At 39.9% G+C, this 179,765-nt stretch carries 151 protein-coding genes, 1 tRNA gene and 1 pseudogene (1 of these 153 only partly in view); 90 read left to right on the forward strand and 63 right to left on the reverse strand.

Annotated elements, in window-relative coordinates; translation table 11 throughout:
* Positions 1–165, reverse strand: partial view of a DUF3109 family protein gene (locus LU635_RS02885; RefSeq protein WP_240095996.1) — the beginning only. The gene continues 420 nt to the left of window position 1, outside the view; the window shows 165 of its 585 coding nt (coding positions 1–165); the start codon lies at positions 163–165; its stop codon lies off the left edge, out of view.
* Between the two features lie 134 nt (positions 166–299).
* Between LU635_RS02885 and LU635_RS02890 the strand changes: the two genes are divergently transcribed.
* Genes LU635_RS02890 through LU635_RS02900 form a run of 3 tightly spaced genes read left to right on the forward strand, consistent with a single transcriptional unit; the run spans position 300 to position 1,681 of the window.
* Complete coding sequence (locus LU635_RS02890) at positions 300–881, forward strand: MarC family protein (protein ID WP_240095997.1); 582 nt, start codon at positions 300–302, stop codon at positions 879–881.
* Entirely contained in the window at positions 878–1,072 is a 195-nt protein-coding gene (locus LU635_RS02895) for a hypothetical protein (RefSeq protein WP_240095998.1), read from the forward strand. The genes LU635_RS02890 and LU635_RS02895 overlap by 4 nt, the downstream gene beginning before the upstream one ends.
* A gap of 3 nt (positions 1,073–1,075) precedes the next feature.
* Positions 1,076–1,681: an FAD-dependent oxidoreductase gene (locus LU635_RS02900; protein ID WP_240095999.1), complete on the forward strand. Its 606-nt coding sequence runs from the start codon at positions 1,076–1,078 to the stop codon at positions 1,679–1,681.
* Here LU635_RS02900 and LU635_RS02905 read toward each other — a convergent pair.
* From LU635_RS02905 to LU635_RS02920, 4 genes are all read right to left on the reverse strand, one after another.
* Complete coding sequence (locus tag LU635_RS02905) at positions 1,673–1,975, reverse strand: hypothetical protein (RefSeq protein ID WP_240096001.1); 303 nt, start codon at positions 1,973–1,975, stop codon at positions 1,673–1,675. The genes LU635_RS02900 and LU635_RS02905 overlap by 9 nt on opposite strands.
* Before the next feature lie 15 nt (positions 1,976–1,990).
* A complete protein-coding gene (locus tag LU635_RS02910; RefSeq protein WP_240096003.1) occupies positions 1,991–3,583 on the reverse strand; it encodes a S41 family peptidase in 1,593 nt (530 codons plus the stop codon).
* On the reverse strand, positions 3,580–4,011 hold the full coding sequence (locus tag LU635_RS02915) for a deoxycytidylate deaminase (protein ID WP_240096005.1): 432 nt from the start codon (positions 4,009–4,011) through the stop codon (positions 3,580–3,582). The genes LU635_RS02910 and LU635_RS02915 overlap by 4 nt, the downstream gene beginning before the upstream one ends.
* 90 nt (positions 4,012–4,101) lie before the next feature.
* Positions 4,102–4,689: a HupE/UreJ family protein gene (locus LU635_RS02920; RefSeq protein ID WP_240096007.1), complete on the reverse strand. Its 588-nt coding sequence runs from the start codon at positions 4,687–4,689 to the stop codon at positions 4,102–4,104.
* A 444-nt stretch (positions 4,690–5,133) separates the two neighbouring features.
* Between LU635_RS02920 and LU635_RS02925 the strand changes: the two genes are divergently transcribed.
* The 15 genes from LU635_RS02925 to LU635_RS02990 all read left to right on the forward strand — a co-directional run bounded on the left by LU635_RS02925 (position 5,134) and on the right by LU635_RS02990 (position 20,075).
* On the forward strand, positions 5,134–6,648 hold the full coding sequence (locus LU635_RS02925; RefSeq protein ID WP_240096009.1) for a Kelch repeat-containing protein: 1,515 nt from the start codon (positions 5,134–5,136) through the stop codon (positions 6,646–6,648).
* A 360-nt stretch (positions 6,649–7,008) separates the two neighbouring features.
* Positions 7,009–8,535, forward strand: a complete 1,527-nt coding sequence (locus LU635_RS02930) for a Kelch repeat-containing protein (RefSeq protein WP_240096011.1) — start codon at positions 7,009–7,011, stop codon at positions 8,533–8,535.
* 201 nt (positions 8,536–8,736) lie between these two features.
* Positions 8,737–9,570, forward strand: coding sequence for a response regulator transcription factor (locus tag LU635_RS02935; protein WP_240096013.1), 834 nt, complete (start codon positions 8,737–8,739; stop codon positions 9,568–9,570).
* Positions 9,571–9,758: 188 nt separating this feature from the next.
* On the forward strand, positions 9,759–10,772 hold the full coding sequence (locus LU635_RS02940) for an AbiH family protein (RefSeq protein ID WP_240096015.1): 1,014 nt from the start codon (positions 9,759–9,761) through the stop codon (positions 10,770–10,772).
* 150 nt (positions 10,773–10,922) lie between these two features.
* On the forward strand, positions 10,923–11,780 hold the full coding sequence (locus LU635_RS02945; RefSeq protein ID WP_240096017.1) for a CPBP family intramembrane glutamic endopeptidase: 858 nt from the start codon (positions 10,923–10,925) through the stop codon (positions 11,778–11,780).
* Positions 11,781–11,957: 177 nt separating this feature from the next.
* Positions 11,958–12,494, forward strand: a complete 537-nt coding sequence (locus LU635_RS02950) for a helix-turn-helix domain-containing protein (protein WP_240096019.1) — start codon at positions 11,958–11,960, stop codon at positions 12,492–12,494.
* Between the two features lie 99 nt (positions 12,495–12,593).
* On the forward strand, positions 12,594–14,072 hold the full coding sequence (locus LU635_RS02955) for a serine hydrolase domain-containing protein (protein ID WP_240096021.1): 1,479 nt from the start codon (positions 12,594–12,596) through the stop codon (positions 14,070–14,072).
* A gap of 279 nt (positions 14,073–14,351) precedes the next feature.
* A complete protein-coding gene (locus tag LU635_RS17285) occupies positions 14,352–14,705 on the forward strand; it encodes a DUF6713 family protein (RefSeq protein ID WP_423738484.1) in 354 nt (117 codons plus the stop codon).
* 243 nt (positions 14,706–14,948) lie between these two features.
* Positions 14,949–15,347: a RidA family protein gene (locus tag LU635_RS02960; RefSeq protein ID WP_240096023.1), complete on the forward strand. Its 399-nt coding sequence runs from the start codon at positions 14,949–14,951 to the stop codon at positions 15,345–15,347.
* A gap of 131 nt (positions 15,348–15,478) precedes the next feature.
* Positions 15,479–15,922 carry a hypothetical protein gene (locus LU635_RS02965; RefSeq protein ID WP_240096025.1) on the forward strand — a complete coding sequence of 148 codons (444 nt, stop codon included), beginning with the start codon at positions 15,479–15,481 and terminating at the stop codon, positions 15,920–15,922.
* A 141-nt stretch (positions 15,923–16,063) separates the two neighbouring features.
* Entirely contained in the window at positions 16,064–17,032 is a 969-nt protein-coding gene (locus LU635_RS02970; protein ID WP_240096027.1) for an NAD(P)-dependent alcohol dehydrogenase, read from the forward strand.
* A 96-nt stretch (positions 17,033–17,128) separates the two neighbouring features.
* The gene (locus LU635_RS02975; protein ID WP_240096029.1) at positions 17,129–17,464 is read left to right on the forward strand and encodes a DUF3291 domain-containing protein; all 336 of its coding nucleotides are present in this window, start codon (positions 17,129–17,131) and stop codon (positions 17,462–17,464) included.
* A gap of 11 nt (positions 17,465–17,475) precedes the next feature.
* Positions 17,476–18,255, forward strand: a complete 780-nt coding sequence (locus tag LU635_RS02980; protein ID WP_240096032.1) for a hypothetical protein — start codon at positions 17,476–17,478, stop codon at positions 18,253–18,255.
* A gap of 14 nt (positions 18,256–18,269) precedes the next feature.
* Complete coding sequence (locus LU635_RS02985; protein WP_240096034.1) at positions 18,270–18,704, forward strand: hypothetical protein; 435 nt, start codon at positions 18,270–18,272, stop codon at positions 18,702–18,704.
* A gap of 6 nt (positions 18,705–18,710) precedes the next feature.
* Complete coding sequence (locus LU635_RS02990; protein WP_240096036.1) at positions 18,711–20,075, forward strand: amidohydrolase family protein; 1,365 nt, start codon at positions 18,711–18,713, stop codon at positions 20,073–20,075.
* An 81-nt stretch (positions 20,076–20,156) separates the two neighbouring features.
* On the opposite strand, the gene LU635_RS02995 is transcribed toward LU635_RS02990, so the two are convergent.
* The 3 genes from LU635_RS02995 to LU635_RS03005 all read right to left on the reverse strand — a co-directional run bounded on the left by LU635_RS02995 (position 20,157) and on the right by LU635_RS03005 (position 23,330).
* A complete protein-coding gene (locus tag LU635_RS02995) occupies positions 20,157–20,390 on the reverse strand; it encodes a hypothetical protein (protein WP_240096038.1) in 234 nt (77 codons plus the stop codon).
* A gap of 80 nt (positions 20,391–20,470) precedes the next feature.
* Positions 20,471–22,735, reverse strand: a complete 2,265-nt coding sequence (locus LU635_RS03000; protein ID WP_240096040.1) for a GH92 family glycosyl hydrolase — start codon at positions 22,733–22,735, stop codon at positions 20,471–20,473.
* Between the two features lie 133 nt (positions 22,736–22,868).
* Positions 22,869–23,330, reverse strand: a complete 462-nt coding sequence (locus LU635_RS03005) for a doxx family protein (RefSeq protein ID WP_240096042.1) — start codon at positions 23,328–23,330, stop codon at positions 22,869–22,871.
* 183 nt (positions 23,331–23,513) lie between these two features.
* On the opposite strand from LU635_RS03005, the gene LU635_RS03010 reads away from it, so the two are divergent.
* The 10 genes from LU635_RS03010 (at position 23,514) to ggt (ending at position 42,209) form a co-directional block, all read left to right on the forward strand.
* Positions 23,514–23,595 (forward strand) — tRNA-Leu (locus LU635_RS03010).
* A gap of 144 nt (positions 23,596–23,739) precedes the next feature.
* Entirely contained in the window at positions 23,740–25,401 is a 1,662-nt protein-coding gene (locus tag LU635_RS17255; protein WP_240096044.1) for a DUF6377 domain-containing protein, read from the forward strand.
* Between the two features lie 217 nt (positions 25,402–25,618).
* The gene (locus LU635_RS03020) at positions 25,619–28,657 is read left to right on the forward strand and encodes a SusC/RagA family TonB-linked outer membrane protein (RefSeq protein ID WP_240096046.1); all 3,039 of its coding nucleotides are present in this window, start codon (positions 25,619–25,621) and stop codon (positions 28,655–28,657) included.
* Between the two features lie 10 nt (positions 28,658–28,667).
* Positions 28,668–30,149, forward strand: a complete 1,482-nt coding sequence (locus LU635_RS03025) for a RagB/SusD family nutrient uptake outer membrane protein (RefSeq protein WP_240096047.1) — start codon at positions 28,668–28,670, stop codon at positions 30,147–30,149.
* A gap of 18 nt (positions 30,150–30,167) precedes the next feature.
* Positions 30,168–31,652, forward strand: a complete 1,485-nt coding sequence (locus LU635_RS03030) for a SusE domain-containing protein (RefSeq protein WP_240096049.1) — start codon at positions 30,168–30,170, stop codon at positions 31,650–31,652.
* Between the two features lie 38 nt (positions 31,653–31,690).
* Positions 31,691–33,445 (forward strand): glycoside hydrolase family 66 protein, encoded by a 1,755-nt coding sequence (locus LU635_RS03035; RefSeq protein ID WP_240096052.1) that lies wholly within the window; start codon positions 31,691–31,693, stop codon positions 33,443–33,445.
* 21 nt (positions 33,446–33,466) lie between these two features.
* Positions 33,467–35,092 carry a PKD domain-containing protein gene (locus LU635_RS03040; RefSeq protein ID WP_240096053.1) on the forward strand — a complete coding sequence of 542 codons (1,626 nt, stop codon included), beginning with the start codon at positions 33,467–33,469 and terminating at the stop codon, positions 35,090–35,092.
* Between the two features lie 83 nt (positions 35,093–35,175).
* Positions 35,176–37,683, forward strand: coding sequence for a glycoside hydrolase family 31 protein (locus LU635_RS03045; protein ID WP_240096055.1), 2,508 nt, complete (start codon positions 35,176–35,178; stop codon positions 37,681–37,683).
* Positions 37,684–37,691: 8 nt separating this feature from the next.
* Positions 37,692–40,361, forward strand: a complete 2,670-nt coding sequence (locus LU635_RS03050; protein WP_240096057.1) for an alpha-L-rhamnosidase-related protein — start codon at positions 37,692–37,694, stop codon at positions 40,359–40,361.
* Between the two features lie 162 nt (positions 40,362–40,523).
* Complete coding sequence (gene ggt / locus LU635_RS03055; RefSeq protein WP_240096059.1) at positions 40,524–42,209, forward strand: gamma-glutamyltransferase; 1,686 nt, start codon at positions 40,524–40,526, stop codon at positions 42,207–42,209.
* 87 nt (positions 42,210–42,296) lie between these two features.
* Here the strand turns inward: ggt and LU635_RS03060 are convergent, their stop codons facing one another.
* The 8 genes from LU635_RS03060 to LU635_RS03095 form a co-directional block, all read right to left on the reverse strand.
* Positions 42,297–45,377, reverse strand: a complete 3,081-nt coding sequence (locus LU635_RS03060; protein WP_240096061.1) for an efflux RND transporter permease subunit — start codon at positions 45,375–45,377, stop codon at positions 42,297–42,299.
* Between the two features lie 42 nt (positions 45,378–45,419).
* The gene (locus LU635_RS03065; protein ID WP_240096063.1) at positions 45,420–45,776 is read right to left on the reverse strand and encodes a four helix bundle protein; all 357 of its coding nucleotides are present in this window, start codon (positions 45,774–45,776) and stop codon (positions 45,420–45,422) included.
* A gap of 37 nt (positions 45,777–45,813) precedes the next feature.
* Entirely contained in the window at positions 45,814–47,313 is a 1,500-nt protein-coding gene (locus tag LU635_RS03070) for an efflux RND transporter periplasmic adaptor subunit (RefSeq protein ID WP_240096065.1), read from the reverse strand.
* A gap of 9 nt (positions 47,314–47,322) precedes the next feature.
* Positions 47,323–47,577: a hypothetical protein gene (locus LU635_RS03075; protein ID WP_240096067.1), complete on the reverse strand. Its 255-nt coding sequence runs from the start codon at positions 47,575–47,577 to the stop codon at positions 47,323–47,325.
* Between the two features lie 16 nt (positions 47,578–47,593).
* Positions 47,594–48,778 carry a TolC family protein gene (locus tag LU635_RS03080; RefSeq protein ID WP_240096069.1) on the reverse strand — a complete coding sequence of 395 codons (1,185 nt, stop codon included), beginning with the start codon at positions 48,776–48,778 and terminating at the stop codon, positions 47,594–47,596.
* Between the two features lie 74 nt (positions 48,779–48,852).
* Entirely contained in the window at positions 48,853–49,239 is a 387-nt protein-coding gene (locus tag LU635_RS03085) for a hypothetical protein (protein WP_240096071.1), read from the reverse strand.
* Between the two features lie 216 nt (positions 49,240–49,455).
* Positions 49,456–50,160: a response regulator transcription factor gene (locus LU635_RS03090; RefSeq protein ID WP_240096073.1), complete on the reverse strand. Its 705-nt coding sequence runs from the start codon at positions 50,158–50,160 to the stop codon at positions 49,456–49,458.
* Entirely contained in the window at positions 50,153–51,412 is a 1,260-nt protein-coding gene (locus LU635_RS03095; protein ID WP_240096075.1) for a sensor histidine kinase, read from the reverse strand. The genes LU635_RS03090 and LU635_RS03095 overlap by 8 nt, the downstream gene beginning before the upstream one ends.
* A 162-nt stretch (positions 51,413–51,574) precedes the next feature.
* Here LU635_RS03095 and LU635_RS03100 point away from each other — a divergent pair, with 162 nt between their 5' ends.
* Together LU635_RS03100 and LU635_RS03105 are read left to right on the forward strand one after the other, a co-directional pair.
* Complete coding sequence (locus tag LU635_RS03100; protein WP_240096077.1) at positions 51,575–52,717, forward strand: hypothetical protein; 1,143 nt, start codon at positions 51,575–51,577, stop codon at positions 52,715–52,717.
* A 317-nt stretch (positions 52,718–53,034) separates the two neighbouring features.
* Positions 53,035–53,703 (forward strand): FAD-binding oxidoreductase, encoded by a 669-nt coding sequence (locus LU635_RS03105; RefSeq protein ID WP_240096079.1) that lies wholly within the window; start codon positions 53,035–53,037, stop codon positions 53,701–53,703.
* A 4-nt stretch (positions 53,704–53,707) separates the two neighbouring features.
* Here the strand turns inward: LU635_RS03105 and LU635_RS03110 are convergent, their stop codons facing one another.
* Complete coding sequence (locus tag LU635_RS03110; protein ID WP_240096081.1) at positions 53,708–54,466, reverse strand: response regulator transcription factor; 759 nt, start codon at positions 54,464–54,466, stop codon at positions 53,708–53,710.
* Between the two features lie 236 nt (positions 54,467–54,702).
* Between LU635_RS03110 and LU635_RS03115 the strand changes: the two genes are divergently transcribed.
* Together LU635_RS03115 and LU635_RS03120 are read left to right on the forward strand one after the other, a co-directional pair.
* Positions 54,703–55,107: a hypothetical protein gene (locus LU635_RS03115; RefSeq protein WP_240096083.1), complete on the forward strand. Its 405-nt coding sequence runs from the start codon at positions 54,703–54,705 to the stop codon at positions 55,105–55,107.
* The gene (locus LU635_RS03120; RefSeq protein ID WP_240096085.1) at positions 55,104–55,298 is read left to right on the forward strand and encodes a helix-turn-helix transcriptional regulator; all 195 of its coding nucleotides are present in this window, start codon (positions 55,104–55,106) and stop codon (positions 55,296–55,298) included. Before LU635_RS03115 ends, LU635_RS03120 begins: the two co-directional genes overlap by 4 nt.
* On the opposite strand, the gene LU635_RS03125 is transcribed toward LU635_RS03120, so the two are convergent.
* The 3 genes from LU635_RS03125 to LU635_RS03135 are packed head-to-tail and all read right to left on the reverse strand — an operon-like array spanning position 55,295 to position 56,890.
* Positions 55,295–55,843 carry a GNAT family N-acetyltransferase gene (locus LU635_RS03125; protein ID WP_240096087.1) on the reverse strand — a complete coding sequence of 183 codons (549 nt, stop codon included), beginning with the start codon at positions 55,841–55,843 and terminating at the stop codon, positions 55,295–55,297. The two genes, LU635_RS03120 and LU635_RS03125, sit on opposite strands and share 4 nt — an antisense overlap.
* A gap of 51 nt (positions 55,844–55,894) precedes the next feature.
* Entirely contained in the window at positions 55,895–56,323 is a 429-nt protein-coding gene (locus LU635_RS03130; RefSeq protein WP_240096090.1) for an SRPBCC family protein, read from the reverse strand.
* A 24-nt stretch (positions 56,324–56,347) separates the two neighbouring features.
* On the reverse strand, positions 56,348–56,890 hold the full coding sequence (locus LU635_RS03135; RefSeq protein WP_240096092.1) for a DinB family protein: 543 nt from the start codon (positions 56,888–56,890) through the stop codon (positions 56,348–56,350).
* A gap of 241 nt (positions 56,891–57,131) precedes the next feature.
* Here LU635_RS03135 and LU635_RS03140 point away from each other — a divergent pair, with 241 nt between their 5' ends.
* On the forward strand, positions 57,132–57,995 hold the full coding sequence (locus tag LU635_RS03140; RefSeq protein ID WP_240096094.1) for an EamA family transporter: 864 nt from the start codon (positions 57,132–57,134) through the stop codon (positions 57,993–57,995).
* Positions 57,996–58,059: 64 nt separating this feature from the next.
* Here the strand turns inward: LU635_RS03140 and LU635_RS03145 are convergent, their stop codons facing one another.
* The 8 genes from LU635_RS03145 to LU635_RS03180 all read right to left on the reverse strand — a co-directional run bounded on the left by LU635_RS03145 (position 58,060) and on the right by LU635_RS03180 (position 68,638).
* Entirely contained in the window at positions 58,060–58,860 is an 801-nt protein-coding gene (locus tag LU635_RS03145) for a c-type cytochrome (RefSeq protein WP_240096096.1), read from the reverse strand.
* A gap of 33 nt (positions 58,861–58,893) precedes the next feature.
* Positions 58,894–60,381 (reverse strand): flavin monoamine oxidase family protein, encoded by a 1,488-nt coding sequence (locus tag LU635_RS03150; RefSeq protein ID WP_240096098.1) that lies wholly within the window; start codon positions 60,379–60,381, stop codon positions 58,894–58,896.
* A gap of 149 nt (positions 60,382–60,530) precedes the next feature.
* On the reverse strand, positions 60,531–62,624 hold the full coding sequence (locus LU635_RS03155; RefSeq protein ID WP_240096100.1) for a glycoside hydrolase family 36 protein: 2,094 nt from the start codon (positions 62,622–62,624) through the stop codon (positions 60,531–60,533).
* Positions 62,596–63,669, reverse strand: a complete 1,074-nt coding sequence (locus LU635_RS03160; protein WP_240096102.1) for an amidohydrolase family protein — start codon at positions 63,667–63,669, stop codon at positions 62,596–62,598. The genes LU635_RS03155 and LU635_RS03160 overlap by 29 nt, the downstream gene beginning before the upstream one ends.
* Positions 63,670–63,779: 110 nt before the next feature.
* A complete protein-coding gene (locus LU635_RS03165) occupies positions 63,780–64,979 on the reverse strand; it encodes an acyltransferase family protein (RefSeq protein ID WP_240096104.1) in 1,200 nt (399 codons plus the stop codon).
* A 146-nt stretch (positions 64,980–65,125) separates the two neighbouring features.
* On the reverse strand, positions 65,126–66,253 hold the full coding sequence (locus tag LU635_RS03170; RefSeq protein WP_240096106.1) for an amidohydrolase family protein: 1,128 nt from the start codon (positions 66,251–66,253) through the stop codon (positions 65,126–65,128).
* Between the two features lie 19 nt (positions 66,254–66,272).
* Positions 66,273–67,631 carry a Gfo/Idh/MocA family protein gene (locus LU635_RS03175; protein ID WP_240096107.1) on the reverse strand — a complete coding sequence of 453 codons (1,359 nt, stop codon included), beginning with the start codon at positions 67,629–67,631 and terminating at the stop codon, positions 66,273–66,275.
* 23 nt (positions 67,632–67,654) lie between these two features.
* The gene (locus tag LU635_RS03180) at positions 67,655–68,638 is read right to left on the reverse strand and encodes an amidohydrolase family protein (protein ID WP_240096109.1); all 984 of its coding nucleotides are present in this window, start codon (positions 68,636–68,638) and stop codon (positions 67,655–67,657) included.
* 1,101 nt (positions 68,639–69,739) lie between these two features.
* Here LU635_RS03180 and LU635_RS03185 point away from each other — a divergent pair.
* The 9 genes from LU635_RS03185 (at position 69,740) to LU635_RS03225 (ending at position 80,204) form a co-directional block, all read left to right on the forward strand.
* Positions 69,740–71,350, forward strand: a complete 1,611-nt coding sequence (locus tag LU635_RS03185) for a glycoside hydrolase family 31 protein (protein ID WP_240096112.1) — start codon at positions 69,740–69,742, stop codon at positions 71,348–71,350.
* A gap of 496 nt (positions 71,351–71,846) precedes the next feature.
* Positions 71,847–72,773 (forward strand): 1-phosphofructokinase family hexose kinase, encoded by a 927-nt coding sequence (locus LU635_RS03190; RefSeq protein WP_240096114.1) that lies wholly within the window; start codon positions 71,847–71,849, stop codon positions 72,771–72,773.
* Entirely contained in the window at positions 72,763–73,716 is a 954-nt protein-coding gene (locus LU635_RS03195; RefSeq protein WP_240096116.1) for a carbohydrate kinase family protein, read from the forward strand. The genes LU635_RS03190 and LU635_RS03195 overlap by 11 nt, the downstream gene beginning before the upstream one ends.
* Positions 73,706–74,533 carry a class II fructose-bisphosphate aldolase gene (locus tag LU635_RS03200; RefSeq protein WP_240096118.1) on the forward strand — a complete coding sequence of 276 codons (828 nt, stop codon included), beginning with the start codon at positions 73,706–73,708 and terminating at the stop codon, positions 74,531–74,533. Before LU635_RS03195 ends, LU635_RS03200 begins: the two co-directional genes overlap by 11 nt.
* Positions 74,530–75,516, forward strand: coding sequence for an amidohydrolase family protein (locus LU635_RS03205; protein ID WP_240096120.1), 987 nt, complete (start codon positions 74,530–74,532; stop codon positions 75,514–75,516). The genes LU635_RS03200 and LU635_RS03205 overlap by 4 nt, the downstream gene beginning before the upstream one ends.
* A 15-nt stretch (positions 75,517–75,531) precedes the next feature.
* Positions 75,532–76,950: a Gfo/Idh/MocA family protein gene (locus LU635_RS03210; RefSeq protein WP_240096122.1), complete on the forward strand. Its 1,419-nt coding sequence runs from the start codon at positions 75,532–75,534 to the stop codon at positions 76,948–76,950.
* Positions 76,951–76,992: 42 nt separating this feature from the next.
* Entirely contained in the window at positions 76,993–77,715 is a 723-nt protein-coding gene (locus LU635_RS03215) for a 3-keto-disaccharide hydrolase (protein ID WP_240096124.1), read from the forward strand.
* Between the two features lie 175 nt (positions 77,716–77,890).
* Complete coding sequence (locus LU635_RS03220) at positions 77,891–78,835, forward strand: formylglycine-generating enzyme family protein (protein WP_240096126.1); 945 nt, start codon at positions 77,891–77,893, stop codon at positions 78,833–78,835.
* Between the two features lie 22 nt (positions 78,836–78,857).
* Positions 78,858–80,204 (forward strand): Gfo/Idh/MocA family protein, encoded by a 1,347-nt coding sequence (locus LU635_RS03225; RefSeq protein WP_240096128.1) that lies wholly within the window; start codon positions 78,858–78,860, stop codon positions 80,202–80,204.
* A 454-nt stretch (positions 80,205–80,658) separates the two neighbouring features.
* Here the strand turns inward: LU635_RS03225 and LU635_RS03230 are convergent, their stop codons facing one another.
* From LU635_RS03230 to LU635_RS03255, 6 genes are all read right to left on the reverse strand, one after another.
* The gene (locus LU635_RS03230; RefSeq protein ID WP_240096130.1) at positions 80,659–81,984 is read right to left on the reverse strand and encodes a vanadium-dependent haloperoxidase; all 1,326 of its coding nucleotides are present in this window, start codon (positions 81,982–81,984) and stop codon (positions 80,659–80,661) included.
* Positions 81,965–85,498, reverse strand: a complete 3,534-nt coding sequence (locus tag LU635_RS03235; RefSeq protein WP_240096132.1) for a VCBS repeat-containing protein — start codon at positions 85,496–85,498, stop codon at positions 81,965–81,967. Before LU635_RS03235 ends, LU635_RS03230 begins: the two co-directional genes overlap by 20 nt.
* The gene (locus tag LU635_RS03240; protein ID WP_240096134.1) at positions 85,495–88,956 is read right to left on the reverse strand and encodes a VCBS repeat-containing protein; all 3,462 of its coding nucleotides are present in this window, start codon (positions 88,954–88,956) and stop codon (positions 85,495–85,497) included. Before LU635_RS03240 ends, LU635_RS03235 begins: the two co-directional genes overlap by 4 nt.
* Before the next feature lie 196 nt (positions 88,957–89,152).
* Positions 89,153–90,691, reverse strand: coding sequence for a RagB/SusD family nutrient uptake outer membrane protein (locus LU635_RS03245; protein ID WP_240096136.1), 1,539 nt, complete (start codon positions 90,689–90,691; stop codon positions 89,153–89,155).
* Between the two features lie 32 nt (positions 90,692–90,723).
* A complete protein-coding gene (locus tag LU635_RS03250) occupies positions 90,724–93,780 on the reverse strand; it encodes a SusC/RagA family TonB-linked outer membrane protein (RefSeq protein ID WP_240096138.1) in 3,057 nt (1,018 codons plus the stop codon).
* Between the two features lie 348 nt (positions 93,781–94,128).
* Entirely contained in the window at positions 94,129–95,283 is a 1,155-nt protein-coding gene (locus tag LU635_RS03255; RefSeq protein ID WP_240096140.1) for an SIS domain-containing protein, read from the reverse strand.
* Positions 95,284–95,451: 168 nt separating this feature from the next.
* On the opposite strand from LU635_RS03255, the gene agaR reads away from it, so the two are divergent.
* The 3 genes from agaR to LU635_RS03270 all read left to right on the forward strand — a co-directional run bounded on the left by agaR (position 95,452) and on the right by LU635_RS03270 (position 100,362).
* The gene (gene agaR, locus LU635_RS03260) at positions 95,452–96,237 is read left to right on the forward strand and encodes a transcriptional repressor AgaR (RefSeq protein WP_240096142.1); all 786 of its coding nucleotides are present in this window, start codon (positions 95,452–95,454) and stop codon (positions 96,235–96,237) included.
* Positions 96,238–96,960: 723 nt separating this feature from the next.
* On the forward strand, positions 96,961–99,219 hold the full coding sequence (gene katG / locus LU635_RS03265; protein WP_279343854.1) for a catalase/peroxidase HPI: 2,259 nt from the start codon (positions 96,961–96,963) through the stop codon (positions 99,217–99,219).
* 255 nt (positions 99,220–99,474) lie between these two features.
* Positions 99,475–100,362, forward strand: coding sequence for a DUF1684 domain-containing protein (locus LU635_RS03270; RefSeq protein ID WP_240096144.1), 888 nt, complete (start codon positions 99,475–99,477; stop codon positions 100,360–100,362).
* Between the two features lie 37 nt (positions 100,363–100,399).
* Here LU635_RS03270 and LU635_RS03275 read toward each other — a convergent pair whose 3' ends face one another.
* From LU635_RS03275 to LU635_RS03305, 7 genes are all read right to left on the reverse strand, one after another.
* The gene (locus LU635_RS03275; RefSeq protein ID WP_240096146.1) at positions 100,400–102,277 is read right to left on the reverse strand and encodes a prolipoprotein diacylglyceryl transferase family protein; all 1,878 of its coding nucleotides are present in this window, start codon (positions 102,275–102,277) and stop codon (positions 100,400–100,402) included.
* Positions 102,274–103,035 carry a hypothetical protein gene (locus tag LU635_RS03280; RefSeq protein WP_240096148.1) on the reverse strand — a complete coding sequence of 254 codons (762 nt, stop codon included), beginning with the start codon at positions 103,033–103,035 and terminating at the stop codon, positions 102,274–102,276. Before LU635_RS03280 ends, LU635_RS03275 begins: the two co-directional genes overlap by 4 nt.
* The gene (locus LU635_RS03285; RefSeq protein ID WP_240096150.1) at positions 103,032–103,631 is read right to left on the reverse strand and encodes an ABC transporter ATP-binding protein; all 600 of its coding nucleotides are present in this window, start codon (positions 103,629–103,631) and stop codon (positions 103,032–103,034) included. Before LU635_RS03285 ends, LU635_RS03280 begins: the two co-directional genes overlap by 4 nt.
* Positions 103,628–104,443: a hypothetical protein gene (locus tag LU635_RS03290; protein WP_240096152.1), complete on the reverse strand. Its 816-nt coding sequence runs from the start codon at positions 104,441–104,443 to the stop codon at positions 103,628–103,630. Before LU635_RS03290 ends, LU635_RS03285 begins: the two co-directional genes overlap by 4 nt.
* The gene (locus LU635_RS03295) at positions 104,415–105,287 is read right to left on the reverse strand and encodes a class 1 isoprenoid biosynthesis enzyme (RefSeq protein ID WP_240096154.1); all 873 of its coding nucleotides are present in this window, start codon (positions 105,285–105,287) and stop codon (positions 104,415–104,417) included. The genes LU635_RS03290 and LU635_RS03295 overlap by 29 nt, the downstream gene beginning before the upstream one ends.
* Positions 105,288–105,607: 320 nt before the next feature.
* Positions 105,608–105,967 (reverse strand): hypothetical protein, encoded by a 360-nt coding sequence (locus LU635_RS03300; RefSeq protein WP_240096156.1) that lies wholly within the window; start codon positions 105,965–105,967, stop codon positions 105,608–105,610.
* Between the two features lie 249 nt (positions 105,968–106,216).
* Positions 106,217–108,502, reverse strand: a complete 2,286-nt coding sequence (locus tag LU635_RS03305; protein WP_240096158.1) for a nitric-oxide reductase large subunit — start codon at positions 108,500–108,502, stop codon at positions 106,217–106,219.
* A 279-nt stretch (positions 108,503–108,781) separates the two neighbouring features.
* Between LU635_RS03305 and LU635_RS03310 the strand changes: the two genes are divergently transcribed.
* Positions 108,782–109,720 carry a ribose-phosphate pyrophosphokinase gene (locus tag LU635_RS03310; RefSeq protein WP_240096160.1) on the forward strand — a complete coding sequence of 313 codons (939 nt, stop codon included), beginning with the start codon at positions 108,782–108,784 and terminating at the stop codon, positions 109,718–109,720.
* Between the two features lie 253 nt (positions 109,721–109,973).
* On the opposite strand, the gene LU635_RS03315 is transcribed toward LU635_RS03310, so the two are convergent.
* The gene (locus LU635_RS03315) at positions 109,974–111,572 is read right to left on the reverse strand and encodes a Ppx/GppA phosphatase family protein (RefSeq protein ID WP_240096162.1); all 1,599 of its coding nucleotides are present in this window, start codon (positions 111,570–111,572) and stop codon (positions 109,974–109,976) included.
* A gap of 324 nt (positions 111,573–111,896) precedes the next feature.
* Here LU635_RS03315 and LU635_RS03320 point away from each other — a divergent pair, with 324 nt between their 5' ends.
* The 11 genes from LU635_RS03320 to LU635_RS03370 all read left to right on the forward strand — a co-directional run bounded on the left by LU635_RS03320 (position 111,897) and on the right by LU635_RS03370 (position 122,907).
* Positions 111,897–112,553 carry a 50S ribosomal protein L25/general stress protein Ctc gene (locus LU635_RS03320; protein WP_240096164.1) on the forward strand — a complete coding sequence of 219 codons (657 nt, stop codon included), beginning with the start codon at positions 111,897–111,899 and terminating at the stop codon, positions 112,551–112,553.
* Between the two features lie 147 nt (positions 112,554–112,700).
* The gene (gene pth / locus LU635_RS03325) at positions 112,701–113,327 is read left to right on the forward strand and encodes an aminoacyl-tRNA hydrolase (RefSeq protein WP_240096166.1); all 627 of its coding nucleotides are present in this window, start codon (positions 112,701–112,703) and stop codon (positions 113,325–113,327) included.
* A 62-nt stretch (positions 113,328–113,389) separates the two neighbouring features.
* Positions 113,390–114,325 carry a bifunctional riboflavin kinase/FAD synthetase gene (locus tag LU635_RS03330; protein WP_240096168.1) on the forward strand — a complete coding sequence of 312 codons (936 nt, stop codon included), beginning with the start codon at positions 113,390–113,392 and terminating at the stop codon, positions 114,323–114,325.
* A complete protein-coding gene (locus tag LU635_RS03335; protein WP_240096170.1) occupies positions 114,318–115,637 on the forward strand; it encodes an HTTM domain-containing protein in 1,320 nt (439 codons plus the stop codon). Before LU635_RS03330 ends, LU635_RS03335 begins: the two co-directional genes overlap by 8 nt.
* A 70-nt stretch (positions 115,638–115,707) precedes the next feature.
* On the forward strand, positions 115,708–116,979 hold the full coding sequence (gene serS / locus LU635_RS03340; protein ID WP_240096172.1) for a serine--tRNA ligase: 1,272 nt from the start codon (positions 115,708–115,710) through the stop codon (positions 116,977–116,979).
* A 102-nt stretch (positions 116,980–117,081) separates the two neighbouring features.
* A complete protein-coding gene (locus LU635_RS03345) occupies positions 117,082–118,866 on the forward strand; it encodes a tetratricopeptide repeat protein (RefSeq protein WP_240096174.1) in 1,785 nt (594 codons plus the stop codon).
* 25 nt (positions 118,867–118,891) lie between these two features.
* Positions 118,892–119,200, forward strand: a complete 309-nt coding sequence (locus LU635_RS03350) for a DUF4286 family protein (RefSeq protein WP_240096176.1) — start codon at positions 118,892–118,894, stop codon at positions 119,198–119,200.
* Between the two features lie 42 nt (positions 119,201–119,242).
* The gene (rsmA, locus tag LU635_RS03355) at positions 119,243–120,076 is read left to right on the forward strand and encodes a 16S rRNA (adenine(1518)-N(6)/adenine(1519)-N(6))-dimethyltransferase RsmA (protein WP_240096178.1); all 834 of its coding nucleotides are present in this window, start codon (positions 119,243–119,245) and stop codon (positions 120,074–120,076) included.
* Complete coding sequence (gene mgtE, locus LU635_RS03360) at positions 120,057–121,406, forward strand: magnesium transporter (RefSeq protein ID WP_240096180.1); 1,350 nt, start codon at positions 120,057–120,059, stop codon at positions 121,404–121,406. The genes rsmA and mgtE overlap by 20 nt, the downstream gene beginning before the upstream one ends.
* 122 nt (positions 121,407–121,528) lie before the next feature.
* The gene (locus tag LU635_RS03365) at positions 121,529–122,515 is read left to right on the forward strand and encodes a 2-hydroxyacid dehydrogenase (RefSeq protein WP_240096182.1); all 987 of its coding nucleotides are present in this window, start codon (positions 121,529–121,531) and stop codon (positions 122,513–122,515) included.
* Positions 122,516–122,520: 5 nt separating this feature from the next.
* Positions 122,521–122,907 (forward strand): VOC family protein, encoded by a 387-nt coding sequence (locus tag LU635_RS03370; RefSeq protein WP_240096184.1) that lies wholly within the window; start codon positions 122,521–122,523, stop codon positions 122,905–122,907.
* A gap of 5 nt (positions 122,908–122,912) precedes the next feature.
* Here the strand turns inward: LU635_RS03370 and LU635_RS03375 are convergent, their stop codons facing one another.
* From LU635_RS03375 to LU635_RS03395, 5 genes are all read right to left on the reverse strand, one after another.
* Positions 122,913–123,560, reverse strand: coding sequence for an SDR family oxidoreductase (locus LU635_RS03375; protein ID WP_240096186.1), 648 nt, complete (start codon positions 123,558–123,560; stop codon positions 122,913–122,915).
* A 207-nt stretch (positions 123,561–123,767) separates the two neighbouring features.
* The gene (locus LU635_RS03380) at positions 123,768–125,576 is read right to left on the reverse strand and encodes a GNAT family N-acyltransferase (protein WP_240096188.1); all 1,809 of its coding nucleotides are present in this window, start codon (positions 125,574–125,576) and stop codon (positions 123,768–123,770) included.
* A gap of 41 nt (positions 125,577–125,617) precedes the next feature.
* Entirely contained in the window at positions 125,618–126,868 is a 1,251-nt protein-coding gene (locus LU635_RS03385) for an aspartate kinase (RefSeq protein ID WP_240096281.1), read from the reverse strand.
* The gene (locus LU635_RS03390; protein ID WP_240096190.1) at positions 126,868–127,344 is read right to left on the reverse strand and encodes a GNAT family N-acetyltransferase; all 477 of its coding nucleotides are present in this window, start codon (positions 127,342–127,344) and stop codon (positions 126,868–126,870) included. The genes LU635_RS03385 and LU635_RS03390 overlap by 1 nt, the downstream gene beginning before the upstream one ends.
* 138 nt (positions 127,345–127,482) lie before the next feature.
* Positions 127,483–127,971 (reverse strand): GNAT family N-acetyltransferase, encoded by a 489-nt coding sequence (locus LU635_RS03395; protein WP_240096192.1) that lies wholly within the window; start codon positions 127,969–127,971, stop codon positions 127,483–127,485.
* Positions 127,972–128,155: 184 nt separating this feature from the next.
* Between LU635_RS03395 and fbp the strand changes: the two genes are divergently transcribed.
* Entirely contained in the window at positions 128,156–129,178 is a 1,023-nt protein-coding gene (gene fbp / locus LU635_RS03400; protein WP_240096194.1) for a class 1 fructose-bisphosphatase, read from the forward strand.
* Here fbp and LU635_RS03405 read toward each other — a convergent pair.
* The gene (locus tag LU635_RS03405; protein WP_240096196.1) at positions 129,175–129,606 is read right to left on the reverse strand and encodes a tellurite resistance TerB family protein; all 432 of its coding nucleotides are present in this window, start codon (positions 129,604–129,606) and stop codon (positions 129,175–129,177) included. The two genes, fbp and LU635_RS03405, sit on opposite strands and share 4 nt — an antisense overlap.
* A gap of 152 nt (positions 129,607–129,758) precedes the next feature.
* Between LU635_RS03405 and LU635_RS03410 the strand changes: the two genes are divergently transcribed.
* From LU635_RS03410 to LU635_RS03425, 4 genes are all read left to right on the forward strand, one after another.
* Complete coding sequence (locus LU635_RS03410; RefSeq protein ID WP_240096198.1) at positions 129,759–130,781, forward strand: ligase-associated DNA damage response exonuclease; 1,023 nt, start codon at positions 129,759–129,761, stop codon at positions 130,779–130,781.
* Positions 130,778–132,370, forward strand: coding sequence for an ATP-dependent DNA ligase (locus LU635_RS03415; protein ID WP_240096200.1), 1,593 nt, complete (start codon positions 130,778–130,780; stop codon positions 132,368–132,370). Before LU635_RS03410 ends, LU635_RS03415 begins: the two co-directional genes overlap by 4 nt.
* A 153-nt stretch (positions 132,371–132,523) precedes the next feature.
* A complete protein-coding gene (locus LU635_RS03420; protein WP_240096202.1) occupies positions 132,524–133,045 on the forward strand; it encodes a hypothetical protein in 522 nt (173 codons plus the stop codon).
* A gap of 85 nt (positions 133,046–133,130) precedes the next feature.
* The gene (locus tag LU635_RS03425) at positions 133,131–135,599 is read left to right on the forward strand and encodes a ligase-associated DNA damage response DEXH box helicase (RefSeq protein ID WP_240096204.1); all 2,469 of its coding nucleotides are present in this window, start codon (positions 133,131–133,133) and stop codon (positions 135,597–135,599) included.
* Here the strand turns inward: LU635_RS03425 and LU635_RS03430 are convergent, their stop codons facing one another.
* Positions 135,600–136,103 (reverse strand): DUF1440 domain-containing protein, encoded by a 504-nt coding sequence (locus tag LU635_RS03430; protein WP_240096206.1) that lies wholly within the window; start codon positions 136,101–136,103, stop codon positions 135,600–135,602.
* 103 nt (positions 136,104–136,206) lie between these two features.
* Here LU635_RS03430 and LU635_RS03435 point away from each other — a divergent pair, with 103 nt between their 5' ends.
* Positions 136,207–136,989 (forward strand): amidohydrolase, encoded by a 783-nt coding sequence (locus tag LU635_RS03435; RefSeq protein WP_240096208.1) that lies wholly within the window; start codon positions 136,207–136,209, stop codon positions 136,987–136,989.
* On the opposite strand, the gene LU635_RS03440 is transcribed toward LU635_RS03435, so the two are convergent.
* Together LU635_RS03440 and LU635_RS03445 are read right to left on the reverse strand one after the other, a co-directional pair.
* A complete protein-coding gene (locus LU635_RS03440) occupies positions 136,973–138,577 on the reverse strand; it encodes an Ig-like domain-containing domain (protein WP_240096210.1) in 1,605 nt (534 codons plus the stop codon). The genes LU635_RS03435 and LU635_RS03440 overlap by 17 nt on opposite strands.
* A gap of 58 nt (positions 138,578–138,635) precedes the next feature.
* Positions 138,636–139,316, reverse strand: a complete 681-nt coding sequence (locus LU635_RS03445; protein ID WP_240096212.1) for a ComF family protein — start codon at positions 139,314–139,316, stop codon at positions 138,636–138,638.
* 58 nt (positions 139,317–139,374) lie between these two features.
* On the opposite strand from LU635_RS03445, the gene LU635_RS03450 reads away from it, so the two are divergent.
* The 6 genes from LU635_RS03450 to LU635_RS03475 all read left to right on the forward strand — a co-directional run bounded on the left by LU635_RS03450 (position 139,375) and on the right by LU635_RS03475 (position 147,821).
* A complete protein-coding gene (locus LU635_RS03450) occupies positions 139,375–140,259 on the forward strand; it encodes a hypothetical protein (RefSeq protein ID WP_240096214.1) in 885 nt (294 codons plus the stop codon).
* A gap of 63 nt (positions 140,260–140,322) precedes the next feature.
* A complete protein-coding gene (locus LU635_RS03455; RefSeq protein WP_240096216.1) occupies positions 140,323–141,870 on the forward strand; it encodes a glycine--tRNA ligase in 1,548 nt (515 codons plus the stop codon).
* A gap of 119 nt (positions 141,871–141,989) precedes the next feature.
* The gene (locus LU635_RS03460; RefSeq protein ID WP_240096218.1) at positions 141,990–144,956 is read left to right on the forward strand and encodes a T9SS type A sorting domain-containing protein; all 2,967 of its coding nucleotides are present in this window, start codon (positions 141,990–141,992) and stop codon (positions 144,954–144,956) included.
* 93 nt (positions 144,957–145,049) lie between these two features.
* Entirely contained in the window at positions 145,050–145,811 is a 762-nt protein-coding gene (locus LU635_RS03465; protein WP_240096220.1) for an exodeoxyribonuclease III, read from the forward strand.
* Positions 145,812–145,820: 9 nt separating this feature from the next.
* Positions 145,821–146,783: an OmpA family protein gene (locus tag LU635_RS03470; RefSeq protein ID WP_240096222.1), complete on the forward strand. Its 963-nt coding sequence runs from the start codon at positions 145,821–145,823 to the stop codon at positions 146,781–146,783.
* Positions 146,784–146,786: 3 nt separating this feature from the next.
* Positions 146,787–147,821 carry an NADP(H)-dependent aldo-keto reductase gene (locus LU635_RS03475; RefSeq protein ID WP_240096224.1) on the forward strand — a complete coding sequence of 345 codons (1,035 nt, stop codon included), beginning with the start codon at positions 146,787–146,789 and terminating at the stop codon, positions 147,819–147,821.
* Here LU635_RS03475 and LU635_RS03480 read toward each other — a convergent pair.
* From LU635_RS03480 to panC, 6 genes are read right to left on the reverse strand one after another with little or no spacing between them, the layout of a single operon-like run.
* On the reverse strand, positions 147,818–148,954 hold the full coding sequence (locus tag LU635_RS03480; RefSeq protein ID WP_240096226.1) for a M23 family metallopeptidase: 1,137 nt from the start codon (positions 148,952–148,954) through the stop codon (positions 147,818–147,820). The two genes, LU635_RS03475 and LU635_RS03480, sit on opposite strands and share 4 nt — an antisense overlap.
* Positions 148,955–149,000: 46 nt before the next feature.
* Complete coding sequence (gene radA / locus LU635_RS03485; RefSeq protein WP_240096228.1) at positions 149,001–150,365, reverse strand: DNA repair protein RadA; 1,365 nt, start codon at positions 150,363–150,365, stop codon at positions 149,001–149,003.
* A gap of 20 nt (positions 150,366–150,385) precedes the next feature.
* A complete protein-coding gene (locus tag LU635_RS03490; RefSeq protein WP_240096230.1) occupies positions 150,386–151,531 on the reverse strand; it encodes an alpha/beta hydrolase in 1,146 nt (381 codons plus the stop codon).
* 35 nt (positions 151,532–151,566) lie between these two features.
* Positions 151,567–152,532 carry a lysylphosphatidylglycerol synthase transmembrane domain-containing protein gene (locus LU635_RS03495; protein ID WP_240096232.1) on the reverse strand — a complete coding sequence of 322 codons (966 nt, stop codon included), beginning with the start codon at positions 152,530–152,532 and terminating at the stop codon, positions 151,567–151,569.
* Positions 152,533–152,538: 6 nt separating this feature from the next.
* Complete coding sequence (panD, locus tag LU635_RS03500) at positions 152,539–152,889, reverse strand: aspartate 1-decarboxylase (RefSeq protein WP_240096234.1); 351 nt, start codon at positions 152,887–152,889, stop codon at positions 152,539–152,541.
* 8 nt (positions 152,890–152,897) lie between these two features.
* On the reverse strand, positions 152,898–153,761 hold the full coding sequence (gene panC, locus LU635_RS03505; protein ID WP_240096236.1) for a pantoate--beta-alanine ligase: 864 nt from the start codon (positions 153,759–153,761) through the stop codon (positions 152,898–152,900).
* Between the two features lie 110 nt (positions 153,762–153,871).
* On the opposite strand from panC, the gene LU635_RS03510 reads away from it, so the two are divergent.
* The 5 genes from LU635_RS03510 to LU635_RS03530 all read left to right on the forward strand — a co-directional run bounded on the left by LU635_RS03510 (position 153,872) and on the right by LU635_RS03530 (position 160,246).
* Entirely contained in the window at positions 153,872–154,684 is an 813-nt protein-coding gene (locus LU635_RS03510) for a glycogen/starch synthase (RefSeq protein WP_240096238.1), read from the forward strand.
* A gap of 16 nt (positions 154,685–154,700) precedes the next feature.
* Complete coding sequence (gene bamH, locus LU635_RS03515) at positions 154,701–156,233, forward strand: BamH family beta-barrel-assembly machinery protein (RefSeq protein WP_240096240.1); 1,533 nt, start codon at positions 154,701–154,703, stop codon at positions 156,231–156,233.
* Positions 156,234–156,244: 11 nt separating this feature from the next.
* Positions 156,245–158,092 (forward strand): glutamine--fructose-6-phosphate transaminase (isomerizing), encoded by a 1,848-nt coding sequence (gene glmS / locus LU635_RS03520; protein ID WP_240096242.1) that lies wholly within the window; start codon positions 156,245–156,247, stop codon positions 158,090–158,092.
* A 269-nt stretch (positions 158,093–158,361) separates the two neighbouring features.
* Positions 158,362–159,873: a F0F1 ATP synthase subunit beta gene (atpD, locus tag LU635_RS03525; protein WP_240096244.1), complete on the forward strand. Its 1,512-nt coding sequence runs from the start codon at positions 158,362–158,364 to the stop codon at positions 159,871–159,873.
* A gap of 82 nt (positions 159,874–159,955) precedes the next feature.
* On the forward strand, positions 159,956–160,246 hold the full coding sequence (locus tag LU635_RS03530; RefSeq protein WP_240096245.1) for a F0F1 ATP synthase subunit delta/epsilon: 291 nt from the start codon (positions 159,956–159,958) through the stop codon (positions 160,244–160,246).
* A 160-nt stretch (positions 160,247–160,406) separates the two neighbouring features.
* Here the strand turns inward: LU635_RS03530 and LU635_RS03535 are convergent, their stop codons facing one another.
* Positions 160,407–162,179: a M61 family metallopeptidase gene (locus LU635_RS03535; protein ID WP_240096246.1), complete on the reverse strand. Its 1,773-nt coding sequence runs from the start codon at positions 162,177–162,179 to the stop codon at positions 160,407–160,409.
* A gap of 203 nt (positions 162,180–162,382) precedes the next feature.
* Here LU635_RS03535 and LU635_RS03540 point away from each other — a divergent pair, with 203 nt between their 5' ends.
* Genes LU635_RS03540 through mnhG form a run of 7 tightly spaced genes read left to right on the forward strand, consistent with a single transcriptional unit; the run spans position 162,383 to position 168,166 of the window.
* A complete protein-coding gene (locus LU635_RS03540) occupies positions 162,383–164,704 on the forward strand; it encodes a putative monovalent cation/H+ antiporter subunit A (RefSeq protein WP_240096247.1) in 2,322 nt (773 codons plus the stop codon).
* A gap of 11 nt (positions 164,705–164,715) precedes the next feature.
* Entirely contained in the window at positions 164,716–165,132 is a 417-nt protein-coding gene (locus LU635_RS03545; RefSeq protein ID WP_240096248.1) for a Na+/H+ antiporter subunit B, read from the forward strand.
* 1 nt (position 165,133) lies between these two features.
* Entirely contained in the window at positions 165,134–165,487 is a 354-nt protein-coding gene (locus tag LU635_RS03550) for a Na+/H+ antiporter subunit C (protein ID WP_240096249.1), read from the forward strand.
* On the forward strand, positions 165,484–166,998 hold the full coding sequence (locus LU635_RS03555) for a proton-conducting transporter transmembrane domain-containing protein (RefSeq protein ID WP_240096251.1): 1,515 nt from the start codon (positions 165,484–165,486) through the stop codon (positions 166,996–166,998). Before LU635_RS03550 ends, LU635_RS03555 begins: the two co-directional genes overlap by 4 nt.
* A 6-nt stretch (positions 166,999–167,004) precedes the next feature.
* Entirely contained in the window at positions 167,005–167,481 is a 477-nt protein-coding gene (locus tag LU635_RS03560) for a Na+/H+ antiporter subunit E (RefSeq protein ID WP_240096254.1), read from the forward strand.
* Positions 167,478–167,750, forward strand: a complete 273-nt coding sequence (locus tag LU635_RS03565) for a cation:proton antiporter (protein ID WP_240096256.1) — start codon at positions 167,478–167,480, stop codon at positions 167,748–167,750. The genes LU635_RS03560 and LU635_RS03565 overlap by 4 nt, the downstream gene beginning before the upstream one ends.
* Positions 167,747–168,166: a monovalent cation/H(+) antiporter subunit G gene (gene mnhG, locus LU635_RS03570; protein WP_341482112.1), complete on the forward strand. Its 420-nt coding sequence runs from the start codon at positions 167,747–167,749 to the stop codon at positions 168,164–168,166. Before LU635_RS03565 ends, mnhG begins: the two co-directional genes overlap by 4 nt.
* On the opposite strand, the gene LU635_RS03575 is transcribed toward mnhG, so the two are convergent.
* Entirely contained in the window at positions 168,163–168,603 is a 441-nt protein-coding gene (locus tag LU635_RS03575; RefSeq protein WP_240096258.1) for an MgtC/SapB family protein, read from the reverse strand. The genes mnhG and LU635_RS03575 overlap by 4 nt on opposite strands.
* 32 nt (positions 168,604–168,635) lie before the next feature.
* On the opposite strand from LU635_RS03575, the gene LU635_RS03580 reads away from it, so the two are divergent.
* From LU635_RS03580 to LU635_RS03615, 8 genes are all read left to right on the forward strand, one after another.
* On the forward strand, positions 168,636–169,787 hold the full coding sequence (locus tag LU635_RS03580; RefSeq protein WP_240096260.1) for an aminotransferase class I/II-fold pyridoxal phosphate-dependent enzyme: 1,152 nt from the start codon (positions 168,636–168,638) through the stop codon (positions 169,785–169,787).
* A gap of 1 nt (position 169,788) precedes the next feature.
* Positions 169,789–170,412: a dethiobiotin synthase gene (gene bioD / locus LU635_RS03585; protein ID WP_240096262.1), complete on the forward strand. Its 624-nt coding sequence runs from the start codon at positions 169,789–169,791 to the stop codon at positions 170,410–170,412.
* On the forward strand, positions 170,400–171,689 hold the full coding sequence (gene bioA / locus LU635_RS03590) for an adenosylmethionine--8-amino-7-oxononanoate transaminase (protein ID WP_240096263.1): 1,290 nt from the start codon (positions 170,400–170,402) through the stop codon (positions 171,687–171,689). Before bioD ends, bioA begins: the two co-directional genes overlap by 13 nt.
* A 76-nt stretch (positions 171,690–171,765) precedes the next feature.
* Complete coding sequence (locus LU635_RS03595) at positions 171,766–172,371, forward strand: SET domain-containing protein (protein WP_240096265.1); 606 nt, start codon at positions 171,766–171,768, stop codon at positions 172,369–172,371.
* Positions 172,372–172,425: 54 nt separating this feature from the next.
* Entirely contained in the window at positions 172,426–173,580 is a 1,155-nt protein-coding gene (locus LU635_RS03600) for a beta-ketoacyl synthase N-terminal-like domain-containing protein (RefSeq protein WP_240096267.1), read from the forward strand.
* Positions 173,581–173,658: 78 nt separating this feature from the next.
* Complete coding sequence (bioB, locus tag LU635_RS03605) at positions 173,659–174,750, forward strand: biotin synthase BioB (RefSeq protein WP_240096268.1); 1,092 nt, start codon at positions 173,659–173,661, stop codon at positions 174,748–174,750.
* 17 nt (positions 174,751–174,767) lie between these two features.
* Positions 174,768–175,637 carry a cupin-like domain-containing protein gene (locus LU635_RS03610; protein ID WP_240096270.1) on the forward strand — a complete coding sequence of 290 codons (870 nt, stop codon included), beginning with the start codon at positions 174,768–174,770 and terminating at the stop codon, positions 175,635–175,637.
* On the forward strand, positions 175,637–176,518 hold the full coding sequence (locus LU635_RS03615) for a cupin-like domain-containing protein (protein WP_240096272.1): 882 nt from the start codon (positions 175,637–175,639) through the stop codon (positions 176,516–176,518). The genes LU635_RS03610 and LU635_RS03615 overlap by 1 nt, the downstream gene beginning before the upstream one ends.
* Here the strand turns inward: LU635_RS03615 and LU635_RS03620 are convergent.
* The 4 genes from LU635_RS03620 to LU635_RS03635 form a co-directional block, all read right to left on the reverse strand.
* The gene (locus tag LU635_RS03620; RefSeq protein WP_240096274.1) at positions 176,508–176,984 is read right to left on the reverse strand and encodes a regulatory protein RecX; all 477 of its coding nucleotides are present in this window, start codon (positions 176,982–176,984) and stop codon (positions 176,508–176,510) included. The genes LU635_RS03615 and LU635_RS03620 overlap by 11 nt on opposite strands.
* Positions 176,974–177,174: a hypothetical protein gene (locus LU635_RS03625; RefSeq protein WP_240096276.1), complete on the reverse strand. Its 201-nt coding sequence runs from the start codon at positions 177,172–177,174 to the stop codon at positions 176,974–176,976. The genes LU635_RS03620 and LU635_RS03625 overlap by 11 nt, the downstream gene beginning before the upstream one ends.
* A 116-nt stretch (positions 177,175–177,290) precedes the next feature.
* Positions 177,291–178,835, reverse strand: coding sequence for an Rne/Rng family ribonuclease (locus LU635_RS03630; protein WP_240096277.1), 1,545 nt, complete (start codon positions 178,833–178,835; stop codon positions 177,291–177,293).
* Positions 178,836–179,160: 325 nt separating this feature from the next.
* The gene (locus tag LU635_RS03635; RefSeq protein WP_131393714.1) at positions 179,161–179,451 is read right to left on the reverse strand and encodes an HU family DNA-binding protein; all 291 of its coding nucleotides are present in this window, start codon (positions 179,449–179,451) and stop codon (positions 179,161–179,163) included.
* Between the two features lie 141 nt (positions 179,452–179,592).
* Here LU635_RS03635 and LU635_RS03640 point away from each other — a divergent pair.
* Positions 179,593–179,765, forward strand: a pseudogene (locus LU635_RS03640) (A/G-specific adenine glycosylase); the annotation flags it as partial.

Genomic DNA, 179,765 nt, shown 5'->3' on the forward strand with positions numbered 1-179,765 from the left:
CTTTACTTTGGGGTATATCTTCTCCATGATTGCCCTCTCTTCAGGCTCAACAGGAGCCCCTGCCTCTCCGTCTATACAGCAAGCTCCTTTACAGGCTGAAAGGTTGCACACAAAATCATTCTTGATGATCTCCTCCGAAACTAAAGTTTTTCCCAGTTGAAACATGCTGCAAAGATAATTTTCTGCCTTGTAGAACGAAGAAAAAAAGGCTGAAAAATTTACACAAATTTAACCTGGTTGGCTATGGGCAGATCAGATAAGTTGAAGTACTTTTGCCCGCAATTTTTAATATAGTAGTTATGTTTAATTTGCTGAATTTTAGAGAAGTATTTACTGCCGGGATGATTCTTTTCGCAGTGATCGATATTATTGGAAATATACCTATTATCATAGATCTGCGGGCAAAAGTGGGACATATTCAAAGTGAAAAGGCATCGATAGTGGCGGGGATCATTATGATAGTCTTTCTATTCGTGGGGAAGGAGATCCTAAGACTTATTGGTATAGATGTGAATTCTTTTGCTGTGGCGGGTTCATTTATCCTTTTCTTCCTTGCGCTGGAAATGATACTGGGGATAAGCCTCTATAAAGATGATGCTCCCGAGACGGCTTCCATAGTGCCGCTGGCTTTCCCTCTTATTGCGGGTGCAGGGACCATGACATCACTGGTTTCACTTCAGGCAGAATATGAAATGGTAAATATCATTGTGGCTATCATTATCAATATTATCTTTGTATACGTGGTCCTGAAATCGTCGGCGAAGATCGAGCGGTTTCTGGGTAGCCAGGGAATCAATGTAATCAGAAAGGTTTTTGGCGTAATATTGCTCGCTATTGCCGTGAAATTGTTCGCCGAGAACATTCAGAGTTTATTTTCATGAAATATTTTATTTATACCATTATGGCCCTATCCCTTGCTTTTATAGGGATTAGTGCCAGTGTACTCAACTTTCAGAACCTGACGGAAGGGGAAAGCGGGAAGGCACTTATTGTAATACTCGCAAGTATTTGTGTGATCGTATTGATGATAATTTTGCTTATTTCCCGGAGCATTTCCAAAAAACATAGCTAAATAATGGATTTTGATGTGCTAATTATAGGAGGGGGAGCCGCTGGAATGTCCTGTGCCCTGGTCATAGGTTCGGCCATGGAAAAACCTTACGCTGAAAATAAAAAGGCAGGAATTATCCTGCATCAAAAAAGCTCTCATTTACAGTCGGCATTGCTTAAAAATGTTTTCGGGATCCGGCCGGGAACCCATGGTGCAGACTTACTGAAAAAAGGGATTTCACACCTGGAATCCCTGTATCCGCAAGTGGAGACCATTAAAAAGGAAAAAGTGAAGGAAGTAGTGGAACTGGAAGAAGGTTTCAGGGTGATTACTAATAAATCTGAATATACATCAGTGAAAATAGTGGTGGCCGTTGGATACACCAGTCCTTTCAGGATTTCCGGACTTGAAGATTACCTGATTCCTCATAAGAAAGCAAAGCTTTCAAAAGACAGGATCCAGTTAAGAAATGAAGATCATCTTGTAAAACCTGGACTTTATGTGGCCGGGACTCTTGCGGGATGGCGCAGTCAGTTCGCCACTGCAAGCGGAAGCGGAGCAGCCGTTGCTACAGATATACTTACCGAATGGAACGGAGAGCACACGAAGGTGCATGATAAATTAGCGTAGAAAGAAACACAATAGGCTTATCGGGACACTTATAACCGCAAGGATCATAAAGCTCTGCTGGAGATTCCTGAGAATAAGAGCTCTTTTTAACTGCCTTGTGAACCGGGGGTCGTTATTGAGTCTGATCTGTTTTTTAAGAAGATCCCGTGAAACGTTGGATGAATTGATAAGTATATCTCTTTGAAGAAAAAGAGAAGTACTGTTATCCATTAGCCTGAATGCAACTGCAATTATAAAGAAAAGCAGAGGGATAAATGGCCAGAGAGTCGAAAGATATGCAATGAATTTTTCCACTGGAAAACCAAATTATTATTTTTCCTGTGACAACTCAATTACTTTTTCAATTATTCGGTCATCTTCATTTAAATACCGTTCAAATGCATTAGTCCCGAAAAGTTGCTGTGCCATTTCGGCCTTCAAATATTTCTTAAGCAGAGGTTTATGTTCCTCTCCGTTGAGGTTTACCCTAACCCCCATTTGCCTTAGATAGCGGTCAAAACCGTTCATCATCTCTTCGGTGATCTCTATCTTTTTTCTGAACTGGTTTTTCTCAATTGAATTATAATACCTGCGATCCTTTTCCAGCAGATCAAAGACATAACGGCTCATATATCCGCCACGTAGCAGGAAAGTAAGTTTCTCTTTTTCGGAGTCGGTGTCTTTTGGCACAAAGATATCGGGGATTATACCTCCTCCTCCATAAACTACTTTTCCGCCGGGAGTAACATATTTAAGGGAGTCGTTTACCGTTATGCTATCTTCACTGTTAAGTTCCCCGTTTTGGTAACGACGCATATAATCGTTAAAATAAGACTCGTTGCCATTTTCGTAAGGTTTTTGAATGGACCTTCCTGTTGGAGTGTAATACCTGGCGATAGTGAGCCTTACCGCGCTGCCGTCACCAAGCTCCATCTCGCGCTGTACAAGGCCTTTTCCATAGGAACGCCTTCCCACTATGGTGCCTACATCGTTATCCTGAAGGGCCCCGGCAACCACTTCACTTGCGGAGGCTGAATTTTCATTGATGAGTACATAGACCTTTCCGTTTTCGAATTCTCCTTTTCGTTGTGCATAGGTCTCTTCTATTGCCCCGCTTTTGTTCTTGGTGTAGAGGATAAGTTTTTCATCCTTAATGAACTCATCGGCTATATTGATAGCTTCAGAAAGGTAGCCACCGGGATTGTCACGCAGGTCCAGGGCGATCTGTTTCGCTCCTTTCTTCTTAAGTCCGGTTATGGCATTACTGAATTCCTTATAGGTTGTCTCGGCAAAGCGATTGATCTTGATATACCCCAGATTCTCGGTTAGCATGTAGGCGGCATCCACACTCTTAAGTGGTACCTTCCCACGCTTAACATCGAAGGTGAGCAGGTCTTCTATTCCCTTTCTTAAAACTTTCAGGGTGACCCGGGTATTTTCCTTTCCCTTTAAATGGCGGGTGATAGAGTCATTGCTTATTCCGCGGTTAAAAAGTTTGTTACCATCCGCATATAGTATCCTGTCTCCCCCACGGATACCCAGCTTCTCGCTTGGCCCTCCTTCCAGGGCCTTTATCACTACGATGGTGTCCTGGACACTGTAAAAGCTCACGCCTATTCCCACAAAATCACCTTTCATATTTTCGGTGACGTTGGCATATTCATCCTTGGGGATGTAGACAGAATGAGGGTCAAGGTTCTCAAGTATTTTATTCACCGTGAGATCAACAATACTGTCGGTATTCACATCATCTACATATTCATAGTCGATATAATCTATAAGCCGGTTTAACTTTTGTTTTTTTGGATTGGCAGAGAATAGCTCATCAGAAGTGTCAAAATTAAGGCGTGCGCCAAGGATAAGCCCTACGGCACATGCGATGCTCAGTAATAGAGGAGTGTATATTTTATTTCTACCTTTCAATCTTCCAGTTCTGTTATCTGTTCAAGTTCCACGCCCGCTTTTTCGAGGAAGTTCAGGCCTGAATTGTCCTTGTAGTCTATTTGATAAACAAGTCTTTTTATACCAGATTGGTGAATTAGTTTACTACATTCCTTACAAGGAGACATGGTAATATATAAAGTAGCGTCCTTACAGGATTGTGTAGAGCCTGCTACTTTAAGGATCGCATTGGCCTCGGCATGTAAAACGTACCATTTGGTATAACCTTCTTCATCCTCACAAAAATTTTCAAATCCGGTGGGCGTACCATTGTAACCATCAGAAATGATCATCCTATCCTTTACAATTAACGCGCCAACTTGTTTTCTATTACAATGGCTTAATTTACTCCATTCTCTGGCGATTCTCAAATAAGCCTTATCGAATTTAAGCTGTTTTTTCTTATTCATTGAAACAATAAAAGTCTAAGCTGCAGAAATTAATAATGAGCTGCAAATTAAAAGATTATTGTTAAAAATACAGGTTAAAAATATTTAATTCTACAGGGCCCGATAGCTTTCCTGAAGTATGGGCAGAATGATCCCTATTACGATAGATGCAGTGACCAGTATCCAGTCCCTTCTTGAGACGTTGAAGATATTCTGAAAAATGAAACCCAGGATCATTACCGAAAGTACCACAATTACCTGGGCCACCTCTATTCCCAGCGCAAATTCTACCAGTGGCCAGAACTTTGCATCAGAGCCGGCAGCTATCATTTTAAAATAGGACGAAAATCCAAGCCCGTGTATGACCCCAAAGAAGATGGTGGTGAAATATAGCAGGCTATAATTGCCGTTCCTGAGCTTTTTCCCTGCCGTGGCGATATCAAAGATGGCCGTTGCCAGAATGGTCACCGGAATAAGGAATTCCACGTAATCTGTCGCTACCTTAACGATTTCGTATACGGAAAGGATTAGAGCCAGGGTGTGGCCTATAGTGAACAGGGTCACCAGCCATAAGACCTTTTTCCAGGAGTAGAAACTGTAGGAGGCAACAAGCACTATTAAAAAAAGTACATGATCGTATGCCTGCCAGTCCAGCACGTGGTCCAGCCCAAGCCTGAAGTAGAGCCAAAATTGGGACATAATCCGGTTTTAATTAGGAAAGACCCGAATTTACAACATATTAAGTTAATTGCAAAGGCTCTCTAAGACCGGTTTCGGCGAGTACTTCATAATCAAAGATTTATAAAAATACCTTTTTTGTGGTATTTGCCAGTTCGAGAGGAGACACTACCTTAGCCCTCCCAAATGGTATTCTATGGAAGGGGATTGGAGGAATTAGAATTTTGGGTAGGGTCAAAATTCTAAGTCGTTTTTTTGTTGGGGTAAAAATCGATGTTAATAGATCAAATTTCCAAAACTAACCGTGGATGCCGAACAGCCTCCGGATTCATTTCCGGAGGTTTTTTTGCATGAACTAACTATATAAATTCTTCATAGGTTGGTGACATTCAGCAAAATACCCTTTTAGGGGTATTGTGCCTATAATAGGTTTATTGATATTTTGCGGCTCTAAACCTTATTATCATGAATAATTACAAAGCTTTCTTTCTTAGTTTTTTACTCGCCATTATTATTGGATGTAGTAGTGAGGATCCAACTCCAGATCCAGATCCGGACCCGGACCCGGATCCCGTTTCAGAAGAGTTAACCACCGAGGAGGTTTCTTCATTTTTAACCGATAATTCTGAGTCTGTTGAGGAAGAAGGTAAAGTATGGCAAATATCCAATGCAGAACTGATCAACGCAAGTGGAACTATAAATGTATCTTCTTTGGCGAACGTCCAGGATGATGAATTCATATTTGAAAAAGGCGCTTCAGATAATGAAGTTATCATGACCTGGCGACCTCGTAATGATATTGATTATGATGCAACAAGTACAGAAGATGCTAAAAAGGATTATTATCTTTCTGTAGAAACCTATACAGGTACTATAGATGAAGATGATCCTTCTTTGATGGATTTTGCTGAGGGCAAAATTCAGGTAGAAATAATATCTGAAGATGAAATCGAAATTCAAATAGGTAATTTTGAAAGTAAATCCCAGGTATCAGGAAATACCTCTAAATCTCATTTTTTCGAATTATGTAATTCCTGCTCCCTTTTAGGTACGGCAACACCCAAAACAGAAGCAGATTATGAGGCCGCTCCATCAGAATTGACTTTTACTAAGCTTCTGGATATAGAAGATGGTAATAATATGACTACCGGGGCCCCGGGTTTAACTGCTTCAGAAGCTGAGAGCAAGCTTTACTGGTCATATCGAAAGGATAATACTGACCGACTTGAGCATGTTTTAAGTTATGATCTTTCATCTGAAGAAATTGAAGACTGTAGTACAGATCAGAATAGTTTTGTTTCTAAACAGATTCATGTTTCCAGTAATGGTGTTACAGTTATAGGAGGATTGAGGATAAATTATTATCCTAAAGATCTTGATCCTACGGCAGCTGAACCTTCTTGCAATCCTGACTCTTATGAACATGGCCTACGTCTTAGCCGATTTGGAAGTGCAGTAATGGATGGGAGTATTTATATTTTTGGCGGGGATCTCGATGAAACAAATTCTGATAAGATCTATCGCTGGGATGAAACCAATAATGTTCTTGAAATGGTAGGAAGTCTGCCCTCACCTAAATCCTGGGCTAATGGGGATATTGTAGATGGGAAACTGTATGTTTTTGGTGGACAGGCGCAGTTTTCAGGTACTCCATCTGAGGACAGCATCTATATTTATGATTTTGAAAGTGATTCTACAGAGACATTGTCTCTTCCAGTGCCCTTGTTCAGATCATATGTTGCCAGAGATAAACATCTGTTATATGTTGCAGGCCAGTTAGATGACAGGATCGGTATTTTCTTTGGGGTATTTAACACTATAGATAATACTTTTACCGAAGTACCTGTGAGTTTCCCTACTGAAGAGACCAGAACCATTCACCAGATGACAATTCTTGATAATAAGGTCTACGTTATATATGGGGGGCTGGATGAAAATAATAATCCGGTAGACTTTGGTATATATGCTGCAGAAATATAATTTCAAGACCTTCCAATTCCACTCTTGAACTGAAAATCCCCGCATACTTTAGCGGGGATTTTTTATGCGCTCAGTTTTCTTCTTTCAACATTATAGAATTACACATTGCTCATTTTTATGGAGTAGTATTTTGGATAGTGTTAAAATTATAAGTCGTTTTTTATTCGGTGCAAAAATCGATGTTACATAGATCAAATTCCCGGAACTATTTGAGGCCTCCCTGGGTTATTTCCAGAGCTTTTTTACTTGAAAGATCTTAGGTCACACATTTAATTTATTGATATTCAGAAAAATACCTTTTTGGGGGTATTGTTTCTATAATAGGTTTATTGATATTTTGCAGTTCTAAACCTTATCATTATGAATAAATATACAACTGGCTTTTTTAGCCTCTTACTCATTTTTATTATTGGTTGCAGCCTGGAGGGCCCGCGTCCGGATAAAGCTCAAGGCCCCAATCCATATCAAATTCCTGGTTTAATAACAGGCGAAATGGTTAGCATCGTATTAACAGACAATTCTGAATCTGTTGAAGAAGAAGGGAGGGTTTGGAAATTATCCGCTGCTGAACTTATTAATGAAAGTGGAACTATAAACGTATCCTCTTTACCGAATATCGAGGACGATGAATTTCTCTTTAAAACCGGGGATTCAGAAAATGAAATAATTCTGACCTGGAGACCTCGTAATGATATAGATTTTGAGGCAACAACTTCAGAAGAGGCTAAAAAGGATTATTACCTTTCTGTAGAAACCTATACAGGTATAATAGATGAAGATAATCCTACTTTGTTAGAGTTTGCCGATGGTAAAATTCAGGTAGAAATAATATCTGAAGACGAAATCGAAATTCAAATAGGTAATTTTGAGAGTAAATCCCAGGTATCAGCAATTACCACTAAATCTCATTATCTCGAATTATGTAATTCCTGCTCCCTTTTAGGTTCTGCAACTCCCAAAACGGAAGCCGATTATAAGACTGTTCCTTCAGAATTGACTTTCACAAAGCTCCTGGATGTACAATATGGTAATAATTTTTTTACCGGCGCCCCTGGTTTTACTGCTTCAGAGGCTGAGAACAAGCTTTACTGGTCCTACAGGCAGGATGGTGGAGACAGGCTGGAACATGTATTAAGTTATAATTTAGCAACACAAGAGGTTGAAGACTGTAGTACCGGACTAAGAGATTTTGTTTCGAAACAAATACATGTTTCCAGTAATGGAGTATCAGTTGTAGGGGGACAGCGGATAAATATTTATCCTAAAGATCTTAACCCTACTAATGCTGCAGAAGGAGAAGCCACCTGTAATCCTGATGCTTATGATCACGGGTTGTGGTTATCCAGGTTTGGAAGTGCAATTATGGAAGGCGATCTATATATTTTTGGAGGAGATCTGAATGAAATAAATTCTGATAAAATCTATCGCTGGGATGATACCAATAATGTTCTTGAAATGGTAGGGCGTCTGCCATCACCCAAATCATGGGCAAACGGAGATATTGTAGATGGTAAGCTGTATGTTTTTGGTGGACAGGCACAGTTTTCGGGAACCCCATCAGAAGATACTATTTACATTTTTGATTTTGATACAAATTCCACAGAGACATTATCCCTTCCGGTCCCCTTATATAGGTCCTATGTGGCAAGAGATGAGAACTTAATATATGTAGCAGGTCAACTGGATAATGAAAATTATGATATTTTCTTTGGTGTATTTAATACCATAGATAATAGTTTTACCCAGGTACCGCTTAGTCTTACCAGTGAAGGGAATAGAACCATACATCAGATGACAATTCTTGACAATAAGGTCTATGTTATTTACGGGGGTCGGGATGAAAATGGTAATCCGGTAGACTTTGGTATTTATGCCGCAGAAATATAATTTCAAGATCTTCCAATTCCACTTTTGAACTGAAAATCCCCGCATAATTTTAGCGGGGATTTTTTATGCCCATATATTATAAATACCTGATAAATAGCGTACTAAATTTCCTGCTAATCATAATATTTTGAATTAATGTCACGGTAATACCTAAAAAAAGGTATTTTTTATATATTGCGGTCTGTTAAGAAAATCATAAATATGAGTAAAGATTTCCGGGAGATTGCTGAATACTGGAAAAAGGAATATTCCAGTCAGATTACTGAGAATAAGGAATACAATACATCAGAACAATTCAGGAAAATGGCGGCATTCTTTGCGCCAGGCAATTCGTATTATTATATAGTGAATTTTCATAATCTGCATCTTGAGATGGTTTCAGATTCTGTTAAAGAATTTGTGGGGATAGACAGTGATACCGTTACCATGCAAGAGCTGCTGGGAACAGCTTTACCAGAGGAAATTGGTTCCATTCAGGCAAAAGAGAACGTGATAAAAGACTTTTTTATGAAGCATCTTAAAAAGGAGTATTGCTCAGGTTATAAGGAAGCAGTTCTTTCTTATAAGGTGGTCTATACTTATCAGATGCGCGATCCTGAAGGTAAAATAAGGACTATATTGCATCAGGCTACGCCTTTATCTGTGGTCGAGAATGGTAACTTTCAACATGTTTTTAGTGTGCACTCAGATATCTCACATTTGAAGGTCGTTAGTAGCGGGGATGTTTCTTTTGTTCACTTAAATGGCGGAAAGTCATACTATAATATCAACTCTGAGTACGGGAAGTTCGATCCCAAATTCTCTGTATTTGAAAAGCAAAGTCTTACAGAAATATTATCAGAAAGGGAAAAGGAGATAGTGGGCGAGCTTGCCCGCGGGCTCAGTGCCGATGATATCGCACGGGAGCTGAATCTTTCACCCCACACCGTTAAGACCCACCGGAAGAACATCCTGCAGAAGAGCGGTTGCTCGAATACCGCAGAGTTAGTGGCCAAATGCCTTACCGGCGGTGTGATCTCGCTTAGTTTGAATTAAAGCGTGTGCTCGGGAACTTTTTTAGAGGAAAGGGTTAGGCGGTTAAAATGGAAATCTTAGTTTTATAAAACTTTTTTATCCGGGCCGTCCGGATGCTAAAGGAAAAGAATCAAATTGATATAACGAGTTGGCAACAAGGCTCCGATCGAGCTAGAAGTGCTAATTAATGAAATACTACAAATTTTAATATGCAGATTTTATACATTATTGGAAATGGTTTTGATCTAAATATTGGACTGAAAACTAGCTATAAATACTTTTTTGATTACTACAAATCAAAAGACTCTCCTAATAAAAATGTAGAAAAACTTAAGAAAAATATTTCAGCAAATTATAATAACTGGTCTGATTTAGAATTAGCCTTTGGCAGGTATACTAATGAGTTGAAAACCGTTGAAGAATTTGATGAAGTGTTTGAGGACATTGGTGAAAACCTAGCAGAATATTTAAGATTGGAAGAGGAAAAATTTGAAGAGAGTGAAATTGATAGAGAAAGATTCTTCAAATATTTAGTTTCCCCAGAAGATGAGCTAAGACAAATTGACAAAAACAGAATTAGCGAATACAAAAATAAATATCTAAATCACCATTGGGGAATAGATATATTTACTTTCAATTATACTACTGTATTGGAAAAAATAATTGGAGAAGGACAAAAGAATATTAGAATTGGAAATCATCCAAATACAAATAGTAAAGCTGACGTAACTTTGAGAGGAATTGAACATATTCACGGCTTTACAGATAACAGAATGGTTTTAGGTGTAAATGATGAATCTCAGATCAAAAACAAGGATTTTAAGGAAAACCGAGATGTATTAGAAGCGATTGTGAAGAGTGAATGTAATTTAGCATATGGCCATACAATAGATGAATTATTTAAAAAGAAGATAAAAGCAGCTTCTATGATATGCATTTTTGGATCATCAATTGGCGATACTGATAATATGTGGTGGGAATTGATTGGTGAAAGATTAAATAATAATGTCCCCTTGATAATTTTCACAAAAGGAGAAGAAGTAATTTCACCCAGAATTGGCTACAAAAATAACCGCACGAAAAGAAGAATGAGAGATTACTTTTTAGACAAAACTAATCTTTCAGAAGGAGTTCGAAAACGAATTGAAAATAATGTTTATGTAGGTTTAGACACTTCGATGTTTAAAGATATAGTAAGTCGCCCAGTTGCTAACATCGGTTAACGACCCAATATGCGGGTTTCCAGGAAAAATAATAACTTAGAACCTGAAAAACCAATCAACAAGCCGACCTCCCGATAGCTATCGGGACCGCGTCCCTTATTCCGCCAACTGGCGATAAGCGAGACCATTGTACACAATATTACAGAAAAATTGGAACTAACTGAAGAACATTCAAAAAGTCAAAAGAGAGTCGAAATACTCAAGAAATATCCAATCCTTAGTTTTATAATTATTGCTTTTATTCTTACCTATGGATTAGGCATTCCTTTTAATATGTGGGTTTCTCAAAATTTGAATATACCGAATCCTTTTGATATTTACTTATCCAGATTAATAACAGTTATATCACCAGGAATTAGTGCTGTAATTTTGATGTGGAGTAATAAGGAAAAGATTGAACTAAAAAGGTTTTTTCCTAAAAGTGAAAGCATTCATTTTTACTTCCTAATACCCTTTCTAACACTAATAATATCAATCATATCATTAATTTCAGGAGGCACTTCTGCTGATTTAATAACTACAATTGTTCTAAAAAATTGGGAACAGCTTTTCTTTCATCTAATCTTACAAATATTAATAATTGGCATTGGAGAAGAATTAGGATGGAGAGGATGGCTGTTACCAAATTTGAATAAAAAATATACTTTAATAAAAGCTATATTTTTAGTGTTAATCATTTGGACTTTATGGCATTTTCCAATTCTATATCAAAAAAGTGAAATTCTACTCCCCTGGTTACTGATAATCACAGGTGCAACAGTGATACTGACCTGGATCTGGAAAAATTTTGGAAATAATATTTTACTCTTTGCGGTAGTTCACGGATCAATAAACTATCCTCAGTTTTTTTGGGATAATCAAACGAATAATATTGATAGCCAATTAATATTGAATGGTTGGACAATTTCAGGTTATATTTATTTTACAATTGGAATTATTGCTCTTATATCAATGCATAAAGTATTTAAAACAAAATATAAAACCAATACTGTGGGCAACAATGGTTAATCGCCAATAGCCGGCAGCGTTAGAAAGAAAATAATTAACTTGACCAACAAACCAATATTAAGCCGACATCCCGATAGCTATCGGGACCGCGTCCCTTACTCCGCCAACTGGCGATAACCGCAACCGTTGTGCACAATTATTATTATACTTGAATATCAAAATTTCACATAATCAAGAATGTCTAAACTATTAGAACACAGAGAAAAATTAAATCTTACTCAAAAAGAATTATCTGAAAAGTCTGGTATATCAATTAGAACAATTCAACGCATAGAATCTGGAACTGAACCGAAAGGTCATACATTAAAGGTCCTTTTGAATACCTTTAATGTTACTAAAGAAGAATTTCTTGGTATAAATGAACCTAAGCCGGTACATAATAAGCAAATTATTAAACTGATCAATTTCTCCTGTCTGTTGTTTGTGATTCCTTTTGCAAATATTCTCTTACCCTTTTTTATTATTAAAAAGAAGAAACAGAAAAACTCAATTACCAAACAGATAATATCCGTTCAAATAATCTGGACTCTTCTTTCCATTATATTGATTGGAATTAGTCCATTTTTGGTTAGGTGGTTCGGAACGAGCAGGCAATTAACATTGACACTTATTGTACTCTCTTCCCTTATAAACCTGTTTATAATCTTCCGAAATGCAATAGAAATTGAAAGAAAAGGAGAATTATATATAAAACTGAAATACAGTCTTATATAATTAATGTCGCCATATTGGCGGCCTTTTGACGGGTGTTTTTTATGGCAGAATTATGCAATTGTCAGAGTTTTGCTTACATCAAACATTCATCAAAATACTATGAAATTTTACAATCCCTTTTTTTATTTACTGTACTTAATTCTCTTTAATTATTCCTATTCACAAACGAAGTCTTATTCTAAATTAGAAGATGAGATTTTAAAAGCTGATAGCTTACTCTTCCAGGCTGGATTCAACAACTGTGATCTTTCTGCCCTTGCAAAAGTCACTGATAATAGCTTTAAATTCTACCATGATATTTCTGGAGTAACCACTGGCAAAGAAGATTTTATTAAAGGTATAAAAAACAATATTTGTTCAATTGATTACCGGCCGATTAGAAAATTACTCCATGAAAACCATAACATTTATCCTTTAAAACAGAATGGAGAAATTTACGGAGCTGTTCAAAGTGGAAAGCAGGAGTTTTATGCCGTTGAAAAGGATAAAACAAAATATTTGACAAGCACCGCCAATTTTACACATCTCTGGATCAAAAAAGATGGCAAATGGATTCTTCAAAATGTACTGAGTTATAATCATCAAACTCCAGAGAATTCAAATCAGGTAACGAAAACCAAACCTGGTATTGAGCAACTCATGGAAGAAAATGACGTACCGGCCCTTGGTATGGCAACTCTCAAGGAAGGAAAACTCACTAAATTAAAGATGTACGGAAACCTATATGATAACCAGCTTGCCCCTGTTGATGCCGTTTTTAATGTTGCCTCCCTGACCAAACCAATCGTTACCATGCTCACCCTAAAATTGGTAGAAAATGGAAACTGGGATCTCGATGAACCAGTTTTCCATTATTGGACAGATCCGGATGTGATAAATAGTTCATATAGTAAATTACTTACCACACGGCATATTTTAACCCATCAAACTGGTTTTTCTAACTGGCGATGGGAAAATCAAGACAGAAAGCTAAAATTCCAGTTTAAACCAGGTGAAGGATATGGTTACTCTGGAGAAGGTTATGAGTATTTAAAGAATGCGTTAGAATCGAAATTTGAAAAATCGATTGATAAAATCGTTGATTCTTTAATTTTTGAACCTCTTGGGATGGATAATACCTACTTTGTATGGAATGAAAATATAAATGAGGGAAAGTTTGCACGATGGCATGATGCAGAAGGTGAGCTATATAAACAGGATTATAAAAATAAAAATGCAAGTGCTGCTGATAACCTGCTAACTACCCTTCACGATTATGGAAAGTTCGCTGAATATGTGCTTTCAAAAGTTAGCAGTGGTGAGCCTCTATACAAGGCAATGGTTACAAGAGGAAATGGAATGGAAAATAAAACTGTCATTGGTTTGGGATGGGAGCTTTTACCAAACCTTAAAAAGGATGAATATGCTCTTTTGCATACAGGAGGAGATATTGGAGTGAATACCCTAATTATGTTGCTGCCAAAAACAAATGAAGGCATCGTCATATTTACCAATGGTGATAATGGGAACAAGCTGTTTTTCGATTTAATTGAGAGAAACCTTTCTTTAGGTAAGCGTATTAATAAAACAGCCCAATAATCAATCTTCATTTTTAGTAAAGTCAGAATTCATCAATCCTAATCTTTAATGAAAGTAATTTTAATCACAATATTATCACTTGGAATCTTTATTCGCTATTAAATAGGCCAATGTGCGGTATTCCAGGAAAAATAATAACTTAGAACCTCAAAAACCAATCAACAAGCCGAAATCCCGATAGCTATCGGGACCGCGTCCCTTACTCCCGCTACTTGTGTTAACCGGAGACGTAGCTGCATCCAAAAACGACAGTAACACAAATAAAATTGGAAAATTAAAATGACAGGACACATTTTCTTTTACTTGGGACTTTCCCTTTTGATAATGCACGAAATGGATGCAATACGCTGTAAAGAGTGGCGAATATTTCCTGGGTTATCAATGCTGAGTGACAAAGTTGGACATATAGTTTTCATATTTGCACACATTCCCCTGTTTTACTTTGTATTCTGGAAATTAACGCACAGCCAGAATATTGAAGCATTTATCTACGGATTAAATATTTTTATGATTGTGCATTTAGGACTTCATATACTGTTTCTAAAACACAGGAACAATCAATTCAAAGATTGGATTTCCTGGTCCATAATTATTGGTGCAGGGCTATGCGGACTGATTGACTTGTTGGCCTGACAGGAAAACTATTTAAGATGATTAAAAACAAAAATGGCAGCAGCTAACATCGGTTAACAGAAAATCACGGTACCGATAAAATTTCAGGGAAAAGAGCTAACTTAGTTTCCATTATAGACAAAACCCGTAAGTCTACATTCCGATAGTTACCGGGATAGTGTCCCAATTCCCGCAACGTACCATAATTGAAACCCTTATCTTTTATGCTTTGATTTGAGCAGGTTATTTCAAAACAGAAAAATTATGAAAAGAGAATTAATTTTAAATGGAAACCCTTTAGAAGATAAAATCGGTTTTAGTAGGGCAGTTAAAGTTGGTCCATATATTTCTGTTGGGGGGACGGCGCCAGTTGGCGATGATGGGGAAACTGTTGGAATCGGAGATCCGGCAGCTCAAACTCGCAGATGTTTGGAAATAATCAAAACTGCTTTAGAAAGTGCCGGTTCTGGATTAGAAGATGTTGTTAGAACCCGGATTATACTTACCAGGATAGAAGACTGGGAAGAAGTTATAAAAGTTCGAGCTGAATATTTCAAAAAGATCAAACCGGTTGATACGGTTATGCAGGTTACCAGATTTATTAATCCCGATTGGCTTGTGGAAATTGAGGCAGATGCAATAATCCCATCAAAATCCCGATAGACATTGCAACTGCATACTTACTTTTGCATTTTGCGCATACAGGAATTTACTTCTAAAAGCAATCAACCCGTCCTGAAAATCAATATTGGAAGTCTTTAATTGGTTATTATTGCATTTCCAAACCTTAACAGATGAGCATGGAAAAACCTGTAGAAAGTACAAAGAGGAAAAAATTAATACAGTTTGCCAGCTTCGCAATCACTTTTGTTATTACTTTTTTTGCGGTTCAGTATTTCTTTTTCGGAAATAACAACGTGGAGGAACAACTGAAAGCCGCCGAAAAGCAGGTGAATGCAGTCACTCCCAAAATGATCGATGGCTATTCCCGGCTGGATAGTGCCTCGGCGGTTGGTGACAGGATCTTCAAATATCATTATACCCTGGTGGAATATTCCAGGGAACAGGTGAACGTGGATACCGTAAATAAATATATTCGCCCCGGGATCATCGAGAACGTGAAGACCAGTCCCGATATGAAATACTTCAGGGATCATGAGATCACCATGAGCTATAACTACTATGATAAGGAGGGTGAGTTTGTGATGACTATAGAGGTCACACCGGAGATGTATTAAAGTTTCTGTTCGGTTTTGGCCGCGTGGAATTTGAATCCGGTCATCTTCTTTCAAATAAATTATTTAAATTCACTATAAAATTTGGGGCCTAGCGTGCTGGGGATTAATTCTTTGTGATCCGGTTCAGGGCTCCGCTATAAAATGATGAAAGCAGTTACACGTTCCCGGTATGGCCCGCCAGAGGTTTTAAGCATCAGCGAAACCGAAATCCCAAAGATCAAAGACAACGAGATCCTTGTAAAGGTTCATGCCACCACCGTGAACAGGACAGATTGTGCCAACCTTACCGGAAAACCTTATATAGTACGAATCTTTACGGGCCTTACCGCGCCCATGAAGGATGTTCCGGGGACCGACTTTGCCGGAGAGGTGATGCAGACGGGAAAAGAGGTGACCGGCTTCGAACCTGGTGCCCGTGTATTTGGCTTTGATGATAACGGCCTCTCTTCCATGGCCGAATATATGAGCATCCCCGTAAGTAAGGCGATAAGGCATATTCCTGTCGGATTTTCCTATACAGATGCCGCTGCCTCGGTAGAAGGTGCTCATTATGCAATCAACTTTCTGAACAAGGTGAAGTTGCGTGCCGGGGAAAAGGCAATGGTGAATGGCGGCACCGGGGCCATTGGCTCCTCCCTTATCCAGTTGCTTAAATACCACGGACTGGAAGTCGTGGCGACAGGACCTGCTGAACATCTTGAAACTTTGCTTTCACTGGGAGCCAAAAGAGTTATAGACTATAAGACCCAGGATTTTACCCGGGATGAGGAGAAATTCGATTACGTCTTTGATTCTGTTGGCAAAAGCACGTTCGGGGAATGTAAAAGGCTGCTGGTAAATGACGGCATATATATTTCCTCAGAACTCGGGCCTTATTCCCAGAACCCGTTCCTGGCGATCAGCACCACTTTTTCAGAAGGAAAAAAAGTAAGGTTTCCTCTTCCGGTAAATATCACTAATAGCCTTAAGATCATTTCAGAGCTCATGGAGAGCGGGAATTACAGGCCGCTCATAGACAGGAGTTATCCGATGGATCAAGTGAAAGAGGCCTTTGAATACGCGATGACCGGCCGGAAGATCGGAAATGTGATCCTCAATATCAGCCAATGAACGAAATAGATGGCATGCTGCTTATCATAGATTCTGAAATGGATTAAATGAACTGCAAATTGATTAATTTTAATAGGATCTTATAAGCCTGAACCTATGAAGGCGACAATCACTTCAATAGAACTAAAGAGTCCGCTGAATTTCTTCAGCCTTTCCTGGCAGGCAAGAAAGATCATGCAGCAGCTTGAGAATAGCGGGCATCTTGATCTTAAAAAACGGGGAGCGTGGAAAAAACATTATACCATGACGCTGTGGCCCGATGAGGAGAAAATGAAAAAATTTGCCGGGAGCGGCGCTCATCTTGAGGCTATGAAAAAGAGCAGGGAAATAGCCCGGGAGATCAGGACCATTACCATAGACACTGAAGAGTTGCCAAGCTGGGAGGAGGCCAGGGAGCTGCTGGGTAAGGGGAAGGTTATCGTTTATTCCTAAATTTAGACATTATGGGAAGGATACATCTTTTTGAATTTGAGGATCAGGAATGGTTTCCCCGGTTATTAAGGAGCTATGGAACAGATTACCTCAGGTTTCTGGAGGTTAAAATGAAGATCTTCCAGCCTGTTATTCCCATAATCGTAAAAGCGCTGAATGCCGGAAATACCAGGGTGATTGTAGACCTGGGCTCCGGAAGCGGGGGTCCGCTTGTATGGCTTAATGACAAGATAAAGCAAAAAGTTCCGGGGCTAAGGATCATCCTTACTGACTATTATCCTAATCTCCCGGCCTTCTCGAGTATCTCAGAGACTGCAGATAATTTTTCCTATCATTCCGAGCCGGTCGATGCCCGTAGCGTTCCAAAGCAGCTTCCGGGACTTAGAACACTTTTCCTGACTTTCCATCATTTTAAACGATATGATGCCCGAAAGATATTGCAGGATGCCATAGATAGTTCTCATCCAATTGCCATATTCGAAGGACAGGAGCGAAGTGTCCTCAGCCTGTTGGCCATGCTTTTTTCTCCGCTTACGGTGCTTTTCACAACGCCTTTTATCCGTCCGTTCAGAATTAAGAGGATCATATTCACCTATTTGATCCCGGTTGTACCGTTATTCGTTTTATGGGACGGCATCGTATCTTCCCTGCGAACCTATTCCGTTAAAGAGATGAAGGCTTTGGTTAAGGAACTTCAGAATAATGATTTTGACTGGGAAACAGGAAAGCTGAGATCCGGCCCGGTGACTATACTTTATATGGTTGGCCTTCCCAAAAATCGATTTAATTAAAATTTTTTAGTTCTTTGGAGGAAGAAAATTTAAAAATGGGAGATCATTATTCATATAGCGACTGTGAACTGGAAGAACAATTCAGGAATTGTGAATTTCCCGCTCCCCTTTTCAGTCATGAGGCTCATTTAAGGCTGGCCTGGATACACCTGACCAAATACGGGCAGGAAAGGGCCGTAAGAAATATCACCCGTGAGCTCAGGAGTTATGTCGTTTTCCTGGGCGCGGAAGATAAATACAATGAAACTCTTACGGTTGCCGCGGTCAAAGCCGTCTGGCATTTCATGCTGAGGTCTGAAGCTCGTAATTTCAAGGATTTTATCGCTGAGAACCCAGGGTTGAAATACAATTTCAAGGACCTGATCTTCCAGCATTATTCCACCGATATCTTTAATTCCCCGGCAGCTAAAAAGAAATTTCAGGAACCTGAATTGCTACCATTTGATTAGCTCCTTATGTTTAAAAAGCTCAACTTTTTTCTTCTTCTTATAGCGGCCCTTAACTTTTCAGCCTCCGGCTTTGATGAAGCTGTTCAGGGTGAGTCTCTACTGCTTATCAAAAATGCCAATCTTATCGATGGAACCGGGAGACCGATGAGAAGAGGCATTTATATCGTTGTTGAAAACGGGAGCTTTAAAGAGATAGGAAAAGACCTTAAAGTTCCGGGGAATGCGAGGGTTATCGATGCTTCAGGAAACACTATTATTCCCGGGATCATAGGCGCGCATAATCACATGCACATTCCAGGCAATACATTTCTCGGCGAGGCGGGCTCAAAACTTTACCTGGCTTCGGGAGTAACTACAATTCAGACCTGCGGCTCGGCTTCGCCTTTTAAGGAATTGGAACTTTCAAAGGAAATTGAGAAAGCGATCGCGATCGGGCCTGAGATTATTCCCAGCGCTCCCTATTTTACGGGGCCGGGTGGCAATCCTAATATGATAATCCCCCGCAATGAAAAGCATCTTAAGGATACGTTGAACTTCTGGCTGGATAAAGGGATCAAATGGGTAAAGGTGTATCGTAATATCAGGCCTTCAGATCTTGAAATAATTATAAAAGAAGCTCATGAGGCCGGAGCAAAAGTGAGAGGTCATTTTTGTTCTGTAACTTTTGAAGAAGCTGCTTTGATGGGGATAGATGTGATTGAACACGGGCTCAATAGTGCTAGTGATTTCAGAACTCATAAAGCTAACGGGAAATGCAGTGGGGGAAGAGAGTATATGGATGAGTTGGATACGGGCTCTGAAGAAGTGAGAAAGCTTTTGCAACTGCTTATAGATAATGATGTCTCTCTCAACTCTACACTGGCAATTTATGAAGCCAGTATTCCGGGAAGGGCTTTTGCAGAAGATAGAAGCATTAACCTGATGTCTGAAGAACTTCGGGAAGCTTATCAAAACAGAATGAAAAATCACGGGGAGTCTGAAGCTGATGGAAGGATTAGGCAGGATCGTTTAAAAAGGATCATGGCCTTTGAAAAGCTCTTCTATAAGATGGGAGGAAATCTTACTTCTGGAGTGGATGCCGGTAGACATGTGCTTCCCGGGTTTGGGGACCAGAGAAATTTTGAGTTGCTTATCGAGGCAGGTTTTACCAGTGAAGAAGCTATCAAGATCATGACAGGGAATGGCGCGAAAATGCTTTCCCGGCATGACATTGGAACCATTGAAGCTGGTAAAAGGGCCGATTTTGTGATCCTGAAAGGAGATTTAAGTGAGCAGGCTTCCGTGATAAAGGAGGTGGAAAATGTTTATAAAAAGGGAATAAGGTATGATCCAGAACTGCTCCTTGAGAAACTTCAAATAGGAAGAGAATAGACTTCTTTAAGAAATCTGAATTCAATAAAACAAAAAAGTCCTGCTTCTGGCAGGACCTGGATAAATTAAGTCTCAATTTTCTTATTGAACAGCCGGTACTTCCTGCTCAACTTCTGCAGCAGTTTCCAAAGAATCTGCTTCAACTTCCATTTCAACCTCAAGGCTGTCCTCAACCTCTGTAGTTACCTCTGGGGTAACCTCGGTGTTGATAGCAGTTTCTTCAGCTTGTTCCCCGGTAACTTCAGTATTCTCGTTACGGCAGGAAGTCAGAGTAATCATTGCAAGTGCAAGAGCACCAAAAATCAGTTTTTTCATTTTTATGATTGGATTAAAAAACGGACGAATATAGATCAAATTCCGTTTCAAAAAACAAATCGAATAAAAAAATAAAAAAATTATTTCAAGCCCTTGTCAGACAGGGAAGGCGGGAGGTTTTTCGTGCCAAAGTCAGTAGGGCGACTGGTCATGATAAATTCCATTTCCCCTCCTTCATCAATCTCAGAATGACGAAACCAGGCCCGGTTTAATGGGCTTCCGTTAAGGAGTACCTTTTCTATATAAATATTTTCGTCCGAAAGGTTCTCAGCTTTTAAAATAAGCTCCTTATCATTTCCAATGTCGAGTATGGCTTCCTTAAAATGAGGCGAGGTGATGATATACACATCCTGCCCGGCATTGGGATAAAAACCAAGGCTGTTGAATACCAGCCAGGCAGACATTGACCCTGCATCATCATTTCCCGGGATCCCATCTCTCTGCGCCGTATAATTTTCCTCGATTATTTTCCTTATACGTTCATTGGTCCTGTATTGATATCCGGCATAGGTATATAGAGTTGGAGTGAAAAAACTAGGTTCGTTATCTACCTTGAAATGCTCATTTTCAAAAAAGATATCCAGTCGTTTTATGAATTCTTTCTTTCCTCCTGTACTATCGATGAGCGAATTCACATCCTGCGGAACATAGAAGGAATATTCCCAGGAATTGGCTTCATAGAAGAAATTTCCCCAACTCCCGTATTTCTCTACGCTGAAGTCCTCAACCCATGAGCCGTCCCTTCTTTTTGGCCAGATAAAACCTTTTACGCCTTCTGTTTCAACCGGTCTCCATAAGTTGGCCCAGTTTGAGGCCCGCTTTTTATATTTTTTATAGGCTTCCTCTTCCCCGAGTTCTTTAGCTACCTGTGCGATCGCCCAGTCATTTGCTGCATATTCCACTGTCCTGGTCCCGGCCCTGTCATATAGCTTGGGAGTATGTAAGGAAGGATCTGTTTTTTCGGGCTCATACTCAGCAGGGACATATCCAAGTTCAATGTATTTATTTATACCGCCTCTTCCATTTGTCTCCTGTTTACCTCCTGGCGGAATTTCCGCATTCTGTATCATGGCCTCATAGGCAAGTTCGTAATCTATATCTTCCAGGCCTTTTAAGATCGCATCGGCTATCACCATATCGGTGTTACTGCCACCCTGCGTTCTTCCTGTTGAATTTCCGCTCCTTGAATCGGGCATATAGCCTTCATGCTGATAGATATTCAGAAGGGAATTCACTATTTGCGTCTCCCTGTCAGGAAGTATTAAAGTGAGTAGGGGGTTGGTAGCCCTGTATGTGTCCCAGATGGCATAATAATCGTCATAATAGGGAAGCTCTGACTTCCAGTAAGGGTTTTCCCCTGTACGGTTGGTAGGCATAAGCATGGTATGATATAATGCCGTATAGAAAATGGTCTTGAGATCATTGTTCTTTGTGCTTACCTGAATGTTATTAAGCATGTCTTCCCATTTTCCGGAAGATTCCTGCCTTAACTTTTCAAAATCCCAGTGGGGAACTTCCTTCTCCAGGTTGGCTTTCGCCTTTTCTGAACTTATAAAGGATATTCCAACTTTAAGATTTAACTCCTTCATATTCCTGTCAAATTCCAGGAATGCCCCGGTCTTTTCTCCCGAGTTGTAACGGCTTTTTTGGGTGGTACTTATCTCCTCGCCTTTCCAGGTTGCACTGCTTATGGCCGGCTTATCGGTTATCGCATAGAAATAGACGGTATAAGCGCCGCCTTTATTCCAGCCACCGCGCACTCTTGAATAACCTTTTATCTCAGAATCTGAAATTACCTGTATTTCAGAGCCTATAAGTTCCTGGTTCTCGTCGCAGCAATGGCCTTCCCCAAGTAAGCTCCCGGCATTGATCAAAAGCCCGGGTGTTGCGTCTCCTGAAAATTCATATTTATGAAATCCCACTCGATGGCTTACCGTGAACTGAGCTTTAATATCATAATCCAGAAGGTCTGCGGAAAAGTATCCGGGGCTCGCTTTCTCATTCGCCGCTGCAGATCGTATCCCATTCAGTTCGAAAGGTCCCGTATAAGGCATTACCAGGATATTGCCATATTTCGCACCACCACCGGTCCCGCTAACATGGGTGTGACTGAAACCCTTTATATCTTCATCTGGGACATATCCCGAATTGGAAAGCAGATCACCGGAGTCGGGACCTAGCTTCACCATCCCAAATGGAAGCGCAGCGCCGGGAAAAGTATTCCCGGCTCCCTCTGTGCCAATAAAAGGATTAACGAGATCTGTATACCCATTCCCTGGTGATTGAGCATACATACCGGGAATGATCAGTATCAGTACGAATAAATACAGTTTTGATTTTAGCATTTCAGTTTTCATTTAGATTAATTACAGTCCCTATTGGTTTTATTTCAAAGGCCTGCTTTATTTATAAAGCTACATATACAGGCTTTTTTCTATCTGTATCGCAGCTGATTCCTGAATGCTGATTATCTACAATTCAGAAAAATAAAGAGTAAGCTTTCTTAAGTAACCTGCGACCTGCAGGCAGCCTTAACTGCCATTTAAATTTTGGCTCGGGAGCAAGGCTAACAAGCGCGCTGATGATAATTATATTTTTCACTATATACTGGCCAAGAAGTGAGAATGTATAATGGCCTTCACCGAAAATCCTTTCAGGAAAAAGGAAAAACGGTGTAAAGGTGAGTATCATATGTAATAAAGCAATGCGGATGGCCAGTCCCCTGTAAATATTAAAAAGTAACATGATTCCCAGGGCCGTTTCCCAGATCGCTAAAAGTATAAATCCTACCTGCAGGGGTATAAGTCCGAATGTTAGCTGGAATATGGTTTCTTTGGCGATATCCTCGGCAGGGCTAAGATTAGGGAAGAATTTAAGAGCACCGAAGATCAGGTAAATAAGGCCAATGGATAACTGCAGGGTATTATATTTTTTTCTCATAACAAACAGGAAAAACCGTGAAAAGATCAAGAAATATATTAAAAAGATAATTGAAATGCATTTTTATGGGGATTTTTTTAAGGGCTGAAAAATTAAAGTATGTGATGGATCAAAAATTATGTGGTTATTTGAGTATTATGGCTGCCGGAGTATAATTTTTTTTTATTTTTGCCATCCAATTATGCTCGAGTGGCGGAATTGGTAGACGCGCTGGATTCAAAATCCAGTTTCTTCGGAAGTGCGGGTTCGATTCCCGCCTCGAGTACTGAAAAACCCCATCAGGTCCTGATGGGGTTTTTTTATTTCAAATTTTCATTATGGTCATCATCAATATAATTTTTTTTATCCCTTTGATAATTTATCTTAGTGGCAAATCAAGAGCCAAATACTGCCTAATTAGACTATCCTGGTGAAAAGACTAATACCCTTATTATTCTTAATAATCCTTCCTTTTATAACAGCAGGTCAGGAGAACATAATTGAAGACCTAAAAATAGAGATAGAACGGGCTTCGATTTACGATCTCCAAAAACTTGAACGAATAGATAGCCTAAGGGGTGTGCTATCCAGGCTTGAAAAGGAGGATATTAAATCCCGGTATGAGCTCAACCGTAAATTGTTTGAAGAATACCAGGTCTTTAAGCGTGATTCAGCTTTCGCTTATGGAATAAAGACCAGGGAACTTGCGGAGAAACTGGGTGATACGGCACTTACAGCAAATGCGGTTTTTAGTCTTGCCGATATCAGTGTTTCTGCCGGAATGTATAAGGAGGCCTTGGAATTTATGGAGATCATTGAACCTGATGAAATTCCACCGCATATGCGATCGCTATACTTTGGGCTTTTAGGTCGCTGTTATGGCGAGATGGCCGAGTATAGTGATCTTCCTTATTTTTCTTCAGAGTACAGGGAGCTTGCGACCCGGTATCGTAAAAATGCGCTTGAACTTACAGATAAAGGTACTTTCTTTAATTCTTTTCTGAAAGGCTTTATGAGCTTTCAGGAAGAAGAAGATAAAACTGCACTTGAAATTTATAACGACCTTCTAACAAATGAGCTCAATTACAGGGAAGCGGCCCTTGTCCATTTTATGCTGGGTAGCATTTACATGGAAAACGCTCAAAATGACAAGGCCATTACACATTTAGCAAAGTCGGCTATATTCGATATTAAAACTTCGACCAAGGAGAATCTTTCAATGCTTCGGCTCGCCGAATTGATGTTTGAAAAAGATGATATCAGGAATGCCTCTACATTTATCAAAAAAGCCAATGCTGATGCCCTGTTCTTCGGAGCCCAGCAGCGAAAGATAAGCGTAGGTGCTATTTTACCACTTATAGAGGAGAAGATAGTCCAGCGGATTGAAAGACAAAGGGAACGCTTATACTGGCAGAACATATTCATGGGTGTGCTTCTGGTCTTTGTGATAGGTCTTGCTATAGTGATCTATTCGCAGGTGAATAAACTTAAGAAGGCCAAGAAGATCATAACCGAAGCTCATGAGAACCTGCAGGCAACCAATGAACAGATTGTTGCGGTGAATGAAAAGATACGTTCCACTAATGCTGAACTTATAAAAGTCAATAATCAGTTACTGGAGGCTAATAAGATCAAGGAGGAATATATTGGCTTCTTCTTCACCCAGGATGCTGATATTTTTGAGAAATTCAGAAGTTTTAAGATTGCGGTTGAAAAGAGTCTGAATGAGAATAACTATGAAAAGGCCAGATATCTTGTTTCCAATTATAACCTGAAAAAGGAAAAGCAAAAGCTTCTGGAAAATTTTGATGAGGCATTTATAAAACTCTTTCCCAACTTTATTGAAGAATTCAATTCCCTCTTAAAACCAAACGAAAAAATAAAGGTTAAAAAAGGTCAGCTCCTCAATAAAGAATTGCGAATATTTGCATTAATACGTCTCGGAATTAATCATAATGAAATTATAGCCCAGATTCTGGGATATTCTGTCAATTCTATCTACGCCTATAAAACGAAAATTCGTAAGAAATCTTTGGTGGATACCAGGGATTTTGACGAAAAACTGCTCAATAATACAACACTAAAGCTCTAATTCAGGCTTTTTTAGTTGCTATTTTCTATATGGTTTTACCTGTACTATACGATTAAAAAGCTTGAAAACTAGATAAATACAAATTTTGTTTAACATATTTTTTCTATACAAAAAATAAAACCCGTGATATGAGGTCTTAATTTTTGCAAGTTTGAAATGTCTCTGAAATCTTAACCGGTTTCTATACGATTTTAACCAAGAAATTAAATTTCAAACAATGCAAAATCATCCAAAAATTAATGCTTTAAAAAGACTGAAATGCGGGTTATTTCTGCTCTTCTTTTTAGGGGTGCAATTAGTAGCTTTATCTCAGGAAGTAGATTCGCAAATAACAGTGACCGGTTTGGTTCTCGATGAAAAGGGAATTCCTTTAATGGGAGCGACCGTTATGGAAGAGGGAACCAGTAATGGTGTTGTAACCGATTTTGACGGAAATTTTCAGATAGAGGCTTCTCCTGAAGCTCAGATTTCGATCAGTTTTGTTGGTTTTAAGACGAAAACGATTGCGGCTACCACCGGGTTTGTCGAAGTGAGTCTGGAACCAGATGCTGCGGCTTTAGATGAAGTGGTAGTAATAGGTTATGGGCAGTCAAAACAAAGGGATCTAACCGGTTCCATTTCCGCCATAGATCTGGACGATGTACAGTCCCAACCTTCCAGCAATATTGGTGACGCTATCCAGGGGCGTGCTGCCGGGGTTAGGGTGATCACTTCGGGCCAGCCGGGTAATAATCCAACCTTCCGTATCAGGGGAACCGGTACAATAGGAAATAACGATCCGCTCATCGTGGTAGACGGAGTTCCTTTGAATGGAGGTCTTAACCAGGTGAACATGAAAGATGTGGAATCCCTTCAGGTACTTAAGGATGCCTCGGCAACTGCAATTTACGGGGCGCGTGGAGCGAACGGGGTAGTTATTATAACTACTAAAAGAGGTGAGAAAGGTGTGGCCAGGATGGAGGTAGATGCTTTTTCCAGCATTCAGGAACCTACCAATGTGATAGATGTTCTTAATGCACAGCAATTTGCCCGGCTGAATAATGAAATGCTTGTGAACGGGGGTATACAGCCCAATCCCGCTTTTAGCGATCCTGCTTCGCTGGGGGCAGGAACCGACTGGCTGGATGAGTTCTTCACTACCGGAAGACAGAATAATGTGACCCTTTCATATTCCAGCGGCGGCGAGATCACTAATCTTTACACCTCTCTGAATGTTTTCAATCAGGAGGGTACTATTATCAATTCAGAATATACCCGCTACAATGTGCAATTCAACAGCGATAGTGATATCAATGATAATCTGCGATTTGGTAATAGTGTAAAGCTTAACTACGATATCAAGGAGAATGGAGAGAACAATATTCAGAATGCCATTCTATCCCTTCCAACCCAGCCAATCTTTAGAGAAGATGGTGATTATTCAGGGCCTATAGGCCAGCCGCTTTATTCAGGGGACGTGGAGAACCCAATCGGGAAATCGAATATCGTAGAGAATTCCACCAAAGGCTTCAATATGCAGGGTAATATTTTTGGAGAACTTGATTTTCTTGAGAATTTTACATTTAAAACTTTACTTGGTGCGGAAGCTAACTTCTGGTTTAACAGAACCTGGGCTCCGGCCTATAGTTGGGATACAGACGTTTCTCCGAACGCATTTTTAAGTGAATCTGCAAATCGGAGCCTAACGCTGCTTTGGGATAATACCCTAACCTATAATAAGGAATTCGATAATGGTTCATCTATTACCGGTGTAGTTGGTACAAGTGCACAGGAGAATCAGTTCAAATTCATTAACGGATCCATTCAGAACTTTCCGAGTGAATCCACTCAGCAGTTGAATAATGGAATTGATCAGACCACACTAAATGGCAGTGGCTCTGAATGGGCTCTATTCTCTTATTTTGCAAGAGGGAATTTTGATTATAAGGATAAATATTATTTAACTGCAACCGTTAGGCGTGATGGATCCTCCCGCTTTGGAGACGGAAATAAGTATGGAACCTTTCCATCGGCCTCTGCCGCCTGGAGAATAACTGAAGAAAATTTCCTTGAAGATTCCGAGACCATAAATGACCTGAAACTGCGACTGGGTTATGGTATCACGGGTAACCAGGAGATAGGGAACTATGCCTTTGCTTCAGCCTATAATACTTACCTCTACAATTTTAATAATAATTTTGTGACCGCCGCAGTACCCACCGTACTCCCTAATTCGAATGTACAATGGGAGTCACAGGTACAGTACAATATTGGGCTTGATGCCACTCTTTTTGACAGGTTCATGGACCTTACGGTAGATCTTTACCAGAAGAATACCGAGGATATGCTGGTGCCCCAATCGGTACCTGTGACTTCCGGTTATTCTGATATTTTTGTGCCTTACATCAATGCAGGAGAGATCAGGAACCGCGGGGTGGAAGTATTGCTTACCACTCACAACTTTGATAATGATTTCTTTAGCTGGAGCACTGACTTTGTATTTTCCTATAACGAAAATGAGGTGATAAGTATCAATAGTGATACACCGCTTACCACCGGAAGTATAGGCCTCAATTATACCCTGGCACGGATACAGCCCGGTTATCCTGTAAATGTTTTCTACGGATTTGTTCAGGAAGGTATTTTCCAGACAGTTGAAGAAGTGAACAATGCGGCTGTGCAATCCCCGGGAACCGATCCGGCGACGAGCACTGCTCCGGGGGATATCAGATATAAGGATCTGAATAATGATGGAATTATTAACGATGACGACAGGACGTTTATAGGCAACCCGAATCCCGATTTCACATATTCACTGAACAATACTTTTAAGATTGGCAATTTTGATCTGAACATCTTCATTCAGGGAGTATACGGAAATGATATTTTCAATGCTAACAGGTTATATACTGAAAACATGTCGGTGACCACTAACCAGTCCACTGCCGTACTGGACAGATGGACAGGGCCGGGAACCAGCAATAGTATGCCTCGTGCGGTGTTTGGGGATCCAAACAATAATGCCAGGCCTTCTACACGATATATCGAGGATGGTTCCTATCTAAGATTGAAAAATGTAAATCTTGGCTATAACCTTCCCGTTGATAGTTTCCAAAAAAGCCCGTTAAGCTCAGCCAGGGTTTACCTGTCCGGACAGAACCTTTTTACCATTACCGATTATTCAGGTTTCGATCCTGAGGTTGGTACAAATGGAATAGACAACAATATTTATCCCGTAACCCGAACATTCACTGTTGGATTTAACATTGGATTCTAAAAAAATTATCATGAAAAGATATATACCTAAATTCATTCCGCTAGTCCTTTTAATGCTGTGCATTGGCTGCAGTAAAGACTATCTGGATAAACAACCTTTAGATACAATAAACACTGAGAACTATCCCGCCAACGCAGAGGAGCTCGTAACAGTAGTGAATGGAGCCTATCAGCCTTTACAGTGGCCAAAACTCTATAATCTGCGAATGTGGACTTCAGATATCATGGCTGGAAACAGCATAGTTGGAGCGGGTGGAGGTACCGATGGTATTGAAACCCAGGACATGGCGAATTTTGTAACCTCTTCAGACAATGCGGGTGTTTTGGATCTCTGGAGAGGGCCATGGCCGGGAATATTAATGGCAAATATAGTCCTGCAAACTGCACCGCAGCTGGATATTGACGAATCCATCAGGGACAGGTCTATGGGAGAAGCTTATTTTCTTAGGGCTCACTATTACTTTATCCTTGCCCGTTATTTTGGTGATGTGCCATTGGTTACGGAGCCCCAGAGTTCAGATGACGATCTGTTTCCTCCACGGGATCCGGTAGATCAGGTTTATGAACTTATCATTAGTGACCTGAATAATGCAACTGAATTATTACCGGAAAAATCATCCTACGCGGCTGCAGATCTTGGTAGAGTTCCAAGGGGTGCAGCATTGGGAATGCTGGCCAAGGTTCATTTAACCCTGGGCAACTACCAGCAAGTGGTAGATCTTACTACTCAGGTGGAAGCTTTAGGCTACGATCTTAACGGGAATTATGCCGATAATTTCAATATCAATAATGAGAACGGAGTGGAATCTCTTTTTGAGATCCAGTATGCCTCAGATGGGGGTTACAGTTTCTGGAGCAATGAGAACCAGGCTTCATGGACGAGTCCTTTTATGGGTCCAAGGGGATCTAATTTCGTTGGAGGAGCCTTTGGATGGAATCAGCCAACCCAGGAGTTTTTTAATGCTTATGAAGAGAATGACCTGAGAAAAGATGCCACCGTACTTTATGAAGGAGGACCTGATTTTGACGGAAAGGCTTACACAAGTTCCTATTCCCTTACTGGATATAACACCAGGAAATTTTTGGTTCCGCTTAGTGAAGTGGCCACTTATGATAATTCACCGCTTAACTTCCCGGTATTGCGCTATGCTGATGTTTTGCTTATGAAGGCGGAGGCACTTAACGAACTGGGAAGAACTTCAGAAGCTGAAGATTATATAAATATGGTGCGTGATCGTGCTGGTCTTGAAGATATACAAACCGGATTGAGTCAGGAAGATTTCAGGGAAGCAGTCCTTCACGAAAGAAGGATGGAACTGGCTTTTGAAGGTCAGAGATGGTTCGACCTGATAAGAGTGGAAAATGGTCAGTATGGGCTCGACTTTCTTCATTCCATAGGTAAGAACAATGCTGCTCAAAAACATCTGTTATTCCCGATCCCTCAGATAGAGTTAGACAGAAATCCTAATCTAACCCAGAATCCCGGGTACTAATCAAAAATATTCTTCAAAATGAAAAGATTTAATAACATACAAAACAAGCTGGTCCTGATGCTGGCACTTTTTATGGGAATCCTTAGTGTTTCCTGTGAAAGCGATGAGCTCAATGATCCGTCATTTGATAATATCGATGATGAACTGAATCTGAGCGTTTCGGCATCAGAACTGGATCTACAGGAAAAATTTATCAATAATGAGGTGAATTTTAACTGGTCTACAGGAACCAATAACGGGACAAATTCTGCTATCAGTTATACGTTGGCGATCGACCTTGCCGATAATGACTTTTCAGATCCCATTATGGAACCTGTTGAAGGAGAAAAGAACAGGTTTAGCTATTCTGTAGATCATGGAAGCCTTAACAACAGATTGCTTGAAAGCGGACTTAATGCCGGAGAAACCTATAATCTGAAAGCCAGAATTTCGGCCGAAGTTGTTACCAGCGGAGAAATTCAGACTGCTGAAACAAATTTTACTGTAACGACATTTAAGCCGGTTTCCGATAAACTATTCATCCTTGGTGATGCCACACCTAATGGCTGGGATATAGCAAATGCCATTGAACTTTCTGCTTCCGGCTCCCAAAGAGGAGTGTTCGTTTACGAAGGCCAGCTAACCGAAGGGAATTACAAATTTGCTGTGAGTCAGGATGATTGTTTCTGCCAGGATTTCTATACCAAAGACCCTGATGATGATTCTGTGATAGTTTACAATGAAGGAGGAAGCGGAGATGATATCCAGTGGACAATCACTGAGGAAAGAAACTATAAGATTAGGGTCGATCTTTTAAATAAAACCATTTCCATCAATGCAGTCGAAGGCAGTCCTTTTGACAAGCTTTGGATAGTAGGTGATGCTACTGAAAGTGGCTGGAACATAGAATCTCCTGCCGAATTCACCCAGAGCACTGAAGAATCTTTCATATTTACTTATAAAGGAAATTTCAACCCTGGTGAATTTAAAATATTTGCCGGCCCTCTTGGAGACTGGTGTGGGGAATGGTATCGCCCTTCTCAGGATGATGTGCCTATGCAAAATGGTTCCGTAGAGCAAAATCCTGGCTGTGATCCAGACAATACCTGGCTGGTAACCGAAGAAACGGCCGGAAGATACCGGGTGACCATTAACACTATTGAGAATACAATCCAGTTTGAGCAGATCAAGCTATATATAGTAGGAGACGGAAGCCCTGCAGGTTGGGATATCGCTAACCCGGTGGAACTGACTTATGACAATGGAGACTTCGTTTTTAACGGTGAACTGGGAGCTGACAATCCTACGGGGGAATTCAAATTTCCAAATCAAACCGGTGACTGGTGCGGTGGAGAATGGGTTAACTCAGCTACTGCATCACAATCTATAGATAATACAGATTTTATAAGAACCCCTGGCTGTGAAGGTCCTGATAATAAGTGGAAACTTCAGGATGGCGATGCCGGCACCTATGAGATTCGCATCAATCTGGATGCTGAAACTATGAGTATTACCCGGCTTTAAGAATAAAAATAATGCCGCAAGGCTTAAAAAGATATAAAATGAAAAGAAACAGATTATTAATAATTGGTCAGCTGGCGATCCTGATTTTCCTTGGCTCCTGTAACAGTGATGATGAGGTTCTGGAGATGCCGGTAGAAGAAGGAACAGACCAGACATACCGGGAAGTACTTGATTTTACTAAAGATAAAGCCAGATATAATCCTGGCGAGGAAGTAACTTTTTCGGTGAATGGAACTCATCAGAACACTATGGTGAGATACAAATATCTGGGCGAAGTGGTGGCAGAGGAGAACCTTTCTTCCCATACCTGGACCTGGACGCCGCCTTCTGAAGATTTCAGGGGCTATATGGTGGAACTGGTAAAAACCACAGGAGGGGAAGAGACGGTACTTGGAACAGTTGGAGTCGATGTCTCTTCAGACTGGACCAGATTTCCTCGTTATGGCTTCCTTTCAGAATTCGGGAATATATCTGCAGGTGAGAGAGTTGATGTTCTGAATAATTTGAAGGATTACCATATTAACGGACTGCAATATTACGACTGGCATAGTAAACATCATATTCCATTGCCAACAGATGACAGCGGGAATCCTGCTGATTCCTGGGCAGATCTTTTCAACAGGGAAATATATTTTGAAACTGTTGAAGGTTATGTGGAATCTGCCAAAGAAAGGAATATGGCTTCCATGTTCTATAACCTGCTTTTCGGAGCATGGCATCCTGAAGAAGGAGATGGTTTTGAAGAGGAATGGTTAATATTTAACGATCGCACTCATAACTCTGTAAACAAACATGGCCTGGGAGACCTGGGAGATATTCTTATTACCGATCCTTCCAATGAAGAATGGCAGAATTACATTTTTGATGAAGCCGAAGTTGTGTATTCTAATCTTGATTTTGCGGGCTGGCATTTGGATCAATTGGGTAACCGTGGAACCGTATATGACTATAATGGCTATCAGGTGGCCCTTCCCGAAGCATACCAGGATTTCCTGATTGAGCTGAATGAAGAATTTCCGGATAAAAAGATGGTTCTTAATGCGGTAGACCAGTTTGGGCAGAAGAAGATATTGAACAGTCCGGTTGATTTTGCTTATACCGAGGTATGGTCCAGGTACCAGTATCAGGATCTCGTGCAGGTGATAAAGGAAAATTATGAATATTCTGATGGAGAGCTGAACACTGTACTGGCTGCTTATATGAACTACAATTCACAGGAGGGCAATTTCAATACCCCTTCAGTGCTTATGGCAGATGCAGTGATCTTCGCCTTTGGAGGAGCACACCTTGAGCTTGGGGAACATATGCTTTCCAGTGAATATTTCCCGAATACCAAGCTTTCCATGACTTCAGAATTAAGCGAAAAGCTTAAGGAATATTATGACTTCCAGGTAGCTTATCAAAATCTTTTAAGGGATGGAGGGACTTTTAATATGCCAGCGGTTTCCACTATCGGTGAAGATGTTACTGTTAACAACTGGCCTCCGGTATTTTCTCAAACTGCTGCAGTAGGTAAACAATTAAGCGATAAGCAGGTTGTGCATCTACTCAATTTTGACGGTCTTAGCACACTTCAGTGGAGAGATGATTCTAAAATTCAAACCGCTCCTAAAGTGAAGGAAGGTTTTGAACTGGTAATTGAAACCGCCCAGGTTCCTTCAAAGGTGTGGTTCGCTTCTCCGGATGTTGATGGTGGTGCTTCTCATGAACTTGAATTCACCAGTACAGGGAATAAAGTAACTGTTCAGGTTCCTTATCTGGAATACTGGAGTATGATCGTACTGGAAAACTAGGCATTAAAAACATTATCAATTATGAAAAAAATTAATAGAATATTTACCCTTCCGGTCCTTGTGCTTTTAGTATTAGCACTTGGTTCCTGTAGCAGCGAAGATGAAATTATTGCTGAAACTCCTCAGCCCGAGGCTAATTTTAGTGTCGAGAGGATTCCTGATAATCCACAACTGGTAAGTTTTACTAATTCAAGTGAAGACGCAGAAGAATACATGTGGGATTTTGGAGATGAATCTGAAGCTTCCACCCAGAAACATCCTACCCATCTTTATGAGGGGCCGGGTGATTATGTTGTGACGCTTACAGCCATAAATGGCGAAAAATCGGCAGAAATGTCTACTGAAATTACGGTTTTCGGGATCCCGATGGCTGATTTCTCTTATGATGCTGATGAAGATAATTCACTCACCATACATTTCGAAAATTTTAGTCAGAATGTCGATACATTTTCATGGGATTTCGGCGATGGAACGGGAACCTCTGCCGAGCAGGCTCCTACTTATACTTACTCCGAGACCGGAACTTATAGTGTAACGCTCACGGCTAGTGGTGATGGCGGTTCAGCCGAGACCACTATTCAGGTTGAGGTGACCGATCCTATGCCGGACTATGATAAACTATATATTGTTGGAGACGCTTCTCCAAGTGGCTGGAACATCAGCTCCCCTGAGGCATTCACTCAAAGTGAGGAAGATCCATTTGTTTTTACCTATGAGGCCGATCTTACTCCGGGGAATTTCAAGATCTCGACTTTTACCGGTGACTGGTGTGATGGGGAATGGATAAACGCGGCCCAGGCTTCGGTTCCATTAACCTCTACAGATTATATAATCACACAGGGCTGTGATGGACCCGATAATCAGTGGGTGGTTACTGAAGAAACAGAAGGAAGGTACAGGATAACTCTAAACCTTGCCACAGAAAGTATCGCTATTGAGGAAGTAGCTGTAACCAGCTATTCGAATCTGTATATAGTTGGAGATGCTACAGAAAGCGGTTGGAATATTGCCAGTCCGGAGGCCTTTACGCAAAGTGAAACCGATCCTTCAGTATTTACTTATGAAGCAAAGCTGAGCCCCGGAAACTTTAAAATTTCGACTTTCACCGGGGACTGGTGTGACGGTGAATGGCTGAATTCTGCAAATGCCGATCAGGCCATTCCGGAAACCTCTGAATTTATTATCACACAGGGCTGTGACGGACCCGATAATCAGTGGGTGGTGACCGAAGAAACGCAGGGGCGTTATGCTATAATCGTGAATATTACAGCAGGAACCATTGCATTCGAAGAGCTCACTCCTGAATTTTCTGAATTATATGCGATTGGTGATGCCAGTCCTAATGGCTGGAATCCGCAAAACCCTTCAGAAGCCTTTACCCAAAGTTCAGAAGATCCCTTTGTGTTCACCTACGAGGCTTATCTAAGTCCGGGTGAATTGAAGATCTCAACTTTTACAGGAGAGTGGTGCGACGGGAAATGGCTTAATGCTTCTGAGGCCAATCAGTCCCTGGCTGATGCAGAATATATTGTGACCACAGGCTGTGACGGGCCAGATAATAAATGGATAGTTACTGCAGAAACCGAAGGGAATTATCTGATCACGATAGATCTTTATAACGAAACCATAATTTTCGAAGCCCGGTAATCAATTTTAAAATAGAGAACAATTAGCCTGGACATTTCAGTTCTGATTGAGGTGTCCGGCTAATTTTTTAATACAAATCAGCTATGTTAAAGCAATTTCTAAGCAACATAACACTCGTAATAAGCTTCATTTTTATCTGTAATTCCTATTCCCAGGATTCGCAGTCTTTAAACTGTAATTCTTATGAGTTAAACGGGAACAGGGTGATCTTTGGGTGTGATAAGGGTGCAAAACTTTCTTTAAAATTCCTGGATTCCCGCAATATTAAATTCTGGTATTCTCCTGATGGAAGTTTTAAAAGGAACAACGAATCTTTCGCGGTAATTAATGATGAATTCGATAAGGACTATAAAGTAGATGTCAGTGAATCGGCTTCAAATTTTGAAGTTTTTACCGGAGATCTTCGAGTAATAGTTCAGAAAGCTCCATTGCAGGTGCAGATCTTTGATAAATATCAGCGGCTTGTTTTAGGGGATCTTGATGCTGAAGCTTATGTCACCGATGGTTCAGGAGTTGAAACCAGAAAGGTTTTAAGGGAGGATGAGCAATTCTTTGGACTTGGAGAGAAAGCCGGTCCTTTAAACAGAAGGGGACGTTCCTATAAAATGTGGAACAGTGACAAACCCTGTTATTCTGAAAATGAGGACCCACTTTATAAGAGTATTCCTTTCTTCCTTAGTACCCATAATTATGGGATCTTTCTGGATAATACCTATAAGACCGAATTTGATTTTGGGGATAAGAATGAAGATTATTTCTCTTTTTCTGCACCTGACGGTCCTTTCATTTACTATTTCATGTATGGTAAGGATTTTAAGGAGATCATTGGAAGTTACCTTCGCCTAACCGGAAAGCCTATTATGCCACCAAACTGGGCTTTGGGCTGGTCGCAAAGTCGCGGGTTGCTTACTAATGAAAATCTAACAAGGGATATTGCTAAAGAATATCGTGAAAGGAATATTCCCTGCGATATAATTTACCAGGATATAGGCTGGGTGGACGGACTTCAAAATTTTGACTGGAGGGAAGACAGGTATGATGATCCCGAAGATATGCTTTCAGATCTTGCCGAAAAGGGATTCAAAGTGATCGTTTCCCAGGATCCAGTGATCTCCCAGGCTACCAAAGCCCAGTGGGAAGAAGCTAATAATGAGGGATACCTTGTGCTGGATGACAGGACCGGAAAAGCCTACGATATGCCCTGGCCCTGGGGAGGAAATGCCGGGGTGGTGGATTTTACCAAACCAGGTGTTGCCGACTGGTGGGGCGAGCTCCAGCAAAAACCGCTTGATGATGGTGTAAAAGGTTTCTGGACCGATATGGGTGAACCTGCCTGGAGCAATGAAGAAAGCACAGATCGTCTTCATATGAAGCACCATCTGGGTATGCATGATGAAATCCATAATGTGTATGGTCTTACCTGGGATAAAGTGGTGACGGAACAGTTCAATCAACGCAATCCAAATACCCGTGTCTTCCAAATGACCCGGGCGGCATATGCCGGGATGCAGCGTTATACGTTCGGCTGGAGTGGAGACAGCGGGAATGGACGGGATGTGGCAGATGGCTGGGATAATCTCGCCAACCAGATCCCCGTGGGACTTTCTGCCGGAATGGGTTTAATACCTTTCTGGACCACCGATATTTCAGGTTACTGCGGAGAGATTACCGATTATGACGAATTCGCCGAGCTTTACATTCGATGGCTGCAATTCGGAATCTTCAATCCGCTAAGTCGTGCTCACCATGAAGGCAACAATGCCGTAGAGCCCTGGCTTTTTGGACAGGAAGCAGAAAAGATCGCAAAAAGATCTATTGAATTAAAATACCAGTTACATCCCTATCTCTATACCTATGCACGGGAAGCCTATGATACGGGAATGCCAATCATGAGGGCCCTGGTACTGGAATATCCTGGTGATGAGAAAACCTATCATGCCGAAGGCGAGTTTCTTTTTGGAGAGGAAATTCTCATAGCTCCGGTGGTTGAAGAGGGAGAAAGAATAAAGGAGGTCTACCTGCCAGAAGGCGACTGGTTCGATTATAATAATCCACAAAAGCTATATGAAGGAGAGCAGGAAATTGAGGTGGATGCCCCACTTGATGTGATCCCGATGTTTGTAAAGGCCGGATCGATCATACCTAAAATGCCGGTGATGGATTATATCGGTCAAATGGATAATGCACCCATGATCCTTGAGATCTTCCCTTCAAAAAAGACCTCTGAATTTACGATTTATGAAGATGATGGTACTACCAATGATTATGAGCATGGTGAATTCGTGAAGACCAGAATCGCGACCAGTATGTCAACTTCAGGAATGAATATAGAAATCAACGAACCGGAAGTTTCAGGCGGATTTGACAATTCAACAAAAAGAAATTACTGGCTTGAAGTTCATCTTACAGAAAAGCCTGCATCTGTATCGCTTAATTCTGAAAAGCTGAAAAAATCTAAAATAGAAAAGCTTCAGGAAAACTGGAATTCAGAATTCGATAAGAGCGGTTACCATTATGATAAGGAGAAAAAGATGTTGCAGATCCTTATTCCTGACACTAAAGAAAGCCTTGAAATAACTTTAAAATATTAAATACCCCAATGAAAATTTTTATCAAAGCCTTTATTTTGCTATCATTATCTATGATACTTTCATGCGCAACCAAGCCTGAGCAGGATAATAATACCTTATATAAATCAGACCAGTTTACCGTTTATAAGGATTCTGTTATTCAGGGTAAACACAAGGCTGAGATCCTTTCTTCTGAAAACATCAGTTCCAATTATAAAAGTCCGGCAAGCGAGAACTATTCAAATTTGATCAGCTTCAAGCTTACCATCAATGAAAAGGATATTGAGATGCCTTCGGGGACAGACCATCACGTTCTAATCAAAAAAGGAGAGCACCAGTCGCCGGTATTTGTTTTTGGTGAACCAGATGAATATACACCGGAGGATCATGGGGAAAAGCTCCCGCCAAATTATGAATATACCTTTAGAGTTGATATGAATCCGGTACTGGAACAGTTCGAGTCACAGGGATATTATGAGGCTTTTGATGGGAGCAGGATTGCCAGACAGGATTTTAAAGGATTCTATATAGCCGGGGGTTCTGAACCGCTTACCTGGGATTTTTCGAATCTTGAGGAGAATGATCTGGAGCTGAAAGATGAGAATGGGGATGGAATTTATACAATTACTCTGAAAATGAATCCCTATGATGCTACCCAAAAAGAGATAAAGAGTTGGGAGCTTTCAGAAGATATTTCTAAGAAACCATCCTATACATCAGATCAGCCAATTGTGGATGCTCTTTTTAAGCTTTCTACTGAAGAAGCTTTAAAGAATATTGAGCCGGACAGTACGTTGCGTACCGGTGCCGAATGGGGAGGGGTGTGGACCCGGGATATCAGTTATAGTATCTATCTGGCCTTCGCTTACCATGAGCCAGAGATAGCCAGAATTAGTCTTATGAAAAAGGTGAAAAGAGGAAGAATTGTTCAGGATACGGGTTCCGGCGGGGCCTGGCCGGTATCTTCAGATCGTACCGTATGGGCTGTGGCTGCATGGGAACTATATAAAATCACAGGAGATAAAGACTGGTTGCAATCAAGTTATGAGATCATTCGTAATACCCTGGAAGATGACTATAAAACCATTAAAGCCGAAAATGGTCTTTATAAAGGTGAATCTTCATTCCTTGACTGGAGGGAGCAAACCTACCCGAAGTGGATGTCTAATATGGATATAGCAGAAAGTATGAACCTTGGAACAAATGTGGTTCATTATCAGGCGAATCGAATTCTGGAAAAAATGGCAAATGCCTTAGGTGAGGATGCTTCAAAATACGCCGGGAGGGCTGAAAATATTAAGAATGCGATAAACGAACTTTTGTGGCAGGAAGACAAAGGTTATTATGCTCAGTATCTGTACGGGCGTAAGTATATGAATGTTTCGCCAAGATTTGAGGCGCTGGGGGAGGCACTTGCCGTGATCTTTGATGTGGCTGATGAGGAGAAATCTGAAAGAATAGTTTCTGAATCCCCGGTGACTCCTTTTGGAGTGACTTCCATTTATCCGCAAATTCCTGGAATCCCACCTTATCATAATAACGGGATTTGGCCTTTTGTACAGTCTTACTGGAACCTTGCTGCTGCGAAGGCAGGAAATGAAAAAGTTCTGAACCATGGCCTGGCTGCCATATACCGGCCTGCTGCACTGTTCCTGAGTAATTATGAGAATTTTGTGGCTGAATCTGGAGATTTTGAGGGAACCGAGATCAATTCCCATCGAATGCTATGGAGCATGGCAGGTAACCTGGCGATGGTTCACCGCGTTTTTATGGGAATGGAATTTAGGGAAGATGGAATCAGTTTCAATCCGGTAATTCCCAGGAATTATAATGGAATGAAGTCACTTTCTAATTTTGAATACAGGAATGCTAATCTTAACATTCAGGTTAAAGGCTACGGAAATAAGACCCGGGCTGTAAAAATGGATGGAGAGATTATAGAAGATAACTTTTTACCGGCAGATATTTCCGGGGAGCATACTATAGAGATTGAAATGGCAAATAATGATTTTGATGAGAGTGATATTAACCTGGTAGAAAACAAATTTTCCTTGCCTAATCCCCAGGTCAAAGTTAATGGTGACAGGCTGGAATGGAATCCTATCAGGAATGCTGAAAACTACAGGATCTATAAGAATGGTGAAGCAGTGGAAGATATCACTGAAAATAAATATCAAATAGACCCTGGTCAGTTTTCAGAATATAAGGTAAGCGCTATTGGTCCTGATGGCTTTGAATCATTTACCAGTGAACCAATCTGGATCTATCAGGATATGAATAAAGTTGAACTGGAGAATATTGCAAAGAGATCTTCCGAGAACTATGTTAACTATTCAGGGAATGGTTTTGTAGAACTTTCCACCGGGACCCACAGGGAAATCGAAATTCCAGTGACAGTAGAGCAGACCGGGAAATATCTTCTCGATTTTCGCTATTCAAATGGAAGTGGGCCCTGGAATACCGATAATAAATGCGCCATTCGTAGCCTCTACGTGAATTCAGATTATGAAGGTGCAGTTATTTTTCCGCAGCGTGGAAAGGATGAGTGGTCAGACTGGGGATATTCAAATTCCTTTACGGTGGAACTTGAAAAAGGTAAAAATGACCTGAAACTTAAATTTGAGGATTGGAACAACAACATGAATGTGGATGTAAACAGGGCCATGCTGGATTATATGAGGGTAATTCAGTTGAATTAGATCAGGAAATTATGTCACAGGGGTGTCCGGGATCAGGACAGCCATAGGGCTCTAGATCTCACTACCCGGTCCGCCTGAAAAATACTTAGAACCGTTCCAACCCCGGCATCTCTATTATTTCCTTATTTTAGGGATCTGATAATCCCTAAAACATACATCAATATGAAAAAGTTTTTTCTTCTCTTTATACTTACATGCTGGGCAAGTGTTGTTTTTGCCCAGGACAGGATCACCGGGAAAACATTTGCAACCCGTTCAGACGTTATCGCACAGAATGGTATGGCCGCGACCTCCCATCCATTGGCGACGCAGATCGCGCTGGATATCCTGAAGGAAGGTGGTAATGCCGTTGATGCCGCCATTGCTGCAAATGCTGCCCTGGGCTTAATGGAACCTACCGGGAACGGGATTGGGGGAGATATCTTTGCCATTATCTGGGATGTGGAAACACAAAAATTGTATGGTCTTAACGGTAGTGGTCGGTCTCCAGAAGATCTTACTCTGGACTATTTCAGAGAAAACGGCCATGAATCGATTCCTTCACACGGTCCGCTTCCCGTTTCTGTGCCAGGCACGGTAGACGGCTGGTATGAAATGAATAACCGCTTTGGAAGTATGAAGATGAAAGAGGTGTTGGCACCTGCAATAAAGTATGCAGAAGAAGGTTTTCCAGTTACAGAACTCATAGCTTTTTATCTGAATCGGAGCTCCTGGATGGCCAAATATCCCAATTTTGAGGAAGTATATATGCCGGGAGGACATACGCCTGAAACCGGGGAGGTATTTAGAAATCCGCAGTTAGCCAGTACCCTGCAAAAAATTGCAAACGATGGGCGGGATGCCTTCTATAAAGGGGATATTGCCCGTACCATTGCCAAATTTATACAGGAACAGGGAGGTTTTCTTTCCTATGAAGACCTGGCCAATCACAAATCAGAATGGGTGGAACCGGTGTCTGTGAACTACCGGGGCGTAGATGTGTGGGAACTTCCTCCAAATACCCAGGGTATTGCCGCACTGCAGATCCTGCAGATCCTGGAAGAGTATGACTTTGACAACATTCCCTTTGGCAGTCCTGAGCATGTGCATTTGTTTACTGAAGCGAAAAAACTGGCTTTTGAAGATCGCGCAAAATATTATGCTGATCCTGATTTCGCGAAAATACCGCTCGAACAATTGCTCTCAGATGAATACGCAGCCCGTCGCAGAGAACTTATTAAGACTGACAGAGCAGCCAAGACCTATGATGCCGGGGAACTTGAGGATGGAGATACCGTTTACCTCACAGTTGCCGATGGAGAGGGAAATATGGTCTCCCTGATACAAAGTAATTATCGAGGTATGGGATCGGGAATGGTGCCGCCGGGATTGGGTTTCATGCTTCAAGACAGGGGAGAGCTTTTTAGCCTTGAGGAAGGACATGCGAACGTGTACGAACCCGGAAAACGACCTTTCCATACCATTATACCGGCCTTTATGACCAAAGACGGAAAGCCCTGGGTAAGTTTCGGCCTTATGGGTGGTGCCATGCAGCCACAGGGTCATGCTCAGATTGTAATGAATCTGGTAGATTTTGGAATGGGACTACAGGAAGCAGGTGATGCGCCCCGAATACACCATACAGGTTCTTCAGAGCCAACCGATTATAAAATGACAGATGGCGGAACCTTACAACTGGAATCAGGATTCCCCTATGAAACTGTTAGAGCCTTAATGCATATGGGCCATAATGTTGGCTTTACGCTCGGGGCGTTCGGAGGTTATCAGGCTATTATGTATGATGCGGAAAACAAGGTCTATTTTGGTGCATCTGAAAGTAGAAAGGATGGCCAGGCCGCAGGATATTAATTCCTGAAAATTATAATCATCTGAACCTTAATAAACCAGGAACCCGGCTACCAGCCGGGTTTTCTTTTGAATAAACCTTTCCTATAATTAATCTTTCCTGGTAACCAGATCATATACACAAGGTATCACCACGAGGTTTAGGAGCGTTGCCGAAAGTAATCCACCGAGGATCACCACCGCCATCGGGCTTTGGATCTCACTTCCGGGTTCTCCTCCTTTTAAGGCTAACGGAATAAGTGCGAGACCTGTTGTAAAGGCGGTCATCAGGATAGGGTTCAGCCTGTCCAGCGCACCGGATTTGATGAGCTCGTATCCTCTAAGGCCCTCCTTTCGTAAGTCCTCATATCTCGAAACCAGCAGGATTCCATTCCGCGTAGCGATCCCGAACAAACTGATGAAACCAATAGTTGATGCTATACTTACAATTCCGGATGTAAAGTAAACGATCAGGATTCCACCTATCAGCGCAAGTGGCAAATTGATCAGCACCACAAATGCAAGTTTCACATTGTTGAATTCGAAATACAGCAAAAGGAATATCACGACTATCGCGATAACGGCAGTGATCAAAAGCATTTGAGAAGCTCTAGACTCGCTTTCAAACTGTCCGCCATATTGCACTCTGTAACCTTCAGGAATATCCACCGAAAAATTCACGGTTTCCCGGATTTCTTCTACCGCGCTTCTCAGATCACGTCCCTGTACATTGGCGGCGACAACTATCTTACGTTGGACATCTTCCCTGCTGATGGTATTAGGGCTGCTTACAGAAGAAACACGCGCTAGCTGTTCAAGCGGGACCTGTGAACCGTTTGGAAGCCCTATCAAAGCAGTTTTGATATTCTCGATGCTGTTCCTGAAGCCTTCTTCATATCGCACTACAAGATCAAAATACTTCTGACCTTCATAGATCTCTCCTACCTCGTGGCCTGCAAAGGCGATATCCACCTGCTCCATTAGCTGCCCTACGCTCATTCCGTAAGCGGAGAGGATCTGGCGTTTTGGAGTGATCTTTATCTGTGGCACCTCAATCTGCTGATCTACCGCTACATCGGCAAGTCCGTCGATGGGAGTGATGTTTTCCTCTACATTTTTACCAATTTCATATAACTGTTGCAAATCTGGACCGAAAATTTTGATCGCAATATTGGCTCTGGTTCCTGAAAGCATGTGATCAATACGGTGAGCGATAGGCTGCCCTAAAGTGATATTCACCCCGGGAACGATGCTTAGTTTTTGCCGTACGTCTTCAAAGAATTCTTCCTTGGATTTGTCTTCCAAAGTAAACGGAACATCAATCTCGGCGGCGTTCACGCCCTGGGCGTGCTCGTCAAGTTCAGCCCTGCCGGTCCTTCGGGTAACTACATTTACTTCAGGCATTTCAAGCAACAATTGCTCTACCTGTTTTCCTGTCTTATTGCTTTCTTCAAGCGACATCGCGGGTGGTCCAACCACGCTTATCACCATCGAACCTTCATTGAATTCAGGAAGGAAACTTCTCCCTAATTGGGTAAAAAGCCCGATGCTCAGTAAAAATACGATCACGGTAATCGCGATCACCGTTTTAGGAATCTTAAGGGCACGGTTAAGTGTCGCGGCGTACCGATGCTCCAACCATCTTTCGACTTTAGTCCCCTCAGCCTGTTTCAGCAGCATTTTCTCCTTTTTCAGAAGATATGTGCATAATACCGGAGTAACGGTTACCGCCACAACCAGGGAAGTAAGGACTGAAGTTATGAAAGCAATTCCCAGAGGTTTCAGCAACCTGCCTTCCATTCCGCCAAGGAAGAACAGCGGCACAAAAGACACTATGATTATAAGGGTTGCAATGATGATGGAACTTCGAATTTCCACGGAAGCTTCCCGCACTACAGTAATCACCGACTGTCTTTCTGCTTTCGGTTTTCGGATGTTCTCGCGTAAACGTTTATAAACGTTCTCCACATCAATGATGGCATCATCTACCAGTGCCCCGATCGCGATTGCCATACCTCCCAGACTCATCGTGTTGATAGTATAGCCCAGCATTTTAAGAACGATAATTGATACCAGTAATGAAATTGGGATGGCCAGCAATGAAATAAAGGTGGTTCGCCAGTTCATCAGGAAAATGAACAGCACGATGATCACAAAAAAGGCTCCTTCCAGCAGGGTCATATTCAGGTTGCTGATGGAGGCTTCAATAAAATCTGCCTGCCGAAAGATCTGGCTTTTGATCTCCACGCTTTCCGGGAGACTGGTTTCAAGTTCAGCGATTGCTGCGTCCAGTCTTTCCGTAAGTTCCAGTGTATTCACATCGGGCTGTTTGGAAATCGTCAGGATAACCGCTGGTTTCGCGTTCAGGGAACCGTCACCAATCTTGTCAGCTGCGCCTATTTTTACATTCGCTATATCCTTTATCTTGATGCTCTGGCCATTTACCTGTTTAACAACTGCTTCCTCCAGGTCCTCTACGGCATAAGCCCTGCCGCTACCTTTGATGATGTACTGGTTTCCGTATTGGTTCAAAAAGCCACCCGGTGCATTGGTATTTGCATCCTTTACTTTTTCTGTAAGTTCAGTAAGGCTTACGTCGTAATATTTCATTTTACCAGGATCGGCAAAAACCTGGTATTGTTTGTAATCTCCGCCGATCACCACCACGTTTGCGATCCCTCCGATGGCTTTGATCCTTGGACGGATCTGCCAGTCAGATAAGGTTCTTAGTTCCATCGGGCTCAGACTGTCTGAAGTGACTCCCAACAGCATCACTTCACCCATAATGGAGGAGATAGGTGCCATTGTAGGAGCGCCTATTCCACCTGGCAGGTTTTCACGAACCATCGGGATACGCTCACTTACGATCTGTCTTGCCTTATAAATATCGGTCCCCCAGTCGAATTCTACCCAAACGATGGAGATCCCCGCGGCTGAAGAAGAACGGATCCTTCTCACATTTGGCGAACCGTTCATCGCGGTTTCAAGCTGGTAGGTCACAAGTTTCTCTACCTCTTCCGACTCCATTCCGTGAGCTTCAGTAAGTATGGTTACAGTAGGCGCGGTAAGGTCAGGAAATACATCCACGTTCATATCACGTGCGAGGTAAAACCCGGTGACGCTCAATATCACTGCCGCCAGAAGAACCAGAAGCCTGTTTTGAAGCGAAACTGATAATATCTTATTTAACACTATTCATAATTTTTAATGTTGAATGCTGAATGTTGAATTTCATTAGGTACTACTTTGAGAAGTCTTTACAATGGAAGTCAGGATCCTGATAAGTTCATCTGATTTTTCAAGTAATTCCGAAACATCAGTTTTCACAATCTTACTTTTGTTTATGAGTTTTAACCAGTACAAAGTTTCCCTTGCTTCCTTAGCTGAAATAGACATCTTAGCTATAAAATCTTTTCTGCTAATTGCCGCACTGGCTTCCTCGATATTAGCACCAATACTGGTACCGCTACGAAGAAGCTGTTTAGAAAGAACATATTCCTTTTCCTCCAGCATCTGCCTATATAATTCTATGATCAAAAGGGCAAAATCAAATGATTTTGATCGTATAATATTATCTTTATCTTCTTTCATAGAATTCTTAATTAAAAATTCAAAACTCACAATTAATTTAATGTTCGTGTCCGTGACCCGGGGTTTGACCTGACATTGAAGCCATTTTAACCTGGTAGTTTCCGGTTGTAACCACAATTTCTCCGACTTCAAGTCCGCTTATTACCTGCGCGTTCTTTCCGTTTCGTTTCCCGATCTTTACAGGTCTTCTCTCGAAACTTTCACCACCGGTCTGTACGATCACGGAAAAATTTCCATAGTCTTCCAGCAGAGCGGCTTCAGGAACTACGATCCCCGATTCAGCTTCACCCATGGCGATCTGTACTTCGGTAAAACTACCTTCAGGCATTTCAACCACATCGTTCACCTTGATATACACAGGGATCATTGGTTTAAGGTCTTCCACTTCCTTACCTACGGAAACTACAGATCCTCCTGCAGCTTCAACTTCCTCCCAGTCTCCGTTCTCATTCCTGTACCAGACATTGGCAATGGATTCTTTGCTGGGATTTTTTGACGGACTTAGCTGTGTTTTCAGTAGCCGGGATTTGTCAGTTCCAATAGTGACCAGATTTGCTCCCTGTTCAACATAGTCTCCGTTCGAGGTGTTGATGGATTTGATGAAGCCGTCAAAAGGGGCGCGGATCTGCTTTCCGCCTGCTCCGTAATTTGAAGCTAGGGCTCGGTAATTCGCTTCGGCTATGCGGAAATCACTTTCCACTTTTTCGAATTCTGCTTTGGGAACGATCTTATCCTCATAAAGTTCTTTTTTCCGTTCATATTCAGCCTTCGCCTGATCGTACCTGGCTTTCGCCTGGGCGATCTCTGCCTGGATATTATTGGAAGAAAGGCCTTCACTGCTCAAATTCATCAATAGTTCACCCTGTTTAACTTCTATTCCTTCAGTCAGGTTTTCTGAAACGAAATTCACCATTCCGTTGGCGCCGGCCGCCAGGGTCTTGTAGGTTCCCGGCGCGGCTTGCCAGACACCGGAAGTATGAACAATGTCATAGACCTCACCTTTCGTCACAGGTTCTGTTTGAAAATCGATCTTCCAGGCCTGCTCCTTCAAAAAACTGATACCACCATCTTCTGCTTCCGCTACATTTTCTGAAGCTGCCGCAGCCGAGACATAGACCTGAACGTCTTCGATCACAATCCTGTCTGAATACTCAGGAGTTTCCAGATCAAAGACCAGATCATAAACGCCCGGTTCTTTTGGTTGTAAAGCCGGAGAAAAAATTCCCGGAGACGAAGGCGATTCCACAGTATGGCGGATACCGCTGTCTCCCTTGATCAAACTTACGGTTACCGAACCTTCCCGAACCGGCTGGTGTTTATCCAGAACAGTAAAATGGGCCGCAAATTTGCTGGTTTTCCCTTCCACCAAGACCGGAAATTCCACGAAAAGCTCTGTCTGGTCCGTCCAGATGGTTTTGCTTATCGCCGGAACTCCTGAGCTTACGTGGTTTCCTTCTGCATCATGTGCATGTCCCTCCTCCTTATTTCCACAGGAAAAAAGCAACAACGAGATGAATACTATAAAAATATATCTCATATCTGATTTTTAATGATCGTGATGTTCGGTTCCATCGTCATGCATATGCTTACCGGATTCCTCGCTCATATCCAGGGAATCTTCACCAACCTTAAATTCTTCCTGCTCCATATGCTCTCCGTCCATATGCCCTCCGTCTTCATCGTGAGCGTGAGCTTCAGCTCCCTCTTCATGTTCGTGCCCGTGGTCTTCATTTGCTGTATCTCTACAAGCTGAAAAACCAAATACTAATATTGCTGCTAAAAATAGATTCTTGAAATTCATAATGTTTAATTTTAAATTATAATTGATGTTTTAAAAGTTCTGCCTTCAGCTGAAAAAGCTCTTTTTGCATTTCCAGCATTTTGTTATAGGCCTGCCGGTAGAATTCAATTTCCCGATAATAATCCAGAAAAGAAAACTCCCCAAGATCATAGGCTTTAAATAAAAGTTCTTCGGAATTCAGGTCCTTAAAGGTTTTCTGGTATTCTTCGTATTTTCTCTTTAATAACTGGTATTGCTGAAAATTTTCCTGAAACCTGGTATAAAGTTCAGCAGTTTCGGCATCGGTATTGGCCTGGGCATATTCCAGATTTGCCGTTGCTGCTTTTATCTTATTCTTACTGTTCCATAGCGGAATCGAAAGCCCGCCTAAAAACCCGGAATAATTACTGGAATTTACTCCCTGGTAATTATAACCAATAGTAACATCAGGCAGGACCTTATTCTTTTCCAGTTTTACTTTTGACTCCGCAAGGGACTCACGGGCAGGCAGCATCTGAACTTCGGCATCTGCGGAAAGTTTTGCTTCCCAGAGCGTCTGCATTTCGGCAACTTCCGGATCTTCAAAGAACTGAATTTGATCTGCCTGAACCGGGTTTCCACCATTCAGTTTCTGAAGGTTCATCAGCGTGTTCCTGATACGAATTTCTATTTGATCCATTTCAAACTGCTGCTGCAACCAGGCAACCTTGGCCTTGTTCAGCTCCAGGATCCCGATCTGTTCCGCATCGAATAACCGCCGGATCTGATCATACACCTGTTTGGCCTGTTCGGCTCTTTTCTGCTCCAGCTCTTTACGCTGCTGGAGGTTTTGCAGCTCCACAAGCTGTTTCGTAGCTTTCAGAAGCACTTCCTGTCGCAGGGTTTTATATTCCAGTTCGAGTAACTCTTTCTGTTTATCGATCCTTTTGCTTCGGGCGCCGTAAACCGTGGGGAATTCAAATTGCTGTGAAATCTGATACTCATAATAATCGTCGGTCGCGTGCTCTCCGAACGGAAGATAAAAAGCTGAAACCTCAGGATCCTGCAGGTTATTCTCAGTCTTGTTTCCAAGAACCTTACTGGCAATAAAAGATTGATATGCCTTGAGTTGCCTGTTATTCTGGCTTATCTCCTTCAGGATACCTTCCAGTCCCGTCTCCTGAGCAAAGGAGCCAATAGAGATAAGGAATCCGCAGACGGCGGAAACTATATACCTGTACATAAATTGTGATTTTTAGTTTAATCTATATAATAGAATTCGGACTGCTGTTTAATAACAGCGGACTGACGTGCTGATCAAACCAATTGGGGAGGTCCCCTGAGCGAGAGAATAGTTAAATAAGGCTTGAAATAATGTTTGGGAGGATGGTAGACTTCCGGATTGGCTAATTCCTGCATAGTCAACACCCAAACTTCTGAAGTGTATTCCTGTGCAAATTTCTTTTTAGCTGCAATCTTTTTAAAACTAAAATTTTCCGATTGATTTTTTAGAAGCGGAATTTCATTGGAACTGCTTGCATGAGAGTGAATCGCCAGTAAATAAGAAAGGAAGCCATGGTTTTCTTTCTGTTCTTTCTGATCCTCGTGATGGTGATGTTCATCAAAATGATGGTGGTGAGTGATCTCTCTCTTTTCTGGCTGATGCTCGTGATGCGCATGAGGAATTACCTGATGGAATGTCATCAGTATAAATATCCCAAGCAGAACTATGGCTTTTATTTGAGATTTTAAACGCACTTCTCAAATATAAGAATAATGTAAATGATATTCGTCTTAAACTAAATATCTCAGCATTATGGAATGAAAACAGATTTTTATATAGACACTTCTTTTGTAGTTATATTTTCAGAACCGTTCCGAATTAGGGAGAATCCTTAGAATCAGGAAGGAGGCAAGTACTCAGTTCCGGTTAGCCTTTAAGATAAATCCTTTCTTATGAAGGTTTTCAATGCTTACTGAAGGATCTTTGCTTAGATACTTTCTTAACCGGGAAACAAATACGTTCAGGCTTTTTCGGTTAAAATAATCATTCTTGCCCCATAGCAAATCCAGAATTTCCTTATGCTTGCAGAGATTGTTCATGTTTTTTGCCAGATATAAAAGAAGCTCGTTTTCCCGGACAGTCAAAGAAAAGATTTCCTCATTGAATTGTAGTTTCTGATTCCTGGAGTCGAACACATACTCACCAATGTTATATATATCCTGTTGCTTTATTTCTTCTCTGCCCTCCGGGTGAAGTCTTGAAATGAGTACTTCTATTCTTGTAACAAGCTCTTCTTCATCAATAGGTTTTTTAAGGTAATCCATGGCACCAAGAGAGAAGCCTTTCAAAACATCTATTTTCATTGAGCGTGCAGTTAGAAATATAAACGGAATCTCGGGATAGGTGTTTTTTAAATTTTTGGCTAGCGTAAATCCATCTATATCTGGTAACATCACATCCAGAACAATTAGATGATGGGGATGAATTTCTATTAGTTCCAATGCATCTTTACCGTTTTTGGCCCAGGAAACTTCAAAACCTTTGATCTTTAAATATTCTGAAAGCAGATAGCCTAGAGATTCGTCGTCTTCAACCAGTAATATTTTATTTTTCTTATTCATTTAAAGGGATTAAAATAGTGATTTCGGTTCCTTCATTTTGTTCGCTTAGAACTTTTATGCGGCCCCGATGCCTCTTTACGATCTCCTTCACGTAACTTAAGCCCAGGCCATAACCTTTGGTTCTATGCAGATTGCCTTCAGAAGCCCTGTAGAATTTCTTAAAAATGTGACGTTTCTCTTTATTAGAAATTCCCTTTCCATTATCAATGATACTAATAAAAAGCCGGTTTTTGCCTGTATAGGCTTTTAGCAATATTTCTGGGTCTTCAGAATATTTCTTCGCATTGTCCAGGAGGTTATTTATGGCATTTTCAAAATGGAAAAGGGCTGTTTTTATCATATATTTTCCAGGTTCCAGATCATATTTAAATTGGAAATTCTCAAGATCTGCCAGCATTTTGAAATCCTCACACCATTCCTGCAGTTCTGGTCGTAGATCCACCTTTTTAAGTTCTATGATCTCTTTGGACTCCAGGCTTGCCAGTCCCAATACCTGCTCTATATGGTTGTTTAAACGGCTTACCTGTTTCCTTATCTGAAAAAGGATGGGCTTTTGCTTTTCGTTCAGGTCCTTTTCCAGGATCTTCGTGGCAATGCCTATAGAAAATACAGGAGTTTTAAGCTCATGGGTGAGATTATTGATAAAGTCGTTGGTAATGGTGATGAGGTTACGCTGCCAGAAAAATAAACGCAGCATCCAGATAACCACGAATATTATGATGGCAAGAAAAAGTAATCCGGGTATAAGCAGGCCTTTTAATTGAGAAAGGAAGTAAGCGTTCAGATCCTGAAACTCCAGTTGCAGGGTTAGCTCTTTTTTTAAAACATCAGGTAAATAGCCTTCTAATATCACGGGGTATTTTATAGATGATTCATCATCTTCAAATTCTGTTGGGGAGGCAAGGTTTATAAGACTGTCTTTTGAAAATAAATGATATGAAAAATCTGTTTTTATTTTGTTTTCATTCAGCTTTTTTTCAATAAGATCATTCAGAAAATATCTGGATGCATCCTGTAAACTATCCCGGCTTAAACTGAAATAATTTCTATCGCTGAAGGATTCTGCGATCAAAAAGCTTAACTGGTTCTCATTTACAAGTTCTTTCTTTAGCTCATTACCGGTATTTTCAACTTTCTGCTCAAACTGTACTTTAGCAAGGCTCAGGCCAATCCTTAAATACTGGTACTGGACTATGAATAATCCCACTACCGAAATGATAAAAATGCCTATATAGATTATTCTTTTCTTCAAAACAGATCTATAATACTAAAAATTCCCTTTTTGCGTCAGAATTAGTTAATTATTAACTCAATTAACCTTTCATTAATTTCATTGACCTCTGCTTACTACCACTAAGTACTAATTTCCTCTAGATTGGTCCCCAGATATAATTCTAACCTCTAAACTCATTTAATGAAGTTAAGAAATACGATTTTTTACTTTTTAATTCTTTCGGCGATGCTTTCGCCAATTTTAATGTCTTCACAGGGTTGTGTGGCGATAAGGCATTTTTCCTGTAGTATGGGAAATGAACTTGAAAGCAATCTTCTGGCGGAGGGCGACTTTCAAATCGGTATGAATTACCGGTATTTCAAATCGTTCAGACATTTTAAAGGTACAGAAGAAGAACCAGACCGGGTTTCTAACAATACGGAAGTGATTAATTATTCTCATTCCTGGGATTTCAGCCTGAATTATGGGATTACCAACAGACTGTATGCCGGTCTCACAATCCCTATGGTTCTAAATGAACGTTCCTCGCTGTATGAGCATGGTAGGGAGGAACGAAATAGTACCTTCTCGCGGGGTCTGGCCGATATACGATTGGGAATAGGATACTGGCTTTTTGAGCCCGAAACCGGTCAAAAAGGAAATCTGGCGTTGGGTATGGGAGTAAAGCTACCTACCGGAAATTATAATGCTACCGATATTTTTTACAATGTAGGTCCTGACGGTTCCTCTCAGGTTAGGCCTGTAGACCAATCTATACAGCCGGGAGATGGAGGATTTGGATTCACCGCAGATTTCCAGTTTTACAGGGCTTTAACCACCAACCTCTTTGTTTACGGTGGAGGTTTTTATCTTTTTAACCCAAAGGGAACTAATGGCATCAGGACTTCCAGAGAAACATTGAGCCCAATTCTGGAAAATGAGGCTATCATGTCTGTCCCTGATCAATTCTCTCTTAATACCGGTTTCGGCTATAGCATATCAGAAACCTTTTCAGCATCCCTTGGAGCCCGGTATGAAGGAGTTCCTGTGGAGGATGTTTTTGGAAGTAGTGCAGGTTTTAGAAGGCCAGGGAATGTGCTTTCGGTTGATCCAGGAATTTCATTTACTCAGAACGACTTTTCGCTAAATCTGCATGTTCCTGTGGCAGTAAGAAGAGAACGGCCTCAAAGTGTAACCGATCTCGAAACGCAGATTGGAACTGGACAACCCCGAAATGGTGATGCTGCCTTTGCCGATTATCTTATCAATATTGGTATTTCTTACAGGATTAGAGGAAAAGAAGTTGATAAACTTGAATCCAAATCAGATTTTCAGATCGATTAATAAAGCCCTTAATATTTTTAGTTGGAATTGAGGCAAACAAAAGCCTCCCGATACAGCGGGAGGTTTTTTTAGATTTTTTCTATTGCATCCCAGTTAACTTGCTTCAGAATAAAACCTGGAAATATGGATAAAGCTTTTATGACACATATTTTCATCAGATCCCTCAAGGCGCCATGCTTTTAATTCAAATTCGGAAGCCTTATTTTATAAAACTACCTTAAAATCTTCTTTGATTCTCTATACAAAGGGTTAAAAATTGATCTTCAGGAGTTTCACTGTTTTTTCTTCAAAGGAAAAATTCTACCTTAAAAAGAAAAATGGAACATATAGTCAAAATTCAATCGGTAGGTAATGTAACTCATGACGTAAAGCGTTTCAGGACGGACAAGCCTTCAGGTTACAGTTTTACTCCGGGGCATGCCACAGAAGTTTCTATTAATAACAAAGACTGGAGGGATGAAAAAAGACCTTTTACATTTACCAGTCTCAACCAGGACCCTTTCCTTGAATTTACTATTAAGATTTACCCGGAACATAATGGCGTTACCGAACAACTGGGGAAGTTGCAACCAGGTGATGAACTCATAGTCAGGGATACCTGGGGAGCCATTGAGTATAAAGGGCCGGGATATATCATTGCCGGAGGTGCCGGCATCACACCCTATCTGGCTATCTTACGGGACCTGAGGCGTGAAGGTGATTTAAAGGATATTATTCTTTTCTTTTCCAATAAGACCGATGAAGATATAATTCTGAAGGATGAACTGGATGTTATGCTTGGGGAAAATGTAAAATATGTGATCACCGACCAGGAGGATACTGATTATATAAATGCCTATATAGATAAAGATTTTCTGCTTAACAATGTAGAAGATTTCGATTCACGTTTTTACGTATGTGGCCCTCCGGAGATGACCAAAACGATCAGTGAAATACTTGAAGACTTGGGTGCTTCTTCTAACTCAGTCCAGTTGGATGACCAGTAAGAGGCTATTTCATTTCAAAAGCCTGGACATATTTAACCACTTCAGTAAGTGACTTTATTTCCAGCTTTTTTTTGATATTTTTCCAGTGAGTACGAAGAGTTTGTATAGAAATGAATAGCTCGTCGGCTATTTCCTGCTGCTTTAAACCCTTTGAAAATATCACGAGGATTTCTTTTTCCCTTTTGGTTAGTTTGGAGTACTTTTCGATATTTGATTTAATGAATTTGTTTTCTTCAATAAGATTGCTGAAAGATTTTATTGTATTGAATATATCCCCTGAAGGTCGTTTGATTTTAATGATAGAATTCCCGTTTTCATCTATGCCTTCAAATAATATGGTGATTTCAGAATTTGTATCATGTGCGGTATCGGACTCATCAAGCCATTCCCGGGCTTCTTTCTCCGAGGCGAAATGATTGTGATTAACTATGGAACTTGTTTCTTCAAAAGAATTTATAACGCTTAGATGTACAAGCACGTCTTTTCCCACTACAAAAGCTACCTTTTCATTGCCATTTTCAACACATGGAATGTTCACATTTGTTTCTATCCATTCATCCATTTGTTTGTCAAGAGGTAATGAAAAATGCTGTTGTAGCCATAAGGCCTGGGAGGGCCTATATTTTTCGTATAAACCGGTGTAGTTTAAAAGTTCTACTTTCAGAGTTTTGAAGGAAGCAGGGGACGATTTCCAGAACTGTACAAAGCGATCATTTTCTTTTTCAAACTGAATAATGAGATAATCACTTTCATATATTTTCATTGAAATACTTTTTAATGCCGCGTAAGAGCCCATGAAGCTAATGAAAATTTATATAAACACCTGAAATTACTTATAAATAAACTGGTTTTCTGGACCGTATTTACCAGTTGATAGCTGATTTTACTATTAGTATTTCTCTCGATATATTTACTTTGAGTAAATAAAACTTGACATATTCGGATTTTTGGATATATTTGTGTAAAGTTTACTTTACTAAAAATCAAATATACTTTACTATGAAGAATAATAAATTAACTGCCAGGAACAAAAGGAAGAGCATTAATCTGGCACTTTGGACGGCTGCATGGGTTTTAACTATTGCTTTAGTCTCTTTCGGGTATAAATTCTGTTATCAGAGCCCTGTTATATCGATTATAACAATTTCTGTAAACCTCCTAATTGGGATAGGAATGATTATAGCTAATATGAAATACCTTAATGGGCTGGACGAGTTACAGCGTAAGATAAGTCTGGAAGCTATGGGGATTACACTGGGCGTGACGCTTGTAGTAGGACTTGGTTATTCCATGCTGGATACTACTAATGTGATCTCCAATGATGCCGAGATATCTTATTTAGTGATAGTGATGGGACTTACTTATATCGTGGCAACTGTAATTAATAACATTAAGTACAAATGAAAAATCGTCTAAAAGTACTAAGAGCGGAAAAGGAAATGACACAGGCCCAGCTGGCTGAGGAGACGGGTGTTTCCAGACAGACTATAAACGCCATTGAAAAAGGAAAATTTGATCCCAGTTTACCACTTGCGTTTAAGATCTCAAGATTGTTCGGCCTGCCAATAGAAGAAATTTTTGAGGACGAAAGCTAAGTTTTTTTAATATTCCTTATTTCATAGCATACACAACGCTCCAGGCTTTTATGGTCTTTTAAAAAAGGATTATCAAAATCGGTATGTTTTTCCATGCCGATTTTCTTCATAACCTGAATTGATCTTTTATTAATTACGGGAGCTATGGACCTAATCTTCTCAATATCCAGATCCTTAAAACCATAATCGAGACAGGCTTTGGCGCCTTCGGTTGCAAAACCCTGACCCCAGTATTCCGCATCCAGTCTCCAGCCTATATCGATGCATGGAGTAACTACAGATTCATAATTTTGCTCTGCGAGACCGGTAAAACCGACGAATTCTCCCGTATTTAGTTTTTCCACCGCAAAATAGCAGAATCCATGTGCGGTGAGCATTTCCTTCATTCGGCTGATGAAGTGTTTGGTGTCTTCTCTGCTTACTATCGAAGGAAAGAATTCCATTACCCGTTTGTCTGAATTGATCTTATAAAGCTTATCAAGATCGGTCTCCTGCCAGTTTCTGAAGCCCAGCCTGGCAGATTTGAAAATATACCTTTCTTTCATTTTATGATTAGCGAGATTTTGACTGCGAAAATAAGCCAAGTGTCATAATTGTTATGATACTGCTTCGGCATATTTCCTGAAATTATTAAGGATGCTCTGCCATCCGGCCTTTTGTTGTTCCAGTGAATGCGTTTCTTCAGCTTCAAAACTCTCAGTTAGTCTGGTCCCGTTTTCCAGGGGGGTGAATTCTATCTGCACTTTCCTTCCATCATCAAGATAATAACTGATAAGTTCATAGGGTTTCACCTCTTCATAAGTCCCACTGAAATCGAATCCCATGCTTCCATCTTTCGCTTCCATGCGAGAAGTGATCTTTCCGCCTGGTCTCAGGTCATTTTCTGCCATCGGGCAATGCCAGTCGTCTGAAGCAAAGTTCCACATTGTGATATGTTGAGGTTTGTTCCAGTATTCCCAGACCTTTTCTGCAGGAAGCCGAAGTTCTGTTTCAACCTTTAAGGTCTTCTTTGAGTTTTGCTCCATGGTTCAGTTGGTTTATTTTGTGTATTAAGTTTTAGGCAACAGTGATAGGACTTCCCTGGCCTGGTTATAATGTCTTTCTTCATGAGTTACTATGATGTCGAAGGCCATTTCAAGCTTGTATACGATATTCCTGTTTGCAGGAGAAGAGATAACCATATTCTGATGTACGAAATCAGCAGAATCTCTAATATAACCTTTAAGTTTATCCTGGTTTTCCTGGAATTCTTTCAGGATGCTTTTGGGAAGATCGCTTTTAGAAGGCTCCCAGATAGGGAAGGTCTTCATTTTCTTCTGGCGGCCTGGATCTACAGATTTCTTTATCATATTTCCGAAAAACGATACCACAAATCCAAATCGGGCAATAAAGGGAAGCTCCTGATTCCCTTTTTTAAGGTTTTCAAATGTGGGGAAGTAAGACCTGTTGAGGTTTATTAAATGATCAATATTCTGAGCTATGCTCCAGGTTTGCATATCAGGTTTCCTGTTGAGGTCTTCCTTGCTCAAATCACCAAAACTATCCAGGAATTTTGTGGTGATATCATCAATGCGACTAATCCATTTTTCCATTTTTTATTAAAATATATGGCTTATGGTTTCTATAATGAATTTAATGATTTTTTCATTAGAAAGCTTTCTCTACATTTCTAAAACCATGAAAGAATTAGATTCTTCATGAAATCAATCATCTGTTTTTAGAATATGTAGTAAATTGTAAAAATAATGTTACGTAAATAAAAAATCTTATTTTTAATTATTTTTTGGGTTTTAAAATTTAAATCTTACTTTTCGAAAACGTTTAAAATATTTTATGAAAGTTTTTAAATCATGGCTACTCTATGCTATTGTCACTACAATATTCTGGGGCGTTTGGGGAGCATTCATTGAGATACCAGAAAAAGCGGGTTTCCCGGCTACTTTGGGTTATGTTGTTTGGTCGCTTACCATGATTCCGTGTGCGCTTTTCGCTTTGCATCGTATAAAATGGAAAATTGAAATAGATAAGAAGTCGATTTTCTTGGGATCAGCAATTGGTATACTGGGAGCAGGAGGCCAGTTACTCCTATTTCAAGCACTGAGGGATGGCCCCGCATACATTATTTTTCCCTTGATATCTCTTTCTCCTGCACTTACTATTCTATTGTCGGTCACACTACTAAAGGAAAAAACTACATTGCTAAAATGGATCGGAATTTTCACTGCTATAACAGCCATTTTTTTCCTTTCATATCAAGAACCAGGAGCATCTGATGGTCGTGGTTATCTTTGGCTGGCACTGTCCATAATGGTTTTCATTGCATGGGGTGTACAAGCTTTTGTAATGAAGTTCTCCAATGAAACTATGAAAGCCGAAAGCATCTTTTTTTTCATGACCATAACGGCTATACTTCTTGCTCCTTTTGCTCTTTGGATGACAGATTTTTCCCAGCCAATTAACTGGGGATTTAAAGGGCCATACCTTGCCGCTTTGGTGCACATACTTAATGCTGTGGGGGCTCTAACGCTTGTCTATGCTTTTCGCTACGGAAAAGCTATTATTGTTGCACCTCTTACTGGTTTGGCACCGCTAATTACGATCATTTTGTCTCTTCTAATATATGGCGTGATGCCTGGCCCAATTCTAATTATTGGATTAATATTGGCTATGGTGGCAATATTAATCTTATCAATTTAAAATTAAATAAAAGTGATCTGGAAGATATATTAATAGAGGACAGGAAGATTTTATAAAAGTTAATTTATTCGATCCTGAGTATTATGGATTCTTCTCCTCTCATCTGTGACGTTGAGGTATAACTCGCAGTCAGGACATATATTCCCTTAGCAGAGTTTTCGGGTTTTTTCATTATTCGGAATGTTCCTTCCAGACCAATAAGAATCCATTTATTTCTTTTCTCGCCTTGTTCAAGAATATATGCGGCCATTTGTTCGGATTCTTTATCTGTTAAATTTTTATTTGCAGCCATTACGGAGCTACCCCAGACTCCTGAGGATCCTTCAGAAATACTTTGGGCTAGAGCTTTGATATCACTTTTATTATATTTTTTTGCAATTTCTGAGAAGGAAGGCCCCGCAAGTCGTGCTTTGTCTGCATGACATCTAAAACAGGTAGATCTTTGCATTAATATAATGCCATTTTGTTGTGATGCCTCTTCAGAAATGTCTGTGTTATTCCTAGTTTGTTTCTCAGTAGTAACAGGATAGTATTCTATTTCTAACAAAACTGCATTGCTATTTATTTCACCATATTTAGAATCGCCATCTATCTTGTCCGAAACTTTGATAGTATAACGAATTTGTGTTCCCCATGAATATGTTCCTTTATCATCATGTACAACTAATTCTATTTGTGGAACAGAATCTTTTTGTGACGGATTTGATATATTTTTATTTCCGATGATTTTCAAAGGATCTATTGATAATAGGCGGAGAACCAAATCCTTTTCAAAAGGACTTTTTGCTTTATCCTTAAATGGTAGATTAAAAGTTATTAAAGCAGAACCAACTGCAATTGTAAAAAATAGAGAAGGGTACTTCATAGTCGGATATTAATTCAAAAATCTTCTAACGAATTAGGCTTGATCAATTTCCAAAGCCACTCTATTAGCGGAATTTGTGGCTGCCTCCATTCCCCAACTTCTATTATCAGTATGAGCTCCTCCAAAATGAATTCTGCCATGGGGTGTCATAATGTGAGGCCAAAATTTTGATAATTCGCCTAAACCGCCGAAACCATGGCGTTCACAACCGTTTACAAATTCATCTGCTGACCAATCCTTAACTAACACCTGTTCAATATCAATATTAGATCTATTGCCAGGATAAAGTTCCCTGAATGCTTCTAACGTGCGTAAAGGATTTGTTCCTCCGGGTGCTTTAGCCATTAGCGAGACCCGCTTTGTATCTACTTCATCCGCAACTTCCCAAATCGTTCTCAAAGCAGGATGATTAAAGGTTAAATTTATGGTTGTATTATCTTTTAACCAGAATTTAGACCTGGCCTGAAATACAATTCTTGTGGTCTGGTCATATGCAAGATTATCAAAAATGAATATTTTTTCATCTGGTAATTGTGGAGTTATTTTAATTGTTCTAAGTGCAGTTGTTCGAAGACAGCAGGCCAGATAATCTGCTGATATTTCCTTTTCTTTTCCGAACTCTCTATATTTTACAGTTACTCCTGTTTCTCCATTTTTAATTTCTAAAATTTTGCAGCCAAGTTTTATTCTTGTACCTAACCGGCTGCCTAATTCATTGGTAAGCCTCTGATTACCTCCTTTGATGTGAAAAAGTTCGAAATCATCATCATAGCCGCGCTTATGCCTGATATAGGCCTGCCAAATAGCATACAAAGCAGAAGTATTATTTCCACCTAAAATGCTGCTGGCTGCATTTGATGCTCCTCCTTTCTTATATATTTCAGAAACTGGAACTTTTTCCAGATGATCATAACCAATTCCAAAAGGCTGATATTCATCGCTAAATTTATCGAAATAGGGTTTTAAATAGAGCATTTCCAGATTGGAGGAGGGGTTTGACTCAAGATATCTCGACTCGCTTTTGTTGAACCCGCCCAATTGCTTAATCCTTTGCTCATATTTTTCTTTTTGCATTTCATCAGTATACCAAATGTTGTCAATTCTGGTAAGCCTGTTTTCTCGATGAAAATAAGGAAGAACCGGGAGATTAAACTCTTCAATGTACTTCCAGTAATTTTTGTATCCTGGTCTTGTGAAGTTTTCTGCTCCAAAATCGGCATACAGTCCGTCAGCAAGGCCATCATGTACTGATAGTACAGCTCCACCATAGCGTCCCGATGCGTCTAAAACGATTACTTCATGACCCTTTTTAATTAATTCATATGCACAGCTAAGTCCGCTAATTCCTGCTCCCCCAACTATAACTTTTTTCTTTTTTCCGGCGGTTATTTGAGTTTTATCATGATTTTCTGGAGGGAGTTTAACATCAAAAACCTCGTTATCAACACCATATGGTAGAATAGTACCTATACTTCCAACAACTGCTTTTTTTATAAAATCTCTTCTTTCAATTTGACCCATATTATTAGGATGTTAAGTCACCTATTCGGAGCTGCTTTTTAATTCAAAAAAAGGGTTATATCTAATATTCTTTCAATTGTATTATAAAACTTAACTCGGATTGATTATAATTATTTTTAATCTGATTAAGAACAGTGCAAAAGGAAAATTTAAAAATCACCTGATGGTTGAGCTTCTATTAAAAGAAACTTTTTAAAAGAAACATCCACAAAAGGATTTGAAGATTGGATTCTCCCTAACTCTATATTGTCAAAATAATTTATCAATACATATTTTGTATTCTCTGCTAAACCTCTAAGTTCTATTTTTCCATTCCAGGAATCTGCATAAAAAGCATAGTATAAAGAACCATTCTTTTTTATCACGTGAGCTTCAGGCTTATCGTATCCTATATCATAAAGACTACCTAAGTATTCTTCCTTTGATAACATTTTTTCATTATAAAGCGAGAACCATTTACGCCAAATTTTCTCCTTCTCTTCAGTTAATAAAAACTTAGATGATTCTTCGTTCTCTCTGGAACTTGGTACAGTGAACTTGGTACCCAACACAGCTCCTATACCAAAGGAACTTGCAAAATCATTTCCATTATCACTCAATTCTACATGATCTCCGTAATAAGCAGTCTTTGGTACTAAAGCTTTGTATGTTTTTCCTTTATGCCGGATTTGCCAGCTCGATAAGGGATCAGAAGAAACCGCTTGATTCATAGATGCCATATTATAATACGACATGCAGGTTCCACAAGGACAATTCTCGATAACTGCATTTGGTTTGATCTGCCGGGCTTCAGCATAAATCATATGAAAAAAATCTGGTAGGCCCTGAGGAGCTTCTAGAGGGTTTTGGAGAGAATAATCTGGTGCCACAGCATTCATATGTTGCCCATCCATTTTCAATCCGTCAAAATCCCATTCGTTGAGAAAAAGATCCACAATATTTTTTGTATGTTCAATAGTTTCCTCCTTAGTGGGAGAAAGATAGTAGGCATTCCACCAAGTTATGAACTGAGGAGCACCATTTTCTTGTATTATCTTCATATTTGGATGTTGTTCTAGGGCTTGGCTCCCAGGGTCGGCAGCGAGTGGGGTCCACCATATCTTAGCTTTTAATCCATATCCATGTATTTTTTCCACTAACTTTTTAATTGCATCTTCACCTTCAGGAAATCTATTAGAAGCAGGTCTCCAATCCCCTTCGGCAACTTGAAATCCATCGTCTAACACAGCCCAGTCTATACCCAGGTCCTTCACTTTTGGGAGGGTGTTAACCACTTCTTCCATTGTGAATTCTCTTCCATATCCCCAGGCGCACCAGATTGGTTCAAAAGCAGCTGCCTCTGGCTCTACTATCTCTATCCCTTTTGCCTGCATGAGCTTTGAGTATCTGGCTAGATTATCATAATAGTCCCCCTTAGTAATAGAAACGAATGTCTCAAGGGTAGAAATGGTATCTTTTGTCTTAAATACGGTACGTTCACCAAATTCCTTTGAAATACCTACTAAGACCTTGGAATCTCTAAACATTTCCGTAGGAAGATTAATAAGTTCAGGTGTAAGAGATAAATGGCCTACTGCAATGTTTATGTCGGGTCTCCAAACGCTGGTAACCGGTATGCCACCTCCATAGTCAGTATCATTCATTCCCATGTAATTTTTTTGGTAATAACCAGGTTCTAGAGGTTTTATCCAATCACTTCGACTTGAAGATGAGCTACCTTGAAAAGCCCAAAAAGGAGGTTCATCTCCCTGGGGAAGAATTTTATAATTTTCATTGATCCATTTTTCAATAAAGACATCTTCATTAGATGCGTTTACATATTGCACTTCCCTTGTAATCAGACCAGGAAAATCGTCATAAGCGATTAATTTTAAATATTTTTCTAATTTTAGTCCATTCTTAGTAAATACTCCTTTTACCATCCATTCCCTTCCAGATAACTCCCCTTTTAAGGCTTTCTCCTTAACATCTTTTAATGCAAAGTCGGTGATCATCATATTATCAATAATAATTTTTTCTGAAGGTTGGTAATCAAGCATAATGGGCTTAGTGCCGGGGAGAGTAGAAGTGAGACGCGTATGAAGATTTGCATTTACTTCAAAAACTAAATTACCATGATTTATCTTTAGTGGTTCCTCTGATTCTTCGCTATTTGCAAAAGCTGTGATTGCCAACATTGCGAATAAAACCAGTGTTAGATTTAAAAACTTCTTTCTAATGTAATATTTGCTTTGCATTTTCATAATATATTTTATTTAAAACCTGGTCTGATAAGCCAAATCCATTTAAAGGCCAATGGTAACTAAACAAATCCTTTTGATAAAAATGTTCATCTTCGGTCTCCAAAATTCGGAAAGTAGTAGAATACATTGATGGCAACATTCCCATATCGGTACCATAAAGTAACCTGTCCGGATATTTGTTATAAAACTTCTTAACACGGCGTGGAATAGGAGCAGTTTCCGCGTAACGAGCAGCAATATCTGCATATAAATTAGGATACTTGTCAAAAAGATTGCCCAAAATCGTGAGATCATAGCTGGTATTAGCAAAGTGACATGCAATAAAATTTGTTTCAGGATTTTTGTTTACTGCATTTTCAAGAGTTTTTATAAGTTCCGGATGATTCAAAATTCCCTCCTTGTTCATATCTACCTTCCATTTCTTAGCATTCATGAGTCCGTCATTGTGCTCGTCGATGGGCTGATACATCCAGAATGGTTCTGCAACGTGGATACTTACAGGCATGCCTAGTTCTCCACATTTTTTAAGAAGGGGTGTCATCCTGTCGTCGTCAATATGCATACCTATAGCCGCTGTAGGTTTGGAATATAGCAAACCTTCCCCTTTATCTCCTAATTCTCCTATACCCCGTGCTCCTTTTTTATAACATCGCACCAATTCTTTTATAGCCTTATTAGTCCACCCAGGCTCTTTATACCCAGTATAGTCAATTCCGCACCATATCTCAAAACGATCCCCGTACTTAGAATAGACATCATATATGCTATCAAAGGCTTCTCCTGTTTGGTAGGTTTGTATGATTGTTTTTTCTATACCTGCTTTGTCCATGGTTGCAACCCACTTTTCAATTTCTGAAATAGATTTTGCGTATGGATGGGAATGAATGTCGATTACTGGAAATTTTGCCTTTACTGGAGAGGTCTTTTGTATTTCGTATAAAGAAACAGGATTATAATCTTTTAAAAGTATGTCCCCTTCTTGCCCGAAGGAGAATTCTGCAGTTAGAATAAGGACTAAAAAGGTCGTAAAAATTTTTGATGTCATATTATTAATTTTTAATGGGAGTTATTCGATATTTTTTTCAGTATATACTTAGGATGTTAATTGATATTCTATATCTCTAATTATTTCAATTTTCAGATGATATTTGTTGATCATACCTTGAAGAATATTTTCTTTTGATATAACCAAAAGCATAAATACCACTGAATTAAGAATAATATTATGGAGGACATAATTAAAATTGCAGAGTGAGTTAATCCTATTGGGGAAATAATACCATTTACTATTGTGTAGGAATAATCATAGAGCCAGTGATGAACGACGATTTCGAAGAAAAGATAAATAAATATAGAATTCATTCCCACTATAGTGAAAAAGCTCAAAAATTTTTTGTGTTTCAGTAGGTCTATCCAATAATAAAGAAAAGCCAATGCTAATAAGCACCATCCTCCTGAAACAAGTGTGAAGGAAGAAGTAGCAATTTTTTTGATAATTGGGGTGATGTCTAAAATATCAAGGAGATAACCCGTGAATAGAGTAATTACCCCAAAAATTATAATATAACCAAGCTTACCTTTAACAGTGTGTTTCCTAAGCAACCACTTACCTGCAACGGCACCCCAAATTGTATGTGCAGCTGTTGGAATGGCATTTACAGCAACCCAACCGCCAGAATTTATCTTATTCATAAGAATCAAGTCAATATAATTGCCAAAATTATGTTGATTTATAAATGGTTGGTCGAAACCGGGGATATTAGTAAAACGATATAACCATTCAGTTAATACAAGCAGTCCAATACTAAATAGAATTTGATAACTCGGTTTCCATCGAAATATTAGAAAAGCAACTAGCAAGGTAAACGACAATTGTGATAATACGTTCCAGAGTTCAAATGACAAGCTATCACCCCTCACAGCATAAATCAAAATTCCCCAAAAGAGTAACCACATACTTCGCTTCAAAGTTCTTGTTGCCTGTTGTTCCCATGGCCGACCTTTAGAAGTTTGTTTTGTAAGTGAAAAAGCCATGGCTGTTCCGGCAATAAACATAAACGCTGGTTGAATGAGATCCCAGAAGCGTAATCCGTGCCAGGCATGATGAGTAAACTGAACAGCTATAGAGTGCAAAAAGGAAGATGGGGTACTTGTATTGACAAGATGTTTATATAAGCCTGCTGCTTCCAACATTAAAAGAACCATAATTAATCCTCGATAGAAATCCAGGGAAAGGAGTCTTTCATTCTTTTTTACTACTTCACTTGATTCATTTTTTTTCAATGAATCAACATGACCTGACAAAACAGTATTTTTTCTCGTAGGTTCTTTAATTTTCACATTATCATTCTCCATTATCATCTTAATTTTAATTAATAATGTTATTGGCTATACGTAATTGTCTCTATGCAATTCTGTTTATTCAAATTTTAACAGATACCTTCATTTTGTAAAGCCTAATGCAGGATCTGTAATTATTAGATCTTAAAATCCTCCCTGTATTAATAATCTTCTATTTTTCTTGCATTCTCATGATAAATACTTTTCAGGACATCCTTATTTAGTGAAAGACCGTACATTGGCCATTTGTAACCAACCAGGTCTGTTAGATAAAAATGTTCATCTTGGGTTTCAAGAACTCTGAAAGTCATTCGAAACATTTCCTCGAGATCGGTATTATTACCATAATCACTCTGCTTGTCCCATACCTCCCAGCCATAGTCAGTTCCATAAACAATACGATCTTGATATTTTGTGAAAAAGGCTGCGGTACCGCGTGGAATTGTAGAAAACTCAGCAAAACGTGCAGAGATGTCAGCATAAAGATTTGGGAATTCATCAAACAATCCCCCTAAAATTGAAAGATCATATGTGCAATTTGCCAAATGAGAAGCTACAAAAATAGTGTTGGGATGACGGTCAAGGGTGTTAGAGAAAATATCCATGAGTCCATTAAAATCAACTTTCTTTTCCTTATCGGTAACTCTCCAGGTCCAGGACCGGGGTAAGCCATCGTTAATTGAATCCATGTTTTCATACATCCAAATGGGATCGGCCATGTGTAGATTGACTGGAATTTTTAATTCTGCACAGGCTTCAAATAGTGCATCCATTCTTGGGTCATCGGGATGTAAACCTTCGACTAACCCCGTGCCTTTGTCATGAAGTTCTCCCACCCCGGCAGCCCCTTTTTCTACACATCGGCGAAGTTCCTTTAATGATCTTTGCTGCCAGCCTTTTTTTTCAAAATCAGAGAGGTCGAATCCGCAGTAAACATCAAAGCGAGCTGGGTAATTTGAGTATAGTGCATAAATTGAATCAAATTTTGCACCGGTGGCATTGGTTAATACAACAGATTTTTCAATGCCTAATTTGTCCATTATTTCAACTCGCTTGGCAATATCTTTAGCGTTTTTAGTATAATGGTGCGCATGCATGTCTATTACAGAAAATTCAGCCTTATCTATCTCAGTAGCCTGTACTTTATATACTGAACGTGGATTCCAGTCTTTTTGTAAAAGCATCTCCGGACTTGTCTTTTCAACATGACCCCGGTCATTACTTTGATTACAACCAGCAATTGTAATAATTAGCAGTCCTGCAACAATTGGCCAAATAATGTTTTTCATAATTTGATATTTTAATTTCTTAAACAAAAGAAAGTGGAGCCCTCGTTTTCCATTTACCTTTTGTAAAGTCGGGAACATCTACCGTTTTGCTGTTGTTTGCAACTGATTTTACAGTTAAAGGAAATATAATGCTACTTGTTACAGAATCATAAACATCAAAATAAGGTGTACTACCTTCACGCAGTGCCTTAATCAATAAATGCCAGGTTAAAGGCGTTTTGTTTCCGCTCCCTCCATGTCCTCTTATTGCCGATTTACGTGGTGCCGGGTTATAATTTTTAAGTAAGGGGTGTTTATATTCTTCTAAATATTTACTGGCCGATTCCCACTGATGTGCTTTCGGACTTCTCCCCTCAAGATAAATTTTAGGTTCTTCTAGTGCGCCTCCATTTAAATAAACGCCTTTTGTTCCTTGAATTTTGAATAATTCCCTGGGGTGGGGGGTATTAGTGTCATAATTTAAGGTGATCAATTTTCCATTTACAGTTCGTATTAAAGTAGCGTTCACATCGCCTTGTTTGAATTTCATCTTGGCCTGCTCAGAATTTTTCCCATAATTTAGAACTGCATAATCATGGAGCATTTCTGCTTTTGAACTCATCGAAACCAAATGATCCATTCTATCCCCATGATTTATATTTTCGTAAGCCATTATTTTGTTCATAGGATGATCAGGATACAGATTTCCGTTGTGAGTTACATCGTATGCTAAACGCCAGGGTTCTTCTGCAGGATTGTTTTTTACAAATCTGAGATCATGCACATAACCACTCTCTGAATGCAATATTTCACCGAACACTCCCTTTTGTACCATGTTTAATAAAGTAAGGCCATCAGTGCTTTCCAACATTGCCTGTTCCAATGCAAGGGATGCCCATTTTCCTGTTTTTTCAAAAGTTTCAACCAATTCCCAGGCATCATCCACAGTTAGTATAATTGGGACTTCACAAACCGCATGTTTATTATTTCTCATAGCTGCAAGACAAATAGGTGCATGCCATTCCCAGGAGGTAGAACAAATTACCGCATCCAATTCTTCTTCTTCACATAGCCGTCTGAAGTCTGTTGGCCCTCGATCATATAATGTTGGAGTTGGTTGACCGGATTCCTCTATCCATCTTTTTGCCCGGTATAGCCGTTCAGGTTTGATTTCACAAATTGCCGGCACAACTACTCCTTCCATGCCTAATGCAACATCTAGATGATAGGAGCCTCTACCTCCAATTCCTACAAAGCCCAAGCGCACTGGTTTGTCATTATTTGCTAAACTTTGTGGCATTAAGTCAAAAGGTAAGCCAGACCCCATCATAGCAATACCACCCATGGCCATGGAGGAATTTGTTAAGAATTTTCTACGGCTATAATCACTATCGCTCATAATTCAATGTTTAATTGTTTATTTTAAGAGAAACCCAATTTTTTTTGTGCATTCTTGAAATAGATTTTATCAATAACCTTTTTAGGTAATTTAAGCCCTCTAAAACTCCCATGGCCTTTTAGGTTCATTTTATGGTCTGTAGCAAAAAACCTCCAGTCTTCTATCCAATTGTTGTGGATTTTATTTTTTATTTTTTCCGGGTTTTCCGAAGAATTAATGCTTGTGTCAGTGGCATAAATCAATCTATCCTGATATTTGATAAAAAAATTTCGTGTTTTTTCCCGGTTCCTTATTGTATGTAATTGAAGGTTTGATATTCGAGAAAGGTCTACATCCATATTGGGATATTTGTCTAACCTTTTAGCTAGTTCCTCTAAATTCCATTCCATACTTCCTAAATGAGCTCCTATAAATTTTAGTTCAGGATGCTTATTAAGCATATTGTCTCTTGCATTTATTTGGTCCCAATAGGAAGGAAATTCCGGATGCAGATACATGTGATATTCCGGATGAGAACCATAATAGTTTTGGCTGAAAGTCATTTCATCTAATGGAAGCCAGCAATCTCTGGGTTCGCCATTATGCCCTATAACTGCAATATTTTTTTTGGATAGAAAATCTAAGATTAGGTCTAACCTGGGGTTATCGACCATTACAAAATTCCCTTTGGCATCTCGTAAGTCCATTCCGATATTTTTCCAGATTTTGACTGCTTTAGCCCCTTTAGAAAAAGAATTCTCTAAATGAGAAATTGTTTTACTGAGCCAATTGTCGTTCTCCCAATCATCTACTGAAAATGTTGTCGCAAAAATCATTTGATCAGAAAAATCTTCAAAATGGCTTATGGCAACCTTCTCCTGTTCTTCCATGGGCAAACCAAAAGGTCGATCATCAACAATATTTAAGAATTTGAAATTGTCTTTTTTTACCAAGTCTATGAAATAAGTATCGTATGTATTTATATGAATATGACTATCAAACTTTTTGACATATTGATAATCTTCCATATCGTAATATGAACTCACTACTTGTGTTACTTCATAATCACAGCATACTGATCTTGGCGTTGAAAAACATAGAAGAAGCCAAAACGGCATTAAATTAAACCTCATATTCAAAAACTTACTCATATGTTTATTATCGTTTTTCTTGTTTTTAGACTTCTTTGGTATTACACTATGGTTTTTGAGTTAAATTTGGTTTCGGAACTAATTTCACTTCCGGCTTATAAAAAAATCATCCATAGATTTATTATGACAACCAGTTGTGTGAACAATACCTTTTTATAACTCTATTATATTTTTTAAGGCACTTAGATATTCTCAACAACATATAGCGATTCAGACTTAGCATCATTGGAGTTTGACCTCGTAATAATCGCCGCGGAAGATGTATCGGGATCAACCTTCAGATCTTAAAACAATTACACCAACATTTATTTTGCAACAAAACAGTCATGTCATACATGTAAAATCATTTAATTCTTCACCAGAGAACTTCAGTGGTTGAACGGGATAGTTATGAGCACTCCTAGTATATCCTCATAAAATATTCTCAATAACCGACTCTTGTAGTTCAACTAGTTACCATTCTGATTTGAAGGTTATTCCTGTCTATCTCTGCAGGAATCAATCTTCATAAGATATCTATAAAGCAGTATTTTCACGAATCTTATAAATAAGAATTTTTGGGAATCTCTAATCATTTTGTTTGGTGTTCTGATTTATTTATTTCACTTCGAATAAATTCTTAAAATAAGGTTTCATAACTATAAAAAACATTTTATATCTTTCGAAAACTTTTACTAAAGTAATTATTAATTTGATTTAATAAAATTAAAATGCCGATTTATGTGGAATAATTTCAAAAAATTCATAAAAAGATTTAATTTATGTATTAAGGAATGGAATAATACTTTTCATTTAAGAAAATGAATAAAATAAAATATAAGTTATATTGTAGGGTTACATTTTGTTAATTGTAAGTATCGGCTTTTAAAGCTTTTATAATTACTGGAATAAGTTGTGTCGATCCTAAAAAGATATAACCAATTATTCTTACTATCCCACAGATTATAATTTTCGTTAAATAATCCAAAAATTAGAATCATGAAAATATCTTTTTACAGGAGGCTTTTAAAAGCTTTAATTTTTTTGATGTCCTCTTTTTATATTGTAAATGCCCAAAGAGCAACAGACTCCTCGAGAGTAAGGCTTCTTTCTAATGAAAATTGGTGGGCAGGTGTTGTAAGGGATGGGAATTTAATGCCCTTTGGCTCGGGGTCTGCATACTCAGTAAATATGTGGGCAAATAATAAGGGGAATCAAATTCAACCTTTACTTTTATCTGATAAAGGAAGGGTTATCTGGTCCGACTCACCTATAAAATTCTCTATTAATGAAAATATAATTAAGGTTGAATCATTTGGTTCGCCAATTGAAATCTCTCAAGCAAATGGTAAAAGCAATTTAAAAGATGCTTTTAAATACGCTTCGTTTAAATATTTTCCCCCATCTGGTAAAATTCCTGATATCCTTCTGTTTACAAAACCTCAATACAACACATGGATTGAACTCATGTATGACCAGAACCAAAAGGATATTCTGGAATATGCAGAAAATATTGTCTCTAACGGGTTTCCCCCTGGTGTCATAATGATTGATGATAACTGGCAGGAGGATTACGGTAAGTGGGAATTTCACAAAGGAAGGTTCAGTGAACCTAAAGCTATGGTTAATTCATTACATGCAATGGGATTCAAGGTTATGCTTTGGGTTTGCCCTTTTATTAGTCCGGACAGCGATATTTATAGAGAACTGAAAACTAAAAAATATCTCATCCAGGAAACCACAGGTGATAATAACCCTTTAATCGTGCGTTGGTGGAATGGTGCCAGTGCAGTATTGGATTTCACTAATCCTGGAGCAGTTGAATGGTTTAAAGAACAACTCCATACTCTTAGCAATACCTATGGAATTGATGGTTTTAAATTTGATGCAGGTGACAGCTATTTTTATAAGGGGCCATTACTATCCTACAAAGAGGTGACACCAAATTATCATACATTAACTTTTCAACAATTTGGGCTTGAATATCCGCTGAATGAATATAGAGCCAGCTGGAAAATGGGAGGGCAGCCACTTGCACAAAGATTACACGATAAAGATCATAATTGGGAAGATTTACAGATATTAATACCTCAGATGCTTCTTCAGGGAATTATTGGATATCCTTTCAATGCACCGGACATGATTGGAGGAGGCCAATTTGGTTCCTTTCTTAATCTTGATGCCGTAGATCAGGAATTGATCGTACGTTCCACGCAAGTCCATGCTCTTATGCCAATGATGCAATTTTCAGTAGCCCCCTGGCGGGTTTTAGATGAAGAACATTTGAAGGCCGTTAAAACAGCTGTGGGAGTAAGGGAGCATTATATGCCCGTCATTTTAGATTTAGTCGAAAAGGCTGCAAAAAACGGAGATCCTATTGTTAGGTTGATGGAATATGAATTTCCTGATGCCGGTTTTGAAGAAATAAAAGATCAGTTCATGTTGGGCAGCGATATATTGGTAGCCCCTGTCTTAAAAAAAGGAGCCTCTTCAAGGAAAGTAATGTTTCCGAAAGGTGAATGGATCTGGAAAGGTAAAAACTACAAGGGTGGGACTACGACTGAAGTGACGGTTGGCCTGGATGATTTACCGGTATTTCGAAGAAAATGAACTTTGATACAATCCACAAAAAATTTCATTTAATTTGATAATGCAAAACAAATAAAAAGGATTCGAAAATTTTTTAGTTTCATTTAATTTGTTTTAATTTGAAATTAACAAGTTCAGAAATTCATTCCTGTTAGAAAACAATAATTATAAGAACTTCAGAAGAAGGCTATCTTTCGATAATTTTCATTTGATTATTAGCTATGATAAACCTTTAAAGATTTTTGAATTATGCATTTAAAAATCAAGGCTGTTAAAGGTTGTGCTTAAATTCTAAAGTAATGAATGATTTCATTCGGGTTCTGTGGAAAATTATAGGACTGTGCTACTGAACCTGCTTTATAACTTTTAAAAAAGGTTAAAAGTAAAATGGAGTTGAACAAATAATTGATAACGGCAATCGAGAAAACAAAAATTTGCAAGTTCTAAAGAAATGTTATCAGAAGATATTAAAGGTTTTTTTAAATCTTGATCATGAACCTATTGAAAAAAACTCACAATGATTTTATCAGTGTGCCCAAATCCTTCAATTGATTGTTACGCATGGTTAGATGACTTTAGGCCAGGAAGAGTGAATAGGATACGGAGATTAATTGAATATCCTGGAGGGAAAGGTGTTCACGTTGCTCTTGCGATTAAGGAACTTGGAGAAAATGTGGATCTTTTTGGTTTTTGGGCTGGAGGTGCGGGCGATTGGATTCAAAAAATCTGTAGTGACAAAAACATTAAAATATCTGGCATATCTTTAGAAGGAAACAATAGGAAATGCTATACTTTTCGTTCTACTGATCAAAGATTTTCGAATACGGAAATTCTCGAACCTGGACCCGAAATGAAAATTGAAGAATGGGAGCAATTCAAAATTTCTTTTAGTAAAGAGATTAATGGAGCTAGTTTGATAAGTCTTTCAGGATCATGGCCAAAAAATGCTCCAGAGGATGCCTATCTTCAGTTAAACCTTCTGGCTCAATCAAAAAATAAGAAAGTTTTTCTCGATTGTAGTGGTAGTCAGCTAGAGCAGGTACTTAGTACTTCTTTTTTCGGGCTTCATTTAAATGAAAAGGAGGCAATGGCACTTTGCGGCAGTATTGAAATGAAAGACTTACTAAAGAAGCTTAATAATAAAGTTGAACTGGTAGCCCTTACAAGGGGGGAAAGAGGACTTTTGATGAGCTACAAAGGTAAAATTTATGAAGCTAACGTCGCTATTGATAATGTAATAAGTACAGTAGGGAGTGGCGATTGCCTTACTGCCGGAATTTTATGGGCCCTGCAGCAGGAAATGGATCCAAAGGATATAGCCGCTTATGGAGTGGCCTGTGGTGCTGCAAATTGCATCCATGAAGAACTTGGTATGTTAAAGAAGGAAGATGTTAAGAAGTTGTTTCCAAAAGTAAAATGTAAAATAATAAATAATGACCTCTAAGAAAATTTTAGTTGTAGGCGAACTTAACATTGATCTTATTCTGAATAAAATACAGGGTTTTCCTAAAATCGGTACGGAAATCGTGGCTGATTCCATGGATTTCACCTTAGGAAGTTCATCTGCTATTATGGCATCCAATATCTCAATATTGGGAGTGGATACTACATTTTGCGGGGTAATCGGGAACGATAATTTTGGAGATTTTGTCCTTAACCAGCTTCAATTTAAAAAGGTGGATACACAATTTATTCAACGGTCAGAAAAAAGTAAAACTGGCGTAACGGTTGTAATGAGTTACGATCAGGATCGGGCAAATATCACCTACTGTGGCGCTATGAAAGATCTGAATAAAAATTCAATCCCTTGGTCAGACATCCAGAATTTTCATCATATGCACATTTCCAGTTATTTTCTTCAGGAGGGAATTAAGGATGATATCTCCTGGATCTTCAAAAAGGCTAAAGAATCTGGACTTTCAACCTCCCTGGATCTTCAGTATGATCCTGAAGAAAAATGGGATTTTAATTATAAAGAGTGCCTTCCTTATGTAGATATTTTTTTGCCAAATGAAGATGAACTTTTAATGCTTACAGGACAGGAAAATCAAGAAGTTGCTATTGGAAAAATCAAACCTTTTTCAAATACGATTGTTATTAAATTAGGAAAAAACGGTAGCCGGCTTATAAATAACAAATCTGACATAAAAGCCGCACCTTATCTTAATAAAAAATACAAAGACGCCATTGGTGCAGGAGATTCATTTAATGCCGGTTTTATTCAAAAATTCTTAGAAGGTGCTTCGCCCGAAGATTGTCTTAAAAATGGAAATCTCATGGGATCTCTGAGTACTACCTGTGCTGGAGGAACAACAGCTTTTTCATCAAAAGAACATATAGAAGCACAAATTGAATCCTTACTTATAAACAATAACAATGAAGATTAAAGAGAAATTACAGCAATTTACGAAAGAAGGAAGAGGACTCTTAGCTACCAATTTTTATAATCTAGAAACATTACACGGGGTATTAAGAGCAGCAGCTGATTTAAATGAACCTTTAATTTTACAACTTACTCAAAGTTCTATTGATTATATGGGATTGGAAACAGCTGTAGTTTTAGGCCGAACCGGTCTAAAAGAATTTGGAGTTGAAGGATGGATCCATCTTGATCATGGCGGGTCGGTAGAATTGGCTCAAAAGTGTCTTGATGCAGGATTTGATTCTGTAATGATTGATGGCAGTGAACTTCCTTTTGAAGAAAATATAAAAATAACTAAAGAGGTGGTGAAAAGAGCCAAATCCTATGGTGCACATGTGGAAGCAGAATTAGGATATGTTGCTAAATTGGGGCAATCTCATGATCAACAAGGTTTTACACAACCTCAGCAAGCAAAAAGTTTTGTAGAAGAAACCGGAATCGATGCTCTTGCAGTTGCCATAGGTACTGCACATGGTTTTTATAGACAGGAGCCAGAGCTGCAACTGGAGTTGCTTTCCGATATTGCTAAAATCACTCCGGCTACACTCGTACTGCATGGAGGTTCAGGGGTGCCTGCCCAGCAATTACAGGCTGCAATTTCTAGAGGTATCTGTAAAGTGAACCTTGCTACAGAGATTAAAAATATTTTTATGAAGACTCTTCAAGAGGAGCTTAGGAACAATGAAGAAATAGATTTAAGAAAGGTGTTCCCGAAAGCCACTGCAGAAATCACTCATCTGGTAAAAGGGAAGCTCTTAACCGTCAAAAATGAAAAGCAATGATTAAAAAATTTATTGATGCACATGTTCATCTAAATACAACTTCCACTGAAAAGTTGGAGAAAGCAATGGAGTACAATGCTTCATTTCTATCTATAAATACTAATATTCCTTTTTTTGAATCAATTGAGAAGCAGGAAGAGGTGATACTCGAACTTCAACAAAAATATCCAGGTAAGATTCAATTCATTACAAGTTTCGATTTTAGGGATTGGGGAAAAGAAAATTTCGCTGAAGGAGCTATCGCTCAAATCAAACGCGGTATGGACAATGGCGCAGTAGGAGTAAAAATATGGAAAGACGTTGGCTTTGATCTGCATGATGAAAATGGGAATTTTGTGATGATAGATCATCCTGTTTTTGATCCTATTTTTAATTACTTGGTTAAAAATGATATTCTGCTCATTGGCCATCAAGGTGAACCCCGTAATTGTTGGTTGCCCCTGGAACAAATGACAGTAGATAGCGATAGGGAATATTTCAAAGCACACCCTGAATACCATATGTTCCTCCAAAAGGATTATCCAAGCTATGAAGATCAAATGAATGCGAGAGATCATATGTTAGAAAAATTTCCGGATTTGAGATATGTGGGACTCCACCTATTCAGCATGGAATACAGTATTGGGGAGGTGGGAACACGACTTGATAAATATCCAAACACTACAACTGATGTTGCTGAAAGGACATGCCACCTTCAGCTACAGGCGAAAGAAGATCATGAAGCGGTTCGTAATTTTTGTATTAAATATCAGGATAGAATTATGTACGGTACAGATGTAATTGATGATGGGAGTACTTCCCCTGAAGAAATTGCAGCAAAGTTTGAACACCTGTGGAACTTCCATTATAGATTCTTTGCCACCGATGAAATTCTGGAAGCACCAGAATTTCAAGGTTCATTCAAAGGCTTAAATCTTCCTGAAAAAGTTGTAGAAAAGATTTTTTACCATAACGCTAAAAAAACCTATCAATTTCAATATTAAGTAAAACAAAATATTATGAAAAATAATAGAAGAAACTTTCTACGCGTATCAGGTCTGGGAGGACTGGGTCTTGTAAGTAGTGGCCTAATTGGTTGTAAAGAGACTACTAATGAGTTTCTAGCTTCAACCCCTACATCATCAAGAAGCCAACGTTTTAATATGTCTGGTTACGCTGCTCCTAAACTTGAAACAGTGAGAATGGGATTTATTGGTTTGGGAATGAGAGGTCCAGGAGGGGTGGATGCAATGAGCAAGATTGAAGGAGTTGAAATAAAGGGAATTTGTGATCTAAGACCAAAGGAAGTCGAAAAAGTCCAGAAAATGCTGGAAGACACCTCTCACAATCCAGATTCCTATTCAGGAAGTGATTATGCATGGAAAGAAATGGTAGATCGTGACGATATAGATTTAATTTATATTGCAACTCCCTGGGATTGGCATGTTCCTATGGCCGTTTATTCTATGGAAGCAGGAAAGCATGTCGCCGTAGAAGTTCCGGCAGCCAAAACCATAGATGAATGTTGGGAATTGGTTGAAACGTCAGAGAAAACAAAAAAGCATTGTATGATGCTCGAGAACTGCTGTTATGATTTTTTCGAGTTACTGACATTAAATATGGCAAGACAGGGATTCTTTGGAGAGATCATACATGGAGAAGGGGCCTATATTCATGATTTAGTAGACCTTAATTTCAGTAAAGATGGTTATGAAGATATGTGGCGTTTAAAGGAAAATTATCAACGAAATGGGAACCTTTATCCTACTCATGGTCTCGGTCCAATCTGCCAGGTTATGAACATTAATAGAGGAGACCAGATGGATTATTTAACCTCTTTATCAAGCAACGATTTCACAATGGGTAAAAGGGCCAAAGAACTTGCCTCGGAAGATGAGTTTTATGAGCCTTTTGCAGGAAAGAGTTACAGAGGTAATATGAACACCACCATCATAAAAACTAAGAATGGAAGAAGTATAATGATACAGCATGATGTTTCTTCTCCACGACCTTACTCGCGTATCCACCTTTTGAGTGGAACCAAAGCTATAGCGCGAAAATGGCCTTCTCCAAAAATTGCGTATGGACATGAATGGATATCTGAGGATGAAATGAAAGTACTCGAAGAAAAGTATACTCCAGAAATAGTAAAAAAGGTGGGAACGATGGCAAAAAAAATAGGGGGCCACGGAGGTATGGATTTTATTATGAGATGGAGGTTGATAGACTGCCTAAGGAATGGCCTACCGTTAGATCAGGATGTGTATGATGCAGCATTATGGAGCTCTATTGCTCCACTATCTGAGGAATCAGTTAAAAATAGAGCTAAATCTGTGGACGTCCCTGATTTTACCAATGGGGCCTGGAAAAAAAATAAACCGGTTGATATCTCTTTGGCTAAAGGCGGCAATACCAATGTGCTTTTAAACGGTAATTAGTAGTACTGGAGCCCTGATTTTAAATAATTTAAAAGATTGTATATGTATTTTAAAAATAGCATTTCAAAAGTTCAAATAGGGTTAATACTCATTATTACCACGATAAGTTCCTGCCAAAGCCAAAGCCAAAAGCCAACCAGTCTTTTTAATGGAAGAGATTTGAGTGGTTGGCATGTTGACGTTCCTAAGATGGATACTATCCCAAATGCGAAGAATCCTTTTATAATTAGAAATGAAATGTTAGTTAGTCTTGGTACTCCGAGGGGCCATCTTATTACTGACAGTATTTATAAGAACTATCGATTAGCCGTGGAATATCGTTTCCCAGGAGAGCCCGGAAATTGTGGTGTTTTAGTACATGCGTCTACCCCTAGAGCCCTTTATAGTATGTTTCCAAAATCAATAGAAGTACAAATGCAACATGGAGATGCTGGTGATTTTTGGGTCATTGCAGAGGATATTGAAGTTGATAATATGGTTGAACGAAGAGGCCCTAAGGCAGAATGGGGTGGTACAGAGGGTAAAAAACGTAGAATAGTTAACCTTACTGATAATTCCGAAAAACCTTTAGGTGAATGGAATGAAATGATTATTGAATGCGTTAGAGATGAAATAATGGTTTGGGTAAATGGTGATTTGGTCAATTACGGGTATAATGCCACAACAAATCATGGCCATATCGCTTTACAGGCTGAAGGATCTGAAGTTGAATTTCGAAAAGTAATTCTTACACCAATTAATGAATTATCCAAGAAGGTGAAATAAATTTAAAAACATAGGTATTCTATATCAAAGATTTAGTTTTAATAAAATTAATTGGATTTATATAAAAATGACATGAATGCTTTTCATTTTCGAAAACTGGAAAGCATTTACAGAAATCTTATAATTTAAAATTAATATTTAGAACATGGTTATTTTAAATCGATTCCTACTTCTTTTGTTTCTTATAATATCTTCTCCGATTTTTTCTCAGGATGGAGAACTACAGGATTTCACTCAAACTATAGGGGGTACCGATATGGTAATAGAAATGGTCGCTATTCCTGCAGGTAAGTTTATTATGGGAAGTCCGGAATCCGAAGAAAACAGAAAATTAGATGAAGGTCCGGCTCATTTAGTACAAATGAATTCTTTTTGGATTTCGAAATACGAGATTACCTGGGATATTTATAATCTTTTTGTGCAACGAGAAATAGATAACATTGACGTTAACTCAACCGGGAAGGAATTAAACTTAGATGTTGATGCTATTTCAGGGGCAACCATTCCCTACGTTGACATGAGTTTGGGTATGGGAACAAGTTCCGGGTTACCTGTTGGCAACGTTACACAGTTTGCAGCATCGCAATTTTGTAAATGGCTTTCTGCCAAGACCGGTCATTTTTATAGATTACCCACAGAGGCAGAATGGGAATATGCAGCACGGGCCGGCACCACAACAGCCTATCATTTTGGGAATGACTCAAATAAATTGGATGCATATGCCTGGTCGTATGAGAACAGTGATAACACCTATCACACTGTGGGTAAAAAAGAACCCAATCCATGGGGGCTTTATGATATGTATGGGAATGTTGCGGAATGGACCCTGGACCAATATGACCCTGAAATTTATAAATCAATAAAAGACACTTCCGTATCGCCATTAAATGTTTCATTAAAAACCAATTCTCATTCTATAAGGGGTGGTTCCTATCGTGACGAGGCAGAATATCATAGAAGTGCTTCTCGATTGGGATCTACTGAAAATTGGAAAATGAGAGATCCTCAGTTTCCTAAGAGTAAATGGTGGAATACTGATTCCCCATTTGTAGGATTTCGTATTGTTAGAGATCCTAGGGTGCCAAATGATACTGAATTAAAGAAATATTGGGGCGAGTAGCCTATAATCTTAAAACAACACGATGAAAACTTCAAAAAGTAAAACAATTTTAGGTTCTGATACATCCCGAAGAGGATTTTGTAAAAATACAGCTCTTTTTAGTGCAGGTATGCTATTGCCTGGTATGGAAATAAGCGCTATGGCAAATGTTTTTAATGATAAAAAATTAAAATTAGCGGTAGTAGGTTGTGGTGGCCGTGGGACAGGCGCCGCCAACCAGGCTTTAAAGGCTGATGAAAACATAGAACTGGTTGCTATGGCTGATGCTTTTGAGGATCAGTTGGACAATAGCCTATTTAACCTGGAAAAAGAGTTTGAGGGTACAAAAAAAGTTAAGGTGAAAGATGCCCATAAATATGTAGGACTGGATGCGTATAAAAAAGCTATTGATCAGTCAGATGTTGTTATTTTGGCAACTCCACCGGGTTTTAGACCCTATCACTTTGAATATGCAATCAATGCGGGCAAACATGTATTTATGGAAAAACCGGTAGCAACGGATGCTCCAGGTATTCGTAAAGTATTGGATATGGCCAAGATTGCTAAAGAGAAAAAACTGAACGTAGTGGTAGGACTGCAGCGACATTACCAAAATAATTATCTGGCTATTGCCGAAAAAATAAAGCAAGGAGATGTTGGTAAAATAATGTCCGGACAAGTTTATTGGAATAGTGCAGGTGTTTGGGTACGACCAAGACAGGAAGGACAGACAGAATTAGAATATCAAATGCGTAACTGGTACTATTTCAATTGGCTTTGTGGAGACCATATTCTGGAACAGCATATCCATAACATTGATGTGGCAAACTGGTTTATTGGAGAATACCCTATTTCCGCACAAGGTATGGGAGGTAGATTAGTTAGGACGGGTCCGGAACATGGTGAAATTTTTGACCATCATTTCGTAGAATTTAAGTATCCTAGTGGTGCGGTCATTGCAAGTCAATGTCGTCATCAACCAGGGACTTGGTCTAAAGTTGGCGAAAACTTTCAGGGAACCAAAGGCAGTATTGAAATGAATGATGCTGGTGCTGCTAGTATAATTGGGCTGAACGGTGAAAAATTGTACGACTACCGCAATCAAAATGATCCAAATCCGTATCAAGTGGAGCACAATAGACTGTTTGCCTCAATACGTAACAATGAAGTAATTAGCGATGCGGAAAACGGTGCAAAAAGTACTATGACAGCCATCATGGGTAGGATGGCTACTTATTCAGGAAAAGTCATTATGTGGAAAGATGCCCTGGCTTCTGAAAAATTGTTGATGCCTAGCGAAATTACCTGGGATTCCACCCCGCCAAGTGTACCGGGAACAGATGGTTTATATCCTGTACCTAAGCCAGGGGAAACCGAAGTTTTGAGCTAGCATTTTTGTAAGGTTTTTTTAGAGGCTATGTCCGCCATATAGAAAAGGGAAATTGGTATATACTTACCTAAATGGGATCATACGCATTTTTTTGGCTATTTTGCCATGTATGATGTTTAAAAATGCGGGCAGGATCCCACTCTAAATTCTGTCATGGATTGTATTATATTGTGTCCAGGCGAGGAAACCTTTACATAAGTTTACCTTAGTAGAATTTAATAGGAATACTTGATTAATTGGAGTTTAAACCGTTTTAAGTAACTGTTCTACCCCGAATTTATAAGGATTGCCTAATTGTATTTTTTCAGAAGTTCCCAGTTCCACTTATTGTTCTGATAAACCAGAAGTTTTAAAGCAAAAATATTGTAAGAGCTTTATGGATATTTAGTACAATAATATATTCCAAGAAATTGTTGTTAATGATTCCGTATGTTTTTTGCAGGTGATTATAGGTTTATCTTAGTTTTATATTATTGAGGATATGTCCTCCAATAGCCTTCCCCTGAGATAAGCCTTTTACTATAGCAGGACGATAATGGATACCTCCATATAGTCGACTTATTGCCGCTTCTTCGGCAGCTTGATTAAAGGATTCATAGCTTCGTTTAGGAAGACCATATGGTACTTCGGTCGAATCTATGAAGGCATACTGAGCACTTACCAATTCGGTTAATACAGTAGCTGATGCCATAGATGCTACGCTGTGTCCCGAAGTATGTTCGGGAAAAGCAGGCGTTTGTAATATAGGCTCCCAGTTAGGATCTATATAAGTATTTATATAAGTTTCAGGCCTAATAAGGTTACTTTTATATTTTTGATCCCAGCAACTTATGAATGCATCGGCTAAAGTAATACTAACCACTGCTAGGATTCCCTGCTTTTCAGAAAGACTTCCTTCTAGATCTTCCATGGCTTGGGTGGTTATATGCATCCAGTGTCCACCTGGAGATATCTTTTGCTTGAAATACATTACATGTCCCTGGGTAACAGAAATATTGGGGTTGCAGTCCCAAAATTTTGCAATATCTACCTGATCCGGACTTAATTCTTTTACAGTGGAATATACTTCCATAGCCTCCTCATAAAACTTGCTGCCTTCATTTGTATCAAAGGGGGTTGGAGGTCCGGGGTCAAATTGTTGAACTGAGTCTAGCACAAATGGCCGCAATGTGTTCCAATGGGGCTCAATGGCATCCATATAGCCAGGAGGTGTTGGACGCCAGCGACCTGGATCATCTGTCACACTATATAGGGGAAGAGCGGTTCTTTGATTATACCCATCCTCTTTGGCCCATTGTAGAATATGTTTGCCTATTGTCTTTCCAAAATTAACAGAGTTTTTATATACTTCTTGATCTATACCTATTTCCTGAACATCATTTAGCAATTTCTTCTGTATTTCTTGGACTCTTTCTAAATCAAAAACCAGGGATTGTGCTACTTCCGTGAAAGCAACAATTGAAACCAAGGGATAGTAATAAGCTTTGCCTTGTTCAGGAGTCGGGAGATTTTCAAGTTCGTTTAGCTGGCTAGCCAATGAAAGATTAAGAGAATCTTGAAACTTGATTCCTTCGTATGCAGCAATATTTGCATATGCGTAAATACGGCTGGCCACTGGAGGTGTAAAAATATCCCCAACAATGACATCCGTTAATTTGTGATTATACTGCATTGGGCTACTTTGAAAATAGGTATCCAACTTTTCTTTATTATATTCATTTTCGCAAGAACTAAAAATAAATGCTATTGCAAAAAAGGAACTAATATATCTCTTCATCATTATAAATAATTTTTATATTTCCTTTCCTATCCTGTAGTTTAATTGTTTGTATATTTTTATTCAAATTTATACTCCTACTGTTTTGTGATAAATAACCGGACCCAAAATAGAATTCTGTTTTATAGCTTTCGCCATTTTTTAAGATAATTTCAGCACTTATAATTTCATCAGAAACTTCGATGTTTTTCAGATGATTATCACTGTTGTTCGTTTCAAAGATTTTTAAAGGGCCATCATTATTTGCTGAAATAATGTAGCTCCCGCCGCCCACCTTGCTCAATTGCGACAATGCACTGGCATCCATATCATTTAAGAAACCACTATGTTTTATAGACATAGTTACAAATCCCCCGTTACCGTCGCCTTTAAGTAAAATGCCCTTAATAGCGTCATATCTGCCGGTTGATACTTCTGTAGTATATGAGTTTCCTGTAAGGAGCGCATCTAACCGACCGTCACCATCAAAATCGTCAACAAGGATACCTTCTATTGGTCCCGTTTGGCAATTTATTGGTAAAGGTTTCAATAAGAATTTCCCGTTTCCTTGATTCTGCATATATGAACTTTCAAAATTTTCACTTTTAACAATATAGGCACCTTGCAGTTCTTCTGGTAAAAATGCTTCATCAAAGGTCACATTAGCATATGACTCATAGGTTTTAAAACGCGCTCTCATAGCATTGATCTGGCTTATAATTTCATCTCTTGAGTGTACCGGATATTCCTCATCGCCAATATAACAACTCATTATTGGATCTATTTTTCCATCCTTATCGAAATCTTTAGCATAGACACTAACGGGTTTTTCTTCAGAAGCCGTATATCTACTATTGAGGCCAAGATTTCCAAGTAAATAATCAATATCCCCGTCACCATCAAAATCTCCACCAGCAATACTGTTCCACCAACCATTGGTGTTAGAAAGACCATTTTCATCTGGATTTACATAAACCAATTTTCCATGGTCATTGTGAAATATTGTAATGGGCATAAATTCACCAGTTACAAGAAGGTCTGTCCATCCATCATTATCATAATCTGACCATATCGCACTGGTTACCATAGTAAGTTTATCCCAATTTTCTATAGAGTTGCTTATATCAACATAGTTAAGCTTACCTGTAGTAGTGTCAGATACATTTTCTAAAAGGAAACTTTTAGCAGGCATGGGATAAGAGCCAGGATTTACTCTACCACCAATAAATAAATCAAGGTCTCCATCATGGTCGTAGTCTGAAGCGGTGACAAGTGACCCACTGGCAGTAATTTTAGGTAATTCCTGGAATCTTGTAAAATTACCGTTACCATCATTAAGGTACAAGCGATCTTGATAAAGGGCTGGTTGATTTCCTGAGGAAACTCCACCACTAACTACATATAAATCTTGATCTTGATCACCATCAGCATCAAAGAAAATTGATCCCATATCTTCGTATTCGGGTTCTGATTCAAACGAACCTGATTCTAATAAGCCCTTAGAGTTTTGTAAAAACAATTTACCTGGAGATCCTGCTGCACCACCAATATAGAAATCTTCTATTCCGTCATTATTAGCATCACCTACGGCAATACCTGGTCCATTACGGGAATGCATATGTGGTAATATAGACTGCATCTTATAATCTACCATTGGATCTTCTTTATGCTGATAACTAATTCCAATTGAATCAGTAATATCACGAAACAAAGGAATTGTCTTTATTGTGTCTATTTTACCCTTGACTTTCTCATGTGCCAAAGATTGCTTGAGGGTTATCAACTTATTGGCTGGGACATTGGTAAGTAACTGATAACGGTTGTCCGGCCAGGTAATTTCAAGAGAATCAATGAGCGAGTGTTTTCCCAATCCAAAATGAGCTGTATGGTCAACTGAAGATTCATAACCCCTGCTAAGATAATGTTCATAGTACTGGGTGGCACTATGTGTCGTTATTTTAACGTGAGCTCCAATTCCTTCCAGATTTCCATTTTCACCTTTAAACTGAATACGTAAATAATTACTCTTATTTCGTTCATTTGCAGTGTTCTCATACAAAAAGGCCGGTTGATTAACATTATTCACTAATAAATCTAAATCTCCATCATTATCCAGATCAGCATATGCAGCTCCATTTGAACAACTTGGAGAATTTATACCCCAATCTTCCGAAACATTTTCAAAGGTTAAATTACCGGTATTTCTATAAGCATAATTAGCGATCTTGGCGGGAGGCAATTGGTGTATTGACTTAAGTTTTCGCTTCTTTTTGGTTTCGGCATCACCCAATGGATTATCATAAATATTTTGGTAATGGATATAATCCAAGTTGCCCAAATCCCGTAAAAAACCATTGGTCACATACAAATCTTTAAAGCCATCATTGTCATAATCGGCCAAAAGTGGACTCCAACTCCAGTCAGTACTGCTTATGCCCGCCATAAATCCAATTTCACTAAATTCTCCAGCTCCCATATTGAGCTGTAGAGTATTACGACTGTATTGTGGGTCATAACCGGCTTTCAACATCATTTGAAATCGGTCGTATCCAGATGAGGATATAATCAATTTTTGTCGTTTATTATCTTCGGGTCTCATGTCCAGAACCACAATATCAGTTTTGCCATTATTGTCAATATCTGCCACATCATTACCCATTCCTGCGTAGGAGGTATGGTTTATATTTTCGCTAAGTTTGTTTTTAAAAGATCCATCTTTCTGGTTAATATAAAGAATATCATTTCCTATAAAGTCATTGGAGATGTAAATATCTGGCCAACTATCATTATTGATATCAGTTATACCAATCCCAAGTCCGTATCCCTCTGTGAGGATGCCTGCAGTATTGGTTACATCTATGAATTTACCATTGCCTTCATTTCGGTAAAGACGGTCATTGCTTACAGATTCACCATTAAGTTGTCTAGGTTTACTAATGTTGACATGCTGTTCATAGGCAGCTGGATTTACAAGTAGGTACATATCCAAATCCTGGTCTTTGTCATAATCAAAAAATGCTGCTTGCATGGATTGCCTGGTATCTGCCAAACCATATTCCGCTGCCTTTTCTACAAATGTCAAATCACCATTATTTATATACAATAAATTTGATCTTTCGGAAACATTACCACCTCCAGATACACACACATAGATATCTAAATAGCCATCTTGATTTATATCTACCATTGTAACTCCAGTACCCCAACTAGAATTAAGGATTCCTGCCTTTTCACTAATATCTTCGAATTTAAGTCCTCCTTTATTAAGAAATAGCCGTCCAGGAACCATGTTCCCACTGAAATAGACATCTGAAAGGCCATCATTATTTATATCACCCACAGCAACCCCGGCTCCTGTATAAATATTCATGAATTGAAAAACGTTAACACTATCATTCTCAATAATAGTGTTAGAAAATTCAATGCCAGTATCATTAGGTGAAAGCAACCTAAACAATGTAGGATCCTCATGTCGACAAGATGACAAGATCGTGAAAAACACTATTAAAAGAATAATATGTGAATAAGGTCTTTTCATTTAGTTATAGAAATTTCATGTTCATTACCCTTGTTGTCAATTATGATTAAGGAACTTGCATCTTTTGGGATTGGAAGTGCCAAACTAGGTTGCGATAAATATCCCGAAGATCTAGAGAATTCAAATTTCTGGAATGAATTATCGGGGTACTTAATTATAGCTCCAACCTCATTTTGTTTGGGATAATAAGTATTTTGTGAGGGGCCATCATATTCCAAAACGGCCATAGGGCCATTGTTAATACCGGCCAATATCAACTCTTTCTGCCCCGATCTAAGGTTAACGAGGGATTTTGCGTCTCCTTTTACAAAGAAACCACTTTCTCTAGATTCAATAGGGGTTAAATTTCCTTTGCCATCACCTGCTAAAAACCACCCTATTGATGCATCATATTGACCTGAAAATACTTCTCCACTATAAAAGTTTCCCACAGCCAGCACATCTAAATGATTGTCATTATTATAATCTCCCACAATTGTTCCATACATGGGCGAAATTTGAGCCATTTTTGGTAATGGAGATAATTTAAATTTGCCATTGCCTAAATTTTCTAAATAGCTATTAGCAAAGGTTTGACTTTTGACAACATAAGCATCTTCTAATTCCTGCTTAAGAAACGTTTCCTTAAATGTAACCTCGGCATAATCTGTATAATTTCTGAACCTTCCTCTCATGGCATTGATTTGCTTTATCAAATCATTCCTGGAATGTCCAATATAATTCTCACCATTAATATAATAGCTCATTATAGGGTCAATCTGTCCATTTTTGTCATAGTCTTTGGCATGGATTCGAAGAGGTTCGTCTATACTTACATTATATCGGTTATTGAGGCCAAAATTTCCAAGTACATAATCCACATCACCATCCTCGTCAAAGTCTCCGGAGTTAATGCTGTTCCACCAGCCATAACTATTTTTCAAAACTCCATCTCCTGCTATTTCTTTTAAAACCCCTTTATTGTTCTGAAAGATACGTATGGGCATGAACTCTCCAACTACTATAAGATCGGGCCAATTATCGTTATTAAAATCTGTCCATAACGCTGCCGTGACCATTCCCAATTCATTTAGTATAGAGTTACTATTGTCTTCCGAGAAGTCAATTTTTCCAGGTTTGCTCTTATTATTGAGGAGCATGCTTTTAGGGATCATGGGATATTCACCAGGGCGAACTCTCCCACCTACAAATATGTCCATCAATCCGTCACGATCGTAATCTGCCGCTGTTACTACAGAACCGCTAGTGTTATTTTTAGGCAGGGCTTCTATTCTGGAATACTTACCGGTGCCGTCATTTTCATAAAAGCGATCCTCATAAAGTTTACTGTCTTTGCCAAAACTGCTTCCTCCACTAACAACATACATGTCCTGATCACCATCGTTATCAGCATCAAAAAGTAAAGAGCCCATATCTTCATATTCGGGATCTTGAAAATCAATTTTAGTAAATTCTCTATTCTGCTGCTGTACCAGAAGAGCTCCGGCTTGTCCAGCTGCACCTCCAATGAAACAATCTTCGAGGCCATCTCCGTTGATATCCCCTACAGAAAGACCCGGTCCATTTCTTGAGTGCATATGCGGCAACAATGGTTGAACTTTAAAATCTACAAAATTATCTTCACGATGAGTAAAATCTAATGAGGTACTATCTTTTAGATGGAAATTTTTTTTGAGAACACCTTCGGTATTTAATCTTTTGTCTCCCCATTCTTCAGCATTCTTATGGCTTAGTTGATGCTCCTTCCCGGCAGGAATATTTTTTATCAATTGCTTTTTTCCATCAGGCCAGGTAACAATAACAGTATCAATTCTCTTGATATTACCTAGCCCGAAGTGAATACCAGGTTCAACGGAAGACAGATAACCTCTATAGGGTGTATTGTAGCCGAACTGTTTTTTCCCATCGTAGCGGATTTCAACTTTACTTCCAAGTCCATTAATATTTTCAGATGTTCCTTTGAACTTAAATTTAATATAATTTTTTAATGGATTTTTGTCACTTTGGTTCTCGAATAATCCGGCAGGATCATCAATGTTATTTATAACAAGGTCTAAATCACCATCATTATCAAAGTCGCCATATGCCATACCATTTGAATAAGTGGGCTCCTTTATACCTGCTTCGTCAGTATTATTTTCAAATCCTAAATCACCGGTATTTCTATAAAAATAATTCTTTATCTTAATTCCAGGTAGTTTGTTTAACTCCTTGAGTCTTTCTTTTCTATTGGCTTCTTCGGTACCCATGGTAAGAATCCTGTTTCCATAGACCATAAAATCTAAATTGGTTATATCCTGTCTATAGCCATTGGTAACAAATAAATCTCTGAACCCGTCCTGGTCAAAATCTGCAAAGAGAGCACTCCAGCTCCATTCGGTGGCAGAAATGCCTGACAATTGACCAATTTCACTAAACGAGCCATTACCATTGTTTAATTGAAGTGTATTCCTAATATATTGGGGTTGATATCCATATGATTGTCTGGTTTGAAATGCATCATAATTGTTTCCCATCATGGTGAGTTTTTGCCGTTTGTTGTCTTCTGGTAGCATATCCAGAACAACAACGTCTGATAAACCATCATTATTTATATCTGATATATCATTGCCCATACCATTGAACGTCAAATGTTCAAAATAATCACCGATTTGGTTTTTAAATGTTCCATCCTTTTGATTTATATAGAGAATGTCATCTGTAAGAAAGTCATTTGATACATAAATATCAGGCCATCCATCCATATTTAAATCACAAATTTCGACACCTAGGCCAAAACCTTCTACAAGTATTTGGGCTTCATTTGAGACATCAGTAAAAGTATTGTTCCCGTTATTTCGGAACAATTTATCTACAGAAGGAGCTTTCCCGGTCGTATCTTTTGGACGTGAGGTATTCCTATTAAAATCAACTAAGGCGTTACAGAGGAGATACATATCCAGATCTCCGTCCAGATCGTAATCAAAAAATGAAGCCTGTACAGAATAACTATCATCATTTAGGCCCCATTCTGCAGCCGATTCAGTAAATGTTAATCCTTGTCCTTTTTTACCATTGTTTATAAAAAGTAAGTTGGATCTTTCCGCACTTGTAGAACTACGAGGTCCAGCACGGCTAACATAAATATCAGGGTACTGGTCTTGATTAATGTCGACTATGGCTACTCCATTTGACCAGTTTGTGGAATTTGTATTTGATTGAATGGTAATATCTTCAAATTTCCAGTCACCAAGATTTCTATATAATTTGTTGCTAGACATATTAGCAGTGAAATAGATGTCCAACAACCCATCCAAATCAAAATCAGCAACTGCCACACCAGCACCATTATACATATACTCGAATTCAAGTACAGTTAACTTATTGGATAAAATAAGTTCATTAGAGAAATTAATACCTGTTTCCTTAGGTGTTTTTGATTTGAATAATGTATCAGGATCATTACAGGAAAAAATCAAAAATAAAAGAGTCAGAAATGGTAGTATATTATTTTTTTGTTTCTTAATTAAAGAGTAAAAACCATAATTATACATATAATTAATAAATTTCTTAGATAAGCACAATCCAATCTATATATTATATAGATTGGATTGCAAAATAAAATAAACAAAACTAACTCAACTACTAAATAATAAAATGTAGATTTATATTAATTTAATATCCGGGATTTTGAACTAACAAACCACCAGAACGTTCAATTTCTGTTAAAGGAAAAGGAAACAGGTTTAGCTTATCATCCCAGAGAGAACCAAATACCTCAGGACCAATTCCCCATCGGATGATATCAAACCATCTATGTGGTTCAAACGCCATTTCTACTCTTTTTTCATGTCTCATTGCGGTTAACAAATCTGTTCCTGGTGCTAAATCATCTAAACCTACCCTATTTCTGATATCGTTAATTTGTTGTTCAGCAATTTCTAAGGAACCACCACCTTCTATAAGGGCTTCGGCATATAACAGCTTTAGTTCAGCAAAACGAAACCAACGTTCATTATTAAACTCTGACTGTCCGTTTGCCGAAAAGTTTCCGCTAACTCTATTTTCTTCCCCCCCATATTTTTGCACAGTTAAGTCGGTTGAGGACCAAATGGGATCATAAGGCAATTCTATCTGGCCTCCGGCATCATACGTATAATACCTATCCCCCTCTTGATATATGCCAATTTCCAATCTTGGATCACCAGGTTCAAAAGCATCTAACAAATCTTGAGTTGGCGCCCACTGACCCTGTTTTCCTCCAGGCGCACCATTACCACCTGCGTCCCAATAGTGACTTCTGGCGATCCCTTGTGAGGCTTTAAAATCTTCAGAGTGCGTGTCGTCAAAAACCCATAGATTATCATCTGAAAAAGGTCCTCCAAATTGGATTTCAAAGATAGATTCAGCATTATTTTCGCTATTAAAATAAAAGTTATCTTCATAATTAGGCATTAGCATATATGGGCCATTATTAACTACCTCTTCAAAAGCACTAATGGCTGCAGGCCAATCTTCTTTCCAAACATTTACTTTTCCTATATAAGATTTTGCTGCCCAGGATGTTGCTCTTCCAGTATTTCCACTATCCCATGATTCTGGTAAACCGGCTGCAGCATCTGTAAAATCACCTAGTATTGCAGTGAATAACTCATCCTGAGTAGCGTTTGGTAATGCCTGATCGTTTATTCCAGGAATAATCTCCATGGCCAATGGAGGGGTACCATACATTTTCAGAGCCTGAAAATGAAACCATGCACGAAGAAATTTAGCTTCTGCAGCCAATACGGTTTTATCTTCATCTGTTAACTCATTTTCGCCATCTAAACGTTCAAGTACCAAATTAGCTCTATAAATTCCCTCATAAATCTGGGTGTAGGCAGCAGCATAAGGAACATCTGCTGCTCTAACCTGCAGTGCATCTATATCCCTTGAAATTTGATCTGAATTAATAGCGTCAGCTGCAACATCATCAGTGATTACTACTGTAAGCTTCCAAAATTCACCTCTTTCAGATAAAGTTTCGGTACTCGTTCCCCAAAAATCTTGAATCGATGAATAGGATGCAAAAATAGCACCATCAAAGTCAGCTCTAGTTTTATAAAAGGTGTCAGTGGTCAACCTATCTAAAGGTTGTAAATCTAATTGGTCGTTACATGAGAATAAAGTACCCAAAAAGCAAACGATAAATATAAATTGGTTTATTTTTTTCATGATAATTTTATTATGCATACAAATTTCTTAGTTTAATTGAAGTTTACTGTCCATCCTAATTGGATAATTCTAGGTAGGGGTGAGGCTCCACCATCTTGGCCGGTTGCCAAAGTAAAATCCCCTTTTTGAAAACTCTGAGTACGACCAACCTCAGGATCATAACCTGAATAATCAGTAAAAGTCACTAAGTTTTGGCTACCTATGTAAAATCTCATTCTTGTCACAAAATCGTTTGTCCAGTTTTTCAATTTATCTGAAGGCAAACTGTATCCTACAGAGATATTCTGTAATCTTAAATATCCTGCATCTTCTACCCATCTGTCAGAAAAACGGTTATTCCCATTAGGGTCATTCACCGCCAACCTGGGATGGGAACTCGAATTGGTGGTTCCTTCACCAGTCCATCTCTCTAAAACTTGAGTGCTAAAATTTCCTTGGCCAGTCATACCTTCCAAACCAATTCTTGCTGAATTATATACCTGTTTATTGCCTACACCTCTTAGATTCATAGAAAAGTCCCATCCTTTGTATTCTGCGTTAAAATTAAATCCATAAAAGAATTTGGGAAACGGACTTCCTATTATGGTTCTGTCATTAGCATCTACGACACCATCTCCATTGACATCCACAAAACGTATATCTCCAGGGGAAGGAGTTCCATTGACATCTGGTACTGCCGCAGCAACTTCTGCTTCATTCTGGTAAAGACCATCTGTTTTATATCCATAGAAATGGCCAAGACTTTCACCTACGATAGTTCTATGTGTAGATGCACCTCCGATACCACTAATTATTGAGGGTATGGGGCCTAAATCAGTAACTTCATTTTTAACCGTAGTAAGGTTTCCGCCGAAACTATAGTTAAAATCTCCTACTGCATTCCCGTAATTAAATGAAAATTCAATACCGGAGTTCTTAATTTGTCCAATATTTGCGTCAGCAGGCAGGAAAAAACCGGAGACATAAGGCAAGGGGAATCCTAATAGTACATCATCAGTCGTTTTATTATAGTAATCGAATGTTCCTGTTAATTTCCCGTCAAAAAGGCTGGCGTCAACACCTATATCATACTGAGTACTTGTTTCCCATTTTAAATCGGAATTCGCAAACGTCGTTGGGGCCGGAGCCACAACTGTTTCCTGATTGTCGCCGATGACATAACGAACATTATTATCAATAGAACTGAGATATGCGAAATTCAGACCTGTAAATTGGTTTCCAGACTGTCCCCATCCAGCTCGGAATTTTATATCATCAAAAACACTTTCTTCCGGGAAGAAATTCTCATCTGTAATTCTCCACCCTACTGAAACAGATGGAAATACCTGCTCTCTGTTTCCAGGTGCAAATCTTGATGTTGCGTCTCTTCTTACGTTAGCAGTGGCAAGATATTTTCCTTTATAATTATAAGTTACACGACCTAACCAACCCTGCAATGTCCATAAATCTGCTTCATTTGCACCTGCTACCGTCGTTCCAGTAGCAGCAAAATTTTCATTGAATAAATCTCTTCCCTGAAGGCGTTGTTTATCATAACGGAATTTTGTTTGTTCAAACCCAAAAACCGCGCCTACATTATGACTTCCAAAAGTCTTATCATATTGAAGCGTAGCCGCACTAGTTAAAGTCAATTCTATAGGTCTTTCCGAGACTAAAAGGGATGAACCACTGCCTCCACTCAACGATGGAAGATCGCTTGTAAAATAATCTCCTACTCCAACATTATAATCAATACCTAATGAAGTTCTGGCTTTTAATCCATCGAAGATTTTAAGTTCCCCATAAAAATTACCTAAAACTTTACGTGTTTGGACTTTAGTGAAAGTATACCTTTCATCTGTAACATATAAATAATTTGTAGCTGAGCCATTTCCAACAGTTTCCTGATTTATTAAATTATATCCTAAGGGTCCATCTCCATATGGCTGATAATAAGGTGCGTTCATAGACGAACGGAACCCTGCATATATAGCCGGTTCACTTTGAATCTGCCGATCTGTTTGACTTATCAAAACCGATTCTCCAAATTTAAGCCTCTCACCAACTTCTATGTCTGAATTTGCTTTGAATGAATATCTGGTAAAGCCTTGTGCTCTTTCAATACCCTCCTGATCTAAATAACCTCCGGAGATAAAGTAAGTTGCCTTTTCATTCCCTCCACTCACTGAAACATTATGATTTTGAACGAACCCAGTTTTAAAAATAAGGTCTTGCCAATCAACATACGGTTGTCCTCTAAATTGAGAGAGATCAGTTCCAAGCTCACTTTGAATATCGATGTACTGATCAACATTCAGAACATCTATTTTATCTCTAACGCTTGCAAAGGAAGTGTAGCCATCATATGTTACCCTGGCATCCCCCCTTTTACCTCTTTTCGTCGTTACAATAATAACCCCATTAGCTGCCCTAGCCCCATAAATGGCCGTAGATGCCGCATCCTTCAAAATATCAATAGATTCAATATCATTAGAATTCAAACCTGCTAATGGATTAGAGTCTGTAGTTGAAGAAGTATTAACAGTAATATTGGTAGTTTGAACAATCGGTACACCATCTATTACCCATAAAGGATCATTAACTCCAGGTGTTCCAACTCCACGAATTCTTACACTTATTGGTGCACCGGGATCTCCACTACGATTCGTAATATTGACTCCTGATACCGTTCCTGCTAATGCCTGGTCAGGACTTGTAATTGGTTTTGTTACAATTTCGGATGCCCCTATAGAAGATACCGCACCAGTCAAGTCAGCTTTTCGTTGCGTTCCATACCCAACCACTACAACTTCTGACAATGCATCGGCATCTTCAGACAATGTTACATTAATGGTGCTTCTGCCATCTATAGGGATTGTCTGGCTTTTAAACCCGACAAATGAAAAAACCAAAGCATTATTACCCTCAGGAACGCTTATAGTGTAATTTCCATCAAAATCAGTTACTGTACCAATATCGGTGCCTTGGACAATGACATTTACACCGGGAATACCGCCTGAGGCATCTGAAACCTTACCCGTAACGGTCGTTTGAGCATAAGCGTGGGAAGTCCCTAAGGACACCAGAGCAAAAAACGCTATTAAAAACAAATTCTGCTTATAGCATTTAAAGGGAGTTTTAATCATAATAAATCTGGTTTAATTAGTTGGTTACTTTTTTGTATACCTTTTATTTACTTAGTATTCCTTTAAAAAAAATTCTCTTCTCTTTAAATACATCGAAATGTATTATGTTAATAAGTATTAAAAATTAGCTTAAGTCGTGTATTTTTCAAATTTTTTTTGACCAAAAAGGAAAAAAATTTTGTCTATTTAACAAATTATTATAATAATCAAAAAACAATTATACAAAAATTATTAAATCTTTCCTCTTTTTTTTCCTTTTTTTTATCTTTTTTTTCCTTTTTATAGTGATGGTATTACTTGGCTATAAAAAAGTTAGTAGATAGTAACCCCTTTAACGACTCTTGAAATAGCTCCTGTTGTGGATGGGGAATCTGGTTGTAGTTTCAAGTGTATTGATTTATAGAAGCTTAATAATTGTCCAAACAAAATATAACAAATTGAAAGATATTCTTCTTCAATGTCTATTGACTGATCAATCTTTAGCTCAATTAGTTCATCAATCATTGGAATATCAAGGGGTTTTGTTGTAATACCAATTTGCTTTAATGGTTTTTTGCCAACTCCCATACTTTTGACGAGATCTAATTCATAACGAATCACATCCTTTCTGTTTGAAAAATAATAAACTAATAATGTTTCCTCATTTACTACAGCTTTAGGTCCGTGGCGGAATCCTAGATAGGAGTCATTTTTACAGATTACAGAACCATCTGTCAATTCCTGTAATTTAAGATGTGATTCCATTGCGGTGCCAAAAAGTGGTCCTGAGCCTAGAAAAACGGCTCGTTTAAATTCTAACGAAACTGTTTTTTTAATTTCATCTAACTTATTAAATAACAGTTCATTACCATACGATACTAAAGCTTGAACGGTTGATTCTAGATTCTCAATATTTTTGAAATCACTAAACAACAAGGCTGTTAAAAGCATTCCCGAATAACTACCTGTCATTGCAAGACTTTTATCGTTAGATTCAGGTGGCAAAAGAAGGGTTAAGTGTTTGTTTTTTGAAGAGTATTTGGCTAAATCACCTTGTTCGCTACAAGTTATAATAAGATGAAAACATTTATCGATATAATTGTCCGCCAATTTTATTGCGGCAATGCTTTCGGGACTATTTCCAGATCTTGCAAAAGAAATCAGTAAAGTTGGAGTTTTCTTATCTAGATAATCATGTGCATGTGAAACCAAGTGAGTGGTAGGTATTGAGAGTGTGGTTATTCCTGTATTTCGCTGCATTGCCCCTTCAACAGAGTGCCCTATGTAAGAACTTGTTCCCGCACCAGTCAAAATTATCTTTTTAGTATTTTTTAAAATTAGATTTTGAAAGGAACTTATGTTTTTTTTCTCCTTAACAAGTTTATGGAAGATTTTAATCCACAACGCTGGTTGTCCGGATATTTCTTTGGCAGTATCAAGACCTCCCATCACTTTCAACTTAGCTTCTTCAATATCAAGATATTTCATTTGCTGACTAAATTATGATATAAATTTTTCTTTAACTTTCAAAACCTTATTTTACAAATATATAAAACCTTCTTTAAGTTTCGTTATCTAATTTTATTTATTTGTTATTCTAATCATAAATAATATGTTATTATATTAGCCTCAAAATATTGTAAATCCCTAAAAAAAATGCAGGATCCCAAAAAGAAGCGGTCCACGGTTGAACGCCGTAAAAAAATATTGAACATGCTCGAATTGAATGGGCAAGTTTTCGTACATGAGCTTAGTGAAGAGTTCGGAGTTAGTGAGGTTACTATTCGTAATGATCTTGAATTATTCGAGTCAAAGGGTTTTCTTATCCGTTCAAGGGGTGGAGCCATGATCATTGAAAAAACGGTGGGGATGGATTTTCACTTATCTGATAAGGACAAGATTAATTATTCTGAAAAAATACGGATTGGAAAAAAAGCCGCAGAGTTAGTGAATTCAGGGGAAACCATAATTTTAGATTCTGGTACTACTACCATGGAAATTGCTAAAAACCTTAATTCAAATAAATCTGTAAATGTAATAACGAATGCCTTAAATATAGCTAATGAACTACTTAAAGGTCCAAATATTAACATTATAGTGCCAGGAGGAACATTGAGAAGGAATTCACATTCTTTAGTTGGTCCATTAGCTGAAAAAAGTGTAAGGAATTTCTACGTGGACAAGGTTTTTCTTGGTGTGGATGGATTTGATACTACTGAAGGTGCTTTCACTCCAAACATTGAGGAAGCATCTTTAAATCAAATAATGATTGAAATTGCAAAAGAGGTGATTTTAGTGGCCGACTCTAGCAAATTTAAAAGGAGGAGTCTTGCATTTATTTGCCCGCCACATAAGATTGATATTGTCATTACAGATGAGAAAATAAGTAAGGAAGACCGAAATTTTTTACAAGATCAAAATATACAGCTTATTATTGCTTAAAGTAAAAATCTATTGATCGAAAAACTTAGGTGTATAATTAGAATACCAAGTAGTGATATAGGTATGATTCCAAATAAACCTTTTTGGCTTTAGTACTTTTTTGAATCATACCAGGGTAGTCTTTGAAAAACTCCAATGATATGAGGGAGGTTAAAAAAACAGCATGAAAAAAGAGAATTCAATCAAAGAATATCTTTCTTCAATTATAAGCTGTATCAACCTTTAAGAATCTTGTTTCACATAAAATTTTTCTATACTTAAGCCAAAAAATTCCTGGAATTTACGGTTAAGATGAAGGCTTGAAATTCTATCTCTCCGGCTACTGTTCCATCAATTCAATTCATAATAAAATTCAGACCTGAATTTAAATTTATTTGTATTAATCATAGGCATAGGGGTTTTTTAAACAAATCACTAAGCATCCTTGTATGGAAAGATGTATCCCAGTACTGGGTAAAGGTAACCTTCGGTTAATTTCACTCTTCCCTGAAAGAAGCGTTTTCAGCAGTTGTTGTTAGAGCAGATTTAATGATGGCTTTATAAATGTAAGATTCACTGCTTTTATTTAGATGTATTAAGGAATATGCTGAGCAGCTTTTTAATTTGGATACGACTTTAATAAATTTTACCTAATAAGCATAGTTTTTAATTATTATCATTTAAAAGTTATAAGTAAATATTATCGTAAATTTAATGAGTTAACCAATTAAAACTTTCCAAAAAATGTCACACAACAATCATTCGAACAATTCAGATAGTCATAAGGTCTGGGAAGTAAACGAATCGAGCAAATGTCCATTTATGGGCGGAGCAACAAAATTTACTGCCGGAAGCGGAACCTCTAATCGCGACTGGTGGCCCAATTCATTGAATTTAAAAATTCTCCGTCAGCATTCCTCTCTTTCCGATCCTATGGATGAGAATTTTAACTATGCAGAAGAATTCAAAAAGCTGGATCTTAAAGCTGTAAAACAGGATCTTTTGGAACTTATGACCGACTCCCAGGACTGGTGGCCTGCAGATTACGGCCATTACGGTCCGTTTTTTATCCGAATGGCATGGCATAGCGCCGGTACATACCGTATCGCTGATGGTCGCGGTGGTGGGGGCTCAGGTTCCCAGCGCTTTGCACCACTTAACAGCTGGCCTGATAATGCGAACCTTGATAAGGCACGATTATTACTGTGGCCAGTAAAGCAAAAATATGGTAAGAAACTTTCATGGGCAGATCTTATGATCCTGGCCGGAAACTGTGCCCTTGAATCCATGGGTCTTGAAACTTTCGGATTCGGTGGAGGCCGTGAAGATATCTGGGAACCCGAAGAAGATATTTACTGGGGTTCTGAAGGAGAATGGCTGGGTAATAAGGAACGTTTTGCTAAAGGGGATAAACTTGAAAATCCGCTTGGAGCCACTCATATGGGACTAATCTATGTTAATCCTGAGGGTCCTAACGGAAACCCTGATCCTGTGGCCGCGGCCGATCATATCCGTGAAACCTTCGGGCGAATGGCGATGAACGATTATGAGACAGTAGCTCTTATTGCTGGCGGACACACCTTTGGTAAGACCCACGGTGCGGCTGATGCCGAAAAATATGTGGGAGCCGAACCGGCAGGAGCTACTATAGAAGAGATGGGACTTGGATGGAAAAACTCATTCGGTAGTGGTAAAGCTGGAGATACCATTACCAGTGGTATTGAAGGTACATGGACCAAGACACCTACCAAATGGAGCATGAACTTCTTTGAGAACCTGTTTGGATACGAATGGGAATGTATCAAAGGTCCGGGCGGAGCTTATCAGTGGCAACCTAAAGATGGTGCTGGTGCGGGTACAATTCCAGATGCACATGATTCCTCGAAGAGTCATCAGCCATTTATGCTGACTACTGATCTTTCCCTGAAGATGGATCCCGAATATGAAAAGATCTCAAGACATTTCTATGAGAACCCAGATGAGTTTGCCGATGCCTTTGCACGTGCATGGTATAAGCTGACTCACCGTGATATGGGGCCGATATCAAGATATTTGGGGCCGGAAGTTCCCGATGAAGAACTTATATGGCAGGATCCTGTTCCTGCTGTTGATAATGAACTGATCAATGATCAGGATATTTCCAGTTTAAAATCTAAAATTCTGGATTCAGGACTTTCTGTTTCCCAACTGGTAACTACTGCATGGGCTTCAGCATCTACCTATCGTGATTCCGACAAGAGAGGTGGAGCAAATGGAGCGCGCATTAGACTTGAGCCACAGAGAAACTGGGAAGTGAATAATCCTCCTCATTTACAGAAGGTGCTGCAAAAACTGGAGAGTATTAAAGATGATTTCAATAATGCACAATCGGGTAACAAAAAAGTTTCTCTAGCCGATATTATTGTTCTTGGCGGAAGTGCTGCTATAGAGAAAGCTGCGAAGGAAGCAGGTCATGACCTGAGCGTTCCTTTTACTCCCGGCCGTACGGATGCGTCCCAGGAACAGACAGATGTGGAAGCCTTTGAACCATTGGAACCACAGGCAGACGGTTTCCGCAATTATCTGAAGCGAACAGAAAAAATAACTACTTCGGCAGAAGAAATGATGGTAGACAGGTCTCAGCTTTTAAAACTTAGTGCGCCTGAAATGACAGTCCTGGTGGGGGGTATGCGTGTACTTGGTGCTAATTATGACGGATCTGATCATGGCATTTTTACCGATAGGCCCGGAGTGTTAACAAACGATTTCTTTATGAATCTGCTGGATATGAATACAACCTGGAAGGCGACTTCAGATGACCAGCTGGTATTTGAAGGTAAAGACCGTAAAACAGGTGAGGTGAAATGGACCGGAACCCGTGTCGACCTTATCTTTGGTTCCAATTCAGAGCTTCGCGCCCTGGCTGAAGTCTATGGCTTTAAGGATTCGCAGGAGAAATTTGTAAAAGACTTTGTGAAAGTCTGGACCAAGGTGATGAACAGTGATCGTTTTGATCTTGATTAGTTGAAAATTCAGTCTTAATTAAGAAGAGGCTGTCTAAAAAATCGATCAAGCCGTCATTACGAACGAAGTGAAGTAATCTTTCCTTTGATTACCAATTTTTAAGGATTGCTTCGTTCCTTGCAATGGCAGGTTAAGAATTTTTTTAGACAGCCTCTTCTATTTCGGATACTCTCCTGGTGAATTTATTTAAATAGGTACTTCAGAGATTAAAAAGTTTTAACTTGCCTCCTGAACTATTGAAGCCTTATTTCAAGAATGAAGAATTTCTGTTATCTCATTTTACTGGTTGCTATTATAGGCTGCCAGAATGAAGAGGGATTTAAAATCGATAATGAGTACGAACAGGATTACCAGGAATTCAAAAAGAGGATTCATGAAGAACATATTTATTATTTGAGTATTTCAGATATGTTCGAACTGGATTCTGCATCTCCAAATACTTTTGGCTCCTCTCCCGAAAATAAATTTCAGTTAAAGGATTCCACAGCCCCTGCCAGATTAGGTAGTATAATTTTTGAAAATGACTCCCTGATTTTCCATTCCTCCCCAAATGTTGAGGTAAAACTGGAAAATGATTCGGTTATAGATACATATAATCTCATATCCCTAGATTACCGGGGACATTCGATAAATATGTATCATGAGAATTACAGCTGGTATGTGAATTCACTGGAAAATGTAAAACTTTTAAGAATAATGGATTCCCGGAATCCTGAGATCTCTAAATTCCCGGGATTTCAAACTTATGATCTTAATCCTGAATTTATTTTTGAAGCAAAACTCACCTATTATGATTCTCCGAAAGTCATTGAAGTTCCGGTGACTCAGGGAAATACCAGGGAAGCAGAATTTATAGGTTCTATAGAGTTTGAATATAAAGGACAAACCCATTCACTCGATTTTATGGAAGGTAATTTTATAATGTTTGGGGACAAAACGGCTCTGACTGAAACCTACGGCGCTGGACGTTACCTTGAATTTACAACCAATGATAATAAAACTGCAGTCCTGGATTTTAACCACGCCTATAATCCGCCATGTAGTTATAGTGGTTTTACTACCTGCTCCTATCCTCCCGAAGAGAACTGGCTTGAGTTGGAAGTAAAAGCCGGGGAGAAGGAAGCTCTTTTAAATAAATCATAATCCGGAGAACCCCATTGTTGATTGAGTTTCAGAAACCTTAAACCAATCTTGAAAATCGCGCGTTGGATTTGGGAAAGTCTACCCCCATGGCAAAGGTCGTGAATAGTCCGCCACATACAGAAGACAAAACAGTTTCCCATCCAAAACTTGATGTTGTGATCACTGCATTTACAGGAATGCAGGTCATCACAATTCCTATGGCAAATGATATGATCGCGGTCCATTGATATAACCGGAGTCCTTTTATAATTGGCGTTTGAACTTCGCCTCTGTAGGCTTCTTCCACAAATCTGCCAATACTGGTGAGAATAAGATAAAGGCCAAAAATAAATGACATGGAAAAGCTATTATTCCACAGGGAGAGTAAAACCAAACCTACTAAAAACAGCCATATCATAGAATAAAGAGGTGTTGGGTGAAGAAGTTCACCCTTCATATGAGAAATACCGCAAACCCTTGAGCGATGATGATAATATCTTATGCCGATGTCGGGATTATGAGCTTTCTTTCCATGACAACAGCCATTTACAAGGCAACGAAATCTTCCAATAGCCTGCACCCAGGGCATGGTGACCGAGATCACCCCAATAAGAATCCAAACATTGTAGCCCATTAACCAAACCACCAGGCTGGCAAAAATAATTCCCACCAGTGCGCCATAATAGCCATAAGGTCTTTTCAATTTTTCAGAACCTTCTATGATCTGTGCCCATAGTGCTGAAAAGATGATCACAACCACCGCGAAAATTAAGATCCCCCAGGCGTAAAAATCTCCTACTAACATTCCAGCGATCAGGATACCCAGGAAACTACCTAAACCAACATAGAAGCCATGGTTTATTATCCTGACATTCCCAAAAACCCATTCATTCCAGGAATTAGCTATTTCTTCAGTCATATTTTTTAAAAAGACCCAGATCTGAAAGTAATTATCGGCAAGAAGGAAAATGATCAAAGAGACACTCAGGCTAAGAACTGCCGAATAGGTATAGCTCAATTGCAATATGACGAGAATAAGAGTAATAAAGCTGAATAGTATTCCCAGGCCTTTTGATTGTTTGAAAATGGCTCTTAGTGAAATTAGCAATATGAAAATGGGCGCCAGATAAGCCATGGAATTATAAGGGGCAACATATACTGCTACAACCTCCGGATAGAGGAAAGCACCGAAAGTATAAATGCCCAAACCAAGTATTCCGGCAAGTGTCCAGTGCCGTAAAAGCTGCCTTGTTTTAATAAGGAAAGGTGTGACCAGTAAATAGCCCAATCCCAAAAGAGGTAAATACTCATTTTGAGTAAAAGATGGCAATGTCAATTGCATTTGGATGCTGGAATGAAAATCATTTTCAATGACCCTGGCAATTAAAAAATTGCATAAAAGTAACGGGGCTGTTACCAGAAATAAAGAGACCAGGCGTTGTCGTATCCCGGGAATTTCTTTTGTGTTTTCCGGAAGCTCAAAAAATGTGGAGATAGTTTGATCTGGAAATCTTCTTTTTAGATCGATCGCTTCATATCCTATTACAAGGGCTATCATACAAAGAATCGTGATAGGGGTTGCCAGCCATAGGCCGCTTGCTGAGTTGGTTAAAACAAAAAAACCTGTTATTAGAATTCCGAAGCCCCAATAAATAGGATGATGAAAAAACCTGTAGGCTCCTTTATTTACCAGCTTTTCAGGCGGAAAGGCGTTCATGGGAAGTCCTTTTCCGTATATCTTTAGAGAGTACATTCCCCAGATCATTAATAAAAAACCACAAACAAGCAGAAACCAGCCGGCATTTTCAGATCCTATTACAGGAAAGGCTATAATTTCTTCAGTATATTTTGCCCATAGCCACAAAATTATGGGGATAACTACAAGAAAGGTGGTAGCGTAAAGAAACTTGCCTGCCAAAGTTTTTATTGCTTTCATTTTGTCCGCATTTTATAGAAGAAAATAAGCATGGAAATAATCAAAAATATCATACCGTATAGGAGCGCATATAGGCTTGCAGATACTGCAGAATAATTGGTGAATGCTTTAACAATAGATGCCTGGGAAGGAAAGTATGCCGGTAGAAATTCAATGAGTATCTGGTTTTGAGCGGCGGCATAGAATATAGGATTCTGCAACCAGCCTACATCAATATTCACAAGTAACACTATAAGAAGAATAGCCTCCAGTTCACCTTTTACCAGGCTGCCCACTGCCAGTCCGTAACTGCCATAAACGAAGCCTATAAGTGCCAGGCTTAGTGTGAAACTAACCGGATGGTCAACAGGGGTGAAAGCAATGGTTAAGAGTCCTATATAAACTGAAATAAACAGGATCGTCAATAATAGAACGAGTAAAATAGAGGTAAGTAACTCAAGAGGGTGATATCCGCAAAGAACCAGCCTTTTATTGGCATTGTGATTTTTCTGAATAAGATTAAGTGCCAGGAATGAAACCAGGAATCCCGCTGATGCCACCGAAAAGAATATAAAGGAAATACTCTTTTCGGGCATATCTATGAATACCTGATCACCTACTGAGGCAAGCTGGAAATGAATGACTCTTTCGGCAGATGTGAATTCTACGATAGACAGAAAAACCGTAGGGATAAGCAGGATCAGGATAAGAACGATCTTACGGCGAATAAGCATTCGCAATATCATGGCCAAACTGGTATTGATCCTGTGAATATTCATTTTAATGTCCCATTTTCAAGTTTATAAATCCGGTCAAATTTTTTCTTTTCATTTATCAAATGTGAAACCACCAGAATGGAGCATCCTTTCTCCTTGAGATCTTTGGTATAATCCCAGAACTTTAGATAGGTATCCCAGTCAAAGCCATTATAAGGTTCATCAAGTATCAGGAGTTCAGGTTCATGGAGGAGGGCAATGGAAAGATTTAGTTTTTGCCGTGTTCCTCCACTCAAATTGTTAACCCTTGTATTATAATACTTGCGATAATTAAAGTGATCCAGAAGTTCCTCCACGCGTACATTTAATACTTCCGCTTCAATATTATAGGCTGCAGAGAAGTACCTGAAATGTTCCTGAACAGTGATTTCAGGGAAGAGGATAGCCTCCTGCGGGCAATAACCTGTTTTACCATTTTTATGAACCTTGCCCCGGTTGGCACTAATATCACCCGCGATAATTCGCATTAAAGTAGATTTACCTGAGCCGTTTTCACCCACGATTCCGGTTAGGGTTCCCGCTTCCAATTGCAGGGAGACTTCCTTTAGAACTGGTTTTTTAGAATAGGATTTATATATGTTCTCTAATTTTAAGATCATGTTGACTGAGGCTTGAAATTCACCCATTCATGTATGGCCATACCATGTACGATTTCAGAATTAGCTTTCTGAAATTCTCCGTTGCTAAGCCATTTATGGTTGTCGGCCATTAGAAACTTCACCGGCATAATCTTTTTGAAACCGGGGAGATAATGCAGTAGTTTTCCCACTACCTGATATATCTTTTTTTCAGATTCCAAAACTATTTTGCGATTCAGTTTCAATTGAAAATCTCCTTCTCTTGATGAAACCTGATCATTCTCTATGATACAGTCAGGGATACTTTCACCGTTTAGCCATAACCACTGTTTTTTATCTACTTCTCTTAGCTCTATCCAAACCATAGTATCGTTTATTGAATGGAATCTTCCCCAGCGGAGATCGTTCATTGGGATATGCCACGGAAGAGCGGTGAGAATAAGTTGCTCAGCATAACCGCTCCCTTCCAGTATCCTTCCTTTTATACTTAGTTTTACCTTCGATGCCGGTTGAAAACAATGCCAGTCCAGATTTCCCTTTTCAGAATCATAAATTCTACAGTCAAGAGGTTGAGCAGCGGCTTCCCATTGTCCTTTAATTTCAAGTTTATTGTCTAACCAGGTGATGATTTCCTCTTTTTGAAGAGGAAGGTCGGTATTGCGAAAATGCGTGCTTAGCTTTACATCTTCCCCGGGAATTTTATGAATACAACTTGTATAATTTACCGTGATACCATGCCATGATAATTTTGCAGAATAGTAAATAATGACCTCTCCGTCTTCCCCAAGAAAATCCAGATACCATTTATTTAGATGAAAATTCGATTTTTTCATGATTTACGGGTAGTTTTTTGGTTTCTGAGATTAGTTTTTGGAATACTTTCCTGGCCGGAAGTTCATAGACCAGTAAGAAAGTCCATTTTTCAATAAGAGAGAAGTTGCCCTCGGGCATTATGTTGCGGTGTTTTTCAAGAAGTTCCATGCCGTCCTGAGCATGATTGTAAAGCCATTCCCGAATCTTTGGTGATGAGGCATCCATAAGATCTGCCTTTTCAATGCCAAGCTCTTCGCAATCCTCCTGGGGGATGTTCACATAGCCTGCAGCAAGATCGGCTTCAATGTCTTCAATGTCATACTGATATCTGCAGGCTTTGCCAAGTGGTTCCAGGATCAAATATTTATCCGGATCGTCCTTGAAGACCTTGAGAGTGGCTCTGATTGTTCCTTGGATATCAAGCAAATGAAAATGATGTTCCAATTCCTCTTTTGAAAAAACGCTTAGTTTTCCTCTTCGGTTTGCATCAAATAGAAGTGAATTAAGAATGTCTTCTGTTTCTTCCTGAAAATTTTCATTAAACAATTCAGCAAGTTCAAAACAATAAAGCAGCATATGGTCTGCCTCATCCTTTGGGTTAACCGGGTTTCGGGCAAACCTGAGCTTTTCGGAAATATATTCACTTTCACTTTGATAGCCTTCAGGTAAGGGAATGTCGCCATCAACAATATCGTCAAGGTAGCGCATTAAAACATAATACGATTCCAGAAATGTTCCTCTGGTAGGAGCAAAAGCGGCATATTTAAAAAGCCGAAGGTACCGTAAAAAACTGCGGTATTTCCAGCCTCTGGTCTCAAGCATCTGCTTGAATACCCGCTTACGCATTTGTTTTAGATCTTTCACATCCCTAACTTTTAATGCTATTTCATTAAAGATTTAAAGAGGAAAACATCAAAAATATATTCCATCCATTATCTTCAATAGCTTGCAGATAACAATTTGCGAACGTAGGGATGCAGATTGTGCAGGTCTATATCCTATGATTCATTGAATAAGTTAATTATTTTTTCTGAAACAATTTCACCAGTATTTTTAAATTAAAACATATTAATGTCTAATACATAGACAATTGTAAGTGCGATCGGCTCTGCTTTTAATAGGATTAGTTTGGAAGTTAGGGTATTCACCTACTTCGTTTTTTCACAATTCCGCCGCGTTGAAAATTATATAGATGGCGAAGATCTGTTTGATTTCTTTTTTATCCCGTGCAACAGGATAATCAGGCCAAGAGCGGCTATAGGAAAGCCTAATATCAAAGTCATAAGTCCTTTTTCCCATACCAGAAAGACCAAATACCATTGTATGGAATACCAGATAAGAAATACGGTTCCCGCAATAATCTTTTGCTTCCACAGCAGGATATATCCCGCCAGGAAGATGGTAAAGAGGAAATAACCGGTAAGCTCACTGGATTCTGTATAAAGTGAAGCATTATCCATTATCAAAAATAGAATATAACCAACCAGGGCTATAGAGGTGAGTATTTTTAAGGTAAGACTGTAATTTTCGATTCTGCTTCTCATGTTTTGCTGTTTTTAAAACCATGAGCATTTTCGTCAAAGTAAATGTAGTAGATATGGTGTCCTGTAAATATTTGCCCTCTTAAGTTAATTAAATTATTTTAATAAACGGTATTTATTTCCAATGTTCGGTCTTAATTTTTTTAGTCTAAGTGCCTGATCGATCAGTTTATACAAAAAAATAAGAGGGGGTGAAAACACTTCACTCCCTCTTATAAATCAACTAATTAAAAATTAAAAAAACCTCGATTATTATTCCACTTCTTCGAGCACTTTCTCTTCCTTTTTTGCTCTGGTTTCCTGAGCCAGTTTCTTCTTACTGTTCAGGGAGAATACGAACCATACGAAAGACACAAGACCTATGGCAAAGATCGTATCTCCAACGGCGCGTAACCATCTAAGGGTATCCATTCCCGGTTGCTGCATGAATTCGGCTGAACGTGCATACCACATTCCTTCATTTACACTGGCTACCGTTTGTAAAAGACCTATAGGCAGTACACTTAGTAGTACCATAAGGATAAGACCGATATTGATGCTCCAGAAAGAGAACTTCAGTAATTTCTCGTTCCATACCTGTTTTCTGTACATACTCCTAAGCACGAACATCATCAGTCCTATTCCCAGCATTCCGTAAACTCCGAACAGAGCGGTATGTGCATGCACGGCAGTGGTATTAAGTCCCTGCATATAGTACAGTGCGATAGGCGGATTAATGATGAAACCGAATATACCTGCGCCCAGGAAGTTCCAGAAAGCAACTGCCACCAGGCAGTAAATAGGCCATTTATAATCCTGTATCCATTTGGTGACCTTACTCAACTTATAGTTCTCATAGGCTTCGATACCAATCAGTACCAGAGGCACTACTTCCAGCGCACTGAAGGTAGCTCCAAGGGCCATCACCGCGGTAGGCGTACCACTAAAGTACAGGTGGTGAAAAGTTCCCAGGATACCGCCTGAAAGGAATATCACCGTTGCCAGTAACACATTCAGCGTGGCGGTTTTGGTACGCAGTAATCCCAGGCGCACGAATAGGAATGCTCCCACAACGGTTGCGAAGACTTCAAAGAATCCTTCAACCCAAAGGTGCACCACCCACCAGCGCCAGTATTCGGCGATCGCCAGGTTGGTTTGTCTTCCCCACATTAAACCGGCAGCATAGAACAATGCGATGGCGGCAGAGGAGACCAGGAACATCAGTAATAGGTTTCTTTCAGATGTCTTTTTGCGTAATACTGGTAGTAATGGTCTTACCATTAAAGCCAGCCATAAGAACAGACCCACAAGCAGGAATATCTGCCAGAATCGGCCAAGATCAACATATTCGTAACCCTGGTGTCCGAACCAGAAGTTTTCGGCAAGTCCTAATTTCTGCATTACACCCATCCACTGTCCGGCCATAGAACCGGCTACGATAATCAACAGACAGATGAACAGGAAGTTCACCCCAAGTTTCTGGAACTTTGGATCCCTGCCCGAAACTGCCGGCGCAATATAAAGTCCGGTTGCGAGCCATGCCGTGGCGATCCACAGGATCCCAAGCTGTACGTGCCAGGTTCGGGATATAGAATACGGAAGGATCTTCGCCAGGTCAAGCCCGTAGAACCCATCTCCTTCAACCCCGTAATGCGCGGTGATCACACCAAAACTTACCTGTACAAGTATCAGGGCACTAACTATCCATAGATATTTTTTCACCGCCAGCATGGATGGAGTGATGGTTTGTCTCATCAAAGGATCTTCCACTGGTAACTCCGGTGTTTCTTCCTCTTTCATTTTCGCATGATAGAACACCATCACGCCTATCCCGAAGAGCAGGAGAATGATACTGAACCCGGTCCAGATAAGAAGGTCACCGGTTGGTTTATTCCCAACAAGGTCTTCCGGGGGCCAGTTGTGGGTGTAGGTTACTTCGCTTCCAGGTCTCTCGGTCACCGTTGCCCAGGATGCCCAGAAGAAGAAGTTGCTCATCTGGCGCATTCTGTCCTCATCCTTTATGGAGTTTTTCGGAATGGCATAGAAGTTCCTTAATTCGTCAAGTTCAGGGTTCTCCATAAAGAGGCCCTTGTAGTATTCGTTAAGATTTTCGATGGCTTCGGCCCTGATCTCCGAGATGGTGATCGTCCCCGAGGCTTCATCATAGGTGTTATTTCGCAGTTCTTCCTGCAGCCTTCGTTCAAGCGCGGCCTGCTTTTCACTGCTCAGGTCTTCATATCTTTCCCCGTTTTCCGCTTCAGACCACTTATTGAGGATATACAGTGACTCCCTGTGCAGCCAGTCTGCGGTCCAGTCCGGTGCGGTATATGCTCCGTGCCCCCAAATGGAACCTACTTCCTGACCACCCATACTTTGCCATACGTTTTGGCCATCGAGGATGTCCTGGCCTTTTACAATTATTTCTCCATCGGGAGTTACAATATTTGTAGGTCTCGGCGGGGCTTTCTGATAGATTTCAAAACCATAATAGCCCAGTACTGTAAATGAAACGGTAATCACCACTAAGAAGGTGATCCATAACTTTCTTTCTTTGCTCATAGTGATCGATTAAAAATTTGAAACAAAAATGGCCAATATGAATTTTGAGAAGTATGAGAAATATCATATTTCGGACAATTTTGTCCGGAATAAATCATTATCAAAATAATCTCTACCTGGATTGGCTTATTTTTTTAATCGGATAACCGCTATTTTACTAGTCGGATTAATGATATTTAATTTAATGGATCTTCTATGTGTTTCATTTAATTCCTGATGGCAGCGAATAATTTTTAAATTTGCATCAACTTAACTTAAACACAACAAAAACCACACAACATGTCTGCCACTACAGAAGCCAAGATTTTCAACTGTACCCAAAGCCGGGAACTGGCTGAAAAGATTGCCGAGAAATACGGCTCCAAACTGGGAAATGTGATCACCTCTACTTATAGCGATGGTGAATTCCAGCCCTCTTTTGAAGAGTCGGTTCGGGGTTCGCGAGTCTTCATCATCGGTTCCACCCACCCGGGAAGCGATCACCTTATGGAAATGTTACTTATGCTGGATGCTGCGAAAAGAGCTTCGGCAAGACATATCACTGCGGTGATGCCATATTTTGGTTGGGCAAGACAGGATAGAAAAGATAAACCACGGGTGCCTATCGCGGCTAAGATGATTGCCAGTATTCTTGAAACTGCCGGAGCGACACGTATTATCACCATGGACCTGCATGCTGATCAGATCCAGGGATTCTTTGAAAAACCGGTAGATCACCTGTATGCAAGTACAATCTTTCTTCCACACTTAAAGAGTCTGGGACTGGATAATCTTACCATAGCTTCACCGGATATGGGGGGATCAAAAAGAGCTTATGCCTACTCGAAGGCGCTGGAAAGTGATGTTGTTATCTGTTACAAGCAGCGGGCCAAAGCCAATGTGATCTCTCATATGGAGCTTATTGGAAATGTTACCGGAAAGAATGTGGTGCTTGTAGACGATATGGTAGATACTGCAGGAACTCTTACAAAGGCTGCTGACGTGATGATGGAGCGAGGAGCACTTAGTGTGCGCGCCATCTGTACTCATCCGGTACTTTCAGGTGAAGCCTATGAAAGGATAGAGAATTCAAAACTTCAGGAATTAATAGTTACCGATTCCATTCCATTAAGACAGAAAAGTAAAAAGATAAAAGTAGTAAGTTGTGCCGAGCTGTTTGCAGATGTGATGAGGCGTGTTCAAGACAACAGGTCCATCAGTTCGAAATTCATTATGTAATTGAACTCTGTCAAACTGAGCGCAGTTGAAGTATGACAGAGTTTTTAAGGTCATTACGAGCGAAGCGAAGTAATCTCTTTGTTATTAGGCGATACAAAGTTGAGATTGTTTCACTTCGTTCGTAATGACTTTCTGCTTTTTAGAGGGTTTTTTATTTAGGTATCAGTGTCATCCTGAGCCTGTCGAAGAATTGCAGAGTTTAGTGAGATCAGCATCATCCTGTCCCGATAGTTATCGGGATCGTTTCAGGATCTTACTCACTGGCTTCGGCGGGAACACTTTCATCCTGTTCTACTGCATAGATCTCCAGTTCTTTGCCGGTGATTTCCTCAAAGAGTTCCTTTTTCCTCATTGCACCCCAGATTTCCAGTTCGGGATCGCCCTGGGTGGTGATATAAAATCTCACCATATCCTTAGCTTTTTCTATTTCCAGTTCCTGTACATTCTGATAGTGGCTTCGGTCTAGCCCGTCGGCCACTCTTAATATCCCTGAAAGCTTTTTTACTCTTCTTTTCAGATTCCCATTCAGTTTTCGGTACCGTTTATGCCTTTTCTTGGGAGTAGATCTCCGGTGATATCTCGCCACATTGGCCATAATACTTATTTCGTCTGCAGTAAAGCCGCGAAGATCGGCATGCCTTATTAGGTATAAAGCATGTTTGTGGTGTTTCCTGTGGGAGATATAGTAACCAATATCATGCATATAAGTGGCATATTCCAGCAATTCCCGGTCTCCTTCTTCCAGTTCCAGTTCCTGTTTAAAATCATCAAATATCTGCAACGCCAGTTTTGCCACATGAGAGGAATGTTCCTTAAGCCAGTTGCATTTTCTGAGTAATTCGAATACACTTCTTTTCCGCGGATCGGGAAACCTGGCTACCAGAGGTAATGTAGATTTTTCTTCGTTAATATAGTTAAGGATCATGCCGTCCCGAAGGGCGGCTTCAGAAATTTTTATATTCTGAATATTGAATTCTTCTATCAGGAATTTCACTAATACCATTCCGGGATTTATGATGTCTATCCTCTTCTCGTCCAGGTTTTTCTCTTTGGAGCGTTCTTTTCTATCCAGTTTAATGAAACTCTCATAGAAAGGCAGGAACTCATCATCATGGTACACCATTTCATTAAGTGTCATGGCTGAGCTGATGGAATTACGTTGGGCGATCATTGCAGCGATATTCTCCATGGTTCCCGAGGAACCTATAATTGTTTTAACGGAATGTTCCCTTACAATATTTGCAACATCACTTAAGGTCTTCCTGTAGTGATCCTCCAGGGTTTCAATTTCTTTCCGCGTTATAGGGTCATTCTTTACAAAATGAGCAGCCATTCTTGCCACTCCCAGTTTCAGGCTGTTATAATAAAGGAACTTTTCGTTGTTTCCCACTATGAATTCAACACTACCACCCCCAATATCTACCATCAATACCATTTCTTCGTCCAGGGCGATGCTATGTCTTACAGCATAGCCTATCATCTCCGCCTCCATTTTACCTGAGATCGCACGTGCCTTGATATCCACTTCGTCGATCACCCGTTGTATAAAATCACCTCCGTTTTTCGCCTCCCTTATCGCACTGGTGGCAAAGGCCAGGATCTCTTCGACTCCCTGGCTGTCACATAGAAATTTAATGCGTTTAAGCGCATCGAGTCCGCGCTGCATGGCATCTTCACTAAGATGATGTTTCATACCTTTTTCGGCCAGGATCACCATCTCCTTAAGCTTGTCTATGGTACGGTAACTGCCATCCGGATAAAGATCTACTAAAACAGCATGAAAGGAGTTGGTCCCCAGGTCTATTGCCGCGATCCTTTTGGTTGGAGTTGAACTGTCTTGTATCTCTGTCATAATTCTTAAAAACTGAAGCCTCCTGGAAAGGATTTTCTGCAGGGTTAATTTTTGATAATCTCTTCAATTTAATGATTTTTGGCCTGAAAAGTTATAAGGCTTTGTGAAATAATCAGAGAAGTTATTCTGAGCTAGTCGAAGGATGGGATTCCTTCGCTGTGTTCGGAATGGTATTCATTACAACTTACTTCTCACAGAACTTTTTCAGCTTCAATATTTTATAGATAAATAAAAAGACTTACTTTTGCAGCCAGAAAATTTTTACGCAAATGAAGGCGGTTCACTTTAGAACTTGACGACATTTGTTAACCAAAACAATTTATAATGAAATCAATTACGATCAACGGATCTAAAAGAGAAAGCGTAGGCAAGAAGGCAACTAAAGCTCTGCGTAATGCTGGACAGGTTCCTTGCGTATTGTACGGGGTAGAAGGTGATCCACTACACTTTGCAGCAGAGGAAATAGCGTTCCAGAACTTAGTGTATACACCAGACGTACACACTGTAAAAATCAAATTGAAAAGCGGAGAGTCTTATAATGCGATCCTTCAGGATATTCAATTCCATCCTGTGACCGATGCTATCCTGCACATGGATTTCTATCAGATATTTGACGACAAACCAATTACCATGGAAATCCCTATCCACACTGAAGGTGTTGCAAGAGGGGTTAAGAACGGTGGTGTACTTCGTTACAACCTTCGTCGTCTGAAGGTAAGAGGATTGCCAGGTGATCTTCCGGACTATATCGTAGCTAATGTTACCAAGCTTAAGATTGGTCAGAAGTTATATGTAACTGCAGTAGAAAGCGAAGATTATAAGATCCAGCATCCAGATAACACAGTAATCTGTCAGGTAAGAACTTCACGTAACATTGTTGAAGATCTTGAAGAGGAAGATGAAGATGAAGTAGCAGCAGATGAAGTGCCAGCTTCTGAAGTAGAAGCCGGTGAAGGAGAGGCTGCAGAGTCTAAAGAATAAATTTTTCTTTTAATATTATAAAAGCATTCCGTTCCGGTACTCCCGGATTTCGGAATGCTTTTTTATTTGAACCAATTTAAAAGTCCGGTTTTGTTTTTTCTGATTTAAAAGTATCTGATTAATTTTATCTTTACCAAAACAAATTGGATGCTTTCATTCTTTGGAAGGATTTTAGGAAAAAAAGAGACCGGGAAGAAAACAGATCCCATGAAGAAATTTTTGATCGTTGGTCTGGGAAACATCGGCCCTAAATATGAGAATACCAGGCACAATGTAGGATTTAAGATCCTGGATGAACTTGCCCGCGAAAAAGAGGTAGCTTTTGAGACTCAAAAGCTGGGGGATGTTGCGACCTTTAGATTCAAAGGCCGCACCTTTATTCTATTAAAGCCCAGTACTTATATGAACTTAAGTGGTAAGGCCGTTAACTACTGGATGCAGAAAGAGAAGATTTCACTCGAAAACTTACTGGTGGTCACAGATGACCTGAATCTTTCCTTTGGTACGCTTAGGCTTAAGACCAAAGGTAGTGATGGTGGGCATAATGGGCTTAAAGACATTCAGTCCCAGCTGAATACTACAAAATATAATCGGTTCAGGTTTGGGATAAGTGATGAGTTCTCCCATGGGCAACAGGTAGACTATGTGCTGGGTGAATGGTCAGAAAAGGAAGAAGAGAAGCTGCCGGAACGTTTAAAAACTTCCGCAGAGCTTATCCTTTCTTTTGGTGCTGCCGGAGTCTCGAATACCATGAATGCATTTAACGGAAAATAGCAGGGATTAAAGGAACAGATGTCGGATTTTAAAGTTGACAGATGCCGGTAAATTAGATTTAAATGAAAGAACATAAAGGAGCAAACTCGTTCACAAGTGATAGACAAACGGTAGTGACCATTGGTACTTTTGATGGTGTTCATGCCGGTCACAGAAAGATTATCGAGCGGCTGGTAAATTCTGCAAATGCTAATAACCTGGATTCTGTAGTGCTCACATTTTTCCCCCATCCAAGGATGGTACTGCAAAAAGAAAGCGGAATTCAGCTTATCAATACCATTGATGAAAGAAAACAATTGCTTGAAGAAACCGGGATAGACCACCTGGTGGTTCATCCCTTTACACATCAATTTTCACGGCTTACAGCCATGGAATTTGTTAGGGATATCCTGGTTAACAAACTAAGGGCGAAAAAGATCATTATTGGTTACGATCATAGGTTTGGACGGAATCGTACTGCCGATATCAGCGACCTCAAGAGCTTTGGAGAAGAATTCGGTTTCGATGTAGAGGAAATAAGTCAGCAGGAAGTGGAAGAAGTTGCAGTTAGTTCTACTAAAATAAGGAATGCCCTTCTGGAAGGTCGGGTAGAAAGAGCGAACATGTATCTTCAGCATCCATTCACTCTTACCGGTACTATCGTTAAAGGACGCGGTATTGGGAAAGATCTTGGTTTTCCTACTGCAAATCTAGAAGTAAGGGAAGAATATAAACTTATCCCCAAGAATGGTGTGTATGTTATCCGTTCTGTTATTGATGGAAAAATGGTTTATGGGATGATGAATATAGGCACCAATCCTACCGTAGGAGGAAAGGAAAAGACCATAGAATCTTTTTTCTTTGACGTGGATAAAAACCTGTATGGGAAACAGCTACAAATAGAGCTTCTTGTTAGGATAAGAGATGAAAAGAAATTCGCCTCGGTGAATGATCTTAAGCTTGCTATGAAACAGGATCAGGCATTTTCCATGCAATACATAAAAGATAATTATGCTTAATAGATGGCTTTTTAAACAAGTCGATAATTCTGCACTGGTCGTTTTTCGTGTGTTTTTCGGTTTGTTGATCGCCATTGAGGCCTTTGGGGCCATTTTTACAGGCTGGATAAGGAGAACAATGATCGAGCCTGATTTTACCTTCAATTTTATTGGATTTGAATTCCTGCAACCCCTGCCTGGAGACGGGATGATATGGTATTATGCCATTATGGGCGTCTTTGGCGTCTTTGTGATGCTGGGTTTTAAATACAGAATGAGCATTATCGCATACACCATCATGTGGTCTGGGGTTTACCTGATGCAAAAGTCCTCATATAACAACCACTATTACCTTCTAATGCTGGTTTGTTTTATTATGTGTTTTTTGCCGGCTCACCGTTGGCTTTCTTTGGATGCTAAAATAAAACCTTCAATCTCCAGGATCTCAATGCCCCGATGGGTTTGGATTGTCATTGTATTACAGCTCTGGATAGTTTACACCTATGCTTCAGTGGCCAAGTTGTACCCAGACTGGCTGGATGGAAGTTTCCCGGCGCTTCTGATGAAATCCAAAGATGATTACTGGCTGGTTGGTGAATTCCTTCAGCAATGGTGGATAAGGTATGCGATCGCATATTTTGGCCTGTTTTTCGATCTATTGATCATTCCTTTATTATTATGGAAGAGGACGAGAGTTCCTGTTTTTATCGCAGCTATTTTCTTTCATCTTTTCAATAGTTTCATATTCCATATCGGCATCTTTCCGTATATGTCTCTTGCCTTCTGTATTTTCTTTTTCCCTGCGGAAAAGATCAACAAGGTATTCCTGAGAGGCAAGAAGAAATTTTATGATAGGGCTGAGGTTATCGTTCCCTCATGGCGCAATGCTTTGGTAGTAAGCATGGTCGTTTGGTTTACAATTCAGTTGTGTCTGCCCCTGCGTCACTGGTTCTTTAAAGATGATGTGCTCTGGACTGAAGAAGGGCATCGCCTCAGCTGGCGGATGATGCTTAGGGGAAAAAGTGGGAGGATAGCTTTTAAAGTGGTGGAAAAAGGTACCAGTGATACCATCCATATTGATAAATCTGAATACCTCTCCAGGAAACAGCTTCGTGCTATTCCATCCAAGCCGGATATGATCTGGCAGTTCGCGCAGCGCCTGGAAGAAGACTTTGCAGAAAAAGGTAAGGAGGTAGAAGTGTATGTGGAGGGGAAAATAAGCGTGAACGGAAGGCCTTATAAAACCCTTATCGATCCAAAAGTCGATCTCGCTGCAGAAAAATGGGAACATTTTAAGCACCACGACTGGATTTTACCTTCAGATTCAGAGTAATTTTCTTCCTTGCTTTTGTTACATTTGCTGCTTAGAAAAAGTATAAACGGTAAATAAATTATCCGGCCTTATGTTACAGGTTTCAAAGATTGCAGAAAATAAAGAGGAATATATCAAAGCCCTTAAAAAAAGGAATTTTGATGCTTCAGATATTTTCGAACAGGTATTAACACTGGACGAGACCAGAAGGTCCACCCAGGCTAAACTGGATGATACCCTGGCCAGTTCCAATAAGATGTCTAAGGAGATTGGGTTGATGTTCAAGAATGGAGAACATCAGAAAGCGAATATGCTGAAGGAAAAGACCAGCCGTTTGAAGGAAGAGTCTAAAGAACTTTCAGAAAAACTGGCAAATGCGGTGGCCGATCTTCAGAATCTGCTTTATACTATTCCAAATATTCCGCATGACTCAGTCCCTGCGGGAATGAATGAAGAAGACAACGAAGAGGTATTTCGTGAAGGTGATATTCCGCAACTGGCCGAAGGAGCCCTTCCTCACTGGGAGCTTGCTAAAAAATATGATATCATAGACTTTGAGCTTGGGAATAAGATCACCGGCGCCGGTTTTCCTGTCTATAAAGGAAAGGGTGCCAGATTGCAGCGTGCACTCATCACCTGGTTTCTTGATAAGGCCACCGAAGCCGGATATACCGAATTCCAGATGCCGTTGATGGTTAATGAGGCCTCAGGCTTTGGAACCGGTCAGCTTCCCGATAAGGAAGGTCAGATGTATCATATAACCGAAGATGATCTTTACATGATCCCGACAGCTGAGGTTCCAATTACCAATATGTTTCGCGATAACCTGATGAACGAGAAGGATTTTCCGGTATTGTGTACGGGTTATACGCCTTGCTTCAGAAGGGAGGCAGGTTCTTATGGAGCTCATGTACGTGGACTCAACAGGCTGCACCAGTTCGATAAAGTGGAAATAGTAAGACTGGAAACACCTGAGAATTCATATGCTGCTTTGGATAAGATGACAGAGCATGTGAAGGGTCTTTTGAAAGAATTAAAGCTTCCGTACAGGATATTAAGATTATGTGGTGGAGACCTTGGCTTTACTTCTGCCCTTACTTACGATTTTGAGGTTTTCTCAACAGCACAGGATCGCTGGCTGGAAATAAGCTCCGTTTCAAATTTTGAGAACTTCCAGGCGAACAGGCTTAAGTTGAGATATAGGGATAAAGAAAATAATAAGGAGCTGGTACATACCCTTAACGGCAGTGCCCTGGCATTGCCAAGAGTGCTTGCCGGAATCCTTGAAAATTATCAGACTGAAGTTGGGATAAATGTACCGGAGGTGCTTGTGCCTTACTGTGGTTTCGATAAGATAGATTGATCGCCTGCAAAAGACTTCACAGGTTTTAAAATCTGTGAGATCTCTTTCACATAATTATTTTAACCAATTATTAATAACAGCGCAAATGTTTATATTTACATTATGCGCTGTTTTCTTTTTATAGTATTCCTGATAGCGGGAAATCTTGGTTTGTTTGCCCAAAGTGAACAGCTGGCGAAGAATTTCTTTGACCAGGGCGAATATGAAAAAGCTTTGAAGGTCTATCAGCAGCTATATAAGGGAAATCCTGCCAATCCTGTTTACTTCAACGGAGTTGTTGCTTCTTATCAGCAAATGGAAGAATTTGAGGAAGCCGAAAAACTGCTGGTGGAAAGATTGAGTAAGTCAGCGAATAATCCTTCTATCCTGATAGAAATCGGACATAATTATGAACTTCAGGATATTACCGAAAGAGCTACCCAATTCTATGAGGAGGCCCTCCAGTCTATTGAGGGCAGACCTAATTATGCCTATGCCATAGCCCGCACTTTTGAGCAGTATAATTTGCTGGACTTTGCGGCAAAAGCCTACGAACGGGCAATGGACCTTAATGCCGACAGAAACTATAACCTTCAACTTGCCCGGATCTATGGGGAACAGGGGAAGATAGAAGAAATGTTCAGCAATTACCTGGACCTTATTGAAGATGATATGAAGTTCTACGGACTGGCAAACCGTGAATTCAACCGTTATATTTCAGAGGATTCACAAAGTGAGGCAAATACAATCTTTAGAAAATTATTACTGAAAAGACTTCAGGAAAATCCTTCCCTACTTTATAATGAAATGCTAAGCTGGCTTTTTGTTCAGCAAAAACAGTTTGACAAGGCTTTTGCGCAGGAAAGGGCCATATTCAAAAGAGGAGAGAACGATTTGCAGGGAATACTAAATCTGGCGCTTCTGGCCAGGGAGGCTAAAGCATACGAAGAGGCCAAAGAGATCATCAGCTATGCGATAGAACAATCTCCATCCAGAACTTTCAATCTCCAGGCAAGGCATTTTCTGCTTAAACTGGAACAGGAGACAGCCCGGCCGGAACATTACTCTGCTATAGGGAACGAGTTTAGAGCTTTGCTCGGGGAATTCGGATATACTCCAGAGACCCTGGACCTTCAGATAGACTATGCCAATTTTATGGCTTTCCAGGAAGGTAAAAAAGAGGTGGCCGTCAAACTTCTGAAAGAAGCAGTAGAGATCACTCCTTCCAAATTTGATCTTGCTAAGGTAAAGATGGCCCTGGCCGATATTTTAGTGATACAAGAAAAATTTAATGAGGCACTTATCTATTATTCACAGGTCCAGAACCTGGTGAAGAACGATGAGATCGCACAAAATGCGCGATTCAAGGTAGCCAAGACCAGTTATTATAAAGGTGATTTTGAGTGGGCCAAGACACAGCTTGATATTTTAAAGACATCTACCTCACAGCTTATTGCTAATGATGCCATGGAACTGAGCCTTCTTATAAGCGATAATTCAATTGAAGATTCAACCCAGACCGCATTGAAGAAATTCGCAAAAGCCGATCTGCTAGCTTTCCAGAAGAAGAATTTGCAGGCCATCCAGGCTCTTGATTCCATTCTTGTGAACCATAAGGGGGAGAAAATAGAAGATGAGGCTCTTTTCAGGCAGGCGAAATTATATGAAGAAGAGCACGATTTCAAAAAGGCCGAAGCCAATTACCTTGTTATAATTAATTCTTTTGGAGAAGATATCCTGGCAGATAATGCCTATTATTTTCTGGCAGAGCTTTATGCGAATCAACTTCAGGATCCGGAGAAGGCAAAAAGCTATTACGAGCAAATTATCTTTAACTTTGCTGACAGTATCTACTTTGTGGAAGCACGGAAAAAATACCGTTTGCTTCGTGGGGATACCATAGAATAGTGCCTAAAAACTTAAAATTTTACCGATGATCATTTATAACGTTACCATAAACGTTCAGGAAGATATTCATGATGAATGGCTAAAATGGATGAAAGAAGAGCATATCCCGGATATGCTTGATACTAAAAAATTCAGCAAGGCCCTGATGACAAAAGTGATGGTGCAGGAGCCTATGGGCGGTATCACCTATTCTGTACAGTACACTACTGAGAGCAGGGAAATGCTGGAACGCTATTATAATGAGGATGCCGAAGACCTGAGGTCCAGGTCAAAAGCCTTTGAAGGTAAGTTCGTAGCTTTCAGGACTGAACTGGAAGTGATCACCGAGCAGTAAACCCTTCTCTTCCTTTCCCGAAATGGGAAATAAATAAATACTATGAAAAAACATAAACCTCAATTCACTAAGCCTTTCAAAAATGATGATCAGGCTGTAAGGGCCAAAAAACATCTGGGGCAGCATTTCTTGACAGATGAAAACATCGCTGAGAAGATAGCCGATACCCTTAGTTATGATGGCTATGATAAGGTTCTGGAGATAGGTCCCGGAATGGGGGTGCTTACAAAATACCTTCTAAAAAAGGATGTTGAGGTTCATGTGATTGAGATCGATACGGAGAGTGTAGAATATCTTCAGAATAACTATTTGCACCTGCGCGGTCGTATTCATGAAAAGGATTTTTTGAAGCATGATCTGCAACAGATCTTTAAGGACGAACAGGTGGCCATAATTGGCAATTTTCCCTATAATATTTCTACCCAGATCGTATTTAAGGTCCTTGAATACAGAGACCAGATTCCTGAATTTTCAGGGATGTTTCAGAAAGAAGTGGCCAAACGAATTTGTGAAAAGGAAGGAAGTAAAGCATATGGGATACTAAGCGTACTGGTTCAGGCTTTTTATGATGCCGAATATCTTTTTACCGTCCCGCCTTCGGTGTTCAATCCTCCTCCAAAAGTGGACAGCGGTGTACTTCGGCTGAAAAGAAAAGAGAATTTCAGCCTCCCCTGTAATGAAAAGCTCCTTTTCAGAGTGGTGAAAACAGCCTTTAATCAGCGGCGAAAAACCTTAAGGAATAGTTTAAAAAGCCTTAATCTTCCTGATAATTTAAGGGAAGATGCTATATTTGGCAGTCGGCCGGAACAACTCAGTTTCCAGCAGTTTATTGAACTGACGCAAAAAATTGAGCCGTATGCAGTTTCAGATAAGTGAAGAATTAATAGAAAAGATAAGGTACCTCATTGAAGAACAGAACAATGAGGAATTATTGCTGCACCTTGAAGAAGTGCATCACGCCGATATTGCCGAAATTCTTACGGAACTGGATATTGAAGAGGCAACTTACATTGTAAAGCTTCTGGATAGCCAGCAAACGGCTGAGGCTCTTATGGAGCTTGAGGTAGACAGGCGAGAGCGTATCCTGGAATCCCTTTCTCCCAAGGAAATAGCCGATGAGCTTAACGAGATGGATACCGATGACGCGGCTGATATCATCTCTGAACTTTCACTGGAATTACAGCAGGATGTAATCTCTGAAATGACAGATGAACAGCATGCCGATGATATCGTTGAGCTGCTTCGTTATGATGAGAACTCTGCCGGTGGTTTGATGGCAAAAGAGCTTGTAAAAGTTAATGAGAACTGGAGCGTTACCGGTTGTATGACCGAAATGCGTAAACAGGCTGAAAATGTTACGCGCGTACATTCCATTTATGTGGTGGATGACAAGAATAAGCTGAAAGGCCGTCTTTCTTTAAAGGATCTTCTTACAGCTCCCAGCCATGCAAATATCAGTGATATCTACATCCCGAATGTTGATTATGTGAATGTGCATACCGAGGGGGAAGAAGTGGCTCGTATCATGCAGAAATATGATCTAGAAGCCATTCCGGTAGTGGATGAGATGAACAGGCTTGTGGGTAGGGTTACGATCGACGATATTGTGGATTTCATTAAAGAAGAAGCCGAAAAGGATTACCAGATGGCAGCAGGTATCTCTGAAGACGTAGAGGCCGATGCCAGCATATGGCGACTTACCCGTGCACGTCTGCCCTGGCTTATCCTCGGACTTTTTGGAGGACTTGGAGCGGTATATGTAATGAAAGGATTTGACGAGGCTCTTGCCAACTATGTGGAACTATTCTTTTTTACACCCTTAATCGCTGCGATGGCTGGTAATGTTGGGGTACAGTCCAGTGCGATCATAGTACAGGGTCTTGCGAACGATAATCTTAAAGGAAGTTTATTCAATCGTCTTGTTAAAGAGGTTGGTCTTACATTGATCAATGGAATGGCTCTGGGATCACTGGTTATAATATTTGGACTGATTGTAGGTTTGCCGGAGTTGGTGAGTTTCACTATTGCTCTCTCTCTTTTAACAGTAATCGTAATTGCAGCATTAATAGGTACTTTTGTTCCTATAATTCTGGATAAGCAGGGGATTGACCCGGCAATAGCCACGGGGCCTTTTATTACCACCAGTAACGATATTTGCGGAATTTTTATCTTCTTTTATATCGCCAAAACTATCTTAGGTTTTTAGAAAGCCTTGTAGATTTCTTCGGTCGGTAAAAATCATTCTTTAAATTTGTTGTTTATGTTTCTCCGGAACAATTCCGGAGACATTTGAAATTGCTAAATATTAATCACAGAAAATAAAAAAAAATGATCATTCTGCATGCCGATACCAATCATCCCACATTGATGAAAAAACTGGAAGAGGCAGGACATCACAATATCGAAGGTTACGAACAAACAAGAGAAGAAACATTACAGAATCAGCATCTTTATGATGGTATCGTAATAAGAAGCCGCTATAAGATAGACCGCGAATTCATAGATGCCGCCCCCAATCTTAAATTCATCGCCCGGGTGGGTGCAGGATTGGAAAGCATAGATGTTGATTACGCCGAGGAGCGAGGCATCAAACTGTTCTCGGCACCAGAGGGGAACAGAAATGCTGTTGGAGAGCATTCACTGGGAATGCTATTGTCGCTTTTTAACCGACTCAATAAAGCTGATAAGGAAGTACGTGAAGGCTTGTGGCAGCGGGAGGAGAACCGTGGAGTAGAGCTGGATGGAAAGACCGTAGCTCTCATTGGCTACGGAAATATGGGAAAAGCATTCGCAAAAAAACTTAAAGGATTTGATGTGGATGTTATTTTCTATGATATCAAGGAAGGAATCGCAGATGAGAATGCGAGACAGGTAGGTTATGAGGAATTCTTTGAAAAGGCAGACGTGGTAAGCTTACATGTGCCATGGAACGAAGAAACTAACCAGATGATAAATAAGGAGTTCATTGGCAAATTCAAAAAACCTTTCTGGTTCATAAATACCGCCAGGGGAAAGAATGTGGTCACGGCCGATCTTGTTGAAGCCCTGAAGGAAGGGAAAATACTTGGCGCCGGCCTGGATGTACTGGAATACGAAAGATCTTCTTTTGAAAGTTTATTTTCAAATCCTAACAATGTGGCGGTACGAGCAGCCGATCCTGTTCCTGAGGCACTAAGGGAACTCATGTTTATGCCTCACACTATTCTTAGTCCTCATGTTGCAGGTTGGACGGTAGAGTCTCATAAAAAGCTGGCGGAGGTGATCGCCGATAAGATTATAGCCGAGTTTGGAGAAGGCGATGCCAAAAAGGAATAGAAAATATGAAAAAAAGAGTGACCGGTCTGGGTGGATTTTTCTTTAAATCGAAAGATCCCGACAAAATCAAAAAATGGTATAACCAGTATCTTGGTCTGAATACTGACCAGTATGGATGTACCTTCTGGTGGAAAGATAAGGAAGGGAATGATTGCTCCACCCAGTGGAGTCCCATGGATGAGAAGACCGATTACTATAAGCCATCAGAGAAGCAATTCATGATGAATTTTCGGGTAGAAAATCTCGAAGAACTACTGGAGACTTTGAAGGAAGAGGGGGTACAGGTTGTAGGCGAAATGGAAACCTACGATTACGGAAAATTTGGATGGATCATGGATCCGGAAGGCAATAAAATTGAGTTGTGGGAACCCAACGATAAAGCCTTCCTGTAAGAATCCTAGAGATTTGAGATTTCTATAAGAGCCGATTTGATAGGTTCATCTCCTTCAAGTGCCTCAAAAGACATGTTCTTAACCAGAGGATCGGCAAGCGACATTACTAGTATAAATGCCACATCATCTCTTGAAATCTCGCCTCTTTCGTTCAGTTTTTCGGCAACTTTGACTTTGGCAAGTCCAAGGTCGTCACTAAGTCTTCCGGGTTGGACGATGGTAAAGGGAAGACCACTTTCCCTAAGATAATCGTCAGCCTCTTTTTTAGCTTTGAGGTAATGTTCCAATTCAGGAACTGCAGAAGGATTATCAGTGTTCATCGCACTAAGCATGATGAATTTTTTCACTTTAGCCTTCTTTGCTGCATCAATGAGTTTTTTCGCGCCTTCCTGATCTACAGCTATGGTCTTGTCTGGTCCGGTCTTGCTTCCCGAACCCGCCGCAAAGATCACTTTGTCGATTCCTTTCATCACATGGCTTACGTCACCTTCCAGATCTCCCAGAACGCTTTCCACTTCCATGTCGTCAAAGATCTGCCTTTGCTCTTCCTTGCGAATAAGCGCCAGCGGGTTAAAGCTTTCAGAATTGTTAAGTATTTCTATTACCCTTTTTCCGGTTGCGCCCGTTGCACCGGCAATAAGTATGTTTTCCATAGTTATAATTAATTTTATTCAAATAATATAAGAAAGATAAGAAGGAAATGAAAAAATTGAACCCTGAGATGCGAGTAATAACAGTATCTTAACAGGATCACGGTTTAAAATTGCCTTTCGACCTCGCTGAGACTGACAGGCTCAGTGTTGAATGTTGAAAGAATGCTAATTAAGTCAGGATGTATTCTTTTAGTTTTTGATCACTGCTTATTGCTTATTATTCCCTGCTGCTCTTTCCTCCAGTTCTTTCAGGAATTCTTCCATTACGGGTTTTACAGTGCTTTCAGGGAGATCTGCAATTCGAATATACATCAGTCCGTCTACTGCATCATTAAAAAGCGGATCTACATTAAAGGCCACCACTTTTGCGTTTTGTTTGATATATTTTTTTATCAATACGGGAAGTCTAAGATTTTCTGTTTCCAGTTCGTCTATGATCTTGTCAAACTTGTTGAGGTCGGCTTCGCTTTCATCAAAAACAAGGTCCTTGTCGGCATCTTCCAGTTTTACCTTGAATTCCTTTTTTGGCCTTACATATTGTGCCACATAAGGATCGTAATAATTGGATTTCATGAATTCGATCATGAGCGATTTTGAGAAATTGCTGAACTTATTACTGATGCTCACACCCCCAATAAGGTATTTATGCTCCGGAAACCTGAGAGTACAGTGAACGATACCTTTCCAAAGCAGGAATAAAGGCATTGGTTTTTGCTGGTATTCCTTAATAATGAATGCTCTGCCCATTTCTATAGACTCGCTCATCATTTTGTGTAACTCAGGTTCAAACCTGAAAAGGTCCTGCAGGTAAAAGCCGTCTATGCCATAGGTCTCGTAGATCTCCTTTCCCATTCCCATACGGTAGGCCCCGGCGATCTTTTGAGCATCATTATCCCAAAGAAAAAGATGATGATAATATTCATCGAATTTGTCGAGATCGGTGCTGTTATTGGTTCCTTCACCAACCTCACGGAAGGTGATCTCGCGAAGCCGTCCTATCTCATTCAGAATATTTGGGATGACCTCTCTTTTTGCCAGGAATACCTCATAATTCTTACTATACAGGAGTCGCTTATCCATCTTTCGGCAGTTCTCTACCTCGGCACGCATAAGTTCAGTATTGGTTTCTTCCGCAATATCCTTTGGGGAACGCGGAATCTTCAGGCTCTTTGGTAAACTGCCTAGCAGCTTTTTCTTTTCAAAAGCGTTGGCGAGCATATAGGTCTTCCTTCTTAAAAATGCGGTGTAAGCTTCAAGATTAGGATGTTCCAGCTGATCTTCCACCGAAATAGGATGCCCCACCCTTACTTTGATTTTTCTGCGCCGCTGGGATAACATTTCACTGGGCAACTTGGCCGTTCGCAGCACATCACTCATCGATGCGAGCCTGTAAAAGAAAAGACTGTTCTTTGCATGAAAATAGATAGGAACAACAGGTACCTTCGATTTTTGAATAAGTTTCATTGCCGAAGGTTCCCAGGGCTTATCTACTATAACATTTTTGTCGCGATAGGTAGATACCTCGCCAGCAGGAAAAATACCCAGAGCATTGCCTTCCTTAAGATGAGCAATAGCCTTTTTCATTCCGCCAAGGCTTGATTTAGCATCTTTATGTTCTTCAAACGGATTGACGGGAAGTATATAAGGTTTTAAAGGTTCCAGCCGGTGTAGCAGGAAATTGGCAATCATCTTATAATCCGGTCGCTTTTCCAGCACCAGTTTCATAAGGATCATTCCGTCAATTCCACCCAGGGGATGATTGGAAATGGTAATAAAAGGCCCTTCTTTCGGGATGCGTTTAAGGTCTTTTTCCGGGATCTCATAATCTATTTCAAATTCCTTAAGGATAGATTCAATAAAATGTGTTCCCTTCAGGCTCTTTCTTTTCTCATATTCCTTATTGATCCTGGAAAGCTTTGTCGTTTTAAGAACTAGCCATCCAAGGCCGGTGCCAAGGAATCCAAATTTGCGAAGGTTCATTACATTGGCAACTTCTTTGGCGCTTACGATTCCCATGGTTGATTGGTTTGTGTTAACCAAAAATAAGAAATCAAAATTTAGTTTTCGGTAACCAGCTGCACCGTATTCTGAGTAAGCTGCTTCAGGAGTACATTTTTGCCACTTTCCAGCTCGTCTATAGCCTGCTGACTGAAATGCCTTATGGTGTATAAAGAAACACCGGTCTTATAGTTTACCTTGAATCTTGCTTTTAGGTGCTGTATGAGGCTTTCCAGATGGTTGAACCTATTGTCTACACACACCCTGAAGCTGATCGCCGAATTCTGGATAAGATCTACTTTCATTTGATACTGATGGAATAACCGGAAGATCTCCGAAATATTCTCTTCCACCATAAAGGAGAAATCCAGGGAAGAAAGTGAGATCAATACCTGGTCTTTTTTAACAATAAAGCATGGGATCTCTGGAGAAATACCCTTTCCCTTACTTACTGCTGTGCCTTCTTCTGAGGGGTTAAGGAATGAACGCACAAAAAGTGGAATCTCCTTTCTTTGTAGTGGTTGAAGGGTTTTAGGGTGTATTACCGATGCTCCGTAAAAGGCCAGTTCAATAGCTTCTTCGTATGAGATCTTGTTTAAAAGCTGAGCCTTTTTAAAAAAACGAGGATCGGCATTCAGTACTCCGGGAACATCTTTCCAGATGGTCACATTTTCAGCATTGAGACAGTAGGCCATAATGGCCGCAGAGTAATCGGATCCCTCTCTGCCGAGGGTAGTGGTGAAATTATTGGGATCTGCCGCGATAAATCCCTGAACGATATTTAGTTTTTTTGGATCTACATTTTCACGGATAAGTTCCTGTGTTTTGTCCCAGTCTACCTGTGCATCCCGGTATGTATTATCGGTTTTGATAAGATTTCTGGCATCCAGCCAGTTCGTGGGAATGTTCTGAGAATTCAGGTACTCACTAACAATGGTTGTGGAAATGAGTTCTCCATAGCTTACGATCTGGTCATACACGAAATCGTACTGCGTTGATTTGTTATGCTGAAGAAAATTTTCAAGCTCGGTGAAAAGAGCTTCGGTCCTGAACCAGACTGGTGCCTGATCACTATGGAATAATTTTTCAATGATCTCCCGATGATAATCTTTCACCTTATCCAGGCTATCGGGAACTTTTGTGGTCTCCAGGTAATCCTTTACAACCACTTCCAGTGCGTTGGTGGTTTTTCCCATGGCCGAGACCACGATAAGTTTATTGTTGTTGCCTGTTTCGTTAAGTACTTTGATCAGATTTTTTACACCATCGGCATCCTTTACAGATGCACCTCCAAATTTAAAGACTTTGATCACTTCTTTTTTATGTTTTTCTTAATGCCGCTTTCTTCCATATGAACAGTCTTCCAGCTTTCCTTGATCTTGGCACCCGTGTTTTCGTAAAATTCTATTGCGTTCTTATTGCCTTCTGAAACTATCCATTCTATACGCTTAACGCCATGATCATGACCATATTTTACCACCTGCTGGTAAAGTGCTCCCCCAAGCCCGGTACCTCTCATATTTTCCCTCACGATGAGGTCTTCCAGATGAACGGTGCGGCCTTTCCAGGTAGAGAACCTGAAATATACCAGGGCCATTCCTTCGATCCTTCCGGCGACATCGGCAACGAAGCATTTAAAATTACCATTGTCAAAACCTTCTTTTTCCAGGTCTTCAACGGTTACTTCCACATCTTCCAGATGGTTTTCATGTTCTGCCAGTTCTTTGATTAGTTCCAGAACGGCTTTCATATCCTCACGACGGGCTTCACGTATTGTATATTTCATTTGTTTCTCTTATTTGGTTTAGCGGTCAAATGCAATTCACCAATAATCCTGTCATTCTTGTTTAGGATGTTGCTATGGCTCATTTCATAGATCAAGACAAAAATACGGATTGAGTCTCAGAAGCTTATTAATACCATCTTAAAGAAGACCTTTTTCCTGAAGATATTTATGCATCGCCTCTTCATCCATCTGCACAGTATCCCAGTCTTCCATAACATCTGCTCCGCTTCGTCTGTAAAAATCGGCAGCATCTTTATTCCAGTTTAAAACTACCCACTCGGTACGTTTTACCTTCTCCTTAGCAGCAAATCTTATAACTTCTGTATAAAGAGCAGAGCCCAGGCCTTTCCCTCTGAATTCTTCCCTTACGATAAGATCCTCAAGGTGTACTGTCTTTCCTTTCCATGTAGAATATCTAAAATAGATAAGCGCCATTCCCTGTATTTTTCCATCGGCTTCTGCTACAAAACAGTGAAATGCGGGATTCTCTCCAAATCCGTCCCTTATCAGGTCATTTTCATCTATGATCACTGCTTCAGGTTCCTTTTCAAATCTCGCCAGTTCATTAATAAGTTCCAACACGTCACTCATGTCTTCTTTCTGAGCTTTTCTTATTTTAATGTTCATTCGAAATAATTTTATCTTTTTCTGTTCATTTTTTGGAGCCAGGTATGAAAACTTTGTTAAGGCTTGGCTCCTGTTCTTTAAAAGTATTATAAACAAATGTAAACAATGCTAAAGATTGTTTACGAAAACGTTGTAGTAAACCTGATTTTTGATATTTTAGCCGCCATAACCACAAATTCATAGCATGCCTAAGAAAAATCAAACCCTGGGAGAATTCATTATCGAAAACCAGGCAGATTTCCCCGGTTCTTCCGGAGAACTTTCAAGATTGATCAATTCTATAAGACTTGCCGCAAAGGTGGTAAATCATGAAGTGAATAAGGCCGGACTGGTGGATATTATTGGCGCTTACGGGGAGACCAATGTTCAGGGGGAAGATCAGCAAAAACTGGATGTGTATGCGAATAATAAATTCATCCAGACCCTAACCAACAGGGAGATCGTTTGTGGAATAGCTTCAGAAGAGAATGATGATTTTATTCAGATTGAAGGTCATAACGGGGATCATCAGAACAAATATGTGGTACTTATGGATCCGCTGGATGGCAGTTCCAATATAGACGTGAATGTTTCGGTGGGGACGATCTTCTCAATTTACAGGCGGGTTACTCCGTTGGGAACTCCGGTACAAATAGAAGATTTTCTTCAGCCGGGGAATAAACAGGTGGCGGCAGGCTATATTATCTATGGAACTTCCACGATGCTTGTATATACTACGGGACACGGAGTGAACGGCTTTACGCTGAACCCCGCCCTCGGGTCCTGGTATTTATCACACCCAGACATGAAATTTCCTGAGGAAGGCAAGATATACTCCATAAACGAAGGGAATTATGTACAATTTCCCCAGGGCGTAAAAGATTATATAAAATACTGCCAGGAAGAAAAGGGAGACAGGCCTTATACATCCCGGTATATTGGCTCTATGGTTTCGGATATTCACCGTAACATGATCAAAGGAGGTATATTTATGTATCCCAAAAGCTCTAAAGCCAACAATGGAAAGCTCAGGCTCTTATATGAATGTAACCCCATCGCTTTTTTGACCGAGCAGGCCGGAGGTAAGGCCAGTGATGGGTTTAAGAGAATTATGGATATAAAGCCAACAGAACTGCATCAACGGGTGCCTTTCTTCTGCGGAAGCATAAAAATGGTAGAAAAAGCTGAGGAATTTATGAAGAAAGCCGAGTCTAATACCGAGTCTTAGTCATTTTCCTTTTCAAGTAAGTAACGGTAATCCTCAAAGTTAAGCTGACCGCTGAAGATCTGTATAGAACGGTTGATGATGCCTTCAGAAGCCTGACTTGAGAAGCCAAGACCTATGGCATAACGTTTTATCAATTCAATTTCTTCATCATCGATCTCGTGATCTGCAAAGATTATTTTGAACAGATCATGAAGACGCTCCAGCCTTTTTTCTATACTATTGTAACCTGTTAAAGGGAAAGCCAGTGGGTTTTCAATTACCTTTTCATATTCATCTTCGCTTATATCGAGTTTTCTCGCAAAACGTTTCAAAAGTAATTCTTCCTCAATATTAATGTCGCCATCCACAGCGGCAAGATTCACGATTGAGGCAAAGTGACTAAGATTTCTTAGGTGCTCTCCCGAGCCAAATAGATCTGAAAAAGACATTCTTATTGGTTTTATAATTACAAATATAATTAATCACCCAAGTAAATTGTATCAAAGCATATTTAAATTCATGTTCATCATTCGCTAATCTTTTCTTAATCTCTTTTGGTTGAAATGACAATTATTTAAATTCAGGATTCTTCAGGATTGTTATGAAAACACCATTGCTGGCTTTTAATGAAAAGGGAATTTACTGTGCCCTTGCCGATGTATATATCGATCCATGGAAGCCTGTGAAAAAGGCGATCATCTCACATGGGCATGCCGATCATGCCCGCTGGGGACATCAGCAATATATCACACACATAAGCAATGTTCCCATTATAAAGCATCGCCTGGGGGATATTGAAGTAAGCGGCGTAGAATGGAATGAAAGTTTTAGTATTCGTGGCGTGAAATTCTCTTTGCACCCGGCAGGTCATATTATTGGTTCTTCACAGATAAGGGTGGAATACAAAGGGGAGGTGTGGGTTTTTACCGGCGATTACAAGACGGAAGATGACGGAGTGGCCGTGCCCTATGAGCCTGTAAAATGTCATACTTTTATTACTGAATGTACCTTTGGTTTACCTGCATTCAAATGGACTCCCCAGGACCAGGTAATGGAAGATATCAATAACTGGTGGCAACAGAACAGGGATGACGGGAAGACTTCTGTTCTATTCGGATATTCTTTAGGTAAAGCCCAGCGTTTGCTTAAACATCTGGATACTTCTATCGGCAAGGTCTATACTCATGGAGCTATAGAGAACATGACAGATGTATTGCGAACTCAGGTTGAATTTCCTGAAACCACACGTATCACGAGAGAGACCAGAAAAGAAGAAATTAAGGGTAATATGGTGCTTGCCCCACCCAGTGCCCATGGCTCTAACTGGATACGGAAAATGGTTCCCTATGTAACTGCTTCGGCCAGCGGCTGGATGACCTTCAGGGGAGCCCGAAGGAGAAGGGCGATAGATAAGGGATTTGTGCTGAGCGACCACTGTGACTGGCAGGGATTGCTTGAATCCATTAAAGAAACAGATTGTGAAAAAGTGATCTGCACCCATGGATATACAGATATTTTTTCAAGATTCCTGAGGGAACAGGGTTATGACGCCCGAACCGAACAGACCCAGTATGAAGGAGAAACCGCCCAGTTGGAAAGTGAAAATGAAAGGGAATCGGCATGAAGGCATTTGCTGAATTAATTAAAACTCTGGACAGTACCAATAAGACCAGCTTAAAGGTGGAAGCACTTACTGAATATTTCAGGAAGGCTCCACCAAAGGATAAGGTGTGGACCATTGCCATTTTGAGCCATCGAAGGCCACCCCGTCCCGTTAATACAACTCTAATGAGGGAATGGGCTTCCCAACTGGCCGGTATTCCGTTGTGGTTGTTCGAGGAATCCTATCATATCGTAGGTGATCTGGCCGAGACCATCGCCTTGGTGATCCCGCGTTCTGAAAAGTCGACCGAAAAAAGTCTGAACCAGTTTCTTCAGGAAATTATCGATCTAAAAAAGAAGCCGGATGAGGAAAAGAAAGAATACCTGTTTGAGAACTGGTTAAATCTGAATTATTATGAACGATTCGTTTTTACAAAGCTTATCACCGGTAGTTTCAGGATTGGTGTTAGCCAGAAGCTCATGACACGAGCCCTTTCCAGGGCTACCGATATAGACGAGGATATACTTGCTTATAAAATGATGGGTAACTGGGACCCGTCAAAGATATCTTTCAATAAGCTTATTCTTGAAGAGCATGAAGAAGATTTTCTTTCAAAACCCTACCCTTTTTACCTTGCCTATGCTATAGAAGATGAACCTGCCAGCCTGGGGGATGTTGCAGAATGGAGGGCAGAGCACAAATGGGATGGGATAAGGGCACAGGTGATAATCAGGAATGACGAGCTTTTTGTTTGGAGCCGGGGCGAAGAACTGGTAACTGATAAATATCCGGAATTTGAAGATTTTGTAGGTCCAATCCCGAACGGGACGGTACTTGACGGAGAGATCCTGCCATTTCCAAAAGGGAAGATAGGCACTTTCCAGGACCTTCAAACGCGAATTGGCAGAAAGAATATCACAAACAAATTGCTGGAAAAGACCCCTGTTATTCTTAAAGTCTATGATATTCTTGAGTGGGATGGTAATGATATCAGGGATATGGCCTTCGGAAAACGACGGGAGATCCTGGAACGGCTCTATACTGAAGTGTCTCCGGAAGGGATCCCGTTACATCTCTCTGAAACCATCAGTTTTAAGAACTGGGAAGAAGCGGCCGCAGAAAGGGAAAATGCCAGGGAAGTAATGTCTGAAGGATTAATGCTGAAACGTCTCGATTCCCCTTATCTTGTTGGAAGAAAAAAAGGTGACTGGTGGAAATGGAAGGTAGAACCATTAACCATAGATGCGGTGCTAACCTATGCCATGCGAGGGCATGGAAGAAGAAGTAATCTTTTTACCGATTATACCTTCGGACTCTGGGATGAAGAGAAGGAGGAGCTGGTGACCTTTGCCAAGGCATATTCCGGACTTACAGATAAGGAATTCCGTCAGCTTGATGCATGGATAAAGAGAAATACCCTGGAACGATTTGGTCCGGTTAGAAGTGTGACGCCACATCATGTCTTTGAGATTGCCTTTGAAGGAATAGCCGAGTCAAAAAGGCATAAGAGCGGGGTGGCTACCAGGTTTCCTAGAATACTAAGATGGAGAACCGATAAAAAGATAGAAGAGGCCAATACCCTCGAAGATCTTAAAGCCCTCATCCCTTAGATCATTAATACCTCACCGGTTTCAAAAGCCTGTGAGGTCTATTCTTAATTTTAGAAAAAAATTAAGAAAACTGAGTTTTAATTTGGTATTTAAGTTGTAAAAATTTTTTGCGTTAGTTTTTAATTTTTCTGTCAAATTTAAATAGGTATTGTTATGAGAACCAGGATTCTATTACTGATGCTTATGTTGAGCTTTGCCGGATGCAATGCTCAGGACAAGGAGAAAAAGAATGATGATCTTAAAACTGAAACTGACAAATCTGCCATCCCGAAAGGCAACTGGAAAGTTGATAAGGAATTTGATGAAAATGGCAATTTGATCAGTTATGATTCCACTTATGTCTACTCCTATAGTACGGTGGAGGGAGACACTATTTACAACGAAGGTGTTGATGAAATTTTCAAAAATTTCAGGCGATTCTTTTATAACGAGCAAATGAGCGGTCATTCGGGCTTGATGAATTCCTTTCTAAATGATAGCCTTTATGGGGACCCGAATTTCTTTGAAGATGACTTTTTCAGCAACCGGATGATGTCCAGACATTTTCAGGAACAGATACGGCAGATGGATTCGATTAGGAATGAATTTTTAAAGCAACATTATCCTCAGTTATATAAAGAAAACCAACAAAAACTCGTCCCGAGGGAAGAGGGAACTCAAAATGGAAGGATTTAAAAAGTTTAATCAAAAACAGGTAACCTTCAATATCTAAATTTTGAAGGTTATTTTTTAATTCGGGCTGATTGGCAAAAAAACAGGAATGAACAAAAATGAACTTATTACACTTGCCGAAAACTGGTTTGCCGATCAGCACTGGAAACCCTTTAAATTTCAGAAGGATACCTGGGATGCTTATCTTCAAAAGAAGAACGGATTGCTTAATGCGCCAACCGGGAGTGGAAAGACCTATGCCCTCTGGGTTCCCATTGTTCTGGATCATATAAGGAAGAATCCGGATTTCAGGACAAAGTATAAAAATGGTCTTAAAGCGATCTGGATCACTCCCCTAAGGGCTCTTTCAGTGGAAATAGAACAGGCGGCCAGCAGGTTTGCAGAAGAGATGGGGACCCGGTTCACCGTTGGAATAAGAACAGGAGACACTTCTCAAAAAGAAAGGGCTGCACAGAAAAAATCAATGCCCGATCTGCTTATTACCACTCCCGAAAGTTTACACCTCCTGCTCTCTTCCAAGAATTATCAAAAGACTTTCAAAGACCTGCAGGCTATCGTGATAGACGAATGGCATGAACTGCTAGGAACCAAAAGAGGTGTTCAGGTGGAACTCGGGCTTTCAAGGCTTAAGACCATTGCAAAAGATCTCAGGATCTGGGGAATTTCGGCGACCATTGGAAATCTTCAGCAGGCACGGGAAGTCTTGCTTGGTCCGGAGTCTGAGGCGCTTAAGAATTCGGTAATGATAAAGGCTAAACTGAAGAAAAAAATAGATGTCAGGTCCATCATTCCGGAGAAGATGGAAAAGTTTCCCTGGCGTGGGCATTTGGGACTACACCTGATAGATGAGGTAGTGCCTATCATCAAAGGATCGAAGACCACGCTCTTATTTACAAATACCCGCTCACAGTGCGAGATCTGGTTTCAGAAGCTGATGCATAAATATCCTGAATTTGCCGGAGAGGTAGCCATGCACCATGGAAGTATAAATAAGGAGACCCGGCTGTGGGTTGAGCAGGCGATAAGGAATGAAAGTTTGAAAGCCGTGGTTTGTACTTCGAGTCTGGACCTGGGAGTGGATTTTGCCCCTGTGGAAACCATTGTGCAGATAGGCGGGCCAAAAGGAGTGGCACGTTTTCTTCAGAGAGCCGGCCGTAGTGGTCATCAGCCAGGGAAGGTGAGCCTTATTTATTTCCTGCCTACCCATGCCATTGAGCTCATCGAAGCTTCGGCCCTTCAGAAAGCGGTGGAGAAAAAAGCCGTGGAAGACAGGGTGCCATACCTGATGAGTTTTGATGTGCTGGTCCAGTATTTAAATACCCTGGCGGTTTCAGATGGATTCTATCCCCGCGAGATCTTCCCTGAGATAGCTTCAACTTTCTGCTTTCAGGGGATTACTGAAGAGGAGTGGAGGTGGGTCCTGAACTTCATTACCAAAGGAAGCCAGAGCCTTCAGGCCTATGATGAATATAAAAAAGTAGAAATAGAAGAAGACGGGCGGTTCAAAATAAACAATCGTGGAGTGGCCATGCGCCATCGCCTTCAGATAGGCACGATAGTTAGTGACGCCATGCTGAGCGTAAAGTATATGAAGGGAGGTTATATCGGGACTATTGAAGAATGGTTTATCTCGAAACTAAATCCTGGTGATGTTTTCACTTTTGCTGGCCGTAATCTTGAGCTGGTAAGGATAAAGAACATGCAGGTGCTGGTGAGGAAATCTTCAAAGAAGACTTCTAAGGTGCCCAGCTGGATGGGCGGGCGAATGACATTCTCGGCTCAGATGAGTGAATTGCTCAGGGAAGAAATGTATACGGCTGCAACCCTTAGAAAAGGAGAAAAGAGAACAAGGGAACTTTCAGCCCTTGCCCCGATCTTCAAAAGACAGAAGAAGGAATCGGTAATCCCCAAAAATGATGAATTCCTGATAGAAACCTTTAAAACAAGAGAAGGTTATCATGCAGTATTCTATCCTTTTGAAGGCAGGTTTGTTCATGAAGCTTTGGGAAGTTTACTGGCATACAGGATCAGTCTTTTATCGCCAATAAGTTTTTCCATCGCTTTTAATGACTATGGATTTGAACTTTTATCAGATCAGCCTATCGATATGCAGCAGGTGATAGATAATGATCTTTTTAGTGCAGAATACCTGATGGATGATCTTTACAAAAGTCTCAATGCAACCGAAATGGCCAGGAGGAAGTTCAGGGATATTGCCGTGATCGCCGGACTCGTTTTTGCCGGTTATCCTAATAAACTTGTGAAAAGCAAACACCTTCAGTCTAATTCGCAATTGCTGTTCAGTGTATTCAGGGATTATGAGGATGATAACCTGCTTTACCGTCAGGCATTCAGGGAAACATTCGAACATCAACTGGAAGAAGTACGTCTAAGACTTGCCCTGGAAAGGATCGCTAACCAGGAAACAGTATGGAAGGAATGTGAAAAACCTACTCCTTTTTCATTTCCGATAATTACAGACAGGTTGCGGGAGAAACTCTCTTCAGAAAAACTGGAAGACAGGATAAGAAGAATGCTTCAGCAGTTAGAAAAATGATCAGTCCTTTAATTGGTTTTCGAGATAATGCCTCACAAGTTCCGTGGTAACTCCAAAAGCTATATGTGCGAAAAGCTCATTCATCTGCATTCTCAAAGGAACTTCGGTGGGTTTTGGTTCGAGTCCCAGTATGGGTAAAGAAGTCTCATGAGTTGACGCCCAGGTAGTGGCTCCAAAGATCACTCCGTCCATGGGTCTTAAACCATGCCTGTCTTTTTTGCCATAACCGTATGCGGCACCAAGTGATCCACCAACCGGAAGACTTACCAGCTGCTCGGCCAGAGCTTCATTTTGAGTGCTGATTGGTGTGCCGGTGATCTTGGTAGAAAGATCATCAACAATTTTGATCTGTGCAGATCTCTGTTCAATATTTCTGACGGGAAGAAATTGCTCAATCAGGCTTTTAACTGCCGTGCCTGCAAGACCACCTACAAAACCGCAGATCAAACTACGGCCTGTTTTGGAAATATAGGAGTCACTTTTCAGAAGGCTGTTCATGCTCATAATCTGTTTCATTTTAGCCTAATAAAACTATTTATTCATCAGGTTATCTCCAATCATTTAACAAGTATTTGGCATTGCTCATTCAAAATCGATATTTTTGAACATGAGCAAGAAATTAAATATCGCCTTTATTCAGGCTAATCTTCATTGGGAAGATCCTGAAGCCAACAGAAATCTTTTTTCAGAAGAAATCGATAAGATCTCTGATAGTGTAGATCTCATTATCCTACCTGAAATGTTCACCACAGGTTTTAGTATGAATGCGGAAAAGTTGGCTGAACCTACTAAGGGAAAAACCCTTGAGTGGTTAAAGGAAAAGGCAAAAGCAAAAGATGCCGCAATTACCGGGAGTGTGATTATTGGCGAAGATGGAAATTATTATAACCGCTTGTTTTTTGTTTATCCTGATGGTTCTTATAAGCTTTATGACAAGAGGCACACTTTCACTCTGGCGAAAGAGGATCAAACTTATACGGGGGGTAAAGAACGCCTGATTGTTGAGTTTAAGGGCTGGAAGATCTGTCCGTTGATCTGTTATGATCTTCGCTTCCCGGTTTGGGCCAGGAATACTGAAGACTATGATCTTTTGATATACGTTGCGAACTGGCCGGAGAAAAGAGTGAACGCCTGGGATGCTTTACTAAAGGCCCGGGCGATTGAGAATATGTGCTACTGCGTTGGCCTTAATCGTACCGGTGGAGACGGCGATGGTTATGTTTACAATGGACATTCTGCTGTGTACGACGTGCTGGGGAATGAACTTACGGACCTTAACAGGGAAGATGAATTTATTGCCGAAATAACTTTGGATAAAAACAGTCTTTATGAGACAAGGAACAAGCTGAAATTCCTTCAGGATCGGGATAGGTTTAATCTAGAATTATAGCCTGGTTGATATCCCAGTTGGCCCTTACTTCCAGAGTATCTGAAAAATATTTGATCTGTTCTGGTTGTCTCTTTTTCAGATAATTTCCGGTATCCCATTTTCGGTTTTTATTTCTGTCAAAGATCACTCTTACAAGGAAATTTCCCGGCCTTAAGAATTGAAAATTGAAATTACCGGAACTTTCAGAATATTGTTCTGCCAGCACCTTTCCTTTAGTGTCAGTTAGCTGTACGATAATCGGGAAAGACTCTATATTCTGAAAATTAAGGATTATGGTTCCGTAATCTGACAATGCCTTGGTTCTGACATTTTGGACAAGGGTGTCATTGGTCTCTTCAAAGAGATCGGTAATCGCTCCGGGTAGAGCAGTGATTTGATATCTGTTGGCCGGAGTTTTTTCGAATTCTACCAGGATCTCATTCCGAATAGGATCAAATAATGTTGTAAATGGAACCTCTGCTGAATCCTGATCAAGAATATTCACCAGATCTTCCCGGTAATCAATAATAGGGGTATTAGCCTTGAATTTGAAATTCTCGTTCATTCCGCCACCTTCGGTAGAGATATCGAGTGAATCCCGGTCCAAAGTACTCAGTCTGGCGTAAAGGGTGTCACGTGTCTTTGGAGTTGCTACTTCAAATGAAAGGCTATCAGATTCCGGTTTGATATTATACCAGTAATAAAGGGTATCGGTCTCTGCATTTTTAACTACTCTGGACCGAAATCCTTCGGGTTTTGGGTTGAGCAGGTTGATGGAAAGGCTATCGAGATCAGGGCTGCCTTCATATCCAAAAAGAATCTGATTTCCTTTAAAATAGGCTGGCCTTTTAGGATCGAATTCAAGTTCTTCCTTGAAGACAGTTATTTCGTATGTGCTATCGGTAGGAATGGTTATATTTTGTGGAATGAATCCTATTTTCTCACTTTTAGGATTATAAAGATAATTGGAATTCTTATCCATGATACCTACCATTCTGTAGGTTCCCTCCTTAAGATTTTCAAGTGAAAATGTAAAAGTACTATCCTGGGAATAAGTCACATATCTTGGGGTTTCTTTAAATATTATGGAATCGGTATAGGAGGTGTCTACTTCATAAAGCATTACCGTCACCGGTTGCGCGGGAGCTTTGAGACTGGCATCTTTCACCTTTCCTGAAACACTAAGCGAGTCGATATAATCTCCGGTTGAAAAAACGTATTTGAAATAATTAAAAGGATTTCCTTCGTTGTTATCTACAATACTTTTTCCGAAGTTAATGGTGTAGGTTGTGTTTTCTTCCAGGGTATCAGAAATCTCAATTTTCACATCTTTTCTGGCCGTTCCTAAAGGCATGATGTTAGGTTTGGGATTCATGGGAGGAGAAATTATGATCTGCTGTTGAGGCTTGTCCAGCTTTATATATTCATCAAAAAAAATCCTTATTTCCTCTGCATCAAAATGAATAGTGTAATTCTCGGGATTCGCCCTGATGAATTCTGGTGGTTCTTCGTCTCTGGGACCTCCTTCAGGCATTCCCTTTTTCGCACATTGCACTAAAGTAAAGAGCAGGAAAAAGACAATTATAAAACCGGGTACCTTTTTTATCATAGCCGAAAACTGAAAACTTTTAGCAAAGAAACAATTATTTTGAATTACAACGCAAAGCTTAATCGGTAATTGCCATTGTGGCTACACTAAGTTGCACTCCGGGAATTTCCAGAAGTTTATGTGCACAGGCTTCCAGGGTTGCCCCGGTGGTCACCAGATCATCAACGATCAGGATATGTTTATTGGCGGCTTTTTCCGTATTCTGAAGATCCAGTGTTTCTTCAAGTTTCCCCCAGCGTGATAAACGGTCTTTCAGGGTCTGCGACTGGGTAGAACTGATCTTTAGCAGTATGTCGTCATGATAACTGGCATTGATGGCCCTGGCTATTTCCTTCCCGAAGTCTTCCACCTGGTTGAAGCCTCTCTGTTTTAATTTGATTTTATGGATGGGGACCGGGATAACAATATCAACATCCTGATATTCCTCAATTGAAGAAAGCTCTTCTCCCAGCCATTTACCCAAGTAGCTGCCAATCTCGCGATGGCCCCTGTACTTGAGATCATGGATAAGGTGCTGTACCCCTGCCTTTTTACGGAAGTGCATCAAGGCAGTTGCATTCTTTATCTTTACACGGCCATAAAATACTTTTTTTACAGGGTTCTCGTTATGAAGATGGTAACTTGTTACCGGAAGGTCGTGAAGGCAGGAAGTGCAGATGATATGTTCGTTTTTCAGCAATTCAGCTTCACAAATGTGACAGGCTGCGGGGTAAAGAAGATTGATAAAATCGTGAAACATTTGTTAAGGGCTTGTAACTTACCTTTTTAAACATATAAATTTACAAACTAAATTACTTATGATGACAGAAAAGAAAAACAATACCGCATTGAAGGTTTTAACCGGTATTCTTGCTGTAGCCCTGGTTGCACTTAGTATTTATACCATTAAATTCTATAATGAGGAAAAAGAAAATAAAGAGATTCTTCAGAAGGAGAAAGCTGTGATCGAAGACGAACTCAATGAGCTTATCATAAAATATGATGAGGCGATTGAGGAAAATGAGATCATGGACCAGGATCTTGTGAATGCGAGAGATCGTATTTCAAGATTACTGGATTCTGTTAAGGATAATGAGGCTAACCTGGTTCTTATTTCAAGATATCGAAGGGAAATTGGCAATCTTAAGGCTGAAAAGGACCGTCTTTTCAGAGTGGTTGACAGCCTGAGTGCACAAAACCAGATGTTGACAACCTCTTTAGACAGTACCAGTATGGCCCTTGAGGAGCGCACCAAGCTATCTGATTCATTAAAGACAACCAATCAGAGTCTTTCAACAAAGGTTGACAAGGCCTCCAGGTTGAAGGTGACAAGCCTTTCGGGAAGCGGTGTGATTGTAAGGAACAGTGGAAAGCTGGTTGAAAATGACAATAACAGAAGAGTGGACCAGATTAGGACCTGCTTTACCATAACTGCAAATGACCTTGCCGAAGCTGGTGAAAAAAACATGTATGTGCAGGTTTATAACCCTGAAAATGAGCTGGTTGGAGATGAGATTGTGGTGCAGCATGAAGGTGGAACCATGGTCTATAGTGCAGCATCCAAAGTATATTATGAGAATGAGGAACTCGATGTTTGTATCCTGGCAAATACAATAGAAGATAGATTACTCGAGGGTAATTATAAGGTGTATGTATATAATGATGCACTTCTTCTGGGAACGGCAAGTTTTAGTCTGGATTAAACTTAAATTATAATTTGAAGGCCGCCTTGATATATTTCAGGGCGGTTTTTTTATTTTTGCGCCATGGCAAAACAAGAAGATCTTTTTAAGAACGTAATATCCCATGCAAAAGAGTATGGGTACATTTTCGCATCTAGTGAAATCTATGACGGTCTCAGTGCCGTTTACGATTACGGGCAGAACGGAGCTGAATTAAAGAATAATATCAAGGAATACTGGTGGAGGAGCATGACACAGCTGCATCAGAATATCGTTGGTCTGGATGCCGCTATCCTGATGCATCCAACTACCTGGAAAGCTTCCGGTCACGTGGATGCCTTTAACGATCCGCTTATAGATAATAAGGATTCCAAGAAAAGGTACAGGGCCGATGTGCTTGTGGAAGATCATGCGGAAAAACTTTTGCAAAAGGCTGAAAAGGAGATCGCAAAAGCCAAAAAGCGTTTTGGAGATGATTTTGACGAAGAAATGTATAAGGAGACGAATCCAAGAGTTAAAAGATATCTTGGTGAACGTAAAGAGATTCTTGAGCGTCTGGCAAAATCACTAACTAATGAAGATCTGGCTGATGTTAAAGCACTTATAGAAGAACTGGAGATCGCCGATCCAGAAACCGGTTCCAGGAACTGGACAGAAGTAAGGCAGTTCAACCTTATGTTCGGAACCAAGCTGGGGGCTTCTGCTGAATCAGCTACTCAATTATACCTGCGTCCTGAGACAGCCCAGGGAATCTTTGTGAATTTTCTGAATGTTCAGAAAACGGGACGGATGAAGATCCCATTTGGGATAGCGCAGATAGGGAAAGCTTTCAGAAACGAGATCGTAGCCCGACAGTTCATATTCAGGATGCGTGAATTCGAACAAATGGAAATGCAATTCTTTGTACGTCCGGGGGAAGAACTGGAATGGTATGAGAAATGGAAAGAAACACGCCTTAAATGGCATAAATCTCTTGGACTCGGTGAAGAAAATTATCGTTTGCATGATCATGAGAAACTCGCGCATTACGCTAATGCCGCGGCAGATATAGAATTCGATTTTCCTTTTGGATTCAAAGAACTGGAAGGGATTCACTCAAGAACCGATTTTGACCTGAAGGCCCATGAAGAATTTTCAGGTAAAAAATTACGTTTTTATGACCCGGAACTTAAGGAGAACTATGTGCCTTACGTGATAGAAACGTCTATTGGTCTGGACAGAATGTTCCTCTCAGTACTTTCAGCAACATTAAAAGAAGAAGAGCTGGAAGATGGAAATACGAGGACCGTACTTAAGTTGCCGGCTGTACTTGCACCTACCAAGGCTGCAATTCTACCTCTGGTAAAAAAGGATGGTTTGCCGGAAATGGCACAAAAGATTGTAGATGAGCTTAAATGGGATTTCAAGGTTCAGTATGATGAGAAAGATGCGATTGGTAGAAGATACCGTCGCCAGGATGCTGTAGGAACTCCGCTATGTATAACTGTAGATCATGAGTCACTTGAAGATAATTCAGTCACTGTTAGATTCCGTGATTCTATGGAACAAAAAAGAGTTCCGATAACCGAGCTGGAGTCTATTATCAGAAAGGAAACAGATTTTAAGACCTGGATGAAAGATTTTGCTGAATAAACAGGTTATTAATATTTTATGAATTTTTTAAGAAAGGCAATTGATTTATTCATTGCCTTTCTTATTCTGATTAAACCGAGATTGTCTATTTTTAAAGAATTATTGCAGAAGACCCTAGAATGATGAAAAAATTACTTTTCCTTTTTGCTTTCAGCATACTTTTTCATCTAAACTCTTTCTCCCAAAAACTGGAAAAAGCTGGGCCTGTTTATATTGATTCTGCTCAGGCGGTCATATCTGGGTCCCTTTCAAAATCTAAACTGGTACCACCTTCAACTGAATTCAAGATATATAATCCGCGAAACCGGGGAATTAATAATGTGGTGCCCGGGAAGGGATTGCCAAAGACAGTTGATCCTGCCCTGCAGAGCAAGATGGGAGATATAAAGGCAAAGACTCCAATAATTACTTTTGATGCAGCGATTTCCAGGTCTACCCCTACTGATCCTACTGGGGTAGTTGGTCCAAACCATTATTTAAATGCTTGGAACTCGGCATTTTCTATATGGGATAAAAATAAAAATCAGATAGTACCCCCGTCTTCACTGGCAAGCATTGGCGGAGAATTTCAAGGAGAGGTTCTTGGTGATCCTATTGTGGTTTATGATGAGGCAGCCGATAGATATATAATCAGTCAGTTTAGTGATTCACCAGAGAGCTTTTTAATAGCAGTTTCCCAGGGGCCGGACCCTGTAAATGACGGCTGGTATACATATCGCTTCACTACTAATGGGATCTTACCGGATTACCCTAAAATGTCGGTTTGGGGAGATGGGTACTATATTACGACCAATAAGAATTCGAGGACTGCAGATGAAAATCCTGTGGTATATGTAGTAGAAAGGGATAAAATGCTAACAGGAAAAACTGCAGGAATCTTGGCGTTTCCATTGCCAGGGATTGAAACCAATGGTTTTTATAGCCCGGCAGGCTTTCAGACTGTTGGCCCCGAACTGCCTCCGCCTGGAAATTCGCCTATTGTATACCTGCAGGATGATGCCTGGGCAGGTGTGAGTGAAGATCACCTAAAGATCTGGCTTATTAATGTAGACTGGAATGACCTTTCTGTTTCTACAATCTCCGAAAGTCAGGAGTTATCATCGGCGAATGGTGTTTCTCCATTTATCGCTACTTTCGATGGGGGCTCATTTTCCAACCTTTCCCAGCCGGATGGTGCGCCTGATGTTGATGCATTACAGGCAACCATGATGTACATGACCCAATACAGAAGATTTGCCAGCTATAATTCGGTGGTAATGAATTTTGTGGTGGATGTGGATCCTTCAGCTGCCGAGCATGCCGGAATAAGATGGTATGAATTAAGACAACAGAATGACGGCGGACTTTGGAGCGTTTATCAGGAAGGTACTTATGCTCCCGATAAACGTGACAGATTTAGCGGAAGTATCGGGATAGATGCCCGCGGCAATATTGGCCTGGGGTATACTGTACTGGATAATAGTCCGGCCGATCCCGTTTATCCTTCACTTCGATATACTGGCCGGTTTGTAAATGATCCCCCTGGTATAATGACCCTGGAGGAACAATCTATATTTGAAGGGGAGAGTCCCAATCCTAATTCCAGATATGGAGATTATGCTCATTTGAGTGTAGATCCTTCTGATGGAGTTACTTTCTGGCATAATGGGGAAGTCTTTCAGGGGATAGACCGTGTTAATACTGTGGGTGTATTCAGGATTGCTGCAGACAGGCCTAATGATATTGGAGTTACCAGCTTGCTTACTCCTCAAAATGCCACTTTAACTGCTTCAGAAGTCATAAGTGTGAGTATCCGAAACTTTGGGACAAATGCGATATCAGATTTTGAGGTTAGTTATAGTGTAAATGAGGGACCCGAGATCACGGAAATGTTTGAAGGAACCCTTGCCTCTTCCAGTGCAGCCGAATATACATTTGAAGAAACGGCTGATCTATCTGAAATAGGTGAAATATACAATATCGTAGTTTCTACAAATCTGGAGAATGACTCCAATCCTGATAATGATACCATCGAAGAGGAAGTTAAGAACCTGCCTCCGCGCGATGTGGGTGTAACTTCGATAGATGCTCCGACTACAGGGCAAAGTCTTGGTGGAAATGAGGAAGTAACTGTAACCCTTGAAAACTTTGGGGGACAGTCTCAGCAGGATATTCCGGTTAGTTATCAAATAGGAAATAATGCTCCGGTAAACGAAATTTTTAATCAGGTACTTCCTGTCGGGGAAGAGGCGGTTTATACATTCAATCAAAGTGCAAATCTGGAGCCTTTTGGAAGATATAGGATAACCTCGAGAACCATGCTGGAAGATGATTTTGATCCTTCAAATGATTCAGATATCAAATCGGTAGCGAATATCAGCTGTATTCCGGAAGGTTCCGATTGTTCTTTTGGAGACGGAATTTCCTATTTCGAACTGGGTGATATTTTAAATGAACGTATACCCTGTGGCGATGGCTATATTGATTTTATAGGAGAATCAACAGATCTTGACAGATCACAAGGAGATTTTACTGTTAGTGTACAATCATATTTTGCTGAAGACGATGCTGAGAAATTCTCTATGTGGATAGATCTGAACGATAATGGAGTATTTGAAGATGATGAACGCGTGATTACCTCTGAAGTGATTACCGAGGAAAATACCTGGCAGTCTTTCGGCTTCAGTATTCCTGAGGATGCTCCGCTTGGTCAGCATTTGCTGAGGATTCGTGCCGGTGATACCAATTATGATGGCGATCTTAATGACCCCTGCTCAGTGATGCAATATGGAACCACTCACGACTATTCGGTTAATGTAACCGATAGTACTATTGATATTGAGGATTTCATACTTAATGAGGCTGATCTAAAGGTTGTTACTGCGGGTGGCAATCAGTACAGGGTAATCATGGAAACAAGCTTTGATGAACCTTTAAGGATCACTGTTCATAATATACTGGGCCAAAAAATGCTTGAAAATCAACTCTTTAATGATGGGGATGGCTATGTATATGAACTCGATATGTCTTATGCCGCTCGAGGGGTTTACCTGGTGAGGGTGGGGACCCGGAAGGTGGGGAAGGTGATGCGCTTTATTGTAAAGTAGGCCAGACCATTAAACTTCAATTTTTTTCTTATAATCTCAAAAGGACTTGCATTTAGTTCAGATAGCCTTATTTTTGGGAAAATTTGAGATTTTATGACTATAATTTCCTATAACGTAAACGGCATAAGAGCCGCTATACGAAAGGGTTTTTTAGAGTGGCTTCAGCAGGCCGATCCGGATATAGTTTGCATCCAGGAAATCAAGGCGCATCCGGAACAACTGGATCTTGAAGAATTTGAAAAAGCTGGCTATCCCTATCACTACTGGCACCCCGCGCAAAAAAAAGGCTATTCAGGAGTTGCAATTCTCAGCAAAACTAAGCCGGAAAATGTTGAATATGGTACGGGGATAGACCATATGGATTTTGAAGGGCGTAATATCAGGGCCGATTTTGAGGATTTTTCGGTGATGAGTCTTTATCTTCCATCAGGAACCAATGTCAGTCGTCTGGAACATAAGTTCAGGTTTATGGACGATTTTCAGGAATATATAGACCAGTTGAAGTTGGAAATTCCTAATCTTATCATATGTGGTGATTATAATATATGCCATGAGGCTATTGATATACACGATCCGGTAAGACTCAAGACGGTTTCAGGGTTTTTACCTGAAGAAAGAGCCTGGATAGACAGTTTTATGAAAAGCGGATTCATAGATTCCTTCAGGCATTTCAATGATGAACCACATCAGTATTCCTGGTGGAGTTATCGCGCCAATGCAAGGAACAATAACAAAGGATGGAGAATCGATTACAATCTGGTTGCAGAACCCTTGAAAGACCGCCTGAAAAGAGCAGTAATTTTACCTGAAGCATACCATAGTGATCATTGTCCCGTTCTTGTAGAAATAGAATAAACTATAATTATGAAAATAAAAGCTTTTGTTTTTTTAGCAGCTGTGGTTTTACTGAACTCCTGCGTTTCGGCCAAAAAATATGATGAACTCGAAAGCAGGACTGCTGCCCTGCAACGTGAGAACCGTGAAATGAGTGGTGATCTGGACAATTACAGGCGCTCAGACGAGCAACTTAAGAAAGAACTTGCGAATCTGCGTACTGATTATGAGACCATAACTACCGAGCGGAATGATCTTATGCAAAAGCTGAACACACTTAGAAAGAACTATGAGAGCCTTGAGAAGTCGTACGATGCTTTAGAGCAGAACAGCTCTGCGGCCATAGCTGAAAATTCCAGGCAGAACAGGGAATTGCTCGCTCAGTTGGATGAAAAGGAGGCAGCTCTGATCCAGGAAAAGAACAGGCTGGAAAAACTTGAAAAAGATCTTGCCCTCAGGTCACAGAGAATTGATGAACTTGAAAGTGTAATCGCCGCGAAGGATGCCAAAATGAATGCACTCAAAGAAGCTGTTTCCAATGCACTTACCAATTTTGAAGGTAAGGGCCTTAGCGTGGAACAAAGAGGCGGGAAGGTATATGTTTCAATGGAAAACAAACTTTTGTTTGACTCCGGTAGCTGGGCGGTAAATGCAGAAGGAAGAAAGGCGGTAAAACAACTAGGCTCTGTACTTGCGGATAATCCGGATATTGCGGTGTTAATAGAAGGGCATACAGATAATGTACCTTACGGAGGAAGCGGCCAGCTAAAGGATAACTGGGACCTTTCCACTAAACGGGCTACTTCCATAGTTCAGATATTAAGAGAGAATCCAAATATCGATCCGCAGAACTTAACGGCTGCCGGGAGAGGAGAATATGCACCTGTAGCCACGAATGATAATGAAGTAGGACGTGCAAAAAACAGAAGAATTGAGGTTATTCTTACCCCTAAACTGGATGAGATAACCAGGGTTTTAAATGAAATTGATTAATAGATGAAGTATACCAAACTGCCGAATACAGATCTTGAAGTAAGTAAAATATGCCTGGGGTCCATGACCTGGGGACAGCAAAATACAGAAGCCGAAGGCCACGAACAGATTGAATATTCCCTGGATCACGGGGTTAATTTTATAGATACGGCCGAAATGTACAGTGTGCCAGCCAAACCGGAAACTCAGGGCAGTTCTGAAAAGATCATAGGTAGCTGGTTAAAGAAAACCGGGAGAAGAGAAGAAGTGGTTCTGGCTTCCAAAGTGGCCGGGCCTGCGGAGATGGTCTCCCATATTCGTCCTGATCTTGGCTTCCATAAAAAAGCTATAGAAGAAGCTATTCATAATAGCCTTGAAAGATTACAGACAGATTATATAGACCTTTATCAGCTGCACTGGCCCGAGAGAAACACCAATTTCTTTGGACAGCTTGGGTATGAACATGAGCATGATGAAGAGTGGAAAGATAACTTCAGGGAGATCCTTGAAAACCTGAAGCATTTTGTTCTTCAGGGAAAGATCAGGTATATAGGTCTTTCTAACGAAACACCTTTCGGCTTGATGCGATTTCTGGAAGAAAGTAAGAATGATTTGCCAAGGGTAGTCACTGTTCAAAACCCGTATAACCTTTTGAACCGTAAGGATGAGATTGGTTTAACGGAGATCTGCCTTAGGGAAAAGGTGGGGCTTCTTCCATATTCTCCATTGGGCATGGGAACGCTTACCGGGAAGCATCTTAATGGTATTCAGAAGAACAGCAGGCTAGATCTTTTTCCTCAGTATAAAAGATATTCTAATAAGGAGGCAGTGGAGGCTACCAGGAAATATAAAGAGCTAGCAGATAGGCATGGCCTGAGCCTTACACATCTTGCCCTGGCATTTGTAAACCAGCAACCATTTGTGAGCAGTAACATAATTGGAGCTACAAGTATGGACCAGCTGAGAGAGAATATAGACAGTATTGATGTTAAACTTTCGGAAGAAATCCTTAAGGAGATCGATGAGATTCATAATTCGATCCCGAACCCGGCTCCTTAATAAGCTGGCTGAACCAGACTTTCATGAATGAACATTGAACGGTCCAGGCTGTCTCTTACGTGGAACCAGTCGGCCGTTTTGCCCTGTACCTGTAAAAGCTCACCGAATTTTCCCGTTTTCAGAATGTCTGAATTATCGGAGGCAGGCTTATTGCGAAAATTAGCTTTTTGTGAATTCACAATTAACTTCGAAGCTATTCCTCCATTCGTTTTTTTAGTTTCATCCAGCTCTTCGGTGTGATAAACAAAACCTAAGGGATCAATAGCTCCATGCCTTCTTTTATAGATCCCAAAGTGAAGATGTGGAGGAGTGGATCTCGCATTTCCGGTGTTGCCAACAAATCCAAGTGTATCACCGGCATTTACTTTTCTAAGATCAGGCAATATACTATCCAAATGTGCATAATACAGGGATTGCCGGCGTTTACTATCTCTTAGCCATATTTGTTTCCCGCCGAGTCCCTTCTCGCCGCTAAAGCCAATTCTACCTGTAGTGGCGGCTATCACGGGAGTTCCTCTTGCAGCAAATATATCGATTCCCTTATGGTTCCTTTTTCCTCCATCACGTATATCACCCCAGTAGCTACCAATATCTGAATTAGTGCCTTTAACCACGGGGAACAAATAGGCGGGGGTTTTCTGAATCTTTATTTGGAATGCTGTGTTAGCTTCAATTTCAGGCTGAAGTATCAGCTTATATAACCCTTTATCCTCTATCTCAATTTTTATGGATCTGGACTCCGACTTACCGGAGGCTATTTCTTCAAAGCTTTTTCCCTCTCCGGAAGTCTTTTTATATAATGTTGAAAAAATGAGGGTAGAGCTGCTGTCTGTCTCCATGCTAGCCTCCAGAACTTCTCCCGGTATCAGATAGGTTTCATAGGAATAAACTGCAAAATTCCTGGGTTTTAACTCACCACTTTCCGAGTATGGTAATTCAATTTCAACGCTATCCTGAAGTGCCTTGTCAATTCTGTCTTTCCATATCTGGAAGATCTCATCTGAAATATTCTGATCCCTCTTATACCTTTCTTTTTCCGAAAGACCGGTGATAAGGTCTTCTGCCTTTTCCAGCTGAGAGCAGGAAAGGAGTAGAAAAGCGCTAATAAAGAAAAGTAATTTTGATAATCGCATATCAGTCTCAAATTGAGTCAAATATACGCAGCAATTATGCCATTTTTTAACCAAAAAGGTGACTCACTACATCTTCGATTCTGGCCACTCTTATTATTTGAATTTGAAAATTGCTCTTTGGGATCTTGCTTTGTTTGGAAACCATGATCGAGGAAAAGCCAAGTTTTTCGGCTTCAAGAATACGCTGCTCAACGCGGGTTACCGGCCTTATCTCTCCTGCAAGACCAACCTCTGCCGCAAAGCAGGAGTCCTTTTCCAGTGAAATATCTTCATTGGAAGAGAGAATGGCAGCGATTACCGCCAGGTCTATTGCAGGGTCATCTACCGTTATTCCGCCTGTGACATTTAAAAAAACATCTTTCGCTCCAAGCCTGAAACCAGCTCTTTTTTCCAGCACTGCCAGAAGCATGTTGAGTCTTTTTGCGTTATAGCCGGTTGTAGAGCGCTGAGGTGTACCATAAACTGCCGTACTGACCAATGCCTGAATTTCAATCATAAGCGGGCGCATACCTTCGAGCGTGGAAGCTATGGCAGTTCCGCTCAAATCCTCCTCATTTTTAGAAATTAGTATCTCAGAAGGGTTGGTCACTTCCCGCAATCCGCTCCCCTGCATTTCATAGATGCCTAACTCGTGGGTAGATCCAAACCTGTTTTTATGGGCTCTCAGGATACGGTAAACATGATTGCGATCGCCTTCAAACTGAAGCACGGTATCAACCATATGTTCCAGTACTTTTGGTCCTGCAATGCTGCCTTCTTTGGTAATATGGCCTATCAGTAATACGGGAGTATTGCTCTCTTTTGCGAATTTTATCAGTTCTGCGGTGCACTCCCTGATCTGGGAAATGCTGCCAGGAGAGCTTTCAATATAATCGCTATGAAGGGTCTGTATGGAATCTATGATCACCACTTCGGGTTCCACTTCCTCTACTTGCCGGAAAATATTCTGGGTTTTAGTTTCGGTTAATATAAAACAGTTTGCAGGATTAGGATTTATGCGTTCAGCCCGCATCTTTATTTGTTGCTGACTTTCCTCTCCCGAGACATAAAGAACTCGATATTTCAATCCCAGTGAGATTTGAAGCAGAAGAGTACTTTTTCCTATGCCGGGTTCACCCCCTAATAAAGTTAGAGAACCAGGGACCAGACCACCGCCCAGTACCCGGTCTAATTCATTATTTCCGGTATTCATCCGGTTTTGAGGAGTGTTGTCTATTTCAGCAATAAGCAGCGGCTTTGATGCCTTTTTCGCTTCTTTTTTTGCTGAAGTCTTCCAGTCTTTAGGATCGGCTTTCTGAACCAGTTCTTCAACAATGGTATTCCAGTCACCACAGGAATTACATTTCCCCTGCCATTTGGAATACTGGGCACCGCATTTCTGACAATAGAAAGTGGTCTTGACCTTAGCCATATTAAGTGAACAATTTTATGCTAATAACCGAAATCTTTTTTAATCGCTTCGGCTTTTTCAAGCATAAAATCGGAGTCAAGGAAGGCGATGTTCTTTTTTCCATAGGCATTCTGATAGATCCTCATGGCTTTTTTAGGATTGCCCGTCTCCTCTTCATAACGGGCTTCGAAGAAGGTCCCGAGCATGGTGCCTGGATAATGATCATTGGCCATTTTGTAAAGAGGCTTATATTCCTCCCAGTTCTTTGTTTTTTCAATTGCATTATATACCGCCATGAAATCATTTACACTAATCTGTCTTTCCAGTCCATACAGTTCCTGAATCGAATTATATTTTTCAGCAAGATATTCTGAAGGAGAAATAGAAGTCTGTAGCAGGATCTCATTATAATCTTTACGGGAGATAGGACGGTAGATGGTGAACATGTTTTCTATTGCTGACGGAATTGCCTTTCCAACCAAAGAATAGTGAGTGGCATCCTGAAAATTGTCGAATTTATAATTAAGGTTCTTGTTATCCACATTTTTTAACTGGTTGTCCAGGGCCATTATTTCTTCTTTAAGTGAAGGAATATCATCGGTTGCCGTAGCCAGATAGAACCATTTCTTGGTTTCAGAAGTGTTAAGGGCATTGGTTATTCTGCCGGGCATCTCGGGAGCCATGTCCGGACTCAAATTGATGTAGCCCTGGAAGATAGGGTTCTCTTTTAGTAAGTAATAGTTGATAAAATTAGAGGTGAAGTCGTGGCCGATGATAATTCTGAAATTAGCGGTGCGGTATTTTTGGTCCATCTGTGCCAGAAGCTCCATACCGATGAATTCAAAGAATTTAGCTCCCTTGCCTACTGGAAGAAAATTATTCTCAGCATAGGCGGTGTCATCCATTCTTATCCCGTCCTGGTTGATTCCAACCACGATCATTTCAGGGACATCCTCCCAATAAGAATAGTAATCTACGATACCGGCTACCGGTTCAAAAAGGTAATCACCATCCAGAACTACCACAACCGGGTATCTCTTTTCAGTGTTTTCTTCATAATTTCTGGGGAGTTGAATTTTTAACTGCCTGGTCTCTCCCAGTTTTTCTGAGGAAATACTTTCGTATTTAATCTGCGCGCAGGTTAATAACGGCAATAAAATTGCCATTAGAGGTAATAATCTTTTCATAGGTGTAGTATTGATTCGGACCTACAATATATGTATTATTTCCTATTGTTTAAAAGAGGGAGAAAAATAAAGGATAATCCTCCAAAGAGCAGGACTACAGCGGTTTGTGTGGCCCATGAGATCCATCCGAAAGCTTCTGCACCATGCTTTTCAACCCCGAAAAACATCAAAATACCGGCTACGGCAAGAGGGTAAACACCTATCCCGCCGTTTGTTGCAGAAACTGCAAATGATCCAATTACAAATGCAGCCATGATGGTCCCTAGCGGAGTGCCTGCAGTTTCGGGAATGCTTAGTTTGATGACGAAGAACATCAAAAGATACATGCACCATATAAAGACCGTATGAAGGATAAAGGCCCATTTTTGTTTCATTTTCAGGATGCTTTTCATTCCTTCAAGAAGGCCTTTCGCAAGCGTTTTAAGTTTTTTAAATGGTAGCCATGATGAACGGCGCACTATGTTTATTCCAAGTACGGTTATGCCTACAAGACCAAGAAATATAAAGAATGTATATAAGGGATTTATATTCTGGGATTGGAGGTAGCCTAATAAGTCATCGGTTTGAAAAAGTAAGGCAATGCCTACAATGAGCATTAAGATTAACAGGTCTGCAACCCTTTCGGATATAATAGTCCCGAATCCTTTTTCAAATGGCACATCTTCATAAGTGCTTAGAGTAACAGCTCTTAGAACCTCACCCGATCTTGGGATGCCAAAGTTTGCCAGATATGCTGCCATTACCGCCATAAACCGGTTGGAGAGTGAAGACTGGTAACCCATAGGTTCCAGCATGTACTTCCAGCGGTGGGCTCTGGAGAGATGGGAGAGCGCTCCCAGAAAGAATGAAACAAAGATCCATGCTGTATTTGCTTCCAGGATGCTTTGCCATAAATTTTCACGTTCTTGTGGAGTAGAACTTCCCAGGGAATACCAGATTAAAAAAATCCCCAACAAAAGGGGAATACCTATCTTTAATATCCTGGTTAGTTTCTTGTTCACTAATAATTATTTCAGCAGATTGGTTTCTTCGTCCGGAAATACAAGGGACGGTTTGAAGCTCTTGGCTTCTTCAATTTCCATAATTCCATAGGCGATGATGATTAGTACATCTCCTTTTGCTACTTTTCTTGCTGCAGCACCATTAAGGGTTATTTCACCAGAGTTCCTTGGACCGGGAATAACATAGGTCTCCAGTCTTTCTCCGTTGTTATTGTTTACTATCTGAACCTTCTCTCCTTCAATTATGTTGGCTGCTTCCATAAGGTCTTCATCTATGGTAACGCTTCCAATATAGTTTAAATCGGCACCTGTTACTTTTACCCGGTGAATTTTTGATTTTACTACGTGAACCTGCATGTTTTAATTTAGTTATCTAGGGCAATATTATCAATTAGTCTAATATCATCGGCATAGGCGGCGATAAAAGCCCTGTATTGATTTCCTTTTCTTTTCTTGTTTATTTTTTCCAAAGTTCGGGAATCGGCGATTTCAAAATATTCCAATTTCAGATAGGGATAGTTTGCGAATCTTTCCTCAACCCAATTCGTTATATACTGTGCACTTTTTGTGCCAAATAGGCCTTTTACATCCTTAAGAGTTTCGTATATAAAAGCCGCCTTTTCACGGTTTCGGCTACTTAGACGTTCATTTCTTGAAGACCTTGCAAGTCCGGATTTCTCTCTTAAAATCGGGCAGCCCACGATCTCCACAGGTAGGCCGGTCTTCTCTGTCAACTTTCTGATTATCTGTAATTGCTGAAAATCCTTTTCTCCGAAGAAGGCCTTATCCGGAGTGAGGACTTCAAAAAGTCGTTTTACCACGGTCCCGACGCCGTCAAAGTGTCCATTTCGGTATTTGCCTTCCATCACCGAGTCCAATCCTTCGAAATCAAAATTTTCGGAAAGTACTGTATCTCCATATAATTCATTTGCAGAAGGAAAGAAGACCCATAGATCACCTGGTTTGTCCTTTAAAAGTTCAAGTAAAAGGTCAAGGTCTTTTTCCGGAGTACGCGGATATTTTTCCAGGTCGTCCCTATTATCGAACTGGGTAGGGTTTACAAAAATGCTTACTATAACCTGATTGGTTTCTTTCATAGCATTTTCTACCAGAGATAGGTGGCCTTCGTGAAGAGCGCCCATAGTAGGTACAAGACCAATGCTTTGATCTTCAGATTTTGCCTTCTGAATAGCCTTTTTTATCTCTTCTTTCTCCCTAAAAACCTGCATTTTATTATAAAATTAACAGCGTGCAAACTTAATATATCTCTGGCAATCTGCATAAAATTTTGTAATTTTGCGTGTTTTTTATTCGGAAACGCAACTAAAGCAAAGAATTTATGAAAGATAAGAGAGTATTATACGTCTCATCTGAAGTTATACCTTACCTGCCTGAAACCGACATCTCCTCAACCTCTTTTGAAGCTGCAAAAATGGTTAACAACCTTGGAGGCCAAATAAGAATTTTTATGCCGAGGTTTGGGAATATTAATGAAAGAAGACATCAGCTCCATGAAGTGATAAGACTTTCAGGAATGAACCTCGTGATCAACGATCTGGACATGCCTCTAATCATAAAAGTGGCGTCAATTCCAAAAGAAAGAATGCAGGTTTACTTTATAGATAATGAAGATTATTTTAAAAGAAAAGCTACTTTGACAGATGAGGATGGGAACCTTTTTCCGGATAATGATGAACGCGCCATATTCTTTGCGAAAGGAGTGATAGAAACGGTAAAAAAACTTAACTGGTCGCCAGATATTATTCATGTGCATGGCTGGTTGTCTTCCCTGTTACCATTGTACTTAAGGAATTACTATGGGAATGAGCCGTTATTCAAGAATTCAAAAATAGTTACCTCTGTTTACAATCAAAGCTTTGAAGGGACGTTAGATAACACGATGCATAAAAAAGTTTTGTTTGACGGACTTGAAAATTCCAATGTAAAACATTTAAAAAGCCCTACTTTTGTCAACCTGTTAAAAACAGCTGTGGATAATTCTGATGCTGTGGTGATTGGCGGGGATAATGTACCTGAAGATTTGAAGAAATATATAGATAAATTGAATAAACCAGTACTTCCATTCACCGAAAAGGAAAATTTCTCCCAGGCTTATCAGGATTTTTATACAACTAAAGTATTGACTGAATAGTAAGTAAAAGCATTAAATGAAATTAAATAGATTGTTACAAATGGCAACCTTCCTGGTTGTTGTTTTCGTTTTTGTAGGATGTGATGAAGATTACACAGATATTGGAGGGGAGATCATAAATAACCCTACCGATGTTGAATTAAGGGAAATTGAGGTAGATGCCTATTCCAGAAAAATCAATTCCATTCAAACCAATAATCTCACTAACTATTTTCTGGGTGTTAATAAAAATCCGGTCTACGGTGAAAGCACTGCAAGTATTGTAACTCAGTTGACTTTGGGAAGCACCGACCCTAGTTTTGGAGAGAATGTAGAACTGGATAGTGTCGTGATGACAATTCCTTATTTTTCTACGGAAGATGTGACTTCCAGTGATGCAGAGAATATTGAATATGTTCTGGATTCGGTTTATGGAGAAGGTTCTTTCAAACTTTCGGTTTATGAAACTTCTTATTTTTTGAATGATCTTGATCCTAATGCAGGATTTGAAGAAAGACAGAAATATTATTCAGATCAGCAACAGGAAATTGAAGAAAACATTGTAGGAGAGCCTTTATATGTTGATGAAAACTTTCAGCCGTCTTCTGATTCATTTGAAACCTATGAGATTAGTGAGGCTGGAGTAAACGATACGATTGCAAATACTCCGGCGCTTTATGCTAAGCTTCCGGTAACTTATTTTAAACAAAAAATCATCGATAAAGAAGGTTCTGAAGAACTTCTTAATAATACCAGTTTTAAGAACTACCTGCGAAGTCTTTTCATAAAAGCTGAAGCTAATACTACTGAAGGATCCCAGATTCTTTTTAATCTACAAAACGGTAAGATTACGCTCTACTATACCTATGATGTAGAAGAAGACGGGTCAACAGTCCGTAAAAGAGGGAAATATAACCTCAATATGTCAGGAGGTAATAAGTTTAATACCTATAAAGGAGAATTTCCTGAAACCGTATTGGGAGCTATTGAAAGTCAGGCTGTAGGGACAGGGTCTGAAAATCTTTACCTGAAAGCTCAGGAAGGCAGTATGGCGGTGATAAATCTATTTCCTGACCCGACAGTTTTAGATGAGCTGAAGGAGAATAACTGGCTGATTAATGAAGCTAATCTCATCTTTTATGTTGATCAGGATAAACTGAATGGCGCTGTTGAGCCGGAGAGGTTGTATCTTTATGATCTTGAGAATAATAGAATCCTGGCTGATTATCAAACCGACGCTACTATCAATGAAAGTAATCCTCTGGTTTCCAGAACTAATTTTTCCTCCAGACTGGAAAGAGGTGAGGATGAAAATGGGATATTCTATAAGTTAAGAGTAACTCAGCATGTTTCTAATATGATTAGAGAAGATCTGGATAATGTAAAACTAGGTCTGGTAATAACCGGAAATATCAATAATACTAATTTATCTGCCGTGAGAAATGTTGAGGATGTGGAAAGAGTTCCGGGTTCTACAATGCTTACTCCATATGGAACTGTCTTGCATGGCGATGAATCATCGAATGAGGAAAAAAGACTTAAATTAAGGATTTATTATACCGACTATTAATAGGAAGAATTATGTGTGGAATTGTTGGATATATAGGACATAGGGAAGCTTATCCCATAGTTTTAAAAGGTCTTCAGAGACTGGAGTATAGAGGTTATGACAGTGCAGGAATAGCCTTGTTTGATGGCTCAGAACTTAAAATGAGCAAGACCAAGGGAAAGGTCGCCGATTTAAAGGCAAGACTGGAAAGTGAAATTTCTACTAATGGTACAGTGGGAATTGGTCATACAAGATGGGCAACGCATGGTGAACCAAATGATGTAAACTCTCACCCTCATTATTCTAACTCAGGGGATCTTGTAATTATCCATAATGGTATTATTGAGAATTACGATGCCCTTAAAAAAGAGTTGAAGAAAAGAGGTTATACTTTTAAAAGTGATACAGATACCGAAGTTCTTGTGAATCTTATTGAAGATGTTATCAAGAAAGAAGGTGTGAAGCTGGGAAAAGCCGTTCAGATCGCTCTCAATCAAACCGTAGGAGCATATGCGATCGCGGTTTTTAATAAAACCAAGCCAGACGAGATCGTGGTGGCCAGACTGGGAAGTCCGTTGGCAATTGGAGTTGGAGAGGATGAATTCTTTGTTGCTTCAGATGCATCACCTTTTATTGAGTTCACTAATAATGCTATCTATCTTGAGGATGGAGAAATGGCAGTGGTTAGGAGACATAAAGATGTTCGTGTAAGAAAGATCAAGGACGATTCTTTAGTAGATCCTTATATCCAGGAACTTCAGTTGAACCTTGAGCAGATCGAAAAGGGAGGTTATGAGCATTTCATGCTGAAAGAGATCCATGAACAACCGAGTGCTATAAGTGACACTTATCGTGGAAGAATGCTTGCAGATAAAGGTATTATCAGAATGGCAGGAGTTGACGATAATATGGAGCGTATTGCGAACGCAAAACGTATTATTATTGTCGCCTGTGGTACTTCATGGCATGCCGGATTGGTTGCTGAATATATTTTTGAAGATATTGCCAGAATTCCGGTAGAGGTAGAGTATGCATCTGAATTCAGATACAGGAATCCCGTTATCACAGAAAATGATGTGGTGATCGCCATCTCTCAGAGTGGCGAAACTGCCGATACCATGGCTGCCATAAAGCTTGCCAAGGAAAAAGGAGCCTTTGCTTTTGGAGTGTGTAACGTTGTAGGTTCTTCAATTTCAAGAGAAACTCATGCCGGAGCCTATACCCATGCTGGGCCGGAGATCGGGGTGGCCTCAACAAAAGCCTTTACCACTCAGATCACAGTTTTAACCCTGATGGCTCTGAAGCTAGGTAAATTTAAAGGAACAATATCAAATAGCGAATTCCAGTTCCATTTACAGGAAATGGATAGAATTCCGGAAAAAGTTAAAGAGGCCCTTAAGTCTGATGAACTGATTCAGGAAATTGCCTTTAAGTATAAAGATGCTCCGAATTGCCTGTATTTAGGACGGGGATATAATTTTCCGGTCGCGCTGGAAGGAGCTCTAAAATTAAAGGAGATCTCTTATATTCATGCTGAAGGATATCCTGCTGCTGAAATGAAGCACGGCCCGATAGCATTGATTGATGAGCAGATGCCTGTGGTTGTAATCGCAACTAAAAAAGGGCACTATGAAAAAGTAGTTAGTAACATTCAGGAGATCAAATCCAGAAAAGGAAAGATCATCGCGGTGGTTACCAAAGGAGACGAAGAGGTAAGAGAACTTGCCGACTACGTGATCGAGGTACCGGAAACCATAGAATCGCTTACTCCGCTTTTAACTACGATTCCGTTACAATTACTTTCTTATCATATAGCTGTCATGCTTGGCAAGAATGTAGATCAGCCTAGAAACCTGGCGAAATCGGTGACTGTAGAATAAAATATAACGCATTATTTATATAAAAATCTTCCTGATGCATCAGGAAGATTTTTGTTTTTATACATTCTTCCAAACAATTTTGGATGCTTTTAATCAGGTTTTTAGCGGAATTGGGAAACATGTAAAACTTCTCAAAAATTCAATATGTTTTTTGCGAGAAAAATTTATCTTTGCAGCCTGAAAATAACCTGTTTCTTTTTTATGGAATTTTAAATCAGGGAAATAGGTTTTTTGAAATTTTACATATTAAAAATTAAAGAATTAGATAAATGTCTAAAGTCACAGGTAAAGTTGCCCAGATTATTGGTCCTGTAGTTGACGTTGTGTTCGACTCAGAAAATGCTGAACTGCCAAAGATCTACGATTCTTTGGAAATTACCAGAAAAGATGGTTCTATTTTGGTTCTTGAGGTGCAGTCCCACATTGGTGAGGATGTTGTAAGAACAGTCTCTATGGATTCTACTGACGGTCTTAGCCGTGGAGTAGAAGTTCTTTCTACTGGAAACCCCATTCAAATGCCAATTGGTAAAGATATTTACGGGCGATTATTTAACGTAGTAGGAGATGCGATCGATGGTTTAGGAAATCTTCCTAAAGCTGGGAAAGATGGACTTCCAATTCACCGTGAAGCACCAAAATTTGAAGACTTATCTGTGTCTACTGAAGTACTTTTTACAGGGATCAAAGTAATCGATCTTATCGAGCCTTATGCAAAAGGTGGTAAGATTGGTCTGTTTGGTGGTGCCGGAGTTGGTAAAACAGTGCTTATCCAGGAATTGATTAATAACATCGCGAAAGGTCACGGTGGACTTTCTGTATTTGCAGGAGTTGGAGAGAGAACCAGAGAAGGGAATGACCTTCTTAGAGAGATGTTGGAATCTGGTATTATAAAATACGGTGATGATTTCATGCATTCAATGGAAGAAGGTGGATGGGATCTTCAAAAAGTAGATAAAAAAGTAATGAAGGAATCGAAAGCGACTTTCGTTTTCGGACAGATGAACGAACCTCCGGGAGCACGTGCTCGTGTGGCGCTTTCTGGTCTTACTATTGCGGAATTCTTCCGTGATGGAGCTGGAGAAGGTCAGGGGAAAGACGTTCTCTTCTTCGTAGATAACATTTTCCGTTTCACACAGGCAGGTTCTGAGGTGTCTGCACTTCTTGGACGTATGCCTTCAGCGGTAGGTTACCAGCCTACACTTGCAACAGAGATGGGTGCAATGCAGGAACGTATTACTTCTACTAAGAATGGTTCTATTACTTCTGTACAGGCAGTTTATGTACCTGCTGATGACTTGACCGACCCTGCGCCGGCAACGACTTTCGCTCACCTTGATGCAACAACAGTACTTTCACGTAAGATTGCCGAGCTTGGTATCTACCCTGCGGTGGATCCACTTGATTCAACTTCAAGAATTCTTACTCCGGATATCTTAGGTAAGGAGCATTATGATTGTGCGCAGAGAGTAAAAGAGTTACTACAGAGATATAAAGAACTTCAGGATATTATTGCCATCCTTGGTATGGAAGAGCTTTCTGAAGAAGATAAGTTAGCGGTATCACGTGCAAGACGTGTTCAGCGTTTCCTTTCTCAGCCATTCCACGTTGCAGAGCAGTTTACTGGTCTTAAGGGAGTGCTTGTAGATATTAAGGAAACTATCAAAGGTTTCAATATGATCATGGATGGTGAGTTAGATCATCTACCGGAAGCTGCCTTCAACCTTAAGGGTACTATAGAGGAAGCGATTGAGGCCGGTGAGAAAATGCTTGCTGAATCATAAATAGTATATAGTATTGAGTAGTTAGTATTGAGATTTAATAATGCTAACTACTCACTACTCAATACTTAATACTGAAAAAAATATGTATTTAGAGATAGTAACTCCTGAAGCAGTAGTTTTTAGAGCTGAAGTGGATGCAGTAAAAGTTCCCGGGCACGATGGTGAATTCCAGATGCTGAACAACCACGCGCCAATTGTTTCTACTCTTACTGAAGGTGATGTTAAGATAGACCTTGCCTCCGGAAGTCAGAATGAAATAAAATTCAAGGAAAGTCCTTTCAAATCTGATAAGGAAGCAAGCGTTCTTTATTACACTATTAAAGGAGGAGTTCTTGAACTTAAGGACAATAAAGCTATAATCTTAGCCGATTAACCTCGGGACATAAGAATAAAATTAAAGGCCTTTCTAATGAAAGGCCTTTTTGTTTTTCCTGATAATTTTAAAAACTATCTGAAACTTTCAGCTTTTATTTAATAGAAGTTTTCTGTAAAATATAGACCTCACAGGTTTTTATAGCCTGTGAGGTTTTAAACTATTTAGCTTCAAGCCAGTTTTTTCTGTTTTTCAAAGCTTCTTGCGAGGCTTTTTCGTCTATACTGATTGAGAAGGAAGGATCGGCTTCCAGACTGACCTCTGTTTCCCTTTCATTTTCAAATCTTTTAAAAACTACCTTGACAATTCCGTTCTCGTTGTTTTCAAGAATAGATTTAAAACCCTCCAGTGTGGTCACCTTATTTCCATCTATACTAATGATGATATCTCCGGAGTCCAGCCCTGCCTTATAGGCCGGACTTGATTTAAAAGTGTTTCTCACTATTTCCAGACCGTCTTCCGTAGCTCTTAAGGAAGCTCCGAAATAGACTTTTTCTTCTTCCTGTGCCAGTTTCATTCCTGTCGATTCGAATAATTTTTGATAATCAGGTCTTTTACTGTCGTAGATATGCTTGCTGAAAAATTCAGTTGCAAATTTTTCACCCGCATATTCCTTTAATGTTTCTTCAATATCTTCTATTTGATAAGCAACCTCGGTTTTTCCGTATTTCAGCCACATGAGTTTCATGAAATCGTCAAGATTCAAACCCTGTTGTCTTAGTGCAAGATCAAGGGCGAGTCCAAGAACACTTCCGTAAGAATAATAAGAAACAAAGGTGTTTTCCCGGTTTACCGGATCAACCGAAGTGGCGGCATCAACAAAAGGTGCCTGGTAGCTCATTTCAATGGGGTTGAAATACTGAAGAGCCGGAGAGTTCCATACATAATTGAAAGTTCCTGAAAGGCCTTTTATATAGTCCTCCGGGCTTATCACGTTTGCCCTGCAAAGCATTAGCCCGGTATAATAACTGGTAAAACCTTCTGCGAACCAGAGCGAGCCGGTCATGTTGGCTTCGGCAAAGTCAAACGGCTCCAGTTCATCAGGTCTTATTCGCTCCACGTTCCATGCATGAAAGAACTCATGAGCAACGGTACCTATGTTTCCTTTCATTCCCCCTTCTGCAAGGCTCTCTGTATCGGTTAGAATAGTGCTGTTGCGATGCTCCATTCCATCACCGGAAACATTTGGCATGTAACAGGCTAAAAAAGTATATTCATCATAATCAAATTCAGGTAATTCACCGTAAACCGCCTTTTCCTGTTCCACAATACGCTTCACCTGCTCAAAATATTCAGAAAATTGTTCTTCCGTACCTTCATGATGTAAAACAAATCTTATACTCTGGCCGTCAAGATCAAATTCTTTCACATTAAAATCACTGATTTCGGTAGGGCTATCCATGAAATAATATAGATCCGGAGCCGAATAAGTGGTGCCCGATTCTTCTTTGAGCTGCGTGGCGACTTTCCAGTTAAGGTCTTCCCTTACATCAAAATTTACTGTTACAGGTCTATGTTCAAATTCTTCAGCATACATGAAAGTAGCGGGGATATTGAGGTGGGCATGGGTTTCATCTATCTGGGAATAGGTTCCATCACCACGATTGGCAAAAAGTATATATTCGATATTTATAGTCCCGTCGTGATCGCTGACTTTCCATGAATAAGGATCGGGTCTTTCAAATTTTAGAGGTTCTCCCTGGCTATTGGTTGCTTTAAAGCCGTAGACATTCTTGGCGAATTCGTGTAAGGCATAGCGTCCCGGCGAGGTGCGACTCATTCTAACAATTACTGAATTTGACTTTAATTCAGGAAAAGTGATGTTGACTTTCGCTTCGTGATGGTCTGCATTATCAAAAGAAATATGATACGTGTTGGTCTGGGCCGTAGCTAAAGCACTTATGAACAAGCCCAACAAAACTAATGTTCGCATAATTTATTTTTGAAATGAGCTCTAAAGTAAAAATATTGTGTGACATATGGCCCAGGCCAATTTTAGATTTAGGTATACTTTAATTAAGGTCTTTTGAGTACTTTCTTTTATCTCTCTACACTATTATTGGTAGTAAGTGTTTTTCTAATCAAGAATCTTCAATAATAACTATTATATTTGCGGGAAACAGATTTAAATTAAGTATGCTTACCGCAATTCTTACAGGTTTTCTATTTTCTATTTTTCTCGTTTTCGCGGGGAAATTTTTTAAAGGTAAGCTGTCGATCCTGTCTTCTTTAATTCCCTTAGGCCTTTTCATTTATTTTTTCCAATTCATAATACCTGTCTCGAATGGTGAGGTGATCATGCGGTCCTATGAATGGATCCCCTCTTTCGGGGTGGATCTTGGTTTTAAACTGGATGGGCTGTCCTTACTGTTTACGCTTTTGATCACCGGAATTGGATTTTTGGTGTTCTTCTACACTTCTTCGTATTTAAAGGGGCATGAATACCTGGATCGTTTTTATGGGTATCTGGCGTCCTTTATGGGCGCAATGCTGGGACTTGTTCTTTCTGATAACATGATCACCTTATTCGTGTTCTGGGAACTAACCAGTATAAGTTCTTTCTTCCTTATTGGATTCAATAACAGGAGTGCAGCCTCAAGAAAATCGGCTATGACAGCCCTTGGTATTACGGGTATTGGTGGCTTGTTGCTTTTAGCTGGAGCGCTTCTGCTAAATAATATTACCGGGACTTACAGTATTTCGGAGATGCTCAGCATGAGTGAGGCTATTAGAGGGAACGAATATTATATTGCTGTCGTACTTCTGATATTTGGAGCAGCTTTTACCAAATCAGCCCAATTCCCGTTTCATTTCTGGTTGCCAGGAGCGATGAAGGCGCCTACACCGGTTTCAACCTATCTCCACTCTGCGACGATGGTGAAAGCGGGTGTTTATTTATTGATGAGGTTCACCCCTGTACTGGGTGGTGAGAATTTTTGGAATACAAGTTTGATGATAATAGGTGGAATAACGATGCTTTATTCTGCTATTCATACTATTTTTAGAACCGATCTTAAAGGTATCCTGGCCTATTCTACCATATCAGCTCTGGGGATACTTGTTTTTTTAACAGGTTTGGGTACTCGGGAAGCATTTCTTGCCGCGGCAGTTTTTATAATAGTTCATGCCCTATATAAAGCGACTTTATTCCTTGTTACGGGTATTATAGATCATCAGACCCATACCAGAAATGTGACAAAACTGGCAGGACTTAATAAAGTAATGTTGCCGGTAGGGATCGCCGGGATCCTGGCAGCTATTTCCAGTGCAGGGATACCGCCAACTATTGGATTCGTTGGGAAGGAGCTTACTTATGAAGCTTCGCTCCATTCTGAGACTTTGGTCATCCTGCTGATGATAGCAATTGTACTTACCAAAATATTCCTTTTATATGCCGGGTTTGTGGCCGGAATAAAACCTTTTACGGGTAAATTGCCAGAGGAGCATACAAATGTAAAAATGCCGGATTTTGTTCTGTGGACCCCACCTTTATTATTGGCCCTGCTTGGGCTTGTATTTGGTGTGGCACCTTTCATTATAGATTCTCCTATAATAAAACCGGTGGTAGAAGCCATGGGAGCTGATGCTAGCGAAGTCCATCTGGCCTTGTGGCATGGTTTTAATATGGTATTTATTTTAAGCCTTATTACCATAGGCGTTGGTATTGCGCTCTATTTTGTGGTAAAACCTTCAGAAAAACTTGAAACAGCTGTAGCCAGATTTGAATCTATTTCACCGGAATCAATCCTTGAGAAATTCAACAGGATATTCGTAAGTATTTCAAATTTCTGGACAGATTTTTTTCAAAATGGTTATTTAAGGAACTACATTTCAATTATTATCCTGTTCCTTGTTGTTCTGATAGGTTATATAATGTTTGGAAACACCAGGTTTGTGATAGATTATCATTCATTATCCAGGATCACGGTATATGAGATCACTGCCACTCTTATTCTGATTGCAGGTATATTTTACACTGTATTTACCCAATCCAGACTTGCGGCAGTGGTGGCAATGGGAGTAGTTGGTCTGGCTATCTGTTTGATTTTTATATTCTATAGTGCTCCCGATCTCGCGATGACCCAGTTCTCTATAGATACTTTGACGGTCATCCTTTTTGTACTTGTACTATATAAACTGCCAAAATATCTGAAACTCTCAGATTATAAAACAAGGTTACGGGATGGTATCCTATCCTCAATTTTTGGTCTGCTTATCGCAACTCTGGCCTTACAGGTTATTGCGGAGCCGGTAAATAAGGATATAGGAAACTTTTATGCCCAGAATGCCTACCTTGAAGCCCATGGGAAGAATGTGGTGAATGTTATTCTCGTCGACTTCCGGGGAGCTGATACACTTATTGAGATATCGGTACTGTCCATTGCCGCAGTTGGAGTTTTCGGACTTATGAAGTTAAGGCTTAAAATGGCAGATAGAAAACGATACGAGGATAGATAGAAATAAGAATTATGCGAACAACTATAATATTAAAAACAGCCTCCAATTACCTGTTACCGGTACTATTGCTGTTTTCCATATTTATTCTGCTTCGCGGGCATTATTTGCCCGGTGGAGGTTTTGTTGGAGGCCTCATAGCTTCTATTGCCTTTATTCTGCATTCTTTTGCTAACGGATTGAAAAAGACCAAGGATATCTTATTGATGCATCCTGGTTTTCTGATACCCTTTGGTCTTTCCATCTCTTTTTTAAGCGGACTTGCTCCTGTGGCGTTATTTGACCTGCCTTTTATGACAGGTCTCTGGTCTCATGATCCCGTGGCGATCCTTGGAAACATTGGCTCAGCCCTGTTTTTTGACATTGGAGTGTATTTCGTGGTAGTGGGAGTGACCCTAACTATAATTTTTACAATCTCAGAGTCAGCCTGATATGGAGATACTTTTAGCAATAATGATCGGGGTTTTATATGCTGCTGGCATATATATGATGTTGCGGCGAAGTCTGGTAAAACTCATTATCGGGATAATACTGCTCGGTAATGGAGCAAATCTTCTTATATTTTTTCTGGGAAGAATCACCAAAGGAGCTCCACCAATCATTCCCGGAGACGCGAAGGTGTTCTCTGAGGCCTTTGCCGATCCTGTTCCGCAGGCCCTTATTTTAACGGCGATTGTAATAAGTTTTGGTCTTCAGTCTTTTGCCATTGTTCTGGTAAAAAGGGCCCATACAGTAGTGAGGACAGACGACCTTGATGAAATGAACGCAACCGACGAAGATTCATGACACAACAAATTATTTTATATCCCCTTTTCCTTCAGATTGCCATAGGTGTAATCTTACTATTTGCCTGGTACAGGATAGGTTTTCAAAAGATATTTAGCATTTTTGGTAGCATCCTGAGTGTAGGACTTGCCGGATGGCTGTTCTATTATATCTGGACCTCTGGTACCCAAACAATACAGGCAGGAAACTGGGAAGCACCTTTTGGGATCACCTTTGTCGCCGATACACTCTCTGCAACCCTTGTTCTTTTAACTGCTATATCCGGACTCGCTGTCTCAGTTTTTTCGGCAGGATCTGTTTTAAGGGATAGGCTGAGATTCGGTTACTTCCCTATTTTTCATTTTTTATTGCTGGGGCTTAACGGGGCTTTTCTAACGGGGGATATCTTCAACCTTTATGTATGGTTTGAAATTATCATCATAAGTTCTTTTGTGCTGATCACGATTGGTGGAGAAAAAGCCCAGCTGGAAGGAGCTGTAAAATATTTTACGCTGAATATACTAGCCTCCATGATCTTCCTTACTGCAATAGCTGTACTCTACGGTTTGACGGGAAGCCTTAATATGGCCGATCTGGCCGGAAAGATTGCAGAGATAGAGAACAGAGGGCTGGTAGAAATAACAGGGATTTTATTCCTGATTGGCTTTGGAATAAAGGCGGGGGTATTTCCGTTATATTTCTGGTTACCTGCTTCTTACCATACGCCTCCTTTTGCCGTTTCGGCAATCTTTGGAGGGTTGCTTACTAAAGTGGGAGTATATGCACTTTTAAGGGTCTTTACCTTGATATTTGTCGGAGATCCATTCCTTGATAAGATTTTAATGGTTATAGCGATACTCACCCTTGTAAGTGGAGGAATAGGTGCGCTGGTGCAGAATAATATTAGAAAGGTATTTTCTTATCTCATCATATGTCATATAGGATATATGATAGCAGGTCTTGGGATGTTTACTGAAGTTGCTATTGCGGGAGCGGTATTCTATCTTATACATGATATAATCGTGAAGACAAATCTGTTTATGCTGAGTGGGGTAGTCTATCGATTAAAGGGTACTAACAGTATGAGGGATCTGGGAGGAATTTATGCAAAATGGCCAAGGATCAGTTTGCTTTTGTTTATTCCCTTGTTTTCCCTTGTAGGAATCCCGCCATTGTCAGGATTCTGGCCTAAGATAAACCTGATCAAAGCCGGGTTTAGTGGTGGCTCGTATATAACCGTAGGAGCCATAATCTTTGCGAGTTTTATTACCTTGGTGATCATTGCAAAACTATGGGCTGAAGTGTTCTGGAAAGATGGAAAGGAATTGCCTTTTAGAAAGAATTTTGGCTATTTCAGTAAGATGAAAACCTATAAGAGATTGCAATTTCTGGCACCTGTTGCTCTGCTTAGTATTATATCTTTGTATATTGGTTTTGGTGCTGAGCATATCCAGGAGCTTTCTGCAAGAATTGCAGATGAACTCATGAATAATCAGGGCTATATAGATACCGTTTTAAATTTGAAGAAATAAGGGAAGATGAAGAATAAATTTCTTTCAAACATATTATTAACCTTTGTCTGGGTGGCTCTAACAGGAGATTTTTCATTTGAAAATTACCTGTTTGGATTCTTCCTGAACTTTCATATTCTCTGGCTTATTACGGTGGGACGGGGTCGCAGCAAGTATTTTCTTATTGTTCCCAAGACCATTTTGCTTTTATTGTTCTTCCTTTATGAATTGATTAAAGCGAATCTCGAAGTGGCCTATGAAGTGATCACACCCCGGCTCAACATGACTCCCGGGATTATTATGGTGCCTCTGGATGTAAAGTCTGATATCGCTATCACGGTACTGGCTAATATGATCTCCCTTACACCGGGAACTTTAAGTATAGATGTTTCCAATGATAAAAAGGTTCTTTTTGTTCATGCTATGTATATTAAGGACCGGGAGAAATTCATTAAAGGAATTAAAGATGGTTTTGAACGCAGAATTTTGGAGGTATTTTCATGACGTTATTTGATTATTTATATTATGTAATTCTGCCGGTACTGGTGATTTCAGCAGTGCTCATTTTTTGGCGTTTTATCAAAGGCCCAAGCATTGCCGATAAAGTGATTTCGCTGGATCTTTTGATCACTACGGGGATAGGTATTATAGCCGTTTATAGTATCATCTATAATCATTCCACCCTGATGGATGCAGCTCTTATCCTTGCTCTTATTGCATTTTTAAGTACCGTGGCACTTTCATATTACCTGGAAAAAAGGAGGAAGAAATGATGATAGATATAATAATTGGAACTTTGGCAACATTTGGAGCCCTTTTCGTTCTTTTTGCGGCGATCGGGTTAATAAGGATGCCAGATACCTATCTAAGGATCTCAGTAACTACCAAGGCTGCCACATTAGGGGTGGGGCTTGTCTTAATGGCTACTACGGTATATTTCAGCAATGCCGATGTGACTTCACAGGCCTTCGTGATCATTTTGTTCATTTTCCTTACGGCACCGGTTAGTGCCCACCTGATTGGAAGGGCTTCTTATTTTATAGGGATCAAACTATGGGATAAATCGGTGATGGATGATCTTCGTGGAAAATATCAGAAGAACACACATGTTCTTAAGAGTATCGTAGATGATACTCCCGAAGATAATATTGATCATACCAAAAATGATGAAGAAGAGAATTTCGATTAATCCAGATTTCTTTCCCTCTTCTTTTTCTTGATCATTTTATCCTCGATATATCCAAAAACAAGGTTTATGGTTAGGATTACTCCACTTACAATCGCAAGCTCTTTATAAAGTCCGTATCCTGCCAGGCATCCGGAAGCCGCGCTACACCATATTGTTGCTGCTGTGGTTAGCCCTTTGACCTGCTTTCCTTTTTGTAAGATAGTACCGGCTCCTATAAACCCTATTCCTACCACCACCTGTCCTAATACACGAGTAATATCAACGTATTCATCTCCTTCAAAATTCAGGGACATCAAAATGAAGATACTCGCTCCCAGTGCCACCAATGCATTGGTTTTTAGCCCAGCTTGTTTGCCCTGGGTTTCCCGTTCCAGGCCTATTATAAGTCCAGCTGAAGTGGCGAGCCCCACTCTAAGGGCAAATATAGTCCAGTCCATATATAATCTTTACGATTGTTTATTTTTGTGAAATGAAAAAGCTTCCACTAAATTTAGAGAAAAGACTTCAGAAAAGGAAAGATGAGAACTCTTTTCGGCAATTATCTTTCGGTATAACTGGAGTGGACTTCTTCTCTAATGACTATCTGGGGCTTTCTAAATCAAAAAAGATTTATGAAAATACCGCGAGAATACTGGAGACTTCCAAACTTTTGAATGGTTCTACAGGTTCGCGATTGCTTTCCGGTAACCATCAGTTTTTCAACAGAACTGAAAATATGCTCGCCAGTTTTCATAATTCTCAGTCTGCTTTGATATTTAATTCGGGTTATGATGCGAATGTTGGATTCTTTTCAGCAGTTCCGCAAAAGAACGATGTGATCTTTTATGATGAGTTCTCACATGCTTCCATTCGGGACGGGTTAAAAATGAGTCTTGCCAGGAATTATAAATTTCAGCATAATGATCTCGAGGATCTAAAAAACAGAATTGAGAGACTTTCAATGGATGAGAACTCTGAGATCTATGTGGTGACCGAATCTGTTTTCTCTATGGATGGAGATTCGCCAGACCTGAAAGCATTGGTTGAAATAGCCGGGGAATTCAATTTTAATCTGATTATCGATGAAGCTCATGCTACCGGGGTTGTTGGAAAAAAAGGAGAAGGTATGGTGCAACAGCTGGGCCTGGAAAGTGGGATCTTTGCCCGGATACATACTTTTGGAAAGGCAATGGGTTGTCACGGTGCTGCAATTCTGGGAAGCGGGCAACTGATGGATTATCTCGTGAATTTTTCTAGAAGTTTTATCTATACTACTGCTTTATCGCCGCATTCTATAGCTTCCATATTCTCGGCTTATCGGTTTTTGGAAAGTGATCGCTCTTTCCTGAATGAACTTCGGGGGAATATCAGCCATTTTAGATCTGAAATCATTAAAAATGGCCTTCAGGATCTATTTATTGAAAGTCAGTCAGCGATCCAAAGCTGTATCGTTAGCGGAAATTCTGAAGTGAAAAAGATAGCTGCTCAGTTATATGAAAGAGGTTTTAATGTTAAACCAATATTATCACCTACGGTGCCTGAAGGAAAGGAAAGATTGAGATTTTGTATCCATAGTTATAATTCCCCGGCTGAAATTTCGGAGGTCTTGAAACTACTGGCTAATTTTGTGACAAAATCCTGATATGGCCAGAAAATACTTTATTACGGGAATTGGAACCGAAGTAGGTAAAACAGTAGTGGCGGCAATTGTAACCCAAGCCTTAAAAGCAGATTACTGGAAACCTGTGCAGGCCGGGGATCTGGATAATTCAGATACTCATAAGCTTCGCCGGCTGGTGAAGAACGAAGAGACCGTTTTTCATGATAATTCTTATGCGCTTAATACTCCTATGAGTCCACATGCCGCTGCGAAGATCGATGGAGTGAAAATTAAGGTCAGCAATATCAAACCACCTAATATCGAAAAGGATCTGGTAATTGAAGGAGCAGGAGGGTTACTGGTTCCGCTTAACGATAAAGAGACCATTCTTGATCTCATTTCCCAGGATTATATAGTCATTCTGGTTTCAAGGCACTATTTGGGAAGTATCAATCATACTTTATTAAGTATTGAGGCGCTTAAGAAACGCGGAATTGAGAAAATTGGGATCATTTTTAGTGGGAATGAAAATCCCTCTACCGAGGATATAATCAGGAAAATGTCAAATGTTGAGATAATAGGGCGGATAGAGGAAGAACCATATTTTGATGAAATGGTAGTGAATGAATACGCTGAAAAATTCAGAAAGAAATTATGCGAGATATAAGAACAGCAACCGAAAGCCTTTCAAAGAGAGATAAAAAATATTTGTGGCATCCGCTTACCCAGCATAAGATCTCTCCGGATATGCTGCCCATAGTCAGTGCTAAAGGGAGTATCCTTACAGATGAGCATGGAAATGAGTATATAGATGCTATCTCCTCATGGTATACAGCGGTTTACGGTCATTGCAACAGTTTTATTACAAGCAGGGTTGCGAAACAGATGCAGAATCTGGATCAGGTGGTTTTCAGCGGATTCACCCATAAGCCTGCAATAGAGCTTTCTGAAGCCCTGATAAAGATCCTGCCTCAGGGCCAGCAAAAACTTTTCTTTAACGACAACGGGTCTACAGCCACCGAAATAGGAATCAAAATGGCTTTGCAGTATCATTATAATATTGGTAACGACCGCAAGGTGATGCTGGCATTTGAAGAAGGCTTTCACGGGGATACCTTCGGGGCAATGTCGGTTTCAGGATTATCTGTTTATAATGGTGCTTTTGAGGATCATTTTATAAGGGTGGAAAGAATTCCTGTTCCTAACGGGGAGAACAATGAGGAAGTGATCTCGACTTTGAAGGCTCTTATTTCTAAACACAATATCGCCGGATTCATTTATGAGCCTCTTATTCAGGGTGCCGCAGCCATGAAATTCCACGATCCCGAAGCCTTGAATGAGATCCTTAAAATATGCAGGAAGAACGATATCATCCTTGTTGCCGATGAGGTGATGACCGGATTTGGAAAGACCGGAAAATATTTTGCCTCAGATTATGTAGATGAAAAACCCGATGTGATCTGTATGTCCAAGGCCCTTACCGCCGGGTTGCTTCCTATGGGACTTACCTCTTGCAGCCAGAAGGTTTATGATGCTTTCTATTCTGATGAGATCGCGAAAGGGCTCTTTCATGGTCATACCTATACGGCTAATCCTCTGGCCTGTTCGGCAGCTCTCGCCGCCGTGGAACTCCTTGTTTCTGAAGAAATTCAAAATAGTATAAGCAGGATCTCGAAGTCAAATAACGAATTTGTCAAAAAACTGAAGTCCAGTCCTAAGCTGAAAAATGCACGTTCCAAAGGAGTGATCATGGCCTTTGAACTGGATGTGCAAACCGATAGGTATGGAAGTTTGCGAAATGAGCTTTTCAAATTCTTTATGGAAAAGGGAGTGTTTTTACGGCCTCTAGGAAACACCATTTATATAGTTCCGCCATATACGATAAGCGAAGATGAGCTGCAGAAAGTATATGGAGTTATTGAGGATGCATTAACAGCATTTTAAAATTTCTCGTATCAGTCAAAATTTTTAATTTTTGGATTCGATTTTTATCTAATTTAGATAGGTTAATCTATAAATTATGATACATCCGGATACGCAGCTTAAATGGATAAATAAGGAAAAGGGATTTGGGGTGGTAGCTACGAAATTTATCCCAAAGGGAACCATTACTTGGGTTCAGGATGAGATGGATATCGTTTTCCAACCGGATGAGCCTTCCGGGTTTAAACCTCTCACGAAAGAATTGCTTGAAAAGTTCAGTTTTCGTAACAACCTGGGGGAACATATTGTTTGCTGGGATATCGCGAAATATATAAACCATAGTTTCAACTCCAATTGCCTCTCTACCGCCTATAATTTTGAAATTGCGATCAGGGATATTAATGAGGGGGAGGAGCTTACCGATGATTATGGCTATCTAAACCTTTCAGAACCTTTTATGCCGCAGGATGAGGGTGGTGAACGCAAGATCGTGGAACCCGATGATGCACTGAAATATTATAAGGTCTGGGATGAAGCTATTAAAGAAGTCTTTCCTTTAATTATTGAAAGGGATCAGCCTTTGCTGGAATTGTTAACTGACGAGGTTGAAAAAGAAATTGAGGAGGTGGCAAGTGGTAAAAAGAAGTTGCTTTCCACCCGCTATTTGTATTTTAATCCTGAAAAGGCAGAAATTAATAGCTGAAATTTAGCCAGGGATTATTTCAGCCTTATTTTTGCCTTTAAAAAATTTAGGCTTTTGAAAAATCCCGTTTCCATAAATTCAATTGGAACTATCTCTCCACTGGGCAGTGACCCGGCTGATATCTGGAATAATTACAAATCTGAAGAGCATTTTTTTAAGGAAGCTGATTTTGACGGCAGTCCGGCCCTTGCTGGTTTTCTGCCGGAATACCTGCAAAAAGAGTCGGAGGAATTACGAAATGAAAATTCAAAATACAGAAATCTTGATAAGTCGGTACTTTATGCGATTCTGGCGGCAAGGCGTCTGGCCAGACATTCCGGATTTTCTTACGGAACAGGGATTAATTTAGGAAGTAGTCGTGGCGCTACCGGTCTGTTTGAGAAATACCATTCTGAATATATGGAAACCGGTAAAACTTCCTCCTATACTTCTCCATCTACCACTCTGGGTAATATCTCATCGTGGGTAGCACAGGACCTTCAAATTGAAGGGCCCGAGTTTTCGCATAGTATCACCTGTTCTACAGGGATGCATTCTATTTTAAATGCCATTGCCTGGATTCAGAGCGGAATGGCAAAAAATTTTCTGGCAGGAGGAAGTGAAGCTCCCCTAACCGGGTTTACAATCGCTCAGATGAAGGCGATGAAAATCTATGCGCTTGAAAATCAAAAATATCCGTGCAGATCACTTCATATGGAAAAGGAAAAAAATACCATGATCCTGGGCGAAGCTTCAGGGATAGTTTCATTAACCAATGAAGAAGTTGAAAATCCACTGGCCTTTATTAAAGGTATTGGATTCGCAAACGAAAAACTGAAGCATGGAGCATCTCTATCCAAAAATGGGAAATGTCTTCAGAAATCCATGAAAATGGCGATGACAGATATAGATCAGAAGGAAATTGATGCCGTAGTAATGCATGCGCCCGGTACAATTGGCGGTGATCTTGCCGAGGTGAACGCAGTAAAGGAGGTGTTTGGAGAAAAATTACCTGCACTAACAAGTAATAAATGGAAAACAGGGCATAGTTTTGCAGCCTCGGGAATTTTAAGTCTGGAAATGGCAATTATGATGATGAAACATCAGGAGTTTTTAGCCGTACCATTTTCAAAGTTCCGGAGGCAGCCTGAAAAACTTGAAAATATCCTTGTAAATTCTGTGGGATTCGGCGGAAATGCCGTCTCGATAATTATTGGGAAGGATTGTTAGTTTCCCCGTTTATAAATCTTCAGAAAGCAGGCCTTAATAAACCTGAGTTTTCGTTATTTTTGAATACAAATTGATTTTATGGCACTAAGACACGATTGGACTAAAGAAGAGATTCTAGAGATATATAATAAACCTTTTATGGAGTTGCTTTATGAAGCAGCCACCGTTCATCGTCAACATCACGACCCTAACACTGTGCAGGTTTCGACACTGCTTTCTATTAAAACAGGAGGTTGCCCTGAAGACTGTGGTTACTGCCCACAGGCGGCACGTTATCATACAGATCTGGAAGGAAACGATCTGATGAGTGTTAGCCAGGTAAAGGCACAAGCCCTTAGGGCAAAGTCGGCCGGAAGTTCCCGGGTGTGTATGGGAGCAGCCTGGAGAAATGTGAGGGATGGAGAAGAGTTTGACAATGTGCTTGAAATGGTAAGAACCATCAATAAACTTGATATGGAGGTTTGCTGTACTTTGGGTATGATTACCGAGAATCAGGCGCAAAGGCTGGCTGAAGCTGGTCTGTATGCTTATAACCATAACCTGGATTCTTCAGAAGAATATTATAAGGAAGTTATTTCCACCCGTGGTTATCAGGATAGACTGGATACTATTGGTAATGTTAGAAAAACCAATGTTACCGTTTGTAGCGGGGGGATTATTGGAATGGGAGAAAATGAAGCAGATCGAGCCGGAATGCTGGTGGCTCTTTCCACCTTAAATCCTCAGCCGGAATCTGTGCCAATTAATGCTTTGGTGCCTGTGGAAGGTACACCATTGGAAGAGCAGGAGCCGGTGCCGATCTGGGAAATGATAAGAATGGTCGCAACTACAAGAATAGTGATGCCAGAGACGCAGGTGAGACTATCGGCAGGAAGAACACAAATGAGCAGGGAAGGACAGGCGATGTGTTTCTTTGCAGGAGCAAATTCCATATTTGCGGGAGATAAGCTGCTTACCACACCAAATCCTGATGTGAATGAGGATATGGAAATGTTTAAAATGCTTGGCCTGAATCCACAGAAAGCATTTGAGAAAAAAGCCCAGCCGGAAAGTGTGGACGCTGAAAATTCAAAATACCAAAGTAAAGGGGAAAAACCAAAATGGACAAGACCTGGTCATGAGATAGACAGGAATCTTCAGGCCCAGGAGAAGGCTAAAACAAAGGCTTAGTTTTTAATTTTTCAAAATTGGAACTGGATCTTCAAAATATTCCAAGACGCAGAAATCTTTCAAAAGAAGAGTTTCTGAATGAATATTTTATTCCCAGGAAACCGGTGGTATTAGAAGATCTTACCGAGAACTGGCCGGCTTATAAAAAATGGGATTTTGATTATTTCAGGGAAAAGGCTGGTGATATCATAGTGCCACTTTATGATGGGAAGCCTGCAAAGGGAAGGGAGAATTCTCACGGCCCCGCCATGAAAGTACCTTTTAAGGAATATATTGATATCCTCCAAAAAGGACCTACGGACCTAAGGATGTTCTTTTTTAATATTCTTCAGAATTGTCCGGAGCTGGTTGATGATTTTGAATATCCCGATCTTGGAGTGAAATTCTTCCGGAAGTTGCCTGTTCTGTTTGTTGGTGGAGAAGGAGCCAAAGTGGTGATGCATTACGACATGGATCTTGCCAATAATTTCCATTTTAATTTTGTTGGAGAAAAGAAGGTGATCCTTTATCCTCCGGATCAGACGGGGCTCCTTTATAAGGTGCCTTATTCTATTGTGAGCATGGAGATCATAGATATGGATGATCCGGACCTTGAAAAATTTCCTGCCCTTGCCAGGGCCAGGGGTTTTGAAACAAGGCTCAGGCACGGGGAAACTTTATATATACCGTCTTCTTGGTGGCATTTTATAAAATATGAGACTCCTAGTTTATCATTAACTTTAAGATCACTCCCTAAATCCCCGAAAAAGATTGCAGAAGTACTTAATAATCTGTTATTTGTTCGGAATTATGATAATCTAATGCGGAAGATCCGTGGACAGAAATGGATAGATTATAAGAACAGGGTCGCAATAAAGAGGACCCATAGAAATGCAGGTATAGAGTAATGAAGAAGGATAAGATGAAACTAAAGGCAATACCAAGGGTGAAAACTATCTCGAAAGAGGATTTTCAAAGGGAGTATGTTCAGAAACAAAAACCCGTGGTTATAGAAAGGCTTATTGAGGACTGGCCTGCGTATGAGAAATGGAATCTTGATTATATAAAAAAAATTGCCGGAGACAAAACCGTTCCTCTCTATGATGACCGCCCTATCTCTTCAAAGTATAAGTTCAATGAACCCCATACAGAGATGAAAATGGCAGACTACATTGATCTTCTGCAATCTAAACCTACGAACTACCGGATTTTCCTCTATCATTTGATGAAGGAGGTACCGGATCTTCAGCAGGATTTTAAATTTCCCGATATAGGCTTGAGATTTTTAAAGCAGTTACCCATGCTTTTTTTTGGTGGGGAGAAGTCCACTGTGTTTATGCATTACGATATCGATTATGCTAATATTCTGCATTTCCATTTTCACGGAAAAAAACAGTGTATTTTGTTTCCTCCTTCTGAAAGCAAACACCTTTATAAGGTGCCTCATGCTCTGATTTCCAGGGAAGATATTGATTTTAATAATCCCGATTACGAGAAATTTCCGGTCTTAAAGAAGGCGAAGGGATATATAACCGAACTTAATCACGGCGAGACCCTTTATATGCCTGAAGGTTACTGGCATCAAATGACTTACCTTACAGCAGGATTCTCTATGAGTCTTAGGGCAACACCGCGCACGCTTACTAACTTTTCAAAAGCTGTATATAATCTTGTTTTTATGCGTCATTTTGATAATTATATGAGAAAACTTCGGGGGCAGAAGTGGATAGATTATAAGAATGAGCAGGCACTGAAGCGCACTCATAAGAAGCATGATGTCAGCCTGTGATTTCATTTACGCAGTCAAATACCAGCGATGTTTCATAGCCTTTTCGAAGAAGGTGGTCTGCCAGTTTTTTCTTCTTTTTAAAAGGGTTGGATTCGTTGATCTTTTCTGATTTCTTTTCAGCCAGATCGTACAGGGTATTTCTATATTCCGTTTCATTGATTTCTGAAAGGCCCAGTTTTATAACTGGTCGTGAGATCTCCCTTTTTTTAAGTTCCTGAGTGATCTTAATTCTTCCCCATTTTTTAATTCTGAATTTCCCGCGAACAAAACTACGGGCAAAGCGTTCCTCATTCAAAAATCCATCCTGCATAAGGGAGATGATGATCTTTTCCTTGGCTTCGGGGATCATTCTCATTCCGTTAAGTTTATCTTCTACTTCCTTTTGTGACCTGTCTCTGTATGCGCAAAAATGCATGAGTTTTTGCAGTGCTTCTTCAACAGTATAAGATTTTTGATCATGCTTCATTTCTTGAAAAATATCTTTTCAAATTAATAAGCTGGAAGACTATCATGAAAATCAACCAGATCGCAAAGCAGATAACTTCTGCTGCTATAATATAATTAGTGTCATAAATAGTTATGGAGACGGTATCGCTATAAAATGTGAAACCGAAGATAAGTGTAAGAATACTTATAAGGATAGAATATTTTCTCATTATTCGAATATAAAATTTTGAATAATATGAGGTTGATTTTAGGCTGAATAATTTAAAGCTTCAGCTAAAATCAGGACATAAAAAAACGCCTTACAATTGCTTGAAGGCGTTTTTATTTATTTGATCACTTTCCCGTCTTTATCGTGAAAGTGGTACTCTAAATACGTGTAAGCATCTCGAGGTAAAATTTTCACCCAACGTTTGTGGTCTACAAACCACTTAGATCGGGGAGATGGAAAGCCTTTGGTTAAAAAGGCGGCAATAAATGGATGAGCGCTCAGCGTGATCTTTTTATGTTCTTTTTTCTTGATCAGTTTTTCAAGGTCCACTTTGATCTTGTTCACCAAACTAATTGGTGCCTCGACCTCTCCATCGCTGCCGTTAGGATTTTCCTCACGGGTTTTGATGTTCATTTCTGGCCTTACGCGCTGTCTCGTTATTTGAACCAATCCGAATTTACTAGGTGGCAAAATCTTATGTTTTGCCCTGTCATCACTCATTTCTTTTCTAAGGTGATCATAAAGCGTCTTTCGGTTTTCGGCTTTATTCATATCTATAAAGTCGACTACGATGATGCCTCCCATGTCACGTAGACGTAACTGTCGGGCAAGTTCTGTAGCGCTTATAAGATTCACCTCAAGTGCGGTATCTTCCTGGTTTTTGGATTTATTGGAGCGGTTTCCGCTATTCACGTCAATAACGTGCATGGCTTCTGTATGCTCTATTACCAGGTAGGCGCCTTTACTCATGGATACGGTGCGCCCAAAGGAAGTTTTGATTTGTCTTTCGATACCAAATTTTTCAAAAATGGGCTGGTTGGATTGATGCAATTTTACGATTGATTCTTTTTCTGGAGCAATTTCGCTCAAATAATCTTTGATTTGAGTATAAAGCGTTTCATCGTCTACAACAATGGAAGTAAAGGAGTCATTAAAAATGTCTCTTAACAGGGAAGAAGCCCTGTTCAATTCTCCCAGTACTTTAGAAGGATGATGCGGTTTATACAGTTTTTTACACATGGCTGTCCAGCGATCCATCAAGTTTTGAAGATCTCTGTCCAGTTCTGCTACTTTTTTGCCTTGTGCTACGGTTCTTACAATAACCCCAAAACCTTTGGGCCTAATGCTCTTTACCAGTCTCTTTAAGCGTTCCTTTTCATCTTTGCTCTCGATCTTCTGAGAAACCGAAATACGGTTGGAAAAAGGAACAAGTACAATATAACGGCCAGGCAGTGAAAGCTCTGAGCTTATCCTGGGGCCTTTTGTAGAGATTGGTTCTTTAACGATTTGAACCAGTAGCGACTGGTTTGATTTTAAGACATCGGCAATAGAGCCGTTTTTGTCTATATCCTTTTCAAAAGGAAAATTCTTTAAAGAATAATCTTTGAGTTTACCTGTGCTTACACGTTTTATGAACTTTAATAATGAAGAAACCTGGGGACCCAGATCATGATAGTGTAAAAAACCATCTTTTTCGTAGCCTACATTTACAAATGCGGCATTTAACCCGGGAACAGCTTTTCTTATTTTGGCGATATAAATATCTCCAACATTGAATTTGTTACTGTCTTCTTCCTTGTTAAGTTCAACAAGTTTTCCATCTTTTAATAAGGCAAAATCTACAGCAGAAGGTTCGGACCTGATAATTAATTCTTTGTCCACACTTCCAGATTTTATATCCATATCTGTATGAATACAGACACAGATGGATTAAACATTATTTTTTCACAGGTTTTGAATCCTGAAGAAACCTCATCGACATATGAATTCCTGTCGGGGGTTTCGATTTCAAAGAACGATTTAAATTAAATAAAAAAAGTAGTTGTCACACTACTTTTTCTTGTGGCGATTAGCTCTTCTTCTTTTCTTACGCTTGTGCGTGGCCACCTTATGTCTTTTTCTTTTCTTACCACTTGGCATAGTGAAATGTCATTTAAATTAATAATTACTTCTTTAGATACCTCCCGAAAAGTACGGGAGGATCCAATTATTTTACTTCAACATTCGATTTTACTCCTTCAACAAAGATCTTTGCTGGTTTAAATGCCGGAATGTTGTGAGCAGGAATTTTGATGGTAGTGTTCTTAGAAATGTTTCTACCGGTTTTTTCAGCTCTGGTTTTCACCACAAAGCTTCCGAAGCCGCGAAGGTACACGTTATCTCCACTTTCAAGTGAATTTTTAACTTCATCCATGAAAGATTCAATAGTAGCCTGAACGTCTCCTTTTTCCATTCCTAATTTCTCCGAAATGTTTGCTACGATATCTGCTTTAGTCATTTTCGTACTATTTAAATTTTATAATTGGGGTTTCTATTTTTCAAGGGGGCAAATATAAGAATTAAATCTACAATATTTCAAACCTAATTCACTAATAATAACGGAATAAACTCTTATTATTGCGAATATTCACTTTAAACTATGGATTTTTCCAATAGACTGACAATTTGGTATTTGCAAAATAAGCGTGATCTTCCATGGAGAGATACTCATGAACCGTACCAAATCTGGCTCAGCGAAATCATGCTTCAGCAAACGCGAATCGAGCAGGGATTACCTTATTATAATAAGTTTATTAAAGCCTATCCAAGCGT

The organism is Christiangramia crocea (assembly GCF_022410465.1).
Lineage (GTDB): Bacteria > Bacteroidota > Bacteroidia > Flavobacteriales > Flavobacteriaceae > Christiangramia > Christiangramia crocea.

Bases quoted from the DNA above. Each gene is read 5' to 3' on its own strand.
- LU635_RS02890 (WP_240095997.1), top strand. From the start codon at position 300: ATGTTTAATTTGCTGAATTTTAGAGAAGTATTTACTGCCGGGATGATT.
- LU635_RS02895 (WP_240095998.1), top strand. From the start codon at position 878: ATGAAATATTTTATTTATACCATTATGGCCCTATCCCTTGCTTTTATA.
- LU635_RS02900 (WP_240095999.1), top strand. From the start codon at position 1,076: ATGGATTTTGATGTGCTAATTATAGGAGGGGGAGCCGCTGGAATGTCC.
- LU635_RS02915 (WP_240096005.1), bottom strand. From the start codon at position 4,011: ATGAATAAGAAAAAACAGCTTAAATTCGATAAGGCTTATTTGAGAATC.
- LU635_RS02920 (WP_240096007.1), bottom strand. From the start codon at position 4,689: ATGTCCCAATTTTGGCTCTACTTCAGGCTTGGGCTGGACCACGTGCTG.
- LU635_RS02925 (WP_240096009.1), top strand. From the start codon at position 5,134: ATGAATAATTACAAAGCTTTCTTTCTTAGTTTTTTACTCGCCATTATT.
- LU635_RS02930 (WP_240096011.1), top strand. From the start codon at position 7,009: ATGAATAAATATACAACTGGCTTTTTTAGCCTCTTACTCATTTTTATT.
- LU635_RS02935 (WP_240096013.1), top strand. From the start codon at position 8,737: ATGAGTAAAGATTTCCGGGAGATTGCTGAATACTGGAAAAAGGAATAT.
- LU635_RS02940 (WP_240096015.1), top strand. From the start codon at position 9,759: ATGCAGATTTTATACATTATTGGAAATGGTTTTGATCTAAATATTGGA.
- LU635_RS02950 (WP_240096019.1), top strand. From the start codon at position 11,958: ATGTCTAAACTATTAGAACACAGAGAAAAATTAAATCTTACTCAAAAA.
- LU635_RS02955 (WP_240096021.1), top strand. From the start codon at position 12,594: ATGAAATTTTACAATCCCTTTTTTTATTTACTGTACTTAATTCTCTTT.
- LU635_RS17285 (WP_423738484.1), top strand. From the start codon at position 14,352: ATGACAGGACACATTTTCTTTTACTTGGGACTTTCCCTTTTGATAATG.
- LU635_RS02960 (WP_240096023.1), top strand. From the start codon at position 14,949: ATGAAAAGAGAATTAATTTTAAATGGAAACCCTTTAGAAGATAAAATC.
- LU635_RS02965 (WP_240096025.1), top strand. From the start codon at position 15,479: ATGAGCATGGAAAAACCTGTAGAAAGTACAAAGAGGAAAAAATTAATA.
- LU635_RS02970 (WP_240096027.1), top strand. From the start codon at position 16,064: ATGATGAAAGCAGTTACACGTTCCCGGTATGGCCCGCCAGAGGTTTTA.
- LU635_RS02975 (WP_240096029.1), top strand. From the start codon at position 17,129: ATGAAGGCGACAATCACTTCAATAGAACTAAAGAGTCCGCTGAATTTC.
- LU635_RS02980 (WP_240096032.1), top strand. From the start codon at position 17,476: ATGGGAAGGATACATCTTTTTGAATTTGAGGATCAGGAATGGTTTCCC.
- LU635_RS02990 (WP_240096036.1), top strand. From the start codon at position 18,711: ATGTTTAAAAAGCTCAACTTTTTTCTTCTTCTTATAGCGGCCCTTAAC.
- LU635_RS02995 (WP_240096038.1), bottom strand. From the start codon at position 20,390: ATGAAAAAACTGATTTTTGGTGCTCTTGCACTTGCAATGATTACTCTG.
- LU635_RS03000 (WP_240096040.1), bottom strand. From the start codon at position 22,735: ATGCTAAAATCAAAACTGTATTTATTCGTACTGATACTGATCATTCCC.
- LU635_RS03005 (WP_240096042.1), bottom strand. From the start codon at position 23,330: ATGAGAAAAAAATATAATACCCTGCAGTTATCCATTGGCCTTATTTAC.
- LU635_RS03020 (WP_240096046.1), top strand. From the start codon at position 25,619: ATGCAAAATCATCCAAAAATTAATGCTTTAAAAAGACTGAAATGCGGG.
- LU635_RS03025 (WP_240096047.1), top strand. From the start codon at position 28,668: ATGAAAAGATATATACCTAAATTCATTCCGCTAGTCCTTTTAATGCTG.
- LU635_RS03030 (WP_240096049.1), top strand. From the start codon at position 30,168: ATGAAAAGATTTAATAACATACAAAACAAGCTGGTCCTGATGCTGGCA.
- LU635_RS03035 (WP_240096052.1), top strand. From the start codon at position 31,691: ATGAAAAGAAACAGATTATTAATAATTGGTCAGCTGGCGATCCTGATT.
- LU635_RS03040 (WP_240096053.1), top strand. From the start codon at position 33,467: ATGAAAAAAATTAATAGAATATTTACCCTTCCGGTCCTTGTGCTTTTA.
- LU635_RS03045 (WP_240096055.1), top strand. From the start codon at position 35,176: ATGTTAAAGCAATTTCTAAGCAACATAACACTCGTAATAAGCTTCATT.
- LU635_RS03050 (WP_240096057.1), top strand. From the start codon at position 37,692: ATGAAAATTTTTATCAAAGCCTTTATTTTGCTATCATTATCTATGATA.
- ggt (WP_240096059.1), top strand. From the start codon at position 40,524: ATGAAAAAGTTTTTTCTTCTCTTTATACTTACATGCTGGGCAAGTGTT.
- LU635_RS03065 (WP_240096063.1), bottom strand. From the start codon at position 45,776: ATGAAAGAAGATAAAGATAATATTATACGATCAAAATCATTTGATTTT.
- LU635_RS03070 (WP_240096065.1), bottom strand. From the start codon at position 47,313: ATGAGATATATTTTTATAGTATTCATCTCGTTGTTGCTTTTTTCCTGT.
- LU635_RS03075 (WP_240096067.1), bottom strand. From the start codon at position 47,577: ATGAATTTCAAGAATCTATTTTTAGCAGCAATATTAGTATTTGGTTTT.
- LU635_RS03080 (WP_240096069.1), bottom strand. From the start codon at position 48,778: ATGTACAGGTATATAGTTTCCGCCGTCTGCGGATTCCTTATCTCTATT.
- LU635_RS03085 (WP_240096071.1), bottom strand. From the start codon at position 49,239: ATGACATTCCATCAGGTAATTCCTCATGCGCATCACGAGCATCAGCCA.
- LU635_RS03090 (WP_240096073.1), bottom strand. From the start codon at position 50,160: ATGAATAAGAAAAATAAAATATTACTGGTTGAAGACGACGAATCTCTA.
- LU635_RS03100 (WP_240096077.1), top strand. From the start codon at position 51,575: ATGAAGTTAAGAAATACGATTTTTTACTTTTTAATTCTTTCGGCGATG.
- LU635_RS03105 (WP_240096079.1), top strand. From the start codon at position 53,035: ATGGAACATATAGTCAAAATTCAATCGGTAGGTAATGTAACTCATGAC.
- LU635_RS03110 (WP_240096081.1), bottom strand. From the start codon at position 54,466: ATGAAAATATATGAAAGTGATTATCTCATTATTCAGTTTGAAAAAGAA.
- LU635_RS03115 (WP_240096083.1), top strand. From the start codon at position 54,703: ATGAAGAATAATAAATTAACTGCCAGGAACAAAAGGAAGAGCATTAAT.
- LU635_RS03120 (WP_240096085.1), top strand. From the start codon at position 55,104: ATGAAAAATCGTCTAAAAGTACTAAGAGCGGAAAAGGAAATGACACAG.
- LU635_RS03125 (WP_240096087.1), bottom strand. From the start codon at position 55,843: ATGAAAGAAAGGTATATTTTCAAATCTGCCAGGCTGGGCTTCAGAAAC.
- LU635_RS03130 (WP_240096090.1), bottom strand. From the start codon at position 56,323: ATGGAGCAAAACTCAAAGAAGACCTTAAAGGTTGAAACAGAACTTCGG.
- LU635_RS03135 (WP_240096092.1), bottom strand. From the start codon at position 56,890: ATGGAAAAATGGATTAGTCGCATTGATGATATCACCACAAAATTCCTG.
- LU635_RS03140 (WP_240096094.1), top strand. From the start codon at position 57,132: ATGAAAGTTTTTAAATCATGGCTACTCTATGCTATTGTCACTACAATA.
- LU635_RS03145 (WP_240096096.1), bottom strand. From the start codon at position 58,860: ATGAAGTACCCTTCTCTATTTTTTACAATTGCAGTTGGTTCTGCTTTA.
- LU635_RS03150 (WP_240096098.1), bottom strand. From the start codon at position 60,381: ATGGGTCAAATTGAAAGAAGAGATTTTATAAAAAAAGCAGTTGTTGGA.
- LU635_RS03155 (WP_240096100.1), bottom strand. From the start codon at position 62,624: ATGAAAATGCAAAGCAAATATTACATTAGAAAGAAGTTTTTAAATCTA.
- LU635_RS03160 (WP_240096102.1), bottom strand. From the start codon at position 63,669: ATGACATCAAAAATTTTTACGACCTTTTTAGTCCTTATTCTAACTGCA.
- LU635_RS03165 (WP_240096104.1), bottom strand. From the start codon at position 64,979: ATGGAGAATGATAATGTGAAAATTAAAGAACCTACGAGAAAAAATACT.
- LU635_RS03170 (WP_240096106.1), bottom strand. From the start codon at position 66,253: ATGAAAAACATTATTTGGCCAATTGTTGCAGGACTGCTAATTATTACA.
- LU635_RS03175 (WP_240096107.1), bottom strand. From the start codon at position 67,631: ATGAGCGATAGTGATTATAGCCGTAGAAAATTCTTAACAAATTCCTCC.
- LU635_RS03180 (WP_240096109.1), bottom strand. From the start codon at position 68,638: ATGGAAGATTATCAATATGTCAAAAAGTTTGATAGTCATATTCATATA.
- LU635_RS03185 (WP_240096112.1), top strand. From the start codon at position 69,740: ATGAAAATATCTTTTTACAGGAGGCTTTTAAAAGCTTTAATTTTTTTG.
- LU635_RS03190 (WP_240096114.1), top strand. From the start codon at position 71,847: ATGATTTTATCAGTGTGCCCAAATCCTTCAATTGATTGTTACGCATGG.
- LU635_RS03195 (WP_240096116.1), top strand. From the start codon at position 72,763: ATGACCTCTAAGAAAATTTTAGTTGTAGGCGAACTTAACATTGATCTT.
- LU635_RS03200 (WP_240096118.1), top strand. From the start codon at position 73,706: ATGAAGATTAAAGAGAAATTACAGCAATTTACGAAAGAAGGAAGAGGA.
- LU635_RS03205 (WP_240096120.1), top strand. From the start codon at position 74,530: ATGATTAAAAAATTTATTGATGCACATGTTCATCTAAATACAACTTCC.
- LU635_RS03210 (WP_240096122.1), top strand. From the start codon at position 75,532: ATGAAAAATAATAGAAGAAACTTTCTACGCGTATCAGGTCTGGGAGGA.
- LU635_RS03215 (WP_240096124.1), top strand. From the start codon at position 76,993: ATGTATTTTAAAAATAGCATTTCAAAAGTTCAAATAGGGTTAATACTC.
- LU635_RS03225 (WP_240096128.1), top strand. From the start codon at position 78,858: ATGAAAACTTCAAAAAGTAAAACAATTTTAGGTTCTGATACATCCCGA.
- LU635_RS03230 (WP_240096130.1), bottom strand. From the start codon at position 81,984: ATGATGAAGAGATATATTAGTTCCTTTTTTGCAATAGCATTTATTTTT.
- LU635_RS03235 (WP_240096132.1), bottom strand. From the start codon at position 85,498: ATGAAAAGACCTTATTCACATATTATTCTTTTAATAGTGTTTTTCACG.
- LU635_RS03245 (WP_240096136.1), bottom strand. From the start codon at position 90,691: ATGAAAAAAATAAACCAATTTATATTTATCGTTTGCTTTTTGGGTACT.
- LU635_RS03255 (WP_240096140.1), bottom strand. From the start codon at position 95,283: ATGAAATATCTTGATATTGAAGAAGCTAAGTTGAAAGTGATGGGAGGT.
- agaR (WP_240096142.1), top strand. From the start codon at position 95,452: ATGCAGGATCCCAAAAAGAAGCGGTCCACGGTTGAACGCCGTAAAAAA.
- katG (WP_279343854.1), top strand. From the start codon at position 96,961: ATGTCACACAACAATCATTCGAACAATTCAGATAGTCATAAGGTCTGG.
- LU635_RS03270 (WP_240096144.1), top strand. From the start codon at position 99,475: ATGAAGAATTTCTGTTATCTCATTTTACTGGTTGCTATTATAGGCTGC.
- LU635_RS03275 (WP_240096146.1), bottom strand. From the start codon at position 102,277: ATGAAAGCAATAAAAACTTTGGCAGGCAAGTTTCTTTACGCTACCACC.
- LU635_RS03280 (WP_240096148.1), bottom strand. From the start codon at position 103,035: ATGAATATTCACAGGATCAATACCAGTTTGGCCATGATATTGCGAATG.
- LU635_RS03285 (WP_240096150.1), bottom strand. From the start codon at position 103,631: ATGATCTTAAAATTAGAGAACATATATAAATCCTATTCTAAAAAACCA.
- LU635_RS03290 (WP_240096152.1), bottom strand. From the start codon at position 104,443: ATGAAAAAATCGAATTTTCATCTAAATAAATGGTATCTGGATTTTCTT.
- LU635_RS03300 (WP_240096156.1), bottom strand. From the start codon at position 105,967: ATGAGAAGCAGAATCGAAAATTACAGTCTTACCTTAAAAATACTCACC.
- LU635_RS03305 (WP_240096158.1), bottom strand. From the start codon at position 108,502: ATGAGCAAAGAAAGAAAGTTATGGATCACCTTCTTAGTGGTGATTACC.
- LU635_RS03310 (WP_240096160.1), top strand. From the start codon at position 108,782: ATGTCTGCCACTACAGAAGCCAAGATTTTCAACTGTACCCAAAGCCGG.
- LU635_RS03315 (WP_240096162.1), bottom strand. From the start codon at position 111,572: ATGACAGAGATACAAGACAGTTCAACTCCAACCAAAAGGATCGCGGCA.
- LU635_RS03320 (WP_240096164.1), top strand. From the start codon at position 111,897: ATGAAATCAATTACGATCAACGGATCTAAAAGAGAAAGCGTAGGCAAG.
- pth (WP_240096166.1), top strand. From the start codon at position 112,701: ATGCTTTCATTCTTTGGAAGGATTTTAGGAAAAAAAGAGACCGGGAAG.
- LU635_RS03330 (WP_240096168.1), top strand. From the start codon at position 113,390: ATGAAAGAACATAAAGGAGCAAACTCGTTCACAAGTGATAGACAAACG.
- LU635_RS03335 (WP_240096170.1), top strand. From the start codon at position 114,318: ATGCTTAATAGATGGCTTTTTAAACAAGTCGATAATTCTGCACTGGTC.
- serS (WP_240096172.1), top strand. From the start codon at position 115,708: ATGTTACAGGTTTCAAAGATTGCAGAAAATAAAGAGGAATATATCAAA.
- LU635_RS03345 (WP_240096174.1), top strand. From the start codon at position 117,082: ATGCGCTGTTTTCTTTTTATAGTATTCCTGATAGCGGGAAATCTTGGT.
- LU635_RS03350 (WP_240096176.1), top strand. From the start codon at position 118,892: ATGATCATTTATAACGTTACCATAAACGTTCAGGAAGATATTCATGAT.
- rsmA (WP_240096178.1), top strand. From the start codon at position 119,243: ATGAAAAAACATAAACCTCAATTCACTAAGCCTTTCAAAAATGATGAT.
- mgtE (WP_240096180.1), top strand. From the start codon at position 120,057: ATGCAGTTTCAGATAAGTGAAGAATTAATAGAAAAGATAAGGTACCTC.
- LU635_RS03365 (WP_240096182.1), top strand. From the start codon at position 121,529: ATGATCATTCTGCATGCCGATACCAATCATCCCACATTGATGAAAAAA.
- LU635_RS03370 (WP_240096184.1), top strand. From the start codon at position 122,521: ATGAAAAAAAGAGTGACCGGTCTGGGTGGATTTTTCTTTAAATCGAAA.
- LU635_RS03375 (WP_240096186.1), bottom strand. From the start codon at position 123,560: ATGGAAAACATACTTATTGCCGGTGCAACGGGCGCAACCGGAAAAAGG.
- LU635_RS03380 (WP_240096188.1), bottom strand. From the start codon at position 125,576: ATGGGAATCGTAAGCGCCAAAGAAGTTGCCAATGTAATGAACCTTCGC.
- LU635_RS03390 (WP_240096190.1), bottom strand. From the start codon at position 127,344: ATGAAATATACAATACGTGAAGCCCGTCGTGAGGATATGAAAGCCGTT.
- LU635_RS03395 (WP_240096192.1), bottom strand. From the start codon at position 127,971: ATGAACATTAAAATAAGAAAAGCTCAGAAAGAAGACATGAGTGACGTG.
- fbp (WP_240096194.1), top strand. From the start codon at position 128,156: ATGCCTAAGAAAAATCAAACCCTGGGAGAATTCATTATCGAAAACCAG.
- LU635_RS03405 (WP_240096196.1), bottom strand. From the start codon at position 129,606: ATGTCTTTTTCAGATCTATTTGGCTCGGGAGAGCACCTAAGAAATCTT.
- LU635_RS03410 (WP_240096198.1), top strand. From the start codon at position 129,759: ATGAAAACACCATTGCTGGCTTTTAATGAAAAGGGAATTTACTGTGCC.
- LU635_RS03415 (WP_240096200.1), top strand. From the start codon at position 130,778: ATGAAGGCATTTGCTGAATTAATTAAAACTCTGGACAGTACCAATAAG.
- LU635_RS03420 (WP_240096202.1), top strand. From the start codon at position 132,524: ATGAGAACCAGGATTCTATTACTGATGCTTATGTTGAGCTTTGCCGGA.
- LU635_RS03425 (WP_240096204.1), top strand. From the start codon at position 133,131: ATGAACAAAAATGAACTTATTACACTTGCCGAAAACTGGTTTGCCGAT.
- LU635_RS03430 (WP_240096206.1), bottom strand. From the start codon at position 136,103: ATGAGCATGAACAGCCTTCTGAAAAGTGACTCCTATATTTCCAAAACA.
- LU635_RS03435 (WP_240096208.1), top strand. From the start codon at position 136,207: ATGAGCAAGAAATTAAATATCGCCTTTATTCAGGCTAATCTTCATTGG.
- LU635_RS03440 (WP_240096210.1), bottom strand. From the start codon at position 138,577: ATGATAAAAAAGGTACCCGGTTTTATAATTGTCTTTTTCCTGCTCTTT.
- LU635_RS03445 (WP_240096212.1), bottom strand. From the start codon at position 139,316: ATGTTTCACGATTTTATCAATCTTCTTTACCCCGCAGCCTGTCACATT.
- LU635_RS03450 (WP_240096214.1), top strand. From the start codon at position 139,375: ATGATGACAGAAAAGAAAAACAATACCGCATTGAAGGTTTTAACCGGT.
- LU635_RS03455 (WP_240096216.1), top strand. From the start codon at position 140,323: ATGGCAAAACAAGAAGATCTTTTTAAGAACGTAATATCCCATGCAAAA.
- LU635_RS03460 (WP_240096218.1), top strand. From the start codon at position 141,990: ATGATGAAAAAATTACTTTTCCTTTTTGCTTTCAGCATACTTTTTCAT.
- LU635_RS03465 (WP_240096220.1), top strand. From the start codon at position 145,050: ATGACTATAATTTCCTATAACGTAAACGGCATAAGAGCCGCTATACGA.
- LU635_RS03470 (WP_240096222.1), top strand. From the start codon at position 145,821: ATGAAAATAAAAGCTTTTGTTTTTTTAGCAGCTGTGGTTTTACTGAAC.
- LU635_RS03475 (WP_240096224.1), top strand. From the start codon at position 146,787: ATGAAGTATACCAAACTGCCGAATACAGATCTTGAAGTAAGTAAAATA.
- LU635_RS03480 (WP_240096226.1), bottom strand. From the start codon at position 148,954: ATGCGATTATCAAAATTACTTTTCTTTATTAGCGCTTTTCTACTCCTT.
- radA (WP_240096228.1), bottom strand. From the start codon at position 150,365: ATGGCTAAGGTCAAGACCACTTTCTATTGTCAGAAATGCGGTGCCCAG.
- LU635_RS03490 (WP_240096230.1), bottom strand. From the start codon at position 151,531: ATGAAAAGATTATTACCTCTAATGGCAATTTTATTGCCGTTATTAACC.
- panD (WP_240096234.1), bottom strand. From the start codon at position 152,889: ATGCAGGTTCACGTAGTAAAATCAAAAATTCACCGGGTAAAAGTAACA.
- panC (WP_240096236.1), bottom strand. From the start codon at position 153,761: ATGCAGGTTTTTAGGGAGAAAGAAGAGATAAAAAAGGCTATTCAGAAG.
- LU635_RS03510 (WP_240096238.1), top strand. From the start codon at position 153,872: ATGAAAGATAAGAGAGTATTATACGTCTCATCTGAAGTTATACCTTAC.
- bamH (WP_240096240.1), top strand. From the start codon at position 154,701: ATGAAATTAAATAGATTGTTACAAATGGCAACCTTCCTGGTTGTTGTT.
- glmS (WP_240096242.1), top strand. From the start codon at position 156,245: ATGTGTGGAATTGTTGGATATATAGGACATAGGGAAGCTTATCCCATA.
- atpD (WP_240096244.1), top strand. From the start codon at position 158,362: ATGTCTAAAGTCACAGGTAAAGTTGCCCAGATTATTGGTCCTGTAGTT.
- LU635_RS03530 (WP_240096245.1), top strand. From the start codon at position 159,956: ATGTATTTAGAGATAGTAACTCCTGAAGCAGTAGTTTTTAGAGCTGAA.
- LU635_RS03535 (WP_240096246.1), bottom strand. From the start codon at position 162,179: ATGCGAACATTAGTTTTGTTGGGCTTGTTCATAAGTGCTTTAGCTACG.
- LU635_RS03540 (WP_240096247.1), top strand. From the start codon at position 162,383: ATGCTTACCGCAATTCTTACAGGTTTTCTATTTTCTATTTTTCTCGTT.
- LU635_RS03545 (WP_240096248.1), top strand. From the start codon at position 164,716: ATGCGAACAACTATAATATTAAAAACAGCCTCCAATTACCTGTTACCG.
- LU635_RS03550 (WP_240096249.1), top strand. From the start codon at position 165,134: ATGGAGATACTTTTAGCAATAATGATCGGGGTTTTATATGCTGCTGGC.
- LU635_RS03555 (WP_240096251.1), top strand. From the start codon at position 165,484: ATGACACAACAAATTATTTTATATCCCCTTTTCCTTCAGATTGCCATA.
- LU635_RS03560 (WP_240096254.1), top strand. From the start codon at position 167,005: ATGAAGAATAAATTTCTTTCAAACATATTATTAACCTTTGTCTGGGTG.
- LU635_RS03565 (WP_240096256.1), top strand. From the start codon at position 167,478: ATGACGTTATTTGATTATTTATATTATGTAATTCTGCCGGTACTGGTG.
- mnhG (WP_341482112.1), top strand. From the start codon at position 167,747: ATGATGATAGATATAATAATTGGAACTTTGGCAACATTTGGAGCCCTT.
- LU635_RS03575 (WP_240096258.1), bottom strand. From the start codon at position 168,603: ATGGACTGGACTATATTTGCCCTTAGAGTGGGGCTCGCCACTTCAGCT.
- LU635_RS03580 (WP_240096260.1), top strand. From the start codon at position 168,636: ATGAAAAAGCTTCCACTAAATTTAGAGAAAAGACTTCAGAAAAGGAAA.
- bioD (WP_240096262.1), top strand. From the start codon at position 169,789: ATGGCCAGAAAATACTTTATTACGGGAATTGGAACCGAAGTAGGTAAA.
- bioA (WP_240096263.1), top strand. From the start codon at position 170,400: ATGCGAGATATAAGAACAGCAACCGAAAGCCTTTCAAAGAGAGATAAA.
- LU635_RS03595 (WP_240096265.1), top strand. From the start codon at position 171,766: ATGATACATCCGGATACGCAGCTTAAATGGATAAATAAGGAAAAGGGA.
- bioB (WP_240096268.1), top strand. From the start codon at position 173,659: ATGGCACTAAGACACGATTGGACTAAAGAAGAGATTCTAGAGATATAT.
- LU635_RS03615 (WP_240096272.1), top strand. From the start codon at position 175,637: ATGAAGAAGGATAAGATGAAACTAAAGGCAATACCAAGGGTGAAAACT.
- LU635_RS03620 (WP_240096274.1), bottom strand. From the start codon at position 176,984: ATGAAGCATGATCAAAAATCTTATACTGTTGAAGAAGCACTGCAAAAA.
- LU635_RS03625 (WP_240096276.1), bottom strand. From the start codon at position 177,174: ATGAGAAAATATTCTATCCTTATAAGTATTCTTACACTTATCTTCGGT.
- LU635_RS03635 (WP_131393714.1), bottom strand. From the start codon at position 179,451: ATGACTAAAGCAGATATCGTAGCAAACATTTCGGAGAAATTAGGAATG.